Source organism: Bradyrhizobium sp. BR13661 (assembly GCF_029892425.1).
Lineage (GTDB): Bacteria > Pseudomonadota > Alphaproteobacteria > Rhizobiales > Xanthobacteraceae > Bradyrhizobium.
On the sequence record NZ_JARXWB010000002.1, the window covers coordinates 341,444 to 527,500 of the forward strand.

Here is a 186,057-nt window from a genome sequence, read left to right on the forward strand (position 1 = left end):
CCGCCGACCCCGCTTGCTGCATTTGAAAAGGCGATGTCGGTCGCGATCGCAAATGGTGCCGACGCAACCGGCAGCGGGACCGGCACGATTAGCTGGTCGCTGGCCGATCTGCCCGTCTACCTCGCCGACTTCATCCCCAAGGGCGAAGTGCTGACGCTGGTCTACACCGTTACGGTTGCGGACGAGCACAATGCGACCTCGACGCAGACCATCACCGTCACGATCACGGGCACCGATGCCCCGGCGGTGGTTTGGATCGCGACGAACCAGCCCTCGGGCGGTTTCTGGAAGGACGCCGCGAACTGGGAAACCGGCACGGTCCCGACCAGCAGCGACGACGTCATCGTCATCACCGATCAGCTGCACGGTCTCACACCGTCCTATCCGGTCACGATCGATGCGGCAGCCTATGCCAATTCGCTGACGATGGACGATTATGACACCACGGTGCACCATACGGCGCCGGAGGTGATCAACAAGAGCACGTTGACGATTTCTGGCACGCTTACGCTCAATGCCGATGCGAAGCTGACAAACCTCGCCGGTGGGCAAATCTCCGTCGGTGGCGCGATCGATGTCGAGACGATCACCAGGAAATCCGGCCAGGTCGTCACCAACACCAGTGCAATCAACAATGCGGGCACGCTCACGCTGGCCGCAGGCGGCAAGATCGACACCCTGACCACCATCGCCAATTCCGGTTTGATCGAGCTGTCAGGCGGCACGCTGACGCTGGACACCGGCATTGCCAATGCCGGCGGTACCGTGCAGGTCGATTCCGTCGCGACGCTGGTTGCCGACGCCGTGACGATCGACGGCGGCACCCTCGCCATTCTCGGCACTCTGGAGCTCGACGGCACCAGCCTGATCGAGAACGGCACGCTGAACAATTCCGGCGCGGTCAACGTCGAGGGTGCGGTCGAGTTTGCGAACGAGACCGTCAGCAATTCGTCTCTCGGCAAGATCGAAGTCTTTGCGGATGCAACGCTGACGGTCGACAAAGGCTCGATCATCAACAATTCGGGCAACCTCATTGTTGACGCCCATGCGGAGATGATCCTGAACGACGCCACGATCAATGGCGGCGCCGTCAAGGGCACCGGCACGATCGACGTCACCGGCGACAGCACCATCGATAGCGGCGCCACATTGAGCGTCGCGACGGTGACCGCCGACGCCAAGCTGACGCTGGACGGTGTCACGGTGTCGGGTTCGACGATTACCGACAATGCCAGCATCGAGCTCGACAACACCGTCAAGCTCCAGGACGGCGCCGAGATCAAGGGTGGCCCGGTTACCAACAACGGCACTCTTGAAGTCGCCGGTCCTGCGACGCTGCTCAATGACGTCGTGACCAACAACGGCACGGTCAAGGTCGACGGCGGCCAGACGCTGACATTGTCAGGCACGGAGATATCCAGCGGCGCCATCAACGGCACCGGCACGATCGACGTCACCGGTAACAGCAAGATCGATGGCGGCGCGACGCTGAGCACGAGCGCGGTGACGGTCGAGGCGGGCACCACCCTGACGCTCGATACCGCCACGGTCGATGGCACGACGATCTCGGATAAGGGCAGCATTACAGTCGACGGCACCGTGAAGCTCACCGGCGGTGCGGTGATCAAGGGTGGTTCGAGCGTCTTCGCCCCGAAGGGTGGAAGCCCTGCCACGGTGGAATTCAACTGGGGGCAGCTCGGCACGTCATTCACGGTCCTCGGCAGTCCGCAACAGGTCGTCGCGACCGACGGCCGAGGCGGCACGGTCTCCTCCGCCGGCGGCGTCTTCCAGCTGCGTGATCAAGGTTCGGGCTGGGCCGGGAATTTCGCGACTGGCACCCATCTGCTGTGGGATAGTGGGGCCGGGCCCGACATTACGATCAAATTCGCGGCGCCGGTCTCATCGGCGGGCGCGCAGATCCAGGCCGACTATTTCGGCGGCTTTACCGCCGAGATCATCGCCTATGATCTCGGCGGCAACGTGATCGGCACGGTCAGTGCAGACGGCGTTAGCACGTCCAGCGGCGACGGTTCGGCGATCTTCATCGACTTCGTCAGCAGCAGCGCTGACGTCGCTATGGTCAAATTCTTGCTGACCAGCGCGACATATTCGCCGAACGATTTTGCCATCGGCCCGGTCCAGTTCTCCGAAAATGCCTCCTTTGGCGGAAGTGGCCCGATCATCAACAACGGCACGCTCAAGATCGAGGGTCCCGCAACGCTGCTCGACGACATCGTGACCAATCATGGCACGGTGACGGTCGACGTCGGCCAGACGCTGACGCTGTCGGGCACGGAGATCAGCGGCGGCTCGATCGCAGGCGCCGGGACGATCGATATCACGGGCGGCAGCGCGATTGACGGCGGGGCGACGCTGAGCACCAGCTTCGTCACGGTCGAGAGCCTCCAGGCTTTGATGCTCGATGCAATGACGGTCGACGGCGCGACCATCACCGACAAGGGCAGTGTCGAGCTCGACGCTACCGTGACACTAAAGGGCGGTGCCAAGATCCAGGGCACTTCGGCAGTCGTCAAGGGTGTGGTCACCAACAACGGTACACTGGAGATCGCCGGTCCTGCGACGCTGCTCAACGACGTCGTCGCCAACGTCGGCGCGGTGCAGGTCGATGACGGCAAGATCCTGACGCTGTCGGGCACCGAGATATCAGGCGGCACCATCAATATCTACAGCGGCCTGTCGGGCGGCACGATCAGCGTCACGGGTGACAGCACGATCGACAGCAGCGCGACGCTGAACAACGGCGCTGTGACTGTTGTGAGCGACGTTACGCTGACATTCGGCGATGCGACGGTGTCGGCGAGCAAGATCACCAATAGCGGCACCGTCAAGGTCGAAGCCGACAAGAAGCTGACGCTCGCCGGTGCCAGCCTGACAGGCGGCGCGCTCGCCATCGCCGGGACGCTCACCTCATCAGGCATCACCACGATTACCGACGCCAACATCTCCAACCTCTATCTGCTGGAGTCGACGCTCGGCGGGCTGCTGACATTGGTGGCGACGACGTCCACCCCGGTGATCACCAATGACGGCGGCACGATCCGCGCCAACAATGCCGAGCTCGACATCAACACCGAGGCCGTCACCAACAACGGCACGATGGCTGCGATCAACGACGGCACGCTGAAGCTGATCTCGACGAAGGTGACCAACAGCGGCGGCGCGGTGTCGATCGAGTCGGGCTCGACGCTCGATCTTTCCGGCGCAACCGTCGACGGCGGCACGCTGACGATTTCGGGCACGCTGGAATCCACCGGCACGAGCGCCATCACCAGCGCAGACATCACCAACACCGGCACGATCACGGTCACCAACGGCGCGCTGACGATCGATCCCGTCGTCATCCATACCCTCACCAACCACCAGCTGCTCCAGGCCAAAGGCGGTGAACTCGACATCTCCGGCGAGCAGATCGTCAACACCGCCGATATCAAGGCGATTGATGGCGGCATTCTGAAGCTGTCGAAACTCGGCGTGACCAATGACGGCGGTACAGTCACGGTCGATGGCACCTCGAAGCTCTATCTGACGGCGGCTTCGATCAATGGCGGCAGCCTCAGCAACTCCGGCAATCTCTACGGCGTTTCCGGTCTGAACACGATCTCGGCCGCTATCACCAGCACCGGCACGATCGAGGTGCAGGCGGGGACACTGAACCTCTCCGGCGGTCTTGCGGGCGCCGGCGCGCTGGTCATCGATGACGGCGCAACGCTGGAGCTCGCGGGAGCAACCGCGCAGACGGTTACCTTCGCGGGCGGCGCCGATACGCTGCAGCTCGACAAGGTCGTGGGCCAGAGCTTTACCGGCACCATCACGGGGCAGTCGTCGAAGGGCGGTACGTTTACCGTGACCGGCGCGGCCGACATCACGGCATCGAGCGGCGACGGACTCGACTTCACCGCGTCGGGTGGCACATCGATCAAGCCCGCCAACATCGTGCTGACGATGACCGGGAACATCACCGGCCTTGCCGGCAACGGCATCACGCTGCGCGACAGCGCAACCGGCGTTGGCGCCATCACGATCGACAATGTCACGGGCATTGCGACCGGAACAGGCGCAAATTCGGAAGGCATTCTCGTCGAGAACCTGAATGCCGCCAACGCCGGCGACATTTCGATCACCCAGCTCGGTGGCGCGGTCGGCGGCGCCTTCGGCATCGATGCGACGACCCACGGCAATGGTGATGTGACTATCGACGCCGGCAGCAACATCACCGGCAGCTCGACCTACGCCATCCGGGCGCGCAGCTATGGCAGCGGCGACATAACGGTCACGACCGAGGCGGGGAGCGTCGTGACCTCGGGCAGCTCCGGCATTGTCGCCGTTAATCGCGCGACCTCGATCGACAAATCTGACGGCAGCACCATCACCGTCAATGCTTACGGCACCATCAACTCCGGTAGCAGCCTGAACCAGAGCGGCAATACGCCAGCCGGTATCCAGGCCGGCTACAATGGAGCGATCACTGGTTCGGCAGCCAACACGGATGTGAACGGCAGCGTCGTCATCAACAATCACGCCAACATCACCTCTGGCGGCCATGGCATCCATGCCTACAACTACGGCAATGGCGATGTGACGGTGAATGACGGCGCGGGCACCGCTGTGACCGGCGCGGTGGCGGGCATCAAGGCGTCGGCAGTCGGCGGCGGTACGGGCGATGTGAGCGTCAACGTCGGTGCCAATGCTCAGGTCACGGGAACGTCAGGCTACGGCATTGATGCGTACAGCCTCAATGCCGGCAACATCAGCGTCGTGATGTCGGATGGCGACGTGCTCAAGTCGGGCAGCGTGGGTATTGACGCCGTCAACGAGGCGACCGCGATTGGCGGCGACGTACACAGCACGATCTTCGTCAGTGCTCGCGGAACCATCCACTCCGGCCCGACCAACACGAACAGCAACCATGCGCCGGCCGGCATCATGGCCGGTTATACCGGCGGTGGCAGCGGCTTCAACGGCGCGGTTCATGGCGACGTCACGGTCGAGAGCCATGCCACTATCACCACCGATGCGGGCTCAGGCATTGCGGCTTTCACTGCCGGCGTTGGCACGGTTACGGTGACGACCGGCGCGGATTCCTCGATCGCGGCCGCAGGCACTGCGATCAACGTGTTCGATCTCGGCGGCGGTGACATCAACGTCACCAATGACGGCTCCGCCACCGGTGCAAGCGGCCTCACGGCTTCCGGCTATGGCGCCGGCAACATCACCATCGCCAATGACGGTCACATCACCGGCACGAGTGGCGTCGGCATCGGCGTGACCCAAGCGCTTAACGCGACGGGCCAGGTTCACATCACCAACGATGCGGACGGACATGTTACCGGCGCGAGCGGCTTGCCGGCGATCGCCGTGAATGCCGGCAGTTTGGCCACGGTTCTGATCGACAATTCCGGCACGATCGGGCCCGATGATGCATCGACCGTCGTCGCGACGACTTACGCCATCTTCGAGGCCGGCGGCGCCATCACCATCAACAACACCGGTCACATCAACGGCAACATCTCGGTTGCCACCGCGACCTTCAACAACGAGTTGGGCGGCACCTGGACCATTTCCGGCACCAGCGTGTTCGGCAATTTGTCCAACATCGACAATGCCGGCGAAATCGATCTCCACGACGGCGCTTCGGTCTTGGGTGCGAGCGGGGCGATCATTGGCATCACCAATTCCGGCGAGATCGAGAGCTGGGGGACCAGCTCGATCACGGGCAATATCACCAATACCAACACGATCGAGATCCATACCGACGGGATCCTGTCTCTGTTCGGTTCGCTATCCGGATCCGGCTCGGTCACCATCGATGCCAATGCGACGCTCGATGTCGACGCCGCGGTGTCGCAGACGATCACCTTCAACGGCGGCGGCGCCGAGCTCCGGATCGACACGTCGAGCTTTGGCGGGTCGATCGCAGGCTTTGCTTCCACCGACAAGCTCGACCTGTCGACCATCAAGTTCGACGGCGGTACCTCCGCGACCTACGATTCCGAGACCGGCGATCTCGTCGTCAGCGATGCCTACGGCCACAGCGTCACGGTGAAGCTCACCGGTGAGGACTACAGCCACGCGCATTTCGCCGGCAGCAGCGACGGCCATGGCGGCACGCTGATCACGCTCAATGCCGCCGACGACGCTCCGGCCTTTAATGCCGCCGAGACGTCGCCGAGCGTGAGCTTCGCCGAACTTGATAACAAAACCGGCGACGGCACAACAGACCCGGCGTCGGGCGGCACCGGCACCATCGATTTCACCGACATCGATCTGACCGAGCGGCCGACCGCGAAGATCACCCACCAGGACGTGACTTGGCTCGCCGCCGACCACACCACGGCTCTGACGTTGACGCCGGACGAGATCTCCGCGCTCGAACACGCGCTGACGCTGCAGCAGACCGGCAACAAGAACAACGGCACCATCGGCTGGAGCTATTCGATCGCCGACAGCTCCCTTGATTTCCTCGGGCAGGGCCAGACCGCGACGGTGGTCTCCACCATCACGCTCGACGACCACCGCGGCGGTACCGACACGGCGCAGGTCACCGTCACGATTTCGGGCGCGAACGATGCGCCGACACTGGCTGCAGTGACCACGGGGCCGCTGTTGGATACGGCCGCGGCCGACACCTTCTCGGACCTCACCGGCCAGCTGGTCGGGACCGATGCCGACACCGGCGAGACGGCAACACTGACCTATGCCGTGCTCGATGCCGAGAGCAACGCAACGACGACGGTCGCGGGCCACTACGGCTCGCTGACGGTCAACGCCAATGGCACCTACGACTACACACCCGATGCCAACGCGATCAACGCGCTGTCGGCGGGCTCCTACACCGACACGTTCACGGTGCAGACCACCGATGCGCACGGTGCCACCGGCACCGCGACGTTCACCGTGGACGTTACCGGCGCGAACGACGCGCCGACAGTGGCTGCGGTGACCACGGGGCCGCTGGTGGATACGGCCGCGGCCGACACCTTCTCGGACCTCACCGGCAAGCTGGTCGGGCATGACGCCGACACCGGCGAGACGGCGACGCTGACCTATGCCGTGCTGGATGCCGAGAGCAACGCGACGACGACGGTCGCGGGCCACTACGGTTCGCTCACGGTCAACGCCAACGGCACCTACGACTACACGCCCGATGCCAACGCGATCAATGCGCTGTCGGCGGGCTCCTATGCCGATACGTTCACGGTGCAGACCACGGATGCGCACGGTGCCACCGGCACCGCGACGTTCACCGTGGACGTTACCGGGGCGAACGATGCGCCGACAGTGGCTGCGGTGACCACGGGGCCGCTGGTGGATACGGCCGCGGCCGACACCTTCTCGGACCTCACCGGCCAGCTGGTCGGGCATGACGCCGACACCGGCGAGACGGCGACGCTGACCTATGCCGTGCTGGATGCCGAGAGCAACGCGACGACGACGGTCGCGGGCCACTACGGTTCGCTCACGGTCAACGCCAACGGCACCTACGACTACACGCCCGATGCCAACGCGATCAATGCGCTGCCGGCGGGCTCCTACACCGACACGTTCACGGTGCAGACCACGGATGCGCACGGTGCCACCGGCACCGCGACGTTCACCGTGGACGTTACCGGGGCGAACGATGCGCCGACAGTGGCTGCGGTGACCACAGGGCCGCTGGTGGATACGGCCGCGGCCGACACCTTCTCGGACCTCACCGGCCAGCTGGTCGGGACCGACGCCGACACCGGCGAGACGGCAACGCTGACCTATGCCGTGCTGGATGCCGAGAGCAATGCGACGACGACGGTCGCGGGCCACTATGGCTCGCTGACAGTCCATTCCGACGGCAGCTACGACTACCTGCCCGACGCTGCGGCGATCAATGCGCTGTCGGCGGGGTCCTATGCCGATACGTTCACGGTGCAGACCACCGATGCGAACGGTGCCACCGGCACCGCGACGTTCACCGTGGACGTTACCGGCGCGAACGATGCGCCGGTTGTCACGCAAGCCAGCCTCGCCGTGTCGCAAGGCGGCACCACCACCTTGTCGACCGCCGACCTGAACTATGCCGACCCCGACGGTCCGAACGGCTTCGTCACCTACACCGTGTCGAACGTGACCCACGGCTACTTCGTGCTGGACCACGACGGAAAGTCCGATGTCGCGGATTCCTTCACGTCGGATGACGTCGGCGCCGGTCGCGTGCATTTCGTGGATGATGGCGATGCTTCGGCTCCCACCTTCTCGGTGACCGCCAATGACGGAATCCTCGATGGGTCGACGGTCGAGGCCAACATCAATTTCACGCCGGCGCTGGCCGACCACACGCTGACCTCAACGGCGGGCGTCAGCATCCTGGTTTCCCCATACGGGGCAACCAGCGGCTTCGTCTTCCCGGGGGCCAACAACGTCACAACGCCTGGCACGCCGGAAGACCGCATCGTGCTCGGCTATGTCCAGGGGCGCAGCACCACCGTGCTGAACGCCGACCCCATGGAAGGCTGGCACGACTTCACTCCAATCAGCTCCGTCTTCTCCTCGACCGCCACCGGCTCGATGGTCACGACCAAGCTCGACGCGGCCAACGGCGTCACACTGACTCAGGCTGTCTCGCTGGGTGCCGACGCCAATTTCTTCACCACCACGGTCGACATCAAGAACGGCAGCGCCTCCGACCTGACCGATGTCAGGTTCATGCGCACGTTCGATCCGGATCAGGATATCAATCGCGGAACGTTCAGCACTTACAATGACGTGGTGCAGAATCCGGATACGCTGCACCATCTGGCGATCGTTTCCGCGACCGGTCCTTACTCCGGCGTCGACGTCGCTCTCGTTGGTCTCGATGACACCTGGCGCGGATCCGTGTTCGGCTTCACCAATACCGATCCGTATGATTTCTACGCCTACGACAATCCCATCGATCCGAACGGATCGTTGGCCGATGTTGCGATCTCCCTGACCGATGCGATCGGCACCATCGCGGCTGGAGACCACGTCCAGGTCACGTATCTCACGACGACGAACGTTGCTACGGATGGCAGCAATGCGTTGTACGGGACTGCCGGCAACGACACCATCGACGGCTTGGGTGGCGACGATCTCCTGATCGGGCTCGACGGAGCGGACACGTTCGTCTTCGCGCCCGGCTCGGGGCACGACACCATCCTCGATTTCACGCCGGGAACCGACAAGATCGCGCTCAACGGCTTTGCGGGTATTCCGCTCGGCGGAAACGGCTCCTTTAGCGAGGCCAACCTCGACACCTGGAAAGCAACTCCCGGCGTGTTTGAAACCGTCGGTTCTGACGTCCTCATTCATCTCTCGGCAGACGATTCGATTCTGCTGAAGCACGTGAAGGTGGGCGATCTGCACGCCACTGATTTCATCGCGGGCCCCGAGATCACCGGCGACCTCGCCACCGCAGTGGTCAAGGGCAATTCCGTGAAGTTGACCGGGCTCGGTGCCGGGGCGGCAGCGGATCTGCTGGCTATCGATCCCGGCACGACCGCAGACCATCTCGTCTACACGGTGACCCACGCGAACCACGGTCATCTGGCGAACGCGCTGGACGGTCCGGCCATTACCAGCTTCACCCAGGCCGATATCGACAACGGACACGTGGTCTTCGTGGCCGACGACCCCACCTATGTCGGCGGAGCGAACTTCACGGTCACCTTGTCCGACGGCATCGCGCGGCCAGTCACGCCGACCGCGACGGTCGGCGTCAACATCGTGGACGCGCAGATTGCAATCAAGACGGGAGCCGGGTTCGACTTCGATCAGGACGATCCGATTGGGACCTTCGGAGCCGGGCGGATTCAGGAATCCCATCCGCCCACCACGTTCACGGTCGCGAACCTCGCAGCCAATCGCGACTTCATCGTCAAGGGGGTGGGTCTCGCCTTTGCCGGCACGGGGGATGATCTCCACCTCACCGGCGGTACGATTACCTCAATCGAGGAGCTGACCCATGACACGTCAGCACCGCTTCTCACGCTGACGCTCTATGTCTCCGCGACCGACTGGATGAATGGCACCGCAGCCCAGGCGCATGGTGACAAGAGCTTGATGGACGCTTTGACCAAGTCCTGGGCGTTCAACGTCATCGGCAATGCCGGGGCGGACAACGTCGGGGCCAATGCGTTGAACGACGTCTTCACCGGCAACGGTGGCGACGACAGCCTCGACGGCAGCTACGGTTATGATCGCGCCAACTATGGCAATGCAACCGGACCGATCGACGTCCATCTCGCGGCCGGCATCGTCACCGGCGATGCGTCGGTCGGAAGGGATACTCTGAAGTCGATCGAGCTGGTGACGGGTACCAACTTCAACGACGTCTTCGATGCGAGAGGGTTTAGCTCTACCAGCGACAACGCCGGCAGCATCATCACGGCGAACACGGCCGGTATGTTCAACGAGTTCGAGGGACGTGGTGGTGACGATACGATCACCGGAAACGGCGTGACGCGCATATCCTATGCGCACGCGACGTCCGGTGTCACTGTCACCTTCCATGCCGACAGCTGGACCAGCAGCTCGAGCGGCGGTTCGGGCACTGCGACCGGAGACATGTCGACCGGAACCGATACCTTTACCGGCGTCTTCTCCGTTCGCGGTTCCAGCTATGCCGATACTTTCCACGGCAGCAACAATCCGTCCGGCTCGGCCGAGGAGTTCGAGGGAAGGGGCGGTAACGACCTGATCGACGGCGGCGGCGGCTTCGATCGCGCGCGATACGACGGCGCCGTGGACGGTGTCGGCATTCTCGTCAATTTGGCTGATGGCACCGTGTCCGGCGGCTCCGACACCGGCACCGACACGCTGAGGTCGGTCGAGGCGATCTGGGGCACGAATTACGACGACACCTACAACGCGGCCGGGTTTACCGCCTCGTCCACGAACGCGGGCAGCGCCGGTGCGAACGGCAGCGGCGCGGCGTTCAACGAGTTCGAGGGCGGCGGCGGCAGCGACACCGTGATCGGCAACGGCAATACCCGCGTCACCTACGTTCACGCCAACAGCGGTGTCACCGTCACGCTCGGCAGCTCGGGCTCGGGGGACGCCTATGGCGACTCTTCGGTCGGGCACGATCACTTCACGGGCGGTGTGAACGCGGTCCGCGGTTCGGAATTCAACGACATCATCGTCGGCAACGGCGGCAATAACGTGCTCGAAGGTCGCGGCGGCAACGACGTTCTGCGCGGCATGGCGGGCAATGACACGCTGACCGGCGGCACGGGCGCGGACATCTTCGTCTACGACCGGTTCGGCAATGGCAGCACCGGCCACGGTACCGGCACCGGCGGCATCGATACGATCACCGACTTCAACTCCGGCGAAGGCGACCGCATCGACCTGCGGTCGCTGACGAATCTGACGAGCTTCAGTCAGATACTCGCCAATGCCCTCGAGACCGGATCCGGGCCGACGCTCAAAACCACCATCACATTCGGTGGTGACGACACGACTGAGCTCGTGCTGCTCGGCGTCTCGAAGGCCAGCCTCAAGGCCAGTGACTTCATCCTGCATTCGGCGACTCATGACTCGGTTGCAGTCACCGTGCAGACGCCCGACGGCTACGATTTCAGCACGCTCTACACCGATATGTCCGTGAGCACGCTGGCCACTGCCGCGAACACGATAGACCACATCTTTGCCGTCGACAGTGCCAGAGGCATAACCTTCGAGCTGATCGGGTCCTCGTTCAACTACGATTCGACCACCCATAAGGTGACCGGCGGGACGATCACCGAGATCGACATCTTGAACGGGACAGATCCCGCCCAGACCACACAGGACCATGTCCTGGTGAATTCGAACGGCTGGAGCATCAACGCCACCAACTTCTTCGCCGCGCTCGGGCAATATGGCAGTCTCGATCCGTCCACGCATGCGACCGGAAAGCTCGCGCTCGACAACATTTTCGGCTCGGCCATCTACAGCTATGTGGGCAGTGTCGGAGCTTACGACGAGTTCGGCCGCCAGCACCTCGGCGCCGATACGTTCGTCGGCGGCAACAATGCCGATGTGTTCAATGGTCTCTCCGGTCCGTCCGGCCCGCTTGATCATGGTCAGGACACCGTCGACTACTCCAACGCGCCGGGCGCGGTGTCCGTCAACCTGCTGACGGGTGCGACTGCCGGCAGTGCTGCAGGCGACGTGTTCATTTCGATCGAGAATCTCCGCGGTTCATCCTTCGGCGATACGCTGACCGGCGACGGCAACGACAACGTGCTCGAAGGCGGCGGCGGCAACGATGTCATCGACGGCGGCGCCGGCTTCAACACCGCGAGCTACGCGCACGCCAGCACCGGCGTCACCGTCAGCCTGGCCGCGGTCGGGCCGCAAGATACGATCGGGGCGGGCATCGACACGCTGGTCAACATCCAGGCCCTGCGCGGTTCGGACCACGACGACACCCTGACCGGCAACGGCGCCAGCGTGCTGGAGGGCGGACTCGGCCACAACAATCTGATCGGACAGGCGGGCCAGAGCGACACTGCGAGCTATGAGCACGCAGCTGCCGGCGTCACCGTCGATCTGTCGATCACGGTTGCACAGGACACCAAGGGTGCCGGCGTCGATACGCTCACGAACATCGCCAATCTCTCCGGGTCGCATTTCAACGACATCCTCACCGGCGACAGCCACGACAATCTCTTCATGGGCAATGGCGGCCAGGATACTTTCGTGTTCAAGACCGTCGGCGGGATCGGTCACGACACCATTGGCGATTTCGTCTCGGGCCAGGATCATCTCCGGCTGGACGTTGCCGCGTTCGACGTGAACGATCCCGGCAGCTTCAACGCCTGGTATGGCGCCCACGTCGCTGCAGTCAATAGCGGCTCCGATCTGCTGATCGACCTCAATCATGACGGCAAGGACACTATTCTGCTCAAGAACGCGTCGGTCGGCGGCTTGCACGCCCACGACTTCATCCTGCCGGCGGGAGGCGCCTGATCGCCGTTCCGGAGCGTCGGTGACTTGATCTGTCGTCCAAACAAATCTGTGCTGATCCGCACGTGGCGTGATATCGAGCGGGAATGAAACGTCTCAAGATCCTGCGCCGGTGGTTTGCGCGAAAGTTCGGCTTTGCGCGGCTGCTGTGCCTTGGGTTGCTGGTCGTGTTTGCGGCCTTGCGCGTCTGGGATCCGCCGCCGGTGCAGGAGCTGCGGCTGCGCACCTTCGACATCTTCCAGCTGATTGATCCCCGTCAAAAAACGGTGCGGCCGGTCACCATCATCGACATCGACGACAAGAGCCTCGCCAAGTTCGGCCAATGGCCGTGGCCGCGCACGCGGATCGCGGACATGATCGGCAACCTCACCAATAACGGTGCGGTTGCGATCGGCTTCGACGTCGTGTTCTCGGAGCCCGATCGGCTCAATCCGGATCTGGTCGCCGGCCAGATGCGCTATCTCGACGACGCCACCCGCGCCAGGCTGCGCGAGCTGCCGAGCAACGACCAGATTCTTTCCGACGCGATCAGGCGCTCGCACGTCGTCCTCGGCGAGACCGGCCTGCCGGCGGTCGAGTCCGAGCTCGACAAGACGCTGCCCTTCACCGGCGTCGCGACCGTCGGCGAGGAGAATGCCGAGAAATTCCTGTTCGAATTCCCCGGCCTGCTCCGCAACGTGCCCGTCATCGAGAAGGTCGCCGCCGGCCGTGGCCTGTTCTCGATCAAGACCGAGCGTGACGGCCTGATCCGCCGCGTGCCGATGATCATGCGCACCCAGGGCAACATGATCATGCCCTCGCTCAGCCTGGAGATCCTGCGGGTGATCACGGGAACACCGACGCTGCTGGTCCGCACCGACAAGACCGGCATCCGCGCCATCCGCCTCAAGGGCTTCGAGATTCCGACCGACAAGAACGGCCAGCTCTGGGTGCACTACGCCAGGCAAGATCCCTCGATTTACGTCTCGGCGGCCGACGTGCTCGACAACACCGTCTCGCCGACCAAGATCAACGGCAAGCTGGTGTTGATCGGCACATCCGCGGCCGGACTGAACGACATCAAGACCACGCCGGTGTCCTCGACCATGCCCGGCGTCGAGATCCATGCCCAGGTGCTCGAAAGTGTGCTGAGCCGCGCCGTCATCTCGCAGCCGAACTACGCGCTCGGCGTCGAATTGATCGCCGCGCTCATCATCGGCATCCTCGTCATCATCTTCACGCCGAATCTCGGCCCGGTCCGGCTGGTGCTGGCCGGCGCGATGTTTGCCGCGGTCCTGGTCGGCACGTCCTGGTTCTATTACGCGCAGTACCGCTACCTCATCGACTTCACCTATCCGTTGCTGTCGACCACCGCGATCTACCTCACCTTCATCTTCTCGAGCTTCGTGCGCGAGCAGCGTCAGCGCGTGCAGATCCGCGGCATCTTCGCGCAATACATGTCGCCCGTGCTGGTCGAACAGCTCGCGCAATCGCCGGAGAAGGTCGTGCTCGGCGGCGAGGAGCGCGAGATGACGATCATGTTCTCCGACGTGCGCGGCTTCACCACGATCTCGGAGAGCTACAAGCACGATCCGCAAGGCCTGATCACGCTGATGAACCGCTTCCTGACGCCGCTCACGGACGTGATCATCGAGCAGAAGGGCTACGTCGACAAATACATGGGCGACGCCATCATGGCGTTCTGGAACGCACCGCTCGACGATGCCAGGCACCAGCTCAATGCCTGCGAGGCCGCCATCCAGATGCTCGAGAAGATCGACGTGGTCAACAAGGAGCGCGAGCAGGAGGCCGCCGATGGCGGCCACGTCTACATTCCGCTCAATGTCGGCATCGGCCTCAACACCGGCATCGGCGTGGTCGGCAACATGGGCTCCGACCTCAAGAAGAACTATTCGGTGCTCGGCGACAGCGTCAACCTGGCCTCACGCCTGGAAGGGCAGACCAAGGAATACGGCTTCCCGATCATCGTCGGCTCCCGCACGGCGCTCGCCGTCAAGGACAAGTTCGCGATCCTCGAGCTCGACTTCATCATGGTCAAGGGCAAGACCGAGCCGGAGGTGATCTATGCCATCGCCGGCCGCGAGGACGTGATGCATTCGGCGGCGTTCCAGCGCCTGCGCAACGTCACCATCGAGATGCTCTCCTGCTACCGCGGTCGCGACTGGCAGGGCGCACTCGACGCCATCGAGCGCGGCCGCCGCAGCGAGGATGCCGACACGCTGGAAAAGCTGTTCAAGCTCTACGAAGCGCGCATCAAGGAGTTTAGAGTGAACCCGCCGCCGGAAGGCTGGACGGGCGCATATGCTCTGCTGACGAAGTAGGGCGCATGTGAGGCGAGCTAGCGCCTCACAAATAGTGTCGTCCCGGCGCAGGCCGGGACCCATAACCACAAGATGTAATTTGGTGAAGACTGCTAACTCAGATCTCGCGTAACAACGTCTGCTGCGGAGTATGGGTCCCGGCCTACGCCGGGACGACAGCGTGTTTGACGCACCACCGTGGCCGCATCAACGCCTTCACTCCACCCCGATCGTCGTCAAGTCCTGGAACCAATGCTGCGCCTGCACGAACTGCTTCACTTTCGGCGACAGCGCATGCGGGTTGGTATCGTGGACGACCCAGACCAGCACCGCATCGTCGACGATCAATGCATGCGCCTGCGCGATCAGCTCGTCCTGCTTGGCCGTGTCGAACGTCTGCTTGGCCTTGTTGATCAGCGCGTCGACCTCGGGGTTCTTGTAGCCGCCCCAGTTGACGCCGACAGGCGCGATCTGGTCGGAAGCGAAGAAGCGGACGATGGCGTAGAGCGGATCGGACGTGACATAGGCGATGTTGTTGGCGGTGATGCCGGCGTTGATCTCGTCGGCGGCGCCCTTGCGCCAATGGGTATAGAGCGTCTCGAGCTCGACCACCTTGAAGTCGATGTCGATGCCGATCTCCTTGAAACTCTGCTGCAGGAATTCGTTCATCGGCAGCGACAGCATCTGGCCGGTGCCGCCCTGCGCGATGATGAAGGTTGTCTTCAGCGGCTTTGCTTTTGAATAGCCGGCTTCCTCGACCAGCTTCTTGGCAGCGGCGAGATCATACTTGATCTCGAAACTCGGCTTGCCGAACCAGGGGCTCGACGGATCGACCTGGCCCTTCGCCGGCTTTGCCAGCCCGTTCATCAGGCCGACGACCTCGTCACGGTTGATGGCGAGGTTCAGCGCCTTGCGCAGGCGGATGTCGGTCCAGGGCGAGCCCGGCAGGACGCTCAGATGATAATTCCAGACATGCGGCGTGACGTTGTCGACGATCTTCATGCCGGCGGCCTTGAGCTGCGGCACGGCATCGGGCGCCGGCGTCTCGATCAGGTCGACTTGCCCTGCGAGCAGCGCATTGGTGCGCGTCAACGCCTCCGGCATCGGTACCAGCACGATCTTGTCGACCTTCGGAATACGCTTGGCGTTCCAATAGTCCGGGTTCTTGCTGAGCTCGGCGAGCTCGCGCGGCACCAGTTTCGTCAGCTTGAACGGCCCAGTGCCGGAAGGCTGGCTCGCGAACTTGTCCCAATCCTTGCCGAGCTTCTCATATTGCGCCGGGCTCGACACCAGGAACCACAGCATTTGATACGGGAAGAAGGAGTCCACCGTCTTGGTCGTGATCTCCACGGTGAAATCATCGATCTTGGCGTAGCCGGCGACGGAGGGCAGGCGGGTCTTCACCTGCGCGCTCTGGCGCTTGTCGAATTGCGGCGCCTTGTCGTTCAACACCTTGTCGAGATTCCAGATCACCGCATCGGCGTTGAACTCGCTGCCGTCGTGAAACTTCACGCCCTTGCGAAGCGTGAAGCGCCACTTGGTCTTGTCTGTGTCGTCGACCTTCCATTCGGTGGCAAGTCCTGGCACCAGCTTGCCCGGGCGATCGGCGACGTCCATTTCCCACGCCACCAGCGGATCGTAGATCGTGTAGGCCGTGAACTGGTAGGCGCCGGCGCCGCGATCGGGCTGGCCCGTCGTCAGCGGGATATCCGCCATCGAGATGCCGTAGCGCACCACCGTTTCAGCGCGCGCCGAGATTGCGGATAGTCCCAGCGCAAGTACGGCGAGACAGGTCGATAGACGAATACGCATGGCCCAAAGCTCCCAGGAAGACGTTGGGGCCAAACCTGCAATCTTGATGCCAGAATAGGCAGCGCGGCGCCTCTGCATCCACGCGATCACAAGAACTTGTCGTCGCAGGGGCAATTTGCAGAATAAGTTTCCCCATTGGCATAGCCATTGCATACGTTTGCATCAAAATTAATCATCGATATCAGGAAAAGGATTGAGGCGATGCTTATCAAGATAACCGCGCGTGCAGTACTGGTCGCTGCACTCGCCTTGACGACTGCGGCGGCATGGCCGCGCGCGGCCGGCGCGGAAACGGTGCTGCGCATCGGCATGACGGCTGCCGATATTCCGCGCACGCTCGGCCAGCCCGACCAGGGTTTTGAAGGCAACCGCTTCACCGGCGTCACCATGTATGACGCGCTGACCGGCTGGGACCTGTCGTCCGCCGACAAGGCCAGCGTGGTGATTCCGGGGCTGGCGGCCGAGTGGAAGGTCGATGATGGCGACAAGACCAAATGGACCTTCAAGCTGCGTCCCGGCGTGACCTTCCACGACGGCACCCCGTTCAACGCCGATGCTGTGGTGTGGAACGTCGAGAAGGTCTTGAAGCAGGACGCGCCGCAGTTCGATCCGAGCCAGGTCGGCGTCACCGCGACGCGCATGCCGACGCTGACTTCTGCGAAGAAGATCGACGACATGACGGTCGAGCTCACCACCAAGGAGCCCGACAGCTTCCTGCCGATCAACCTCACCAACCTCTTCATGGCGAGCCCGGCGAAGTGGCAGCACTTCTATGACAAGGCTGAAGGCGCTGATGCCAAGGCGAAGTCGCAGGCCGCCTGGACCGCCTTTGCCAAGGACGCCGCGGGCACCGGCCCGTGGAAGATGGCGAGCTTCACGCCGCGCGAGCGGCTCGAGCTCGTCAAGAATGCGGACTACTGGGACAAGGCCCGCGTGCCCAAGATCGACAAGATGGTGCTGGTGCCGATGCCGGAAGCCAATGCGCGCACCGCGGCGCTGCTGTCGGGACAGGTCGATTGGGTCGAGGCGCCGGCGCCGGATGCGCTGCCTGAGCTCAAGCAGCGCGGCTTCAAGCTCTACGCCAACGAGCAGCCGCATGTCTGGCCCTGGCAGTTCTCGCGCGTCGAAGGCTCGCCCTGGAACGATATCCGCGTGCGCAAGGCCGCCAATCTCTGCGTCGATCGCGAAGGCCTCAAGGACGGCCTGCTCGCCGGCCTGATGGTGCCCGCGTCAGGCACGTTCGAGCCCGGCCATCCCTGGCGGGGCAAGCCGACCTTCGAGATCAAATACGACAAGGCTGCTGCGCAAAAACTGATGCAGGAAGCGGGCTTCGGTCCGAACAGGAAGCTGACCGTGAAGATCCAGACGTCTGCTTCAGGGTCAGGCCAGATGCAGCCGCTGCCGATGAACGAATATCTCCAGCAGGCGCTCGCCGAATGTTATTTCGACGTGCAGCTTGATGTCATCGAGTGGAATACGCTGTTCACCAATTGGCGCCGCGGCGCCAAGGACCCCTCCGCCAACGGCGCCAATGCGACCAACGTCACCTATGCGGCGATGGACCCGTTCTTCGCGCTGGTGCGCTTCCTGCAATCGACCATGGCGCCGCCGGTCTCGAACAATTGGGGCTACATCAACAACCCCAAGTTCGACGAGCTCGTGAAGAAGGCGCGGCAGACCTTCGATCCCGCCGCGCGTGACGCTGCGCTCGCCGAGCTTCACGCGGCCTCCGTCGACGACGCAGCCTTCCTCTACGTCGCCCACGACGTTGGCCCGCGCGCCATGAGCCCGAAGGTGACAGGCGTGATCCAGCCGAAGAGCTGGTTCATCGATTTCTCGCCGATCGCGATGACGCCGTAACTGTAGCAACGAACTCGCTGCACCCTCTCCCCTTGCGGGAGAGGGTGGCTTCGCGAAGCGAAGCCGGGTGAGGGGTCTCTATCCGCGAGTGACCTCTCTCCTTTGGAATGATCGCATCCGCGGATAGAACCCCTCATCCGGCGCTTGCGCGCCACCTTCTCCCGCAAGGGGAGAAGGGAAGAAAGAACCCGACGTGCTCGCCTACATCGCCAGACGCATCGTCTATGTCATCCCGATCGTCATCAGCGTGGCGCTGGTGTGCTTTCTGCTCGTGCATATCACGCCCGGCGATCCGCTGGTCGCGGTGCTCCCCGCAGATGCCTCGCAGGAGCTCGCGGCGCAGCTTCGCGCCGCCTATGGGTTTGACCGGCCGTTGCCGGTGCAGTTCGGGCTTTGGCTGCTCCGTGCCCTTCACGGCGATCTCGGCAATTCCATTGCCACCGGTCGCCCTGTGCTCGCCGAAGTCCTGCGCGCCGTCGGCAACACCGTGACGCTGGCGATTGCCGCTGCCATCATCGGCTTCACCATGGGCATCCTGCTCGGCCTGATCGCCGGCTATTTCCGCGAGACCTGGATCGACAAGCTCGCGACGTCGTTCGCCATCGCCGGCGTCTCGGTGCCGCATTACTGGCTCGGCATGGTGCTCGTCATCATCTTCTCGGTGGAGCTGAACTGGCTGCCCGCGGTCGGCGCCGGTCCCGGCGGCTCCGCCGCATGGGCCTGGGACTGGGACCACCTTAAATATCTCGTGCTGCCGGCGATCACGACGTCGGTGATCCCGATGGGCATCGTCACCCGCACCGTGCGCGCGCTCACCGGCGACATCCTCAGCCAGGATTTCGTCGAGGCGTTGCGCGCCAAGGGCCTGCACGAGCGAGGGGTGTTCCGCCACGTCATCAAGAATGCCGCGCCGACCGCGCTTGCGGTGATGGGGCTGCAACTCGGTTACATGCTTGGCGGCTCGATCCTGATCGAGACCGTGTTCTCCTGGCCGGGTTCGGGCTTCCTGCTCAACTCCGCGATCTTCCAGCGCGACCTGCCGCTGCTGCAGGGCACGATCCTGGTGCTGGCACTGTTCTTCGTTGTCCTCAACCTGCTGGTCGACATCGCCCAAGCCGCGATCGATCCACGCATCAAGCGGGGCTAGCCGATGAGCGAGCTCCCGTTGTCCGCCACCGCCGATGCCGCGCTTCAGGCCGCGCCCGCCTCCAAGGCGCGCGGCTATTGGGCGACGGTCGGCCGCCGCATCCTGCGCGACAAGGTCAGCATGGCCTGCGCCATCGTGCTGCTGTTGATCTTCGTCTCTGCGATCCTGGCGCCATGGCTCGGGCTTGAAGATCCCTACAAGGGCTCGATGATCCGCCGTCTCCGCCACATCGGCACGGTTGGCTACCCGCTCGGCACCGACGAGCTCGGCCGCGATATGCTGGCGCGGCTGATCTATGGCGGGCGGCTGTCGCTGGTCATCGGCATCTTGCCTGTGATCCTCGCCTTCTGCATCGGCACCTCGCTCGGCATCATTGCCGGCTATGTCGGCGGCAAGCTCAACACCGCGATCATGCGCACGGTCGATGTGTTCTACGCCTTTCCCTCCGTGCTGCTGGCGATCGCGATCTCGGGCGCGCTCGGCGCCGGCATCCTCAACTCCATCGTGGCGCTCACCATCGTGTTCGTGCCGCAGATCACCCGCGTGGCCGAAAGCGTCACCACCGGCGTGCGCAACATGGATTTCGTCGAAGCCGCGCGCGCCTCGGGTGCCGGGCCGTTCACGATCATGCGCGTGCACATTCTCGGCAACGTGCTGGGCGCGATCTTCGTCTATGCCACCAGCCTCATTTCGGTCTCGATGATCCTGGCCGCCGGTCTCTCCTTCCTCGGCCTGGGGACAAAACCGCCGGAGCCGGAATGGGGCCTGATGCTCAACACCCTGCGCACCGCGATCTACGTCAATCCCTGGGTCGCAGCCTTGCCGGGCGCGATGATCTTCGCCGTCTCGATTTGCTTCAATCTGCTCTCGGACGGCCTGCGCAGCGCCATGGACATCAGGAATTGAGTAATGATGAGTGAAGCGCAGATTGTTGCGGCGTCGGCGGTGAATCACCTCTCCCATAGGGAGAGGTCGGATTGCATCGCAAGATGCAATCCGGGTGAGGGGTTTCGCTGCATCGAGTTTGCCGCGCCCCCTCACCCGCGCCTTCGGCGCGACCTCTCCCCGGCGGGGAGAGGTGGGAGGCCGTGCCCATGAGCGAGACCAACACCTCTGTCGCCATGCTGGAGCCGGTCGAGGACGTCGGCGGCGTCGCGCAGCCGCTGCTTCAGGTCAACGGCCTGACAAAACACTTTCCGGTTCGCGGCGGGCTGTTTGCGGCAAAGCGCACCGTGCGGGCCGTCGACAATGTCTCCTTCTCCGTCGCCAAGGGCGAGACCGTCGGCATCGTCGGCGAATCCGGTTGCGGCAAGTCCACCACTGCGCGCCTCCTGATGCATCTGATGCCGCGCGATACCGGCGACATCATCTATGACGGCATGAGCGTCGGGCAATCGCTGAGCTTGCGCGAGTTGCGCCGCGGCATGCAGATGGTGTTCCAGGATTCCTATGCCTCGCTCAATCCGCGCCTGACGATCGAGGAGTCCATCGCCTTCGGCCCCAAGGTCCACGGCATGGCTGACGGCACGGCACGCATGCTGGCGCGGGAGCTGCTCGGCAAGGTCGGCTTGCGACCTGAAAATTTCGCCAATCGCTATCCGCACGAGATCTCCGGTGGCCAGCGCCAGCGCGTCAACATCGCGCGTGCGCTGGCGCTGTCGCCGCGGCTGGTGATCCTGGATGAAGCCGTCTCCGCGCTCGACAAATCAGTCGAGGCGCAGGTGCTGAATTTGCTTGCCGACCTCAAGCGCGAGTTCGGCCTGACCTATCTCTTCATCAGCCACGACCTCAACGTCGTGCGCTACATCAGCGACCGCGTGCTGGTGATGTATCTCGGCGAAGTCGTCGAGCTCGGCCCGGTCGACCAGGTCTGGGACAGCCCCGCGCATCCCTATACGCGGGCACTTCTGGCGGCGATGCCGTCCTCCGATCCGGACAGGCGCACCGAGAAGCCGCCGATCTCGGGCGATCCGCCCAATCCGATCGACCCGCCGTCGGGCTGTCGCTTCCACACCCGTTGCCCGTTTGCGGAGCCGCTCTGCGCAAATGCGACACCAAAGCTCACCGCGCTGGATAGAATGGGCCACGAGGCTGCCTGCTACATGGCCGTTCCGGGATCTGGCCATAGCCGTGCGCCGAGAGAGGAAACCGCATGACGAGACCAACGACAAAAGAAATCCAGGCGACGGCGCAGATCGCCGGCATTCCCGTGAACGACGAGATCGCGACGCGCATTTCCAACTCCATCGGACCTGCGTTCGAAGGCTTTGCGGTCATCGCCGGCACGCTACCGTTCGACCTCGAGCCCGCGCACTATCCGCTTGCGCAAGCCGCGAAGGTCTCGACATGAGCACTGAGCCCGCGTTGATGACGCTCACCGAGGTCGCGCGCGCGATCGCGGTGAAACAGGTGTCCTCGCATGAGGTGACGCGCGCGCTGCTGCATCGCATTGCGCAGTGGCAGCCGCATCTCAACGCCTTCATGTCCGTCGAGTCCGAAGCCGCGCTGAAGGCAGCCGATGCCGCCGACGCCGAGCTTGCCAAGGGCAAGATCCGTGGACCCCTGCATGGCGTGCCGCTCGCCCACAAGGACATGTATTACGATGCCGGCCATGTCGCCACCTGCGGCTCGCTGATCCGCCGCGACTTCATACCGACGGTGACGTCAACTGCGCTGCAGCGGTTGAAGGATGCCGGCCAGGTCCGCCTCGGCACGCTGCATCTGGCCGAATTCGCCTATGGCCCGACCGGTCACAACGCCCATTACGGCCCGGTGCGCAATCCCTGGAATGTCGCGCATATCACCGGCGGTTCGTCTTCGGGCTCCGGCTCGTCGGTCGCAGCGCGCCTGACCTATGCGGCGCTTGGCTCGGACACCGGAGGTTCGATCCGCATGCCCGCGCATTTCTGCGGCGTCACGGGATTGAAGACCACGGTCGGCCGCGTCAGCCGCGCCGGCGCGATGCCGCTGTCGCAGTCGCTCGACACGGTTGGCCCGCTGGCGCGCACCGCGGAAGATTGCGCGCTGCTGCTGGCGCTGATGGCCGGCCCCGATCCGGAGGATCCGACGTGTAGCCACGAGCCGCTGTCGGATTACGTTGCAGCAACCAGGGGCTCGCTGAAGGGCTTGAAGATCGGCGTGCCCGCGTCCTTCTATGTCGACGATCTCGACAGCGAGGTCGCGCGCGTGCTGGACGAGACCATCGCGGTGCTCAAGCGCGAGGGCGCCGACATCGTCAAGGTCGAGCTGCCGGACCAGCGGCAATTGCAGGCAGCGAGCCAGCTCGTGCTCGCCGCGGAAGCGGCCGCCTTCCACAAGCGCTGGATGATCGAGCGTCCCCAGGACTACGGCGCGCAGACCTTGATGCGGCTTCAGAACGGCCTCGCCGTTCCCGCCATCACCTACCTCGAGGCGGTGCGCTGGCGTGGCCCGGCACTCGCCGCGCACAACGCGGCGACGTCAGGTGTCGACGCGATCATCGCGCCGGCCTCGCCGATCCCGGCGCCGACGATCGAGGAGAGCGATGTCGGCGGCGGACCCAACGCACCGGCGCTGTTGCAGCGGCTGACGCTGTTCACCCGTCCCGTGAATTTCCTCGGCCTGCCGTCGCTCACCATACCATCCGGCTTCACCAAGAGCGGTCTGCCGGTCGGCATGCAGCTGATCGGCCGGTCCTTCGATGAAGCGACGCTCCTCACCATCGGCGCCGCGTTCCAGCGCGTCACCGATTATCACGATCGATTGCCAAAACTGCCGTCATGACAAAGCTCGTCGATATCTCAGGCCTCAACATCCGCTTCACCGGCGAGCGCACGGTCTATGCCGTGAACGATCTCAATCTCTCGCTCGGCAACAGCGAGGTGCTGGGCCTGCTCGGCGAATCCGGTTCGGGCAAGAGCGTGACCCTGCGGGCGCTGATGCGGCTGCTGCCGAAGAAGCGCACGGAGATATCAGGCAAGGTCAACGTGATGGAACGCGACGTGCTCGCCATGAACGACGAGGAGCTGTCGTCGTTCCGCGGCCAGACCGTGTCGATGATCTTCCAGGAGCCGGCGCTCGCGCTCGATCCCGTCTACACCATCGGGGCGCAGATCGCCGAAAGCGTCGTGCGCCACGAAGGCAAGAGTTTTGCCGAGGGGAGGGCGCGGGCACTCGAGATGCTCGATGTCGTGCGCATCCCCTCGGCCAAGCGGCGGCTGGATGCCTATCCGCACGAAATGTCCGGCGGCATGCGCCAGCGCGCGATGATCGCGTTGGCGCTGGCCTGCCGTCCGAAGATCTTGCTCGCGGACGAGCCGACCACGGCGCTTGATGCCACCGTGCAGATCCAGATCCTGCTGCTGCTGCGCGAGTTGCAGCGCGAATTCGGCATGTCCGTCATCTTCGTCACCCACGACATCGGCGTCGCCATCGAGATCTGCGACCGCGTCGCGGTGATGTATGCCGGCCAGATCGTGGAGCAGGGGACCCTCCGCGACATCGTCCGGACCCCGGTGCATCCCTATGCCAAGGGCCTGCTCGCCTCGACCATCCATGGCGCCAAACGGGGCGCCCGCCTCGAAACCATCCCCGGCACGCCACCGTCGCTGGCCGAAAAACCCCATAACTGCTCCTTCGCCCCCCGCTGCAAGCTCGCCGAGCCCCGCTGCCTGGAGCAGCTGCCGCCGAATGTCGAGGTCGGCCCGGGCAGAGCGGCGCGATGCGTGCTGGCCGAGCCGGCGGCGGCGACGTAACGGGTGCCCCTTCGCCCCGTGGCGAGAATCCCCTGCGGCAGCATGCTCTTGTCGCAATCCACCCCGCCTGACCCGGCCGGGCCATTTCTACTGTGCATGGGGTTGTTTTCGCGATTTGTGTCCGGGCGGTCCCTCCGGAACCACCATTCAGACCCCATTCATCCCGGTTCCGCTTCCATGCCCCCGTTCACGGAGAGGGACTTCATCTTATGTATATTTCTGGCCAAAGCCTCATCGTCATCCTGTTCGTCGGCCTCGTGGCCGGCTGGCTCGCCGGCAAGGTCGTGCGGGGGGCCGGGTTCGGCATCATCGGCGATATCGTGATCGGCATCGCCGGTGCGTTCGTCGCGAGCTTCCTGTTCCCGAAGCTCGGCATCCATATCGGCGTCGGGATGGTCTCAGAGATCATCTATTCCGCCATCGGCGCCGTCATCCTGCTGCTGGTGGTCCGGCTGGTGCGCGGCGGCGGACGGCTCTAGCGGGTTCGATCGATCGGAACCTCAAGCCTCCCCCCAGCGCTGGGGGGAGGCGCTTGTATCTGCTATAAAAAGCCGCAAAGACTGTGAAGTACCGGACTTGCGGATCAGGCCTCCGCGGGTAGATGTGGCTGGGCCTGGATTAATTCGACTGTGTTGCACGCGGGGAGAACCCGATATTAATCCGGGGCGAGTACGCCTCGATTTGCCTTTGAATTCAGGGGCCTTGCCCCTCACCCGAAAGAGATCAGACTGATGGCAGCCGTTCCCGGCCTCCGCCGTTCAGAGCTCGGTGACGCGCTGCGTGCCTGCCGCACGGCGTTCGTCGGTGTCGGCTTGATGAGCTGCATGATCAACCTGCTCTATCTGACCGGGTCGATCTTCATGCTGGAGGTCTACGACCGGGTGCTGCCGAGCCGCAGCATTCCGACCCTGGTCGGCCTGATCGTCCTCGCCAGCGGCCTCTATATGGCGCAGGGCGTGCTCGACATGATCCGCAGCCGCATCCTCGGGCGGGTCGGCACCGCGCTCGACGAAGCCCTGAACAAGCGCGTTTTCGACACCATCGTGCGGCTGCCGCTGCTGGTCGGCAACCGCAACGAGGGGCTGCAGCCGCTGCGCGATCTCGACAATGTCCGCTCCTTCCTCGGCGGCATGGGTCCGAGCGCGTTCTTCGACCTGCCCTGGCTGCCGCTCTATCTGGGCATCTGTTTCGCCTTCCACGTCTGGATCGGCGTGACCGCGCTGGTCGGCGCCGTCATCCTGGTTGGCCTGACGCTGGTCACCGAGTTCATGTCCCGCCAGCCGGCGAAGGATGCGATGGGCCTTGCCGCCCAGCGCAACGACCTCGCCCAGTCGAGCCGCCGCAACGCCGAAGTGCTGGTGTCGATGGGCATGGCCGGCCGGCTCAACCAGCGTTGGAGCGAGACCAACGAAAAATACCTCGCCGGCAATCAGCGTGCGAGCGACGTCGCCGGCGGTCTCGGCGCGATCGCGAAGGTGCTGCGCATGATGCTGCAATCCGCCGTGCTCGCGGTCGGCGCCACCCTCGTCATCCATCAGGAGGCGACCGCCGGCATCATCATTGCCGGCTCGATCCTCTCGGCCCGCGCGCTGGCGCCGGTCGATCTTGCGATCGCGCACTGGAAATCCTTCGTCGCGGCCCGCCAGAGCTGGCACCGCCTCAGCCGCCTCCTTGAACAGATGCCGGCGCAGGCAATCCCGACGCAGCTGCAGGCGCCCACCAGCCGACTCTCGGTCGAGGGCGTTGCCATGGTGGCGCCGGGCGACCAGCGCCTCATTGTCCAGGACGTCAATTTTGCGCTCGAAGCCGGCAACGGCCTTGGCGTGATCGGGCCGAGCGGCTCCGGAAAATCCTCGCTGATCCGCGCGCTGGTCGGTGTCTGGCAGCCGGTCCGCGGCAAGGTCCGGCTCGACGGCGCGGCGCTCGACCAATGGTCGTCCGACGTGCTCGGCCGCTACATCGGCTATCTGCCGCAGGACGTCGAATTATTCGGCGGCACCATCGCGCAGAACATCAGCCGTTTTGATCCTCGAGCAACTTCCGACGGCATCATCTCGGCGGCCAAGGAAGCCGGCGTGCACGAGATGATCATCAAGATGCGCGAGGGCTACAACACGCAAGTCGGCGAGCAGGGCGCCTCGCTCTCCGCCGGCCAGGCCCAGCGTGTGGCGCTCGCGCGCGCGCTCTATGGCAATCCGTTCCTGATCGTGCTGGACGAACCCAATTCCAATCTCGATACCGAAGGCGACGAGGCATTGACCCGCGCGATCCGCAGCGCGCGCGAGCGCGGCGCCATCGTGATCGTGGTGGCGCACCGGCCGATCGGCGTCGAGGCGGTCGACCAGATCCTGGTGCTGCGCGATGGACGCATGCAGGCCTTCGGTCCGAAGGAGCAGGTGCTCGCCCAGGTGCTCCAGCCCCGCGTCGCGCCGCCGGCGCCGATCAAGATCGTCAGCGAAGGCGGAGTGGCCAAACCATGAGCACGATGACGGTTGGTGCAACAAAACCCGCCGCGAACGGGACCGTGCGGCAGTCGATCCGCTTTCACCTGTTTCTCGGCCTTGGAATCGTGGCGTTGTTGGCCGCCGGCCTCGGCGGCTGGGCCTCGACGGTACTGATCTCGGGCGCGCTGATCGCGCCGGGCCAGATCGTGGTCGAATCCAACGTCAAGAAGGTGCAGCACCCGACCGGCGGCGTGGTCGGCGAGGTGCGTGCCCATGACGGCGACGTGGTCAAGGCCGGCGACATCGTGGTGCGGCTCGACGACACCGTCACCAAGGCCAACCTCGCCATCGTCGTCAAGAATCTCGACGCCGCGCAGGCGCGCGCGGCGCGGCTTCAGGCCGAGCAGCGCGGTCTCGACAAGATCGTGTTTCCGCAAGCACTGCTCGAGCGCGCCGGCGACCCTGATGTCAAGGTCTTGCTCGACAGCGAGACCAAGCTGTTCGACGTCCGCGTCAACGGCCGCGCCGGCCAGAAGGCCCAGCTGCGTGAACGCATCCTGCAGCTCAATGAGGAGATCGAAGGCCTCCAGGCGCAGGAAAGAGCCAAGGACAAGGAGATCGCGCTGGTGCAGCAGGAGCTGACCGGCGTGCGTGATCTCTATGACAAGCATCTGGTGCAGATCTCGCGCCTGACCACACTCGAGCGCGACAGTGCCCGTCTCAATGGCGAACGTGCGCAGTACGTCGCCTCGCGGGCGCAGGCCAAGGGAAAGATCACCGAGACCGAGCTGCAGATCATCCAGGTCGACAAGGACATGGTCAGCGAGGTCTCCAAGGATCTGCGCGAGACCAATGACAAGATCGGCGAGCTGATCGAACGCAAGGTCGCGGCCGAGGACCAGCTTCGCCGCGTCGACATCCGTGCACCGCAGGACGGTATGGTGTTGCAATCGACGGTGCATACCGTCGGTGGCGTCGTCACCGCCGGCGATGCGCTCATGCTGATCGTGCCGCAGGCCGACGATCTCCAGGTCGAGGCCAAGGTCAATCCGGTCGATATCGACAAGCTCCAGATCGGTCAGAAGACGCTGCTGCGTCTCTCCGCCTTCAACCAGCGCACCACGCCCGAGCTCAACGGTGTCGTCACCCGCGTCTCGCCCGACGTCACCACGGACCAGCGCACGGGCCAGAGCTATTACACCATCCGCGTCTCGATGCCGGCGGACGAGGTCGCCAAGCTCGGTGATTCCAAGCTGATCCCCGGCATGCCGGTGGAAGCCTTCGTCCAGACTGGTGACCGCACCATGCTGTCCTACCTGCTGAAGCCTCTGCACGACCAGTTCATGCGAGCGTTCCGCGAGAAGTGACGCATGCAGCAAACTCGGTTTCGTAGGGTGGGTTAGGCGAAGCCGTAACCCACCCTTATCTCTCCGCGGAAGCGGAAGTGGTGGGTTACGCTGCGCTAACCCAACCTACGAGACCTCCTTCTTGCTATAGTTCGACTCAGGTCCTCGAAACCCGGCGCCGAACAATGCAGTCCCCACCCTCCATCGCCACCAAATCCTTCTCTGATGCGTCCGCGGCCGTTGCCCGGCTCGAAAAAATCTACGAGCGCAACACCAAGTTCCTGCGCGACCGGTTCGAGGCCTATGTTTCGGGTGAGGCGATCACGACGCGGGTGCGGGCCTATTATCCTTTCGTCCGCCTCACCACCGCAACGCATGCGCGGCTCGACTCGCGCCTCTCTTACGGCTTTGTCGCGGGACCCGGCGTGCACGAGACCAGCGTGACGCGGCCGGATCTGTTCCGTGCCTACCTGACCGAGCAGATCGGTCTGCTGATCCAGAACCACGGCGTTCCCGTCGAGATCGGCGAATCCAACGAGCCGATCCCGATCCACTTCGCCTATCGCCGCGACATCAACATCGAAGCCGCCATCACCACCAGCGAGAATTCACTTGTTACGCGATCGCTGCGTGATGCGTTCGACGTGCCGGATCTCGCCACCATGGACGACGCAATTGCCGACGGCACCTTCCAGCTGCAGCCGGGCGCGCCGGAGCCGCTGTCGCTGTTTCGCGCCGCCCGCGTCGATTACTCGCTGCGCCGGCTCTACCACTACACCGGAACCGATCCCGAGCATTTCCAGAATTTTGTGATCTTCACCAACTACCAGTTCTATGTCGATGCGTTCGCGGAGCTCTGCCAGCAACGGCTCCAGTCCGGCGAAGCCGGGCTTGACGCATTCGTTGCGCCCGGCAACGTCATCACGCGCAACGACGGAAGCACGACAGGAACAGCGCCTGCACGCACACCGAACATGCCGGCCTTCCACCTGGTCGCACCCGGCTATCGCGGCATCACGCTGATCAACATCGGCACCGGTCCCTCCAACGCGCGCAACGTCACCGATCACGTTGCGGTGCTGCGGCCGCATGCCTGGCTGATGCTCGGCCATTGCGCCGGCTTGCGCAACACGCAGCGGCTCGGCGACTATGTGCTCGCGCATGGCTATGTGCGCGAGGACCATGTGCTTGACCGCGAGTTGCCGTTGTGGGTGCCGATCCCGGCGCTGGCCGAGATGCAAGTCGCCGTCGAGCAGGCGGTCGAGGACGTCACCGGGCTTGAGGGGTTCGAGCTCAAGCGTCTGATGCGCACCGGCACGGTCGCCAGCGTCGACAACCGCAATTGGGAGATCTCGGGACCCGAGGTGATCCGCCGCCTGTCACAATCCCGTGCGGTCGCGCTCGACATGGAGTCGGCCGCGATCGCCGCCAACGGCTACCGCTTCCGCGTCCCCTACGGCACGCTGCTCTGCGTCTCCGACAAACCGTTGCACGGGGAGATCAAGCTCGCCGGCATGGCGAGCGAATTCTACCGCCGCCGCGTCGGCCAGCACCTCGAGATCGGACTGAAGGCGCTGGAACAGCTCAAGCAGCAGGAATCGGAGCGGCTGCATTCGCGCAAGCTCCGCAGCTTTGCCGAGGTCGCATTCCAGTAGTCAGGCCATAGCTGCCCGAACAATGGCAGTACGCCTGTCGTGCCGAACTCCTGATGTGCTTGCGGAGCTGTTCCGGGAATAACCCAGCCGAGGCAGGGTTATCATCTCGTCCGGGGCGCGGACCAGCAGACATCAGGAGACCACAATGGTCAATCCGATCATTAAGCTTGCCGTTCGCGGCGCGTATCTTGCGGCGTTCGTTGCGGCTGCCGGATTTGCACCCGTCCTGGCGGCAGGCGGCGGAGGAGGAGGTGGCGGCGGTGGTGGTGGTGGCGGTATGGACCCCTTCGCACACCCCACGACAAGCCAAAGCACGCCGGCTCCGACCTATCCGGCGCGCACCGGCACCAAAGCCACCCAGAAGGGCAAGAAAACCAACAACCAGTCGAGCATCGACGATCCGGCTTTTGCCGCAGGCTACCGCGTCGCTTACGACACCATCTACGAGCATAACGACTACACTACTGCGATCGCGCAGTTGAAGGCCCTCGGCCACGACGACTATGCGAATGTCGCGAACCTGATCGGTTACTCCTACCGCAAGCTCGGAGACTACAAGCAATCGCAGGTCTGGTACGAGCACGCGCTGAAGATCGACCCGAACCACGTGCTGACCTGGCAATATTATGGTCTATGGCAGCTCGAGCAGGGCAATCGCGAGCAAGCGATGTTTCATCTCAGCCGGATCGCGGCCATTTGCGGGATGGATTGCGATGAGTACAAGTCACTCGCAGCGGCGTTGGACAAGCCCACTGGAGCAGCGCTCGCGTACTGAAGCCGCCCGGGAAGGCCGGCTGTGAAACGCCGGACACCCGCGGGGTGACAAGTCACACGATTTTCAGCATTGTTCCGTTCGGGGGGCGCGAACGGGACAATTGCATGCCGCTTTTGCGCGACAGGATCATCGGCCATGACCTCGAACGGCTGGCCTTCCGCTTCACCATGCTGAACGATGGTGAGGCCGTGCAATGCCAAATCAGCGATGCCGCGATGGACGAACTCGCCGGCATGCAGGGCACCGAAAGCAGCGCGCGCCAGGCGCAATTCGCCTCGCTGCGCGAGACCATCGAGCGGATCGCGTCGGACCTCTACGACGAGGCGCCGCGGTTCAAGGGCTATGTTGTCAGGATTTTCGTTCGGCATCTGGGGAGGTGAGATCGGTCGTCCAGCGAACACAGACCTCTCACCGTCACCCCTCCAACTTCTTCAGCAACAGCTTCAGCGCCGTCGCCGCAAACACCTGCATGTTGGCGAAGCGGTCGTTGCTCCCGGTCTCCAGCGTCATCACCTCCGCGGCGGGCCCTGAGACCGCCATGCAGCTATGGCCGGCGGCATCGCCATAGCGGTTGCCGGTCGGGCCGGCTGCGCCGGTTTCGGACAGTCCCCAGTCTGATCTGAAACGTCCGCGCATCTGTTCGGCGAGCAGTTTCGCGTAGGGCTCCGATGAGGAGCGAAAGCCCTTCATTCCTTCGTCCGAAATATCCATCAGCACGCGTCGGGCATCGCGGGTGTAGACCACCGCACCGCCGAGGAAATAGGCGGAGGCGCCGGGGACCGCGAGCAGGCTCGCCGCGATCAGGCCGCCGGTCGAGGATTCCGCGACCGCAATGGTCTGTTTGCGCGCGATCAATCCTGCTGCGACCTGTTCCGCGATGCCGACCAGTTCTTTCATCTGTGTCACCCCTTATTCCTTCGCAACCGAGCTCATCCTTCCTAGCATATGACAGAAGCCTTGGCCGAGTTGCGGGCGGAGAGCAGGCCTGCTTGAATGGTGGAAGAAAAGACTTTGCGAGGAAACGTGAAAAGGGAGACGTTATGGCGTCCCTGATCGCCGGCGGTGTCGATTGCGACGTGCATCCCGCCGTGCCGCATCTGACCAGCCTGCTGCCGTACCTGAGCGACTATTGGCGCGACCAGGTGACGACGCGCGGCATGGTCGATCTCGTCTCGCAATCCTATCCGAAGAACTCGCCGATCGTGGCGCGGCCCGACTGGCGTCCAGAAACCGGCAAGCCGGGCGAGAGCCTCGAGGACATGCAACGCCATGTGCTCGATCCCTTCCGGCTCGAGTTCGCCATCTGTAATCCGCTCTATGGCGTGCAGATGGTATTTTCCGAGGATATGCAGGCCGCCTTCTGCCGCGCGCTGAACGAGTGGCTTGCGAAGGAATGGCTCGATCGCGACACGCGGCTGCGCGGCTCGATCGTGATCCCGACGCAAAGCGTCGAGAAATCTGTCGCGGAGATCGAGCGTTGCGCAGCGGACAAGCGCTTCGTGCAGGTCCTGATGCTGGTCATGGGCGACACGCCGCTCGGCAAGCGCGCGCTGTGGCCGATCTACGAGGCCGCGGAACGGCTCGGCCTGCCGGTCGGCATCCATGCCGGTTCCGCCTATCACAATCCGCCGACCGCAGTGGGATGGGGTTCCTACCACATCGAGGACTATGTCGGTCAGGCCCAGGCGTTCCAGACCCAGCTCACCAGCCTCATTGTTGAGGGCGTATTCGCTAAATATCCGCGGCTGAAGATGGTGATGCTCGAATCCGGCGTTTCCTGGATCTCACCCTATCTCTGGCGCCTCCACAAATTCTGGCGCGGGGTGCGGATGGAGACGCCCTGGGTCGATCGCGCGCCGCTCGAAATTGTGCGCAGCAACATCCGCTTCTCGTTACAGCCATTTGATGCGCCGCCGGACGAGGCGACATTAATTCGCCTGTTTGATCATATGCAGTCCGACGAATTGGTCCTATTCTCCACGGACTATCCGCACTGGCAGTTCGACGGCCAGGACGTGCTGCCCGAGGGTCTCACCCCCGATCTCGTGCGCAAGATCATGATCGATAATCCGCATGCCACCTATCCCCGCCTGATCTAGCCCGCTGCCAAAGGAGGCAAGGCGATGAATATCCAGTTCCGCGAAGGCCTAGAGGCCGCTTCTACCCTCACTGCGAAGACCGCAATTGCGGACTGCGATATCCATCCGGCACGCGCCACGCGCACCGAGCTTTATCCCTATCTGGCCAAACGCTGGCAGCATCATCTTGAGGTCTATGGCGTCCATGCCTATCAGGGCATGATGGAAGGCCCGCCCTATCCGAAGGCCCAGCCCAACGCCTCGCGCCGCGATGCCTATCCGCCGGAGGGCGGCCCGCAGGGCTCTTCGCTCTCCTTCATGCAGAAGCAGCTGCTCGATCCCAACAACGTGCAGCTTGGCGTGCTCAATCCGCTCAACACCGGGCAGGGTATCCGCAACCACGAGCTCTCGGCCGCGTTGTGCTCGGCGATCAATGACTGGCAGATCGACAAATGGACCAGCAAGGACCACCGGCTGAAGGCCTCGATCGTCGTCGGCAATGAGGATGGTCTGTCAGCCGCGGCTGAAATCCGTGAGCGCGCCGGCGACAGGAACTTCGTGCAGGTGCTGCTGCTCAGCCGCAATGTCGAGCCGCTCGGCCAGCGCCGCTATTGGCCGATCTATCAGGCCGCGGAAGAGGCGGGGCTGCCGGTTGGCGTCCACGCCTTCGGCTTCGGCGGCAATCCGATCACGCCGTCGGGCTGGCCGTCCTATTACATCGAGGAGATGGTGGGTCATTCGCAGTGCCAGCAATCGGCGCTCGCAAGCCTCGTGCTCGAAGGCGTGTTCGAGCGCTTCCCGAAGTTGAAGATGGTGATGATCGAGGCCGGTTTCGGCTGGGCGCCGTCGCTGGCGTGGCGGCTCGACAAGGTCTGGCAGCGGCTGCGCAGCGAGGTGCCTCACGTGAAGCGCCCACCGTCGGAATATATCCGCGAGCAGGTGTGGTGGACCACGCAGCCGATGGAGGATCCGGAGCGGCGGGAGGATCTGTTCGACGTCATCAAATGGATCGGCTGGGACCGGCTGTTGTTCGCGACCGACTATCCGCATTGGGACTATGACGAGCCGTCGCGCGTGCTGCCCGCGGGCGTCAGCGAAGCCGATCGCGAGGCGTTCTATCTCGGCAATGCCAAGAAGCTTTATGGAATAGCTTGATGGCGCGTCATGTGATTGCCCCGGTCGATGAGCTTCCGCCCGGCACTCGAAAATTTCTGGAGATCGATGGACGGCCGATCGCGGTCTTCAACATCAAGGGCGAGTATTTCGGCCTGATGAACCGCTGCCCGCATCAGGGTGCGGCCTTGTGCGAGGGGCCGCTGATCGGGCTCGCGCAGTCGAGCGATCCCGGCGAGATCGAATACACCAAGCTAGGCGAGATCATCCGCTGCCCCTGGCACGGCTGGGAATTCGACATCCGCACCGGCCAATCCTATTGCGACCCCCGCCGCTTTCGCGTCAAGGCGTATCCGGCCCATGTCGAGCCGGGTGCGAGCGTGGTGAAGGGGCCGTATGTGGCGGAAACGATTCCCGTGAAGGTCGAGAGTGATTACGTGGTGGTGGAGCTGTAAGTCTTGCCGCGCCGGGACTCTACTCCCTCGCCCCGTTCTTACGGGGAGAGGTGAAGAAAGGCACGCCCGGGCAGCTAACGCCCCGTCGCCGGCTCCACCGCCGTATCATAGATCGGCACCGCCTTGCCGCCGCCGCGATAGACGATCGAGGCTGCGATGATGCCGAGCGCGGCCGCGAACATCAGCCACGCACCGGGCATGGCCTTGTTGCCGGTTTGCTCGATCAACCAGGTCGAGGCGAACGGCGTGAAGGTACCGAACAGCGCGGCCGCCAGTGCGAAGGCCAGCGAGAAGCAGGTCGTGCGCACATGTGCTGGTACGATCTCGACCAGCGCGCCGAGCATGGTGCCGCTGTACACGCCGAAATAGAACGAGAACATCATCTCGACCGCGAGCAGCTTGCCGAAGGTCGGCGCGGCCACCAGCCAGCTCAGCGCCGGATAGGCGGTGAGCAGCGCCAATGTCGCGATGCCGATCAGCACCGGCTTGCGGCCGATCCGGTCGGACAGCGCGCCACCGACCGGATTCCAGAAGAAGTTGGTGACGGCGACGAGCAGCGTCACCAGCAGCGCATCCTGCGTCGACAGTTTCAACACGGCCTTGCCGAAGGTCGGCGTGTACACGGTGACGAAGTAGAACGTCGTTGTGGTCAGGATTGCGATCATCATGCCGAGAATGACGATGCGCCAGTTGGCGAGCGCGGAGGCAAACACTTCGTTCGCGGTTGGATGCTTCTTCATGGCGAGGAAGGCGGGTGTCTCTTCCAGCGTGCGCCGCAGGAAGAAGATCAGCGGAATGATCATGCAGCCGACGAAGAAGGGAATGCGCCAGCCCCAGGCGGCGACGGTATCGGCCGGCATCACTTCGGAGAGGATGAAGCCGAGGATCGAGGCAACGAAGATCGCGACCTGCTGGCTCGACGATTGGAACGAGGTGTAGAAGCCGCGGTTGCCGGGCGTCGAGATTTCCGAGAGATAGACCGACACACCGCCGAGCTCGACGCCGGCGGAGAAGCCCTGCAGCAGGCGGCCGATCAGAACGATGATGGGCGCCGCGATGCCGATCGTGGCGTAGCTCGGACAGAACGCGATCACGACGGTGCCGACCGCCATGATGCCAAGCGTGACGATCAGGCCCTGACGGCGGCCGATGCGGTCGATGTAGGCGCCGAGCACGATGGCGCCGACCGGGCGCATCAGGGCGCCAAGCCAGAACACACCGAAGGTGTTGAGCAGCGATGCGGTCTCGTTGGTCGAGGGGAAGAACGCCTTGCCGATCGCGGCGGCATAGAAGCCGAACAGGAAGAAGTCGAACTGCTCGAGGAAATTGCCTGATGTTGCGCGCAGGATCGCGCCGATGCGCGACTTGATCTCGGGCGGATTGGTTGATGCTGCTGGTCCAGCCATAGACGTTACTCCCCTAGACGCGGCCGGACCGGAACTCATTTTCACGGCAAGGCGACAGATTGTTGCTGTGACAATCTGACTAACCCCTCTCGCGCGAGGCCCTGCGAGTCAACCCATTTCACTGCAGAAGCTGATGATTTTTCAGGCTTTATTCTGCGCTGCAGCGATCATCCATTGGCGGAACGCTGTGAGTTTCGGCGCCTCGCGACGGCTCTCCGGCGAAACCAGGTAGAAGCCGGCATCGGCCGGCAACGCGATCTTGAAGGGAACCACGAGCCGGCCCTTGGCGATGTCGTCCTGCACATAGGAGGTTCGCCCCATCGCCACGCCGATGCCGTCGATCGCGGCCTGGATGGTCATGAAGATCATGTCGAAGGTGATGCCGGGTTGCTTGGCAATATCGGCGGGCAGGCCCGCCGCCGTCAGCCACAGCCGCCAATCGTCGCTGTTGGTGTTGGAGGTGTGCAGCAACGGATAGTGGCGGAGATCCTCCGGATTGCGCAGCGGCTGGTCGACGCACAGCAGCGAGGGGCTGCACACCGGGAATAGTTCGTCCGCCATCAGCCAGTCGGCGCGCAGGCCCGGCCATTGGCCGCGGCCATAGCGGATTGCTGTATCGACATCGTCGCGCTGGAAATCGACGAGGCTGGTCGAGGTGGTGATGCGAACATCGATGTCGGGATGGGCCTCCTGGAAATCGGCCAGCCGCGGCAGCAGCCATTTGGCGGCGAGCGAGGCCAGGGTCGAGACCGTCAGCACCTTGTCGTCGTCCTTGCGGAGCAGCCGGTCGGTCGCAAGGCGGAGGTCGTTGAAGGCGGCGCGGACGCCGGGCAGGTAATCGCGCGCCTCAGGCGTCAGCGCCAGCGCGCGGTTCTGCCGGATGAACAGGCGGATGCCGAGCTCCTCCTCCAGCCGGCGGATCTGATGGCTGATCGCGGTCTGGGTCACGTTCAGCTCGGAGGCCGCCAGCGTGAAGCTGAGATGGCGCGCGGCGGCCTCAAAAGCCCGCAATCCGTTCAGGGAAGGCAATCTGGCAGTCATTTGGCAGCATGATGCATGAGCTTATTTCATGCGAAGAGGTACATATTGTCGTTTGTCGGATCGCGCGCGCAGGCAGATATTAGCCGCCAAGTTAGCTCAAGGAGCTGAAAATGTCTACTTGCACCGATCATTCGATGACAAATCATCATGCACCCGGCCTGATCGCCCAGATCGGCGAGACCCTCCACATCTGGCACGAGCGCTACCGGACCCGGCATGAGCTCTCCAACTGGACCGCTCGCGATCTCCACGACGTCGGCCTGTCCTGGAGCGATATCGCCTCTGAAGCCGAGAAACCCTTCTGGCGGGCCTGATAGGCCGCCAGGCCGGCGCCGCCTGATGACAGGGGCGCCGGCGGTCCCTCTTTCGAGGACACGTGTCATGAGCAGCTATCGCCTGGAAGATCTGAAGCAATATTCGGACACGCTGCGTACCCGTCAGGGTGAGGCGTTCAACGTGCGTTTCATCGAGCCTGGCGACACCGACGAGATCAAGCACTATTTCCGTTCGCTCTCGACGCGCTCCCGCTACAACCGTTTCTTCGGCGCGCTCAGCGAGCTGCCGAAGGGGCTGCTGAACGAATTCCTTCAGGTCGGCGAACGTGAGCGTTTTACGGTCGTCGCCACCATGATGGTCGACGGTTTCGAGACCATCGTTGCGGAGGCTCGCTACGCTTTTCATGGCGAGACCTCGACGCTGGAGTTCGGGCTCTCGGTCGACGACCGCTGGCAGGGCCACGGCATTGCGACCGCGCTCTTGAAGAATCTCGAATGCCGTGCCGCCGCGCTCGGCGCCGAGCATATCTTTGGCGACACGCTACGCTCCAACCAGACCATGATCTCGCTCGCGCGCAAATCCGGCTTCGCCTTCGTCAACCATCCTGATGACTGGAAGCTGGTCCGCTTCGACAAGGAGATCGACGTCGCGCCAAAGGACATTCCCTGTGCCAGCTGGCGACTCGCCGCGCTTTCCCGTCAAGCCGATAGCCCCTCAGCCTCGGCCTGACACCACTCCGAGCCCGGCCTGGCGAAGCCAGAGCCGGGTTTTTTTGTGTCCCATCTCTCTGTCGTCATTCCGGGGCGCGCATAGCGCGAGCCCGGAATCCATTTCACCACGGATGTTGTCGCCCGATGGATTCCGGGCTCGATGCTTCGCATCGCCCCGGAATGACGGTACCCGGAGTCGACCGCGGCGCCTACTTCCCCGTGAACACCGCCTTGCGCTTCTCGATGAAGGCCTGCACGGCCTCCTTGTGATCGGCGGTCGTGGTCAGGCGGATCAGCCGTTCGGCTTCGTGATCCCTGGCGGTTTCGAAATCGAACAACAGGGCCTCGTCCAGATTGTCCTTCATGTAGCGCAGCGCGAGGCGCGGACCTTCGGCGAGCGATTTTGCCAAAGCGAAAGCCTCGGCCTGAAGCTTGTCATCGGGCACGACGCGGTTGACGAGGCCGATTGTCTCGGCACGTGCCGCATCGACGCGGTCGCCGGTGAACAGCAGCTCACGCGCCCGCGCGGTGCCGACCAGGCGCGTCAGCAGCCAGGCGATGCCGTAATCGCCCGACAGCGCGATGCGGGCATAGCCGGTCGCGACGAAAGCCGATTGCGCGGCGATGCGGATGTCGCAGGCCATGGCGAGGGCAAGTCCGGCGCCGACCGCAGGGCCGGGGAGCGCCGCAATGGTCGGCTTGCGCACCGACACCAGCGCGCCGGTCAGCAGCCGCTGCCGCTCCTGCAGATCGGCGATGCGCTCTTCCAGCGACATCTCCAGCTTCTTGGGATCGCGATGCGCGCCCATGCCCTTGACGTTGCCGCCGGCACAGAACGCCTCGCCCGCACCGGTGATCAGCAGTGCGCCGACATCGGGACTCTCGCCGCATGTCCGGATCATCGTCCGCAGTGCCGGCGTCAGATTGTCCGACAGCGCGTTCCGCACCTCGGGGCGGTTCAGCGTGATGACAGCGACGCGATCGCGGATGACGCAGAGGAGTTCGTTGGTGCCGGTGTCGATGGTGGTTTCCGTGGTCATGATTCCTCCTTCAAAACTTCTCCACCCAGGGCCGCAGCTCCAGCTCCCAGCTCCAGGCGCTGCGCGGCTGCTGCAGCACGTTCCAATAGCTCTCCGCGATCGCATCGGGATCGAGCATCGAATCCGACTTGTCGGCCGGCTCGGTCCGCGCCGCGCTGCGGATGCCGCCGTCGATGACGAAATGCGCGACATGGATGCCTTGCGGCGACAATTCGCGCGCCATGCTCTGTGCGAGCCCGCGCAGTGCGAACTTGCCCATCGCGAACGGCGCCGACTGCGCATAGCCCTTGACGCTGGCGGAGGCACCGGTGAACAGGATCGCACCATGCTGGTTCGGCAGCATGCGCTTTGCGGCCTGTTGCGCCACCAGGAAGCCGCCATAGGCGCTGACGGCGATCGCGTTCGCAACGTCGGCCGGCACCAGATCGACGAACGGCCCACGCGCGCGGCCGCTCGCATTGTAGACGACGAGGTCGGGCGTGCCGATCTCGCGCTCGACCAGGCCAAACAGCCGCTCGACCTCCTCAGGCTCGGTGGCGTTGCAGGCATAGGCCTTCGCACCCGTCTGGCTGCAGAGCGCGCCAAGCTTCTCGATCTTGCGCGCGGCCAGCCCGACGCGGATGCCTTGCGCGGACAGCAGCCGTGCCAGCGAGGCGCTCAGGCCTTCGCCGGCGCCGACGATGAGGGCGATCTTGTATTTCGGATGTTCCATGATGTGGTCTCTGGCGTGATCTTTCGGGGACAGGACGCCGCTGATCTATGTATCCGCAATGCGGACGGCCAGCCGCGCCGATCACAATTCCGCAGAGCGAATTGATCCTTCACGGCGATCATGCCTCCCTGACAATTTGCAGCTTTATCGCCTGTCGCGATGGGAGCATGATCGACATCATCTCAAGCGGCAAGCGCCAAATGAGCGCTCAGAATTGCCGCCGGGCGGAAACGAAGAGGACGATCATGCACAAGCCGGTCACGGGGCAGCCGAAAAATGTCGCGGCCGGGCAGGCCGGCCTGCTGGCGCCCGATACCACGGGGATGAATTTCTATCGCGCCGATCAGGCGCTGACGGATCTCTTGCGCATCCATCTGCCTGATACGCTGTTCCGCCACATCGAGCCGCATCTCGATCGGCTCGGCGAGCTCGCTGGCGGTCATCTCGACGAATGCGCACGGCTTGCCGACCGGCACACGCCGATCCTGCACCAGCGCGACAAGTTTGGCCGCGACGTGCAGTGGATCGAATATCACCCGGCCTATCGCGAGCTGGAGAACGCCGCGTTCGGCGAATTCGGTATCCACGCGCTCTCGCTCGCTAAGGGCATCATGGGATGGCCGGACAAATATCCTGTCGTCGCCAAGCACGCCTTTACGTTTCTGTTCAACCAGACCGAATTCGGCATGGGCTGCCCGATCAACGTCACTGACGGTTGCGCAAAACTGCTGGCGAATTTCGGCAGCGAGGCGCTGAAGGCGAAATATCTGGACGGCCTGACCTCGACCGACATGAGCAAGCTGACGCAGGGCGGCCAGTTCATGACCGAGAAGGAAGGCGGCTCCGACGTCGGCACGCTCACGACGACGGCGGTGCAGGAGGGCGATCATTGGCGCCTCCATGGCGAGAAATGGTTCTGCTCGAATGCCGATGCCAAGGTCGTGATGTTGCTGGCGCGTCCCGAAGGCGCCGGCCCCGGAACGCGCGGCGTCGGCCTGTTCCTGATGCCGCGCTTCCTCGACGACGGCTCGCAGAACCACTACCGGATCGTGCGCCTCAAGGACAAGCTCGGCACCCGCTCGATGGCCTCGGGGGAGATCAAGCTTGAAGGCGCGATCGCCTATGCCGTCGGCAAGCTCGATCGCGGTTTTGTGCAGATGGCCGAGATGGTGAACTCCTCGCGGCTGTCGAACGGCGTGAAATCCGCCGCGCTGATGCGCCGCGCCTATCATGACGCGCTTGCCGTGGCGGCGAATCGCGTGGTGTTCGGCAACCGCATCATCGATCTGCCGCTCGGCCGTCGCCAGATGCTGAAGATCATGCTGCCGGTCGAGCAGGCGCTGTCGATGAGCTTCCTCACCGCCGATGCGCTCGACCGCGCAGAAGCCGGCAGTCAGGATGCGGCGGCGCTGCTGCGCATTCTGACACCGACCCTGAAATTCCGAGCAACCCGCGATGCGCGCAAGGTTTGCGGCGATGCCCTCGAGATGCGCGGCGGCATCGGCTATATCGAGGAATTCGCGACGCCGCGCCTGCTGCGCGATGCGCATCTCGGCTCGGTCTGGGAAGGCACCGGCAACATCGTCGCCATCGATGCGCTCAGGCGCGCGGTCGGCCGCCATGGTGCCGAGTCTGCGCTCTCAGCCGATCTGCACGCGCGGCTCGACGACAGCGCCTCGGTGCCGCAGGCCTGGCGCGACAATTTGCGCGGCTTCGTCGACCGTGCGGTCGGCTTTGCGCGTGAGGTCGCGAGCAAGTCCGAGAACGAGGCCGATGCGCGCCGCGCCACCAGCCTGCTCTATCACGTCGCAAGCGCCGTCGTGCTCGCCTGGGAAGCCCACCGCATCCACGACATGCGCGGCGATGCGCGTCGACTGCTGCTGTCGCGCCTCGTGATCGACCACCGGGTCGCGCCGGCCGATCCGTTCCGGCTGACGGAAAATGCCGCGCAAGCGAAGATCGCCGCGCTGCTGCTCGGCGATCGCGATGCTGCGATGAGCGAGGTTGGCGAACTGGTTCTGGCAGCGTAGGCTGCACGCCACGATCAAACAAAAAACGCGACAGGGAGTGCTCGATGAAGGCCGCCGTCCTCTATGAAGTGAACAAGCCGCTGGTCATCGAGGATGTCAGCCTGCCGAAGCCGGGGCCGCGCGAGGTCCTGATCCGCACTGCGGTCGCCGGCCTCTGCCACTCCGACTTGCACTTCATGGAGGGCCTTTACCCGCACCCGCTGCCAGCGGTGCTCGGGCATGAGTCCGCCGGCATCGTCGAGCAGGTCGGCTCTGATGTCACTTACGTGAAGCCCGGCGATCACGTCGTCACGTGTCTTTCCGTGTTTTGCGGCACCTGCGACAATTGCACCACCGGCCGCACCGTGCTCTGCACCGACACCACGGTGAAGTTGCTGCCTGGCGTCTCGAACCGCATGCAATGGTCGAAGCCGGAGAAACTGCACCAGTTCCTCAACCTCTCGTCCTTCGCCGAGCAGATGCTGGTGCACGAGAACGCTATCGTCAAAATCAGGAAAGAAATGCCGCTCGATCTCGCTGCGCTGATCGGCTGCGGCGTCATCACCGGCTATGGCGCGGTGGTGAACACCGCGAAGGTGACCGCGGGCGAGACCGTGGCCGTGATCGGCTGCGGCGGCGTCGGCATGGCCGCGATCAACGGCGCGCAGATTGCCGGCGCCGGCCGTATCATCGCCATCGACACCAATCCCGCAAAACTCCAGCTTGCGACCAAGCTGGGCGCGACCGACATCATCAACCCCGCCGACGGCGACGTGGTGAAGCAGGTGCGCGATCTCACCAATGGCGGCGTGCATCATTCCTTCGAGGTGCTGGGCCGCAAGGAAACCGCCGAGCAGGCGTTCGCCATGCTCGCCTCCGGCGGCACCGCCACCATCGTCGGCATGATCCCGTTCGGCCAGAAGATCGAGCTGCACGGCTTCGACTTTTTGCGCGAGCGCCGGATCCAGGGCTCGTCGATGGGCTCCAATCATTTCCGCGTCGACATGCCGCGCCTGGTCGATTTCTACCTGCGCGGCCGGCTGCATCTGGAGGACTGGATCTCGGCCAAGCTCAAGCTCAGCGAGATCAACGAGGGCTTTGCCAACATGAAGGCCGGCAAGACGCTGCGCAGCGTGATTGTGTTCGATAGCTGAGCAACGGTGGCGTGTAGCCCGGATTTCGCTGCGCTCCCTCCGGGCCACGAGACCTGCGCAATGACGAGGCGCCGCTAATCGTCAAACATCTTCGGCGGCACGAACCCGCCGAACTCACGCTCGATCAGCTCGGCGAGCTTTAGCGGCGTGCGGTCCTCCAGCCACGGGCCGACGATTTGCACGCCGACCGGCAATCCGTCAGGCGCAAAGCCGGTCGGGATCGCGGTCGAGGGCAGGCCGGGGAGGGTGGCGATGCCAGGCCAGGCGAGCTGGTCAGTGTAGACGTGTGCCTTGCCATCGATCGTGATGCGGCGCTGCTCCTGGTCCGGCGAATGGTCATGCGGATAGGCCGCAATCGGCATCACCGGGCAGATCACGGCGTCGAACGTCTTGAACAGCTCGCGCCATTGCGCGCGAAGCCGCGTGCGTCCGCCGTTCGCCATTTGCCAGTCGCGATGACTGAGTGCGATGCCGCGCAGCCGCTCGGCTGCGAGGCTGGTGTCGCTGTCCGGCAGAGCCTCAGCCGCTTTCTTCGCGCCCGCATACACGTCAGGCGGGAAACCCGCGCCGAGGAACGACAGCAGCATGCGCATGTAGAGCCGCGACGATGCCGCGAAATCCGGCAGCAGCGGACTGCTGCGCTCGATCTTCACGCCCGCCTTGGTGAGGTTGTCGGCCAGCGCGTTGATGGTGCCGCGCACGGCGGTGTCGGTCGGCAGCACCGGATCTGTGTCGACCACTAGCACCCGGAAATCCCTGAACGCGCTGTGCCGTGCCGCCGGCAATTCGAGCCGATAGGCGAGGCCCGCATCGATCGGATCAGGTCCAGCCATGACGTCGAGCAACAGCGACAAATCGGCAGCGCTGCGCGCCATCGGGCCGATCACCGAAAGATCGCGCTCGAACGGCAAGGCCGGCAGCGGTGGCGGCGTGTGCCCGCGCATCGCTACGAGGTTGAAGGTCGGTTTGTGCGCATAGACGCCGCAATGGAACGCCGGCACGCGCAAGCTGCCGCCGATATCGGAGCCGATCGACAGCGGGCCATAGCCCGCCGCAAGCGCCGCCGAGGAGCCGCCCGACGAGCCGCCAGGGGTTCGGCCGAGATCGTAGGGATTGTTGGTGGTTCCGTAGATGTCGTTGTAGCTCTGCCAGTCTGCGAGGGCGAGCGGCACGTTGGTCTTGCCGATCACGACGGTGCCGGCGTCCTTCACCCGTGTCACCGGCAGCGAATCTTCCTTGGCGATGAAGTCTCTTTGCGCGGGATTACCCCAGGTCGTGGGCAGGCCGGCGATATTGTAGGATTCCTTCACCGTCATCGGCAGGCCGAGCAGCGGCTTTCGCTCACCGCGGGCCAATGCGGCGTCCGCCTCGCGCGCGGCGCTCAGTGCGCGGTCGAAATCCCGGACGCAGATCGCGTTGACCTTGCCATCGTGACGTTCGATGCGATCGATCGCATCCTGTGTGAGCTCGACGGCGGAGACCTTCTTCGCCGTCAATGCGGCCGACAGCTCGACCGCGCTCTTGAAACTCCATTCCGATTTGGCCACGACATGCTCCTGCGCTTCCACTCGAGGGATGATGCGCAGTTTTAGCCGATGCCGCAACCGTCGTTTGATCGCAGTTGATCTGCTTGGGATGTTACCCCGGCAACATTCGTTGCATTACGCGATCGCGATAGACGAAGGCGTGTGTGAGCGCGGCACCGATGTGAACGAGGAGGGTGATGAGCAGCGCCAATTCCATCGCCTGGTGGAGGCCCTCGATGGCCCGGCCGGCGGCTGCGTTGGCGGACGCCAGCATCGGCAGCGGCACGAGGTAGAACAACGAAACGGACCAGCCGCGGAAGGACGCAAACAGCCAGCCGGAGAGCGTCGCCGCCAGCACCAGCGCGTAGAGCAGCCAGTGGACGACCTCCGATGAGACGCGCTGCCAGGCGGGGAGCGCGCTTTCGGGCGCCACCGGATGGGTGACGCGCCAGAACAGACGGAGAGCTGTCAGCACCAGGATCGTGATTCCGACCGAGATATGAAAGTTCATGCTGGCGCCTGGGCTCATGTCCGGATGGATATCCGGCATCAGCCAGCCGATCGGATATTGCACGGCCAGCAGCGCGACGATGAGCCAGTGGAAGATCTTGGCAGGCGTGCCGTATTGAAGACGGGTGGTCATGAAGATGCTGCCGTTGAATGCCGCGCTGGTCAGGGCTGGAAGGCTCGCGCTGCGGCGTGGGTGAACGGATTGACCGGCCCGCTGCTCATGCGTGTATCCGGCTTCTGACCGGGCACAGGAAAGGCGTAACCGATGATGGTCTTGACCACGAACCGATCAGACGCTGGCGTCAGTCCGTAGCCGACGCCGAAATTCACGTCGAACACGCCGGCCTTGAAATCGGTGACGGCAAACAGCGTGTGCTGCTGGTCGGAGAACCTGTCGAAGTGCCCGATCTGGCCGAGATCGCTGTAGTACTCGAATCCTGCGAACAGGTCGTCGCCGAACTTCCGCGCAATGCGAGCGGCCGGAGTGAAATGCTGTTCAGCAAATCTGCCGAAATGGATATCGACGATCGGATTGACGATGAACTCGTAGTCGCTGTTTCGCACCCCGATGATGGGACGAATCTCCATCGAGAAGCGGGATTGGGAGAATGGCGGTGTCTCGTTGCTGAATTCGAAGTTCACGCCGTAGAAAAAATTGCGCTGTTCGGCATGCGGCGAAACAAACAGCGTTCGCAGCTTGAAGGCGTCAGAATAGAAGCGCTCGTCCTGAATTGAGAACGGCAGGTAGAGTCCGACCTCCCACCAGTCGGTCACGCCGTAGGCGAATTCCGGGGTGCCGTTCAGGCTGTGATTTGACGCGAGTCCCCCGGGAAAGGGCGGATTCTTCTGGCCGAGCGCGACGTAGTTCAGATGCTGCTGAATCGTGAATTGGCCGATCTCGGCAATGCCGGCATTGTAGACTTGGATCTCGTCGGTGGCATGTGCGTTCGACGCAAGCAGAACCATTACACCGGCGAGGCTCGCGACCGCGATGGTTGAACGTATCAGCTTCATCGCCGTCACCTATGCCGCCCCGATCAGGATGCCGACGGCCAGCACGATCGCGCCGCCGAGCACGATCTGGAATACGGCCTGCAGGAACGGCGTATCCATATAACGCGCGCGGATGAAGGCGATTGCCCAGAGTTCGAAGAACACGACGATGCCGGCGATGGCAGTCGCGATCCAGAATGCGTTGGCCCAGCTGTCGGGCACGAGATAGGGCATGGTGTGTCCAAGCCCGCCGAGCGTTGTCATTGCGCCGCAGGTGATGCCGCGCAGCCATGGCGAGCCGCGCCCCGTCAGCGAACCATCGTCCGACAGCGCCTCCGCAAAGCCCATGCTGATGCCGGCGCCGATCGAGGCGGCAAGGCCGACGAGAAAAGTTTGCCAGTTCTGATGCGTGGCGAAGGCCGCCGCAAACAGCGGCGCCAGTGTCGAGACCGAGCCGTCCATCAACCCGGCAAGGCCCGGCTGCACATATTGCAGCACGAACATCCGACGGCTGGTCCGGTCTTCCTCGGCGCGCACGTCGGAGCTCAGGATCTGGTCCGTCAGCTTCGCGGCCATCGTTTCGTGGCCTTTCTCGGCTTCGGCGAGATCGCCGAGCAGGCGGCGCACCCCGACATCCTGCGCCTGTTCGGCGGCTTTCACGTAAAAGCGCTCGGCCTGCATTTCCATCGTCTCGACCTCCCTCCGGATGGTGTCGAGCGGCAGGTTCTTGGTGAGCCAGACCGGGCGGCGACGCAGGAAGCCCTTGACGTCCTCGCGGCGAATGGGCGGCAGGTGCGGACCGAAACGCTGCTCGTAGGTTTCCAGCAGCATGTGGCGATGTCCGCGCTCTTCCTCGGCCATCTCCTCAAAAATCTTGGCGGAATCCGGATAGCGCTCCTTCAGATCCTCGGCGAAGCTCATATAGATGCGGCTGTCCTCCTCCTCGGAGGAGATCGCGACCGCAAGCACCTCGCGCTCGGTCAGATCGGCAAAGTTCTTCACGGGTGGCCCTGCTATCAGTTTAGAATAGTTCTAAAGCGATATAGGCTGCAAATCGTTCAGGGTCAATTCACCGGAAAAATTCGATCCCTTGTGTGCGCGAGTACGGATCGGAATCGCATGTGCCGTATTGCGTCAGGTTCGCATCAGCAAGTGACGGGGTAAGCAATGAACAAGGTCAAATACCGGCTGAACGATCCGCGGCTGGCGCCTCGGCGTACCAAGCTCGAAATTCCCGGCTGGGCCGGCAACCGCGAGCCGCGTGCCGACGGTTCGCATGAGCAGGTGTGGCATTGCGTGCCGTTTTCGGAAGGCGCCCAGTACGGCATCGAGCTGTTTTACCCCTATGATTTCGAGCTTCACGTCACGACCAGGGATGGCCGCCTGGTCCTCGATGCCGATTGGGGTGAGCCGCCGCCAGGCGGTGCGGAATGGCCGCCCTTTCGAAGGTTCGGCGACAGCTTTTACACCTACCAGATCCTGCTCGATCTCAAGGTTGCGAAGGGCATGGCTGTCCGCACCGAGCCGCATCCGCGCTTCTACACGGATCGAACCGACACGGTGCCGATTGCCGTGCCCGCGCTGATCCGCAATTGGTGGCCGATGATGTTCTTCTGCGTCTTCAAGGCGCCGGCCGAGGGGCGTACTCACATCTTCCGGCCGAACGAGCCGTTCGCGCAAATTATCGTGATTCCCGAGGAAGCCATCTTCGAACTCGAGCCGATGGGCGAAGAGGAAGCGGCTGAGCGCGAGCTGCAGGCACGGCGGATTTACAACAGCCGGCCGAAGCTGGCCGCCGGCACCGAGTGGACGTCCTCGACCGACACGGTGTTCGACGGCACCTATCGGCATCTGCACCGCGCGGCGAAGGACAAGGCGCGAAACGAGTAGCCGGATCGCTGTCCCCGGCTTGTTGCCGACAAAAAGCAAACAGGACCCGAAGGTCCTGTTCAATCTCGCCTGTGACGTCGGCGCGTTAATAGTCGCGACGATAGAAGCTGTGATGATGGTGGTGGTGATGGTGATGATGGTGGTGATAATACCGCCGATATCGCGGCACCACCACGACCGGGGCATCGTCGTAATAACGATAGCGGGGATAGAAGGCGTGGTGATGATGATGGTGGTGATGGTGATGATAGTAGAACTGGGCGAGCTGAACGTTGGAGTCAGCCTTCGGCGGCGCGGCTTCATCGATCGCCTGCAGCAGAGCCCCTGCGTTCGGGATCGGCTCGAGCAGCTCGGCATATGAGTTCGCTTGCAGCACGTCGGCGGGCGCCGGAGCCGCCTGGGCGGAGCCGAGTGTACCGAGCGCGGCGACCGCTCCCAATAGTCCAGCGATCTTCTTTTCCATTATCGTTCTCCATGGTCGCCGGACGCGACTCCGGTATTCCGCAACATCAGATATTGCCGAAAGTTCCCTGAACCGCGGATTAATGCCCTGTGACCGGAATGTGAAACAACTTCATCGCCCCGACGTGGTGCTGCGACGCAGAAAGTCGAGCAGCAGCCGGCTGACCTCGGCAGGCTGCTCCTGCTGCACCCAATGGCCGGCGCCATCGACGAGATGGCAGCCGAGCATCTTCGTGCAGCCATCCCCCTGCATCGCCTCGAACACGCCTGGGCGCTGATAGGTGCCCCAATCCTGCTTGCCCGAGATGAAGCACGAGGGCACGTCGATGCTGCGCCCTGCAAACAGCTGCATCTCGCTGTTAAGCATGCCCGTCGTGCCGTAGCGATACCATTGCAGCCCGCCCTGGAATCCAGTGCGGCGATATTCGGCGCTGTAAAAAGCAAGGTCGCTGTCCGGCAGCCATTGATTGGCGGCGATCGCGGCAGCCGAAGGCATCTCCTTCGCCACGGTCTCGGGCATCGTTTCGCCGAGGTCCATCACGTAATAGGTCGGCAGCTTTGCCAGCTCTCCCGCCGACCACGAGTTCAGCGGATAAGGCTTGTTGTCGATCCAGTCCGCACTCTTGTGATGATAGTAGGCGCGCAGGAAATCATGCACGCCTTGCGGCGCGTTGAGCATGTCGCCATTGGCCGCGCGTGTCGCATAGTACCATTGATAGTGGATGCGCGGGCGCGGCAGTGCGGCGAGCTCGCGATGCACGGAGTCTTCGACCGCGGGCTTGGCCGGCGCATCGGCCGTGTTGAAGGGCATCGGCGGGGCTCCGCCGAAGGGTGCGCTCATCAACGTCACCGAGCGGAACACATCGGGGCGGATCAGCGCGCACCAGGCCGCGACGGGGCTGCCGAAATCATGGCCGGCGAGGTCGACCTGCCCGTAGCCGAACGCCGACACCAGCGAGAGCGCGTCTCGCACGAGGTTGAGCAGCGAAAACGGCGTCAGATCGCCGTCGTAATCGGCGGTCCATCCGGTGGTCCGGCCATAGCCGCGCTGGTCCGGCGCCAGCACGTGATAGCCGGCCGCGGCGAGCGCTGGCATCACCTTGCGCCAGGAGAAGGCGAGTTCGGGAAAGCCGTGCAGCAGCAGGATGCATGGACGTCCCTTGGTTTCGAAACCGGCCTCGAGCACATGCATGCGCAGGCCATTGATCCCCTCGACATAGCGCGAGCGAATGCCGGCGGGGAGGGGAATGTCGGGGAGATCGGGCATTTCTGTTTCCTCGTCATGGCCGGGCTTGTCCCGGCCATCCACGCTCTTCGTTAGGGATGGATAGTAAAAACGTGGATGCCCGGGACAAGCCCGGGCATGACGTTAAGATGGGGGGCCGCGTTACACCGCCGCACACACGAACCCATTGCCCTTGCGCTTGATCTTCCCGACTGATGGCGAGGGGAAATGCGCGGTGCAGCACAGCGTGTCGGTGTCGCAATAACGCTCGAGGAAACTCCGACGCGTGGTTGCCGCCTTGGCTGGATCGACGTCGAACTTGATCGACAGCTCCGGATAGAGCGTCTGCAACGGCGAGTGCATGAGGTCGCCGGAGAACACCGCGTCGTCCTTGCCGCGGCCCACCGCGATGGCGATATGGCCCGGGGTATGGCCCGGCGTCGGCACGATGCGGACGTGGTCCCCGATCTGGTGGTCGTTGCCGATCAGCTCGTGCCTGTTGGCCTCGACGACAGGCAGCACGCTGTCGACGAAGGGCGGGATCGCCGTCTTCGCATTCTCTGCGAACCAATGGTCGTATTCCTGCTTGCCGAAGACATAGCGTGCCTTCGGGAAGGTCGGCACCCAGCGACCGTTCTCCAGCCGCGTGTTCCAGCCGACGTGATCGACATGCAGATGCGTGCACATCACGAAGTCGATGTCATCGACCGAAACGCCCGCGGCATTGAGCGCGCGCAGATAGGTGTCGTCGGTCTTCATGTTCCATTTGGGCCGGTTGGGGCGCGGCTTGTCATTGCCGATGCAGCTGTCGATCAAAATAGTGTGGTGCGGCGTCTTCACCACGTAGGACTGGAACGCCAGCATCAACACGTCCTGATCGTCCAGCGCCTTGGCCTGCCGCATCCACATGCGGTTCTCGGCCAGGACCTCGGCCGTCAGCCCCGGCAGCATGTCGAGCGCCGGCACGAACGAGGTTTCCTGCTCGATGACGCGATCGATGGTGAGGTCGCCAACCGAAAATTTCAGGCTCATGCTCGTTTTCCCTTGTGATCAGCGTGAGTCACGCACGGACGGAATGACGATATTGGAGAGAATGTCGATCGCGGCCGCGCCTTCCTTGGGTTGGCCGTATTGCGCGGCCGTCGTCATCATGACGAGGTCAAGCTCGGGAACGATGAAGATGCGCTGGCCGCCCCAGCCGAAGGCGGCAACCCATTTGATCTCTCTGTCGCCGGCCAGCGAGCGGCCCATCCACCATTGATAGCCGTAGAACAGCGTGCCGCCGAAATAGCCGACCGCCTGGAAGCGCGGTGTGATCGATTGTGCGATCCAGTCGGCCGGGACAATTTGCCGACCGTTCCACTGGCCGCGATTGAGCACGAGCTGGCCGATCTTTGCCGCATCGCGCGGCCGCAAGCGCAGGCCCGCGGCCGCTGCGATCTTGCCGTTCTTGTAGTTCTTCCATTCGACATCGGTGATGCCGAGCGGCTGGAACAGCGCCTCGCGCGCGAATGCCTCCAGCGGTTGTTTCGAGACCTGCTCGACGATGTTGCCGAGCAGCTCCGTGCCGCCGCCGCTATACGTCCATAGTGCATCGGGCGGTGCTGCGATTGGTCGTGACAGCACATAGCCCAGCGGATCCGGTTCGGTGAGGAGATGCGGCTCGTCGTTCTTCGGATCGGTCCAGGCCCGCGCCTCGTCCCATTTGAATCCCGAGGACATCGTCAGCAGATGGCGCAGCGTGATGGCGTCCCATCCCGGCTGCTTCACCGCCGCATAGTCGGGGAAAAATTTCAGGACGGGCTCATCGACGCCGGCAATGAGCTTGCGGTCGATCGCGATTCCAACCAGCAGCGAAGTCACGCTCTTGGTTACCGAGCGCATGTCGTGCTTGGTCGTTGCACTGAATTCGTACTGGCCGTCTGGCTGTCCCCAGGGCTCGTCATAGCCGGCAAAATATTGCTCGAAGACGAGCTTGCCATGCCTGACGACGACGACCGAATGGACCGCGGTTGTCCTCAGCGCGAGCCGCGTGGCGATGGTGCACAGCTTTGCGCCGTCGATGCCGACACTGTCTGGCGAGGCGATCTCCCAGCCATCGTCGATCGCTACAGGCGATCCGCAGGCCTGGCCTTGTTGTCCAGGCGGCGTGGTCTCGGCCCGCAGGCTGGTGGCGGAAACTGACAGCACGAGCACGAGGCTCGCACTGAGATCTGTGAGCCGGGAGAATCGATCGCGCATCGTCATTCTCCCGGTATGTCCCGCTAAGCCGCCGGCGGCACCGAGATCTTCACCGAGGGCCGCTCGAGCATCTTCTGATGGAAGGCGTCGAGTTTTGGATACGCCTTGCGCCAGCCGCAATCGGCAAAGCGGAAGTCGGCATAGCCGAGCACGCAAACAAGGCCGATCTGCGAGATGTCGAACGGCCCGTTCAGCACGTCAGGCATGTTCTCGAAGCGCGCCATGCCGCTCCAGGCCCGGTTCCAGTGGTCGTCCGACCACGCCTGCCATTGCAGGCCCTGCGGCCGCACCATCTTCTCGTAGCGGCACAGCAGCATGGAATCGAGCATGCCGTTGATCAGCGAGTGATTGGTCTTGGCCTTCCAGCGCCGCGGACCGTAATCCGGGATCAGGCTGCCGCCGGCCATCTCGTTGAGATATTCGACGATGACGTAGGAATCCAGGATGACGTCGCCGTCATCAGTGATCAGCACCGGCAGCTTCTTCAGCGGCGTGATCTTCGAATAGTCCTCGTTGACCGTGCCCGGCGCGACCGTTGCCGGCGTGAACTCGATCTTGTCGATCAGCCCGAGCTCGATCGCGGCGATGCGCACCTTGCGGGCAAAGGGCGAGGCGGCGGAGAAGGAGAGTTTCATGGAACGATCCTACGATGACTTAACGACAGTTCTCTCATCCGTCATGGCCGGGCTTGACCCGGCCATCCACGTCTTTCCGCAATCCGCCACCGTAAGACGTGGATGCCCGGGTCATCTAGCGCGAAGACGCGCTTCGCGCTTCTGCCCTGGCATGACGTCGGAGTGCGACTTGCGCGCAGCTTACGCCGCCACGATCTCCTGGCGCTGCTCGCCGAGGCCTTCGATGCCGAGCGTCACGACGTCGCCGACATTGAGGAAGGTCGGCGGCTTCATGCCGAGGCCGACGCCGGGCGGGGTCCCTGTGGTGATGATGTCGCCCGGCAGCAGGGTCATGAACTGCGAGACGTAGGAGATGCACTTGGCCATCGAGAAGATCATGGTCTTGGTCGAGCCGGTCTGCCGGCGCTGACCGTTGACGTCGAGCCACATCGACAGGTTCTGCACGTCCTTGATCTCGTCCTTGGTGGCGAGCCACGGGCCGACCGGGCCGAAGGTGTCGTGCGACTTGCCCTTGGTCCACTGACCCAGGCGCTCGGTCTGGAAGTTGCGCTCGGAGACGTCGTTGCAGACGCAATAGCCGGCAACGTAGTTCAGCGCGTCGGCTTCCGAGATGTACTTAGCGCGGGTGCCGATGATCGCGGCGATCTCGACCTCCCAGTCGAGCTTGGTCGAGCCGCGCGGCTTCTCGACATTGTCGTTCGGGCCGCACAGCGAGGTGTTGGCCTTCATGAAGATGATCGGCTCGGTCGGGATGGCGGCGCCGGTCTCCTTGGCGTGGTCGCTGTAGTTGAGGCCGATGGCGACGAATTTCGAGATGCCGGTGACGGGCGCGCCGAAGCGCGGCTTGCCGGAAACGGCGGGCAACGAGGAGGGGTCGATGGCAGCCAGCTTCTTGAGGCTTTCAGGCGAATAGGCCTCGCCGGTGAGGTCCTTCACATGCGCCGACAGGTCGCGCAACTGGCCGGATTTGTCGATCAGGCCGGGCTTTTCTGCACCCTTGTCGCCATAACGAACTAGCTTCATTTTCGTTTCTCCCTTGGGATGGACTGATCGGTTAAATAGCTTCATGGAACAGGGCGGCGGGAAATTCAACCGCCGAAAAGGGATGCATTGCAGCCCTTCATTCGCGGGGTGCCGCGCCCCGCCCGCTACGATTGCTGCGCCTCGAACCTGAACGCGTCGCCGTCCCGTTTGATGTGCCCGGCCGAGAAATGCCCGCCGATCACCAGAGTCGCCGTGTCGGCAAAGCGCGAGAACACCTTGTGCCGGCTTGCTGCCGATTGGGCGATGTCGGTATCGACGACCGAGCACCAGTCAAGATGCGCCATCTGGCAGGGGTGATGGGCGACGTCGCCGCTGAGCAGTGCCTGCTCGCCGCCGGATTCGATCAGGACGCTCATGTGCCCCGGGCTATGGCCGGGAGTCGGGATGACGCTGACCTCCTCGCAAAGCCGGTGATCGCCCGGGATCGTCTCGGCGAGGCCCGCATCGACGATGGGCTTCACGGAATCGTCGAACACCGCGACCTTGTCCGGCTCGGCCGTGTACTTGCGCCAATAGTCATATTCTGTCTTGCCGAACAGATAGCGCGCATTGGGGAAGGTCGGTACCCATTTGCCGTCGAACAGCTTCGTATTCCAGCCGACATGATCGACGTGAAGATGCGTGCACAGCACGGTGTCGATGCTTTCAGGCGGAAAGCCCGCGGCCGTCATCATCTCCAGGAACGGCGTGTTGCGGTTATTCCAGACCGGGACGCCGCGGCCCTGCTTGTCATTGCCGAGGCCGGTGTCGACGACGATGCGGCGCGCCGGCGTCTCCACCACCAGCGAATGGATCGACATTTTCAGCCGGCCCTCCTCGGTGGCGAAATGCGGGATCAGCCACGGCAGCTTCCGGATTTCGTCATGGGTCGCGGCCGGGAGGATGAAGCGGGTCGAGCCGACCGTCTCCATTTCGACGACCTTGGTGATTTTGACCTGGCCGACCTTCCACTGCATCGGGCGTGCCCCCATTTTCTTTGTTTGGCGCCGAAAGATGCACACTTTCCGCCGCCAAGCGCAATGGATCATCTGTCGTGATGTTGCGTTATGTGAGGAACCCATCGAGATCGAAAGGGGGAGCCCATGCCAGAGCTTGCGATTTCCGCCGACAAGGTCGCCTTCATCATCGAAAAGGCGCGCGAATTCGACGTCAAGGAAGGGGCATCCGATCCGGATTCCGGCTCCAATCCGTCCGATGACGACGAGATCGACGTGCTGGAAGATACCAATTCCGATCCGGTCGCAGCCGAGCTTGCCGGCTTCATCGGGGCGCTGAACGAGGACGAGCAGCTCGATCTGGTCACGCTGATGTGGCTCGGCCGCGGCGATGGCGACGTGGATGAGTGGGACGATCTGCGCGCCCGCGCCGTCGAGGCGCGCGCCGAATACAAGGCACCCCGGCGCGAGACCGTGAAATATCTGTTGGGTGAGCCGATGCTGGGCGATCTGCTTGCCGACGGCATGGACGAGCTCGGCATCGACTGGAGCGACGAGCGGACGACGCCCGTGGCGTAAAGCGTGTTGGGTCAAATCGATCAGGCGGCAGTCACGGTGCAACCTCTCCCGCTTGCGGGGGAGGGAGTGCACCTTCTGCTTGGCGACAATCGAGCTTGAATTCGTCGTCTTACCGCGCGCAGTCGACGATCACGGTGCCTAGCTTGTCGCCCCTCTCGACGGCGAGGTGCGCTTGCGCCGTGTCCGACAGCGCGAATTGCGCCGCGACATTGTGGATCCGCGGCCCCGCCGCCAGCCACTTTGTGATATCGGCTTGTGCCGCCGCGAGCAATGCCGGTGGCAACGCGAACAGCACCAGCGCGCGCAGCGAAATGCACTTTTCCATCAGTTCACGCATAGGCAAAACAGGCGTGCGGTTGCCGTTGGTGGCGTAGACCGCGATGGTCGAGTTCACAGCCATCAGCTTCAGCGTCGTGGCGATATTGCCGCCGAAATCGACATCGACGACGCGATCGACACCGCGGCCACCGGTGAACGCCATCGCCTTGCCGACGACGTCCTCGTCCCTGTAATTGACCACGAGATCGGCGCCCGCTTGCCGCGCCTGTTCGCCCTTCCTCGCCGAGCTGACGGTGGCGATCACCTGCGCGCCACCCCACTTTGCCAGTTGCACCGCATAGTGCCCGACCGCGCCGGCGCCGCCGGTGACGAGCACGGTCTTGCCGACAACAGGCCCATCCGCAAACAGCGAGCACCACGCCGTCATCGCGGGGATGCCGAGCGTTGCGCCTTCCGCAAAGGAGAGATTGTCCGGCAGCGGCGTCACCAGCTGTTCGGCGAGCGCGATATGTTCAGCAGCCGTACCGAAGGCGCGGCCGTTGCGCTGGCCGTTGAACAGCCAGACGCGGTCGCCAATCTTGAACCGCGTCACGCCGTCGCCGATCTGGTCGACAAAGCCAGCGCCGTCGCTGTTCGGAATGACGCGCGGATAGTCCATCGCGCGATAGGAGCCGCCGCGCCGGCCGACATCGGCCGGGTTGACGCCGGAGGCTTCCAGGCGAATGCGAACTTCGCCGGAGCTAGCGACCGGCGTCGCCATCTCACCATAGGTGAGAACGTCGACAGCCGGTCCTGTTTGCTCGTACCAGACGGCTTTCACAGCGTTCCCGGGAACGCACCGCCGTCGAGCAGGATGTTCTGGCCGGTGATGAAGCCGGCCTTGGCGCCGCACAGGAAGGCACAGGCATAGCCGAACTCGTCGGGATCGCCGAAGCGGCCGGCGGGGTTGAGCTTGGCGCGTTCGGCCAGGATCTGGTCGGGCGTGACGCCACGCTTGTCGGCTTCACCCTTCGCGGTGCTGCGCAGGCGGTCGGTCTCGAACGGGCCCGGCAACAGGCCGTTGATGGTGACGTTGTTGATCACGGTCTTGCGTGACAGGCCGGCGATGAAGCCGGTGAGGCCGGCGCGCGCGCCGTTGGAGAGGCCGAGAATGTCGATCGGGGCCTTCACCGCGGCCGAGGTGATGTTGACGATGCGGCCGAACTTGCGCGCCATCATGCCGTCCACGGTCGACTTGATCAGCTCGATCGGGGTCAGCATGTTGGCGTCGATCGCCTTGATCCAGTCGTCACGGGTCCAGTTGCGGAAATCGCCGGGGGGCGGCCCACCGGCATTGTTGATGAGAATGTCAGGTTCGGGGCAGGCCTTCAGCACGGCTTCGCGGCCGGCCGGCGTCGTGATGTCGCCGACGATCTCGGTGACCTTCACACCAGGATAGGCTTTGCGGATTTCGTCGGCCGTCTTCTTCAGCGCCTCAGCGCCGCGCGCGGTCAGCGTGACGTCGACGCCGGCTTCCGCCAGCGAGAAGGCGCAAGCGCGGCCGAGGCCCTTGCTGGATGCGCAGACGATGGCGCGGCGACCTTTGATCCCAAGATCCACAGTTTCACTCCCGAAAATAGCAGGCTGGTTTTGGACGGGCCGCACTCTAGCCAACCTCGGCCGCCCTGATAAGGGAGGTGCCCGCGTCAAAATGCATGGCGCGCGGCAGTGCGATGCAAATGCGCGCTAGATGCGCCGCTCCTGCTTGAGGCGGTCGATCGCGGCGGCGGCCTCCGGCGGCAGCGATTGGAAGCCCATCTGGCCGACCATCGAGAACAGCGGCCGCAGATGTGAGCCGGCGAGGAAGGGCGGCTGGCGGTTGGCCGGCACGATCTGGTCGAACACCAGCACCAGCGTGGTCGCGACGAGGCAGACCCTGATGGCGCCGAGCGCGGCGCCGCCGAGGCGGTCGCCGATCCCGGCCTCGCGGATGGTGTCGTCCAGCACGAAGCGGCCGATATATCCGAGCAACATGCCGATCACCAGGAAGATGCCGAAGAACCAGATCCAGTTCTGGACCAGCGGCGCATTCGGATTGCCCGTGATCTGCGGCGCGATCATCGGCATCAGCGAAACTGCGATGGGGGCCGCGAGCAGATAGGCAAGAATGGTCATGGCGCTGCGCAGCAGGCCGGTCCTGAAACCGAAGCCGATTGCAATCGCGAGCGCGGCATAGACGGCGAGATCGAAACTGTTCATGAGCGGAACCCTGCCTTGGAACGAATGAACGGCGAACCGGTCATTCGGTTTCGGATCGCTAAAATCGTCTGTATTTTTTGTGGCTCCAGGCTCGGATACTGCGCTCGTTCTATGACTATCCAACGTTAGTAAAGAAAACACCTTGGTTGTCGTCCCGGCGAAGGCCGGGACCCATACGCCGCAGCAGCGGTTTTGCGCAAGATGGTCATTGCCAATCTTCGCCAAACCAGGCTCGGTGGTTATGGGTCCCGGCCTTCGCCGGGACGACGATGTGGAGATAGCGCCGCTAGCTTGCCCGCATCTCTCCCTTGATCATGTCCGCCGCCTTCTCCCCGATCATGATAACAGGTGCATTGGTGTTGCCTCCGATCAGCGTCGGCATGATCGAGGCGTCGACGATGCGCAAGGCTTCCACACCATGAACCTTCAGCTTGGGATCGACCACGGCCATCGCATCGGTGCCCATCTTGCAGGTGCCGATGGGGTGATAGACGGTGTCGACGCGATTGCGCAGGATGTTGCGGATGTCGTCGTCGGTTTTCACGCCTGACGTGAACATGTCCTTCTTCTGCAGCGCGCGCAGCGCGGGCGTCTCCATCAGCCGTCGCGTGGTCTTGAAGCCCGCGACCATCGACTCGAGATCCTCATCCTCACCTAAGAAGTTCGGATCGATCATGGGAGCAGCGAGCGGGTCCGCGCTCTTCAGCCAGACGCTGCCGCGGCTCTTCGGCCTGAGCAGGCAGACATGGCACGAGAAGCCCGCCTCCTTGTGCTTCTTGCGGCCGTGGTCGTCGAGCATCGCGATGACGAAGTGCAGTTGAATGTCCGGCACGTCGAGATCGGGCCGCGTCTTCAGGAAGCCGCCGCACTCGGCGAAATTGGTGGTCATCAGGCCGCGCCTCTCCTTGCGGTATCGCTGGATGGCGCGGAGCAGGGACGGCAACCGACCGAGCGAGGCGTGAACGAAGTGCGGATAGTCGGAGGCGTAGACGAACACGAAGTCCGGGTGGTCCTGCAGATTGCGACCGACGCCCGGCAGATGATGCGTGACGCCGATGCCGTGCTTGCCCAGCGCATCGCCATCGCCGACGCCCGACAGCATCAGCAATTGCGGTGACTGGAAGGCGCCGCCCGCGAGGATCACCTCGCGGCGCGCGCGCATCTGCTTTTTCTGCCTGCCCTGCTCATATTCGATGCCGACCGCGCGTCCGCCTTCGAACAGGATTTTTGTCGCGTGCGCTCCCGTCTCGACGCGCAGATTGGTGCGCTTGTCCAGGTGGGGATTCACATAGGCGCGGGCTGCGCTCCAGCGCTCGCCCTTGTGCTGCGTCACCTGATAGCTGCCGAGGCCTTCGTGGTCTTCTTCATTGAAGTCCTCGCGGATGCGGAACTGCGCCTCGCGCGCGGCCTGGTGGAAGACGTCATGGATCGGATTATCCGAGCGCAGTTTGTTGACATGCAGCGGGCCGCCCTTGCCGTGATACTCGCCGTCGAAATCGGAATTGTTCTCGGACCGTTTGAAATAGGGCAGCACGTCGGCGTACGACCAGCCTTCATTGCCGAGCGAAGCCCAATGGTCGTAATCCCATTTGTGGCCGCGGATGTAGACCATGGCGTTGATCGCCGACGAGCCGCCGAGGCCCTTGCCGCGCGGCTGATAGCCGATACGGCCGTTCAATCCCTTCTGCGGCACCGTATCGAAGGCCCAGTTGGCCGCCTGGTATGGCAGAGCGAGCCCGAACGGCGTGGTGATCCGCCAGCTGTCGTTCCTGCCCCCGGCATCGAGCAGCGCCACCGATGTCGCCGCATCCTCCGACAGCCGCCCTGCCACCGCGCAGCCGCCGGAGCCCGCGCCGACGACGATGAAATCGAATGTATCAGTCACTTGTGTTTCCCCCTTATTGTCATTCCGGGGCGATGCGTAGCATCGAACCCGGGATATCGAGGTTCCGGGTTCGCTTCGCGCCCCGGAACGACCGTCCCTACGACATGAACCGCATCATCTTCTCCAGCCGCGCGATCTTGCCGCCATAGGGCGGATAGAGATCGGCGAGGCGGTTGAATTTCGAGCGATAGAACACCGGCTTCAGCTTGCTGAACGTCTTGAATCCCCATTCGCCGTGATAGGCGCCGGTACCGGAGGCGCCGACGCCGCCCATCGGCTGGTTGGTTTGCGCAAAATGAAACAGGCAGTCATTGATGGTGACGCCGCCCGAGACGGTGCGCGCCAGGACCTCGTCGCACGCCTCACGATCCTTGCCGAACCAATAGAGTGCGAGCGGACGGTCGCGGCGGTTAATGAACGCAATTGCTTCCGCCGGATCGCGAAAGCCCAGCACCGGCAGCACCGGGCCAAAGATCTCCTCCTGCATCGCAGCCATATCTTCGGTTGCGCCAACGATCAGCGTCGGCGGGAATTTGCGGTGGGCCTTCCAGTTGGGATCATCAGCCTCGGCCGGCTGCAGGATCTTGGCCCCGCGCTGCGCGGCATCCGCAACCAGGCTCTCGAGCCGCGCATAGTGGCGATCGGAAATGACCGAGGTGTAATCCTTGTTGGCGGGATCGGTGCCGAACATGCGTCGCATCTGCGCGCGGACCTTTTCGGCGAACGCCTGCAACGAGCCCTCCGGCACCAGCACGTAATCGGGCGCGATGCAGGTCTGCCCGGCATTGAGCAGTTTGCCGTAGGCGATGCGCTCGGCCGCCTCGTCGAGATCGGCTGAGGCATCGATGATAACAGGCGACTTGCCGCCGAGTTCGAGGGTCACCGGCGTGAGATTGCGTCCGGCGGCTTCCGCCACCAATCGCCCGACCCGCGTCGAGCCCGTGAAGACGAGATGATCGAACGGCAAGCTAGCAAAACCCTTTGCGACCTCGTCCTCGACGCCGGTGACGAGCAACTCCGTCGCATCGAACCTCTCGGCGATCGTCTCCTTCAGCAGCGCCGCAAAGTGCGGCACCAGCTCACTTGGTTTGATGATGACACGATTGCCGGCCGCAATGGCGCCGATCGCCGGCGCGAGCGTCAGCTGCAGCGGATAGTTCCAGGGCGCGATGATGCCGACGACGCCGAGCGGCTGCGGAATCAACCGGTTGCGCGCGGGCAGGAATTGCAGCGCCGTCGCCACGCGCTGCGGCGCCATCCAGTTTTTCAGGTGTTTTGTCGCGTGGCGGATCTCGGAGTAAACCAGCATCATCTCGGCGATGGTGGTCTCCACCGCGGAGCGGTGGCCGAAATCGGCCGAGATCGCCTGCCGGAAACGCTCCTCGTTGTCGGCGACCACGGCGCGCAGCCGCGCAAGCCGGTCGAGCCGTCCGGCGCAATCAGGCGCAGGCTCAGCCCGTGAGCGCGCAACCATGGCCTGGAAGCTGCCCGTGAGCGCGGCCAGCGGTGAGGCAGCCGCACGGGGGCGCTGCAAAGTGTTGTCCAAGGAATTGTCCAAGCTGGGTCCTCCCCATCAGGCGTTTCGCCGTCTGTTTTGTTGCCGCAAGCTGGCGGTTTGTGGAACTTCTGGCAAGTATGTGGCAAATCGGCCGGAATCCGCCCTCCGCAGCCTGTCACAAAGTCGAAAAAAACGCGCCCCAGCCCTTTCCAAAGGCAGTCCGGGTTGGTACATACCCCCCCGCACCCGACGGGCTTTTGCCCGGGGTTGCCTTCCAAGGAAGCCTTCGGGACGGGAGAAGCAAGCCACGCGAACAGCGTCGGCCCTCAATCCACCGTCCCCGGCCTTTAAACGAAGGCGCGCAAATGTTTAACGCGGGGTGGAGCAGCCCGGTAGCTCGTCAGGCTCATAACCTGAAGGTCATAGGTTCAAATCCTATCCCCGCAACCAAATTCGGACTTCGCCGGTTCCGATACGAAAATGGCCCGCTTGATGCGGGCCATTTTTGTTTTCGGGTCTTGCGAGTCCTGACGTCACTACGAGCCGTGCAGTAAGCTGCCCGGACCAGCGTCTTGATATACGTCAAGTTGGTGGCTTCCCCTTCGAATTATCAAAACTCATGGTGATGTGGAGCAAGGGAAGCGTTGCCGAGCGGGAGCAGCCATGGCGCTCCGAGCTATTGCGCCTTTTCCTGAATCGCCCGCCGTTGGGCGTCGCCGTGTTTGACAGCGGCATGCACTATCTCGCACTCAATCAGCCGTTCCGCGAGGCTCTCGACCTCGACGACCAGGATCTCATCGGTCGCAGCCACTATGATGTCTTCCCGGAAATTCCGGAGCGTTGGCGAGACATTCATCGCCGCTGTCTCGCCGGAGCGACGGAACGCAGCGAGGCTGACGCGTGGGTCCGTGCGAATGGGAGGGAGGAGTGGTATCGATGGGAAATCCAGCCTTGGTATGAAGCACCGAACGTGGTGGGCGGTATCGTGCTGTTCGCCGAGAATATCTCCGAGCAGAAGCGCGCCGAGATTGCCCTCGCCGAAAGCGAGGCCGCAGCCCGGCGCGGTGCCGAGTTGCTCAACAAGACCATGGACGGCATGGATGACATCGTCGTGGTCGTCGACGGGAAAGAGCGGCTGCTGTTCGTCAACGCCGCGGCGAGAGCCAAGCTCGGCGAGCGCAATTGCAGGGTCGGGTCCGACGATTGGAAGACGGTCGCGAAGTGCTACGCTCCCGACGGCGTTTCACCCGTCGACCTTGGCCGGCGTCCGCTCATCCGCGCCCTGCACGGGGAGGACGTCGACAACGAAGAAATGGTCATGCGCTTCCCCGGTGACGACGGGAGGTGGGTTTCGTTCATCGCCAACGCGCGGCCGCTTCTGGACAGCGCAGGCCGTGTAGGGGGTGCTGTCGTGATCGCCCGAGACCTGACCAACATCAGGGCAACGGAACACAAGCTGCAAGAGCTGCAGAAGATGGAGGCGATCGGACAGCTCACCGGAGGGATCGCGCACGATTTCAACAACATTCTCACGGTGATTACCGGGGCCAGCGAAATGCTGGTCGCGGGCCTGAAAGATCGTTCGTTGCTCGCAATCGCCAAGATGATCGATGATGCGGCAACTCGCGGCGCCGCGCTGACGCAGCAGCTTCTCGCTTTCGCGCGGCGTCAGCCCCTGCGGCCTCGCGAAAGCGACGTCAATGCCTTGATCGCCGACACCATCGGGCTGTTGCGACCGGTGCTTGGCGGGCACGTTCAGATCGAATCGACGCTCGGCGACGACATCTGGTTGGCGCTGGTCGATCCAACGCAATTTTGCACAGCGATGCTCAACCTGGCTCTCAACGCTCGTGACGCCATGCCCGATGGTGGGAGAATTACGTTCACGACCGAGAACATTGTCGTTGACGGATCCGATGCGGAGGCCGCGGACCTGCTGCCCGGGGACTATGTGAAGATTACCATGACTGATACGGGTACCGGCATTCCCGCAGCGTTCCGCAGCAAGGTGTTCGAACCGTTCTTCACCACCAAGCAGCCCGGCAAGGGCACCGGCCTGGGCTTGAGCATGGTCTACGGGTTCATCAAGCAATCGCAAGGACACATCGAGATCGCGAGCTGCGAAGGTCAAGGTACGGCGGTTCGAATCTACCTTCCGCGGAGCACCGAACGCGCCGTCGCGCTCACAGATCACCCGCCGGTGACGGTGGTGGGCGGCATTGAGACGATCCTGGTCGTCGAGGACGACGAACTCGTCCGCAAATCGACCAGCGCTGGGCTGCAAAGTCTCGGCTACAAGGTGCTGCAGGCATGCGACGGCCGAGAGGCTCTCGCTGTTGTTGACGCCGGCAACGAGTTTGCGCTGCTGTTCACCGACGTGCTGATGCCAGGGGGCTTGAACGGTCGTCAGCTCGCCGAGGAGGTGATCAGGCGCCGCCCGTCCGTCAAGGTTCTCTACACATCAGGATATGCAGAGGACGTGCTGGTTCACAATGGACGGCTTGATCCCAAGACCGAATTGTTGGTCAAGCCATATCACAAGGCCGAGCTGGCGCGGGCGGTCCGTGATGCCCTCGACAGCTAACACCGCCCTACCTCGCTGCAGTCTGCCAGGCCAGCAGTCGCTGCTCGACGAGCGACATCGCAATCGACGTCAGATAGCCGGTCGCGCCGAGCAGGATGACGCCGGCGAAGAGGTCGGCGGATCGGAACGCGCGGGCCGAGAGCAGGACCCACTGACCGAGGCCGTCGAGGCCGGCCAGGATTTCGCAGACCACCGAGAGGATCAGCGCGACCGTCAGGCTGAGCCGCATGCCGGCGAGGATGTCGGGCAAGGCCGAAGGTAAAGCGATCTTGGCGATGATTGCGGCGCGCGACATCTGCAGCGAGCGGGCGACCTCGTAGAGCCGCGGCTCTACCGCGGCAAAGCCGTGAATGGTGGCCAGCATGATCGGCCAGATCGCGCCGAAGGCGATGACGAACAGCGCCATGCCTTGCGTCAGCCCGAGCATCGCGATCGCGACCGGGATGATCGCCGAGACCGGCAGCGGCCGCAGGAATTCCAGCGACGGCGCGACATAGGCACGCATCATCCTCGACGATCCGATCAGCGCGCCGAGCGCAATGCCGGCGATCGAGGCGGCGAGCCAGCCATAGGCCATGTGCTCGATCGTGCCGATCAGCTTGCCCGCGAGATCGCCGCTCGAGAAGCCGCGCACCAGGGCGGCCCAGGCCCGGTCGGGGCCCGGCAGGAACACCGGCGAGACCAGTCGCAGATTGGCGACGAGCTGCCACGCCGCGATGAAGCCGGCCGCGACCAGGATGCTTGCGGCACGCCAGAGCATCGCTGCGCGGTTCATGAATTGTCTCCGGCGAGCGCCGCGCGGCCGAACAGGCGGCGCTGGGCTGCGATCAACAGGATGTTCAGCGCGTAGCCGATCACGCCAATCCACACGAGATAGGCCAGCATCAAATCGGCGCGCAGCGCCTGCTGCGCCAGCATGATGCCGGCACCCAGGCCGATCGGATTGATCGCGATCTCGACGGTGACGGCGACGATCAGGGCGATGCCGGCCGACAGGCGGAAGGCGACGAAGATCCGCGGCAGTGCGGCCGGGATCACGATCTCAGTGATCCGCTGCGTCGCGCTCAGCCGCAGCGCGCGCGACACCTCCATCAAGCGCGGCTCGATGCTGCGCACCGCGCTGCGCGTCATGATCAGCATCGGCCAGACGCAGGCGAACGCCACGATCACGATCTCCATCCGGTAGCCGAAGCCGAGCGCGATCAGCGCGATCGGCAGCAGCGCGATCGAGGGAATTGGACGAATTGCTTCGACCGTCACCTCCATCAATCGATCGAGCGGACGCGAGATGCCGAAGGCGATGCCGAGCGACAGGCCTATTGCACTGCCGATCGCCAATCCTGCAAAGGCGGCGAACAGCGTGTCGCGGGTCGCGATGGGAATCGAGAGATCGGCAAGCGCCGCGCCCAGCGCCGCGAGGATCGCGCTCGGCGGTGCCAGGCTGTCGCTCTGCAGATGGGTGAGGCGCGCCCAGGCTTCGAACGCCAGCATCAGCGCCAGTGGCAACAGCAAGGGCCTGGTGCGGTCGAGGCTCAATGTTCGCATCCCTTGATGAAGTCGAACAATTGCCGGCGCAGCCGCAGGAATTCCGGATGCTCGCGGGTGGCGAGCTGGTCGCGCGGGCGCGGCAGGTCGACATTGAGCTCGATCCCGATGCGGCCCGGATGCGGCAACAGGCCGATGACGCGGTCGCCGAGATAGATCGCCTCGTCGAGATCGTGGGTCACGAAGATCACGGTCGTCTGGCTTGCCCGCGTCAGCGACAGCACTTCGTCCTGCAGGCCCTGGCGTGTCATCGCGTCCAGCGCGCCGAACGGCTCGTCCATCAGCAGCGTCGTCGGCTCCTGCGCAAGGGAGCGCGCGATCTGCAGGCGCTGCTGCATGCCGCCGGACATTTCGGTTGGATATTTGTCGGCATGGCCGGGCAGGCCGACCTTGCGCAGCAGCGCCTCGATGCGCGCGCTGCGCTCGCGCGCCGGTACATGCGAGGCTTCCAGCGCCAGCGAGATGTTTCCGGCGGCGGTTCGCCACGGCAACAGCGCCTTACCGTAATCCTGGAACACGATCGCGACCTCGCGGCGCGGCTCGGTGATGGGCTCGCCGTTGAAGGTCACGGCGCCGCTGGTGGGGCGATAGAGGCCCGCGGCGAGCCGCAGCGCCGTGGTCTTGCCGCAGCCGGAGGCGCCGACGATGCAGAGGAATTCGCCGGGCCGCACCTCGAGATCGAGATTCTCGATGATGGTCTTGCCGCCGAGCCGCAGCGTCGCGGCGTTGAACGCGATCAGCGTTTTCTGCTGCCGCGCGGCGCGCGCCTCGTCGAGCCTCGCAACGACGCTCATGATTGCTCCCGGCTTTCTGGCGGATAGACGATATCGATGGTGGAGTGCAGATGCGCCGCCAGCATTTTCTGCGCAGCGGCGAGGTCGCGGGCGAGCACGTGGTCGGCGAGCATCTGGTGACTGCGGATGAATCCCTCGCCGCTGTCGATGGCGCCCATCATCACCCGGCGGTAGCGATAGGCCTGGTCATAGAGGTCGGAATGCGCGGCCAGCATGCGCTGCGAGCCGCAGGCGGCGAGCAGCGCGGTGTGAAAACCCTTGTGCAGCCGGTCGAAATCGGCCGCGCCTTCGCGGAATTCATTGCCGGTGCGCTCGATATGCCGGCGCATCTGATGCAGCGCGCTGACGATGCCGGCCTCCCAGGCGACGTCGCCGTGGAGGATGGCAAGCCTGACCGCCTCGATCTCGACCGCCGTCCGCATGCAGGTGATGTCGGCGAGATCCTCGCGGCTGACCTCGGCAACGCGAAAACCGCGCTGGCCGATGCCGACGATCAGGCCGCGCGACATCAGCCGCGACAGGCCTTCGCGCAAGGGCGTGGCGCCGATGTCGTAGCGCTGCACGAGATCGACGATGCCCAGTCGCGATCCCGGCGCGAGATGTCCGGCGAGAATGTCCTGCTCGATCAGGCTTGCGGCGCGCTCGCTCAAGGTGCCGGCTTCAGTCGGCGGGCGTTCGAGAGTGCGCTCGGGAGCAGGCATCGCTGATGTCCTTTAATTCAGCACGAGTTTCGATGTGTCGAGCTTCGATTGCAGCATCTTCTGCGACGACATCACCTCGATCCACCAGCTGAGATTCTCAGGCTTGAGGTTCGGCTCGGACTGGTTCGGCGGCGTCGCCTTGACGAGCTCGAGCGGCTGCTTGGTGAATTTGGCGATCGCCGCGGAGGCCTTCTCGCGATCGCCGTTGACGACAACAGCGGCCTCCGCGATGGCCTCGCGGAATTTTGTCACGGTCGCCGCGTTTTTCTCCGCCCAGTCGCGGGACGCGGCGTAGAAGATGATCGGATCGGTGCGGCCGAGCTCGGCGCCGTAGCGCGCGCCGACCGAGCCGAGCCCCGCATTGGTCATGCGCGTGACGAACGGCTCGGCAGTAAGCACGGCATCGACACCGCCCGACTTGATGATGTCGGCCATGGTCGGGAAGGTGACCTCGACGAAGTTGACGCTCTTGGGATCGACGCCTTTTTCCACCAACCATTTCACGAACAAGACATGGAGAAAGGCGTTGAGGCCGGGCGCGCCGACCTTCTTGCCGACGAAATCCTTGGGCTCCTTGATGGTGAGGCCGTTGCGGACGAAGGCGGCGATCGCGGTGTTTGAGGTCGGGTTCATGACCGAAGCGCCGGCGATCGCGACGAGGTCAAGACCGCCGTCGACGGCCTGGAGGAAGACGGTTGAGGTGGGGCCGCCGATTTGAATCGAGTTCGACAGGATCGCCGCCGGAATGTTGGAGTTGATCGCGATCGGCGTCATCTCGACGTCCAGCCCGTGCTTTTTGAAGATGCCTTCGTCGACCGCGACCATCGCCGAGGCGCAATCGGAGGTCGCGGTGCAGCCGATCTGGATTTTCGCCTGCGCCAGCGCTGATGCCGTCGAGACAATGGACATCCCGAGCACGAGACCCGCCAATATCGCAATTACCTGCGTCTGCCTCACCGCGCTCTCCCGATTTGTATTTTTCTGTCTTGTTTATCGATATTTTATCTGATCATATATTCCAAACGATAGCAAGGGGTGCCCAAGGTGAAGCTCGCAACATTCAGATCGGCCGGTCAGGAGAAGATCGGCGCCGTCCACGCCAACGACATCAAGGTGTTCGATCTCGCCGCCGCCGCCGTGCGGGACGGCGCCGCCGAACCGGCCTTCGCCTCGATGCTGGCACTGATCGATGCCGGGCCGCGCGCGCTCGATCGGGCGCGAGCCATCTTCGACAAGCACGGCAAGGACGCGACGCTGTCGGCTGACGTCAGTGCCGTCGACATCCTCGCGCCAGTGCCGGAGCCGAGGCAAATGCGCGACGGCATGTCGTTTCCGCTGCACATCCTGCAAGCGCCGCGCGGGCAGCAAAAGCTCGCCGCGCGCGCCAGGGGCGACATGGCGGAATTGGCGCGCATCGATGCCGAGCCGCTCGGCGAGCTGCCCGAGGTCTATCGCAAGCAGCCGATCTTCTACATCACCAACCGCTTCAGCGTCCGCGGCACCAACACCACGGTGAAATGGCCGCGCTACAGCAAGGTGATGGATTACGAGCTCGAGTTCGGGATCATCACCAAAAACAGAGGCGCCAATATCTCCGCCGCGAAGGCCAAAGATCACATCTTCGGCTACACCATCTTCAACGATTTCTCCGCGCGCGATGCCCAGCGCATCGAGATGGAGGGACGGCTCGGCCCGGCCAAGGGCAAGAGTTTCGACGGCGGCAACGTGATGGGTCCCTGGATCGTGACGCCGGATGAGATCGGCGATCCCTATCGTCTGAAGATGGAAGCGCGCGTCAACGGCGAGACCCGTTCGAAAGGCATGAGCGAGGGCATGCTGTTCTCCTTCGAGGAGATCATCGCCCACGTCACCCAGGACGAGACGCTGATGCCCGGCGAATTCATCGGCTCCGGCACGGTCGGCAATGGCTGCGGCCTCGAGCTCGGATGGTATCTCGAGCACGGCGATACGATCGAGCTCGAGGTCGAGAACATCGGTATCTTGAAGAACCGCGTCGAGCGGCAAGAAGCCTGAAGCGGCATCTGAAGCGACGCTGACGGCCGCCAACGATAACAATCAACGAGGAAGCGCCATGACGACCAGGCTGATCGATATCTCCGTCCCGCTGCAGAACGACGTGCCGGCCGACCCGCCCGGCAATCATCCGACCATCCAGTACATCAATCACCAGCAGGGCCTGCCGCGCATGCTGCAGTTCTTCGACGGGCTGAAGGCCGAGGATCTGCCTGACGGGCAGGGCTGGGCGGTGGAACAGGTCACCCTCTCCACCCACAACGGCACGCATCTCGACGCGCCCTGGCATTTTCACCCGACCATGAATCGCGGCGAGCGGTCCTGGACCATCGACGAGGTGCCGCTGGAATGGTGCTTTCAGTCAGGCGTAAAGCTCGACTTCCGCCATTTGCCCGACGGCTATGTCGCAACGGCCAAGGACGTCGAGGCCGAGCTCAAGCGCATCGGCCATGAGCTGAAGCCGCTCGAGATCGTCGTGGTCAACACCAGCGCCGGCGCGAAGTATGGCCGGCAGGACTACGTCACCTCCGGCTGCGGCATGGGCTATGAAGCAACCATGTACCTGCTCGAGCGCGGTGTGCGCCTGACCGGCATCGACGGCTGGAGCTGGGACGCGCCGTTCGTTCACACCGCGAAGAAATACGCCGAGACCAAGGACGCCAGCCTGATCTGGGAAGGCCACAAGGCGGGCCGCCATATCGGCTATTGCCATCTCGAGAAGCTGCACAATCTCGAGCAGCTGCCGTCAACCGGCTTCAAGGTGTCATGCTTCCCCGTGAAGATCGAGCGCGCCTCGGCGGGATGGACACGGGCGGTTGCGATTTTGGAGAGTTAGCAGCAACCAAGCTTGGTGCTGCGATCCAGCAAATCAAGGGCCGCTCCCTGGGCGGCCTTTGATTTTTTTGACATGGCGACCGGCGCGCGGTCGGCCAAATCAGCTACCTGTAGTCGTAGCGATGCTGTATGAGCTTGAAATGCCAGCGGTCGGGGTAGGAATAAAGTATGCTCGATTTTCAGCGGGACGGACCTTTCTGGACGACCGAAGCGCAACTCCCCAGTTGGGCGGGCTATCAAACGCGCAATGGCCCCTATGGCTCGATCAGTTCGCACAGTCCGTCCGACGGCCTGGTAAAAATTTACGCGCCGGACCGCAACGAATCCCCACCGACCGAGCAAGACCGTGCCAGCGTACAGTGGTTGCTCGATCATGAAGCCGCGGTGGCATCGGCCGTTCTGGAAGGTCTTCTGGCTGAGTATCCCAGGCTTCAACGACTTTATGATTATGAGCAGGCGGACCGGGAAGCGTTGATGCCCGACGTATCGTCGAGCGAGGATTTTCGCCAATTGATCGGGCTTCAGAATGTGCATGTCCTCCAGGTGCTGAAGGACGGCATTCCATATGTCGGGTATGAATTTGGCTGCACGTGGGATGAAGAGCACGGTCTCGGCGTCCTCTTGCACGGAACGCGCGTTGTCGAAGTTGGCGACGCGCAGACGTCCTTTACGCTGTGGATCGCCAGGCGGGACGGTGGTGTGGAGACGTAAAGGCTTGTCGCGGGCTGGAGCAGCCCGGTAGAGCTCGCAGGATCCATGAAGTGAGCTATCCGATGACCGAAGTCGAGCTTGTCAACGTATTCACTCACATGGGACGGGGCGGCAATCCCTGTCCAATTGTCATAGATGCATCCAGCCTTCAGGCTGAGGGGATGCAGTCGGTGGCCGAGCGATTTGGGCATGAGTCGGGCTTCGTTCTGCCGTCGCCAGGGCTAGATTCCGACTACGTTTTCCGGTTCTGGGTTCCGCGACATGAGATGGAGATGTGCGGTCACGCGACGATCGGCGCGCTCTGGGTTCTCGCTACCAAAGGACGCTTGGCCGGCGAACAGGTCCGCATCGAGACGCGCAGTGGATCTGTGACCGGCTACGTCGATCGTGCGGGCTCGGGTGATCCGTCCGTCGAGATCAGTCAGCCTGTCGGTAAGGTCGTTGATCTCTCGCGCGCCGACGAGGAAGACGTTCTCTCGACACTTAAGCTATCGCGCCGCGACCTGCTCGACCTGCCCATTCAGAACGCCGTCACGTCACGCGTAAAAACGCTGATCCCGATGAAGGGAGTCCGTGAACTCAATGCGCTGGTGCCGGATCCGTCGCCAATCGAGGCGTGCTGTGGCAGGATCGGATCGACCGGCCTTTACCCTTACGCCATCGACCATCAAGCCGAACGACGTTTCGAGGCGCGGCAGTTTCCGAAATCGTCGGGCTATCCGGAAGATGCGGCCACCGGTATTGCCGCTGCGGCCCTTGCGTTCGGACTGCTCAAGAACGAACTTGTCGAGCGCAATAGCAAGCAGATCACGATCATGCAGGGCCGCGCGATGGGCGCGTTGTCCGAGATACAGGTGCGCCTCGGCTTCGCTGACAGCCGTCCCGTGGGCTGCCTGTTGGGCGGCTCTGTCACGCGCGCGGAGCAGCATGTCTTGTAGCTTTGGCCGCGCGCGCAGAGAAGGTGCTTGACTTGTGCCTTCAACGCGCGAGGCGATTGCCGTCCGCCTCTAGCTAGCTGAGATCGTGCAAATCCTTGCCGAGCGGTGGCTTCAGGGAAAATTCCGTGAACCTCACCGGCAGTCCCTCGCGTTCGGGCGTGCAAGCCATCGGCCCGACGCGGTACGATTGCGCTTTGGTGAAAGGCGCCAATCGAACGAGTGGCCAGATCTTGCCATCAGCCGACGTCTGCAATCGAACAACGCCGTCTGCGACGGTGACGCGCATCCGGAAATCGCTTGCATCGTGCTCATAGGGAGCTGTTGCCCAATCCGACTGCCCATTGGTCAGAACGCTCGACAGCATGGCACGTCCGTCCGAAAACTCGATTCCGGCCTTGATCCAGTGCTCCGCGTCGATGCGCACCATGATGCCGGCTTGATCGTAGAGATCTTGAAAATTGCACTGGACGCGCAGCTCGGCCGTGAATGCTTCCGCAGTCCGAAAACCCAGAAAGTGGCCGCTGTCGCGGCAGAACCCATAGTGCGTCTTTTGCCAGAAATCGGTGGCCTTGTCGGTGACGAGCTCGAGGCTGTCGCCCTGGGTAGTCCATCGTTTCGGCTCATTCAGCCAGACACCATCCTGCCTGGCGAAGACGGCAACGTTCATGTCAAACCTCGCGGCAAATGGCCGATCGTACCCAGCGTCGATCTGGCACAGCAAATGAGCAGCAAACGGAGAGCCAGGTGCGCGATTTGACGCACTTGGCTCTCGGGGATGAATGCCCTCAGTCGGGAAAGCTCAGGATCAGTTTCAAAAGCTTCGGAAATCGCGCATTGATGTCCTCTTCGCGCAGGACATTGCGGTGCTGGACGCCTTGCTTCGACGTCCGGATCAGGCCGGCCTCCCGCAGAATCCGAAAATGGTTCGACAGGGTCGATTTCGCCATGTCGGGGCAGGGCGCCGCCTCGGTGCACGACATGCAGGCGTTCTGCGCGACCAGGCTCTTGACGATACGCAGCCGCATGGGATCCGCGAGGGCTCCGAGCACTCCAGCCAGCGTAATCTCATCCCGCGACGGGTGAACGAACTGCACCATGCCCAAAATATAGCATGCCCCTTGAACTCATTCAATAGTTCACTAGTATTGAACTATTGAATATCGGCATTCCGCCGAACAGTGGAAGACATGCGATGACCAAGAGACTCGAAGGTAAAGTTGCGCTGGTGACCGGCGCATCCAAAGGCATTGGTGCCGAAATCGCCGCCCGGCTTGCATCCGAGGGCGCAGCGGTTGCCGTCAATTACAGCTCCAGCAAGCAGGCCGCCGACCGCGTGGTCGCCGCCATCGTCGCCAAGGGCGGCAAAGCCGTTGCGGTCCATGGCAATCTGGCCGATGCTAGGGACGTGAAAAACGTCGTCGCGGAGACCGTGAAGGCGCTCGGCGCGATCGACATCCTCGTCAACAACGCGGGCGTCTACGAGTTCGCCCCGCTCGAGGCCATCACGCCCGAGCACTTCCACAAGCATTTCGACCTCAATGTGCTTGGCCTGCTGTTGGTCTCGGGTGAGGCGGCGAAGCACTTCAACGGCAAAGGCGGAAGCATCATCAACATCTCCTCCGGCGTCTCGACCATCGCACCGGCGAACACTGCCGTTTACACCGCGACCAAAGCCTCGGTGGATGCCATCTCCGCCGTGCTGGCGAAGGAGCTCGCGCCGCGCAAGATTCGCGTCAACGCCGTCAATCCAGGCATGATCGCCACCGAAGGCGTGGTGTCGGCCGGCCTGCACGAGGGCGACATGCGCAAGTGGATCGAATCCACCACCCCGCTCGGCCGCATCGGCAACGTCGAGGAGATCGCCGCCGCGGTGGCCTTCTTCGCATCGGACGATGCGTCCTACGTCACCGGCGAGACGCTTCACGTCACCGGCGGCCTTCGCTAGCGAGCGCGACGTCGCCGACGGCGAGGTCCGGACTTCACGGCTTCGGACGAGACAATGGCCCGCATCACGCGGGCCATTTTTGTTCTACCCCTCGACCTTGGCATGATCGAAGACATGATCGAACACATGGGTCGGCCGCCGCGCTGAACGGGATGCTCGCCGGGAGCGATCGGCCGACCTGACGGGCGAAGTCGCGTCCGCCGCTCCTTTGCCCGACGGGTCGAACAAGTCTTGGAGGCCCTGCAAAGACTTAGCTACTGTGCATGGGGTTGTTTTCGCCTCAGTCGGTAAATTGAAGCAGCGCCTGATCGAGGCGCTGCAAGAAGGGGCACAAGCTGTAGACGCGGTCAGTGGATCGCCGCGTACATGATCTTTTCCTCCGTCGCCTCCAGCGCGGAGAATTCCTCGACGACCTTGCCCTGGCGTGAGACCAGGATGCGGTCCGACAGCGCCATGATCTCCGGCAGATAGGACGAGATCACCACGACGGCCTTGCCCTCGTCGGCGAGCCGGTTGATGAGCTCGTGGATCTCGACGATGGCGCCGACGTCGACGCCGCGGGTCGGTTCGTCGAAAATGATCAAGTCGGGTTCCTGCACCAGCGACTTGGCGATCACGACCTTCTGCTGATTGCCGCCTGACAGCTCGACCACCTTGCCATCGTTGCTGATGGCGCGAACCTTCAGCCGCTCGATCCAGGTCTTGCCGACCGCATCGGTCTCCCGCCGCGACAGCATCATGCGGCCCCGCGGAAACTTCGACAGCAGACCGAGATAGATATTGCGCGCGATCGAGGCCGTCTCGAAGAAGCCCTCGACCTTGCGGTCCTCGGTGACATAGGCGATGCCGGCCTTCACCGCGGGCGCCGGCACGCGGTAGCGCACCGGCTGGTCGTGCAGCAGGATCTCGCCGCCATGAAAGAAGTCACGCTTGAGCACACCGGCGACGATCTTGAAGGTCTCGGTGCGGCCCGCACCGACGAGGCCGAACACGCCGGTGATCTGGCCTGCGAATACCGACAGCGAATTGTTCTTCACCATCGGCGCCATCTTTAAATTTTGCACCGTGAGTACCCGCGTGCCGGCTGGTCGCACAGTGCTCTTGCGCGCGCCATAGAGCGTGTTGGAGAGGTCGCGCCCGACCATGGCCTGCACGATCGCGGCGCGATCGAACCTGGCGACATCATCGGTCACGACATGCTTGCCGTCGCGCAGCACCGTGATGCGGTCGGCCAGTAGCAGAGCCTCTTCCAGGGCATGCGAGATGAACACGATGGAGACGCCGCGCTTCTTCAGGTCGCGGACAAGGTCGAAGAAGTATTTCTTCTCCTCCGGCGTCAGCGACGCCGTCGGCTCGTCGAAGATGATGACCTTGGCGCGGTGCAGGACCGCGCGTGCGATCTCCACCATCTGCTTCTTGGCCGCGCCAAGGCCGCTGACGGTCGCGGTCGGCGTGACGTCGAAATTGAGCGATTGCAGGAATTGCTGTGCGGCGATGTAGATGCCGCGCAATCGGTTGTAGAACTTCTCCTGCCCGAGAAACAGGTTTTGCGCGACCGTCATCGTCGGTACCAGGCTGTTTTCCTGGAAGACCATGGCGATGCCGAGGTTGCGCGCCTCCAGAGGCGTCTTCGGCGTAACGTCCGCGCCGTCGACCGTCATGGTCCCCGAGGTCAGCGTCACCACGCCCGCCATCACCTTGGTGAGGGTGGACTTGCCGGCCCCGTTCTCGCCGACCAGTGCGTGGATCTCGCCGCGGCGGAGGTCGAAGTCCACTCCGTCGATCGCGGGCACACCCGCATAGAGCTTTGTCGCCTTGCGCAGCGAGAGTGCGATGTCGCTCATGTCCGAAACTCCTCGGCAAGGCCGGCAAGCGGCAGTCGCAGGACACGGCCCGGCCCCTTGGCAATCAGGATGAGATCGCCGCCCAGCTCGCCAGCTGCGACGACGCCATGGTTGATGCCGTCGACCCGGCTGTGCAGCGAATAGAGCGGCTGGCCGTCGGCATCGAGACGGATGACGAGGCCATAGGAACGCGGCGGCGCCCACGGCTTGATGACGCCCATGGTCTTGATGTGCGCGCCCTGCATCGGCTCCTTGAACGAGCGCCCGGAGCGCAGGCGCGGTGCCACCCAATAGGCCGGATCGATCTCGGCCATCATGCGACGCCGATAGCCGGGCTCGCGTAACACGAACTCGACCAACTGGGTTCGTGCAGTGAAAGCGGTGAGCCAGTAGCCACCGCCGGAAGCCTTCGACAGCCGCGATGGATAGACGGGGAGATGCGCAAGCACGACCTTTGGCGACGCGCCGGGCGCGACGAGAACGAGACGATGGCGCCAGCTCTCGCTGACCAGCACGGCGCTGCCATGGGCGCAGGCGCCGAAGGCATAGCCGAGCCCCTGGGCCAAGCGCGTCACGGTCTTGGCGCTGGGATCGAGTTTGAACACGCGGCCGGTGCGATTCAGCTCGAGCAAGTCGCGCGCCCAATCGTCGACGCCTGACGTCGCTGAGCCATCCGTTGCGATGAGCGTATCGTCGCCCGCCAGTGCGAGTGCGTTGACGGCGTTGAACGCTACGTCAGTGAATGTCATGCTCGGCTGCTCCGCCGAGGGGCTCGCGTAAACACGCACCTCGCGTCCCCCCAGCGCGACGGCAAGGCCGCCGCCGGGAAGGGCACAGAGCGCTGATATCGGCCGCTCGAAGCTGCGCACCTGCGATGCCGTGGCGCCGTTCAGGCACATCAGCCGTGGGCCGTCCGCGATAAAGAGGTTGCTTCCATCGGTCGCGAGGTCTTCCGGCGCCTCGCATGTCAATAAGGTCTCGGCCGATTCCAGCTTCTGGTTGGGCTTCAATGCGCCGTCGAAGGACGGCACGGTGATGGTGGCCTCGCCGCGTCCGAGAAAGCGGTTGGCGAAGTCCCTGACGGCAGCGATCACGACTGCTTCCCCCACCGCTTGTCATATTGGACGAAGTTCGGATCGGCCTTGTCGAGCTTGTAGCGGCCGATCCGGTTGTTGAGGATGCCGCCGAGATAGAGATAGCCGCGATGCTCGCGCATCGAGGTGATCATCGGATGGTTCTCGCCGTGCAGGTCCCAGAACGATTCGACGATCTTGCCCTGCTCGTTGAACTTGACCACACAGCCCGTGTTGATGTTGGGGAATAGCCATTCATCGACCGGCACGCGCTTGGCCATGCGGCGGCGGAAGCCCGGCATCTTCCAGGCGAGGTCGAGCGAGGGGCTGCGCATGCCGACCAGCGCCAGCCAGTAATTGCCGTCGGAAGCGAGATTGATGTTGTCGGGGTAGCCTGGGAGATTATCCATCACCACTTCGACCGCGCCCTTCTTCGGTCCCGCGAACCAGTAGCGCTTGATCGAGCAGCCAAATGTTTCGGCGAACAGGATCGATTGGCCGTCACTGGCCACGCAGATGCCGTTGGGGAATTTGAGGCCGCGCAGTTCGGTGCGCGTCGTGCCGGTCTTGGTGTCGTAGGAGATGATGCGGCCGTTGCCGCGCGCTTCCAGTCCGTCGATTGGCCATTCGTCCATCTCGTAGCGGACCGTCGCTTCCGAGAAGAAGATCAGGCCGTCGTCGGTGATGTCGAGGTCGTCTGCGAGGCGCAGGCGGCTGTCGTCGTTGACCGAACGCATGCTGCGGTTGGTTTCGTCGGTCGCCTTTTCCACCGTGCCGTCAGGCTTGACGCGATAGAGCCCCATGCCGCCGATGCAGACATAGAGATTGTCCTCGCGATCGAAGGCCATGCCGAGCGGCTGGCCGCCGATATGGGCGAACACTTCCATCTTCTGGTAGTCGGGCGCGAGGAAGCGCATGATGTCGCCATGGCGCGAGCCGGCATAGAGATTGTCATGACGATCGAGGATGACGTCTTCCGGCGCCTCGATGCGGCCAAGGCCGATCGCCTCGACGTCGCGCAGCTTGTCGTTCTGCTCGAATGGGCCGCCCTGTCCGATTTCGGTGGGCGGCGGTGGCGGCAGCTCGTGATAGGTCGGCGCGACATAAACCTTGCTGATGATGCGGGTCCGGTTCTTCTGCCAGCGGATATCGACCATGGCGGCGACGAGCAGGATGCCGGCGAGCGCCATGCGGTTGACGCCGCCGCGCGCGTTCATGGTGGTGAGACCGTTGGTGATCAGGAGCACGATCAGTACACCCACCGCCGATTTGGCGACCGAGCCTTTGCCGCCGCCGAGCGTGATGCCGCCGAGCACGGTCGCGGTCAGTACGATCACTTCCAATCCGACGCCGATGTCGCCGCCGACAGTGCCGAGCCGCGAGGCGAAGAACAGCGCGGCAATGCTGGTCAGCACGCCGCTCGCGACGTAGCACAGCGCAATCGTGCGCCGGACGGGAATGCCCGAATTGTACGCTGATCGACGCGAGCCGCCGATGGCGGTGATGTGCCAGCCCGGGCGCAGTCGCGTCATGAAGACATGCCCGAAGATGGCGATGACGATATAGGCGAGCGCCACGGTCGGAATGCCCAGGACAGAGCCCGCGCCGATGAAATCCCATGACGGGATATCGGGGAAGGCCGAGGCGATCGCGTTGGAGTAACGCTGGATCAGGAGATCGTAGGCCGAGCGGTAGATGATCAGCGTGATCAGCGTGGTGATGAAGGCGCGCAGCCGCAGATATCCGACCAGGATGCCGTTGACGGCGCCGAGCATCGCGCCACAAAGCAGCGTGGCGACCACGACCGCCGGAACCGGCCAGCCCGCAACGTCAAGCAGATAGAGGGCGCAAAAATCCGTCAGCGCGAAGATCGATCCGACTGACAGATCGATGCCGCCGACGATGACCACCAGCGCGAGCCCGAGCGCGATGAAGCCGATCTCTCCGGCCTGGCGCGCTGTGTCGGCGAGGCTCGCCGGCGACAGGAAATTGTCGATGGAGCGGCTGAACGCGATGCCGACGATCAGGAGAAGGATGACGGGGATGGCTGTCTCGGTCCATCGCTTGGACAGGATCTCACCGAGCAGATGATCGGGCCAGTAGCGGTAACGCAGGCTTGTGATTGTGTCGCGCATCGGCATTCCAGCTGGGCATGGATACTATTGAGAGCGAGGCCCCCGGGACTTTGTCCCCCGGGGACCACGAGCGTCGGCGCGATTATTTTTTGAGGTCGCTGAGATTCCAGCACGTCGTCTGGCTGTCAGCGTTCTCCTTGGTGATCGGAACCAGCGTGGTGTATTCCGAACCCTTGATGGAGCCAGGCTTGGCACCCGAGGACAGCAGCCACTTGATCGTACCGGCCATTTGCGTAGCCTGGGTCGGCACGTCGTAGCTCATGTTGAGATCGAACGCGCCTGACTTCACCAGCTCGCAGGCACCCTTGCGTTCGCCGCCGCCCGATGTCGCGAGGAACACCTTGCCGGTAAGGCCAGCTTCCTTCACGGCAGCAGCCGTGCCGATGTCCATGCCGTCCCAGAAGCCGACGATGCCGCAGAGATCGGGATTCTGCTTCAGCACCGTCTGCGTGATCGCCTTGGCCTTGGCAGCATCCCAATCGGCGGCCTGGCTCGACACCACCTTGATCTCAGGATGCTTGGCAAGCACGTTCTCGACGCCCTTGAGCGTGTAGGCGCTCGCGGCGGCAGACAGCGCGCCCTGGATGATGGCGATCTTGTTCGACTTGCCCTCGCAGGCCTTGACCACGCCTTCGGTCTGGCGCTCGCCGATCTCGACCCAGTTGGCGCCGACGAAGGCGGAGCTGCGATAGGCCGAGCCCATGTTGATCTGGATGACGTAGATGCCTTCGTTCTCGGCGCGCTGCAGCAGTTTTGCGTAGGTCTGCACGTCGGGATTATGGACCACCATCACCGCCGGCTTTTCCGAGATCAGCGAGGTCACAGCCTGCGCGCCGGCATTGGTGTTCCAGTTGGCGTCGCGGATCACGAACTTGACGCCGTATGGCTCGAGCTCCTTCTTGAGGCCCGCATACCAGCCCTCGGTGAGGTCGAAATTCATCGCCACCGGCACGTAGGCGACAGTCTTGCCGGCGAGGGCTTCCTTGAACGGTTTCTGGAACGGCTCGTCCAGGCCCTGCTGGGCCAGAGCCGGTCCGGTCAGTGCGGCGAGCGTCAGTGCGGCGAGGGTTGCTTTTGTCGGGTTGGTCTTCATTGCTTCCTCCTTGGTTGTCGTTGTCGTTCTTCGGTCGTTCAGATATCGCCCTGCTGTGCCGTTTCTTCGTTGCGCGGATTCAGGAAAGAGTCCGTGATGACGGCGAGCAGCAGGACCACGCCCTTGATGAGATTTTGGCCGGCGTAGGAGATGTCCATGATGGTCATGCCGTTGAGCATGGTGCCGATCAGGAGCGTGCCGATGATGACGTTGAGGACGCCGCCGCGCCCGCCGGACAGACCGATGCCGCCGAGCACGACGACGAGCACGACGTCGTAGATCAGCGTCGAGTTGAAGATGCGCGTCGGCATCGAATTGACGGAGGCGGCCAGCACGAGGCCGGCGAAGCAGCCGATCAGCGCGGCGATGACATATTGCAGGACGATGATGGGGCGCGTCGGGATGCCGGTGACGCGCGCGGCGTAGGGGTTGTCGCCGATGGCGTAGATATAGGCGCCCCAGCGCGTCCGCCGCAGCAGGAACGCCACCACGAGGCAGGCGATCGCGAACATCACGATCGCGGTGGGAATGCCGAGGATGGTACCCTGGCCCAATCGCTCAAAGCCGTCCATGCCAGAACTCCACTGCACGACGTCGAGCTGGAATAGTGCCGCTTGGCCAAGGCCTGCGAGCAGGAGACCGGTCGCAAGCGTCGCGAACAGTGAGGGCACTTCTGCGTAGGCGATCAGCCAGCCATTGAAGAGGCCAAAGGCGATCGCGATCAGGAAGGCAACGGTGAGCGAGGCCGGCAGCGAATGTCCGTTCTGCACCATCTGCAGCACGAGCCCCGGCGGCACCGCGAGGGCCGCAATCAGGGAGATGTCGATGCCGCGGCCGATCACGACGATCGCCATGGCGAGGCCAAGGATACCGAGCACCGCCACGTTCTGGAGCAGCGTCAGCATATTCTCGGCCGTCAGGAAGCCATTCAGGAAGATCGAGAAGACCAGGAACAGGAGCGCGAAAACCGCAAACACGATCTCCTGCTGGTTGAACCGGAAGCGCTTCATTCGTCTTGTCTTTCTTGGACTTCGGTTGGCGTCCGACCGTCAAGTCGATCGGGTCTCGATGCGGTAGGTCTGTGGCAGCGTCACCAGACTTTCGGCGAGCACCTTGATTCGTGTCTCATCACTGGACTTGAGCAGGATACTGACGACCGTGTTCAGCCTGTCGTCCTTCTCGACGAGAATCTCGGCTGCGGTCTCCGCGCCGAAGATCCGGTCGATCTCGAACCGGACCTTCTCCTGAACAGCGAGATCGCGCAACGTCGGCTTGAAGATCTTGCCGACGGCAGTGACCGGGAGCGCGTCAAGCAGCACGACCCGCTTCGGCCTGGCGGGCGGCTCATTGACGTTGCGTTCGAGGTGCTCGCGCAAGCCGGCCATATCGATGGTCTGCCCGGGCGACGGCACCACGAAGAGAATGGGTACCTCGCCGGCATAGGCATCCGGCATGCCGACGGCCGAGCTCATCTGCACGCCGGGGAAGGCATTTGCGACGTCCTCGATCGCGGCGGGGTCGATGTTGTGACCGCTGCGTACGATGAGGTCCTTCTCGCGGCCGGTCAGCACCAGCCGCTGATCCGCCGTCAAGTAGCCGACGTCGCCGGTGACGATCCAGTGATCGTCGGTCAGCACGCCCTTGCTGTGCTGGGGGTCGAGATATCCGGGAAACACCTGCGGTCCGCTAACGAGCACGAGACCGCTGGTGAGCGGCGGGCATTCCGTTGCCAGGCTGGCATCGCCGAGCGAGGCAATTTTCGTCCGCGCAAACGGCGCCCTGAAGCCGACGCTGCCTTGTACCGGGGTGCCGCGGCCGGGATTGAACGCGATCGCCGCCGCGGTCTCCGTCATCCCATAGGTCTCGTATAGCGTGATCCCGGTACGCGCCCGGAATCTCTCGCTGACGGCCTTGGGACATACGGCGCCGCCGGTGATGGCCATCCGGGCCGTGCTGATATCGGAGGAGCCGATCGGGACCTCTGCAAGCGCGGCAATCGACGTCGGCACGCCGCTGACGATGGTCGCGCGAAACCGTTCGACAGTATGCCAATAGTCCCTGATGGCATCGGGGCTTCTGAGGCTGTAGGGCGACGGGATAATCACGTGGCCGCCGGCGGCGAGGATCGACAGACCCAGCGTCATTGTGCCGCCGACGTGAAACAGCGGAAAACCGTTTACGGCCGCGTCGGTTTCGTCCAGCCCGTGAACCTGTGCAAAGGCCCACGCCGCGTGGATCTGGTTGCCATGCGTCAGGCGAACGAGCTTTGGCCGACCCGTTGTCCCGCCGGTGTGGAAGAGCGCGCAGATCGCGTCGCGATCCGTCGAGGGCTCGAATTCCAATGCGTCGTGTGCAGCAGCAATCGTTTCGTCGTAGTTCTCGAAGCGTCCGGACAGGTGACCCTTCGCGCCGATCACGAAGATTGTCTCGAGCGCTGGAACGCGCTTCGCGACATTGTTGGCCTTGGCCCAGATCGCGGGATCGGCACTTTCCGACGCGACGACCAGAGCCGTTGCGTTCTGCGCCTGGAGCAGGTCGGCAATAGCGTCTTCGCTCAGGAGGTAGTTGATCGAGCTGGCAACGCCAGCGACCTGTGCGCCGAGCAAGGCCGGGAAGAGAGGCTGCAGGATCGGACAGAGAAACGCGACGGTGCCACCGCTCTCCTTGATCCCGTGCGACCTGAACAAATTTGCAGCACGGGAAATCTCGGCAAGCAACTGCCGGTGGGTCAGCGTGGCATCGCCTGCTTCGCGTGAGCCCTTGGTCAGAACGGTGAGGGCAGGTCTGTCTGGATGCAGCCGCGCCGTCGCTTCAAAAAGGTGATGGAGATTGCGGGCTGGAATGAGGGCGTCGTAGGGCTGCCGCTCCAGCGCCTCGATATCGGCAATGGTCACCACAGGCCGGGTAAACCGCGTGGTGATCGGCGGAGGCAGGCGACTGCTCACAGGCGCCGCCTTTCGAGCGGCGGATCACCATGGACGACAGTTGGCTTGGCCTGATGCAAGCGAACGTTTCCTGCCTATCTTGTTGATCGTTTCTTGTTGTTCATAGGCCACCCGACGGGACGCGGCTTGCTTCGCAGCGCAAAGCTTTTGCTTGTGCGCGCAAACAAGTCTTGCGTGCAGGCGGCGGCAATCTAGAATCCCGGCGCTTGGCCAGCTTGTGCGGCGCACAAACATTGTTCATCCTGGCCTTGCGACGGGTGGGCGGACGATGAACCTGGTATTTTCGACAGACGATCTGGAGCCGTCGAAACGTTACGCGGCTTGGCAAGGCGCCATTTGCGACGTCTATGTCCATGTCGACGTCAACGCCGAACAGCGCTCCGACTACCACGGCTTTATCCGCGAGGCGCAATTTGGCGCGATCACCATGACCGACGTGCTGTTGTCAGAGCAGCGCATATCACGGCGCGAGCGCCACATCGCAAAACTCGACAAGGATTGCTACTACCTCGAATTCATCCAGCAGGGCCGGATCAACGTTCTTCAGGCCGGCCAGACCCTGCATTCGAACGCCGGGATGAGCACGATCTTTTCGGCTTCCGAGGCCTATGACCTCGAATGTATCGGTAGGGTACGATCGCTCTACCTTGAAATACCCCGCGCGGAGTTCGCCGAGCGCTTCAGCGACGGGCGACTGCCTGTCATCACCACGTTGACGACGAGTCGTGGCCTGGGCCGGATCGCCGCCGAGTTCTGCGCGACGCTGGCGCAGGAGGGCGCGCCGCTGGACGAGACCGCAAGGAGCCGGCTGGGCGGCGAGCTGATGGACGTGCTGGCGCTCGCGCTCGATATGGGCGACCGGGACGAATTCGCAGAAGATGCGTCCGCCCAACGGGCCCGCTTGCGCTCCGTCAAGGCCTGGATCGAGGCGCACCTTACGGATGCGGACCTGTCGCTTGAGAAGATTGCCAAGAGCAATGGCGTGTCGCTCAGACATCTGCACTATCTCTTCAGACTCACGGATGTGTCGGTGTCGGAATGGATCCTGGATCGCCGTCTTCAGCGCTGTTACGACGTGCTGACGCGGCCAGAGTTGCTGTCCCTGTCGATCACGGAAGTGGCCTATCAGCTGGGATTCAGCAGTTCGTCCTATTTCAGCACGGCGTTTCGCAAGAAGTTCGGACACAGCCCGTCCGACCTGCGCCGGCGTTAGGCCACCTGCTCGATGCCATCCGACACCGCGCGGGCCGCCCGGCGCCGATAGCGGCCTCACGCAAGCAATGCTCCGTTCAAGCAATCAAGACATGAGCAGTATCAGGGAGAGCACACCATGACCGGCGATATCGGAGCCACCATCTCGAAGGCGCGCGAGCACTCCATCGGCGATCTGCTGCGCCGATCGGCGGCGCGCGAGCCGAGCAAGCTTGCGGTGAGCTGCGGTCGCGTGAGCTGGACCTTTGCCGAGATGGACGCGATCTGCAACCGTCTTGGCCGCGGCCTGCTGGGCCTTGGCGTGAAGAAGGGGGATCGCCTCGCCGTGCTGTCGCGCAACTCGCACGCCTTCGCCGCGCTGCGTTTCGCTGTGGCGCGGATCGGCGCGGTGCTGGTGCCTATCAACTTCATGCTCAATCCGGACGAGATCAATTTCATCCTGAAGAGCTCCGGCGCCAAGCTGCTCGCGACCGGGCCCGACTTCGTCGAGCCCGCGAAGGCCGCCAGCGCCAAGGATTGCGCCGTCGGGAAGATGATCTGGCTGCCGGGCGAAGATCCCGCCACGGCGCCCGCAGGACTCACCACCTTCGACGATCTCCTCGACGCCGACGGCTCGTACCTCGACGCCTCCGTCGACAGCCGCGATCTCGCGCAGATCGTCTACACCAGCGGAACGGAATCCCTGCCAAAGGGTGCCATGCTGACCCATGAAGCGGTGATGTGGCAGTATGTCAGCTGCATCATCGACGGCGGCATGAGCGTCGACGACAAGTTTCTGCACGCACTGCCGCTCTATCACTGCGCCCAGCTCGACGTTTTCCTGGGGCCGCAAATCTATCTCGGCGCCTCCGGCGTGATCACGGGCAAGCCGACCGCCGACAACATTCTGGCGCTGATCCAGGCCCACAAGATCACCTCGTTCTTTGCGCCGCCCACGATCTGGATCGCGATGCTGCGCTCGCCGTCTTTCGACGAGACCGATCTGTCGACTTTGCAGAAAGGCTATTACGGCGCCTCGATCATGCCGGTGGAGGTGCTGCTCGAATTGCAGCGCCGTCTGCCAAACGTCAAGTTTTGGAATTTTTACGGCCAGACCGAAATCGCGCCGCTCGCGACCGTGCTGCGGCCGGAAGATCAACTGCGCAAGGCCGGCTCGGCCGGCAAGCCCGTGCTCAATGTCGAGACGCGCGTGGTCAATACGTCGATGGAGGATGTGAAGGTCGGTGACGTCGGCGAGATCGTGCACCGCTCGCCGCATTTGCTCTCCGGTTACTACAACGACCCCGTGAAGACCGCGGCCGCGTTCACCGGTGGGTGGTTTCATTCCGGCGACCTCGCGACCGTCGATGAGGAGGGGCACATCACCGTGGTCGATCGGGTCAAGGACATGATCAAGACGGGCGGCGAGAATGTTGCCAGCCGCGAGGTCGAGGAGATGGTCTATCGCATTCCCGCGGTCTCGGAGGTCGCCGTCGTCGGCCTACCTGATCCGCGCTGGATCGAGGCGGTGACGGCCATTGTCGTAGTCAAGACCGGCGAGACGCTCGACGAGGGGTCCGTCATCAAGCATTGCGCTGGTCAGATGGCACATTTCAAGGTGCCGAAGCGCGTGATCTTCGTCGATAGCCTGCCGAAGAATCCGAGCGGCAAGCTGCTTAAGCGCGAGCTGCGCCAGCGCTTCGTCGGGGCTGATACAATCGACAAAGCCGTCCAGAAGAGTTTTGGCGCCTGAGGCCGTATTTCTTCGCACCTGTCGTTTCCGGAAACGGTTACGTTGCCCTGCGCCGGTCTCACTCAGCAGATCGCGATGCCGACCTTGTTCTCCAAGAATTTGCATGTCATTGGCCTCTCCGTTGGCAGCCGGCACATGTTCGAGGGCATGACCGCAGCGATCGGGCGTAATGCCATGAAGCAGGTGATCGATCGCGTGTTCGGTTTCGATGCGGTGCCTGGCGCGCTGCGGCTGATGCAGCGGGGCGGACACTTTGGCAAGATCGTGGTGGAGTTTCCGTAGGGCGTTGGCTGCATCGCTGGGTTGCGTCGAGGTGCTCGCAACGACGGGCTTGAGACAATAGGGTGCTGCATCCCGCGATGGAGTCTCGACCATGCCCCTCTGGACCTGCGAAACCTGCGGCGCGCAATTCCCGCACAGCGAGAAGCCGCCGGCGTCTTGCTCGATCTGCGAAGACGAACGGCAGTATGTGGGCTGGAAGGGGCAAGCTTTTCTCACGCGAGAGGCGTTGGCGGACGAGCACCGCTTGAGCTGGCGTGACGATCTTGGCTTGACGGGTATTGCGCTCGACCCAAGCTTTGCCATCGGCCAGCGTGCGCTGCTGCTGCCGTTGGGCGACGGCCACCTGATGTGGGACTGCATTCCGCTCGCCACATCGGAGGCGGTGGCACATCTCCGCTCGCTCGGCGGATTGAAGGCGATCGCGATCTCGCATCCTCACTACTACGGCGCGCTCGCGGATTGGAGCGAAGCGTTTGGCGGCATTCCGGTGTATCTGCATGCGGATGATCGCGAATGGGTGACGCGGCCGCATCCTTCGATCGTGCACTGGACTGGAGACAGCCATCGCATCTCGGATGATGTGCACCTTCTGCGCACCGGCGGCCATTTCGCCGGGGCCACCATGCTTCACGATGCGCGTGGCGCGGGCGGCAAGGGCGCGCTGCTGACCGGCGATATCGCGCAAGTGACGATGGATCGCCGCTTCGTCAGCTTCATGTATTCCTACCCGAACTACATGCCGCTCAATGCCGCCGCGGTGCGGCGGATCGCGGCCACGGTCGAGCCGCTGGCCTTCGATCGCATCTATGGTGCCTGGTGGGATCGCAATATCGCCTCAGGCGCCAAGGCGGCCTTCGCGGCGTCTGTGCGGCGGTACATCGCGGCGATCGCCTGACGGCCGGAATCCTGTTGCCTTAAATTAATAACTGTACTATAAGTACAGTTATTAGGCGCGGCGCAATGATGCGTTTGCCGGTCCGGCACGATCGATGCATCGTCGTGGCGGGCGCGTTGTGTGGCGACGTGAGCGGGAGTTGGACGCATGACCAGGCAGCGCGACTACGAGATATTCGAGGCTGGCGACGTCACGCTTCAATCCGGCGCAGTGTTCCCTGCGATGAAGCTGGTCTACCAGACTTACGGCAAGCTGAGTCCGGCGAAGGACAACGTCATCCTCTATCCGACCTCGTTCAGCGCGCAACACTTCGACACCGAATGGCTGATCGGGCCCGATGGCGTGCTCAATCCCACGCGTTATTTCATCATCATCCCGAACCTGTTTGGCAATGGCCTGTCGTCGTCGCCCTCGAACTCCGGCGATGCCGCATTCCCGGGGCTGACTTATCACGACGCGATTGCCATCCAGCGCCGGTTGCTCGTCGAGCGCCTTGGCATCACAAGGCTTGCGCTGGTTTATGGCTGGTCCATGGGCGGCGCGCAGGCCTATCACTGGGCAGCGCTCCATCCAGAGATGGTCGAGCGCGCCGCAGTGGTCTGCGGCAGCGCGCGGTGCGCGCCCTATAATCATGTGTTCCTCGAAGCCGTAAAATCCGCACTCACCGGCGATCCCGCCTTCCGCGACGGCCGCTTCGTTGAGAAGCCAACCGCCGGCTATCGTGCCATGGGCCGCGTCTATGCCGGCTGGGCGATGTCGCACGGTTTCTATCGCGACGAGCTCTGGCGCGAGGCCGGCTTTACCTCGCTGGAGGACTATCTCGTCCGCGCTTGGGACGGGGCCTTCGCCCGGCGCGATGCCAATGATCTGCTGGCGCAGGTGGGCATCTGGCAGCGCGGCGATATCAGTCGCTGCGAAACCTTCGGCGGCGATCTCGATCGCGCGCTGGCGACGATCAAGGCGCATATCCTGCTCATGCCGGGCGCGACCGATCGCTATTTCGACGTCCGCGACAACGAGGACGAACTCGGCAAGCTGACCAACGCGAAATCGGCAGCGCTGCATCCGATCCCGTCGCTGCACGGCCATCGCGCCGGCAACCCCGTCAACAATCCGCCCGACCAGGCCTTTCTCAAGGCCGAGGTCGCGGCGCTTCTCAGCAAATAGGGCAGGAATTCTAATATGACTGACGCGACCGTCTCAGAGCCCGGCCATCGCCTGAAGCCACTCAGCTCGGCCATGCTGCGCGAATTGTCGGTACGCTCCGACGTCAGGGGTGCGGCGCAGAGCCTTGGCCATTACGGCCTGATTATACTGATCGGGGCGCTGATCTGGACGGTATCGCGGAGCTATGGAATCCTCTGGGCGCTGCCGTTGATGGCGGTGCAGGGATATCTTGTAGCCTTCCTCTTCATGGCGGTGCATGAGACCGCGCACAAGACGGCGTTCAAGAGCCGTGGCCTCAATCTCGCCGTCGGCTATCTCTCGGCCTTCATCATCGGATTGCCTTACGAATATTACTGCCTGTTTCACTGGGACCATCACCGTTACACGCAGGATCCCTACAAGGATCCGGAGCTGATCGTGGGCGTGAAACCGAAATCCGACACGCAGCTCGCCATTGCCTATAGCGGGCTGCTCCAGGTTGCCGGCCGCCTCCGGCTGATGCTTGGCCATGCCGTCACCGGTAAGGTCGTGGTGCCCTGGATCCCCGAGAGCAAACGCGCCATCATCGTGACCGAGGCACGGGTTTATGTCGCGCTGTATGCTTTACTGCTCGCACTCTCGCTGTGGTCTTCCTCGGCTCTGTTGTTGTGGGTCTGGATCGTGCCGCTGATAACAGGGCAATTCTTTCTGCGGCCCTATCTCTATGCCGAGCATACCGGTTGCGAGAGCACCCGCAGCGCGTTCCAGAACACCCGCACCACCTATACCGGCGCGCTCGTCAAATGGATCGCCTGGAACATGCCCTACCACGTCGAGCACCACGCCTATCCCTCGATCCCGTTTCACGCATTGCCGAAGCTGAACGAGATCGTCGACGGCGAGATCGTCTATCGCGGTCGTGGCTATGTCAGGACGACAATTGAGACATGGGCCTGGTTTCGCCGGCAGCGGTAGGACGACTCGCGAAACGTGCTCGAGTAGCCGTTTTTTTTGAGTCCATCGTGCGTTTGCCGGCTTTCGATAGGGCGCTTTACCGTGTGTTCATCGCACGTGCCGATTCCGGAAATCACGCCAGTACCGTGCAGCCGATCCGCGTCGAGCGTCGTGAAAAACTCGATTGAAATCAGTCGCTTGGCGCTCGGCGAAACGTGGTTAACAAGTCCCTCCCAATCCAGAAAGTTTTAGTGGTCTTGTATTCACGGCGAGGTGAGCCGGCTGTTCTAGCTTCGAAGGATCAGCGCCGTCGACGACAGGAGAGATTGGCAATGAGCACGACGAGAAGCCGTCTTTTGGTGGTCGATGACGATCTGGTCCAGCGGGTTCTGATCAGCAAGATCGGAGCGAAGCTCGGCTATGATACTGTCGTCGCTCCGTCCTTCGAGGCTGCTACCGAGCTTCTGGCGCGCGATACTTTCGAGGTCATGGCGCTCGACCTGTCGCTCGGCGAGCGGGATGGCGTTGAGCTGCTGCGCTTCGTCGCCGAGCGAAACCTCCAGGCAATGTCGATCGTTATCATCAGCGGCTGCGACGATCGCATCATGAAGGCGACCCGCCGGGTCGCGAACGGCCTGAAGCTACCGATTGGAGGCTGCCTGACCAAGCCGCTCGACCTCAACCGCCTACGGACTGCGCTCGAATTGCCGCAGCGCTCGCCGCCGGCCGCAACGTCTGCCTCGCCCTTGCTTCAGATCACGCCCGACCGAATCGCGCGCGGCCTCGCCGATGGTGAGTTCTTCGTGGAATTCCAGCCGAAGATCGCGCTTCAGACTGGAAAGGTCATCGGCGCGGAAGCGCTCGCGCGCTGGCGAACCGCAGAATTCGGCATGGTCTCGCCATTGGTGTTCATTCCGATTGCCGAGCAAGCCGGCCTGATGCGCGAGGTGACCGACTGTGTGCTGTCGTCGGCGATGTCGCAGGGACGCAAGCTGATCGAGCGCAATCCAGGCTTCACCATCGCCGTCAACATATCGGGCTCCTTGATGTCGGACCTGACATTGCCTGAGCGGATCGAGGAGATCTTGCGCCGCGAAAATATCCCTCCGTCGGCGCTGACGGTGGAGATCACCGAGACTACGGCGATGGCCGACGTCGATCGCGCCAACGATATTCTGGTGCGGCTGCGGATCAAGAAGATCGGCACGGCCATCGATGATTTCGGCACGGGCTATTCATCGCTTGCGGCGCTGGCGCGGTTGCCCTTCAGCGAGCTCAAGATCGATCAGTCGTTCATCAAAGGCTGTGAATTCGACGAGGACATGATGAAGATCGTCGACGCGTCAGTCGCGCTGGCAAAGGCGTTCAACATGAAGGTCGTGGCCGAAGGAGTCGAAAGTCCAGAAGCGCTCGAAATCATACGCCGCATCGGCTGTGACGTCGCCCAGGGTTTCTTCTTTGCACCGTCGTTGCGGCGTTCGCGCGCCGAGCGATGGATATCGCAGCGAAATTCAAGTGCAGACGACCGGGCCTTATCCGTAGCGCCGGCCGCGCTTGCGAGCTAGGACGACGAACCCCGGCCGCGGAGCAGCCGGGGTTACGCCAATCGAGGCCGTCGTGTTCAGTAGACGGTGTACCCGCAGACATTCACGACGCGGACGCGCAGGCCGTGACGGGTCTGGACGACGCGCTCCTGGTAGCAATTGTTGATGCCGGTGTTGACGTAGATGCCGCCAAAGCCCCAGCCCGGACCCCAATAGTGGTGGAAGCCGTGGGCCGACGCGGCGGTGGGTGCCAGAGCGGCAACGCCGAGCGAACCGGCAGCGATCAGACCAAGTGCAAGCTTACGAAACATTCTCATTCTCCAGTGTGGCGCGAAGCCGTTGTTGTGTCCCTGCTTCTCGGTCGGGTCGAAGCGTGATTGCGTTCACACAGACGCTGAAGAATCGTGTTTCAGGATTGTTTCGCGGGTCGCGGCAGGATGCGCCGCTATCCTGCTTTACGCGCCGCGCGATAGCGCGCCGCCATCGCTTGCGTCATCTCCGCCATCTTCTCGCGGAGATCGGCAGGCTCCAGCACTTCGGCTTCGGCGCCTAACCTGAGCAACTCGGACGCGGCGTGCCACGAGGTCTTGCCAGTCGGCACTCTGGCAATGCGCCAGCCGTCCGCATCGGCGATTTCTTCGATCCGCGTGCGCGCCCTGACGTAGGGCTGGCTCAGCGCATCGAGCAGTTTTACGCCGAGCGGCGACAGCCGCACGATCGCGACGTTAGGATGCATCTCGGCCTCTAAGCGCAGCGTCGCGTCTTGCCAATAGGCGGCGAGATCGAAGTTAGCGGGACGATCGAAGCGATCGTCGAGCGCCGTGCAGTCGAGCACGCGCGCGATGCGATAGGTGCGCACGCTGCCGTCGACCTGCCCGGCGAGATACCAGCCGCCGCCTTTCAGCACGAGGCCGAGCGGAGCGACACGGCGCTGCTTCTCGGCGCGCCAGCTCTGATAGCGGATCTTGATCAGTGTCCCGCGCAGGGCGGCGCTGGCGATGGCGCGCAGATGTTTTGGTTCCTCGACCTCGCCGAACCAGCCCGGCGCGTCCAGGTGAAAGCGTTCTTGCATCCGGCCGGCATCTTCGCGCAGGTTCGGTGGAAGCGCCGCCATCAGCTTGTTCTGTGCGGCGATCATCGCCGCATCCAGCCCCAGTGCTGCCGCCGGGCCCGGCAATCCGGCCAGGAACAGCGCTCCCGCTTCGCTCTGCGACAGTCCGTTCAACCGCACGCGATAGCCGTCGAGCAGACGGTAACCGCCCTCTGCGCCACGGTCGGCATAGACGGGGACGCCGGATGCTGCGAGCGCGTCGATGTCGCGATAGATGGTGCGGACCGAGACCTCGCAGGCCTCCGCAAGCTCGGGCGCAGTGACCTGTCCCTTGGCCTGGAGGGTGGTGAGGATCGACAGCATCCGGCTCGCGCGCATGCTCCCTTAAACCATACCTGACACAAGATGTCAGGTATGGTCCGCTACAAGATGTGCCACCGCCAGCTGGCCAGATGGAGACCCACGATGACCGATCCCAACCGCATCACGCTGTATTATTCGCCGCAGAGCCGGGCCATGGGCACGCGGCTGTTGCTGGAGGAACTCGGGGCGCCCTACGATCTTCACGTCCTCAACATGAAGGCCGGGGAACAGCGGCAGCCGGCCTATCTCGCCATCAATCCGCTCGGCAAGGTGCCGGCCGTTAGGCACGGCAAGGCGCTTGTGACCGAGCAGGTCGCAATTTTCATCTATCTCGCCGATCTGTTCCCCCAGGCGGGGCTCACGCCGGCGCTCAACAATCCGCTGCGAGGTCCTTATCTGCGCTGGATCGCCTACTACGGCTCGTCCTTTGAGCCCGCGCTGATCGACAAGTTCATGAAGCGCGAGCCTGCACCGATCACGCAGTCGCCGTATGCGGACTATGACACCATGCTGGGCGCACTCGAAGCGCAGTTGTCGAAAGGGCCGTATCTGCTCGGCGAACGGATGACGGCCGCGGATATTCTTTGGGGTGTCGCGTTCAGCTGGACGATGATGTTCGGTATCGTGCCCAAGAAGGACGTGTTCGTCCGCTATTCCGAGCGCATCACCTCGCGGCCGACATACCAGCGCATCAGCGCGGCTGATGATGAAATGGCTGCGCAGCATGCCAAGGCCGTTGGGGGCTGAGGTGGGCGAGTCGTATATGAGCAAGCCGGTCCATACGACCAACTGTTTCGACACCTTCATCCGGGTTGCGGAGGACTGCCCGGCGCGCTCCGGTGAGGAGCCGCCACCAAGGGCAGGGCAATCGACAGTGGCAGGCCTGCAATACGAGATGATCGCGCATGCGCCTTACAAGTTCACGTCAGACGACGTGATATTTGCGACCTCGGTGCCTGGGCGCGACCTCGGAGCCAAGGCGACCAAGTCCGAGAGGAGCGCTGCCCGCGCGGCTTTCTTCTCGCGCGGACAGGCCTGCATGCGTGCCTCGAGCCTCGGCAAGCGCTACGGCTGGGGTGTGCACGCCGACAGCGAGGGCCGCATCGCGATCTACGCCGTCGACAGCAAACGCTATCAGGCGCTGTCACGCGATTCAAAGCTCACGCAGACGCGCGCGATGCGGTCGAAGCGACGGTGATCCTCAAAAGCGCGGTGGCCGCTTCTCCGCGAAGGCCTTGATGCCTTCCTTGATCTCGTCGCCGCGCATGCTGTCGCGGTGGCGCTGATCGGCAGCTCGCTCGTCGAGTTCGCCGCGGGCGAATTCGTTGATCGCGCGCTTCATGCCGCGCATCGCGTTCGGCGCGTTGCCGGCGAGGATGTCCGCGAGCTTGTCGACTTCCTCGTCGAGTGTCTCGACCGGCACCATGGCGGTGAGATAGCCGATCCGCAGCATCTCCGGCGCGGTGATCTTCTGCGCGGTCAGGAACAGCTTCTTGGCGTTGTCAGCGCCGAGCCGCGTCACGTAGCGTTTGATGCCGCTCCTGTAATAGTGCAGCCCGAGCCGAGCCGCGGGCATGAACATCTCGGCGGTATCGACGCCGATCCGGAAATCGCAGGCGAGCGCGAGGTCGGTCGACCCGCCGTAAACGCCGCCATTGAGCCGGCAGATCGTCGGCACGCCGAGATCCTCGAGGCGGTTGACGACGATTTCGAATGCCGAGCCCGCGCTCTGCTGCTCGTTGGCGCTCACCGCGCGCTCAGCGACCGAATTGAGATCGTAGCCGGCGGAGAACGCGCGTCCCGTGCCTGTCAGCACCAGCACGCGGATGGCCGGATCGGCCTCGACCCGGTCAAACAGTTTTAGCATCTCGCCGAGATCCTCCGCCTGGAGCCGGTTGAGATGCTGCGGCCGGTTGAGGCGGATGGTGGCGCGCGCGCTGATGATTTCGAGCACGGGGCTGCTTGCAGCGTCGGCTGTGTCCGACATTCTTGTCTCCAGTTACTTGTTTTCAAGCGTGCGGCGCTTTGCTTCCGCATCGATGGTTTCGGCGAGGTCAGGGTGCCGTGCCATCAACACGCGGAAGTCGACGAGGTCGAGCACCAGCAGCCGCGATACCTTCGTGGTCGAGACGTTGGCGCCGCGCATGTTGTTGCCGAGCAGCGCCATCTCGCCGAAGAAAGCGCCTTCGCCGAGCTGCACCTTCTTGCCGGGCAGGTCGACCTCGACCTCGCCGGCGGCGATGAAATACATGCAGTCCCCCTGCGTACCCTTGCGGATGATCATGGTGCGTGCCGGCAGCTCCATGGTGCGCAGCATGTGGGTGACGTCGGCGATGGCGGCAGGGCCCAGCGCTGCAAAGAATGGCACCTTGCTGACGGATTCCCAGGTCTTGAGGAAATTGTCGCGCCGCGTCTCCGCAGCGAAGCCGGTCGCGAGAATACCGGTCCAGAGGCCGAACACGCCAAGGCCGGAGATCATCACCAGCGCAGCCACCATGCGGCCGAGTGGCGTGACCGGCACGACGTCGCCATAGCCTGTCGTGGTCAGCGTGACGACCGCCCACCATAGCGCGGCAGGCACGCTGCCGAACGTTTGCGGCTGAACATCCCGCTCCAGGAAATATTCGGCGACGGAGGCGAGGAAGACGACCATCAGGAAAATCACGAGCACGCTGAGCAGCGGCCCCGATTCCAGCACGAGAACGCGGCGGAGCTGGCGCAGGCCGGGAATGCCCGGCACGACCTTCAACACCCAGAGGACGCTCAACAACCACGCCGTCTTGGGCTCGGCGCCGAGCACCAGCGCGGCCGGTACGGCCAGCGCTCCGACTGTGTCGACCAGCCCGGCGGAGGAGGACACATAGAGCGCCAGTCGTCCTTGTCGCGCCATATGGCGCAGCCGGACCACCCATTCGAACACGAAATAGACGAGGCTCGCCCAAAGCAGGAAATCGACCCAGCGGTGACCCGTCTCATAGGCCGGATTGAGCGTCAGCAGCACCATGCTGAGCACGCCGACAGTCACGGCCACATAGGCCGCCTTGGTCATGTTGCGGCCGGCGGTCGCGGCCACGAACCGGGCCAGAGCGGGAAACATCGGCTTGGACATGCGGGATGATGGCTCGGTCTGGGCTCTTGCGGTCCCAGGTTGGGACTTGCGCGCCAAAGTGCATGCCCGTACCGAGGCCGTCAACGACAGGTGTTGGCCTTCGTTTCAGGTGGGTAATTTCGGGGCCGGCGAGGCCGTCACTTGAAATGTGGGGGCTCGTCATAGCCCCGGCGGCTGCTCAAAAACAGTAGCATCATCAAGCCGATGCCGACGACCACGGAGAACCCCGCGCCGAGCGCCAGTGCCACGTAACCTTCCGGCGGGATGGGCTCGCCACTGACAGCCATGGCCGAATAGGCGAAGTAACCGACCGCAACCAGCATTCCCAGCAGGATGATGAGAAGGAGTATACGCATGGTGCGCTCTCCGGTTGTGCCGGTAACCAACGGTTGCTCCGGGACACGGTTCCACAGGCGACCGGCGGCGATCTGCTAGAATCACAAGCCTATTGGGGCCCAAGGCACGAATCGATAGGTCAGGCACTCTGAGCTGTCTTCACCACCACGACGTTGGTGTCGTCCTGCGGGGGCGGAAGGGCCTGGTAGGTCGTCTTCTCGATTTCGCTGGCATGCCGCTTCAGGTAGTCACGGCGCATTCCGATGTCGTCACGGACAAATTCGTAGCCAAGCTTGAACGTATCAAGTCCGTCGGTACTGATGGTGCCGTCGCGCAAGCCGATCACCGCGCCCCGCAAGATGCTCTCGAGCTCGTCCTGGAGACATTCGAGCTGGTCCAGCGAACTGGCATGTTCGATCCTTTCGCCGATGCAGAGGATGGCGGTGGAGAGTTCGCTAGCCTTTTCCGGCGCGACGCGGGTGATCTTGGCGTAGATCGCGGCGAAGATGGAGCCGATGACGCTGAGCGCGGCGGCGCCCAGATACATCATGTCGCTGTATTTATCCATGAACGACTTGGTGTCGTCGTTGATGTAGTCGGCAGCGCCCTGGTGCGCCATCACGTAGGCGTCCTTCTCGACGGAGGCCGGCTCGATATGGGTCGCAAAACCGCTGTCGAGTCCGAGCGCGGATTTGTTCTCGTAGACGATGCGCGCGATATCGCCGGCGGTGGTCGCCGACATCTTGGATTGCGCGACCAGCAGCCATTCGAGACCGATCGTATCGAGGTCATCGTCGGGAATTTCGGGGGAAGCGGACAGCGTGCCGGCTGTCAGCGTCTCGTCGGATATGCCGGGGAATTTGCGCGTCAGCGCCTTGGCTTCGTCGATCGCATTTAGGGTGAAGCCGCCGCGCTTGGCGACCTGCTCATAGGCCTTGTCGCGCACGGCCTTGGAGGCGTGGACGATGGCGATCACCGCATTGAAGCCGCTGGCCGGCGCGAACAGCTTGTCCAGGGTCGTGCCCTGCGGCGCCATCAGGATCTTCGCTGCGTCGGGGCTGTCAGGTGCGATATCGAGGAGATTGCGGACGAAGGCGAGCGAGGCATCGCTGTCGGCGAGAACCGCAACTTTTTTCTTCTTCAGCTCGGCCAGCGACTTGATCTTCTTGTTGCCGGGGCCGAGCAGGAGCACGAGATCGTGCTCCAGCAGCGCCAGCGAGCGCGCTCGCAATGGCACCTTGGCGTCGGTGCGCAGGATGACAAGATCGGCCTGCTTGCGGTCGAATTGCGCGATCGCCTTGGCGCTGTCCGGGTTGTTGACGATCTTGATCCGGAAACGCGAGCCGTTGTTCTTCAGCAGCGTGGCGAGCTTGCTTGCGAACAGCGCCTCGTCGCTGTTGGGAGTGCCAACGGCAAAGGTCAGCGTCTCCGAATTGTGCAACCAGGTGCGGCCGGCCCAGACGGTCGCCAGCGACAGCAGCAGGGTCAGGACGACATACAGCAGGACCTGCTGCTGATTGGTCTTGATCACCTTTGGGCGCCGTGGCGGCGGGAATTCGGTCGACGAGGTCGGGCCTTCAGCACTCATGGCAGAACCTGGCCTTATTCGTTGGATGGCGGGCGGCACGACCATCGCCGGCGGCCCGCGAAAATTTTGTAAGCGTCTGAAAAAAGAACGATAATCCTCTACCTCAGGATGATAGCCCTCCAGTGCTGGAAAGCAAATTCCGCGCCGGAGGTAACCTTACTCAAGCCGACCACCCGTGGTGGCCATCCTATCACCGTTTGGCCACACTTGGCGATTTTCCGGTTCCCCCGGCTGCATTCCGGCGCGGGAGATGTCATAAATCATCGGTCCCGATGATCTGACGGGTCCAAGAAGAAGTTGCGCTGAACGCTCCATTTTTTCTTTTCGAGTCAACGAGGGCGTCGGCTTTGTCGTTTCCACCCATGTCATCGGCAGTTCCGGTCGAAGCGCTCATTGGCTGGATGTTGTTGCTCACTTTCAAGCACATCATCGCCGATTTCGTTTTGCAGACTGCCTGGATGGCACATGGCAAGGACCAGAAGCACGGCTGGGCTTTGCCACTCCTGGTCCATTGCCTCATTCACTTTGCGGTTGCGTTGCCGCTGATCCTGATCGTGGCGCCGAAATTCTGGTTCGTGGCGCTGATTGACTTCGTCATCCACATCACGATCGATCGCGCCAAGGGTTTGGTCTCGGCCAATTTGGGCGTCAACCAGGAGCACCCGTGGTTCTGGACCTTGATCGGCGTCGATCAGGCATTGCACCACCTGACCGGCTTCGGTCTCTCCATCTTCATGGCGGCGAACTAAGGCCACCTGGACCCCATCCCGAGGAGCCTGCCAAAGGCAGTCGTCTCGAAGGACGGCCGCGAGGCACCGCCAACGCTGTATTCAACCCGGTAGGGCCGGGCTCCGATTCGCGGCATAAGGGCAAGGACACCGGGTGACTACCGCCCGCCGTGGTTAACCTTTCATTAGAGAATTACGCGGCATCTTCCCGACACGAGGGAGAACTGCAATGTTTTCAAGCCGCGACGCTTACGAAAGCGATTTCTGCCCGGTTCGCGACGAGCTCCTTGGCGAGATGTATCGCGCCAGCGAGAGCGGCCTGCCGAGGCTGGTTGAGAGTGTTTCCCCTGATGCCCGCGCCAGGCTGGCGCTGTTCTGCTATCGCCGCAGCCATCTTCATTCGCTGGCCGTTGCGATCGCAGCCAGTTGCAGCGAACGCGACCTGATCGAGAACGGGGGCCGTGTCGGGTCGACGCTCTATGCGCTGTCGCGCGAGAACTCGACCAAATCTTCGCCTTCGCTGCCGGGTGGCCGCAAGCCGATCACGCTGTCGACCAAGCCGCTCTCGGTGCTCGCACCGCTGGACGACGAAATCGACGACGAGATCAGCGAAGCCATCCCGGCCTAAGCGGTCTCTATCGTCGGCAGCCCGAACTTCCGGCGTGCCATCGCGCATTCGGCGTCTCCAGGCATGCAGGTGCGGCACACCTCCGGCCGCACGGCATAGATGCCGCACGCGGTTGCCTTGCCAATCTCCCCTTGCAACGCAGAACAGCGATCGCCCTCGCAGCGCATGCCGGATTGGCGCTCGTTGACGAGCGTCTCCGGGATCAACGCAAGCTCCTCGTCGCTCTCGATCGAGAAGCGCGGCCAGTTCTGCGAATAGCCGCAGCAGGCGCCGCAGCTCTGACAGCAGCTCGAGAGATCGATCCCTTCCATCAACGTCATGTGTCCTTCGGCGGGCCCCAGACCAGGCTTTGCCGCCATTTCGCGCGCAGCACGTCGCGCCTTTCAGGATATCTTTCGTCGAGATAAGTCGCATCGACGACGCGGTCGGTGCGGAAGCTGCGGAAGTCGCTGCGCAGTTCGCACCAGGCCGCGAGCAGGCGCACGGCTTCGAGATAACCGACCGAGATCGGCCAGATCATGCGCTCGCTGAGGCGGCCCTGCTCGTCGCGATAGTGCAGCATGATCTTCTTGCCCTCGTGAATCTGCGTGCGCGTGCGCGCCATGTCGAGACGGTCAGGCTCCCTGTTCCAGCTCGGACGCGCGCGGCTCGCCGGCTCCAGCACGAAGGGGCGCAGCCGCTCAGGCACGGTGTCGGCGATCTTGGCCATCAGATCTTCCGCCGCGCGCGCCAGCGCGGAATCGGCGTGGCCCGCGACCCATTGTGCGCCCAGCACGGCGGCCTCGATCTCGTCGGGTGTCAGCATCAAGGGCGGCAGGTCAAAGCCCTTTTCCAGAATGTAGCCCATGCCGGCTTCGCCACGGATCGGCACGCGCTGGCCCATCAGCGTTGCGATATCGCGATAGATGGTGCGCTTCGATGTCTCGAGCTCGGCCGCAATCGCATCCGCCGTCAGCGGCTTACGGGTGCGCCTCAGCACCTGGATGATCTGAAACAGCCGGTCGGCGCGTCTCATGACAATTCTCTCATCGGGGGCAGGTCAGAAAACGGCGCTTGGCTGCTGACAGGATGTTGGCAGCAGGGGAGTTCTATACCGGGACAACACATCGACTGAAGAGGATTTGTCCATGATCATTCCAACCCATCTCGGTCCGGCCGGCCCGTTGTGGCGGGCACAGGCCTCGTTGCATGCCTTGCTGTATGTCCGGGCCTTCAGCCGCCTGACGTTTCTCGATCTCACCGTCGTCGACCTCCGCGTTGCGCTCGCGACCATGCTGACAAACTCGCTGATCCAGGCTGCGGACGCGCTGGTCCGCCATGTGGTTCGTAGTGTCATGGGCCGCGCCTGGCGGGGGGCCCGTTTCGCAGAAGATATCACGGCTGCTGCCACCATGGTGGCAGCAGCCCGTCACTAGGTTCCGTCAACTCTTTGGGTCGTTCAGGAGAGCTTTCATGATCACGCTTTACGGCTTTGGCGCCGGCTTCGGCCTGCCGGAAATCAGCCCCTTCGTCACCAAGACGGAGGTGCAGCTCAAGATGGCGGGACTGCCCTACCGGAAGGAACGCGCGATGCCGCCGGCATCGCCCAAGGGGCAACTGCCGTTCATCGATGATGGCGGAGAGGCAGTGGCCGATTCCACCTTCATCCGCGCCCATATCGAGCGCCGTTACGGCTTCGACTTCGACGCCGGCCTGTCCCTGCAGGAGCGTGCGCAGGCCTGGGCATTTGAGCGCATGATCGAGCATCACGTCTATTGGGCGTTGATCGGCGCGCGCTGGGTCGATGCTGCCAATTTCGCCAAAGGACCGGCGCATTTCTTCGACGGCGCACCCGAGCATAATCGCGAGAAGCTGCGCGAGGATGCGCAATTCCGCGTCGCCGAGAACTATCTGCTCTCCGGTCTTGGTCGCCATGGACCGGATGACGACGTCGATCTCGCGGTACGTTCGCTGTTTGCCCTTTCAGTGCAGCTCGGCGACAAGTCCTATCTGATGGGCAACAAGCCCAGTGGTGTCGATGCGACCGCGTTCGGCGCGCTCGCCGGCATTTTGACGCCGTTCTTCGAATCCAGCCTGCGCGAGCGCGCGGAAGGGTTTTCAAACCTCACAGCCTATGTCGACCGGATGATGGACACATACTACCCGGAGTTCGCCTGGACACCGCTGCGGCAGGCCGCCTGACGCAAGCGCACGGGACCCATAAAAAGAAAAGAGCCGGCCATCAGGCCGGCTCTCGTCGTCTCAGCACTCTCGCCGCGCTCTACTTCACCAGCGCGTACTTGCCGTTCTTCACGGTGAGCAGGATGCGCGAGCGCTCGTCGAGGCCGTAGCGGTCCTTTTCGGTGAAGTTGTAGACACCCTGGCTTGCGGCGAGCTCCTTCTCGGACAGCAGGGCCTGGCGGATCGCTTCGCGGAATTCCGGCGTGCCGGGTTTCGCGGTCTTCAGCGCCGTCGGGATGATGCGCTTGAGGATCTCGAAGGCATCGTAGGAGTGGCCGGCGAACTGGCTGCGGCTGTTCGGACCGTATTTGGCTTCATAGGCTGAGTTCAGCGCAAGACCCGGCTTCTTGGTGGCGGCTTCGTCCGGCTGGTCCTCGGGGTCCATGACCGGGCCCGACGCCATCAGCACACCTTCGGCCGCTTTGCCGGCGATGCGGATGAAGTCCATGCTGGCGGCACCATGGGTCTGGTAGATCAGGCCCTGGTAGCCGCGCTCGCGCAGCTCGGTTTGCGGCAGCGCGGCGGCGGTGCCGGACGCGCCGACCAGGATCGCGTCGGGATTGGCTGCGACGAGCTTCAGCACCTGCCCGGTCACGGAGGTGTCGGGACGCGCAAACCGCTCCTCATCCGCGAGAGCGAGGCCCATCGGTACGCCCTGGGCCTTGAAGTCGTTGAACCAGAGGTCGCCATAGGAATCGGAGTAGCCGATATAGCCGACCGTTTTCACGTTATGCGCCTTCATGTGCTCATAGAGCACCTTGCCCATGATCGGAATCGGCTGAGGCATCGCCACCGACCACTTCATGCGTTCCGGCGTGATCGGGAACGGCGCGAGGCCGAAATGCGGAATGCCGGCTTCGTTGGCGACGTTGGAGACCGCGATGGTCGGCGGCGTGAGCGCCGAGCCCATGATGATGTCGGCCTTGGATTCGGTCACAAAGCGGCGGGCGTTGGTGGTCGCAGTGGTCGGATCGCCGCCGTCGTCGAGCACGATCACCTTCAGCGGCACGCCGCCGATCTCCTTTGGCACGAATTCCAGCGCATTGCGCTCGGGGATGCCGAGCGCGGCGCCCGGGCCGGTCGTGGTGGTGGTGATGCCGATGGTGATTTCAGCGGTCTGGGCCAGCGCCGGCAAGGCCGGCAGCGCCAGCGTCGCCGCCGCGATGGCAACGGTCAGGTGAAAGCGTTTCATTAAATTCCTCCCTTGGCGTTTTTCGTTGAAAGCAGAAATCGGGGATGAATTCAGCCCCGTCTTTTGGCGATGCGGCGATTTAGCTCCGGACTCTAATTTCCAGTGAATTTCGCTACCATTTCCGGAGGGAATGGTGCCGATTTCAGTCTGTCGGGGTTGTCAGGATCGCGGCCGACGAGGACGCGGGTCTCAAAACCTTCGATTGCCAGCGCCTCGCCCTTGTAGACGTTGTGCTTCACCTCGAAGCTCGAGCGCTTGATGCTCTCGATCTTCGTCTCGATGGTGATCCAGTCGCCATAGGTCGAGGGAATGTAGAACTTGGACCGCGTGTCGACCATGGGAATGCCTACGAGGCCATATTTGCGGACCAGATCCTGCTTGGAGAACCCGGCGACCTCGAACAGGGTCGACGTCGAATCGTCGAACATCGCGAAATAGCGTGGGTAGTAGACGATGTTGGCGGGGTCGCAGTCACCCCACTGGATCTGGACGTCGCGCCGGTTCACGAACATATGTTGAGCGCCTTGCTCTACAAGGTTACTTGGGCGCCATGCGCAGCGAGCCGTCGAGGCGAACCACTTCGCCGTTCAGATAGGAATTCTCGACCATGTGCAGCGCGAGTGCGGCGAATTCGTCGGCGTGACCGAGGCGGCGCGGGAAGGGGATCGCGGCGGCCAGCGAGTCCTGGGCTTCCTGCGGCAGATTGGCGAGCAGGGGTGTGAGGAACAGGCCGGGCGCAATCGTGAGGACGCGAACGCCGAACTGGGCGAGCTCGCGCGCGATCGGCAGCGTCATGCCGACGATGCCGCCCTTCGAGGCCGAATAGGCGGACTGGCCGATCTGGCCGTCATAGGCGGCAACGGAAGCCGTGTTGATGATGACGCCGCGCTCGCCTGATGCCTGTGGCTCGAGCTTGGACATCTCGGTCGCGGCAAGGCGCAGCATGTTGAAGGTGCCGATCAGGTTCACCTTGATCACCTTGTCGAAATCGGCGAGCGCCATCGGGCCGTCGCGGCCGACGACGCGTTTTGCGACGCCGATGCCGGCGCAGTTGACCAGCACGCGCGCCGGGCCATGGGCCTTCGTCGACTGCGCGATCGCGGCTTCAGCGGAGGCTGCATCCGATACGTCGCAGGTCACCGCCACACCCTTGATCTCTGCGGCTACGGTTTCCGCAAGCTTGGCATTGAGATCGAAAACCGCGACCTTGGCGCCCTGCGCCGCCAGTTTGCGCGCGGTTGCGGCGCCCAGTCCCGATGCGCCGCCGGTGACGATGGCTGCCTGATCCTTCAACAACATGGCGTTCTCCTTAGTTTCTTTAGCCGACCGATATCACACGGTCCGATGGATTGGCAGCGTAGAGCTCGTCGATCAACGCGGTGCGATGCTCCAGCACGGCGCGCTGGTTGATCGAGCCCTTATCGGTGACCTCGCCCTTGTCGATCGACAGCGGCGTATCCATCAGGATCGCGCGCGTGACCCGCGTCGAGGAGCCGGTGGCCTGGCCGAGGAAGCGCGTCAGGCGCTCGCGAAAAGCCTCCCGCACCAGGCGGTCTCGCGCGGTGACGGTGAGATTGTCGGCCGGGAGCGTGGGGTTGACCAGGCGGCAGCCGTCGAGATCGAGGACGACGAGCGCGGAGACCTCGTCACGGTTGATGCCGGCAATGACGACATCGCGCACCAGCGGCGCGCAAGCCGCAGTGAGGCGCGCGCGCAGCGGGCCGACGCTGACCCAGGTACCGCTCGCGAGCTTGAAGTCCTCGCTGACGCGGCCGTCGAAATCGAAGCCGGCGTTGAAATCGTCGGGGTCGGCGGGCTTGAGCGCATCGCCCATCTTGTAAAATCCTTCCTCGTCGAAGGATTTCGCGGTGATGTCGGGCTGGCGCCAGTAGCCGGGCATCACGTTCGGGCCCTTGGCACGAACTTCGAGCTTGCCGTTATTGGGTACGAGCTTCGCGTCGTTGCCCGAGACCGGCAGGCCGACATGACCGGAACGGCTGGTGTGCGGATTGACCGACATGAAGAACGGCGCCGTTTCGGTCGCGCCAAGGCCGGTCAGCATCGGCACGCGATAGCCTTTTTCCTTGATCGCGAGCTCGTCGAGGCTGTTCCAGACGAAGGGCGACAGCGCCGCGCCCGAGAAGAACATCGCATGCAGCCGGTCGAAAAATTTGGCACGCAGGCCCTGGTCGTCGCGCAAGTAAGGCAGCAGCGACTCGTAGCCCTTCGGCACGTTGAAATAGACCGTCGGCGAAATCTCCTGGAGATTGCGCACGGTCTCCTCGATGCCCCCTGGCATCGGCTTGCCGGCATCGAGATACATCGAGCCGCCATTATAGAGCGTCAGCCCGATATTGTGATTGCCGCCGAAAGTGTGGTTCCAGGGCAGCCAGTCGATGATGACGGGCGGCTCGTCCTTCAGGAAGGCGAGCGTCTCGCGCAGCATCACCTGATTGGCGCAGATCATGCGCTGGGTGTTGATGACGGCCTTGGGATTGCCGGTCGAGCCCGAGGTCAGCAGGAATTTTGCGATCGTGTCGGGGCCGATTTTCCCATGCACCGCGTCGAGGTCGTCATGAACAGGCGTTGCCATGAGGTCGGCGAGCAGGGTCACGTCGCGGCCGGGCACGCGGCCATAGGACGCGGCAATCTCGGTGCCGAGTGAGACATTGGCAGCGAGCGCGTCGGCGAATTTGTCGGCGTCCTCGGCGAAGACGAGGCCCGGCGTCAGCAGCTTCATCAGATAGGACAGCTTGCCGTAATCCCTCGACACCAGCGAATAGGCCGGCGACACCGGACAGAACGGAATGCCGGCATAGAACGCGCCAAAGGCCAGTAACGCGTGATCGATCGAATTGCCGGAGAGGATGACGACTGGCCGCTCCGCCGACAGCCCGCGCCGGATCAGCCCGGAGGCGATATGCCGGCTCGCGGTGAGCAGCTCCGCATAGGTGATCTTGCGCCAGCCGCGGCCGCCTTCGCGCTCCGCCATGAACACGCGATCCGGCGTCGCCGCGGCCCAGTGATGCAAGCGGTCCGTGATGCGGACGGGATAGTCGCCGAGCGGCTGCTTCGGCCGCAGATAGATCGTGCCGTCGGCACGGCGTTCGATGTCGACGGCGGGATCGCCGAACGAGATCGGCCGCAGCGGAGAATTGCTCGCGCCGCGCTCTGTGCTGGAAGAGGACGGCTGTGCACTCATGACTTCGGCTTTACCTTGGCTGTCTTGTGCTCGAGGAATTCGCGGATCCTGCGTTTTGCCTCCTTGTCGCTCTGCGCGACTGTGGCCATCAACGATTCCATGAGGAGACCGGTTTGCGGATTGGCCTCTGCGATCATCGGCAGCGCCTGGAGCACGGCGAAATTCGTCAGCGGTGCATTGGACGCGATCTTGGTCGCGAGCTCGAGCGCCTTAGGCAAGCCGTTACCTGCCTCCGTCACATATTGTGCAAATCCGTAGGATGCGCCCTCGGTCGCGCTATAGACGCGCCCGGTCAGCATCATGTCCATCATGCGCGCCACGCCGATCAGGCGCGGCAGTCGCACCGAACCGCCGCCGCCGACGAAAATGCCGCGCTGGCCCTCGGGCAGAGCAAAATAGGTCGAGGGTTCGGCAACGCGGATATGCGCAGCACAGGCCAGCTCCAGCCCGCCGCCGATCACGGCGCCCTTCAGTGCGGCAATGACCGGCACGCGGCTGTACTGGATGCGGTCGAACACCCGGTGCCACATCTGGGAGTGGAGGAGCCCGCCGGTGGCGTCGTGATCCTGCAGCTCCGAAAGGTCGAGACCGCTGGAGAAATGATCGCCAATGCCGTGAATGACGACCGCGCCGATGTCGTCAGGCAGGGACGCAAAGCATTCGCCGATTTCCAGGATGATGCCGTCGTTGAGCGCATTGCGCTTGGCCGGCCGGTTCAGGCCCACGGTCAGAACCCGGTCCACCCTCTCGATCTGAAGCAGCCCGGAGGCGCCCGCGGCAGCGGTTTCGGCGTTTCCCTGTGTCATTTGCGTCCTTGTCAGAATAGTTATGTTGTATAACGAATTCTGGAGGAGTCAATATGGGCATGTCTCGCGACGGAAGAAAGGCTCCGTCGTGACGCGGAAGGCATCGGGGCAATTGGACGGCTACCGCATCATATGCGGATGGGCCTCAAACGGCGTCGGTCATCAATTTCTTTGCAGCCTGCGCAAGCAGGCCTGAGCGCGTATATCCGTGCGCTTCTGCATATTTGTCGATCTGCTCCAGGACGTCGCTAGGCAGAGTGACATTGACGCGTACGATCTTTGGCTGGCCCTCTTTCACCGACACCAGAATGGCCACGCCCGCGCGGTTCTCGGGATTCGACATGATCGCTTCAAGTGATGAAGGCTCCGGGATCGCTTCCCCGTCCTCAGCCATGCCTTCCAGATGAAGTGCCAGCGCTTCCTCGGCCATGTCGCGTGCTTCGTCGAGTGTGGTTCCTGCGGTTACGACTCCTGGCAGATCGGGAAACGACACCCCGAAATCGCTGTTGGCGTCCTTGTGGATCAGACCGATATAATGACGCACCGCACTCACCTCAGCTTCAGGCCGGATTGCCTTTCGATGCTCTTCAACGTCCCGAGCGGGATGTCCCGCTTCGGATGAGGGACGGTCACGCGGCCCATTTTCGTCGGATGCTTGAATTGGATATGGCTGCCTTTTTGAGCCACTTGGACCCAGCCATCCCTTTGGAGAGCCGAGATAATCTCCCGGCTATTCATCGTGTGTATTTATACACATCGATAGTCCCTGTCAATGTGGGCGTTACACCACCTGATGCACGTCGATCACGACCCGGTCTGCGTGCCGCGCGGCCGACCCAACAAAGATGTGCTCCATCAGCCAGCGATACCTCTCGTGTCCGGTCTCGAATTTCGGCACGGTCCGGAAATAGATCAGCTTGGGATCGACAGGCTCGCCGCGCTTGAGCTTCTGCAACAGCTCGACGGGGCCGAAGCGCATACCCTTGTTCTCGACATAGACGATCGCGCCGTCATCGGTCTCGAAGGCGTATTTGGCCTCGAGGTCAATCAGCTCGTTGGGGCGGATGGTCTGGAAGTCGGCGCCGAACGGCAGCACCTTGCCTGATATCCCGCCCTTCACCTCGCCGCCGATGATCGGGATGATGCGGCGGACGCCGATGCCGGTTTCGCCGGCAGTGATGACGTCGCCGATTTTCGCGGTGATGGTGAAGGTGTATTTTGTCTCGAGCACCGGTGTGGTCATCGCTTTACCTCTTTAGTGCGCCATCATCCGCGTCGGCAGCCATGTCGCCAGCAACGGGAAGGCGATCAGGATCACGAGGCGCACCAGGTCGGTTGCCACGAACGGGATCACGCCCTTGAAGATCGTGGAGAAGGAGACGTCCTTCACCACGCTCTTGATGACAAAGACGTTCATGCCGACAGGCGGATGGATCAGGCCGAGTTCGACCGTCATCACGATGATGACGCCGAACCAGATCGGGTCGAAACCCAAATGCGTGATGACAGGAAAGATGATCGGCACGGTCAGGATGATCATCGCCATCGCGTCCATCAGGCAGCCGAGCACCAGATACATCACCATGATCAAGGCCAGCACGCCGTAGGGGCCAAGGCCGAGGCCGGTGAGGAATTCCGTCACCTTCTGCGGCGTCTGCGTCACCGTCAGGAAATAGCCGAAGATCAGCGCGCCGATCAGCACGGTAAAGACAGCGGCCGCGGTGCGCGTCGCCTGGAGCAGCGACGCCAGGATTTTCTCGCGATCGAGCCGGCCGGTGACGACGCCGATGATGAACGCACCGGCGGCGCCGACGCCGCCGGCCTCGGTCGGCGTGAAGCGCGGCAGGAACGGCAGGCCGTAAAGGCCGCCGATCACGAACACGAACAGCAGCACTGGCGCCCAGATGTCTTTCAGGCCGGCAAAGCGCTCGCGCCACGGCAGCACCTTGCCCTTGGGCAGGAAGTCGGGGCGGAAATAGCCGATCAGGAAGATCGTGATCATGTACATGGTCATCGCCAGCAGGCCCGGAATGATGCCGGCGATGAAGAGTTTCCCGATGTCCTGCTCGGTGATGATGCCGTAGACCGCAAGCACGGTCGACGGCGGCAGCATCGCCCCCAGCGTGCCGCCGGCCGCGATCACGCCGGTCGCAAACGACTGCGGATAGCCGAAGCGGCGCATCTCGGGATAGGCGACGGCGGAGAAGGTCGCGGCGGTCGCAACCGACGAGCCGCAGATCGCGGCAAAGCCGCCGCAGGCGCCGACGGTCGCGATGCCAAGCCCGCCGCGCAAATGTCCGACAAAGCCGTTGGCGGCACGGAACAACTCGCGGCTCATGCCGGAATTGCTGACGAAGGAGCCCATCAGCAGGAACATCGGGATGACGCCGAACGTGTAGTCGGTGACCGTGCGCATCGAGGTCTGACCGACCAGCTTCAGCGCCGGCGTTGCGCCGACTAGATAGGAGAAACCGGACACGCCGACGAGGCCCATCGCCATGCCGACGGGCACGCGCAGCAACATCAGCGCGAACAGGGAGATGAAGCCGATGACGGCGACGGCATCTGTGCTCATGATTACTCCGTCGCCTTCAGCTTGGGGTCGTGCATGTCTTCGGGATGGAAGATCAATCTGTAAGTGCGGATCGCGATCAGCAGCACGGCTGAGACGTCGCCGATCCAGGCGATCGCGAAGAACGGCCATGTCGGCATGTGCATGTCGAACGTCTGCACATTGTCCTTGTAGGTGCCGCGCACCTTGTCGAACAGCGTCCAGGTCTGCACGGTGACGACGAACAGCAGCACCAGGGTTGCGAACACGTCGATCCAGCGTTGATAGCGCGGACCGACATTACCCCAGACGAGGTCGACGGTGATGTGGGTGCCGCGATAGGAAGTCGCGGCGATGCCCCAGAAGATGAGGATGCCGAGCAGCATGCGGCCGATGTCGAAGCTATCGGGGATCGAATAGTTCAGCGTGTTGCGCAGCAGCACCGACAGGAAGATGTCGAGCGCCACGATGCCGACGAAGGCGGCCGCGATCCATTCGATCGAATCGATGACGCGGTCCATCCAGGAGCGCTTCATGGGTGGAGGGTCCTCAAGTTTGCAGGAAAACGGCGGCGGAAGGATTTCCGCCGCCGCTTCTGTTTCGGTGAAAACTATTCCGCCAGCGCGTTGTACTTCTTCAGCGACGTCTTCAGATCCGCAAGCGCGGCGTCCGGATCGGCGCCGGACTTCTTGGCGCCGTCACCCCAGGTCTTGACCAGCGGCTCGGCCGCCTTCTTCCAGGCCGCGGTCTGGTCCGGTGTCAGCTTGTAGACCTCGTGACCTTCTTCCGCCTTCACCTTGTCGATGCCGGCATCCTCGAACTTGCCCCAGTGCTCGCCGACCACACCCGCCATTTCGGTCGAGCAGTTCTTGTCGATCGCGGCCTTCTGCTTGTCGGACATCGCATCGTATTTGTCCTTGTTCATCACGAACACGAAGGTCGTGACGTAAAGCGGCGCCTCCATATGGAACTTGGTCACCTTGTCGATGCCGAACAGCACCAGCGAGCCCCAGGGGAAGGTGACGCCGTCGGCGACGCCGCGCTCGATGATGTCGCGCACTTCGGGCGCGGACGACTGCACATTGGTGCCGCCGAGCGAGGTGACGAAGTTCGCCATCGTGGCGTGTGCCGGGCGTATCTTCATGCCCTTCACGTCTTCCGGCATCACGATCTTCTTGCTCTTGGAATGGAAGGAGGAGGGCGAGTGGACGAAGGCGAGGCAGTATTTGACGTCCTTCATCTCCTTCTCGGCATATTTGCGATACCAGGCATCCAGCCCCATCGAGCCGCCTTTGGCATCCGAGATCAGGAACGGCAATTCGCCTGCGCCGATGATCGGGAAGCGGCCGGGCTGGTAGCCGGGATTGACGTAAGTAACGTCGGCGATGCCGTCGCGCGCCATGTCGTAATGGTCGAAGGCCTTGCCGAGCTGCTGGGCCGGAAACACCTTGCCCGTGATGGTGCCGCCGGAATCCTTGTTCACCGCGGCCACCCAGTCTTCCAGGGATTTTTGCAGCGGGTGCGATGCCGGTACCCAGTGCGAGACCTTCAAATCGAAGGTCTTGTCCTGCGCAAACGCAGGCGTCACGCTTGCTGCCAGCAGCAAAGCCAGACAGGCTCTTCTCATCACGCGTCTCTCCCTCGTTGTGACTGCGGGCTTCGACGGCCCGGTCTCATTATTTAACATGTTATATAATTGGCCGGCGTGTTCAAGCCGGAACTGGTACGTCATCTACGTCAGTGATGTTGCATGGATTTGTCGCTGCCCGGCGACCGACCTCCCTTTTTGCCCAACCGTTATATGTTATAATTATCGTGTGCGGATCAGCGCGACAAGCGCGCCGCGACGAAAGCCTACAGGATCGGGAGGAGCAAGTATTGCGGACAAAAGTCGCAATCATCGGGGCCGGGCCGGCCGGATTGTTGCTTGGGCAACTTCTGCACAAATACGGCATCGATAATTTCATTCTCGAGCGGCAGAGCCCGGATTACGTGCTCGGCCGCATTCGCGCCGGCCTGCTGGAGGAAGGAACGGTCGGACTGCTCGATCAGATCGGCGCCGGCGCACGGGCCCATGCCGAAGGGCTGGTCCATGAAGGCATCGAACTCGCCTTTGACGGCCGCCGTCATCGCATCGACATGAAGTCTGCCACCGGCAAGACGGTCATGATCTACGGCCAGACCGAGGTCACGCTCGACCTGATGAATGCGCGCAAGGCTGCCGGTCTCACCACCGTCTATGAAGCCAAGGATGTGCAGCCGCATGATTTCGGCGGCAGTCACCCGCGCGTAACCTGGGTCAAGGACGGTGTCACCCACACGCTCGATTGCGACTTCATCGCCGGCTGCGACGGTTTCCACGGCGTCAGCCGCGCCAGCGTGCCGGCTTCGGCTATCGAGGAGTTCGAGCGGGTCTATCCGTTCGGCTGGCTCGGCATCCTGTCCGAGACTCCGCCGGTGAGCCACGAGCTGATCTATTCCAACCACGCCCGCGGCTTTGCGCTGTGCACGATGCGCTCGATGAAGCGCAGCCGGCATTACGTACAATGTTCGCTCGACGACCATGTCGACCAGTGGCCTGACGACCGTTTCTGGGACGAACTGAAGCGGCGGCTCGATCAGGAGGCCGCCGACACCCTCATCACCGGGCCCTCGATCGAGAAGAGCATTGCGCCGTTGCGCAGCTTCGTCGCCGAGCCGATGCGCTTCGGCAAGCTGTTCCTGTGCGGCGATGCCGCCCACATCGTGCCGCCAACCGGTGCCAAGGGGCTGAATCTTGCTGCGAGCGATGCGCATTATCTGTCGAGCGCGCTTCGTGAATTCTACGACGAGAAATCCAGCGCCGGCATCGATGCCTATTCCGCCAAGGCGCTGGCGCGGGTCTGGAAGGCCGTGCGCTTCTCCTGGTGGATGACCTCGATGCTGCACAAATTCCCTGACAATGGCAGCATCGGCGCGCGTATCCAGGTCGCCGAACTTGATTACGTCACGCAATCGCAGGCGGCGATGACGTCGCTGTCGGAGAACTACGTGGGGCTGCCGTTCTAGGAAGGTGCCGCAGGGCGTAACCCACCCTACGGCTCTGTCGTTGGAGCGCCGCCCGTTTCAAACACCCGCGCAAATTCCGTTTAAAACTTTGTAATTGATGCGTCCGTCATGACCATCGCGTTCAATGGCGACAATCATTGCAGCGGACGTGAGACACTCATGACCAGTGCCGGCATCCCCGAAGGCTTCGAGCCGTTGTCCCGCAAGAGCCCCATGACCGAACCGTGGGAGCCGCTCTACGCGAAGAAAACCGACCGCGCCGTCACTATTGGCCTGTGGCTGGCACGGCCGCACACTAACGGCCGTGGCTTGATCCATGGTGGCCTGATCACCGCGCTCGCCGACAACGCCATGGGCTATAGCTGCGCCCAGGCGACGGGCTGGACCACTTCGTTCGTCACCGTCTCTTTGTCGATCGATTTCGTCGGCTCGGCCGGGATCGGGCAGTGGTGTTCGATCGAGAGCGACGTGATCAAAACCGGCAAGACGATCTGCTTCGCGCAGAGCCTGATCAAGGCCGACGGTGTCGTGATCGCGCGGGCCAGCGGCACGTTCCGCGTGGTGCCCAAGAAGGCTGAGCCTACGCGAACCTCCACTGCGTCGTCTCCACCACGAGATCAATGAACGCGCGCACCTTGGCCGAGAGCAGGCGCGAGGTCGGATAGAGGATGTGGATCGGCAGGGCCGGCTGCTCGTATTTCGCCAGCAGGATCTTCAGCCGCCCGCGCTTCAGGCCTTCGGCGGCCTGATAGGCCAGCACGCGCGTGATGCCGCCGCCGGCCTCGGCATATTGCAGGGCGGCGTCGGCGCTGTTGCTGGTGAAGCGCGGAGACGGCGTCACGTCGACATCGCGTCCGTCCTGCGCGAAGCGCCACGCTGTCGCGGGACCGAACAGGATCGTCTGATGCTCGGCCAGCGCCTCCGGCGTCTTCGGCTCGGCATGGCGCTTCAAATAGCCTGGCGCTGCCACCGTGATCCGTCGCATCTCGCCGACCTGGCGCGCGACCAAGGAAGAGTCGGCGAGATGGCCGATCCGCACCGCGGCATCGACGGCGTCCTCCACGAGGTTGACGAGGTTGTCTGACAACCTGAGTTCGCAGGTGACTTCGGGGTAGCGCTTGAGATAGTCGGTCATGACAGGGCCGACATGCAGCCGGCCGAAGCCGACCGGCGCCGACACCACGAGACGTCCGCTCGGCCGGTTGCGCTCTTCCCGCGCCGAGCCATCGGCCTCGTCAACGTCGGCGAGGATCCGCCGGGCGCGCTCGAGATACCGCGTGCCGACGTCGGTCAGCCTCACCTGCCTTGTGGTCCGTTGTAGCAGCCGCGCGCCGAGATGCTCCTCCAGCGCAGCGATCAGTCGCGTTACCGCCGAAGGTGACAGCCGCAGCTTTCGCGCTGCTGGCGCAAAGCCGCGCAAATCGGCGACGGTGACGAAGACATGCATGGCTTCGAGGCGGTCCATTTCATTATTGCATATATTGCAATGATGAAGTGTCAAGTAGGCTGATTGTTTTAACCTCTGGAAGGTCCATTTTAACCGTCGAAAAGACGCAGCAATGCGCCGGAATTTTCAGGAGATGGTCCGATGACCGCAGTTCACACCTATGCCAGCGACGTCGCCTTCACCCCCGCGGTGAAGGCGATCCAGGCGCGCAAGGGCTCGCGCGAGGCCTATGGCCGCGTCGAGCAGCGCGGCTGGCGCACCGAGGTCGATGAGAACCTCGAAGCCTTCCTCGCAGATGCCAACAGCTTCTATTTTGCCACCGCCTCGGCAGACGGACAGCCTTATATTCAGCACCGCGGTGGCCCGAAGGGCTTTCTGAAGGTGCTGGACAAGCAGACGCTTGCCTTCGCCGACTATGCCGGCAACCAGCAATATTTGACGCAGGGAAACCTGTCGGAGAATGCCAAAGCCTACATCTTCGTGATGGACTACGCCCATCGCCGCCGCGTGAAGATCTGGGGCGAGGCGCGTGTGGTCGAGGACGACGATGCGCTGATGGACGCACTCATGCCGAAGGGCTACCGGGCGCGGCCCGAGCAGGTGATCCTGTTCAAGATCGCCGCCTGGGACACCAACTGCCCGCAGCACATACCGCAGAAGTTCGACGCTCCGGATGTGGCGGCGGCGCTGGCTGCAAGAGATCAGCGGATCGCAGAGCTCGAGGCTCAAGTGGCCACACTGAACGGGCAAGCGGCTCCGGAACAGGGCTAGTCGTCGACGTCGTCCTGCGTGCGACCGAACAGGTGCACGATCCCGGGCGTCGCGATGGTCACGAACACGAAGCGCGAGAGGTGATGGGCGCCGACGAAGATCGGGTCGATGTGGAGCGTGAGCGCCAGCGCCAGCATCGCGTCCATCGCGCCGGGCGCAAAGGCGACGACGACGTCGGAGATTCTCACCTGCGTGCTGAGCGCGACGATGCCGACGAAGATCGCGGAGACGGCGATGGCCACGGCAAAGGAGCCCAGCGCGGCATTGATGTGGCCCGCCAGCGTCTTGATCCGCATCCGGGCAAAGCGGCTGCCGATCAGTGCACCGATGCCAACCAGCGCCACGCCGCGCACCCAGTTCGGCAGGCCGCCTTCGACCCAGCCTGCGCCGTGCATCACGCTGGAGGCGATCATTGCGCCGAACATCCAGCTCGCCGGAAACTTGATCAGCCGCAGCACCAGCGATGCCGCCAGCGAGGCGGCGACGAGTTCCAGAAGGTCGAGCGGCGAGGCAATCGCCGTCGTCAGCGAAGGTGCAACGGAAGGCGCGACGCCTGCGATTGCCAGAACCATCGGCAGCGCCGCGGTGAGGATGATGACGCGCATCGTTTGCACCACGGCGATGCCCGGCAGGTCGGCGCCGCGCTCGACCGCCAAAATCGAGATCTGCGACAATGCGCCGGGACTACCGGCAAGGAAGGCCGAGGTGCGGTCCCAACCATGGACGCGCTGGAGATAATAGCTCGAGCCGAAGGTCGAGCAGAAGGTGGCGAGTGCCAGCAGCCCGATCGTGAGCGGATAGGCGCTGACCTGCTCGATCAAATGGCGCGAAACGACGGAGCCCAGCGAAATACCAAGCAGCACCAGCACGGTCTGGGTCAGGAGTGGCGGGACCGAAAGCTTGCGTCCGGCGATCGCGGCGATCCCGACCGCGATCATCGATCCCGAGATCAACCCGCCCGGCAGGCCCACAGCCAGGAACGCCAGGCCGCCGGCTGCGCCGATGACGAGCGTCTCCGCGGTGCTCAAGACCTTGGCACGGCTCGGCCATTCAAAGGGAAGGGAGGCGGAGATTTGCTTCACGCCACCTTATTGCAAATCGGCGAGAGGCGCACAATTGCAGGCTCGTCATGCCGCAATGCGTGCACCTCCCGCCAAAGGCGAGGGGAGAATTGTGACGGATTTACTTCTTGTCAGCAGCGGCAGGGGCCGGCGCAGCCCCGCCCTTCGCGGTCTTGATGCACTCGGAGCGGAATTTCTTGCGCTCCTTGCCGTGCAGGCCCTTGGCGTCCGCCTGCTTCGAGCATTCGAGCGATTCGGCCGAGTGCTCCTTCGGCGCCTTCTTGTCGGCGGTCGTGGTTGCATCAGTCTTGGTATCAGCCTTGGCGGCCGGCGCGGCGGTTTGCGCGAAGGCGGTGCCGGTGGCGAACAGGGAGGCAATAGCGACGACAGCGAGGCGGGAGGCGAGGGTCATGATGTTGCACTCTTCTTGCGAGAATTGCGAAGGGGCGCAAACCTCGGCCTGCGTTGCTGAACGCGACATGAATAATCTGAACGGCGGGATCACTATATTTTTGCTCCAACCGGCATCGCTTTCTTGTCGTAAGTCGCCGGCACGCTAGGATAGCAATCCTCGTTTTGCTTCCCTGAGGGAGACCAAGGATGACCATTCAAGCCAAATTGTTGTGTGCAATTGCGGTATCGGGCGTTGCCGCGCTGGTGGCGAGCGCACCGGCCCAGGCGCTGACCTCGCAGGAGTGCAGCTCGAAATATCAGGCCGCCAAGAAGGACGGCTCGCTCGGCACCATGAAGTGGAATGACTTCCGCAAGGCCCAGTGCGGCGCCGATGCGACGCCTGCCGCTGCGCCGACCGCAGCAGCGCCAGCTGCGCCTCCGCCTGCCCCTGCGCCGACCGCGACAGCGAAAAAGGAGGCAGCCCCCGCTGCTGCTCCGGCACCGACCCTGCCGGCCGGCCCGGCGATCTTCCCGAACGCGGTCGATGCGAAATATGCCAAGGAGAGCGCCGGCAAGGCGCGCCTGCACACCTGTGTCGACCAGTACAATGCCAACAAGACCACCAACGGCAATGGCGGCATGAAGTGGATCGAGAAGGGCGGCGGCTATTACAGCGAATGCAACAAGAAGCTGAAGGGCGCCGCCTGAGCTTCGATCTGATGCGATGGCCGGAGTAAAGCTCCGGCCATTTTGCTTTAATCCAATAGTTTCTCGGCCGATTTCGCTACGAGCTGTGACCGCTTGCGCGGACCTCGCTCGACGAACAACAGGCTCTGGCCGAAGATGAAGCAGTAGAACAGGAAGGCCTGCGCCTCGGCCTCCTCGGCGGCGAGGCCGGTCGCGCGATAAAGCTCGGCGACGTGCTTGAGCCGCGCCGCATCCACGTTCGCGACCGCCGCGGCCGCTCTTTCGTCGGAGCGGGCCCATTGCCGGATCGCGAGCTCGATCGCCATGCCCTCCGGATTGAGCCGTTCCGAATAGAGCTGGATCACCGCCTTGAGCCGCTCGCGGGGGTCTTGGCCGTCGAGGCTGGTTTGCTCTGCGATTGACGCCGAACGTCCCTCCCGCCAGTGCAGCAGCATGGCCTCGAGCAGCGCGGCGCGATCGGCGAAGCGGCGGTAGAAGCCGCCTTTGGTGACGCCCAGATTCTTGGCGAGCACCTCGACCCGCACGCCCTCGACGCCGGTGCGGGCCAGCTCATTGAACCCTGCCTCGACCCAGACATCGCCCTTGCCGTCGTTCATGAAGAAGGTCTCACCAGTTCTTGATACGGTGCCGTATTGCTAACGCGGGAAGGAGTTGATACGCTACCGTATCAAAACTAAAAGACGGATACGGGCAAGGGAATGACGATGGAGCAGGAGGCGACCTATCGCGGCACGGTCTATCCCTGGCAATGCGATCATGTCGGCCACATGAACATCATGTGGTATGTCGGCAAATTCGATGAGGCCAACTGGAATCTGTTTGCCCGGCTCGGGCTGACGCCAAGCTATCTGCGCGCGTCCGGCCGCGGCATGGCGGCGGTCCAGCAGAACATCACCTACAAGCGCGAGCTGCTCGCCGGCGACATCGTCAAGATTAACAGCCATTTGCTGGAGATTCGCGACAAATCGATCCGGTTCCGGCACGACATGACCAATGCCGAAACCGGTGAGATCGCTGCAACTTGCGAGATCACCGGCGTGCACATGGATCGCAGCTTGCGCAAATCCGCAGCCTTCACTGATGCCATCCGCGAGATCGCGCTGAAATATCTCGCCGAACCGGTCGAGGCCTGAGCCATGGCCGCGTACGAGCCGAAAAACCCGGGCTATCGAGCCGCAGCGATCGCGATGTTCGAGGCACAGCCGGCGATGCGCACGCTCGGCATCGTCATCGTTCGCCTGGCGCCGGGCGAGGTCGAACTGGCCATGCTGCATTCGCCTGGATTCACCCAGCAGAACGGCTTTGTCCATGCCGGCATCATCACCGCAGGGCTCGACAACGCCTGCGGTGTGGCAGCGTTCACGCTGATGCCCTCCGAGGCCGATATCCTCACCGTCGAGTTCAAGACCACGCTGCTCGCACCTGCCCGCGGCGAGCGTTTTGTGTTCAAGGCCGAGGTGGTCAAGCCTGGCCGTACGCTCACCTTCTGCGAAGCCCGGGCGTTTGCCGAGCGAGGCGGCAAGACCACGCCGATCGCCACCATGACCGGCACGCTGATGGCGATGCTGCCGCGCGTTGCGGCGTCGCACGAACCGCGTGTGTCCGGCGCTTAGCGGCAATTGACAAAGCCCTGCGGCGCATCCCTTGATGCGTCATGCTTGCAAGTCTCAGCCTCATCCTGCTCTGCCAATTGATCGGCGAGGCCGTGGTCCGCGGGCTCGGCCTGCCGCTGCCGGGACCTGTGCTCGGGTTGCTGTTGCTTCTGATCCTGCTGCTGGCCCGCGACCGCTTTGCCTTGCTCGTGCGGGGACCGCTGCGCAATGAGCGCGTGGAGACCACGAGCAGGGGGCTGCTGGCTCACCTCTCGCTGCTGTTCGTGCCCGCCGGCGTCGGCGTCGTGCAGAAACTCGATCTGCTCGCCTCCCACGGCATTGCCATCATCCTGATCCTTGCGCTCTCGGTGGTCATCACCTTGCTTGCGACCGTCCTGACCTTCCGCCTGGTCAGCCGCCTGTTGAAGCAGCAGGACGCGCAATGAAGGACAATCCGTTCTCGCTCTGGGTCTATCTTTCGCAATCTCCGCTGCTCTGGCTGACGGTGACGCTGCTCGTCTATGCGACCACGGACGCGGTGTCGCTGGCGACTCGTCGCCATCCGCTTGCCAATCCCGTGCTGCATGCGATGTGGATCATCGGCGCATTCCTGCTCGTCACAGGCACGTCCTACGCCACCTATTTCGCCGGCGCGCAATTCGTGCACTTCCTGCTGGGGCCGGCGACCGTCGCGCTTGCCGCGCCCCTCTATGAGAACCGCAAGCGTGTGGTCACCTCCATTGTGCCTATGCTGGTGGCGCTGGTTGCCGGGTCGGTCACGGCGGTGGTGTCGATCGTGCTGCTCGCCGAACTCGCTGGGCTCCCGCGCGACGTGATCTTGTCGCTGGCGCCGAAATCGGTCACGGCGGGTGTTGCCATGGGCATCGCGGAATCCCTGCACGCGGATCCTTCGCTGGCGGCGGTCGCGGTCATCCTCACCGGCATCATGGGCGCGATCATCGTCACGCCGCTGATGAACCGCACTGGAGTGACCGATTTCCGCGCCCGCGGCTTTGCGGCCGGGCTCGCCGCACACGGCATCGGCACCGCTCGTGCGTTCCAGGTTGACGAGATCGCCGGTGTGTTCTCCGGCATCGCCATGAGCCTGAACGCTTTGGTGACCTCGTTCCTGGTCCCTTTGGTGGTCACCTTGCTGGTGCGATGACATCGCCGCCGCGACACTCTATATGACCTGTAACAATTCGCGGTTCCCGAGCGTATTTGCCGAGATGGGACCGAAATGGGGCGAGATATGGCTGGATTCAGGACTAAGGGCTTAGTGCCGACGCGCCGTGCAGCTCTGACTTTGATTGGGGCCGGCGCCCTCGCGGCCGGTGGCGTGACTTTGGCGCGCGCAGCCACCGGTGAAGAAGAAGTGCTGACCGAAGCCAAGGTGCTGCGCGATCCCGCTGTCCCCGTTGCCGGCAATCCGGATGGCAACATCAGTATCATTGAGTGGTCCGACTACAATTGTCCCTATTGCCGTAAGCTCGAGCCGGAGCTGCGCCAGGTCATCCAGGACGACGGCAAGGTCAGGCTGGTGTTGAAGGACTGGCCGATCCTCGGGCCGGTTTCGGTGACGGCCGCGCGGATCGCCCTCGCGGCGAAGTACCAGGACAAGTACCACAAGGCCCATGACGCCATGATGGGCGTCAGCTCGCGCCTGACCGAGTCGCGCATCAATGAGCTGCTTGCGTCCGCCGGCGTCGACATGGATCGTCTCAAGGGCGACCTCGATACGCGCGGCAAGGACATCGACGCGATCCTTAAGCGCAACAACGAGCAGGCCGAGGCTTTTGGCTTCAACGGCACGCCGTCCTTCATCGTCGGCAAATACCGCGTGCCGGGCGTGCTCAGCATGGCCGAGTTCGAGCAGGTCATCGCCGACGCCCGCAAGGCCAAGATGAACTGACGCGCGTTCGACACTGGTCAGGCTCAAGACGAAGGCGCCGCCGCGGTCCCGCGACGGCGCCTTGTTCACGTCTGGTCAATCGAGATTACTTCGACGAGATGCGGACCCAGTCCTTGTGCGCGCGATCGCGCAACAGGTCCCAATCGGCCTTCGCGACGTCCCAGTTCACGATGGTGCGATTGCTGGTTGCAACCTCGCCATTGGCGACGGACGACGTCTGCATGGAGTCATAGACATAGACGCCGCAACCGAGCAGCAGCGCGCCCAGGATCATTCCGAAAAAAGTCTGCATGGGGAACCCTCCGGTGTGTCGGGCGGATAACGTCGGCCCGGAGCGAATGGTTCCGCGACAGTGCGGCGCAGGTAAGGTCGGCTCGTTCACGCCCCGTTCAGCCATTGCAGCAGCTCCGCGTTGATCTCGCGCGGATAGGTGTGACTGAGATCGTCGATCTCGCGGTAGGTGACATCGGCGCCGGCGGCGGTCAGTGTTGCTTGCGTCTGCCGCGCGGTCTGCACCGGAAACATCCAGTCGAGCTTGCCGTGCGTAATGAAGACAGGAAGGCCCTGCAGCCGCGTGGCGTCGGCCATCTCCGCCATCAGCGGATGGAAGGTTGCCGACACCGGCGCGAGACGGGTGAAGGGCGAGGCGCCGTCGAGCCCACTGACGTAGCAGAAGGTGCCGCCGTCGCTCATGCCTGATAGCAACATGCGCGAGGCATCGATGCTCCAGCGGCCACGCACGGTTTCGAGGATGCGCGCAAGGTTCGGCGTGTCGGTGTCGTCGCCCATGAGTGCCCAGGTCTGTCCGGTCGCGGTCGGCGCCACCAGGATCGCACCGACGCTGCGGGCATCGCGTAGCCAGCTCCACAGAAAACCGCGGCCATTGCCGCTGCCGCCATGCAGCGCCATCACTAGCGGCCAGCTGCGATCGGGCGTGTAATATTCGGGCACATAGACCGAGAAGCCGCCGCGGCTGCCGGGTTCGTTGTGATCGTGGAAGATGCCGGTGGCTTCGCTTGCGCCGACTTCGAGCCGTGACAGCAGTTCCTCATTCTCGCGATTTGCGGCATTGAGGAAGAAGTTGCTGACCGGTGGAAACTGCACCGACAGCGGATAAAGCGCCTCTTGCGCACGCGGCACATGTCGGAGCGCGCGGAACACCGCGACGAGATCGCCATTGCCCCGCTCGACATCGCGGATGCCAGCAAAGGCTGACAGCGTCTCGTTGCAGGCGAGATCGAGCCGCTCTCGCAGTCCGGCGAATTGCTCTGGCCATTCTCCAATCGCAGCGTGCGCCGTTTGCAGCGCTTCGTCCGGCGCGCCGATCGCGTTCATGACTGAGCCGAAAGCCGGCGGATGCAAGTGCCGGGCAAAGTAGCCGAGCGCTTCCAGCGCATTGAGCAGCGGCGGCAGCACGGCCACGATGTCGTCAACGACGGCCTCGGTCATTGCCGCTTCCTTTGACTGAGTCAGTGCAACTTCGGCGCCTTCAGAAGCTTGAAGCGGTCGGTCGAGGTCACCGTGACGTCGAAGGTGACGCCCTCATGATGCGCGCTGCCTTGATGATGCACGGTGAGCGGCACGTCGACGCCGGCGGCCCCGAGCCCCCACATCTTCTTGTAGAACGCCGTCTGGCTCGTGACCTTCTCGCCGTCCACTGCAAGGATTACGTCGCCGGTCTTGAGTTCCGCGCGGGCCGCCGGGCCGTTGGCGGAGATCCCGATCACCACCACGCGATTGTCGATCTCGGTCGAATAGAGCCCAAGCCAAGGCCGTGCCGGTTTGTTGACGCGGCCGAACTTGCGGAGGTCGTCGAGGATCGGCTTCAGCAGGTCGATCGGCACGATCATGTTGACGTGCTCGGCTTTGCCGTCGCGTTCGCGCTCGAGTTGGAGTGAGCCGATGCCGATCAGCTCACCGCGCTCGTTGATCAGTCCCGTGCCACCCCAATTCGGATGGGCGGGATAAGTGAACAGGGCTTCGTCGAGCAGATATTCCCAGTAGCCGGCGAATTCCTGCTTGGCGACGATCTGGCTCGCGACCGATCGCGTCCGCCCCCCGGCGCCGCCGACCACGACGCGGTCGCCGAGCCTGGTATCGGCCGACGAGCCGAGCGGCAGCGGCTCGATGTCGAGCCGGCCGAGCGACTGCACCAGGCCGAAGCCGGTAACGGCGTCGAAGCCGAGCACATGCCCTTCCACCACGCGTCCGTCGCCGAGATGAAGCCAAACCGATTCCGCCTCGGTGATGAGATAGCCGATCGTGAGCACCAGCCCGTCATCGATCACGACGCCGTTGCCGGCGCGCTCGGTGCCGAGCGTTTCGGCACTGAAGGCATCAGGCGGGATGATGGCGTGCAGGCCGACGACGGAGGCGAGTGCACGGTCAAGGTCGAAGCCGTAGTCGCTCGCACGCGGCTGATTGGCCGGCGGCACCCTCCATTCGGTCAGAGCGGGCATGGAGTTCTCCTGGCTGACAGCATCGCCCCGCCGTGGCTGCGGAACGACGCGCGAGGCAAGCATAATTTAGGCCGGAGGAGGCCGTCTTGAAAGAGTTGACCGCAACTATTCCAGATCTCGTGACGCCAAATTCCGAAGATGACAGAAATTGTTCGCCTGAAGCCGGCAACGGTTGCCCGATTCGGCAGCGGTCGCATGGCTGGTGTCCCGCGAGGCGCTAGGCGGGCTTCGATGAAGCTGCTAACCATTGGCGCTTCGTTTGACCAAGAGATCACGGACCGTACCATGGACAACCGCAGCGACATCTGGCGTGGCATCGACACGATCAAGGGGCGTTTCATCGACCTTAGCGACAAGGTCTGGGGCATGCCGGAAGTCTGCTACACCGAGGCGCGCTCCGCCGCCGAACATCTCGCCGAACTGCGCCACCAGGGTTTCCGTATCACTGAGAAGGTGGCGGGCATTCCGACGGCCGTCATGGGCGAATGGGGCGAGGGCGGTCCGGTCATCGCCTTCATGGGTGAATACGACGCGCTGCCAGGCCTCAGCCAGGAGGCTGGAGTTGCCGAGCACCGTCCGGTCGAGACCGGCGGTCATGGTCATGGCTGTGGTCACAATCTGCTCGGGTCCGCGGCGCTGCTGGCCGCAACGGCGGTCAAGGACTGGCTTGCCGAGAACAAGGTGCCCGGTCGCGTGCGCTATTACGGTTGCCCAGCGGAAGAGGGCGGCGCGGCCAAGGCCTTCATGGTGCGCTCGGGCGCGTTCGAGGATGCCGATATCGCCATCACCTGGCACCCGCATAGTTTCTGGGAAGTCGCGGTGACGCCGTCGCTCGCCAACACCCGCGCCGACTTCATCTTCACCGGCCGCACCTCACATGCGGCGGCGTCGCCCCATCTCGGCCGTTCCGCGCTCGATGCCGTGGAACTGATGAATGTCGGCGTGAACTACATGCGCGAGCACATGCCGAGCGACGCGCGTGTTCACTACGCGCTGCTCGACACCGGCGGCATTGCGCCGAACGTGGTGCAGGCTCATGCCCGCGTGCGCTATTCCATTCGCGCCCGCGACCTTCCCGGCATGAACGAATTGGTCGGCCGTGTCAGCAAGATCGCGGAAGGCGCGGCCTTGATGACTGAGACCAAGGTCGAGATGAAGATCATCTCGGCCGTCTCCAACATCCTGCCGAACACGCCGCTGGAGCAGGCGCTGCATCGGGTCATGGAAGAGCTCGGACCGCCGCATTTCGACGACACCGACAAGGGCTTTGCCAGCCAGATCCGTTCGACGCTGACCGACAAGGACATCGCGTCGGTCTATTACGCAATCGGCATGGAGCCGACCGATCGGCCGCTAGCCGACTTCCTGGTGCCGCTCGATGCCAAGCGTAACCCGCTGGTCGGATCGACCGATGTGGGCGATGTCAGCTGGGTGGTGCCGACCGTACAGGTTCACGCACCAACGGTTGCAATCGGCACGCCGTTCCACACCTGGCAGGTTGTGGCGCAGGGCAAGAGTCCGCACGCCCACAAGGCCATGGTGCAGGCGGCCAAGGCCATGGCTGGTCTCGGCATCAAGGCGTTGACGGAGCCGGAGCTGATCAAAGCCGCGAAGGCGGATCTCACGAAGCGGACGACCAAGACACCTTACGTCTGCCCGCTGCCGGATCATGTGGAGCCGCCGCTCAATATGTCCGTGGCGTAGAATTCCATCTCGATACTTCGTCTGATCCAGAGAACAAATTTTTCGCAGTGCAACTTGGTTTCGGGCGGATTTTGACGCCGGAATGCCGAACCCTTGGGCTGCGGAACGCGATTTTGCTCAACAGACAGCCAGAAGACCGTTTGCATACGCACGGTCGCAGTTGACGCGCGGCCTATTCAGTGTGCCATCTACCGCCAGCCAAAATTAGGCGGCCGTTCTGCGGCCGCCCGCGTACATATGGGAACCAGACGGGGGACAACCATGCTGGACAAAGAACTGCGTTCGATGATCGGTGATGTGAAGGACGGGCGGATGGATCGCCGCGCCTTCATCCAGCGCCTGGCCGCTGTCGGCCTCACCGCCCCCATGGCTAACCAGATCCTCGCCATCGGCGGCGTCGCCATGGCCCAGAGCCCGTCCCCCTATCCGCCGACCAAGCGCGGTGGCGGCGGTCCGCTCAAATTGTTGTGGTGGCAGGCGCCGACCCTGCTCAATCCGCACTTCGCCACGGGCACCAAAGATCAGGACGCCTCGCGCATTTTCTACGAGCCGCTCGCGAGCTGGGATCTCGAGGGCCACCTCAATCCGATCCTCGCTGCCGAAATCCCCTCGCTCCAGAACGGAGGACTTCCAGCTGATGCCAAATCGGTGACGTGGAAGCTCAAGCCAGGCCTCAAATGGCATGACGGCAAGCCAGTTACAGCCGAGGACCTCATCTTCAACTGGGAGTACGCGACGGATCCCGCGACCGCGGCCGTGAGCGGCAGCATCTATGGCGACGTCGACAAGATGGAGAAGGTCGACGACCTCACGGTTCGTATCCTGTTCAAGAAGGTGACCCCATTCTGGGCCAACGCCTTCGTCGGGGCCTATGGCTGCATCATCCCGAAACATCTGTTCGCGGAATACAAGGGCAGCAAGTCGCGCGAGGCGCCGAACAATCTGAAACCGGTGGGCACCGGCGCTTACAAGTTCGTCGAGTTCAAGCCGGGTGACCTCGTTCGCGGCGAGATCAATCCCGACTACCATATGGCCAACCGGCCCTGCTTCGACACGATCGAGCTAAAGGGCGGCGGCGACGCGGTCTCCGCGGCGCGCGCCATCATCCAGACCGGCGAATATGACTATGCCTGGAACATGCAGGTTGAGGACGAGGTCCTGCTGCGTCTCGAGAAGGGCGGCAAGGGCAAGACCATTTATGCGGTCGGCGGCGACATCGAGTTTATCGCCATCAACTTCACCGATCCCAACACCGAGGTCGACGGCGAGCGCTCGTCGATGAAGACCAAGCATCCGATCCTGTCCGATCCGCGCGTGCGCCAGGCGCTGGCGCTGCTGGTCGACCGCGACTCGGTCAAGAAGGCGATCTACGGCCGCGCCGGTCGCACCACCGCCAATTACCTGAACGGCCCCGAGCAGTTCGTCTCCAAGAACACAAAGTGGGAGTTCTCGATCGAAAAGGCCAGCGCTCTGCTTGATGAGGCCGGCTGGAAAGTCGGTGCGGATGGCATTCGTGAGAAGGACGGCAAGAAGCTGAAACTGCTGTACCAGACTTCGATCAACGGACCGCGGCAGAAGACACAGGCGATCGTCAAGCAGGCCTGCCAGAAGGCCGGGATCGACATGGAGCTGAAATCGGTCGTCGCTTCCGTGTTCTTCTCCTCCGACGTCGCCAACCCCGACACCTATGCCCATTTCTATGCCGACCTCGAGATGTTCCAGATCCCGATGACCCAGCCGGATCCGGCTCTCTCGATGCGCCGCTACCATTCGCGCTATGTCGCGACCAAGGAGAACAAGTGGCAGGGCAACAACTTTCCGCGTTGGGTCAATAAGGACTATGACGATGCGGTCGATGCCGCCGAGGTCGAGATCGATCCGCTCAAGCGCGCGGCCCTCTACATCAAGTGCAATGATCTGATGTGGCAGGATACCGTCATGATCGCCGTCATGCATCGCCTCAAGGTCGGAGCGGTTGCCACCAATTTGCACCCTGTGATCAGCGGCTGGGCCAACGATCTCGACAACATACAGGACTGGTATCGGGAGGCCTGACGACACCGCCGAACGGATCGCTCACTCATGGGTCAATATATCCTGCGTCGGCTCTTGATTGCGGTGCCGAGCTTGCTCGGCATCTCTCTCGTGCTGTTCGTCGTCCTGGCGCTCGCACCCGGCGACCCGTTTTCGGAGTTGGCAACCAATCCGAACGTGCCGCCCGAGGTGCAGGCTGCGCTCCGTACCCAGTTTGGGCTCGACGACCCGATCTATCTCCGCTACCTGCGCTGGCTGGCGGCGATGGTGCACGGCGATTGGGGCTTCTCCTTCGTCAGCCGGGTAGACGTCGACAAGCTGATCCTGCAGCGCCTTCCCGCCACGCTCTATGTGGTCGGCTCATCGCAATTGCTGGCGTTGTTGGTCGCAATCCCGGTCGGCGTGTTCGCCGCGACACGGCCCTATTCGATCTTCGACCAGGTCGCCAACACCTTCGCTTTCGTCGGCTTCTCGCTGCCGACCTTCTTCACCGGTATCCTCTTCATCCTGGTCTTCTCGGTGAAGCTCGACTGGCTGCCGTTCGTCTACACCACCGACATCAAGGGCACCGGCATTTATTGGGTGCTTGCGCAGATCAGGCAGGCCATCATGCCGGTGATGGTGCTCGGCCTGTTCCAGGCGGCCTCGATGACCCGTTTCGTGCGCTCGGCGATGCTCGACGTCATCCGGCTCGATTACGTCACCACCGCGCGGGCCAAGGGCCTCGGCCAGAGAAAGGTGATCATCAAGCACGTCATGCGCAATGCGATGATCCCGGTGGTCACGCTGATCGCGCTGCAGATGCCGGCGGTGTTCGGCGGTGCCATCGTCACTGAGCAGATCTTCCGCATTCCGGGCATCGGCTCGCTGCTGATTTCCTCCATCCTCGCCAACGACACGCCCGTCATCATGTCCGTGACCTTCGTGTTCGCGTGTCTCGTGGTGCTCTTCAACCTGATCGCAGATGTCCTCTATGGCTGGCTTGACCCTCGCATCTCCTTCCGCTGAGCGGCGGGCCTATTCGCCCTGGCGCGAGACGTGGCGGCGTTACAGCCGCCACAAGCTCGCCGTCGTCAGCGCCTTCCTGCTTCTCGTGCTGATCTTGGCGGTTGTGGTCGGACCCTTCCTCTGGCGTGTCAAGATCAACGACATCGACATCGTGGCGGGCCTTCAGGGGCCATCGCTCACCCATCCCTTCGGCACGGACGATCTAGGCCAGGATATCCTGGCGCGCATGATCTATGGCGGTCGCATCTCACTGGCCGTCGGTCTTGCCGCGATGCTGGTGTCGGTCGTGATCGGGACGCTGATCGGGGCGCTCGCCGGCATGTCGCGCGGTGCGCTCGGGCACGCCCTGATGTGGCTGACCGATCTGTTTTTGTCGTTGCCGCAATTGCCGCTGTTGTTGCTGCTGATCTATTTGTTCCGCGATGGGCTGAAGCAAGTGTTCGGCCCGGAGGGCGGCATCTTCATCCTGATCGTGCTCGTGATCGGTGGCTTGCGCTGGATGCCGGTTGCGCGCCTGGTGCGTGCGCAATTCCTGTCGTTGCGTGAAAAGGAGTTCGTCGAAGCGGCGCGTGCGCTCGGCGCGAGCCCGGTGCGACAGGTGGTACGGCATATCCTGCCCAACGCGCTCGGGCCCGTCATCATCGCCGGCACCATCGACGTCGCGGCTGCGATCATCGCGGAATCGACGCTGTCGTTCCTTGGGCTTGGCTTCCCACCAGATACGCCGACCTGGGGTCGCATCCTCTACGACGCCAAGGATTTTCTCGACATCGGCCCGCATTGGGCGCTGTTTCCCGGCGCTGCCATCTTCATCGCGGTGGTCGCCATCAACTTCATCGGCGACGGTCTGCGTGACGCGCTCGATGCGCGGCGGGTGATCTGATGGCGCCGCTGCTCGAGATCAAGGGTCTCAAGACCCACTTCTCCACCGACGACGGCATCCTGCAGGCCGTCGACGGCGTCGACATCACCATCAACAAGGGCGAGACGCTCTGCGTTGTCGGCGAGTCCGGCTGCGGCAAGACCGTCACCGCCATGTCGATCCTGAAGCTGATCGCGATGCCGCCGGGCCGCATCGCGGCCGGCGAGATCATCTTCGAGGGGCGCGACCTGGTGCCTTTGACGAGCAACCAGCTCGACGAAATCCGCGCCAAGGAGATCGGCTTCATTTTTCAGGAGCCGATGACCTCGCTCAATCCCGTGCTTACGGTCGGCGAGCAGATCGCCGAGAGCCTGCGCCGGCACGAGGCTGTGACCAAGAGGCAGGCGCTCGAGCGTACCATCGAGATGCTGAAGCTGGTGCAGATCCCCAACGCCGAAGGCCGCGTGCACAACTATCCGCACCAGTTCTCCGGCGGCATGCGCCAGCGCGTGATGATCGCCATGGCGCTCGCCTGCAAGCCCAAGCTGATCATCGCCGACGAGCCGACCACAGCGCTCGACGTGACCATTCAGGCGCAGATCCTCGATCTGCTCCAGGACATGAAGGAGCGCTTCGGCATGGCGGTGATGCTGATCACCCATGCCATGGGCGTCGTCGCCGAAACCGCGCAGCGTGTCGTCGTCATGTATGCCGGCAAAGTGGTGGAGGAAGCTGACGTCGATGCGCTCTTCGCCGATCCACGCCATCCCTATACGCAGGGCCTGATCCGCTCGATCCCGCGCATCGATCTGGACAGCGAACACAAGACGCGGCTTGAGGCGATCGGTGGCTCGGTGCCGATCCTGATCAATCCGCCGGTCGGCTGCCGCTTCGCGCCGCGCTGCAAGTTCGCCATGGACGTCTGCGCTGCGAAGGAGCCGCTGCTGCGCGAGATCGCGCCGGGCCACCGCATGGCCTGTCATCTCGGCGATACCCAACTGGGAGGCGCGGCATGAGCGAGCCCTTGCTCCGCGTCAGTGGCCTGAAGAAATATTTCCCCGTGCTCGGCGGCCTGTTGTCGCGCCAGGTCGGCAGCGTCTACGCGGTCGACGGCGTGTCATTCTCGGTCAATCGGGGCGAGACGCTCGGCCTCGTCGGCGAATCCGGTTGCGGCAAGTCGACCACCGGGCGCTGCGTGCTGCGCCTGATCGAGCCGACCGACGGCGAGGTCGTGTTCGACGGGCAGGACGTGCGCAAGCTCGGCGGCAACGATTTGCGCGCGATGCGGCGGAACATGCAGCTCGTGTTCCAGGATCCGTTCGCCTCGCTCAATCCGCGCATGACGATCGGCTCCATCCTCGGCGAAGCCTTCACCATCCATAACCTCGCATCCAACGCCAAGGAGCGCGAGGAGCGCGTGGCCGGGCTGCTCGTGAAAGTCGGCCTCAAGGCCGAACACATGCGCCGCTATCCGCATGAATTCTCCGGCGGGCAGCGGCAGCGCATCGTGATCGCCCGCGCGCTCGCGGTGGAGCCCAAGCTGATAGTCTGCGACGAGCCGGTCTCCGCGCTCGACGTCTCGATCCAGGCACAGGTGATCAACCTGCTGGAAGACCTGCAGGCCGAGCTGAATCTCACCTATCTTTTCGTCGCGCACGACCTCTCGGTGGTCGAGCACATCTCCGACCGCGTCGCCGTGATGTATCTCGGCCGCATCGTCGAGCTTGCCAAGGCGAGCGACCTCTATCGCAATCCGCAGCACCCCTATACCAAGGCGCTGCTCTCCGCGGTGCCGGTGCCGGATCCCAAGCTGAAGCGCAACCGCATACGCCTCAAGGGGGATGTGCCGAGCCCGATGAAACCACCGTCAGGCTGTCACTTCCACACCCGCTGCCCAATCGCCCAGCCGCGCTGCGCGGAGAGCGCGCCGGAGCTGCTGGAAGGTGCGGGCGGGCATTTCGTGGCGTGTCATCTGGCGTAGTGGCTCTATGCGATCCCTACACTAGCCTTCCAGCGTGAACCCGACACGCAGCGTCACCTGGTAGTGACGCACGGCGCCGTTCTCGATGTGGCCGCGCGTCTGCACCACCTCGAACCATTTCATCTCGCGGATGGTCTTGGACGCGCGGCTGACCGCATTCTTGATCGCGTCCTCGATCGAGGTATCGGACGATCCGACCAGTTCCAGGATCTTGTAGACATGGTCCTTCTCGGCTGCGGGCATGGTGGGCCTCCCTCGGTTGCGTCGTGGCGTTTGCCGCCGCGTGGACTGTGAACAGAACGGGCGCCGGCTCCATCCGGTTCCGTCGTCCGCCATGGCCAGTATGCGCCCGTCGCGATGCGGCGGATAGCGTCCTCCTGCTGGGTGCTTTCGGTGGATTACGTGCGGGCCCGTACAACTATGCGGGTTCACCGCGCAGGCGGACCCCGGCAGGCCTGACCTCGCGCAGCAAGATCCAGAGCAGCATCGCGAGCACGGCCATGAGCGCGAAGCCGCCGACCGCCGGCGTCACATAGCGGTCCAGACCGCTCGCGCCGACGCTCTCCGCGGACAGCCGCGCTGATTGCAGCAGCCCATAGGCGTTGGCCAGCAGCAGGAGGGCGTAGATCGCGCTGCGCTCACGCGGGCTTGCGAGGGTGACAAGGTCGGGAAGCAGCAGCGCGAGGCCGATCCCGACGACCGGCAAGTCATAGTCGTAGGCGTAGGGGCTGATCATCACGGAGGCGACCGCGACGACGCCGAGCGCGAAGCGGGGGGACGGTCCGCGGACAATCGCGAGTGCGACGGCGACAAGCGCCGACGTTGCCATCGCCATCTGTCCCCAGAACGCTCCGGCCGGGGGGAGGCCCGCATTGAACAAGGCGGCATAGGCCGAGATCATCCGAAACAGCTGATAGCGGCCGTCCTCCAGATAGCTCGCGGCTTCGCGGATGCTACCGAGCCAAGCCATCCAGATCGGTGGGCCGAAAGCGAGCGTGCAGACGAGCGAGCTCGCGACCACAACGATCGCAGCGCTCAACACCGCCGGCCATCGGCGGGTCAACAACATGTAGATGCCGGCGGCAACCGCCAGATGCGGCTTGATGACCATGATGCCGAGCGCTGCGCCCGATAGCACCGGGCGTCGTTCCGCATTGATGCAGATCAGGCCGATCAGCGCACCGGTCAGGAGGCCGTTCTGGCCGATGCTGATCGTGATCGCGATCGCCGGAAAGAAGACGACGAGCACCAGCGCAAAGTTGTTTCCGGCGATGGCGCGCAGCGTCATCAGATAGGCAACCAGCGTGACCGCCGTGAAGAGAAAATAGGCGGTCCAGCCCGGCAGGAATGCGAATGGCGAAAGCAGCAGATCGAATTGCGGCGGGTAGGTCCAGGGCATGACGCCGGTCGTCCCGCCGGCCGCTGCCATCTGCATCTTCGTGAACGCGGCGAACTGGTAAGTCAGGTCGAGATCGCCGAGCCAGATCCGCTGCGCGACAATATGGAAGGCAGAGAAATCCGCGGTCTGGCCGCCGTACCAGAGACCGCCTTCGAAGAAGCGGAAGGTCTTGAAGCCGAGAATGGCCAGCAGTAGCAGGAGAATGACGCAGACATAGATCGTGCGCTTTTTCGGCGAGGCCTGGATCTGCTCCAGGGTTGCGGTGAGCATTGGTGACGACCTTGGGACCGAGATAGTGGCCTGCGCCTCTGCCGCCCAGATTGCCGAGCGAGCCTTAAAGGACGGTAACGAACGCACAACGATTTGGGCGGCGGCGGTTCCCCTGGGTTTTTCGGATTCGCACGGCTGAAATCCGGAAATGGCCAGGGGGCGGGCCATCGGGCTTGCCCGCCCGAAAGCGGAGCGGTTAACTTCTCTGCGTTTCCCGGAATCGAATGTGCGGTGATGATCGACCGTTGGACGAGGAGCGCTTTGGTCGGGATCGGATTGCTCGCGGCATCAGCCCCAGGTGTCGCGCGGGACGACCTCGGTGACGCGCCCGGCACGATGTCGCTGCAAGTGACAACCGATCCGTCCACAATCGAATGCCGCAGGCTCGAGACCGTCAATCCCACCTCGCTGATCTCCCTGCCGCTGCGGCGGACATTCAACGAGGATTTCGACGAGCATCCGCTATCGAACGGGCGCTGGGTGCCGCATTACGCGGGCGGCGCGGCCTGGCCCGAAGCACGCTATTGGGGAGGCGCCGGCTCCGACTTCAAGCGCAAGACCAGTGCAAACGGCGAGCAGCAGATTTATGTCGATCCGCGCTATGCCGGGAATGCGGGGACGCCACTCGGACTCGATCCGTTCAAGGTGAAGAACGGCGTTCTGTCGATCGTCGCAAGCCGCACCCCGCCGGATTTGAAACCGGTGCTGTTCAACAACGAGTACATCTCTGGCGTCCTCACCACGCAGGGCACTTTCTCGCAAAAGCACGGCTATTTCGAGATTCGCGCCAAGCTTCCGGTCGGTCATGCGGTGTGGCCGGCGTTCTGGATGCTGGCGGACGATGGCGGCTGGCCGCCCGAGGTGGATGTGCTGGAAGGCCGCGGCGAGCGGCCCGGCGACATGGTGATGACGACGCATTGGCGGATTCCGTCGACCCAGAAGATCGAGTCCTGCGGCTTTGATTTTGCGGTCGGCGACGCCTCGTCGACGTTTCACGATTACGGTGTGCTGTGGGAGCCGGATCGTCTGGTCTATTTCATCGACCGCAGGCCCGTGTCCGACATCAAGGTACCGATCGGCTTCGACGATCCCATGTATATGATCGTCAATCTCGCGATCGGCTCGAAATTCTTCATCGGCGTCGGCCCCGTCGATGCGGAATCGCCGCCGAGCGTTGCGTTCGAGATCGACCGGATTTCCGCCTATCAGATCGATCTGGAACAGGCGCGGAGGTGATGGTGCCGGCTTCTCTCTCGCGCCGTTCCTTTGGCAAGCTCGCCGGCGTTGCGGCGCTCGGCCTGACGACGCACGCCGACGCGGCCGAAAGCACGGCGGTTGGATCCGCGCCGTTTCCGAAGGATTTTCTGTGGGGTACGGCGACCTCGTCCTATCAGATCGAAGGTGCCGTCGCCGAGGACGGCCGAGGCAGGTCGATCTGGGATACTTTCAGCCACACCCCCGGCAAGATCGAGGACGGCTCTACGGGCGATCGCGCCGTTGAGCACTTTCACCGCTACAAGGACGACGTCGCGCTGATCAAGGCGCTCGGTGTCAAGGCCTACCGCTTCTCGATCGCGTGGCCGCGGGTGTTTCCGGACGGGGTGGGCCAGCCCAATCCAAAGGGCCTCGATTTTTACAACCGCCTCATTGACGAGTTGCTCGCGAACGGCATTGAGCCCTATGCCACGCTCTATCATTGGGACCTGCCGCAGGCGCTCCAGGACCGCGTCGGTGGCTGGCAGTCGAGCGACACGTCAAAAGCTCTTGGCGACTACGCCGCCTATGTCGCGGAGCGCTTGACCGATCGGGTGAAGAATATCTTCACCGTGAACGAGGTCGGGCGTTTTGTGAATTTCGGCTATGGCTGGGGTATCGACGCACCTGGTCTCAAGCTCCCGGCCGCACAGCTGAATCAGGCTCGCCATCACGTTGCGCTCGCGCACGGTCTTGCCGTGCAGGCGGTGCGCGCCTCAGGGCGCGCCGGTACCCGCGTCGGCGCGGCCGAGAACATTGCGGCCTGTGTGCCGGCGATTGCCACGCCCGAGAACATCCGCGCCGCCGAAATCGCGACCCGTGAGCTCAATGCCGGTTTTCTCGGGGTGGTGCTCGAAGGCAAATACACCGACGGCTTTCTCGCCTATGCCGGCGCAGACGCACCGAAGTTCACGCCTGAGGAATTGAAGATCATCGCCACGCCGAACGATTTCGTCGGGCTGAACATCTACGCGCCGCAGTTCTACGTCACCGCCTCCGACAAGGCGCCGGGCTTTCACGTGCTGCCGTTCCCGACCTCGTTCCCGCACATGAATTCGGAATGGCTGCGGATCGGCCCGGAGGTGATCTACTGGGCGCCGCGCATCGCCGCAAAAATCTGGAACATCGAGACCATCTATATCAGCGAGAACGGCACTTCGTCCGAAGACAAGATCGCCGCCGACGGCCAAGTCTACGACCTCGATCGCATCATGTTCCTGCGCAACTACCTGACCCAGATGCAGCGCGCGATCGCTGAAGGCGTGCCGATCCGCGGCTACTTCCTGTGGAGCCTGATGGACAATTTCGAGTGGATTTTCGGCTACGGCAAGCGCTTCGGCCTGTACCGGGTCGATTTCGAAACGCAGGCACGGGTGCCGAAGCTGAGCGCGGCGTTCTATCGCGACGTGGTGGCAAGGAACGCGATCGGCGTGTGATTCGCGCCAGCCCCTACGGGTCCAGCTCCGTATCCCAGTAGAGGTAGTCCAGCCAGCTGTCGTGCAGATAGTTCGGTGGAAACAGGCGGCCGTTGCGGTGGAGCTGGTGCACGGTCGGCGCGAAGGCGCTCTGGCGTGGAAACATCTTGGCCTGCGCGGGCGTGAGATTGCCCTTGCGCAAGTTGCAGGGCGAACAGGCCGCGACCACGTTCTCCCAGGTGGTCTGGCCGCCCTTGCTGCGCGGGATGATGTGATCGAAGGTGAGGTCTTCAGGCGAGCCGCAATATTGGCAGGCGAATCGATCGCGCAGGAAGACGTTGAATCGGGTGAAGGCGGGGTGGGTGGTCGGCTTCACGAAGGATTTGAGCGAGACCACGCTCGGCAGCTGCATTTGCAGCGTCGGACTGTGAACCGCCTGATCGTAATGCGCGACGATATTGACGCGATCGAGGAACACCGCCTTGATCGCGTCCTGCCACGACCACAGAGACAGTGGGTAGTAACTCAGCGGCCGGAAGTCCGCGTTCAGGACCAGCACCGGCCAACTGCCTTGCGAGACATGTGCGTTCAAGTAACGCTCCCGGCCTCCAATATACGCTGCGAAGCAGCAAGCATTGACATACTACATGCAGCGTGACGGGATTGTGAAGCCCGTTGAGCGACTTATTCAGACGCAAGCAATACGGCGGCGGGGTGGCAAACGCTCAAAAACGCCGCGATTTGGGAGCTCGAAATGGGGCGGGGCACCTGCGGGCCCAGGCGCCGCTCCAATAGCGGATGTGGACCTTGCCGGCTCAACTATTCCCGCACCCGCTCCAGCTTCTGCAAGCACCGCGTCGCGCGCACCACGGCCGGCATCTCCTCATTGGGGAAGCTGGTCGTCCAATTGGTGACGCCGACTTCGCCGACATAGATGTCGCCCCGCGAATCCAGCGCGAGGCCGTGCGGCGCCAGGAACTTGCCGGCTGCAACGCCCGGACCCGCTTCGCCGCCGAGCCGGGCGATGCGCTTGCCTTGCGCATCGACGATCGAGAGCCTCGGGCCGAGGTTAGGCACATTGCGGTTGATGTCGAGGCCGGGGCCGAGCTCGCCGATCACGAAGGTCGGACTTTTGGCTCCGCCACAACAGCACAGCGCGCAGGGCCGGTGCAGATTGTTCCACTGGGTCTCGTATTTGCCCTCGCCGTTGAACACCTGCACGCGATGGTTCTCACGGTCTGCGACGTAGACCCAGCCGTCGGCATCGGTAGCGATGTTGTGCACGATGTTGAACTGGCCCGGATCGGTGCCGGGCTCGCCCCAGCTTTTGATCAGCTTGCCGTCCGGCGTGTATTTATGCACGCGCGCATTGCCATAGCCGTCGGAGACGTAGATCTCGCCTTTCGGCGACAGCGCGGTGTGGGTGCAGCGGTGAAAGGGTTCGCCGCTCATGAACGGCGCAGGCTTCCTGGGGATACCGATCGTCAGCAGCACCTTGCCGTCGGTGGTGCATTTGCGCACGGTATGGTCGCCGTCGTCGGTGCAGTAGAGATTATCGTCGGCATCGATGTGCAGGCCGTGCGCACGCGAAAACAGACCTTCGCCGAAACTGCGCAGGAAATTGCCCTCGCGGTCGAGCACCACCATCGGGTGTTCGCCGCGGTTGAAGACATAGACGCGGTCCTTGCTGTCGACCGCGACAGAGGCGACGTCGGTGAGCTGCCAGCCGTCGGGAAGCTTTGCGAAGTTTTCGACGACACGGTAGCGGTGCTCGCCGGTGCCGAGAATGGCTGGCATGGATGGTCTCTCCTCTTGTCATCCCGGGGCGCGACGCAGTCGCGAGCCCGAAATCCATTGTACGGCATAACCAGTGGATCGATGGATTCCGGGTTCGCGCTGTGCGCGCCCCGGAATGACGACTGTGGTCACGCTGTTCCCACATCACGCCCCAAAATCCCTTCCTCGATCGCCTTGATCTGAAGCGCGAGGAATTTCGAGTTGATCCGGCACTGTGCGAGGCTGCCGGCGATGAACCACAGGCCGGGTTGCTTGGTCCGAACGTACATGTTGCGTAGCTCATAGCCGTTGCCAAAGCCCCAGACCGGGCCGACGCGGTCGGCGATGGCCTCGCCGAACAGCTTTCGCACGAGGTATTCCTGCGGCTTGTAGCCTGTGGCGAGCACGATCAGATCGGCGGCGATGCTCGTGCCGTCCTTCATTCGCGCCCCGTCGGCCGCGAAGCTTTCGATGTCCTCGAACTGCTTCAGCTTGATTGCGCCCTCGACGATCAGGTTGGAGCAGCCGACGTTGAAATAATAACCGCCGCCGCGGGTGAGATATTTGAACTGCCAGCCGGTGCCCGCCTCGCCGAAGTCGAGCTTGAAGCCGACGCGGCGGAGGCCGTCGAGCAGCTCCTTGTCGAGCTCTTTCGACTGCTCCGTCAGCATCACATGGGTCTTCTTCGCGAGCGGCGTCGGCATCGAGGCTGCGATCAGATCGTTGTCTTCCAGCGTGCCCTCATTGTAGGTCGCGTAGGCCAGCTGTGCCGACGGTTCGATATTGGTGACCAGCGTCGGCGAGCGTTGCACCAGCGTCACTTCGGCGCCGCTGGAATAGAGATCCTGCGCGATGTCGTGGCCGCTATTGCCGGTGCCGATGACGATCGCGCGCTTGCCGGTCCAGTTCTCGCCGTCCTCGTAGCGGCTCGAGTGCACGAGCGTGCCCCTGAAACGATCGAGCGTCGGAATGTCGGGGATGTTGGCGATGCCGCTGACGCCGGTCGCCATGATCACATGGCGCGGATGCAGCGTGCGCTTGTTCCCGTCGGCACGGCGCAGTGTCACCGTCCATTGGCGCTTGGCCTCGTCATAGGCGCCGCCTTGGAACTCGGTGCCGGTCCAGAAGTTCAGCTCCATGGCGTCGACATAGGCTTCGAACCAGTTCGCGAGCTTGTCCTTGGGGATGTAGGTCGGCCAGCTCGGCGGGAACGGCATGTAGGGCATGTGATTGACCTGCACCTGGTTGTGCAGGGTCAGCGCGTGATAGCGCTTGCGCCAGACGTCGCCGATCCGCGCTCCGCGATCGACAATCAGCGTGTCGATCTGCAGCTGCTTCAGCCGTGCAGCGATCGCAAGCCCGGCCTGGCCGCCGCCGACCACAAGCACTGTAGGATCGCGATCGGCATAGTCGCGCGAGGCGTTACGCAAATCGAGCCAGTTTGGTCCGCGGAAGTCGCGCGAATAAGCCTGCCCCCGCGGCCGTGAGGTGCCGAGCTGCTCTTCGAACCCTTTGAGCTCTTCGAGCGCTGTCAGCAGTGTCCAGGCCTTCAGCCTGTCACCGTCGGCGGTGTCAGGCGCGAGCCGTACAATGCCGCTGCCACGGCCGAGCGCGGTTTCGAAACTGAAGATCGCTTCGATGGTGTTGGTGCCAGCCCGCGTGACCCAGCGCGGCGCCGCGCGGTTGGGCGCGATCTTGAAATTCGTCGGCACCGCCTTTGGCGCGAGCGCGATCAGCGCTTGCACGACTGTATCGCGGCCCGCAAATGTCTGCAGGTTCCAGCTCAGCGCCAGCACATCGCGCCAAAAGCTGTCGGTGAGGAAGAGGCGGTCCAGCGCAGCGCCAACAGGCTTGCTCAGCGAGCCCTCGAATTCATCGAGCCAGGCCTGCGCGGAGACAGCGATATCCTTCGTGCGATCCAGCATGCGCAACCTCCCTTGAGAAGAACGCTATACTGGATCCGGCCATGTCAAAAGCGCTTTACCCGAGCAGCGTGAGCATGTGGCCCTGCTCAGGCGGAATGCGCCCCTTCAGCGTGTCGAGATAGACCTGCCGCACGGCGTCGGGGCCGCAGCTCTCGACCACGCTCAGGCATCGCTCCAGCATCGGGGCGAAGCTCGACCATGCCGCGCCGAAGCGCTGCTCGATGCCACCCGGGCCCCATTCCTTGGCGCGCTTGCGGATCTGGTCGGGGGCAAAGAACCAGCGCGGCTTTGCGCCGGGCAGCACGCCTTCATCCGCGTCAGTCGCGCGATGCGTCAATCCGACGCGCACGGAGCATTTCATCTGGTCGCCAAAATGCTGGTGCAGTCCGGCGCGGAGCGCGCTGTTGCCGGCCATATCGACGAAAGCGACCGGTGCATCCGCCGGCAGCGATTGGATGCGATCATAGGTGACGACCTCGTCATAGCAGCCGAGCGAGGTGACGAAAGCGGTGTTGCCGGCAGAGGTCAGTCCAATCACCTTCCTGCCGCGCGTATGCAGGAGATGGCTGAGCCCGAATGCCGTCTTGCTCGAGGCGCTCGACAGCAGCACTGCGCGTGCGCCGAAATCGTCATTCTCGGCGAGGAAATCATCGACCAGGAACGACAGCATGAACAGCGGCCGCAGCAGCGCCTGGTAGTCGCCCTGCCTGCCGGCATAGGCAGGATCGCCGCTGACGCGCGCATAGGCATTGTAGACCGGCGCTACGCCTTGTCGGTGCGCGGCGCCGTCGCGCAGGCCGCGCTTGCTGACGTCGGTGGCCTCGATCACGAGATGCGTCGCCATCGGGAAATAGCCGAACAGGCGCTCGCCCACGGCGACACCGGGGTGTTTCGAGGCGATCACCTCGCCGAAGCCCCACACCGGAACGTTGCCGAAGCCGCTTGGCGCGGGAAACAGCTGCCAGTATTTCAGCTCGTCGCCGAGCACGGCATAGGTGATGTTGTTGGCAGTGAAGGCGAAGCGATCGACTCGCACGAGCAGCACATCCTGTGGCAGCGCGTCGGCTGCGGGAAGCGTGGTCGCGATCGTCTTGCAATTTTCCAGATCGTCTCGTGCAACGATGAAGTCAGTGGCTGTCATGTTGTCGATCCTCCGGTCCGCGCCGGCACCTCATGGGACATGTGCGGGCCGTTTGCAACCGCAACATAGTTTTAAACGCCGTTCGCTCGCGTTTCGCCAGGCTCGCCTTTTGAACCGTTCGCCCAATAGGGATCGCGCAGCTTGCGCTTGAAGATCTTCCCGGTCGCCTCGCGTGGCAGCGTGTCCATGAACTGGATCTGTTTCGGTACCTTGAAATTGGCTAGCCGCTCGCGCAGCCAGGCCTGCACGTCCGTAGCGGAGAGTTGCGCGCCGAGTTCGGGCTCGATGCAGGCGCACAGCCGCTCGCCATATTCGGCGTCAGGGATGCCGAACACCGCGCAGTCGCGGACCCCTTCCATTCCGATCAGCACGTTCTCGATCTCTGCCGGATAGATGTTGACGCCGCCCGAGATCACCATGTCGCGCTTGCGGTCGCACAGGAACAAATAGCCGTCTTCGTCGAGATAGCCGACATCGCCGACGCTGACGAGGCCGTCGCGGCCGGCCTCGGCCCGCGCCTGCGCCTTGCCGTGATAGTCGAAATCCGGCACCGCGGTTTGGCGCATGTAGATCTCGCCGACCTCGTTCACGCCGCAGGGGGTGCCGTTGTCGCGAAAGATCTTGACGATGCCGCCTTCGATGGCGCGGCCGACCGTGCCGGGCTTCTTCAATGCCTCCTCGGCCGAGTGCCACACCGGGATTCCGGTCTCGGTCGAGCCGAAATATTCGTTGATGACCGGCCCCCACCACTCGATCATGGCGCGCTTCACCTCGGGCGGGCAGGGCGCAGCGCCATGCACGACGAAGCGCAGCGAGGAGAGATCGTAGCGCTGTCTCACCGGCTCGGGCAGCCGCAGCAGGCGGACGAACATCGTCGGCACCATGTGGATGTGCGTGACGCGGTGACGCTCGATCAGCACCAGCAGCTCTTCGGGGTCGAATCGCGGCTGCAGGATGATGGTGCAGAAGCTGCGGAACGCCAGCATGCCGTAGGAGTGCGGCGCCGAGTGATACATCGGGCCGTTGATCAGCACGACCTGCTGCTCGCGCGACTTGATGCCGTAGGCGATCGCGCCGACCCGTTCGGAGGCCGCCGCCTGCTCGGGCTGCATCGGCATGCGCCGCACGCCCTTCGGCATGCCTGTTGTGCCCGACGTGTAGATCATCGCCGCGGCGCGCCGGGGCGGCTCCCGGCTTTCCGCATGCTCGTCACGCCAGCGGTCCCAATCGGTCAATCCCGCCGGGACCTCGGTGAGCTCAGCAGGAATCTCGAAGGTCGCCGCGAGCTCGGGCGGTGTCGCCACGACGAGGAGGCGAACGTCCGCCGGAATGCCCGAGCGGATCTGCGGCAGCAAGTCGGCATGGCAGACCAAAATCTTCGCGCCGCTGTCGGACAGGATGTAGCGGACCTCGTCGGCCTTGAGATGCCAGTTGATGGGCACCACCGGGCTGCCCAGCGCAGCGGAGGCGGCGACCACCTCGAACAGCGCAAAATCGTTGCGCAGCATCATGGCGACCGGCGTGCCCTCGGTAAGACCAAGGGCCCGGAATCCACTCATCGCCCGTTTGATGCGCGGCTGGATCTCGTCGTAGCCGATCCGGCGATCGCCGCTAATGATCATGGCGTGTCCTGTTTCCAGTGTCGGCTTAGCGGTCGTCGAGCACGTCGCCGAAGCCGACCCAGCTCTTGCCGTTGAAGCGGCGCAGCTGAAGCTGCTGGAACGGCAGATAGTCGTCCGGACCGGTTGTTACGCTCATGCCCGGCAGCTTCAGATCTTTGAGTGAAGCCGCCTGGCGCATGATGTTGTCGCGGCCGACGTCGTCCTTGCAGGCTCTCAGCACCGCCATCAGCAACGTCGCGTAATGGTAGCCGGCAGCGTAGTTGGAGTTGGAGAGATCCGCATTCGGCATGTACTGCTTCATGAAGGCGAAATATTCCTTCACGCCGGGATCGTCGGCCCATTGCGGGTCCATCGTGTCCTTCTGGTTGCTCGACGAGATCAGGCCGATCGCATTGTCGAGCCCGGCCGGCTCCAGGAACGAGATTGACGAGGCCGAGGTCGGCACGAAGAACAGCTCGGGCTTCCAGCCGATCTCGGCGACGCCCTTGACCAGTTGCGATGTGAACTTACCGAGCACGACCCCGAACAGCACGTTGGCGCCGGAGGCTTTCAGCGTCGAGAGCTGCGAACTGATCGTCGGCGCGCTGGTCTCGTAGGTCTGCTCGGCGACAATCATGCTCGCGGCCTTGTCGCCGAGCGCCCGCTTGAAGCCGGCGACATAGTCGCGGCCGAAATCGTCGTTCTGGGACAGGATCGCGATTTTCGCGTCCGGCTTGGTCCGCAGCACGTGCTTGGCATAGACCACGCCCTCGGACTCGTAGGCGGCCATGCCCGGCATGGTCCATGGGTATTTCTGCGGATCGGCCCATTTCGTGGCGCCGGAGAGCACGAACAGCTGCGGCACCTTCTTGCCGTTGAGATAGCGCTGCACGGCGCTGTTGGTGGCGGTGCCGAGTGAGCCGAACATCATCAGCACCTCGTCCTGCTCCACCAGCTTGCGGGTCTGTTCGACGGTCTTCGGCGGCGAATAGGAGTCATCCAGCGTGATGAACTTGACCTTGCGGCCGTTGATGCCGCCTTCGGCATTGACCTTCTCGAAGAACGCCTCCTGGGTCCTTCCGATCGCGCCGAAGCCGGACGCCGGCCCGCTATAGGGCAAGGTCTGCCCGATCCGGATCTCGTCGCTGCCTTCGGCACGAACCCTCGGCGCGGCGAGCGTCAACAGAGACAGGGCGATCAGTGCGGCTGCCAACTTCATGATGTCCTCCCGTTCTTTTCTTTCTGGTCCCTTCGGAACGTCAGGCGCTGGCGCGCATCAGGAAGTCCTGCCGCGCCTGATGGAACTCCGCCTTCATCCGCCCGACGAGCTCCGCGACATCAGGCACGTCGGTGATCTGGCCGATGCCCTGGCCGGACCCCCAGATGTCGCGCCAGGCCTTGGACTTCATGTTGCCGCCGGAGCCGAAATTCATCCTGGTCTTGTCGGCAACGGGCAGATTGTCCGGATCCAGGCCCGCAGCGGCGATGGAGGGGCCGAGATAATTGCCGTGCACGCCCGTGAACAGGTTGGTGTAGACAATGTCGTGCGCGGCATGCTGCGTCAGCGCGGATTTATAGGTCTCGGCGGCATTGGCCTCTTTGGTCGCGATGAAGCGCGTGCCCATATAGGCGAGATCGGCGCCCAACGTCAGCGCCGAGGCAATGGCAAAGCCGTCGCTGATCGCACCCGAGAGCAGGATCGTGCCGCCGAACCATTGCTTGACTTCGCGCACCAGCGCGAAAGGCGAGAGCGTGCCGGCATGCCCGCCGGCGCCGGCGCAGACCAGGATCAGACCATCGACGCCCTGTTCAGCCGCCTTGCGAGCGTGCTTGACGTTGATGACGTCGTGGAACACCAGCCCGCCATAGGAATGCGCGGCGTCGACGATCTCGGCCGGCGGCCGCAGCGAGGTGATGATGATGGGCACGCGGTGCTTCACGCAGGTCTCCATGTCCTGCATCAGGCGGTCGTTGGAGGCATGGCAGATCTGGTTGACTGCGTAAGGCGCGACCTTCTTACCCGGGTTGAGCGCGCGATACTCTCCGAGTTCGTCCTCGATCCGGCTCAGCCATTCGTCGAGCTTCTCGACCGGTCGGGCGTTGAGCGCCGGAAACGAGCCGACCACGCCGGCCTTGCACTGGGCGATCACCAGCTCCGGGCCGGAGACGATGAACAGTGGCGAGCCGACCACGGGCAGCTCGAGCGAATCCTTCAAGAGAGTAGGCAATGCCATCATGTCCTCCCGGACCACGCGATCGCGCCCGGGAGGCGGATGGCGAAGCGTTTCCTGTTGATTTGCCGCACGGGCGGGGCTCGCCGCGTCCTTTGCGGATTTGCCGCCATCATAATGGCTGGACAGCGCGCCCGGGGCGTTCAATATTGAACGGTTAACTATTCAGATTTGAACAACAAAGCCGCCGCTATGGACTGGGACCTTTGCAAGACCTTTGTCGCGGTCGCCGACACCCGCAGCTTCACCGCGGCGGCGCGCCGGCTGCGCACCAGCCATCCGACGGTCAGCCGCAAGATCGCGGCGCTCGAGACCCAGCTCGGCACCCGATTGGTGGCGCGCGCGGCCGACGGCCTGGCACTGACGGCGGAAGGGCGGACCTTGCGCGAGCACGCCGAGGCGATGGCGGCCGCGGCGTTGCGGGCGGAGAGCGCGGTCGCGGCGGGCGGGCACAAGGCGCGCGGCACCGTCAAGCTGTCGATCGGCGCGACGTTGGCCTCGCATTGGCTGATGCCGCGCCTGCCGGCCTTCCTGCGCGCGCACGATCACATCCAGCTCGAGGTCATCACCCATCCGTTTCCGGCGAGCGTGCGCCGGCGGGAGGCGGACGTGGTGCTGCGTCCGTTCGACAGCGGCGAGGAGAATCTGGTTGGCCGCAAGATCGGCCGTCTCGGTACCGGGTTCTATGCCTCGCGCAGCTATGCCGCCAGCAGGCCCCTGCCGGAACGGCGCAGCGACTGGAAGGAGCACAGCGTCATCGGTTTTGCCGACCGGGACTCCAATGCGCAGCTGGCACGGTGGAGCGACGTCATCACGGGGCAGGCCAAGGTGGTGATGCGCTGCTCGTCCCAGGGCGACATGCTGGCAGCAGTCCGCGCCGGCATCGGAATCTCGGCGCTGTCGTGCTTCGTTGCCGAAACCTATTCCGACCTCGTGCGGGTCGCCCCGCACAAGCTCGCTAGCGTGGCCGATCTCTGGCTGCTGGCGCATCCCGATCTCGTCGAGTTGCCGGCGGTGCGCGCCGTGATCGACTTCGTCGCCGAATGTGCCCGGGTCGATCGCGCTTTGCTGCGCGGTTAATTTGATCCCGCAAGCACACCTTCGCGCTTCTTCACCGCGCGGTAGTAGCTCCACCACAGATGTGCGGCTGCGCCACGCAGCGGGCGCCAGGGTTCGGCCAGCGGCGCCATCTGCTTTTCCGTCGGCCGCGCCTTCAGGCCGAGGCCGATCTTGATGCCCTCCTGCACTGCGAGATCGCCGGCGGGCCAGGCATCGCCATGGCCGAGGCAGAACAGCAGATAGACATCGGCCGTCCATGGTCCGATGCCGGGCAGCGAGATCAGCGTGTGATGCGCGGCATCGGCGTCTTCTTCGCCGAGGACGTCGAGGTTCAGCCGCTCCGCGATGATCTCGCGCGCCAGATGCTTCAGCGTCTTGATCTTGGCCGCGGAGAGACCAAGTCGTCCCAGCCGGTCGGTGCGGGCGCGGCGGACCGCCTCATGGTCGAACGGATCGAACGCCGCCGACAGCCGTCCCCAGATCGCCGCCGCGCTCGCGGTCGAAAGCTGCTGACCGCAAACGATGTGGGCCAGGCCTGCAAAGCCCGGCTCGCGCCGCCGCAACGCCGGCATGCCCGCGATTTCGAGCACACGCTTGAGGCGCGGATCGCGCTTGACCAGCGTGTGAACAGCCTCTTCGAGGTCGGACTGGGTTTCGAGGTGGATGGTCATGGTGACACCGGCGAACTCTTTCCACGTCATGGCCGGGCTTGACCCGGCCATCCACGTCTTTCTAACCGCGCGTCATTATTAGCATGAGCGCGGAAATCGTGTTCATTCGCGACCTTGACACGGTTGGCAAGTCGCACCGAAGAACGTGGATGGCCGGGACAAGCCCGGCCATGACGAGTTTCAACTGATGCCGCCACCCGTTTTCCGATTTGCCCCGAGCCCCAACGGCCACCTGCATCTCGGCCACGCCTATTCCGCGCTGCTGAACTTCGATCGCGCGCAGGAAACCGGCGGGCGGCTGTTGCTGCGCATCGAGGACATCGACGCGACGCGCTGCCGGCCGGAGTTTGAGGCAGCGATCTACGAAGACCTCGCCTGGCTCGGGATTAAATGGGAGACGCCGGTACGGCGACAATCCGAGCATCTCGCCTGTTATCGCGCCGCGCTGGACAAGCTCTCCGCGCTCGGTCTCGTCTATCCCGCCTTCGAAAGCCGCGCCGAGATCGCAAGGCTCGTGGCCACGCGCGAGGCTGATGGGCCATGGCCGCGTGATCCCGATGGGGCGCCGCTCTATCCCGGCAATGCGAAATCGCTGCCTTACGACGAGAGGTCGCGTTTGATCGAGTCCGGCTTGCCCTACGCGCTGCGGCTCGACATGGCGGCGGCCTGCCGGCGGGTCTCCGGCCTCAGCTGGAACGAGTTAGGCGAGGGGCCCGCTGGCGAGCGCGGCCTGGTCACTGCACGGCCCGAGGCCTGGGGGGACGTGATCCTGGCCCGCAAGGAGACCCCGACCAGCTACCATCTGTCCGTAGTGGTCGACGACGCGCTCCAGCGTGTGACCGAGATCGTGCGTGGCCAGGACCTGTTTTACGCCAGCTCTGTCCACCGCCTGCTCCAGACTCTGCTCGACCTGCCGGAGCCCGCTTACCGTCACCACGCTCTGATTCTCGGCGTGGATGGCCGAAAGCTATCGAAGTCAGATCGCGCGACTGGCCTTCGGGAGTTGCGCGTCGCGGGTCGCACGCCCGCCGGTATCCGCACGTCCGTGGGATTAGGCTAAGTTTCTCTGGGGGTTAGCAAAACGCCGCCGTGACTCCGGGGGTTTCGCCGTGCCATGCTCGCCTTTGAGCCCGGGGTTCGAAGCGGTACTTCGAAGGGGATTTATGGCGGCGAAAACGCGCGGAGCGCGCACCACGCGAAAGTCGAGGCAGCCGCCTCGGAAGCGGTCCGGGGCGGTCGGGAGGTTGCGCAAGCGCAGCACCAAGGTCGTCGCACCCGACGTGATCCAGGCGGCGCTCGCTGCCTTTGCCCACGAGGTCCGCACGCCTCTGACCGGCATTCTGGCGATCAGCGACCTGCTCTCGACCTCTGATCTCGGCGAGCGGGAGCGTCGCTGGGCCGACACCATCAAGGCCGGCGCCGAGCATCTGGCCAATCTCGCCACGCTGTTCGTCGATGCCGCCAAGACCGGCAAGGGAAAGGGCGGCGGCACGCTACGGCAGGATTTGTTCGATCTGCGGGCGCTCGCCCGCAGCACCGGTGATTCGCTCGCCGGCCGCGCCGCTGCCAAAGGTCTAAAGGCTGAAGTCAACATCTCCGACAAGCTCCCGGGCCTCGTGGTCGGAGACCCCGTGCGCCTCCGTGCCGCGCTCGAGAACCTGATCGACAATGCGGTGAAGTTCACCGAGCAGGGCGGCGTGGCGATCTCGGCCGCGCCCTGGCGTTCCGCCAAGGGCAAGGCAGGCGGAAGGGGCAAAGAGAGGGACAAGCGCCGGGTTGGTGTCGCCTTCTCGATCTCCGACAGCGGCATCGGCCTGACCATGGCCGAGATCAAGCGGCTATTCCGCCCGTTCACCCAGGCCAATGTCACCATCGCCTCGCGCTTCGGCGGCGCTGGGCTCGGTCTGTCTTCGGTGAAGCAACTGGCGCGCGCGATGGGTGGCGACATTGCCGTCGCGCCGCGGCGCGGAGGCGGCGCCACCTTCACCCTGACGGTCACGCTCGATGCAGCGGGGCCGGCCAGGTCGCGCAAGCCCGAAGGTGGCGAAGCGGAAGCCGATGCCGTCGCTCCCCTGCGCGTGCTCAGCGTCGAGGACAATCCATTCGGCCGCGTCGTGCTCAACACGATCCTGACCGAACTCGGCCATCATGCCGAGTTCATCGGGCGCGGCGAGGACGCGGTGAACAGGCTCGCGCAGGGCGGCTTCGATGCGGTGCTGATGGACATGGTGCTGCCCGGCATCGACGGGGTCGAGGCCATCAGGCGTATCAGGACGATGCAGGCGCCGCTGGCTCGGATCCCGATCATCGGCGTGTCCGGCCGCGGCGAGGACGAGGCGGCCTCGCGCGAGGCCGGCGCCGATGCCTTCCTGGTCAAGCCTGTGTCCCCGCGGGCTTTAGCGACTGCGCTGCTTGAAGCGAAACGCCGTGAGGAAGCCGCGACTTGATGATCGCAGCGTTGAGCTCGCCGCCGAAAACAAAGATCGCGGCAATGAAATACAGGAATACCAGGGCGATGATCACCGAGGCGAGTCCCGCATACATCGTGACGTAGTTATTGGCGAAGCGCGCCAGATACTGGCCGAACACGATGCCCGAGATCAGGGACGCCACCATCGTGAAGACGATGCCGGGCAGGATCTGGAGGAAACCACGCCGCCCCGCCGGCAGCCACGCATGCAGGATGAGCAGCGCCACCACCAGCGCGCCGATGGTGATGCCATAGCGCACCCAGGTGAGAATGCTCTCGTTGGACTCGACGAATAGCGGAATATGGCGTCGCGCGGCCTCAATGAAAAGCGGGCCGAGCACGATCAGGAATGCCATGGCGAGCGCGGTGAAGGCCGCAACCAGCGTATAGCCGATCGATTCTAGCCGCAGCCAGTACCAGCGCCGCATCTCCACCACTGCATAGGCGCGGTTCAGCGCGACCCGCAGCGCTTCGACGCCGTTCGAAGCAAAGTAGACCGACAGTACCGCGCCGATCGTCAGCACGCCGGAGCGGGTGGTCGTCAGCACGTCGTGGATCTCGCCCGACAGCGAGTCCGCCACTTGCTTCGGCCAGACCTGCAGCATCAGCCCCGCAGCCTGGTCCGCCAGTTCCTTGGAGCCGAAGAAGCCGGCTAGCGACGTCAGCACGATCAGGAACGGGAACAGCGCCATCAGCGTCGACAGCGCGATGTGGCTCGCGATCGCCCAGCCGTCGTCGGCCAGGAACGTGTAGAAGGCGTCCTCCACGACGATATAGACGTATCGGATCGCTTTCACAGCACCTGCACCGCTGCCGCTACTCCCTCTCCCCGCGTGCGGGGAGAGGGTTGGGGTGAGGGGGACTCTCCGCGGGGACGGTGACAGGGGGACTCGCGGAGAGTCCCCCTCACCCGGAATCCGCGCCGCGCGCGCATTCCGGCCTCTCCCCGCGCGCGGGGAGAGGCGAAGAAAGTCGGCAATGCAAACAAGTCCGAAATCATATCGCTAGCTTCTGATATTCTTGTCCCAAAAGCCAGATCGCCAAGCGCCCCGGAATGACGGGCGGGGAGATGGCGGAGCGCCGCGCTCGGTGTTATCACCCCCAAATGGCATCTCTCCTGAGTACTTTCATCCTGCCGGTGGCAGCCGGCGCCGTGGCGATTGTCTTGCTGCTCGGTCTCGTCAACATGATGCGTGGCGGTTCACCCAACACCTCGCAGAAATTGATGCGCTGGCGCGTGCTGCTGCAGTTCATCGCGATCGTCATCGCCATGATCGCGGTCTGGGCGATGGGGCGCTAACATGGTCGTGCTCAACCGCATTTATACGAAGACTGGTGACGACGGCACGACAGCGCTCGGAACCGGCGAGCGTCGTCCGAAATACGATCTGCGTATCACGGCCTATGGCACCGTCGACGAGACCAATGCCGCGATCGGCGTGGTACGCCTTCACACCAAGGACGCCGGGGAGCTCGATGCGATGCTCGGCCGCATCCAGAACGATCTGTTCGATCTCGGCGCCGATCTTGCGGTGCCGGAACGAGAAGGCAAAGCCGAACGGCTGCGGGTGGTGGCAAGTCAGGTCGAGCGGCTCGAGCACGACATCGACGCGCTCAACGACAAGCTCGCGCCGCTCACCTCCTTCGTGCTCCCGGGCGGCACGCCGGCCGCTGCCTGCCTCCACGTCGCCCGCACGATTTGCCGCAGGGCGGAACGCGTGATGGTGGAACTGGCAGCCCAGCCCGGCGAGCCCGTTGGCGCTGCTGGCATCCAGTATATGAATCGGCTGTCGGACTTCCTTTTCGTGGCCAGCCGTGCGGCTAACCATAACGGTGCCGGTGATGTGCTCTGGGTTCCGGGCCAGAATCGCTGACCCATTGAGGTCAGCATTTCCCGGGGCTAAAATTAGGCTCCTTCGCGCGTTGACCGGGCCGGATCAGGCCTTTAGGTTCCGCGCCAGTTGAATAACCCCCCTCCTAGATTGAGTGAAAGAGGATCGATGAAGGTCTTAGTGCCGGTAAAGCGGGTGGTCGATTACAACGTCAAGGTCCGCGTCAAGGGCGATGGATCGGGCGTTGAACTCGCCAACGTCAAGATGTCGATGAACCCGTTCGACGAAATCGCGGTCGAGGAAGCGCTGCGTCTGAAGGAAGCGGGCAAGGCGACCGAGGTCGTTGTGGTCTCCATTGGACCTGCGCAGGCATCGGAGACGATCCGCACTGGTCTTGCCATGGGTGCCGATCGCGGCATCCTGGTGAAGACCGAGGGCACCGTCGAGCCGCTCGCGGTCGCCAAGATCCTGAAGAAGGTGGCTGAAGAAGAGCAGCCCGGCCTGATCATCCTCGGCAAGCAGGCGATCGACGACGACAGCAACCAGACCGGCCAGATGCTGGCCGCGCTGCTCGGCTGGTCGCAGGCGACGTTCGCTTCGAAGCTCGAGGTCGAAGGTTCGGACTTCAAGGTCACCCGCGAGGTCGACGGCGGCCTGCAGACCGTCAAGCTCAAGGGACCGGCGATCGTCACCACCGACCTCCGTCTCAACGAGCCGCGCTATGCCTCGCTGCCCAACATCATGAAGGCGAAGAAGAAGCCGATCGCGGACAAGACCGTCGCCGATTACGGCGTCGACGTCACCGCGCGTCTCGAGGTTCTCAAGACGACTGAACCGGCAGGCCGCAAGGCTGGCGTCAAGGTCAAGGACGTCGCCGAGCTGGTCTCGAAACTCAAGAACGAAGCCGGGGTGCTCTGATGACGACGCTGCTGATTGCCGAACACGACAATGCGTCGCTCAAGGATGCGACCAACAAGGCCCTGACCGCGGCTGCTGCGCTCGGTGCGGATGTCGACGTGCTGGTGGCTGGCGAGAACGCCAGGGCTGCGGCCGATGCCGCTGCCAAGCTCGCCGGGGTGAAGAAGGTGCTGCTCGCCGACGGCGCACTCTATGCGCACGATCTCGCCGAGCCGCTGGCCGCACTGATCGTCTCGCTTGCGCCGTCCTACGACGCGATCGTCGCGCCTGCGACCTCGCGCTTCAAGAACGTGATGCCGCGCGTCGCAGCTCTCCTCGACGTCATGCAGGTCTCGGAGATCATCAAGGTCGTCGCTCCCGACACCTATGAGCGTCCGATCTATGCCGGCAACGCCATCCAGACGGTGAAGTCGAAGGACGCCAAGAAGGTCATCACGGTCCGTACCTCCACCTTCGCCGCCGCGGGCGAAGGCGGCAGCGCGAGCGTCGAGAGCGTTGCGGCTGCGGCAGATCCCGGCCTGTCGTCCTTCGTCGGCGAGGAAGTCGCCAAGAGCGACCGTCCCGAGCTGACCTCGGCCAAGATCATCGTCTCCGGTGGCCGCGCCATGCAGAGCCGCGAGAACTTCGCCAAATATATCGAGCCGCTGGCCGACAAGCTCGGTGCCGGCGTCGGTGCCTCGCGCGCGGCGGTGGACGCCGGCTATGCGCCGAACGATTGGCAGGTCGGCCAGACCGGCAAGGTCGTGGCCCCCGAGCTCTATGTCGCGGTGGGCATTTCCGGCGCCATCCAGCATCTGGCCGGCATGAAGGACTCCAAGGTGATCGTCGCGATCAACAAGGACGAGGACGCGCCGATCTTCCAGGTGGCCGATTACGGCCTGGTCGCCGACCTCTACCAGGCGGTTCCGGAGCTGACGGCCGAGCTCGGCAAGCTCGGCAAGTAAAACGCGTTCAAAACACCGGCCGGAGGTATAAACTCCGGCCGGTGTTGCATTTCTGAGGCGTTTTCTTTGGCGTGGGGCGCGCCTTGGAAGCGATCCAATCTAGGTTTCGAGCCAGGATTCTGATCTAATCGGGTTTCTGATTAAATCAGACCTCCCGGCTCAGGGATTAGGCAGGGCGCGATATGCGCGCCGTTCCGGTGGATGACATTATGGCGGCAGTGATCAAGAAGGTCGGCGTGATCGGCGCGGGTCAAATGGGCAATGGCATCGCGCATGTCGCGGCCCTGGCCGGCTTCGATGTGGTGCTCAACGACATCTCGGCGGACCGCCTCAAGTCGGGCATGGCCACCATCAACGGCAATCTGGCGCGCCAGGTCTCCAAGAAGGCCGTCTCCGAGGACGACAAGAACAAGGCGATGGCGCGCATCTCGCTGGCCGAGAAGCTCGACGACCTCGCCGATTGCGACCTCGTGATCGAGACCGCGGTCGAGAAGGAAGAGGTCAAGCGCAAGATCTTCCACGAGCTCTGCGCGGTGCTGAAGCCCGAGGCGATCGTTGCCTCCGACACGTCCTCGATCTCGATCACCCGCCTTGCCGCCGCCACCGACCGGCCCGAGCGCTTCATCGGCATTCACTTCATGAATCCGGTGCCGCTGATGGAGCTGGTCGAGTTGATCCGCGGCATCGCCACCGACGATTCGACATTCGAGGCGTCCAAGGAATTCGTCGCCAAGCTCGGCAAGCAGGTCGCTGTCTCCGAGGATTTCCCGGCCTTCATCGTCAACCGCATTTTGCTGCCGATGATCAACGAGGCGATCTACACGCTGTATGAAGGCGTCGGCAACGTCGAGGCCATCGACGCGGCGATGAAGCTCGGCGCTCACCATCCGATGGGCCCGCTGGAGCTTGCCGATTTCATCGGCCTCGATACTTGCTTGTCGATCATGCAGGTGCTGCATGAGGGGCTCGCCGACTCCAAGTACCGTCCGTGCCCGCTACTTGTGAAATATGTCGAGGCCGGCTGGCTCGGCCGCAAGACACAGCGCGGCTTCTACGACTACCGCGGCGCCAAGCCGGTTCCGACGCGGTAAGAAGGTCTCGTGCCCCGGACGCTGCGCAGCGCGTTAGCGGTGCGCTGCAGAGCCGGGGCCCAGAAGCCGCGTGCGCGCTGAAGGCTGGGTCCCGGCTCTGCGGTGCGTCACTTGCGTGCCGCCCCTTGTCCGGGACACGCTTGCCGTACTGCTCCGTGACGATTCATGTCCCGTTAACCGACCAGGCCTAGGTTTCGGCTGGCAAGAGGGTTGCGTAATGGACACGATGGCGATGGTCAGCACCATGCTGGCCTCACAGCAGGGCGCGCTGCAGTCGAACATCTCGGCGACGCTGATGAAGCAGAACGCGGATGCGGAGAAATCCGCCGTCCTGACGCTGCTCGGCGCCGGTCAGCCCTCGCTCGCCAATGTCGGCCCAGGGGTCGGCGGCAACCTCAATATCTCCGCCTAATACGACGCCGTCGCCGGCTTCACCGCGGCCCTTATCAGCTTCAGCGCGTCCTCGCTCGCCCATTCGGCCGGGCCCGCGATGGTCGCGATCTCGCAGCCCTGCGGGTCGACCAGCACCGAGGTCGGCATGCCCAAGGCCCGGCCTATGGCCTTAAGATCCTGGAAAACCTTGGCTTTCTGGTCGGTGAAATAGCCAAGCCGGGTCAGATTGGCGTCTTTCAGGAAGGTCTTCGGCTTCTCGGGGTCTCGGGTGTCGATATTGATCGCCACCACCTCGAAATCAGGGCCCGACAGCTTGGCCTGGAGCTGGTCCAGCGCCGGCATCTCTTTTCGACAGGGCACGCACCAGGTGGCCCAGAGGTTGACCAGCAGGGTCTTGCCGCGGAAATCGGACAGCTTCTTCGGCTTGCCCTCGGCGTCCTCAAAGGTCAGATCCGGCAGCTTCAGGGGTGCACTGGCCATCGTCAGCGCCGCCACCTCGCCATGCGCGAGCGGGGCGATCTTCTGCGCGGTCGCGACCGCCGCCCGGCAGGCCGGATCGCCCGACGGGGCCCGGCTCAGGCCGAGTCCGTAGAGCGCGGCGAAGCCGGCCAGCCCGCCGACCACCACGGTGGCGATGACGACGGGGATCCGGCGCGTGGCGGAGGGCTTCGGGTCGAGCATATCGTTTGTCATCCGGTCGCAGATATGGCTATCAGGGGCCTCTTAATACGGCTGGCCTCCGCCAGCAAACATGCGGCAAAGCAAGGCGTGAGCAGGGGATCATGAGCAACAAGATGTGGGGCGGCCGGTTCTCGGAACGTCCCGACGAGATCATGGAAGAGATCAACGTCTCCATCGACGTCGATCGTCACCTCTACGCCCAGGACATTGCCGCGTCCAAGGCCCACGCCGCGATGCTTGCCGCGAACGGCATCATCACGGCCTCTGATGCGAAAAATATCGGCAAGGGTCTAGACACGATTTTGTCAGAGATCGGCAAGGGCGGCTTCGAGTTCAAGCGCGCGCTCGAGGACATTCATATGAATGTCGAAAGCCGTCTGTCGGAGCTGATCGGCCCCGCCGCCGGCCGGCTGCACACCGCACGCTCGCGCAACGACCAGGTTGCGACCGATTTCCGTCTCTATGTCCGCGACATCGTCGACGAGACCGACGCGGCGCTCGCCGCGTTCCAGCAGGCGCTGGTGGAACGCGCGCTGGAGCATGCCGGCACTGTCATGCCCGGCTTCACGCATCTGCAGACCGCGCAGCCCGTCACCTTCGGCCACCATCTGCTCGCCTATGTCGAGATGGCCGCGCGCGATCGCGGCCGTTTCCAGGATGCGCGCAAGCGGCTCAATGAATCTCCGCTCGGTGCTGCCGCGCTCGCCGGCACCTCGTTCCCGATCGACCGTCACGCCACCGCGAAGGCGCTGGCCTTCGATCGTCCGATGGCGAACTCGCTCGACGCCGTCTCCGATCGCGACTTCGTGCTGGAGACGCTATCGGCCGCCTCGATCTGCGCCGTGCACATGTCGCGCTTTGCGGAAGAAATCGTGATCTGGACCTCGCCGCTTGTCGGCATGATCCGCCTCAGCGACAAGTTCACCACCGGCTCCTCGATCATGCCGCAGAAGCGCAATCCTGATGCCGCCGAGCTGGTGCGCGCCAAGACTGGCCGCGTCATCGGCGCGCTCAACGGTCTGTTGATCGTGATGAAGGGCCTGCCGCTTGCCTATCAAAAGGACATGCAGGAGGACAAGCAGGGCGCCATGGAGGGCTTTGCTGCGCTGTCGCTGGCGATCCGCGCCATGACCGGCATGGTCCGCGACCTCGTGCCTGACGAGGCCAGGATGAAGGCGGCTGCCGGTGAAGGCTACGCGACCGCAACCGATCTCGCCGACTGGCTGGTGCGGACGCTGAAGATGCCGTTCCGCGAGGCCCACCACGTCACCGGCCGCATCGTCGCCAAGGCGGCCGAGGGCGGCGTGGCGCTGCACGAACTGCCGCTCAAGGAGATGCAGGCGATCGAGCCGAAGATCACGAAGGACGTGCTCGGCGTGCTCTCGGTCGAATCGTCGGTCAAGAGCCGCACCAGCTTCGGCGGCACCGCGCCGAAGAACGTGGCGTCGCAGGCAAAGAGCTGGGTGAAGCGGTTGGAAAAAGAGCGAAAATTGGGCTGAGGGCAAAATTTCGCTTATGTTTCATGGTCATCCGGCTCTCGCCAGAGCGCGCCAATCTCTGTATGGTGCGCCCCGCGTAGTGGGGATTTCGTCGTGACGTCAAAGTTTCGCCCGGCCGGCTCGGGGTGGGCCATCATTGTCTTGAGCCTGAGCGCACTTGCGCTCGCCGGCTGCGGCCGCAAGGGCCCGCTGGATCTGCCGCCGACCGCCTCCAACGCGTCCACGGCCAATATCGCCGCGCCCGCCGACACCGAGACCGAAGCCCAGAAGACGCCGAGCGTGTTCAATCCGACCTATGGCGCGGACGCGCCGCCGGCGGCGACCAAAGGCCGGAAAAAACCGTTTATCCTCGATCCGCTCCTGGACGAAAAGCCCAGCCGATAGGCTGGGGCAACTGAGCCAAACGCCATGAACCATTTCGACTATCGCAACGGCGTGCTGCACGCCGAGGCGGTGAACCTGTCCGAGCTGGCCGCGTCCGTCGGCACGCCGTTCTATTGCTATTCGACCGCGACGCTGGAGCGGCATTACCGCGTCTTCGTTGATGCCTTTGCCGGCGAGAAGGTGCTGGTCTGCTACGCCATGAAGGCGAACTCTAACCAGTCGGTGCTGCGCACGCTTGCCAAGCTTGGTGCGGGCGCCGACGTCGTCTCGGGCGGTGAATTGAAGCGCGCGCTCGCCGCCGGTATTCCCGCCGACAAGATCGTGTTCTCCGGCGTCGGCAAGACCGAGACCGAGCTGCGCGCGGCGCTCGCCGCCGACATCCTCTGCCTCAACGTCGAATCCGAGCCCGAGCTCGAATTGCTGTCGCGCCTTGCGACCGAGATGGGCAAGACCGCGCGGATCTCCGTGCGCGTCAATCCCGATGTCGATGCCGGCACGCACGCCAAGATCTCCACCGGCAAGTCAGAGAACAAGTTCGGCATCCCGATCGTGCATGCGCGCGAGGTTTATGCGCGCGCCGCGAAGCTGCCGGGCATCGAGGTGACAGGCACCGACGTTCACATCGGCAGCCAGATCACCGATCTGTCCAAGATGGAGACGGCGTTCCGCATCCTCTCCGAATTCGTGCAGGCGCTGCGCGCCGACGGCCACAACATCAGCCACGTCGATTTCGGCGGCGGGCTCGGCATTCCCTACTACATGGACCGCGAGGCGCCGCCGGCGCCGGATGCCTATGCCGCGATGGTCAAGCGCGTCAGCCACAATCTCGGCTGCACGCTGATGTTCGAGCCGGGCCGCATGATCGTCGGCAATGCCGGCATCCTCGTTGCCAAGGTGATCTACGTGAAGCATGGCGACGGCAAGAACTTCGTCATCATCGACGCTGCGATGAACGACCTCATTCGTCCGACGCTGTACGAGGCGCATCATGACATCCTGCCGGTGACGCAGCCGGCCAAGGGCGCGGCCACCATCGTGGCCGACGTTGTTGGTCCCGTCTGCGAGACCGGCGACTACCTCGCGCTCGACCGCACGCTGCCGACGCCGAAGCCCGGCGATCTCATCGCCATCATGACCGCGGGCGCCTATGGCGCCGTGCAGGCCGGTACCTACAACACCCGGCCGCTGGTGCCTGAGGTGCTGGTGAAGGGTGATCAATACGCGGTCGTGCGCCCGCGCATCGAGGTCGAACAGCTCATTGCGATGGATACGCCGGCGCCGTGGCTGTGAGCCGGCACCGCGCCAGTTCGCGCGGACAACTCGAACCCCGAAAACAACCCCATGCACAGTAGCCTTGGGGTTGTCCGCCTGACACGGGGTGGTCCGGCAAAACTGCTTGATAAGCCTCGCAAATCCGCAGTGGTAGCGCTCTCGTCGAGAGCGCTACCTGGTTCCGCCCACGACGACCCCCGCCTTCCGCTCGATCGGCTTGATCGCTGCAGTGAAATCGGACCCGGCGCCTTCCGCAGCGATCACGGTCTCCCACAGACGACCAACGGCATCCGCAACCTCCATCGACAGGCCGAGCTGTTTCATCTCCTCCAGCGCCAGCCGGACGTCCTTCACCATCAATCCGGTGGCGAAGCCGAAGTCGAAGGTCCGCGGCAGCACCGAGCGGGGAAACTTGTCGCGGCTCGCAGTGTTCATGCCGGAGCCGGAATTGATGACGTCGATCATGACGGCCGGATCGAGCCCGGCCTTCACGCCCATCACCACCGCTTCCGACGTCGCCACGATTGCAGTGGCCGAGAGGAAGTTGTTGGCGAGCTTCATGGTCTGCGCCGCACCCGGCTTCTCGCCGATGAAGAACACCTTTCCGATCACGTCGAGCGCGGGCTTGAGCAGCTCGAACTCCGTCTTCGGTCCTGAGACCATCACTGCCAGCGTGCCCTTCTCGGCGCCGCCGACGCCCCCCGAGACCGGGCAGTCGATCTGCACGATGTTGCGCTTGGCCAGCAGGTCGTGAATTTTTGTCGCCATCGCCGAGCCGACGGTGGAGAGATCGATGAAGCGTTTGGCGCTTCTGCCCTCGATCACGCCGTTCGCGCCCGTGGCCACCTCGAGCGAGGCCTGCAGCGACGGCAGGCTCGCCATCACGGTCTCGACCTTGTCTGCAACGTCCTTCGGCGACGTCGCAGCGGTCGCGCCGCGCGCGACCAGCTTGTCGACGGCCTCCTTGCGGGTGTCGAACACGACGAGCTTGTGCCCCGCCTCGACCAGCCGTCGCGCCATCGGGAAACCCATGTTTCCGAGGCCGATGAATCCGATGTCCATGGTGTTTCCTTGTCTTGGTTATTCGTTGTTTTGGCGGAGCTGCGCGCAACATACTCGGTGTCGTCCTGGCGAAAGCCAGGACCCATTACCCCAAGAAGCAGTCGCCACGAGCGATGTCACCACCAGTCTTCGCATCACATCCGACGGTGGTTATGGGTCCTGGCTTTCGCCAGGACGACGGCGGGGAGGAGTGCTGCCTCCCTCACGCAAACCGCCTCACGCCTTCCCGTCGATCTCCGCGAATACCTCGCGCGCGATGCGGAAGCTGTCGACGGCGGCCGGCATGCCGCCATAGATCGCGACCTGCATCAGGATCTCGCGGATCTCGTCGCGGCTGACGCCGTTGGTCAGCGCGCCCTTCAGATGCGCGCGGAACTCGTGCTGGCGGTTGAGGATCGCGATCATCGCGATGTTGAGCATGCTGCGGGTCTTGCGCGGCAGCTCCTCGCGGCCCCACACCGTGCCCCAGCAATATTCGTTGAGCATCTCCTGGAACGGACGGTTGAAGTCGTCGACGTTCTTCAGCGCATTGTTGACATAGGCTTCCCCCAGCACCGCTTTGCGGACTTCCAGGCCCTTGTCGTGCATCTTCTTGTCCATGGCGTTTCCTTATTCCCCTCGGGTATTCTCTTAGGATGGCGCCGCGGAAATTACGGGGTTGCCCCTCGCCAGTCACGTCCTCGTGTTATGCGGGAAAAGGGGGCACTCCCGTACAGGAACGGATGCCTCAGTGCTGCCGTTGTGGTACGCTTCTCTCTGCCGGGTAACCTGGAGAGTTGATTGAACGGCGTCACACCCGACCCGTCAGACCCGATTCGCGATGGCGATGCTTCGTCGCGGCTGAAGCTGGCGCAGGCCCTCGAGCGGTCCACCTATGCCATCGCGTGGGAGCGTGCCTGGCCCGGTCTGGCGCGTGTTCTCACGCTTATCGGCCTGTTTTTGGTGGTGTCCTGGGCCGGCCTCTGGCTGGCGCTTCCCTCTGTCGCGCGTGCCATCGGCCTCGTCATCTTCGCAGGTCTTGCGGCCGCCGCCCTGTTCCCGCTGATTCGGTTTCGCTGGCCGAGCCGCCCAGAGGCGCTCGCCCGGCTTGATCGCGGTTCGGGCATTCGTCACCGCCCGGCCACGACACTCACGGACACGCTGACCTCGCAGGACCCGATCGCGCAAGCGCTCTGGCAGGCCCAGCGCGAGCGCACGCTGGCCTCGCTCAAGCGCATCCGCGCCGGCTTGCCGCACCCGCGCCTCGCCCTCCACGACCCCTGGGCGTTGCGTGCGCTGGTCATGATCATGCTGGTCGCAACCTTCTTTGCCGCCGGCGACGAGCGCGCGATGCGGCTGGGCGCAGCCTTCGACTGGAACGGGGTGCTGGCGCCGACCAACATCCGCGTCGATGCCTGGGTCACGCCGCCGCTCTACACCGGGAAGCCGCCGGTGATCCTGTCGGCAGCCAACAAGGAAGCCGCAGCACTTCCGTCCTCCGGCCCGCTCTCCGTTCCCGCCGGCTCGACCCTGATCGTGCGCTCCTCCGGCGGCATCCTGGATGTCGTGGTGTCCGGTGGCCTCAAGGAGGCCGAGCCCAAGGAAGCTGCGCCGAAGGGCACCAACGAGAAGCATTTCACCATCACAGGCGACGGCACTGCGCATGTCCGTGCGCCCTCGGGTCAGCCGCAATGGGCGTTTGCAGCGACGCCGGATCGTCCGCCGACGATCGCGCTCGCCAAGGATCCGGAGCGCCAGGCCCGCGGTGCGCTCCAGCTCGTCTACAAGATCGAGGACGATTACGGCGTCACCGGCGCCGAGGCGCAGGTTGCCGCGCGCAGCAATGATGCCGGCAAGGCCGGCGATGCCAGAACCGCGGCGCGGCCGCTGTTCCAGCCGCCGCAATTCCCGCTGGTGCTGCCGAACGCGCGCACCCGCAACGGCGTCGGTCAGACAGTGAAGGATCTCAGCGAGGATCCCTATGCCGGCGCCGACGTCACGCTGACGCTCGCCGCCAGGGACGAGGCCGGCAACGAGGCTCGAAGCGAGCCTTTCAACATGCGCCTGCCCGAGCGGCTCTTCACCAAGCCGCTCGCACGCGCACTGATCGAGCAGCGCCGCATCCTCGCGCTCGACGCCAACAAGAATTCCGACGTCTACACTGCGCTCGACGCGCTGATGATCGCGCCCGAACTGTTCACGCAGGAGACCGGGCAATATCTCGGCCTCTACAGCGTCGCGCGCCAGCTCGAGGCGGCGCGCACCGACGATGCGCTGCGCGAGGTTGTGGCGAGCCTGTGGGCCCTCGCGGTGACGATCGAGGATGGCAACATCTCCGACGTCGAGAAGGCGCTGCGCGCGGCGCAGGATGCGCTGAAGCAGGCGCTGGAGCGCGGTGCCAGTGACGACGAGATCAAGAAGCTCACGCAGGATCTGCGTGCGGCGCTCGACAATTTCATGCGCCAGCTCGCCGAGCAGTTCCGCAACAACAAGGACGCGCAAAATCTCGCGCGGCCGCTCGATCCGAACACGAAAATCCTGCGCCAGCAGGACCTGCAGAACATGATCGACCGCATGGAGCGCCTGTCGCGCTCCGGCGACAAGGATGCGGCCAAGCAGCTGCTCGACCAGCTCCAGCAGATGCTGGAGGGCCTGCAGATGGCGCAGCCCGGACAGTCCGGCGAGAGCGACATGGAGCAGGCGCTCAACGAGCTCGGCGACATGATCCGCAAGCAGCAGCAATTGCGCGACAAGACCTACAAGCAGGGCCAGGACTCCCGGCGCGACCGCATGCGCGGCAAGCAGCAGCCGGGCGATCAGTCGATGTCGGACCTGCAGCAGGACCAGCAGGCGCTGCGCGACCGGCTGAAGAAGCTCCAGGACGAAATGGCCAAGCGCGGCCTCGCGCAGAAGAGTCAGAAGGGGCAACAAGGACAGAAGGGGCAGAAGGGCCAGCCAGGCGACCCGGGCCAGGACGGCGATCAGGACGCCGACCAGGGTGATGATGAAGGCGGGCTTGATTCCGCCGACAACGCCATGGGCGATGCGGGCTCCAAGCTCGGCGACGGCAATGCCGACGGTGCGGTGGACTCCCAGGGCAAGGCGCTGGAGGCGATGCGCAAGGGTGCCCAGAAGATGGCCGAGGCCATGCAGCAGGGTGACGGCGACGGTCAGGGCGATGGCCCCGGCAATCGCGCCGGCCGCCAGCAGAGCGGCGGCAACCAGACCGACCCGCTCGGCCGTCCGCTGCACGGCCGCGAGTTCGGCGACGATTACACGGTGAAGATTCCGGGCGAGATCGACGTGCAGCGTGTTCGCCGCATCCTCGAAGAACTCCGCCGCCGCCTCGGCGACCCCTCGCGCCCGCAGATCGAGCTCGACTACATCGAGCGGCTGCTGAAGGATTTTTGAGGGACGACTATCTCTCCGATGTCGTCCTGGCGAAAGCCAGGATCCATTACCCCAGGGAGATGCTTGGCGAAGACTCGTCGTCCGGTACTGCCAGCGAACTCTATGGATAGACCTCGCGGTATGGGTCCTGGCTTTCGCCAGGACGACACCGTTTGCGAGGAGCGACGATTGCGTCACAGCGGCACTGGCCGCCGCTATCCCTTCTTCGCCGCCAGCGCATCGGCGACCGCCGTGCGGATATCCGCCACCGAGAACGGCTTGGTCACGACATCATGCACCAGCGCATTCAAATTCGAGGCGCGTTCGCGCTGATCGGCAAAACCCGTCATCAGCAAGATGGTCAGCTGGGGAAAGTCGCGCGCGGCGGAAAGCGCGAGCGCAATGCCGTCCATGACTGGCATCTGGATGTCGGTGAGCAACAGGTCGAACGCGCCGTCCTCGCGGGTCAGGATCTCAAGCGCCTCGGCACCGTCCTGTGCGGTCACGGTCTCGTGGCCGTCCATGGCGATGGCGCGCGCCACCAGCTGGCGCATCGAATCCTCGTCATCGGCGATCAAGACTTTTGGCATGGGACAAACCCCCGTGCGAACTCTACGACGTGTGATTATACGCTACCGCCGGCAATGTCGCGCCGGTTGAAGAAGCGAACGTCGATATTGCGGCCTTCCGGGGGCGGCGAGGCGAGGCGTGAGCGGAAGAAGGCGCGTTCGCCGGGTTGCAGCACGGTCTGCTCCAGCACCGAATTCCAAGCATAGATCTCGGCGCCTTGCGCGTCGCGCACCGCAAAACGGAGCCTGGGAATATCGAGCGGCTTCTTGCCCTGGCCGACGATCACGCCCTCGATCACCAGCACCTGCTTACCGTCCACGGTCTCGGTCGAGAGCTTGACGTCCTTGAAGGAGAGCCCGCGCAGGTTCACCTCCAGCCCGACCATCTTGTAGAACGCCGCGGTCTGAGGCAGCAGGCGAACCATGTCGCCGCGCCAGATCACCAGCGCCAGAACCAGCGCGCCCATGGCGGCGCAGGCGGTCGGCAGGCCGTAATAGGATTTGCGCGAGGCGACGGCAGGCTTGGGCCTGCTCACCTTGGCCCCGCGACGGCTGAACAGGTCACGGAACCAGGATTGGTGCTGGGCGCCGACGACTTCCTCTTCTGCAGCCCGGGCCGCCGCTGACCATTCGTCTTCTGGCTCGGCAGCATCCTCTGTCGGCCAGTCGCTGGCGATCGAGGGGCTTTCGACCACCGGGGCCTCGGCGGCATCGTCCTTGGCGTAGGAGTTCCACTGCGTGGCGAGGTCGGACTGGTCATCGGCCTGGCTGGTCGCGGCCAAGGCCGGAACGGCCGCCTCCTCGATGGCATCCTCGGGATGCGCCATCCACGTCTCCTTGCAGCGGGAGCAGCGGACCGTCCGGCCGTTAGCCCCAAGGCTCGCAAGCTTGATGGCGTAGGATGTCGTACAATGGGGGCAGACGATATGCATGGACGGCCTCGACGATGACCTTGCCGCGCGGAACCGGGCGCCAAGGGTTTCTTCCGAGAAGGGTTACTCCTCCGAAGAAGAGTACTTCTAAGGATGCTGCCGGGGATGCTACAGGGCGACCGTTAACGAACCGGAAACCATAACGGTCGCACAACCCCCTGATCGCATGCGGCGAAACCTCGCTGGCGGTGCGGTTGACGTCCCCTCGAACGGAGCTGAACTTGGTTCGGTTCGAAAATGTCGGATTGCGGTACGGTCTGGGACCGGAGATCCTGCGCGACCTCAGTTTCCAGATCCCGGCGCATTCCTTCCAGTTCCTTACCGGCCCGTCGGGCGCCGGCAAGACGTCGCTGTTGCGCCTGTTGTTCCTGTCGCATCGGCCGACGCGCGGCCTCGTCAATCTGTTCGGCCACGACATCTCCCGGCTCGGCAAGGACGAGATCGCCGACCTGCGCAAGCGCATCGGCATCGTGCTGCAGGATTTCCGCCTGCTCGACCACATGACGACCTACGAGAACGTGGCGCTGCCGTTCCGCGTCATGGGTCGCAGCGAATCGAGCTATCGCAAGGAGGTCATCGACCTCCTGCGCTGGGTCGGCCTCGGCGACCGCATGGATGCGCTGCCACCGATCCTGTCGGGCGGCGAGAAGCAGCGCGCGGCGATCGCGCGCGCGGTGATCTCGCGACCGCAACTGCTGCTCGCGGACGAGCCGACCGGCAGCGTCGATCCGACGCTCGGGCGACGCCTGCTGCGGCTGTTCATCGAGCTCAACAAGTCAGGCACCGCCGTCATCATCGCAACCCACGACATCGCGCTGATGGACCAGTACGAAGCGCGCCGCTTCGTGCTGCATCAGGGCCGGTTGCACGTCTATGAGTAGAACCGACGAGCGCGGCGTATTGGTCGATCTCGGACAGGAGCGCCCGCAGCTCCCCGCGCGGGCGCGCAACATGTCGCCGATCGTGCCGCGCGCCTCGATCCACGGTCGTGCGCTGGTCGCCGTCGTCGCCATCATGACCTTCCTCGCCTCGATGACGACGGGCACGGTGCTGCTCGTGAGCGCCTCGGCTGCGGAATGGCAATCGGATGTCGCGAGCGAGATCACCATCCAGGTCCGCCCGCAATCCGGCCGCGACATCGAGCGCGATACGGCCGCCGTCACCGAGGCGATGCGCGCGCAGGCCGGCATCGTCGAGGTCAAGCCCTTCACCAAGGAGGAGAGCGGCAAGCTGCTCGAGCCGTGGCTCGGCACCGGCCTGTCGATGGACGATCTGCCGGTGCCACGCATGATCATCGCGCGCGTCCAGCCGGGAACGGCGCTCGACCTCGGCAGCTTGCGCGCGCGCGTGACGCAAGTGGCGCCGAGCGCCAGCGTCGACGATCACCGCGCCTGGATCGAACGGATGCGCTCGATGACCAATGCCACCGTGCTTTCCGGCATCGGCATTCTCGCGCTCGTCATCGTCGCGACGATCATTTCGGTTTCGTTCGCAACGCGCGGCGCCATGGCTGCGAACCGCCCGATCGTCGAAGTGCTGCATTTCGTCGGCGCCGGCGACCGCTACATCGCCAATCACTTCCTGCGGCACTTCCTCAGGCTCGGCCTCGAAGGCGGCGTCATCGGCGGCGGCGCCGCCATGCTGCTGTTCGGCTTCTCCGAGTCGATCGCCGGCTGGTTCTCCGGCACCCCGGTCGGCGATCAGTTCGCGGCCCTGCTCGGCACCTTCTCGCTGCGTGCCTCAGGCTATGTCGTGCTCGCGGTGCAGGCGGTGCTGATCGGTGGGATCACCGCAGTCGCCTCGCGCCAGACGCTGTTTGCGACGTTGAATGATGTGGATTGAGCCGGATAAACCGGACTCCACTTCGCCTCAAAACGTCCTAAAATAATCCGGGGAAGGGATCACCGACATCATATGACCTCGCCGACCGACGATCGATCGCCGAAACTGCCGCGCGGCTGGCTCCGCGCGACCGTCGTGTCGACGATTGCGTTCGCCTTTGTCGGCGCGGCGGCGGGTTTCGTTGCGTTCCTGACGCAATTGCGTGGCGCCGAGACCGCGCCGGATCGCAAGGCCGACGGAATCGTGGTGCTGACCGGCGGCTCCTCGCGGGTGTCGGATGCGATGGAGCTGCTGGCCGCGGGATACGGCAAAAGGCTGCTGATCTCGGGCGTGCACCCGACCTCGACCGCGAACGATATTTCCCGCACGCTACCGGAGAACCAGTCCTTCATGACCTGCTGCGTCGATCTCGACCGCACTGCGCTCACCACCCGCGGCAACGCCGCAGAGGCGCGACGCTGGGCCGAGGGGCGCGGCTTCAAATCGCTGATCGTGGTCACCTCGAACTATCACATGCCGCGCGCTCTGGTGGAATTCTCGCACGCGATGCCGGAGACCGCGCTGATCCCGTTCGCCGTGGTCGGCGACAAATGGCGCGAGGAGCCATGGTGGACCTCGGCCTCGACGCTGCGGCTGCTCTTGTCGGAATATGTCAAGTACATCGCCGCCGAGCTCAGGGTGCGGCTGGAAGATTTCGGGATTGACCTTTCTCCCGAGATGTCGGAGCAGCCAGCAGGTCTGCAATCCAGGCGGCCTGCGACGGCGCAGGCCAATTGATCGGATTTTCGATGTTCCTGATTTTCCTGCGTTCGCTGGTCTTCAACGTGCTGTTCTACGCCGTGCTGGTGTGCCTGATCATCGTGGCCCTGCCGACCTTCGCATTGCCACCGCGCACCACGCTGACGGTCGCGAAATGGTGGGCGAACGTCACGCTGGTCCTGATGCGCGTGATCTGCAACATCAAGGTGGAATTCCGCGGCGTCGAGAAGATTCCGCAGGGGCCGCTGGTGATCGTTGCGAAACACCAGTCGTTCTGGGAGACGTTCGTGTTGCCGGGCTTCTTCAACCACCCGATCTTCATCCTCAAGCGTCAGCTGATGCAGATTCCGGTGTTCGGTCAGCTCCTGGTCAAGACGGGCATGATTGCGATCGACCGCAAAGCCGGCGTGAAGGCGCTGCTCGACATGACGCGCCGCGCACGGGAGGCCGTGCGTGGCGGCAGTCAGCTCGTCATTTTCCCGGAAGGCACGCGCCGCGCGCCCGGGGCGCCGCCAGACTACAAGACCGGCTTTGCGCAGATCTATTCATCCTGCGGTGTGCAGTGCCTGCCGATCGCGCTCAATTCCGGCCTGTTCTGGCCACGTCGCACCTTCATGCGCTATCCCGGCACGCTGGTGGTGGAGTTCCTCGATCCGCTGCCGCCGGGCCTGCCCAAGGACGAGTTTCTGACGCGCGTGCAGACGGCGATCGAGGGTGCGACCGGCCGCATTGTCGAAGCAGGACGGAAAGAGCAGGAGCAGTTGATCGGCTCCGCGCCGAGCTACGCTCCGTCTGGCAGCTAGCGGCTATCCCTGTTCTCGTCGGGAGCCTGGCCGTGCAGCGAATGCGCATCGCCATGCAGCATCGTCGCAAGCTGATGCAATTGCGTGTCGCGAAAGCCTTCGGCCTCGATCGCCTTCACAGTCGCCGTCACATAGTCCCTGTTGGCTCCGGACTGGCCGTGGCCCTGCAGCACATGGCGGTGCTGCTCGGCGAGCGACAGCCGGCCGGCATATTGAACATGACCGCGGTCGACGACGTAGGCGAGCGCCGAGACGCGCTCGCGCGCCTCGTTCTCCAGCCACACCGAGCGCATCACCTCGCGATAGACCGACGTGACCTGTTCGCGCGCCCGCAGATAGGCGACCACGTCGGCGCGGTTCTTCTCGGCGACGCGGAAGGCGATGCCGCGGCAGGCGCCGCCGCGGTCGAGCCCCAGCACCAGGCCCGGTTGCTCCGGCGTGCCGCGGTGCACGAAGGAATACACACAGAGCGCGCGATGCTCGCCAACGAGGCGGGCAGGGACGCGCTCCTCGAATGCGAAGCCCGGTCGCCACATCAGCGATCCGTAGCCGAACACCCAGAGGTCGCCCTTGGCGGTGGTAACGTTGGGGAGGGTGATTTCCGACATTTCGGGCACGGCTACCAGAACCGCGCCTCCAAGCGAAGTGAATTCTCCGCCTTTTGTTGGGGGCAAACCCCGCTTACATTTGACAAAATCTGGGGCCAAAGGGTCGCCGCATGTCCGATATGACCATCGCCGCAGGCCGGCGCTCCCGTTGGGGGCTCTTCATTGCCCCCGTCCTCCTCCTGATCCTCGCGGCCGCCTGGAGCGGCTTCTGGTTCTATGCGGCCTCGCAGGCCGAAATCGCGGTCGATGCCTGGCGCGCGCAGGAGGCCAAGTCTGGCCGCATCTATGATTGCGCCAAGCGCTCGATCGCGGGCTTCCCGTTCCGTTTCGAGGTCCAGTGCTCCGGCGCCAGCGTCGCGCTGGTCTCGCAGAATGCGAGCAAGACGCCGTTCACGGCGCGGCTCGACAATATTCTCGTTGTGGTGCAGGTCTACGATCCCAAGCACGTCATCGCCGAGTTTTCCGCGCCGGCAACCCTCGTCGACGGCGTCACGCAAGACACCTTCGTGGTGAACTGGAGCAAGGGCCGCAGCAGCGTGATCGGCCTGCCGGCCATCCCGGAGCGCGCCTCGATCGTGTTCGACGATCCCAGCCTCAACAGGGTCGATGGCTCCGTGCAGGTGCCGCTTGCACGTGCCAGGCAGATCGAGCTGCACGGACGTCTCGCCGATGGATCACCGGCCGATCATCCCGTGATCGAAACCGTGCTCCAGGTCTCGCAAGCCAGCATCCTGGGCGTCCATCCGCTGCTCGCCGAGCCGTTCGAGGCGGATACGCGCGCGAGGATCACAGGGCTCTCCGATCTCACGCCAAAGCCGTGGCCGCAGCGTTTCCGTGAGATCCAGGCTGCCGGCGGTCATATCGAGATCGTGCAGTCGCGAATCCAGCAGGGCGAGATGATCGCGGTCGCGGCCGGTACGCTCGGCCTCTCGGCCAATGGCCGACTGGACGGCGAATTGCAGATGACCGTGACCGGCCTCGAGCGCGTGATCCCGGCGCTCGGCATCGAGAAGATGCTTGAAGAAGGCGTGCCTCAGGCAACGCTCGATCGTGTTGCCCCCGGCGTGAAATCAAAGGACCTCAACAATCTCTTTGGCGCGCTCGATCGCGCCGTTCCCGGCCTCGGCAAGGTCATCAAGCAGAATGCCAATGCCGGCGTTGCCGCCGGCATCAACTCGATCGGCACCGAGAGCACGCTCGAGGGCAAGAAGGCGAGAGCCTTCCCGCTGAAATTTGTCGACGGCGCGGTGCTGCTTGGTCCGATCAAGGTCGGCCAGATTCCGCCGCTGTACTAGCTGTCTTTCGTAGCCCGGATCGAGCGAAGCGAAATCCGGGTCACGGAATTGACTCACGATCCCTTCGCTGGATCGTGATTGCCTGCCGGGAATGCGGAGCTGCAAACTCCGCTCTCTCTCCATGTCAGCCGCCCGATGACACGGGCCGCCCGGGAGAGCCTATCATGACGATGCCCAAGCTGCTCTTTGCCGCCATCGCCGTTGCGTCTTCCGCGACATCACCGGGCCCCACGGTGAACCGCACGACCAAGGGCAATTAGCCGCCATCCCCCTTGAGATGTTGCGCGTCGCGGAGTTGGGCCCGGCCATGTCCCGGTCGGGCCCAATGCGCGTTGCATCGGGCGCGCCGCAATCGCGCGCGTGCGGATACGAAAAGCCAGCAAAATATTCCGAACATGATCGTCAGGAAAACGTGATGCAGAAGATGCAAGAGCCGGCGAATAACCACAGCCCCATTCGCATCACTCCACACCAGGGAAGCATGCACGCGCCGGGGGCGCAACCAACAGCACCTGCTTCCCGAGTGGAGGGAGGCTTACGTGCGGATCATCAATTACGGACTCATGCTGGGACTACTCGCTGCCTGTTCGGGACAGGCGCGTGCGGACGACAGTGTCGCGTCGGAAATCCAGGCGCTGAAGGCGAAGCTGAAGGAGTTGCAGCAGAAGGTGGATTCGGAGGCGCGTAAGACGCGCCAGGTCGAGGCGGCGCAGTCGAGGGTCGTCGCCCTGCCGGCAAGCTACAAGGCGCTGCCCGTCGATCCCTGTGCGTCAGCGTCAGGCAAGATCTGCTACAAGGGCATCACGCTGACATTCGGCGGCTGGGTCGATCTCACCGGCATCTACCGGTCGCGCAACATCGCCTCCGACACCGGCTCGGTCTACAATTTCATCCCCTACCAGCAGGCCCACAATTTCTATATCCCGGAGACACGATTCTCCGCGCGCCAGAGCCGGTTCTCCGTGCTCGCAGAAGGCAACGCCAATCCCGATACGCATCTCGCCGGCTACGGCGAAATCGATTTCGAGGGCGCGGCGCAGACGGCAAGCTCCGTTGCCACCAACTCGTTCAATCCGCGGATGCGGCAGTTGAGCCTCGAGCTCGATCGAACCGATCTCGGCCTGCACTTCCTGGCCGGCCAATCCTGGTCGCTGAATGCGCCGACCAAGGCCGGCATCGATCCCCGCGGTGTCGACGCGCCTGGTGTGATCGACTTCGAATCCGTTCCGGGATTTTTGGCGGCGCGGCAGCCCGGCTTGCGTGTCTGGCAGGATATCGGGCCCGAGTTCAAGATCGCGGCGTCGGTCGAAAATCCGCAGACCGCCTTCTTCGGCGGCAACACGCCGACGGTCGGCACGCCTGCGGTCGGCCCGCAAGGCGTGCTCAACCCGAACCTCCAGGTCAATCTGACCGGGCCGGGCGGCAGCTTCTTCAACAACCTCAACAATGTCAGCTTGAACCAGGTGCCTGACTTTACCGCGAAAGCGGCGTGGGATCCGCGGCTCGGGCCCTACAAGCTGCATGTCGAAGCCTGGGCGCTCTATCGTCAGCTGCTTGATCGCTTCAACGGTGCCAATCACACCTACGACACCGGAAGCTTCGGCGGTCACATCTTCGCGGAGCTGATTCCGAAGACCCTCGACCTGCAGCTCTATGGCGCGCATGGCGTGCTCGGTCGCTTCACGGCGACGCCGTTCCCCGATGCGGCTGTGGCGCAGGACGGCACGGTGCTGCCGCTGACGATCACGGCGGCCGCGGTCGGTCTGATCTGGCACGCAACGCCTGAACTCGATGTCTATAGCTACGCAGGGTTGGAAAAGGCCAAGGCCAATTTCGCCAATGTCGGCACAGTGCCGTTCGGTTACGGCAATCCGCTCTACAACAACACCGGCTGCTTCACCGAGAACACGCCGGCTGCGACCTGCAACGGCAACACCAGGGAAGTGCGGCAGATCACCGCCGGCATCTACGACACCATCTACCAGGGCAATTACGGCACGCTCAAAGCCGGCGTGCAGTATTCCTACACGCAGCGCTTCGCCTTCGCCGGTGTCGGCGGGGCCCCCAAAACCGACGACAACATCGTCATGACGCAGATCCGCTACTACCCGTTCTAGTTCATCGTGGGTGGCAATTGTCCGACGGTGTCCTGATCCTTCGGCTCGCGCACATCGTCGCCAGGCTTGGCCTGGCGATGACGGGTGCGGTCGGCGCCACCTTTGTTGCCGCCTTGCTGATGCGGGCCGAGCTGCCCTGGTTCGACACGGTCGAATTCACCGTTGTTCTGATCGTGCTCGGAATGATCGGCGCCTATCTCGGGATCGACGTCTCGCGCTGGCCGCAGCTTCAGGCAGGGCCTGTGCATCGATCGCAAGTGATCGGTCTTGCCAGCGCGACCGGCACGTTCCTCGCGGCCGGCGCGGGCTTGCTCGCGCTCTATGCCTTCGTGCTGGATGAAACGTCCGATGCCGCCGGCAATCTGTTGTTCGGCGCAACCTGGATGCTGGGCGTGTGTATGCAGATCGGCGCCGGTCTTGTAGGCCGGCGCCGCATCACGCAGGTCAAAGACGGCTAGCTCGACTTCTTGTCGAGTTGCCCGTGCTGGCGGCCGAAGTCCGCAGCAGCCGAGTCCTGGCCGATCTCGACGATGCCGCGGCGGATGGCGCGGGTGCGGGTGAAGTGGTCGAACAGCGCTTCGCCATCACCGCGGCGGATCGCGCGGGTGAGCTTGGCGAGATCCTCGGTGAAGGTGCCGAGCATCTCCAGCACGGCATCCTTGTTGGCGAGGAAGACATCGCGCCACATCGTCGGATCGGAGGCTGCGATGCGGGTGAAGTCGCGGAAGCCGCCGGCGGAGAATTTGATGACTTCGGACTCCGTCACCTGCTGCAGCTCGTCGGCGGTGCCGACGATGGTGTAGGCGATCAGATGCGGCAAATGGCTGGTGATCGCGAGCACGAGATCATGATGATCCGGCGTCATCACCTCGACCTTGGCGCCCATCGCCGCCCAGAAGGCGCGCAAATGCGCGACAGCGTCGGCATCAACGCCTTCCGGCGGCGTCAAAATGCACCAGCGATTGATGAAGAGCTCCGCGAAGCCCGAATCCGGGCCCGAATGCTCGGTGCCCGCCACGGGGTGCGCCGGCACGAAGTGAACGTTCTTCGGCAGATGCGGCGCCATGTCCTTGACCACCGCGCCCTTGACCGAGCCGACGTCGGAGATGACGGCGCCGGGCTTCAGATGCGCCGCAATCTCCTGTGCCACCGGGCCGCAGGCGCCGACGGGAATGCAGAGGATGACGAGATCGGCATCCTTCACCGCTTCCACATTGGTCGCCACGACCTTGTCGACGATGCCGAGCTCGAGCACGCGCGCGCGCGTCTTTTCGGAGCGCGCGGTGGTGACGATCTCGCCAGCCAAGCCTTGAAGCTTCGCTGCGCGTGCGATCGAGCCGCCGATCAGACCGAAGCCGATCAACGCGACGCGCTGGAAGTGCGGGTCCACGCTCATTTGCCGGCCATGAAGTCGCGCAGGGCCTCGACGACGAGGCGGTTGGCCTCCTCGGTGCCGATGGTCATGCGCAGCTGGTGGTGCAGGCCATAGTTCTTGAGCGCGCGCAGCACGAGGCCACGCTTGGTAAGATAGGCGTCTGCCGCGTCCGAGGTCTTGCCGGTTTCTGCGAAGTGGATCAGCACGAAATTGGCGACGCCAGGCGTCACCTTCAGACCGAGCTTGGTGATCTCTTCCGTGAGCCAGTTGCGCCAGGTCTCGGTGAACTGCTTCGACATCGCCTGGTGCGCGGTGTCCTCGATCGCGGCGACCGCGGCGTACATCGCCGGCGTCGACACGTTGAAGGGACCGCGGATGCGGTTGACGGCGTCGATGATGTGCTCGGGCCCGAACATCCAGCCGACGCGCAGCGCCGCAAGTCCGTGGATCTTGGAGAAGGTGTGCGTCACCACCGTATTCTCGGTGGTGGCGACCAGCTCGATCCCCATCTCATAGTCGTTGCGTGAGACGTAGTCGCAATAGGCGGCGTCCAGCACCAGCAGCACGTGCGAGGGCAGTCCGGCGCGCAGGCGCTTGACCTCGTCGAACGGGATATAGGTGCCGGTCGGGTTGTTGGGGTTGGCGAGCCAGACCAGCTTCGTCTTCGGCGTCACCGCTTTCAGGATCGCGTCGACGTCGCAGGTCAGGTTCTTTTCCGCGGCGACCACATTCTTGGCGCCAACCGCCATGGTCGCGATCGGGTAGACCAGGAACCCGTGTGTGGTCGAGATCGCCTCATCGCCGTGGCTGAGATAAGTGTGGGCGAGAAGGTTGAGGATCTCGTCCGAGCCGGCGCCGCAGATGATGCGGTTGGGATCGAGGCCGTAGTGGCGGCCGATCGCCTCACGCAGCACGCGCGAGGTTCCCTCCGGATAATCTTCCAGATGATCCGCCACGTGCTTGAAGGCCTCGATCGCCTTGGGCGAGGGTCCGAACGGCGTCTCGTTGGCCGAGAGCTTGAACACCTTGCGGCCCGGCTCGGCGACCGGAGTCTTGCCGGGCGTGTAGGGCGCAATATCGAGAATGCCGGGATTCGGCACGGGGCGGGACATCTTCAACTCCGGATAGGGGCTCAGGCGGTACGCGATTTACGATTTTTGCCCGGTCGGGGGCACCGTATAGCGCGTTGCGTGGCTGCCGACGAGGGCCGTGGAGCGCACCGAGGCCCCCGCTTCGATCAGGGCAGCCCTGATTTTGTCGATGCTGGTGGCTGATGTGACCGAGACCAGCAATGCAGCGCCATCGAAGGCGGTATCGGGCACCGCCACGATGTCGGCGAGCGGCGACAGTGTTCGTGCGACATCGGCGTTCCAGCCCGACACACGCACGCTGAAGGTTTCGACCTCCGTCACCACGGCGCTGTCGGCGACGCGCGAGATCGCGAACACCGGCAGCGCCGCCGGATGGTCGGCGCGCTCGACGAAAGGCAGGCGCGCGATGATCTTCGGCGCGCCGTGGGCTTCGAGCTCCAGCCACCACGGCGTGCGGCTCGATGTCGCCGAGACCAGCGCCAGATCGCCCTTGGATTTCGCCACCGCCTCGACCGCGGCCTGCGCGCTGAAATGCGCGACGTAAGGCACGGTGAAACCGAAATGGAAGCGCACGGAATCGCGCATGGCAGGTTCGCTCACCGAGATGTCGGCATGCACGGAGAACGGCGCCTGGACATAGGTGAAGGTCGAGATGATGACGCGCCAGATGCTCTCGACCGTGTCGAGCGGCAGGATGCCGCGATGGCGCTGCACGATCTCGCGCATCATCGAGGCCTCGCGCGCCGGCCGGAACGCCGAGCCGACCTCCTGGGTCTGCTTTACCTGGATCAGGCGGTCGATGATGTCGCCGCGCTGCATCAGGAGGCGATGCATGTCCGCGTCGATTGCGTCGATCTCGTTGCGCAATTCCTGGAGCGATGGTGGCGCGGGCGGACGTTTGGACATATCTGGCAGGAGCTGTTGTGAGGCTGCGGGGAATGTCCTGATTAGGCAGTCAGGCCGGCGAAAGCAAAGAGAAACGATGGCCTGCAATGCTGCCGGGCGGGGGACCATTTTGGTTAATCCGGACCGCGACTTGACGAAATCAGCCCAAGCCGGTAGATTTTTGCCTGTTCCGTGGTCATTTGAGCCGGCCGGCTTGCAGCCACGTTAAAAAACTCGCTAAACAGGCCGGGGACGCTTTCGATCCCGGCCGAACCTATCGTTCAGGCCGGGTTTTTCATGGCCTGATGTCAGTCGCGATCTGAAGTCCGATCGCAAACGAGGTCGATGGTCAGAGATGGTTGGCGTCAAGTCCGTACCCAGTCCCGCGATCAGTGCCGATGACCGGTCGCATGAGGTCGATCATCCGAGTTCGGAGGTCGCGCGTTTCGGCGCCGACCAGCCGCTGCGGCTCGACTGCGGCGTCGATCTCACCCCGTTCCAGATCGCCTACAAGACCTATGGCGAGCTCAACGCCGATCGCTCCAACGCGGTGCTGATTTGTCATGCGCTGACCGGCGACCAGCATGTCGCGAATGTGCATCCCGTCACCGGCAAGTCCGGCTGGTGGGAGACGTTGGTCGGCCCCGGCCGTCCGCTCGATCCTGACAGGTACTTCATCATCTGCTCCAACGTGATCGGCGGCTGCATGGGCTCGACCGGTCCTGCCTCGATCAATCCCGCCACCGGCAAGGTGTGGGGCCTGGATTTCCCCGTCATCACCATCCCCGACATGGTGCGCGCGCAGGCGATGCTGATCGACCGGCTCGGCATCGACACGCTGTTTGCCGTCGTCGGCGGCTCGATGGGCGGCATGCAGGTGCTGCAATGGACAGCGGCGTACCCTGCGCGCGTCTATTCCGCACTGGCGATTGCCTGTTCGACGCGGCACTCGGCGCAGAACATCGCCTTCCATGAGCTCGGCCGTCAGGCCGTGATGGCCGATCCCGACTGGCACAATGGCGCCTATGCTGATCAGGGCATCCATCCGCATCGCGGTCTCGCGGTCGCGCGCATGGCGGCGCACATCACCTATCTGTCGGACGCCGCGCTGCATCGCAAGTTCGGGCGCCGCATGCAGGACCGCGAACTGCCGACCTTCTCGTTCGATGCTGATTTCCAGGTCGAGTCCTATCTCCGCTACCAGGGCTCGTCCTTCGTCGAGCGCTTCGACGCCAATTCCTATCTCTACCTCACCCGCGCGATGGACTATTTCGACATCGCCGCGGACCATGGTGGCGTGCTCGCGAAAGCGTTCGCGGATATTCAGACTCGCTTCTGCGTGGTCTCCTTCACCAGCGACTGGCTGTTCCCGACCTCGGAATCGCGCGCGCTGGTGCACGCACTGAACGCGTCAAGCGCGCGGGTGTCGTTCGCCGAGATCGAGACCGATCGCGGCCACGACGCCTTCCTGCTCGACGTGCCCGAATTCTTCGACATCTCCCGCGCCTTCCTGCAATCGGCGGGCAAGGCGCGCGGGCTCACCTCCAAGGACGGCTGACATGTCCGCGCAAGAAGTGCTGCCGTTCAACGGTATCGTGACCACGCAATCGGGAAACTATCGCGCCGACCATTTGCTGGTCGCCGAAATGGTCAAGCCCGGCTCGAAAGTGCTCGACGTCGGCTGTGGCGAGGGGGATCTGCTTCAACTGCTGGAGACCCGCGGCATCGACGGCCGCGGCATCGAGCTGTCGCGGGAGGGCGTCAACCGCTGCGTGGCCAAGGGCCTTGCGGTGGTGCAGGGTGACGCCGACACCGACCTCGTCAATTATCCCGATGATGCCTTCGACTATGTGATCCTGTCGCAGACGCTTCAGGCGACACGCCAGCCCAAGGTCGTGCTGGAGAATCTCCTGCGCATCGGCCGGCGCGCCATCGTCTCGTTCCCCAATTTCGGCTTCTGGCGAATGCGGCTGCAGCTCCTGGTCGGCGGTCACATGCCGCGCACGGAGAATCTGCCGGCGAGCTGGTACGACACCGCCAACATCCATTTCTGCACCATCAAGGATTTCGTCGAGCTCTGCGAGGCCATCGGGGTCAAGATGGAACGCGCCGAAGCACTCGATCTCTACGGCCGCCCGCTGCGGCTACGCTTGCCATGGTGGGTGTGGAATCTGTTCGGCGAGCAGGGTGTATTTTTGCTGAGCCGGGGCGGGGGGAAGTAGTTTCTCCGTCATTCCGGGGCGCGCAAAGCGCGAACCCGGAATCCATTTTGCCTCAGTCTCTGCCGCTTGATGGATTCCGGGCCTGCGCCTTCGGCGCATCCCGGAATGACAAGTCAATGCGCCGCCAGCGACCGCGCATCCCGCACTGGCCACCGTCCCGCTTCCACCAGCGTCACGAACCGCTCCACGCTCTCGTTGAACAGCGCCGGTTCTTCGAGATTAAGCACGTGGCCCGACTTCGGAAACATCACGAGGCCCGCGGCCGGCAGATGCTTCTTCAGGAACAGGCTCGCTCCGATGCACGGATCATCCTCATCGCCGCAGATGATCAATGCCGGCGTCGCCACGCCCTTGATCGCGTCCGTCAGCGTGTAGATCGAAGGACGACCGCCCTGGAAGCCGCGCATCGTGTTCGCCGATCCCCTGGAATCGTGCCGCGCCAACGCGGCATAGAAATCAGCGTGGCCGCGCGGGTCCTTCACAAGGAAGGGAATCCGGCTCGGCGCCTCGCGCGTGACCTTTGCGACTTCGGCGGCGCCCAGCGTCTCGAACTGCTCGGCATTGGCGCGGCATTGCTTGCGCCAGGCTTCCAGGTTCTCGAGCTCGGATCCCGAGCCGACGCCGGCGAGTGTCATCGACAGCGCGCGCTGCGGCGCGTTCAGTCCGATCTGCAGCGATGAGTAGGCGCCCATCGAGAGGCCAACGAGATGCGCGCGTTCGATCTTGAGATGATCGAGCACGGCAAGCGCGTCGGTGTAGAAGTGTGCGTAGCTGTAAACGTCGCCATCAGGCACATCAGACGGCGTGTAGCCGCGCGCGGAATAGGTGATGCAACGGTGGCCGCGCGAGAAGTAGCGCATCTGCGGCTCCCAATTGGTGTAGTCGGCCGCGAACTCGTGCAGAAAAATGATCGGTGTTCCCTGACCCGCTTCTTCGAAATAGATGCGGACGTCGTCATTCGTTGTGGCGTGGGGCATTAACTGTTTCCCTCTCTTCGAGCCGCGTGCAGAGGATCGCAGTTAATGCTGATGTCCGCAATGAGGCAGCATCGAACCAGCCTTGCCGCAAAATCATTGCAGCTATTCGCCTCCACCGCGTCTTTTTCTCGCCACATCGGACGGCTTAACGGCCCGACGGATGTCGGCCACCGCACGGGCCGATTGGAAGTGGGGGTGTCAACGAAGGATGAAGAATGGTTGAGTTGTTTGCGTCTCGCCTGTCGCGTTGTGTTATCGCGCTGGCGTTCTTCTTCGCGGCTTTTGCCGCGTTCGTTTCTCCGGCCTCAGCGCGGCCGCATCATCGTCAAAGCGCAGAGCGGCACGCTTACGTGCATCACGCCAGCAGATATCATCACTACCGACACACGGACCGCAGCTCGCGCTTCGAGCGCAGCGCAGTGGCGTTGCGGGCGGGTGGATTCGCCAACACGCAGGCCAGCTATGATCCGAGCGCCAATGCCGGTGCGAGCATGAGCGGCGGCTTCGGTGGTGGATCGGGCCTCGTGTCGGAGGCGCGCCGTTATCTCGGTGGCAACCCGACCGGGCGCGGCAGCCTGTGGTGCGCGCGCTTCATGAACATGGTGCTGGAGAAGACCGGTCACCAAGGCACCGGCTCCGACATGGCGAACTCGTTTGCGCGTTACGGCACGCGCGTTTCCGGCCCGCAGGTCGGCGCCATCGCAGTAATGTCGCGCGGCGGCCGCGGCGGTCATGTCGGCATCATCACCGGCATCGACGCGCAGGGGAATCCGATCATGATCTCCGGCAACAACGGCAACCGCGTTCGCGAGGCGCCGATCTCGCGCGGCCGGATCTATGCGTATGTGATGCCGAACTAACGACGGAGCCGCAGGCGGGCAGAGGGCGAAGCGCCGTGCCCGCCTGCCGAATGATGCAACTGCTATTGTTGAAGGCGTGCAGTGATGTGGCCTTTGACAGGCATCGGCATGTCGCTTGCCGGTGCTGGCAGCGTCAGTCTGGGCAGGACCTCGTTACGCAAGGCGGCGTCGAGGTCGGCGTCGCCGGATGGTTTGGTCAGCTGAACCCGGGTGACGTGTCCCTTCGGATCGACCCATATCTCGCACCGGACCTCAAAGGGTTTGTCGCGAGTCCTGGCGTTCGCTCTCATCGCGGCCTCGAGAGCGCTCTGAACTGCATTTGCATAGGCTGCCCAGCGGGTGCCGTTCAATTTGTGCGTATCGGATTGAGCCGGATTTTCCGAACCGCCGAAGTTGAGCGGTGGTGGCTCGTCGGCAGGCCGATGGCCAGGTTCGTCGGCGAGAGGTTTGCCGATCGCCGGCGGTGGCGGCAGGTCATCGTCAGGCGCGGCCTTGCCGGCATCCTGCGCCCAAGACGGCAAGCACGACAGCCGGCTCAATGCCAGCAGCCCGACGGCAAGCGCGAATTGCCAGCGCCGCGACCGAATCCTGGTCGGCGTGGCAGTGGTCTTGCAGACTCGCAGGTACGAAGAAGGCATGCGCACCGTTGGCCGACATCGATTGGGTTCTCAACGTTAGACGACCGGGACGGGAACAATCCGCAAAATGAGACGAGCCTCGCGGCTCACACCAATCTCGGCTCCTCCACCGCAACCGCATCGCCCACGCGGATCTCGCCGTCCGCCACCACTTCGGCGTAGATGCCGCAGTCCATATGGCCGAGATGGCGCGAGAGCGTCGGCGGTATTTCGAGATCGCGCTTCGCCGTCACCGGATCCACATTCGTGGCTGGGCAGCGGACGATGCGCTTGACCACTTTCAGCCGCGCTTGCCCGATCGCGAGGGTCTGGCCGACCAGTTCGAGCTCGGACCAGGCCGGCCAGCCCTTGACGTAGAGATTGGCGCGGAAGCGCAGCGGATTGACGGCAACGCCGCCAAGCATGGTCTCGATGGCGCGAACGCTCTCGATATTGATGATCGACACGACCTTGCGGGCGACGTCTGAAAAGCTGTGGTCGCGGCCGGACAGCACTTTGGGCGGGCCCTTCAGCTCCGGCTGAAAATTCTCGGTGAAGAAGCCCTCGATCGCGGCGCGCCCGGCCGCGGTTTCCAAGTCGCCGCTGGCGACGATCTGGCCGTCCTTGCGGATGGTCAGGCAGTTGGTCGCGTCCTCGAAACGACTGTCAAGCGAGGCCAACCGCTCGTTCCGGGCCAGCATCAGGAACTGGATCTTCGGCTTCCACTCGGGGGCTTCCGGATCGAACCCGCTCGGGCCGTTCTCGATCGCATAGCGGCGGTCGGCCGGCAGGGTCTGGCCTGACCGCAGCGGAACCCGAGGAAGTGGTTCCGGCGTCAGGCCCTTGATCGGGTAGCGGTAAAGGCCGGTGATTTCGGCGGTCTGGCTGGATGTCTTTGAGTTCATGGGCCTACTTAGGGGATTCCGGCCGCTCCCGCCAAGCCGGCGATCAGCGCACGAAATTGTGAACCCGCCTCTTTCGATCCGAGGGCATGCTTCCCACATCTGGATCAGGCCGGCGCCAGCGTCGGTTGATAACGACCGCTTTTGGTTGAGGAACGTCAACGCATCACGCGGAAACCCAATGAAGATGCCGTTTGGGGTGCCTTAAAGGGCCCCGGTGGCAGGCCGAGGGACAGACAAGACATGAATATCGACAAATATACCGAACGCTCCAGGGGCTTCATCCAGTCCGCTCAGTCGCTCGCGGTGCGCGAGGGGCATCAGCAGTTCTCGACCCTTCACATGTTGAAGGTGCTGCTCGACGACAATGAGGGGCTGGCTTCCGGTCTCATTGACCGCGCCGGCGGCAATTCCCGTGCAATTCTGAAGGCGACCGAAGAGGCCCTGAACAAGGTGCCGAAGGTTAGTGGCGGCGGCGCCGGGCAGATTTATCTTGCGCCCGAGCTCGCACGTACCTTCGACGCCGCTGAAAAGGCCGGCGAGAAGGCCGGCGACAGCTTCGTCACGGTCGAGCGGCTGCTGCTCGGCCTCACGCTGGAGAAGACCAGCGAGGCAGGCAGCATCCTCGCCAAGGGCGGCGTCACGGCGCAAAATCTCAACGCCGCGATCGAGGCGCTGCGCAAGGGCCGCACCGCGGACTCTGCGACCGCCGAGAACGCCTATGACGCGCTGAAGAAATATGCCCGTGACCTGACCCAGGCTGCGCGCGACGGCAAGCTCGACCCGGTCATCGGCCGCGACGAGGAGATCCGCCGCACGATCCAGGTGCTGTCGCGCCGGACCAAGAACAATCCTGTCCTGATCGGTGAGCCCGGCGTCGGCAAGACCGCCATCGCCGAAGGGTTGGCGTTGCGCATCGTCAATGGCGACGTGCCGGAGAGCCTCAAGGACAAGAAGCTGCTCTCGCTCGATTTGGGCGCACTGATCGCGGGCGCGAAATACCGCGGCGAGTTCGAGGAGCGGCTGAAGGCCGTGCTTCAGGAGGTCACCGCGAGCGAAGGCAATTTCATCCTGTTCATCGACGAGATGCACACGTTGATCGGCGCGGGCAAGGGCGACGGCGCGATGGACGCGTCCAACCTGCTCAAGCCGGCGCTGGCCCGCGGCGAGCTCCACTGCATCGGCGCGACCACGCTCGACGAATATCAGAAGCACGTCGAGAAGGATGCGGCGCTGGCCCGGCGTTTCCAGCCGATCTTCGTCAGCGAGCCCTCGGTCGAGGACACGATCTCGATCCTGCGCGGCCTCAAGGACAAGTACGAGCAGCACCATGGCGTACGGATCACCGATTCTGCGCTCGTGGCCGCCACGACCCTGTCCAACCGCTACATCACCGACCGCTTCCTGCCCGACAAGGCGATCGACCTGATGGACGAGGCCGCGGCGCGGCTGAAAATGCAGGTAGATTCCAAGCCGGAAGAGCTGGATTCGCTCGACCGTGAGATCATCCGGCTCAAGATCGAGCAGGAAGCGCTCAAGAAGGAAAGCGACCTCGGGTCCAAGTCCCGTCTCGAGACGCTCCAGAAGGAGCTCGCCGAGCTCGAGGAGAAGTCTGCGGCACTGACGGCGCGCTGGAGCGCGGAGAAGAACAAGCTCTCCAACGCCCAGAAGCTGAAGTCGGAGCTCGACGCTCTCCGCGTCGACCTGGCCGACGCGCAGCGGCGCGGCGAATTCCAGAAGGCGGGCGAGCTGGCCTATGGCCGGATCCCGCAGCTGGAGAAGCAGCTCGCCGATATCGAGGCGCGCGAAGGCACCAGTGAGATGATGGAGGAGGCGGTGACCGCCAACCACATCGCGCAGGTGGTCTCGCGCTGGACCGGCGTGCCGGTCGACAAGATGCTGGAGGGCGAGAAAGAGAAGCTCCTGAAGATGGAGGAGCAGCTCGGACAGCGCGTCGTCGGCCAGGCTGAGGCCGTGCGTGCGGTCGCAACCGCCGTGCGTCGTTCGCGCGCGGGCCTGCAGGATCCGCACCGGCCGACCGGCTCGTTCATGTTCCTGGGCCCCACCGGCGTCGGCAAGACCGAGCTGACGAAAGCTCTTGCGGAGTACCTCTTCAATGACGAGACCGCGATGGTCCGCCTCGACATGTCCGAGTACATGGAGAAGCATTCGGTCTCGCGGCTGATCGGCGCGCCTCCGGGCTATGTCGGTTATGACGAGGGCGGTGCGCTCACCGAAGCGGTGCGGCGCCGGCCTTACCAGGTCGTACTATTCGACGAGATCGAGAAAGCGCATCCTGACGTCTTCAACGTCCTGTTGCAGGTGCTCGACGACGGCCGACTGACCGATGGCCAGGGCCGTACCGTCGATTTCCGCAACACGCTGATCATCATGACCTCGAACCTCGGTTCCGAGTATCTGGTGAATCAACCCGAGGGCGAGGACACCTCAGCCGTGCGTGACCAGGTGATGGGGATGGTGCGGGGACATTTCCGCCCCGAATTCCTCAACCGCGTCGACGAGATCATCCTGTTCCATCGCCTGCAGCGGAGCGAGATGGGCCGGATCGTTGAGATCCAGTTCGCGCGGCTTCAGAAGCTCTTGACCGATCGCAAGATCGTGCTGACGCTCGATGCCGCAGGGCGCGACTGGCTGGCTGCCAAGGGCTGGGATCCCGCCTACGGCGCCCGGCCGCTGAAGCGGGTGATCCAGCGCTACCTCCAGGACCCGCTCGCCGAGATGATCCTGGCCGGCGATGTCAGGGATGGCGACACGGTCGCGATCTCGTCGGAAGGCAACGTGCTGACCTTCAACGGCAAGGCGCCGCAGACCGCGGAAATCACGCAGTTCGAGGCGCCGGTGACGAAGCGAAAGCTGAACTGATCATCGCTCACGTCGAAACGAAAAAGCCCCGGAGAGATGTCCTCTCCGGGGCTAATTTTTTGCCTTCGGGGCTCGAAGACTAGCGATTGCTTACCTGCAACGGCCCGCCCGTCGCGTCCGACATCCTTGCAATCGCACCGTTGCGGCCGCTCATCATGCCGTCGAGACGGTCGCGCTCCTTCTCGAAGCCGGCGAGCATCGGGCCTTCCAGCGAACGGCCGCGCGGCAGTTTCACGCGCATCGGGTCGACGAAGCGGCCGTTGACCAGGATTTCGTAGTGGACGTGCGGGCCGGTCGACTGGCCGGTCGAGCCGACAAAGCCGATGACCTGGCCCTGCCGCACCTTCTTGCCGGGCTCCATGCCCTTGGCGAAGGCCGACATATGGCCGTAGGCGGTCTCGTAGCCGTTGTTGTGCTTGATGCGGACGTATTTGCCGTAGCCGCCTTCGAGCTGGGCCTTCTCGATCACGCCGTTGCCGGCGGCGAAGATCGGCGTGCCGTAGGTTGTGGCCCAGTCGACGCCGGTGTGCATCTTCACATAGCCGAGGATCGGATGGCGGCGGCCGCCGAAGCCGGAGCGCATGATGGCGCTGTTGACGGGCTTGCGGACCAGGAACTTCTTCGCGCTCTTGCCGGTCTCGTCATAGTAGTCGACGACGCCGTCGTCGGGGCTCTGATAGCGATAATATTTCTTGGTTTCGCCGCCGACCGTGAGCGAGGCGAACAGCACTTCGCTCTTGTCGGTCGCCGTCGTGCCTTCCTCTTCACCGGCGTAGAACACGTCGAACGAGTCGCCCGGCGCGACCTTGCGCTGGAAATCGACGTCGTACGAGTAGATCTTGATCATGTCGTCGATGACCGGCATCGGCACTTTGTTGCGCATCGCGGTCTCGTAGATGCTCTGGTAGAGCCGCACGCCGCTGCCGTCATCATCGTCATCGTCTTCGCTGCTGGTGTTGGCCGTGGCGTCGGCGACGGTGTTCATGCTGGAGACGTCGACCGCGACGTATTTGCCGAGATCGGACAGCGCCGCGATCGCCTCGACCACGGTGTCGTTAGCGACGACCACGCGGTAGGGCTGCAGCCTTGCGCCGGGGCTTGCGGGCGCCATCAGGATGCGAAGCTTTTCGCCTTCCTTCAGGCCGCCGTCGCGGCCGCGCGGACCGAGTGTTGCGGCGATCGATTTGATTTCATCAGGCGTGGCGCCGAGATCGCGCAGCACGGAGGAGACCGAGTCGCCCTTCTTGACGACGTGGACGCGCTCGCCGTTGGGATTGCCGCCGGTGATCTGCTCCTTGGTCTTCGGCAGCAGCGTGACGTTTTCCGGCACCACGCGCGTCTCGAAGCCTGCGTACGGATCAGACGGCGACGCCTCGGTGGCGTAGGCCATCTTCATCTCGGACCTGTTAGGATCGGACCTGCCGGTCGCGCCGGAGACGTCAGCGGTCGCATTGGCGAGCGAGGCGTAGCGCACCCCGCCATTGCCGCGCCAATTGGCGGCATCGCGCACCCGCATCAGGATGTCGTCGAGCGCCACCACCGCAGAAATCTTGGCTTTCGGCAGCACCGGCGAGAGATCCTTGGTGACGAAGGACACCTCGGCATCGGGCTCGACGGCCTCGGGATTGTTGGGATCGTCGGTCGCGGTCTTCGGATCGGAGCCGACGTCGGTCAGCATACGCTGCGCGTTGAACGGCGGAATCTTCGCCGACAGATCGCTCGTCGTCATCGACAGATTGCCGGCGATCCGGACGAAGGGGCGCACGCGCATCACATCGCGGTTGCCGACGCGGGCGACCGTCGAGACGCGCACGATGTTGCGCGATGCGGTCGAGTCGTTCGGCGGCGGCAGACGATCGCTCTTGTGCAGCGTCGCCGTGCGATCGGCCGCGCCGAAGGCACCACGCAGCGCGCCCTCGACCCGCTCGGGAACCTTGGCGAAGGTCATTTCGCCGTCGAGAGACGCGAAAACGGCGCCGCCGATCAGGGCTGCGCCGCAGAGTCCGGTCAGAATTGTTCCGCTGAACCATTGCACCGAGACGCGACGGCGATCGATGACGGCAGCTTCCGAACCATCGACGGACAGCGGCGGCTCGTGGCCGAGATCGATGATCCCGGTCTCACGCCCGTAAGCGCCGCGTGACGTCCTCTGGTTCAACCCAAGTCCCCCAATCAACGACCCGAGCCCTTCGCCTCAAACCTTTCCCGGTCGCCCTCTTGCAGGGGCATCGCAGGAGAAGTCATACCGCACAGGTGCTCGCGCTCAGAAGGCCCCGAGACAGGGCCCGGCCGAAATTACGAACAGCAAGGCAGGTGAAGGTCGCTCGGTGTCTTTCGAATGTCCGAAGAAGGCCGCGTCATCGTCAGATCGCCTTCCTCTGAACCCCACGAAAATCGCTGGCAGCCCCCACTGGCGTCCCCGCGATTCAAGTTTGTGTCATACCAGAACGCCGCGGGATTGTGGCTCTAGTACGGCGCCTCAGATGGAAAAAGATTCCTGAACGGCTAGGCGCAGGGGGCTTAGGGCCGGGCGGCAGGAGAGGCGCCCCAGCCCGCGTCCGGGGTCCCTCCGTGCCCCATCCAGGTCCCCTCCCGAGCCCCCTGCCGAGCCTCCTGAGGCCCAAACTTTTTTTCAGATTTTTTACCGTGAGAACTCGTTCCGTGCATTCACGGGCCTCCTAATCGATTGGAATCGCTCGATTTTTTTCGACAATCCACTGTGCGACGATTTGTTGACGATTGGCGTTGACAGCCCGGAAGGTGGGGCCTATAACCCCAACCACTGAGCGCGGCGCCGCCGGGTCACTGACCAAGGCGAGCGAACGCGCCACTGATGCTCCTCACCTTGTTGAGTGACACAACAGCCGACACCATCGGTTGGAGTCATTCGACGTCGGTAAGGGTGTCGGAACCCTTCCACTCTGGAAGGTTGGGGCCTCCACGGTCCCGGGCTGTTTGACAAGTGAAGATGAAGAAAGAGAAACGTGGACGGCGGAGTCCTTGCGCCTCTCGGAATACTTGAGAGCTTCGGCTTTTGAGTTCTGAGAGAGGACGAAAGACTTCGGCGGTACACGTTTCAAAGGAAACACCATCGTTGCCAGCGATGTGAATCGCAGGCAGCAAGTCGATTTCGGTCGACAATGGTGGGACCTCGTCAAACGTTGTGATCAGCCGGTTCAAAGTTCAAGTCCAACTTGAGAGTTTGATCCTGGCTCAGAGCGAACGCTGGCGGCAGGCTTAACACATGCAAGTCGAGCGGGCGTAGCAATACGTCAGCGGCAGACGGGTGAGTAACGCGTGGGAACGTACCTTTTGGTTCGGAACAACACAGGGAAACTTGTGCTAATACCGGATAAGCCCTTACGGGGAAAGATTTATCGCCGAAAGATCGGCCCGCGTCTGATTAGCTAGTTGGTAGGGTAATGGCCTACCAAGGCGACGATCAGTAGCTGGTCTGAGAGGATGATCAGCCACATTGGGACTGAGACACGGCCCAAACTCCTACGGGAGGCAGCAGTGGGGAATATTGGACAATGGGGGCAACCCTGATCCAGCCATGCCGCGTGAGTGATGAAGGCCCTAGGGTTGTAAAGCTCTTTTGTGCGGGAAGATAATGACGGTACCGCAAGAATAAGCCCCGGCTAACTTCGTGCCAGCAGCCGCGGTAATACGAAGGGGGCTAGCGTTGCTCGGAATCACTGGGCGTAAAGGGTGCGTAGGCGGGTTTTTAAGTCAGGGGTGAAATCCTGGAGCTCAACTCCAGAACTGCCTTTGATACTGAAGATCTTGAGTCCGGGAGAGGTGAGTGGAACTGCGAGTGTAGAGGTGAAATTCGTAGATATTCGCAAGAACACCAGTGGCGAAGGCGGCTCACTGGCCCGGTACTGACGCTGAGGCACGAAAGCGTGGGGAGCAAACAGGATTAGATACCCTGGTAGTCCACGCCGTAAACGATGAATGCCAGCCGTTAGTGGGTTTACTCACTAGTGGCGCAGCTAACGCTTTAAGCATTCCGCCTGGGGAGTACGGTCGCAAGATTAAAACTCAAAGGAATTGACGGGGGCCCGCACAAGCGGTGGAGCATGTGGTTTAATTCGACGCAACGCGCAGAACCTTACCAGCCCTTGACATGTCCAGGACCGGTCGCAGAGATGTGACCTTCTCTTCGGAGCCTGGAACACAGGTGCTGCATGGCTGTCGTCAGCTCGTGTCGTGAGATGTTGGGTTAAGTCCCGCAACGAGCGCAACCCCCGTCCTTAGTTGCTACCATTTAGTTGAGCACTCTAAGGAGACTGCCGGTGATAAGCCGCGAGGAAGGTGGGGATGACGTCAAGTCCTCATGGCCCTTACGGGCTGGGCTACACACGTGCTACAATGGCGGTGACAATGGGATGCTAAGGGGCGACCCTTCGCAAATCTCAAAAAGCCGTCTCAGTTCGGATTGGGCTCTGCAACTCGAGCCCATGAAGTTGGAATCGCTAGTAATCGTGGATCAGCACGCCACGGTGAATACGTTCCCGGGCCTTGTACACACCGCCCGTCACACCATGGGAGTTGGTTTTACCTGAAGACGGTGCGCTAACCGCAAGGAGGCAGCCGGCCACGGTAGGGTCAGCGACTGGGGTGAAGTCGTAACAAGGTAGCCGTAGGGGAACCTGCGGCTGGATCACCTCCTTTCTAAGGATGATCCTTCAGCGAGCTTCGGCTCACTATCGGATCGTTTTAGAAACATCAGTGGCCAACGGTCGTCAGGATCGTTGAGCTGCATTGGCGGGATTTCGCCGTCTACGTTTCTCTTTCTTCGCGGACGAACACGCGCTGGGGCTGCAACCTTGCAGATCCCTGGTCCTTGACTGGATATGCGTTAGGGGCTTGTAGCTCAGTTGGTTAGAGCGCGCGCTTGATAAGCGTGAGGTCGGAAGTTCAAGTCTTCCCAGGCCCACCACACTCATCGAGTGAGCATTCGTCTTCTGGTTACGGGGCCATAGCTCAGCTGGGAGAGCGCGTGCTTTGCAAGCATGAGGTCGTCGGTTCGATCCCGTCTGGCTCCACCAGATGGTTTGATCACCGAGATCGTGCACCGTCGTCCGCGAAACATCACTTCGCATCCTGCTAGTCTGGATAGACAGCAAGATGCGTGTTTTCTGACATCGTAAAGAGGAGATCGATCCGAGTTGGGTCGTGCAGCAGATTGTTGCGCGAATCCTTCATTATCTCCGGATCATTTTCGGCGCTCACGCGCTTTTCTGGTGTGGCTCACAAGGCTGCATCTGAAGAACGAGTGAGTTGTAAAATGATCCTTTTAGCGAAGCTTGACCGCCTCGCTATCGGAACGATCTTACGAAGCAAGCTGGTCTTTCTAATCATTGTCCGGCTGTACGTAGCGTTCATCGAGGGCGCGTGCCGAAAGGCAATCGTACAGACAACATTCTGCCGAGTGTGTGGACATTGATAATGAGAGCAATCAAGTGCCTTAAGGGTGTTCGGTGGATGCCTTGGCGCTGAGAGGCGATGAAGGACGTGCTACGCTGCGATAAGCCGTGGGGAGCTGCGAAGAAGCTTTGATCCGCGGATTTCCGAATGGGGAAACCCACCTTCGATAGCCGGAACTCCAAGACCTTGTGTCTTGGTGTTCGACCAGAAATGATCGGGACCATGACCTCAGAGGTTTTGGATTTCCGGTTATCAAGAGAAGGTATGAGACTTCTGAATACATAGGAGGTTTCAAGCAAACCCAGGGAACTGAAACATCTAAGTACCTGGAGGAAAGGACATCAACAGAGACTCCGTTAGTAGTGGCGAGCGAACGCGGACCAGGCCAGTGATACATCAAAGACAATCGGAACCAGTCAGGAAAGCTGGGCCTCAGAGGGTGATAGCCCCGTACGAGTAATGCGATGATGTATCCACGAGTAAGGCGGGACACGTGCAATCCTGTCTGAACATGGGGGGACCACCCTCCAAGCCTAAGTACTCCTCAGCGACCGATAGTGAAC

169 protein-coding genes, 3 tRNA genes, 2 rRNA genes and 1 riboswitch (2 of these 175 only partly in view) are annotated in these 186,057 nt (G+C 63.6%); of the genes, 89 read left to right on the top strand and 85 right to left on the bottom strand.

The features are described 5' to 3' along the window. Positions 1 to 12,969, top strand: the 3' portion of a protein-coding gene (locus M2427_RS04765; RefSeq protein ID WP_280705032.1) for a VCBS domain-containing protein. It extends 1,794 nt beyond the left edge of the window; only the last 12,969 of its 14,763 coding nucleotides appear in the window; its start codon lies off the left edge, out of view; its stop codon occupies positions 12,967 to 12,969. A gap of 83 nt (positions 12,970 to 13,052) precedes the next feature. Continuing rightward, positions 13,053 to 15,287 carry an adenylate/guanylate cyclase domain-containing protein gene (locus tag M2427_RS04770; protein ID WP_280705033.1) on the top strand — a complete coding sequence of 745 codons (2,235 nt, stop codon included), beginning with the start codon at positions 13,053 to 13,055 and terminating at the stop codon, positions 15,285 to 15,287. Positions 15,288 to 15,482: 195 nt separating this feature from the next. Here M2427_RS04770 and M2427_RS04775 read toward each other — a convergent pair whose 3' ends face one another. Beyond that, the gene (locus M2427_RS04775) at positions 15,483 to 17,078 is read right to left on the bottom strand and encodes an ABC transporter substrate-binding protein (RefSeq protein WP_280705034.1); all 1,596 of its coding nucleotides are present in this window, start codon (positions 17,076 to 17,078) and stop codon (positions 15,483 to 15,485) included. A gap of 201 nt (positions 17,079 to 17,279) precedes the next feature. Here M2427_RS04775 and M2427_RS04780 point away from each other — a divergent pair, with 201 nt between their 5' ends. The 13 genes from M2427_RS04780 to M2427_RS04840 all read left to right on the top strand — a co-directional run bounded on the left by M2427_RS04780 (position 17,280) and on the right by M2427_RS04840 (position 31,418). Beyond that, positions 17,280 to 18,938 (top strand): ABC transporter substrate-binding protein, encoded by a 1,659-nt coding sequence (locus tag M2427_RS04780; RefSeq protein WP_280705035.1) that lies wholly within the window; start codon positions 17,280 to 17,282, stop codon positions 18,936 to 18,938. A gap of 193 nt (positions 18,939 to 19,131) precedes the next feature. Next, positions 19,132 to 20,085: an ABC transporter permease gene (locus tag M2427_RS04785; protein WP_280705036.1), complete on the top strand. Its 954-nt coding sequence runs from the start codon at positions 19,132 to 19,134 to the stop codon at positions 20,083 to 20,085. Positions 20,086 to 20,088: 3 nt separating this feature from the next. Beyond that, entirely contained in the window at positions 20,089 to 20,991 is a 903-nt protein-coding gene (locus M2427_RS04790; protein WP_280705037.1) for an ABC transporter permease, read from the top strand. Positions 20,992 to 21,179: 188 nt separating this feature from the next. Continuing rightward, positions 21,180 to 22,241, top strand: coding sequence for an oligopeptide/dipeptide ABC transporter ATP-binding protein (locus M2427_RS04795; protein ID WP_280705038.1), 1,062 nt, complete (start codon positions 21,180 to 21,182; stop codon positions 22,239 to 22,241). Beyond that, the gene (locus M2427_RS04800) at positions 22,238 to 22,435 is read left to right on the top strand and encodes a hypothetical protein (RefSeq protein ID WP_280705039.1); all 198 of its coding nucleotides are present in this window, start codon (positions 22,238 to 22,240) and stop codon (positions 22,433 to 22,435) included. The genes M2427_RS04795 and M2427_RS04800 overlap by 4 nt, the downstream gene beginning before the upstream one ends. Then, complete coding sequence (locus M2427_RS04805; RefSeq protein WP_280705040.1) at positions 22,432 to 23,847, top strand: amidase; 1,416 nt, start codon at positions 22,432 to 22,434, stop codon at positions 23,845 to 23,847. Before M2427_RS04800 ends, M2427_RS04805 begins: the two co-directional genes overlap by 4 nt. Further along, positions 23,844 to 24,818 carry an ABC transporter ATP-binding protein gene (locus M2427_RS04810; RefSeq protein WP_280705041.1) on the top strand — a complete coding sequence of 325 codons (975 nt, stop codon included), beginning with the start codon at positions 23,844 to 23,846 and terminating at the stop codon, positions 24,816 to 24,818. Before M2427_RS04805 ends, M2427_RS04810 begins: the two co-directional genes overlap by 4 nt. A 209-nt stretch (positions 24,819 to 25,027) precedes the next feature. Beyond that, a complete protein-coding gene (locus M2427_RS04815) occupies positions 25,028 to 25,297 on the top strand; it encodes a GlsB/YeaQ/YmgE family stress response membrane protein (RefSeq protein ID WP_280705042.1) in 270 nt (89 codons plus the stop codon). Positions 25,298 to 25,549: 252 nt separating this feature from the next. Then, the gene (locus M2427_RS04820; protein ID WP_280705043.1) at positions 25,550 to 27,298 is read left to right on the top strand and encodes a type I secretion system permease/ATPase; all 1,749 of its coding nucleotides are present in this window, start codon (positions 25,550 to 25,552) and stop codon (positions 27,296 to 27,298) included. After that, positions 27,295 to 28,629, top strand: coding sequence for an HlyD family type I secretion periplasmic adaptor subunit (locus M2427_RS04825; RefSeq protein ID WP_280705044.1), 1,335 nt, complete (start codon positions 27,295 to 27,297; stop codon positions 28,627 to 28,629). Before M2427_RS04820 ends, M2427_RS04825 begins: the two co-directional genes overlap by 4 nt. A 164-nt stretch (positions 28,630 to 28,793) precedes the next feature. Further along, on the top strand, positions 28,794 to 30,263 hold the full coding sequence (locus M2427_RS04830) for an AMP nucleosidase (RefSeq protein WP_280705045.1): 1,470 nt from the start codon (positions 28,794 to 28,796) through the stop codon (positions 30,261 to 30,263). 277 nt (positions 30,264 to 30,540) lie between these two features. Beyond that, the gene (locus M2427_RS04835) at positions 30,541 to 31,038 is read left to right on the top strand and encodes a tetratricopeptide repeat protein (RefSeq protein ID WP_280705216.1); all 498 of its coding nucleotides are present in this window, start codon (positions 30,541 to 30,543) and stop codon (positions 31,036 to 31,038) included. A gap of 104 nt (positions 31,039 to 31,142) precedes the next feature. After that, on the top strand, positions 31,143 to 31,418 hold the full coding sequence (locus M2427_RS04840; protein WP_280705046.1) for a DUF1488 family protein: 276 nt from the start codon (positions 31,143 to 31,145) through the stop codon (positions 31,416 to 31,418). Between the two features lie 34 nt (positions 31,419 to 31,452). On the opposite strand, the gene M2427_RS04845 is transcribed toward M2427_RS04840, so the two are convergent. Then, complete coding sequence (locus M2427_RS04845; protein WP_280705217.1) at positions 31,453 to 31,935, bottom strand: CinA family protein; 483 nt, start codon at positions 31,933 to 31,935, stop codon at positions 31,453 to 31,455. A 143-nt stretch (positions 31,936 to 32,078) separates the two neighbouring features. Here M2427_RS04845 and M2427_RS04850 point away from each other — a divergent pair, with 143 nt between their 5' ends. The 3 genes from M2427_RS04850 to M2427_RS04860 are packed head-to-tail and all read left to right on the top strand — an operon-like array spanning position 32,079 to position 34,684. Then, positions 32,079 to 33,137, top strand: coding sequence for an amidohydrolase family protein (locus M2427_RS04850; protein WP_280705047.1), 1,059 nt, complete (start codon positions 32,079 to 32,081; stop codon positions 33,135 to 33,137). Positions 33,138 to 33,161: 24 nt separating this feature from the next. Further along, the gene (locus tag M2427_RS04855) at positions 33,162 to 34,271 is read left to right on the top strand and encodes an amidohydrolase family protein (protein WP_280705048.1); all 1,110 of its coding nucleotides are present in this window, start codon (positions 33,162 to 33,164) and stop codon (positions 34,269 to 34,271) included. Further along, on the top strand, positions 34,271 to 34,684 hold the full coding sequence (locus M2427_RS04860; protein WP_280705049.1) for a Rieske (2Fe-2S) protein: 414 nt from the start codon (positions 34,271 to 34,273) through the stop codon (positions 34,682 to 34,684). The genes M2427_RS04855 and M2427_RS04860 overlap by 1 nt, the downstream gene beginning before the upstream one ends. A gap of 74 nt (positions 34,685 to 34,758) precedes the next feature. On the opposite strand, the gene M2427_RS04865 is transcribed toward M2427_RS04860, so the two are convergent. Further along, a complete protein-coding gene (locus M2427_RS04865; protein ID WP_280705050.1) occupies positions 34,759 to 36,090 on the bottom strand; it encodes an MFS transporter in 1,332 nt (443 codons plus the stop codon). A 141-nt stretch (positions 36,091 to 36,231) separates the two neighbouring features. Then, the gene (locus tag M2427_RS04870) at positions 36,232 to 37,131 is read right to left on the bottom strand and encodes a transcriptional regulator GcvA (protein ID WP_280705051.1); all 900 of its coding nucleotides are present in this window, start codon (positions 37,129 to 37,131) and stop codon (positions 36,232 to 36,234) included. Between the two features lie 110 nt (positions 37,132 to 37,241). On the opposite strand from M2427_RS04870, the gene M2427_RS04875 reads away from it, so the two are divergent. Continuing rightward, a complete protein-coding gene (locus M2427_RS04875) occupies positions 37,242 to 37,445 on the top strand; it encodes a DUF1127 domain-containing protein (RefSeq protein WP_280705052.1) in 204 nt (67 codons plus the stop codon). Positions 37,446 to 37,512: 67 nt separating this feature from the next. After that, entirely contained in the window at positions 37,513 to 38,136 is a 624-nt protein-coding gene (locus tag M2427_RS04880) for a GNAT family N-acetyltransferase (protein WP_280705053.1), read from the top strand. Positions 38,137 to 38,326: 190 nt separating this feature from the next. Here M2427_RS04880 and M2427_RS04885 read toward each other — a convergent pair whose 3' ends face one another. Together M2427_RS04885 and M2427_RS04890 are read right to left on the bottom strand one after the other, a co-directional pair. Continuing rightward, positions 38,327 to 39,157, bottom strand: a complete 831-nt coding sequence (locus tag M2427_RS04885; protein ID WP_280705054.1) for an enoyl-CoA hydratase — start codon at positions 39,155 to 39,157, stop codon at positions 38,327 to 38,329. A gap of 10 nt (positions 39,158 to 39,167) precedes the next feature. Beyond that, positions 39,168 to 39,869: an SDR family NAD(P)-dependent oxidoreductase gene (locus M2427_RS04890; protein ID WP_280705055.1), complete on the bottom strand. Its 702-nt coding sequence runs from the start codon at positions 39,867 to 39,869 to the stop codon at positions 39,168 to 39,170. Positions 39,870 to 40,114: 245 nt separating this feature from the next. Between M2427_RS04890 and M2427_RS04895 the strand changes: the two genes are divergently transcribed. Beyond that, positions 40,115 to 41,899 (top strand): acyl-CoA dehydrogenase family protein, encoded by a 1,785-nt coding sequence (locus tag M2427_RS04895; RefSeq protein WP_280705056.1) that lies wholly within the window; start codon positions 40,115 to 40,117, stop codon positions 41,897 to 41,899. Positions 41,900 to 41,943: 44 nt separating this feature from the next. Continuing rightward, positions 41,944 to 43,032 carry a Zn-dependent alcohol dehydrogenase gene (locus tag M2427_RS04900; RefSeq protein WP_280705057.1) on the top strand — a complete coding sequence of 363 codons (1,089 nt, stop codon included), beginning with the start codon at positions 41,944 to 41,946 and terminating at the stop codon, positions 43,030 to 43,032. 74 nt (positions 43,033 to 43,106) lie between these two features. Here M2427_RS04900 and M2427_RS04905 read toward each other — a convergent pair whose 3' ends face one another. The 4 genes from M2427_RS04905 to mbfA all read right to left on the bottom strand — a co-directional run bounded on the left by M2427_RS04905 (position 43,107) and on the right by mbfA (position 47,063). Then, a complete protein-coding gene (locus M2427_RS04905; RefSeq protein WP_280705058.1) occupies positions 43,107 to 44,579 on the bottom strand; it encodes an amidase in 1,473 nt (490 codons plus the stop codon). A 91-nt stretch (positions 44,580 to 44,670) separates the two neighbouring features. Then, on the bottom strand, positions 44,671 to 45,201 hold the full coding sequence (locus tag M2427_RS04910) for a cytochrome b/b6 domain-containing protein (protein ID WP_280705059.1): 531 nt from the start codon (positions 45,199 to 45,201) through the stop codon (positions 44,671 to 44,673). 29 nt (positions 45,202 to 45,230) lie between these two features. Further along, on the bottom strand, positions 45,231 to 46,082 hold the full coding sequence (locus tag M2427_RS04915; protein ID WP_280705060.1) for a hypothetical protein: 852 nt from the start codon (positions 46,080 to 46,082) through the stop codon (positions 45,231 to 45,233). A 9-nt stretch (positions 46,083 to 46,091) separates the two neighbouring features. After that, complete coding sequence (gene mbfA / locus M2427_RS04920) at positions 46,092 to 47,063, bottom strand: iron exporter MbfA (protein WP_280705062.1); 972 nt, start codon at positions 47,061 to 47,063, stop codon at positions 46,092 to 46,094. Between the two features lie 165 nt (positions 47,064 to 47,228). Between mbfA and M2427_RS04925 the strand changes: the two genes are divergently transcribed. Continuing rightward, positions 47,229 to 47,951 (top strand): hypothetical protein, encoded by a 723-nt coding sequence (locus tag M2427_RS04925; RefSeq protein WP_280705063.1) that lies wholly within the window; start codon positions 47,229 to 47,231, stop codon positions 47,949 to 47,951. Positions 47,952 to 48,036: 85 nt separating this feature from the next. Here M2427_RS04925 and M2427_RS04930 read toward each other — a convergent pair whose 3' ends face one another. The 7 genes from M2427_RS04930 to M2427_RS04960 form a co-directional block, all read right to left on the bottom strand. Next, a complete protein-coding gene (locus tag M2427_RS04930; protein ID WP_280705064.1) occupies positions 48,037 to 48,414 on the bottom strand; it encodes a hypothetical protein in 378 nt (125 codons plus the stop codon). Between the two features lie 111 nt (positions 48,415 to 48,525). Beyond that, the gene (locus tag M2427_RS04935) at positions 48,526 to 49,680 is read right to left on the bottom strand and encodes an alpha/beta hydrolase (RefSeq protein ID WP_280705065.1); all 1,155 of its coding nucleotides are present in this window, start codon (positions 49,678 to 49,680) and stop codon (positions 48,526 to 48,528) included. Between the two features lie 120 nt (positions 49,681 to 49,800). Next, positions 49,801 to 50,670, bottom strand: a complete 870-nt coding sequence (locus M2427_RS04940; RefSeq protein ID WP_280705066.1) for an MBL fold metallo-hydrolase — start codon at positions 50,668 to 50,670, stop codon at positions 49,801 to 49,803. Positions 50,671 to 50,688: 18 nt separating this feature from the next. Continuing rightward, positions 50,689 to 51,879: a serine hydrolase gene (locus M2427_RS04945; RefSeq protein ID WP_280705067.1), complete on the bottom strand. Its 1,191-nt coding sequence runs from the start codon at positions 51,877 to 51,879 to the stop codon at positions 50,689 to 50,691. A gap of 23 nt (positions 51,880 to 51,902) precedes the next feature. Further along, a complete protein-coding gene (locus M2427_RS04950) occupies positions 51,903 to 52,514 on the bottom strand; it encodes a glutathione S-transferase family protein (RefSeq protein WP_280705068.1) in 612 nt (203 codons plus the stop codon). A gap of 180 nt (positions 52,515 to 52,694) precedes the next feature. Beyond that, on the bottom strand, positions 52,695 to 53,537 hold the full coding sequence (locus tag M2427_RS04955; protein ID WP_280705069.1) for a fumarylacetoacetate hydrolase family protein: 843 nt from the start codon (positions 53,535 to 53,537) through the stop codon (positions 52,695 to 52,697). 125 nt (positions 53,538 to 53,662) lie between these two features. Beyond that, a complete protein-coding gene (locus M2427_RS04960) occupies positions 53,663 to 54,514 on the bottom strand; it encodes an MBL fold metallo-hydrolase (protein WP_280705070.1) in 852 nt (283 codons plus the stop codon). Between the two features lie 126 nt (positions 54,515 to 54,640). Between M2427_RS04960 and M2427_RS04965 the strand changes: the two genes are divergently transcribed. After that, on the top strand, positions 54,641 to 55,072 hold the full coding sequence (locus tag M2427_RS04965) for a DUF3775 domain-containing protein (RefSeq protein WP_280705071.1): 432 nt from the start codon (positions 54,641 to 54,643) through the stop codon (positions 55,070 to 55,072). A 109-nt stretch (positions 55,073 to 55,181) separates the two neighbouring features. On the opposite strand, the gene M2427_RS04970 is transcribed toward M2427_RS04965, so the two are convergent. The 5 genes from M2427_RS04970 to M2427_RS04990 all read right to left on the bottom strand — a co-directional run bounded on the left by M2427_RS04970 (position 55,182) and on the right by M2427_RS04990 (position 61,020). Continuing rightward, positions 55,182 to 56,171, bottom strand: a complete 990-nt coding sequence (locus M2427_RS04970; RefSeq protein ID WP_280705072.1) for an NADPH:quinone reductase — start codon at positions 56,169 to 56,171, stop codon at positions 55,182 to 55,184. Beyond that, positions 56,168 to 56,950, bottom strand: a complete 783-nt coding sequence (locus M2427_RS04975; protein ID WP_280705073.1) for an SDR family oxidoreductase — start codon at positions 56,948 to 56,950, stop codon at positions 56,168 to 56,170. The genes M2427_RS04970 and M2427_RS04975 overlap by 4 nt, the downstream gene beginning before the upstream one ends. Before the next feature lie 126 nt (positions 56,951 to 57,076). After that, the gene (locus tag M2427_RS04980) at positions 57,077 to 57,589 is read right to left on the bottom strand and encodes a CvpA family protein (RefSeq protein ID WP_280705074.1); all 513 of its coding nucleotides are present in this window, start codon (positions 57,587 to 57,589) and stop codon (positions 57,077 to 57,079) included. A 286-nt stretch (positions 57,590 to 57,875) separates the two neighbouring features. Continuing rightward, complete coding sequence (locus tag M2427_RS04985) at positions 57,876 to 59,474, bottom strand: choline dehydrogenase (RefSeq protein WP_280705075.1); 1,599 nt, start codon at positions 59,472 to 59,474, stop codon at positions 57,876 to 57,878. A 97-nt stretch (positions 59,475 to 59,571) separates the two neighbouring features. Next, positions 59,572 to 61,020, bottom strand: coding sequence for a coniferyl aldehyde dehydrogenase (locus tag M2427_RS04990; protein ID WP_280705076.1), 1,449 nt, complete (start codon positions 61,018 to 61,020; stop codon positions 59,572 to 59,574). Between the two features lie 325 nt (positions 61,021 to 61,345). On the opposite strand from M2427_RS04990, the gene M2427_RS04995 reads away from it, so the two are divergent. Next, positions 61,346 to 61,422 (top strand) — tRNA-Met (locus M2427_RS04995). Between the two features lie 169 nt (positions 61,423 to 61,591). Then, a complete protein-coding gene (locus tag M2427_RS05000) occupies positions 61,592 to 63,556 on the top strand; it encodes a PAS domain-containing sensor histidine kinase (RefSeq protein WP_280705077.1) in 1,965 nt (654 codons plus the stop codon). Positions 63,557 to 63,563: 7 nt separating this feature from the next. On the opposite strand, the gene M2427_RS05005 is transcribed toward M2427_RS05000, so the two are convergent. Genes M2427_RS05005 through M2427_RS05025 form a run of 5 tightly spaced genes read right to left on the bottom strand, consistent with a single transcriptional unit; the run spans position 63,564 to position 67,553 of the window. Then, positions 63,564 to 64,331, bottom strand: coding sequence for an ABC transporter permease (locus tag M2427_RS05005; protein ID WP_280705078.1), 768 nt, complete (start codon positions 64,329 to 64,331; stop codon positions 63,564 to 63,566). Continuing rightward, positions 64,328 to 65,092, bottom strand: coding sequence for an ABC transporter permease subunit (locus M2427_RS05010; protein ID WP_280705079.1), 765 nt, complete (start codon positions 65,090 to 65,092; stop codon positions 64,328 to 64,330). The genes M2427_RS05005 and M2427_RS05010 overlap by 4 nt, the downstream gene beginning before the upstream one ends. Beyond that, entirely contained in the window at positions 65,089 to 65,895 is an 807-nt protein-coding gene (locus M2427_RS05015; protein WP_280705080.1) for an ABC transporter ATP-binding protein, read from the bottom strand. Before M2427_RS05015 ends, M2427_RS05010 begins: the two co-directional genes overlap by 4 nt. Then, positions 65,892 to 66,596, bottom strand: coding sequence for an FCD domain-containing protein (locus tag M2427_RS05020; RefSeq protein WP_280705081.1), 705 nt, complete (start codon positions 66,594 to 66,596; stop codon positions 65,892 to 65,894). Before M2427_RS05020 ends, M2427_RS05015 begins: the two co-directional genes overlap by 4 nt. Positions 66,597 to 66,608: 12 nt before the next feature. Next, positions 66,609 to 67,553 (bottom strand): ABC transporter substrate-binding protein, encoded by a 945-nt coding sequence (locus M2427_RS05025; protein WP_280705082.1) that lies wholly within the window; start codon positions 67,551 to 67,553, stop codon positions 66,609 to 66,611. An 87-nt stretch (positions 67,554 to 67,640) separates the two neighbouring features. On the opposite strand from M2427_RS05025, the gene M2427_RS05030 reads away from it, so the two are divergent. From M2427_RS05030 to M2427_RS05045, 4 genes are all read left to right on the top strand, one after another. Then, positions 67,641 to 68,630: a fumarylacetoacetate hydrolase family protein gene (locus M2427_RS05030; protein WP_280705083.1), complete on the top strand. Its 990-nt coding sequence runs from the start codon at positions 67,641 to 67,643 to the stop codon at positions 68,628 to 68,630. A 58-nt stretch (positions 68,631 to 68,688) separates the two neighbouring features. Next, the gene (locus M2427_RS05035; RefSeq protein ID WP_280705084.1) at positions 68,689 to 69,465 is read left to right on the top strand and encodes a cyclase family protein; all 777 of its coding nucleotides are present in this window, start codon (positions 68,689 to 68,691) and stop codon (positions 69,463 to 69,465) included. Positions 69,466 to 69,632: 167 nt separating this feature from the next. Further along, complete coding sequence (locus M2427_RS05040; RefSeq protein WP_280705085.1) at positions 69,633 to 70,175, top strand: hypothetical protein; 543 nt, start codon at positions 69,633 to 69,635, stop codon at positions 70,173 to 70,175. Between the two features lie 62 nt (positions 70,176 to 70,237). Further along, positions 70,238 to 71,113, top strand: coding sequence for a PhzF family phenazine biosynthesis isomerase (locus tag M2427_RS05045; protein WP_280705086.1), 876 nt, complete (start codon positions 70,238 to 70,240; stop codon positions 71,111 to 71,113). A 73-nt stretch (positions 71,114 to 71,186) separates the two neighbouring features. Here the strand turns inward: M2427_RS05045 and M2427_RS05050 are convergent, their stop codons facing one another. Both M2427_RS05050 and M2427_RS05055 read right to left on the bottom strand, forming a co-directional pair. Then, on the bottom strand, positions 71,187 to 71,780 hold the full coding sequence (locus M2427_RS05050; protein ID WP_280705087.1) for a DUF1349 domain-containing protein: 594 nt from the start codon (positions 71,778 to 71,780) through the stop codon (positions 71,187 to 71,189). A 118-nt stretch (positions 71,781 to 71,898) separates the two neighbouring features. After that, positions 71,899 to 72,210 carry a helix-turn-helix domain-containing protein gene (locus tag M2427_RS05055; protein WP_280705088.1) on the bottom strand — a complete coding sequence of 104 codons (312 nt, stop codon included), beginning with the start codon at positions 72,208 to 72,210 and terminating at the stop codon, positions 71,899 to 71,901. A gap of 95 nt (positions 72,211 to 72,305) precedes the next feature. Between M2427_RS05055 and M2427_RS05060 the strand changes: the two genes are divergently transcribed. Then, positions 72,306 to 73,058 (top strand): glucose 1-dehydrogenase, encoded by a 753-nt coding sequence (locus M2427_RS05060; RefSeq protein WP_280705089.1) that lies wholly within the window; start codon positions 72,306 to 72,308, stop codon positions 73,056 to 73,058. 347 nt (positions 73,059 to 73,405) lie between these two features. On the opposite strand, the gene M2427_RS05065 is transcribed toward M2427_RS05060, so the two are convergent. From M2427_RS05065 to M2427_RS05090, 6 genes are all read right to left on the bottom strand, one after another. After that, positions 73,406 to 74,902 (bottom strand): sugar ABC transporter ATP-binding protein, encoded by a 1,497-nt coding sequence (locus M2427_RS05065; RefSeq protein WP_280705090.1) that lies wholly within the window; start codon positions 74,900 to 74,902, stop codon positions 73,406 to 73,408. Next, positions 74,899 to 75,996 (bottom strand): hypothetical protein, encoded by a 1,098-nt coding sequence (locus M2427_RS05070; protein ID WP_280705091.1) that lies wholly within the window; start codon positions 75,994 to 75,996, stop codon positions 74,899 to 74,901. Before M2427_RS05070 ends, M2427_RS05065 begins: the two co-directional genes overlap by 4 nt. Next, positions 75,993 to 78,116, bottom strand: coding sequence for an SMP-30/gluconolactonase/LRE family protein (locus M2427_RS05075; protein ID WP_280705092.1), 2,124 nt, complete (start codon positions 78,114 to 78,116; stop codon positions 75,993 to 75,995). The genes M2427_RS05070 and M2427_RS05075 overlap by 4 nt, the downstream gene beginning before the upstream one ends. A 76-nt stretch (positions 78,117 to 78,192) precedes the next feature. Then, on the bottom strand, positions 78,193 to 79,203 hold the full coding sequence (locus tag M2427_RS05080) for a sugar ABC transporter substrate-binding protein (protein WP_280705093.1): 1,011 nt from the start codon (positions 79,201 to 79,203) through the stop codon (positions 78,193 to 78,195). A 38-nt stretch (positions 79,204 to 79,241) separates the two neighbouring features. Beyond that, entirely contained in the window at positions 79,242 to 80,213 is a 972-nt protein-coding gene (locus tag M2427_RS05085) for an ABC transporter permease (RefSeq protein ID WP_280705094.1), read from the bottom strand. Positions 80,214 to 80,252: 39 nt separating this feature from the next. Further along, positions 80,253 to 82,148, bottom strand: a complete 1,896-nt coding sequence (locus M2427_RS05090) for an AMP-binding protein (protein ID WP_280705095.1) — start codon at positions 82,146 to 82,148, stop codon at positions 80,253 to 80,255. Positions 82,149 to 82,299: 151 nt separating this feature from the next. On the opposite strand from M2427_RS05090, the gene M2427_RS05095 reads away from it, so the two are divergent. The 7 genes from M2427_RS05095 (at position 82,300) to M2427_RS05125 (ending at position 89,934) form a co-directional block, all read left to right on the top strand. After that, complete coding sequence (locus M2427_RS05095) at positions 82,300 to 83,361, top strand: helix-turn-helix domain-containing protein (RefSeq protein ID WP_280705096.1); 1,062 nt, start codon at positions 82,300 to 82,302, stop codon at positions 83,359 to 83,361. A 117-nt stretch (positions 83,362 to 83,478) separates the two neighbouring features. Beyond that, positions 83,479 to 85,092 (top strand): acyl-CoA synthetase, encoded by a 1,614-nt coding sequence (locus M2427_RS05100; RefSeq protein ID WP_280705098.1) that lies wholly within the window; start codon positions 83,479 to 83,481, stop codon positions 85,090 to 85,092. A 42-nt stretch (positions 85,093 to 85,134) separates the two neighbouring features. After that, positions 85,135 to 85,374, top strand: coding sequence for a zinc-binding dehydrogenase (locus tag M2427_RS05105; RefSeq protein WP_280705099.1), 240 nt, complete (start codon positions 85,135 to 85,137; stop codon positions 85,372 to 85,374). 91 nt (positions 85,375 to 85,465) lie between these two features. Then, on the top strand, positions 85,466 to 86,269 hold the full coding sequence (locus tag M2427_RS05110; protein WP_280705100.1) for an MBL fold metallo-hydrolase: 804 nt from the start codon (positions 85,466 to 85,468) through the stop codon (positions 86,267 to 86,269). Positions 86,270 to 86,416: 147 nt separating this feature from the next. Further along, a complete protein-coding gene (locus tag M2427_RS05115; RefSeq protein ID WP_280705101.1) occupies positions 86,417 to 87,436 on the top strand; it encodes an alpha/beta fold hydrolase in 1,020 nt (339 codons plus the stop codon). Between the two features lie 15 nt (positions 87,437 to 87,451). Beyond that, positions 87,452 to 88,390, top strand: coding sequence for a fatty acid desaturase (locus M2427_RS05120; protein WP_280705102.1), 939 nt, complete (start codon positions 87,452 to 87,454; stop codon positions 88,388 to 88,390). A gap of 311 nt (positions 88,391 to 88,701) precedes the next feature. Continuing rightward, entirely contained in the window at positions 88,702 to 89,934 is a 1,233-nt protein-coding gene (locus M2427_RS05125) for an EAL domain-containing response regulator (protein WP_280705103.1), read from the top strand. A 56-nt stretch (positions 89,935 to 89,990) separates the two neighbouring features. Here the strand turns inward: M2427_RS05125 and M2427_RS05130 are convergent, their stop codons facing one another. Together M2427_RS05130 and M2427_RS05135 are read right to left on the bottom strand one after the other, a co-directional pair. Further along, on the bottom strand, positions 89,991 to 90,224 hold the full coding sequence (locus tag M2427_RS05130; RefSeq protein WP_280705104.1) for a hypothetical protein: 234 nt from the start codon (positions 90,222 to 90,224) through the stop codon (positions 89,991 to 89,993). A 134-nt stretch (positions 90,225 to 90,358) separates the two neighbouring features. Next, positions 90,359 to 91,342: a YafY family protein gene (locus tag M2427_RS05135; RefSeq protein WP_280705105.1), complete on the bottom strand. Its 984-nt coding sequence runs from the start codon at positions 91,340 to 91,342 to the stop codon at positions 90,359 to 90,361. A gap of 87 nt (positions 91,343 to 91,429) precedes the next feature. On the opposite strand from M2427_RS05135, the gene M2427_RS05140 reads away from it, so the two are divergent. After that, entirely contained in the window at positions 91,430 to 92,074 is a 645-nt protein-coding gene (locus tag M2427_RS05140; RefSeq protein ID WP_280705106.1) for a glutathione S-transferase family protein, read from the top strand. 16 nt (positions 92,075 to 92,090) lie between these two features. After that, a complete protein-coding gene (locus M2427_RS05145; protein ID WP_280705107.1) occupies positions 92,091 to 92,525 on the top strand; it encodes a DUF6157 family protein in 435 nt (144 codons plus the stop codon). Positions 92,526 to 92,528: 3 nt separating this feature from the next. Here the strand turns inward: M2427_RS05145 and M2427_RS05150 are convergent, their stop codons facing one another. From M2427_RS05150 to M2427_RS05165, 4 genes are all read right to left on the bottom strand, one after another. Then, the gene (locus tag M2427_RS05150; protein ID WP_280705108.1) at positions 92,529 to 93,314 is read right to left on the bottom strand and encodes an enoyl-CoA hydratase/isomerase family protein; all 786 of its coding nucleotides are present in this window, start codon (positions 93,312 to 93,314) and stop codon (positions 92,529 to 92,531) included. A 12-nt stretch (positions 93,315 to 93,326) separates the two neighbouring features. Further along, positions 93,327 to 94,436, bottom strand: a complete 1,110-nt coding sequence (locus M2427_RS05155; protein ID WP_280705109.1) for a cyclic nucleotide-gated ion channel — start codon at positions 94,434 to 94,436, stop codon at positions 93,327 to 93,329. 137 nt (positions 94,437 to 94,573) lie between these two features. Continuing rightward, positions 94,574 to 94,792 carry a hypothetical protein gene (locus M2427_RS05160; RefSeq protein ID WP_280705110.1) on the bottom strand — a complete coding sequence of 73 codons (219 nt, stop codon included), beginning with the start codon at positions 94,790 to 94,792 and terminating at the stop codon, positions 94,574 to 94,576. 119 nt (positions 94,793 to 94,911) lie between these two features. Continuing rightward, positions 94,912 to 96,360: a TAXI family TRAP transporter solute-binding subunit gene (locus M2427_RS05165; RefSeq protein ID WP_280705111.1), complete on the bottom strand. Its 1,449-nt coding sequence runs from the start codon at positions 96,358 to 96,360 to the stop codon at positions 94,912 to 94,914. A 401-nt stretch (positions 96,361 to 96,761) separates the two neighbouring features. Here M2427_RS05165 and M2427_RS05170 point away from each other — a divergent pair, with 401 nt between their 5' ends. Both M2427_RS05170 and M2427_RS05175 read left to right on the top strand, forming a co-directional pair. Beyond that, positions 96,762 to 97,109: a DUF3307 domain-containing protein gene (locus M2427_RS05170; RefSeq protein WP_280705218.1), complete on the top strand. Its 348-nt coding sequence runs from the start codon at positions 96,762 to 96,764 to the stop codon at positions 97,107 to 97,109. A gap of 208 nt (positions 97,110 to 97,317) precedes the next feature. After that, positions 97,318 to 97,716: a hypothetical protein gene (locus tag M2427_RS05175; protein ID WP_280705112.1), complete on the top strand. Its 399-nt coding sequence runs from the start codon at positions 97,318 to 97,320 to the stop codon at positions 97,714 to 97,716. Here the strand turns inward: M2427_RS05175 and M2427_RS05180 are convergent. Together M2427_RS05180 and M2427_RS05185 are read right to left on the bottom strand one after the other, a co-directional pair. Next, on the bottom strand, positions 97,713 to 98,036 hold the full coding sequence (locus M2427_RS05180; RefSeq protein WP_280705113.1) for a YkgJ family cysteine cluster protein: 324 nt from the start codon (positions 98,034 to 98,036) through the stop codon (positions 97,713 to 97,715). The genes M2427_RS05175 and M2427_RS05180 overlap by 4 nt on opposite strands. Then, a complete protein-coding gene (locus M2427_RS05185; RefSeq protein ID WP_280705114.1) occupies positions 98,033 to 98,731 on the bottom strand; it encodes a YafY family protein in 699 nt (232 codons plus the stop codon). The genes M2427_RS05180 and M2427_RS05185 overlap by 4 nt, the downstream gene beginning before the upstream one ends. A 112-nt stretch (positions 98,732 to 98,843) precedes the next feature. On the opposite strand from M2427_RS05185, the gene M2427_RS05190 reads away from it, so the two are divergent. After that, entirely contained in the window at positions 98,844 to 99,131 is a 288-nt protein-coding gene (locus tag M2427_RS05190) for a hypothetical protein (protein ID WP_280705115.1), read from the top strand. A 37-nt stretch (positions 99,132 to 99,168) separates the two neighbouring features. Then, entirely contained in the window at positions 99,169 to 99,897 is a 729-nt protein-coding gene (locus M2427_RS05195) for a glutathione S-transferase family protein (RefSeq protein ID WP_280705116.1), read from the top strand. Between the two features lie 79 nt (positions 99,898 to 99,976). Here M2427_RS05195 and M2427_RS05200 read toward each other — a convergent pair whose 3' ends face one another. From M2427_RS05200 to M2427_RS05250, 11 genes are all read right to left on the bottom strand, one after another. Beyond that, entirely contained in the window at positions 99,977 to 101,128 is a 1,152-nt protein-coding gene (locus tag M2427_RS05200; protein ID WP_280705117.1) for an ABC transporter substrate-binding protein, read from the bottom strand. Positions 101,129 to 101,220: 92 nt separating this feature from the next. Next, positions 101,221 to 101,640: a thioesterase family protein gene (locus M2427_RS05205; protein WP_280705118.1), complete on the bottom strand. Its 420-nt coding sequence runs from the start codon at positions 101,638 to 101,640 to the stop codon at positions 101,221 to 101,223. Between the two features lie 25 nt (positions 101,641 to 101,665). Continuing rightward, the gene (locus M2427_RS05210) at positions 101,666 to 102,427 is read right to left on the bottom strand and encodes an SDR family NAD(P)-dependent oxidoreductase (RefSeq protein WP_280705119.1); all 762 of its coding nucleotides are present in this window, start codon (positions 102,425 to 102,427) and stop codon (positions 101,666 to 101,668) included. A 19-nt stretch (positions 102,428 to 102,446) separates the two neighbouring features. Next, complete coding sequence (locus M2427_RS05215) at positions 102,447 to 104,330, bottom strand: feruloyl-CoA synthase (protein WP_280705120.1); 1,884 nt, start codon at positions 104,328 to 104,330, stop codon at positions 102,447 to 102,449. Then, positions 104,327 to 105,136 carry a crotonase/enoyl-CoA hydratase family protein gene (locus tag M2427_RS05220; RefSeq protein WP_280705121.1) on the bottom strand — a complete coding sequence of 270 codons (810 nt, stop codon included), beginning with the start codon at positions 105,134 to 105,136 and terminating at the stop codon, positions 104,327 to 104,329. The genes M2427_RS05215 and M2427_RS05220 overlap by 4 nt, the downstream gene beginning before the upstream one ends. 145 nt (positions 105,137 to 105,281) lie before the next feature. Further along, positions 105,282 to 105,680: a type II toxin-antitoxin system HicB family antitoxin gene (locus M2427_RS05225; protein WP_280705122.1), complete on the bottom strand. Its 399-nt coding sequence runs from the start codon at positions 105,678 to 105,680 to the stop codon at positions 105,282 to 105,284. A 5-nt stretch (positions 105,681 to 105,685) separates the two neighbouring features. Continuing rightward, complete coding sequence (locus M2427_RS05230; protein WP_280705123.1) at positions 105,686 to 105,874, bottom strand: type II toxin-antitoxin system HicA family toxin; 189 nt, start codon at positions 105,872 to 105,874, stop codon at positions 105,686 to 105,688. Between the two features lie 43 nt (positions 105,875 to 105,917). Next, entirely contained in the window at positions 105,918 to 106,379 is a 462-nt protein-coding gene (locus M2427_RS05235) for a DUF3237 domain-containing protein (protein ID WP_280705124.1), read from the bottom strand. A gap of 12 nt (positions 106,380 to 106,391) precedes the next feature. After that, the gene (locus M2427_RS05240) at positions 106,392 to 107,711 is read right to left on the bottom strand and encodes a TRAP transporter permease (protein WP_280705125.1); all 1,320 of its coding nucleotides are present in this window, start codon (positions 107,709 to 107,711) and stop codon (positions 106,392 to 106,394) included. A 2-nt stretch (positions 107,712 to 107,713) separates the two neighbouring features. Beyond that, entirely contained in the window at positions 107,714 to 108,223 is a 510-nt protein-coding gene (locus tag M2427_RS05245) for a TRAP transporter small permease (RefSeq protein ID WP_148771261.1), read from the bottom strand. A 74-nt stretch (positions 108,224 to 108,297) separates the two neighbouring features. Then, positions 108,298 to 109,314 carry a TRAP transporter substrate-binding protein gene (locus M2427_RS05250; RefSeq protein ID WP_280705126.1) on the bottom strand — a complete coding sequence of 339 codons (1,017 nt, stop codon included), beginning with the start codon at positions 109,312 to 109,314 and terminating at the stop codon, positions 108,298 to 108,300. Positions 109,315 to 109,565: 251 nt separating this feature from the next. On the opposite strand from M2427_RS05250, the gene pobA reads away from it, so the two are divergent. Together pobA and M2427_RS05260 are read left to right on the top strand one after the other, a co-directional pair. Then, entirely contained in the window at positions 109,566 to 110,735 is a 1,170-nt protein-coding gene (pobA, locus tag M2427_RS05255; protein ID WP_280705127.1) for a 4-hydroxybenzoate 3-monooxygenase, read from the top strand. A 159-nt stretch (positions 110,736 to 110,894) separates the two neighbouring features. Further along, a complete protein-coding gene (locus M2427_RS05260; protein WP_280705219.1) occupies positions 110,895 to 111,359 on the top strand; it encodes a PaaI family thioesterase in 465 nt (154 codons plus the stop codon). On the opposite strand, the gene M2427_RS05265 is transcribed toward M2427_RS05260, so the two are convergent. Further along, positions 111,316 to 112,200, bottom strand: a complete 885-nt coding sequence (locus M2427_RS05265) for a LysR family transcriptional regulator (protein WP_280705128.1) — start codon at positions 112,198 to 112,200, stop codon at positions 111,316 to 111,318. The genes M2427_RS05260 and M2427_RS05265 overlap by 44 nt on opposite strands. Positions 112,201 to 112,323: 123 nt before the next feature. On the opposite strand from M2427_RS05265, the gene M2427_RS05270 reads away from it, so the two are divergent. Further along, positions 112,324 to 112,953 carry a pyridoxamine 5'-phosphate oxidase family protein gene (locus M2427_RS05270; protein ID WP_280705130.1) on the top strand — a complete coding sequence of 210 codons (630 nt, stop codon included), beginning with the start codon at positions 112,324 to 112,326 and terminating at the stop codon, positions 112,951 to 112,953. Here M2427_RS05270 and M2427_RS05275 read toward each other — a convergent pair. After that, positions 112,950 to 114,035 carry an AbrB family transcriptional regulator gene (locus M2427_RS05275; RefSeq protein WP_280705131.1) on the bottom strand — a complete coding sequence of 362 codons (1,086 nt, stop codon included), beginning with the start codon at positions 114,033 to 114,035 and terminating at the stop codon, positions 112,950 to 112,952. The two genes, M2427_RS05270 and M2427_RS05275, sit on opposite strands and share 4 nt — an antisense overlap. A 100-nt stretch (positions 114,036 to 114,135) precedes the next feature. Next, the gene (locus M2427_RS05280; RefSeq protein ID WP_280705132.1) at positions 114,136 to 114,426 is read right to left on the bottom strand and encodes a PsiF family protein; all 291 of its coding nucleotides are present in this window, start codon (positions 114,424 to 114,426) and stop codon (positions 114,136 to 114,138) included. A 188-nt stretch (positions 114,427 to 114,614) separates the two neighbouring features. Here M2427_RS05280 and M2427_RS05285 point away from each other — a divergent pair, with 188 nt between their 5' ends. Continuing rightward, complete coding sequence (locus M2427_RS05285) at positions 114,615 to 115,115, top strand: hypothetical protein (protein WP_280705134.1); 501 nt, start codon at positions 114,615 to 114,617, stop codon at positions 115,113 to 115,115. Between the two features lie 47 nt (positions 115,116 to 115,162). Here the strand turns inward: M2427_RS05285 and M2427_RS05290 are convergent, their stop codons facing one another. After that, positions 115,163 to 115,711, bottom strand: coding sequence for a TetR/AcrR family transcriptional regulator (locus tag M2427_RS05290; protein WP_280705135.1), 549 nt, complete (start codon positions 115,709 to 115,711; stop codon positions 115,163 to 115,165). 108 nt (positions 115,712 to 115,819) lie between these two features. Here M2427_RS05290 and M2427_RS05295 point away from each other — a divergent pair, with 108 nt between their 5' ends. From M2427_RS05295 to M2427_RS05315, 5 genes are all read left to right on the top strand, one after another. Next, positions 115,820 to 116,248, top strand: a complete 429-nt coding sequence (locus M2427_RS05295) for an acyl-CoA thioesterase (protein ID WP_280705220.1) — start codon at positions 115,820 to 115,822, stop codon at positions 116,246 to 116,248. A gap of 3 nt (positions 116,249 to 116,251) precedes the next feature. Then, positions 116,252 to 116,728 carry a PaaI family thioesterase gene (locus M2427_RS05300; protein ID WP_280705136.1) on the top strand — a complete coding sequence of 159 codons (477 nt, stop codon included), beginning with the start codon at positions 116,252 to 116,254 and terminating at the stop codon, positions 116,726 to 116,728. Between the two features lie 41 nt (positions 116,729 to 116,769). Then, positions 116,770 to 117,153 carry a CidA/LrgA family protein gene (locus M2427_RS05305; protein WP_280705138.1) on the top strand — a complete coding sequence of 128 codons (384 nt, stop codon included), beginning with the start codon at positions 116,770 to 116,772 and terminating at the stop codon, positions 117,151 to 117,153. Continuing rightward, on the top strand, positions 117,150 to 117,872 hold the full coding sequence (locus M2427_RS05310; RefSeq protein WP_280705139.1) for an LrgB family protein: 723 nt from the start codon (positions 117,150 to 117,152) through the stop codon (positions 117,870 to 117,872). The genes M2427_RS05305 and M2427_RS05310 overlap by 4 nt, the downstream gene beginning before the upstream one ends. 87 nt (positions 117,873 to 117,959) lie before the next feature. Next, positions 117,960 to 118,619 (top strand): DsbA family protein, encoded by a 660-nt coding sequence (locus M2427_RS05315; RefSeq protein WP_280705140.1) that lies wholly within the window; start codon positions 117,960 to 117,962, stop codon positions 118,617 to 118,619. Positions 118,620 to 118,704: 85 nt separating this feature from the next. Here M2427_RS05315 and M2427_RS05320 read toward each other — a convergent pair whose 3' ends face one another. The 3 genes from M2427_RS05320 to M2427_RS05330 form a co-directional block, all read right to left on the bottom strand. Next, positions 118,705 to 118,911 (bottom strand): hypothetical protein, encoded by a 207-nt coding sequence (locus tag M2427_RS05320; protein ID WP_280705141.1) that lies wholly within the window; start codon positions 118,909 to 118,911, stop codon positions 118,705 to 118,707. Between the two features lie 86 nt (positions 118,912 to 118,997). Further along, complete coding sequence (locus M2427_RS05325) at positions 118,998 to 120,068, bottom strand: phospholipase (RefSeq protein WP_280705142.1); 1,071 nt, start codon at positions 120,066 to 120,068, stop codon at positions 118,998 to 119,000. Between the two features lie 20 nt (positions 120,069 to 120,088). After that, positions 120,089 to 121,078 (bottom strand): S1C family serine protease, encoded by a 990-nt coding sequence (locus tag M2427_RS05330; RefSeq protein ID WP_280705143.1) that lies wholly within the window; start codon positions 121,076 to 121,078, stop codon positions 120,089 to 120,091. Positions 121,079 to 121,363: 285 nt separating this feature from the next. On the opposite strand from M2427_RS05330, the gene M2427_RS05335 reads away from it, so the two are divergent. From M2427_RS05335 to M2427_RS05360, 6 genes are all read left to right on the top strand, one after another. Further along, a complete protein-coding gene (locus M2427_RS05335) occupies positions 121,364 to 122,782 on the top strand; it encodes a M20 family metallopeptidase (RefSeq protein ID WP_280705144.1) in 1,419 nt (472 codons plus the stop codon). A gap of 261 nt (positions 122,783 to 123,043) precedes the next feature. Beyond that, on the top strand, positions 123,044 to 124,837 hold the full coding sequence (locus M2427_RS05340; protein WP_280705145.1) for a peptide ABC transporter substrate-binding protein: 1,794 nt from the start codon (positions 123,044 to 123,046) through the stop codon (positions 124,835 to 124,837). Positions 124,838 to 124,864: 27 nt separating this feature from the next. After that, positions 124,865 to 125,824 (top strand): ABC transporter permease, encoded by a 960-nt coding sequence (locus M2427_RS05345; RefSeq protein WP_280705146.1) that lies wholly within the window; start codon positions 124,865 to 124,867, stop codon positions 125,822 to 125,824. After that, positions 125,790 to 126,707, top strand: a complete 918-nt coding sequence (locus M2427_RS05350; protein WP_280705147.1) for an ABC transporter permease — start codon at positions 125,790 to 125,792, stop codon at positions 126,705 to 126,707. The genes M2427_RS05345 and M2427_RS05350 overlap by 35 nt, the downstream gene beginning before the upstream one ends. After that, on the top strand, positions 126,707 to 127,702 hold the full coding sequence (locus M2427_RS05355) for an ABC transporter ATP-binding protein (RefSeq protein ID WP_280705148.1): 996 nt from the start codon (positions 126,707 to 126,709) through the stop codon (positions 127,700 to 127,702). Before M2427_RS05350 ends, M2427_RS05355 begins: the two co-directional genes overlap by 1 nt. Beyond that, positions 127,699 to 128,667, top strand: coding sequence for a dipeptide ABC transporter ATP-binding protein (locus M2427_RS05360; RefSeq protein WP_280705149.1), 969 nt, complete (start codon positions 127,699 to 127,701; stop codon positions 128,665 to 128,667). The genes M2427_RS05355 and M2427_RS05360 overlap by 4 nt, the downstream gene beginning before the upstream one ends. A gap of 21 nt (positions 128,668 to 128,688) precedes the next feature. Here M2427_RS05360 and M2427_RS05365 read toward each other — a convergent pair whose 3' ends face one another. After that, on the bottom strand, positions 128,689 to 128,910 hold the full coding sequence (locus tag M2427_RS05365) for a dodecin (protein ID WP_280705150.1): 222 nt from the start codon (positions 128,908 to 128,910) through the stop codon (positions 128,689 to 128,691). A 175-nt stretch (positions 128,911 to 129,085) separates the two neighbouring features. Then, on the bottom strand, positions 129,086 to 130,336 hold the full coding sequence (locus tag M2427_RS05370; RefSeq protein WP_280705151.1) for a glycosyltransferase family 87 protein: 1,251 nt from the start codon (positions 130,334 to 130,336) through the stop codon (positions 129,086 to 129,088). 234 nt (positions 130,337 to 130,570) lie between these two features. Here M2427_RS05370 and M2427_RS05375 point away from each other — a divergent pair, with 234 nt between their 5' ends. After that, positions 130,571 to 131,572, top strand: coding sequence for a glycoside hydrolase family 16 protein (locus M2427_RS05375; RefSeq protein ID WP_280705152.1), 1,002 nt, complete (start codon positions 130,571 to 130,573; stop codon positions 131,570 to 131,572). A gap of 2 nt (positions 131,573 to 131,574) precedes the next feature. Beyond that, a complete protein-coding gene (locus tag M2427_RS05380) occupies positions 131,575 to 133,026 on the top strand; it encodes a GH1 family beta-glucosidase (protein WP_280705153.1) in 1,452 nt (483 codons plus the stop codon). Positions 133,027 to 133,039: 13 nt separating this feature from the next. Here M2427_RS05380 and M2427_RS05385 read toward each other — a convergent pair whose 3' ends face one another. From M2427_RS05385 to M2427_RS05415, 7 genes are all read right to left on the bottom strand, one after another. After that, positions 133,040 to 133,597, bottom strand: coding sequence for an HNH endonuclease (locus tag M2427_RS05385; RefSeq protein WP_008142962.1), 558 nt, complete (start codon positions 133,595 to 133,597; stop codon positions 133,040 to 133,042). 227 nt (positions 133,598 to 133,824) lie between these two features. Continuing rightward, positions 133,825 to 134,802 (bottom strand): peptidyl-alpha-hydroxyglycine alpha-amidating lyase family protein, encoded by a 978-nt coding sequence (locus tag M2427_RS05390; protein ID WP_280705154.1) that lies wholly within the window; start codon positions 134,800 to 134,802, stop codon positions 133,825 to 133,827. Positions 134,803 to 134,930: 128 nt separating this feature from the next. Further along, the gene (locus M2427_RS05395) at positions 134,931 to 136,706 is read right to left on the bottom strand and encodes an NAD(P)/FAD-dependent oxidoreductase (protein ID WP_280705155.1); all 1,776 of its coding nucleotides are present in this window, start codon (positions 136,704 to 136,706) and stop codon (positions 134,931 to 134,933) included. Positions 136,707 to 136,761: 55 nt separating this feature from the next. After that, positions 136,762 to 137,847: a DUF2855 family protein gene (locus tag M2427_RS05400; RefSeq protein WP_280705156.1), complete on the bottom strand. Its 1,086-nt coding sequence runs from the start codon at positions 137,845 to 137,847 to the stop codon at positions 136,762 to 136,764. Positions 137,848 to 137,918: 71 nt separating this feature from the next. Continuing rightward, positions 137,919 to 139,469 carry an acyl-CoA synthetase gene (locus M2427_RS05405; RefSeq protein WP_280705157.1) on the bottom strand — a complete coding sequence of 517 codons (1,551 nt, stop codon included), beginning with the start codon at positions 139,467 to 139,469 and terminating at the stop codon, positions 137,919 to 137,921. Between the two features lie 25 nt (positions 139,470 to 139,494). Then, a complete protein-coding gene (locus M2427_RS05410) occupies positions 139,495 to 140,667 on the bottom strand; it encodes an ABC transporter substrate-binding protein (protein ID WP_280705158.1) in 1,173 nt (390 codons plus the stop codon). Between the two features lie 40 nt (positions 140,668 to 140,707). After that, a complete protein-coding gene (locus M2427_RS05415; protein ID WP_280705159.1) occupies positions 140,708 to 141,682 on the bottom strand; it encodes a nitronate monooxygenase family protein in 975 nt (324 codons plus the stop codon). A gap of 189 nt (positions 141,683 to 141,871) precedes the next feature. Between M2427_RS05415 and M2427_RS05420 the strand changes: the two genes are divergently transcribed. Then, on the top strand, positions 141,872 to 142,759 hold the full coding sequence (locus tag M2427_RS05420; RefSeq protein WP_280705161.1) for a LysR family transcriptional regulator: 888 nt from the start codon (positions 141,872 to 141,874) through the stop codon (positions 142,757 to 142,759). Here M2427_RS05420 and M2427_RS05425 read toward each other — a convergent pair. After that, complete coding sequence (locus tag M2427_RS05425) at positions 142,756 to 143,409, bottom strand: DNA-3-methyladenine glycosylase 2 family protein (protein WP_280705221.1); 654 nt, start codon at positions 143,407 to 143,409, stop codon at positions 142,756 to 142,758. The two genes, M2427_RS05420 and M2427_RS05425, sit on opposite strands and share 4 nt — an antisense overlap. A 187-nt stretch (positions 143,410 to 143,596) precedes the next feature. Here M2427_RS05425 and gluQRS point away from each other — a divergent pair, with 187 nt between their 5' ends. Then, complete coding sequence (gene gluQRS, locus M2427_RS05430; protein ID WP_280705162.1) at positions 143,597 to 144,469, top strand: tRNA glutamyl-Q(34) synthetase GluQRS; 873 nt, start codon at positions 143,597 to 143,599, stop codon at positions 144,467 to 144,469. 103 nt (positions 144,470 to 144,572) lie between these two features. Continuing rightward, entirely contained in the window at positions 144,573 to 145,856 is a 1,284-nt protein-coding gene (locus M2427_RS05435; RefSeq protein WP_280705163.1) for an ATP-binding protein, read from the top strand. On the opposite strand, the gene M2427_RS05440 is transcribed toward M2427_RS05435, so the two are convergent. Continuing rightward, positions 145,783 to 146,676, bottom strand: a complete 894-nt coding sequence (locus tag M2427_RS05440) for a YihY/virulence factor BrkB family protein (protein ID WP_280705165.1) — start codon at positions 146,674 to 146,676, stop codon at positions 145,783 to 145,785. The genes M2427_RS05435 and M2427_RS05440 overlap by 74 nt on opposite strands. 308 nt (positions 146,677 to 146,984) lie before the next feature. Between M2427_RS05440 and M2427_RS05445 the strand changes: the two genes are divergently transcribed. The 6 genes from M2427_RS05445 to M2427_RS05470 all read left to right on the top strand — a co-directional run bounded on the left by M2427_RS05445 (position 146,985) and on the right by M2427_RS05470 (position 151,076). Beyond that, positions 146,985 to 147,179 carry a twin transmembrane helix small protein gene (locus tag M2427_RS05445; protein ID WP_027530620.1) on the top strand — a complete coding sequence of 65 codons (195 nt, stop codon included), beginning with the start codon at positions 146,985 to 146,987 and terminating at the stop codon, positions 147,177 to 147,179. 1 nt (position 147,180) lies between these two features. Next, positions 147,181 to 147,753 carry a cob(I)yrinic acid a,c-diamide adenosyltransferase gene (locus M2427_RS05450; protein ID WP_280705166.1) on the top strand — a complete coding sequence of 191 codons (573 nt, stop codon included), beginning with the start codon at positions 147,181 to 147,183 and terminating at the stop codon, positions 147,751 to 147,753. 126 nt (positions 147,754 to 147,879) lie between these two features. Continuing rightward, positions 147,880 to 148,629 (top strand): electron transfer flavoprotein subunit beta/FixA family protein, encoded by a 750-nt coding sequence (locus M2427_RS05455; protein WP_280705167.1) that lies wholly within the window; start codon positions 147,880 to 147,882, stop codon positions 148,627 to 148,629. Continuing rightward, positions 148,629 to 149,573, top strand: coding sequence for an FAD-binding protein (locus tag M2427_RS05460; protein WP_280705168.1), 945 nt, complete (start codon positions 148,629 to 148,631; stop codon positions 149,571 to 149,573). Before M2427_RS05455 ends, M2427_RS05460 begins: the two co-directional genes overlap by 1 nt. A gap of 209 nt (positions 149,574 to 149,782) precedes the next feature. After that, positions 149,783 to 150,664: a 3-hydroxybutyryl-CoA dehydrogenase gene (locus M2427_RS05465; RefSeq protein WP_280705169.1), complete on the top strand. Its 882-nt coding sequence runs from the start codon at positions 149,783 to 149,785 to the stop codon at positions 150,662 to 150,664. Between the two features lie 217 nt (positions 150,665 to 150,881). Beyond that, complete coding sequence (locus M2427_RS05470; protein WP_212234002.1) at positions 150,882 to 151,076, top strand: putative motility protein; 195 nt, start codon at positions 150,882 to 150,884, stop codon at positions 151,074 to 151,076. Here the strand turns inward: M2427_RS05470 and M2427_RS05475 are convergent. After that, positions 151,073 to 151,738: a TlpA disulfide reductase family protein gene (locus M2427_RS05475; RefSeq protein ID WP_280705170.1), complete on the bottom strand. Its 666-nt coding sequence runs from the start codon at positions 151,736 to 151,738 to the stop codon at positions 151,073 to 151,075. The genes M2427_RS05470 and M2427_RS05475 overlap by 4 nt on opposite strands. A 101-nt stretch (positions 151,739 to 151,839) precedes the next feature. Between M2427_RS05475 and argH the strand changes: the two genes are divergently transcribed. From argH to lysA, 3 genes are all read left to right on the top strand, one after another. Then, positions 151,840 to 153,237 (top strand): argininosuccinate lyase, encoded by a 1,398-nt coding sequence (gene argH, locus M2427_RS05480; protein ID WP_280705171.1) that lies wholly within the window; start codon positions 151,840 to 151,842, stop codon positions 153,235 to 153,237. A 93-nt stretch (positions 153,238 to 153,330) separates the two neighbouring features. Beyond that, positions 153,331 to 153,621 (top strand): lipoprotein, encoded by a 291-nt coding sequence (locus M2427_RS05485; RefSeq protein WP_280705173.1) that lies wholly within the window; start codon positions 153,331 to 153,333, stop codon positions 153,619 to 153,621. Positions 153,622 to 153,645: 24 nt separating this feature from the next. Continuing rightward, entirely contained in the window at positions 153,646 to 154,911 is a 1,266-nt protein-coding gene (gene lysA / locus M2427_RS05490) for a diaminopimelate decarboxylase (RefSeq protein ID WP_280705174.1), read from the top strand. Positions 154,912 to 155,064: 153 nt separating this feature from the next. On the opposite strand, the gene M2427_RS05495 is transcribed toward lysA, so the two are convergent. Then, positions 155,065 to 155,955, bottom strand: a complete 891-nt coding sequence (locus M2427_RS05495; protein WP_280705175.1) for an NAD(P)-dependent oxidoreductase — start codon at positions 155,953 to 155,955, stop codon at positions 155,065 to 155,067. Positions 155,956 to 156,171: 216 nt separating this feature from the next. Further along, the gene (locus tag M2427_RS05500; RefSeq protein ID WP_014491654.1) at positions 156,172 to 156,555 is read right to left on the bottom strand and encodes a carboxymuconolactone decarboxylase family protein; all 384 of its coding nucleotides are present in this window, start codon (positions 156,553 to 156,555) and stop codon (positions 156,172 to 156,174) included. Between the two features lie 180 nt (positions 156,556 to 156,735). On the opposite strand from M2427_RS05500, the gene M2427_RS05505 reads away from it, so the two are divergent. Further along, positions 156,736 to 159,345 (top strand): TIGR02302 family protein, encoded by a 2,610-nt coding sequence (locus M2427_RS05505; protein ID WP_280705176.1) that lies wholly within the window; start codon positions 156,736 to 156,738, stop codon positions 159,343 to 159,345. A 194-nt stretch (positions 159,346 to 159,539) separates the two neighbouring features. Here the strand turns inward: M2427_RS05505 and M2427_RS05510 are convergent, their stop codons facing one another. After that, a complete protein-coding gene (locus tag M2427_RS05510; RefSeq protein ID WP_027530607.1) occupies positions 159,540 to 159,914 on the bottom strand; it encodes a response regulator in 375 nt (124 codons plus the stop codon). 35 nt (positions 159,915 to 159,949) lie between these two features. Next, entirely contained in the window at positions 159,950 to 160,825 is an 876-nt protein-coding gene (locus M2427_RS05515; protein WP_280705177.1) for an MJ0042-type zinc finger domain-containing protein, read from the bottom strand. 221 nt (positions 160,826 to 161,046) lie between these two features. Here M2427_RS05515 and ftsE point away from each other — a divergent pair, with 221 nt between their 5' ends. From ftsE to M2427_RS05535, 4 genes are all read left to right on the top strand, one after another. Then, entirely contained in the window at positions 161,047 to 161,706 is a 660-nt protein-coding gene (ftsE, locus tag M2427_RS05520) for a cell division ATP-binding protein FtsE (RefSeq protein ID WP_280705178.1), read from the top strand. Next, positions 161,699 to 162,667 (top strand): ABC transporter permease, encoded by a 969-nt coding sequence (locus tag M2427_RS05525; protein ID WP_280705179.1) that lies wholly within the window; start codon positions 161,699 to 161,701, stop codon positions 162,665 to 162,667. The genes ftsE and M2427_RS05525 overlap by 8 nt, the downstream gene beginning before the upstream one ends. A 72-nt stretch (positions 162,668 to 162,739) precedes the next feature. Then, complete coding sequence (locus M2427_RS05530; RefSeq protein ID WP_280705180.1) at positions 162,740 to 163,444, top strand: YdcF family protein; 705 nt, start codon at positions 162,740 to 162,742, stop codon at positions 163,442 to 163,444. Positions 163,445 to 163,455: 11 nt separating this feature from the next. Continuing rightward, on the top strand, positions 163,456 to 164,229 hold the full coding sequence (locus tag M2427_RS05535) for a lysophospholipid acyltransferase family protein (RefSeq protein ID WP_280705182.1): 774 nt from the start codon (positions 163,456 to 163,458) through the stop codon (positions 164,227 to 164,229). Here M2427_RS05535 and M2427_RS05540 read toward each other — a convergent pair. After that, entirely contained in the window at positions 164,226 to 164,837 is a 612-nt protein-coding gene (locus M2427_RS05540; protein ID WP_280705183.1) for a gamma-glutamylcyclotransferase, read from the bottom strand. The genes M2427_RS05535 and M2427_RS05540 overlap by 4 nt on opposite strands. A 110-nt stretch (positions 164,838 to 164,947) precedes the next feature. Here M2427_RS05540 and M2427_RS05545 point away from each other — a divergent pair, with 110 nt between their 5' ends. The 3 genes from M2427_RS05545 (at position 164,948) to M2427_RS05555 (ending at position 168,707) form a co-directional block, all read left to right on the top strand. Next, positions 164,948 to 166,132 carry a DUF2125 domain-containing protein gene (locus tag M2427_RS05545; RefSeq protein ID WP_280705184.1) on the top strand — a complete coding sequence of 395 codons (1,185 nt, stop codon included), beginning with the start codon at positions 164,948 to 164,950 and terminating at the stop codon, positions 166,130 to 166,132. A 539-nt stretch (positions 166,133 to 166,671) separates the two neighbouring features. Next, entirely contained in the window at positions 166,672 to 168,249 is a 1,578-nt protein-coding gene (locus M2427_RS05550) for a hypothetical protein (RefSeq protein ID WP_280705185.1), read from the top strand. A 17-nt stretch (positions 168,250 to 168,266) separates the two neighbouring features. Then, a complete protein-coding gene (locus tag M2427_RS05555) occupies positions 168,267 to 168,707 on the top strand; it encodes a hypothetical protein (protein WP_280705186.1) in 441 nt (146 codons plus the stop codon). On the opposite strand, the gene M2427_RS05560 is transcribed toward M2427_RS05555, so the two are convergent. From M2427_RS05560 to M2427_RS05570, 3 genes are read right to left on the bottom strand one after another with little or no spacing between them, the layout of a single operon-like run. Then, the gene (locus M2427_RS05560; RefSeq protein WP_280705187.1) at positions 168,704 to 169,645 is read right to left on the bottom strand and encodes a prephenate/arogenate dehydrogenase family protein; all 942 of its coding nucleotides are present in this window, start codon (positions 169,643 to 169,645) and stop codon (positions 168,704 to 168,706) included. The two genes, M2427_RS05555 and M2427_RS05560, sit on opposite strands and share 4 nt — an antisense overlap. Next, on the bottom strand, positions 169,642 to 170,736 hold the full coding sequence (gene hisC / locus M2427_RS05565; protein WP_280705188.1) for a histidinol-phosphate transaminase: 1,095 nt from the start codon (positions 170,734 to 170,736) through the stop codon (positions 169,642 to 169,644). Before hisC ends, M2427_RS05560 begins: the two co-directional genes overlap by 4 nt. Before the next feature lie 36 nt (positions 170,737 to 170,772). Beyond that, positions 170,773 to 171,621, bottom strand: coding sequence for a chorismate mutase (locus M2427_RS05570; RefSeq protein WP_280705189.1), 849 nt, complete (start codon positions 171,619 to 171,621; stop codon positions 170,773 to 170,775). A gap of 161 nt (positions 171,622 to 171,782) precedes the next feature. Further along, positions 171,783 to 171,862, top strand: a riboswitch (SAM riboswitch). 93 nt (positions 171,863 to 171,955) lie between these two features. Here M2427_RS05570 and M2427_RS05575 point away from each other — a divergent pair. Beyond that, positions 171,956 to 173,158, top strand: a complete 1,203-nt coding sequence (locus M2427_RS05575) for a homoserine O-acetyltransferase (RefSeq protein ID WP_280705190.1) — start codon at positions 171,956 to 171,958, stop codon at positions 173,156 to 173,158. A 1-nt stretch (position 173,159) separates the two neighbouring features. Next, positions 173,160 to 173,822 carry a methionine biosynthesis protein MetW gene (gene metW / locus M2427_RS05580; protein ID WP_280705191.1) on the top strand — a complete coding sequence of 221 codons (663 nt, stop codon included), beginning with the start codon at positions 173,160 to 173,162 and terminating at the stop codon, positions 173,820 to 173,822. 113 nt (positions 173,823 to 173,935) lie between these two features. On the opposite strand, the gene M2427_RS05585 is transcribed toward metW, so the two are convergent. Continuing rightward, positions 173,936 to 174,799, bottom strand: coding sequence for an alpha/beta hydrolase (locus M2427_RS05585; protein WP_280705192.1), 864 nt, complete (start codon positions 174,797 to 174,799; stop codon positions 173,936 to 173,938). Between the two features lie 215 nt (positions 174,800 to 175,014). Here M2427_RS05585 and M2427_RS05590 point away from each other — a divergent pair, with 215 nt between their 5' ends. Beyond that, positions 175,015 to 175,659, top strand: coding sequence for a TIGR02594 family protein (locus tag M2427_RS05590; protein WP_280705193.1), 645 nt, complete (start codon positions 175,015 to 175,017; stop codon positions 175,657 to 175,659). A 62-nt stretch (positions 175,660 to 175,721) separates the two neighbouring features. On the opposite strand, the gene M2427_RS05595 is transcribed toward M2427_RS05590, so the two are convergent. Next, positions 175,722 to 176,297 carry a TonB family protein gene (locus M2427_RS05595; RefSeq protein WP_280705194.1) on the bottom strand — a complete coding sequence of 192 codons (576 nt, stop codon included), beginning with the start codon at positions 176,295 to 176,297 and terminating at the stop codon, positions 175,722 to 175,724. Between the two features lie 86 nt (positions 176,298 to 176,383). Beyond that, positions 176,384 to 177,181 carry an MOSC domain-containing protein gene (locus M2427_RS05600; RefSeq protein ID WP_280705195.1) on the bottom strand — a complete coding sequence of 266 codons (798 nt, stop codon included), beginning with the start codon at positions 177,179 to 177,181 and terminating at the stop codon, positions 176,384 to 176,386. A 240-nt stretch (positions 177,182 to 177,421) separates the two neighbouring features. On the opposite strand from M2427_RS05600, the gene clpB reads away from it, so the two are divergent. Then, a complete protein-coding gene (gene clpB / locus M2427_RS05605; protein WP_280705196.1) occupies positions 177,422 to 180,061 on the top strand; it encodes an ATP-dependent chaperone ClpB in 2,640 nt (879 codons plus the stop codon). A gap of 79 nt (positions 180,062 to 180,140) precedes the next feature. Here clpB and M2427_RS05610 read toward each other — a convergent pair whose 3' ends face one another. Next, a complete protein-coding gene (locus M2427_RS05610) occupies positions 180,141 to 182,219 on the bottom strand; it encodes a M23 family metallopeptidase (RefSeq protein WP_280705197.1) in 2,079 nt (692 codons plus the stop codon). 1,032 nt (positions 182,220 to 183,251) lie between these two features. On the opposite strand from M2427_RS05610, the gene M2427_RS05615 reads away from it, so the two are divergent. The 4 genes from M2427_RS05615 to M2427_RS05630 all read left to right on the top strand — a co-directional run. Next, a 16S ribosomal RNA gene (locus M2427_RS05615) occupies positions 183,252 to 184,738 on the top strand. 191 nt (positions 184,739 to 184,929) lie between these two features. Then, positions 184,930 to 185,006: transfer RNA gene (locus M2427_RS05620), tRNA-Ile, on the top strand. Between the two features lie 33 nt (positions 185,007 to 185,039). Next, positions 185,040 to 185,115: transfer RNA gene (locus M2427_RS05625), tRNA-Ala, on the top strand. A gap of 408 nt (positions 185,116 to 185,523) precedes the next feature. Next, positions 185,524 to 186,057, top strand: a 23S ribosomal RNA gene (locus M2427_RS05630); it runs 2,313 nt beyond the window's last position. Together the 16S and 23S rRNA genes with 2 tRNA genes alongside form the textbook arrangement of a ribosomal RNA operon.

Bases quoted from the DNA above. Each gene is read 5' to 3' on its own strand.
- M2427_RS04965 (WP_280705071.1), top strand. From the start codon at position 54,641: ATGCCAGAGCTTGCGATTTCCGCCGACAAGGTCGCCTTCATCATCGAA.
- M2427_RS04910 (WP_280705059.1), bottom strand. From the start codon at position 45,201: ATGACCACCCGTCTTCAATACGGCACGCCTGCCAAGATCTTCCACTGG.
- M2427_RS05135 (WP_280705105.1), bottom strand. From the start codon at position 91,342: ATGCGCGCGAGCCGGATGCTGTCGATCCTCACCACCCTCCAGGCCAAG.
- M2427_RS05455 (WP_280705167.1), top strand. From the start codon at position 147,880: ATGAAGGTCTTAGTGCCGGTAAAGCGGGTGGTCGATTACAACGTCAAG.
- M2427_RS05560 (WP_280705187.1), bottom strand. From the start codon at position 169,645: ATGAGCGTGGACCCGCACTTCCAGCGCGTCGCGTTGATCGGCTTCGGT.
- M2427_RS05005 (WP_280705078.1), bottom strand. From the start codon at position 64,331: ATGAACCGCGCAGCGATGCTCTGGCGTGCCGCAAGCATCCTGGTCGCG.
- M2427_RS05120 (WP_280705102.1), top strand. From the start codon at position 87,452: ATGACTGACGCGACCGTCTCAGAGCCCGGCCATCGCCTGAAGCCACTC.
- M2427_RS05270 (WP_280705130.1), top strand. From the start codon at position 112,324: ATGACCGCAGTTCACACCTATGCCAGCGACGTCGCCTTCACCCCCGCG.
- M2427_RS05215 (WP_280705120.1), bottom strand. From the start codon at position 104,330: ATGAGTGCACAGCCGTCCTCTTCCAGCACAGAGCGCGGCGCGAGCAAT.
- M2427_RS05110 (WP_280705100.1), top strand. From the start codon at position 85,466: ATGCCCCTCTGGACCTGCGAAACCTGCGGCGCGCAATTCCCGCACAGC.
- M2427_RS04935 (WP_280705065.1), bottom strand. From the start codon at position 49,680: ATGCCCGATCTCCCCGACATTCCCCTCCCCGCCGGCATTCGCTCGCGC.
- M2427_RS04855 (WP_280705048.1), top strand. From the start codon at position 33,162: ATGAATATCCAGTTCCGCGAAGGCCTAGAGGCCGCTTCTACCCTCACT.
- M2427_RS05055 (WP_280705088.1), bottom strand. From the start codon at position 72,210: ATGGTGCAGTTCGTTCACCCGTCGCGGGATGAGATTACGCTGGCTGGA.
- M2427_RS04830 (WP_280705045.1), top strand. From the start codon at position 28,794: ATGCAGTCCCCACCCTCCATCGCCACCAAATCCTTCTCTGATGCGTCC.
- M2427_RS04960 (WP_280705070.1), bottom strand. From the start codon at position 54,514: ATGCAGTGGAAGGTCGGCCAGGTCAAAATCACCAAGGTCGTCGAAATG.
- M2427_RS05570 (WP_280705189.1), bottom strand. From the start codon at position 171,621: ATGTCCAAACGTCCGCCCGCGCCACCATCGCTCCAGGAATTGCGCAAC.
- M2427_RS04980 (WP_280705074.1), bottom strand. From the start codon at position 57,589: ATGAACAGTTTCGATCTCGCCGTCTATGCCGCGCTCGCGATTGCAATC.
- M2427_RS05325 (WP_280705142.1), bottom strand. From the start codon at position 120,068: ATGACCGAGGCCGTCGTTGACGACATCGTGGCCGTGCTGCCGCCGCTG.
- M2427_RS05510 (WP_027530607.1), bottom strand. From the start codon at position 159,914: ATGCCAAAAGTCTTGATCGCCGATGACGAGGATTCGATGCGCCAGCTG.
- M2427_RS05595 (WP_280705194.1), bottom strand. From the start codon at position 176,297: ATGCCTTCTTCGTACCTGCGAGTCTGCAAGACCACTGCCACGCCGACC.
- M2427_RS05115 (WP_280705101.1), top strand. From the start codon at position 86,417: ATGACCAGGCAGCGCGACTACGAGATATTCGAGGCTGGCGACGTCACG.
- M2427_RS05170 (WP_280705218.1), top strand. From the start codon at position 96,762: ATGTTGTTGCTCACTTTCAAGCACATCATCGCCGATTTCGTTTTGCAG.
- M2427_RS05290 (WP_280705135.1), bottom strand. From the start codon at position 115,711: ATGAACGACGGCAAGGGCGATGTCTGGGTCGAGGCAGGGTTCAATGAG.
- M2427_RS05155 (WP_280705109.1), bottom strand. From the start codon at position 94,436: ATGTCCAAGCCGATGTTTCCCGCTCTGGCCCGGTTCGTGGCCGCGACC.
- M2427_RS04945 (WP_280705067.1), bottom strand. From the start codon at position 51,879: ATGCGCGATCGATTCTCCCGGCTCACAGATCTCAGTGCGAGCCTCGTG.
- M2427_RS05000 (WP_280705077.1), top strand. From the start codon at position 61,592: ATGGTGATGTGGAGCAAGGGAAGCGTTGCCGAGCGGGAGCAGCCATGG.
- M2427_RS05280 (WP_280705132.1), bottom strand. From the start codon at position 114,426: ATGACCCTCGCCTCCCGCCTCGCTGTCGTCGCTATTGCCTCCCTGTTC.
- M2427_RS05315 (WP_280705140.1), top strand. From the start codon at position 117,960: ATGGCTGGATTCAGGACTAAGGGCTTAGTGCCGACGCGCCGTGCAGCT.
- M2427_RS05220 (WP_280705121.1), bottom strand. From the start codon at position 105,136: ATGACACAGGGAAACGCCGAAACCGCTGCCGCGGGCGCCTCCGGGCTG.
- M2427_RS05590 (WP_280705193.1), top strand. From the start codon at position 175,015: ATGGTTGAGTTGTTTGCGTCTCGCCTGTCGCGTTGTGTTATCGCGCTG.
- M2427_RS05420 (WP_280705161.1), top strand. From the start codon at position 141,872: ATGGACTGGGACCTTTGCAAGACCTTTGTCGCGGTCGCCGACACCCGC.
- M2427_RS05525 (WP_280705179.1), top strand. From the start codon at position 161,699: ATGAGTAGAACCGACGAGCGCGGCGTATTGGTCGATCTCGGACAGGAG.
- M2427_RS04795 (WP_280705038.1), top strand. From the start codon at position 21,180: ATGAGCGAGACCAACACCTCTGTCGCCATGCTGGAGCCGGTCGAGGAC.
- M2427_RS05150 (WP_280705108.1), bottom strand. From the start codon at position 93,314: ATGTCGGACACAGCCGACGCTGCAAGCAGCCCCGTGCTCGAAATCATC.
- M2427_RS05390 (WP_280705154.1), bottom strand. From the start codon at position 134,802: ATGCCAGCCATTCTCGGCACCGGCGAGCACCGCTACCGTGTCGTCGAA.
- M2427_RS04955 (WP_280705069.1), bottom strand. From the start codon at position 53,537: ATGAAGCTAGTTCGTTATGGCGACAAGGGTGCAGAAAAGCCCGGCCTG.
- M2427_RS05370 (WP_280705151.1), bottom strand. From the start codon at position 130,336: ATGCTCACCGCAACCCTGGAGCAGATCCAGGCCTCGCCGAAAAAGCGC.
- M2427_RS05310 (WP_280705139.1), top strand. From the start codon at position 117,150: ATGAAGGACAATCCGTTCTCGCTCTGGGTCTATCTTTCGCAATCTCCG.
- metW (WP_280705191.1), top strand. From the start codon at position 173,160: ATGTCCGCGCAAGAAGTGCTGCCGTTCAACGGTATCGTGACCACGCAA.
- M2427_RS04775 (WP_280705034.1), bottom strand. From the start codon at position 17,078: ATGCGTATTCGTCTATCGACCTGTCTCGCCGTACTTGCGCTGGGACTA.
- M2427_RS05425 (WP_280705221.1), bottom strand. From the start codon at position 143,409: ATGACCATCCACCTCGAAACCCAGTCCGACCTCGAAGAGGCTGTTCAC.
- M2427_RS05260 (WP_280705219.1), top strand. From the start codon at position 110,895: ATGACCAGTGCCGGCATCCCCGAAGGCTTCGAGCCGTTGTCCCGCAAG.
- M2427_RS05050 (WP_280705087.1), bottom strand. From the start codon at position 71,780: ATGAACGTTGCCGTCTTCGCCAGGCAGGATGGTGTCTGGCTGAATGAG.
- M2427_RS05540 (WP_280705183.1), bottom strand. From the start codon at position 164,837: ATGTCGGAAATCACCCTCCCCAACGTTACCACCGCCAAGGGCGACCTC.
- M2427_RS05575 (WP_280705190.1), top strand. From the start codon at position 171,956: ATGGTTGGCGTCAAGTCCGTACCCAGTCCCGCGATCAGTGCCGATGAC.
- M2427_RS05360 (WP_280705149.1), top strand. From the start codon at position 127,699: ATGAGCGAGCCCTTGCTCCGCGTCAGTGGCCTGAAGAAATATTTCCCC.
- M2427_RS05495 (WP_280705175.1), bottom strand. From the start codon at position 155,955: ATGGACATCGGATTCATCGGCCTCGGAAACATGGGTTTCCCGATGGCG.
- M2427_RS05045 (WP_280705086.1), top strand. From the start codon at position 70,238: ATGACCGAAGTCGAGCTTGTCAACGTATTCACTCACATGGGACGGGGC.
- M2427_RS04860 (WP_280705049.1), top strand. From the start codon at position 34,271: ATGGCGCGTCATGTGATTGCCCCGGTCGATGAGCTTCCGCCCGGCACT.
- M2427_RS04790 (WP_280705037.1), top strand. From the start codon at position 20,089: ATGAGCGAGCTCCCGTTGTCCGCCACCGCCGATGCCGCGCTTCAGGCC.
- M2427_RS05345 (WP_280705146.1), top strand. From the start codon at position 124,865: ATGGGTCAATATATCCTGCGTCGGCTCTTGATTGCGGTGCCGAGCTTG.
- M2427_RS05185 (WP_280705114.1), bottom strand. From the start codon at position 98,731: ATGAGACGCGCCGACCGGCTGTTTCAGATCATCCAGGTGCTGAGGCGC.
- M2427_RS05535 (WP_280705182.1), top strand. From the start codon at position 163,456: ATGTTCCTGATTTTCCTGCGTTCGCTGGTCTTCAACGTGCTGTTCTAC.
- M2427_RS05285 (WP_280705134.1), top strand. From the start codon at position 114,615: ATGACCATTCAAGCCAAATTGTTGTGTGCAATTGCGGTATCGGGCGTT.
- M2427_RS04805 (WP_280705040.1), top strand. From the start codon at position 22,432: ATGAGCACTGAGCCCGCGTTGATGACGCTCACCGAGGTCGCGCGCGCG.
- M2427_RS04850 (WP_280705047.1), top strand. From the start codon at position 32,079: ATGGCGTCCCTGATCGCCGGCGGTGTCGATTGCGACGTGCATCCCGCC.
- M2427_RS05305 (WP_280705138.1), top strand. From the start codon at position 116,770: ATGCTTGCAAGTCTCAGCCTCATCCTGCTCTGCCAATTGATCGGCGAG.
- M2427_RS04825 (WP_280705044.1), top strand. From the start codon at position 27,295: ATGAGCACGATGACGGTTGGTGCAACAAAACCCGCCGCGAACGGGACC.
- M2427_RS05405 (WP_280705157.1), bottom strand. From the start codon at position 139,469: ATGATCATTAGCGGCGATCGCCGGATCGGCTACGACGAGATCCAGCCG.
- M2427_RS04845 (WP_280705217.1), bottom strand. From the start codon at position 31,935: ATGAAAGAACTGGTCGGCATCGCGGAACAGGTCGCAGCAGGATTGATC.
- M2427_RS04820 (WP_280705043.1), top strand. From the start codon at position 25,550: ATGGCAGCCGTTCCCGGCCTCCGCCGTTCAGAGCTCGGTGACGCGCTG.
- M2427_RS05140 (WP_280705106.1), top strand. From the start codon at position 91,430: ATGACCGATCCCAACCGCATCACGCTGTATTATTCGCCGCAGAGCCGG.
- M2427_RS04880 (WP_280705053.1), top strand. From the start codon at position 37,513: ATGAGCAGCTATCGCCTGGAAGATCTGAAGCAATATTCGGACACGCTG.
- M2427_RS05245 (WP_148771261.1), bottom strand. From the start codon at position 108,223: ATGAAGCGCTCCTGGATGGACCGCGTCATCGATTCGATCGAATGGATC.
- M2427_RS04890 (WP_280705055.1), bottom strand. From the start codon at position 39,869: ATGGAACATCCGAAATACAAGATCGCCCTCATCGTCGGCGCCGGCGAA.
- M2427_RS04870 (WP_280705051.1), bottom strand. From the start codon at position 37,131: ATGACTGCCAGATTGCCTTCCCTGAACGGATTGCGGGCTTTTGAGGCC.
- M2427_RS05065 (WP_280705090.1), bottom strand. From the start codon at position 74,902: ATGAGCGACATCGCACTCTCGCTGCGCAAGGCGACAAAGCTCTATGCG.
- M2427_RS05160 (WP_280705110.1), bottom strand. From the start codon at position 94,792: ATGCGTATACTCCTTCTCATCATCCTGCTGGGAATGCTGGTTGCGGTC.
- M2427_RS05125 (WP_280705103.1), top strand. From the start codon at position 88,702: ATGAGCACGACGAGAAGCCGTCTTTTGGTGGTCGATGACGATCTGGTC.
- M2427_RS05210 (WP_280705119.1), bottom strand. From the start codon at position 102,427: ATGTTGTTGAAGGATCAGGCAGCCATCGTCACCGGCGGCGCATCGGGA.
- M2427_RS05460 (WP_280705168.1), top strand. From the start codon at position 148,629: ATGACGACGCTGCTGATTGCCGAACACGACAATGCGTCGCTCAAGGAT.
- M2427_RS05145 (WP_280705107.1), top strand. From the start codon at position 92,091: ATGAGCAAGCCGGTCCATACGACCAACTGTTTCGACACCTTCATCCGG.
- M2427_RS04875 (WP_280705052.1), top strand. From the start codon at position 37,242: ATGTCTACTTGCACCGATCATTCGATGACAAATCATCATGCACCCGGC.
- M2427_RS04815 (WP_280705042.1), top strand. From the start codon at position 25,028: ATGTATATTTCTGGCCAAAGCCTCATCGTCATCCTGTTCGTCGGCCTC.
- M2427_RS05410 (WP_280705158.1), bottom strand. From the start codon at position 140,667: ATGAAGTTGGCAGCCGCACTGATCGCCCTGTCTCTGTTGACGCTCGCC.
- M2427_RS05085 (WP_280705094.1), bottom strand. From the start codon at position 80,213: ATGAAGCGCTTCCGGTTCAACCAGCAGGAGATCGTGTTTGCGGTTTTC.
- M2427_RS05500 (WP_014491654.1), bottom strand. From the start codon at position 156,555: ATGGACAAGAAGATGCACGACAAGGGCCTGGAAGTCCGCAAAGCGGTG.
- M2427_RS05400 (WP_280705156.1), bottom strand. From the start codon at position 137,847: ATGACAGCCACTGACTTCATCGTTGCACGAGACGATCTGGAAAATTGC.
- M2427_RS05175 (WP_280705112.1), top strand. From the start codon at position 97,318: ATGTTTTCAAGCCGCGACGCTTACGAAAGCGATTTCTGCCCGGTTCGC.
- M2427_RS04900 (WP_280705057.1), top strand. From the start codon at position 41,944: ATGAAGGCCGCCGTCCTCTATGAAGTGAACAAGCCGCTGGTCATCGAG.
- M2427_RS05545 (WP_280705184.1), top strand. From the start codon at position 164,948: ATGTCCGATATGACCATCGCCGCAGGCCGGCGCTCCCGTTGGGGGCTC.
- M2427_RS05355 (WP_280705148.1), top strand. From the start codon at position 126,707: ATGGCGCCGCTGCTCGAGATCAAGGGTCTCAAGACCCACTTCTCCACC.
- M2427_RS05015 (WP_280705080.1), bottom strand. From the start codon at position 65,895: ATGAGCGTCGTTGCGAGGCTCGACGAGGCGCGCGCCGCGCGGCAGCAG.
- M2427_RS04915 (WP_280705060.1), bottom strand. From the start codon at position 46,082: ATGAAGCTGATACGTTCAACCATCGCGGTCGCGAGCCTCGCCGGTGTA.
- M2427_RS05130 (WP_280705104.1), bottom strand. From the start codon at position 90,224: ATGTTTCGTAAGCTTGCACTTGGTCTGATCGCTGCCGGTTCGCTCGGC.
- M2427_RS04930 (WP_280705064.1), bottom strand. From the start codon at position 48,414: ATGGAAAAGAAGATCGCTGGACTATTGGGAGCGGTCGCCGCGCTCGGT.
- M2427_RS05350 (WP_280705147.1), top strand. From the start codon at position 125,790: ATGGCTGGCTTGACCCTCGCATCTCCTTCCGCTGAGCGGCGGGCCTAT.
- M2427_RS05265 (WP_280705128.1), bottom strand. From the start codon at position 112,200: ATGGACCGCCTCGAAGCCATGCATGTCTTCGTCACCGTCGCCGATTTG.
- M2427_RS05235 (WP_280705124.1), bottom strand. From the start codon at position 106,379: ATGACCACACCGGTGCTCGAGACAAAATACACCTTCACCATCACCGCG.
- argH (WP_280705171.1), top strand. From the start codon at position 151,840: ATGAGCAACAAGATGTGGGGCGGCCGGTTCTCGGAACGTCCCGACGAG.
- M2427_RS05470 (WP_212234002.1), top strand. From the start codon at position 150,882: ATGGACACGATGGCGATGGTCAGCACCATGCTGGCCTCACAGCAGGGC.
- M2427_RS05515 (WP_280705177.1), bottom strand. From the start codon at position 160,825: ATGCATATCGTCTGCCCCCATTGTACGACATCCTACGCCATCAAGCTT.
- M2427_RS04840 (WP_280705046.1), top strand. From the start codon at position 31,143: ATGCCGCTTTTGCGCGACAGGATCATCGGCCATGACCTCGAACGGCTG.
- M2427_RS05080 (WP_280705093.1), bottom strand. From the start codon at position 79,203: ATGAAGACCAACCCGACAAAAGCAACCCTCGCCGCACTGACGCTCGCC.
- M2427_RS04770 (WP_280705033.1), top strand. From the start codon at position 13,053: ATGAAACGTCTCAAGATCCTGCGCCGGTGGTTTGCGCGAAAGTTCGGC.
- M2427_RS05035 (WP_280705084.1), top strand. From the start codon at position 68,689: ATGACGACCAGGCTGATCGATATCTCCGTCCCGCTGCAGAACGACGTG.
- M2427_RS05375 (WP_280705152.1), top strand. From the start codon at position 130,571: ATGATCGACCGTTGGACGAGGAGCGCTTTGGTCGGGATCGGATTGCTC.
- M2427_RS04835 (WP_280705216.1), top strand. From the start codon at position 30,541: ATGGACCCCTTCGCACACCCCACGACAAGCCAAAGCACGCCGGCTCCG.
- M2427_RS05475 (WP_280705170.1), bottom strand. From the start codon at position 151,738: ATGCTCGACCCGAAGCCCTCCGCCACGCGCCGGATCCCCGTCGTCATC.
- M2427_RS05530 (WP_280705180.1), top strand. From the start codon at position 162,740: ATGACCTCGCCGACCGACGATCGATCGCCGAAACTGCCGCGCGGCTGG.
- M2427_RS05300 (WP_280705136.1), top strand. From the start codon at position 116,252: ATGGCCGCGTACGAGCCGAAAAACCCGGGCTATCGAGCCGCAGCGATC.
- M2427_RS04885 (WP_280705054.1), bottom strand. From the start codon at position 39,157: ATGACCACGGAAACCACCATCGACACCGGCACCAACGAACTCCTCTGC.
- M2427_RS05415 (WP_280705159.1), bottom strand. From the start codon at position 141,682: ATGGCATTGCCTACTCTCTTGAAGGATTCGCTCGAGCTGCCCGTGGTC.
- lysA (WP_280705174.1), top strand. From the start codon at position 153,646: ATGAACCATTTCGACTATCGCAACGGCGTGCTGCACGCCGAGGCGGTG.
- M2427_RS05330 (WP_280705143.1), bottom strand. From the start codon at position 121,078: ATGCCCGCTCTGACCGAATGGAGGGTGCCGCCGGCCAATCAGCCGCGT.
- M2427_RS05195 (WP_280705116.1), top strand. From the start codon at position 99,169: ATGATCACGCTTTACGGCTTTGGCGCCGGCTTCGGCCTGCCGGAAATC.
- M2427_RS05600 (WP_280705195.1), bottom strand. From the start codon at position 177,181: ATGAACTCAAAGACATCCAGCCAGACCGCCGAAATCACCGGCCTTTAC.
- M2427_RS05340 (WP_280705145.1), top strand. From the start codon at position 123,044: ATGCTGGACAAAGAACTGCGTTCGATGATCGGTGATGTGAAGGACGGG.
- M2427_RS05165 (WP_280705111.1), bottom strand. From the start codon at position 96,360: ATGAGTGCTGAAGGCCCGACCTCGTCGACCGAATTCCCGCCGCCACGG.
- M2427_RS04950 (WP_280705068.1), bottom strand. From the start codon at position 52,514: ATGAAACTCTCCTTCTCCGCCGCCTCGCCCTTTGCCCGCAAGGTGCGC.
- M2427_RS05450 (WP_280705166.1), top strand. From the start codon at position 147,181: ATGGTCGTGCTCAACCGCATTTATACGAAGACTGGTGACGACGGCACG.
- M2427_RS05205 (WP_280705118.1), bottom strand. From the start codon at position 101,640: ATGTTCGTGAACCGGCGCGACGTCCAGATCCAGTGGGGTGACTGCGAC.
- M2427_RS05335 (WP_280705144.1), top strand. From the start codon at position 121,364: ATGGACAACCGCAGCGACATCTGGCGTGGCATCGACACGATCAAGGGG.
- M2427_RS05100 (WP_280705098.1), top strand. From the start codon at position 83,479: ATGACCGGCGATATCGGAGCCACCATCTCGAAGGCGCGCGAGCACTCC.
- M2427_RS05585 (WP_280705192.1), bottom strand. From the start codon at position 174,799: ATGCCCCACGCCACAACGAATGACGACGTCCGCATCTATTTCGAAGAA.
- M2427_RS05075 (WP_280705092.1), bottom strand. From the start codon at position 78,116: ATGCCGATGCGCGACACAATCACAAGCCTGCGTTACCGCTACTGGCCC.
- M2427_RS04865 (WP_280705050.1), bottom strand. From the start codon at position 36,090: ATGGCTGGACCAGCAGCATCAACCAATCCGCCCGAGATCAAGTCGCGC.
- M2427_RS05365 (WP_280705150.1), bottom strand. From the start codon at position 128,910: ATGCCCGCAGCCGAGAAGGACCATGTCTACAAGATCCTGGAACTGGTC.
- M2427_RS05295 (WP_280705220.1), top strand. From the start codon at position 115,820: ATGGAGCAGGAGGCGACCTATCGCGGCACGGTCTATCCCTGGCAATGC.
- M2427_RS05320 (WP_280705141.1), bottom strand. From the start codon at position 118,911: ATGCAGACTTTTTTCGGAATGATCCTGGGCGCGCTGCTGCTCGGTTGC.
- M2427_RS04800 (WP_280705039.1), top strand. From the start codon at position 22,238: ATGACGAGACCAACGACAAAAGAAATCCAGGCGACGGCGCAGATCGCC.
- M2427_RS05020 (WP_280705081.1), bottom strand. From the start codon at position 66,596: ATGCCTGCTCCCGAGCGCACTCTCGAACGCCCGCCGACTGAAGCCGGC.
- M2427_RS05465 (WP_280705169.1), top strand. From the start codon at position 149,783: ATGGCGGCAGTGATCAAGAAGGTCGGCGTGATCGGCGCGGGTCAAATG.
- M2427_RS05435 (WP_280705163.1), top strand. From the start codon at position 144,573: ATGGCGGCGAAAACGCGCGGAGCGCGCACCACGCGAAAGTCGAGGCAG.
- M2427_RS05250 (WP_280705126.1), bottom strand. From the start codon at position 109,314: ATGAGAAGAGCCTGTCTGGCTTTGCTGCTGGCAGCAAGCGTGACGCCT.
- M2427_RS05040 (WP_280705085.1), top strand. From the start codon at position 69,633: ATGCTCGATTTTCAGCGGGACGGACCTTTCTGGACGACCGAAGCGCAA.
- M2427_RS04810 (WP_280705041.1), top strand. From the start codon at position 23,844: ATGACAAAGCTCGTCGATATCTCAGGCCTCAACATCCGCTTCACCGGC.
- M2427_RS05200 (WP_280705117.1), bottom strand. From the start codon at position 101,128: ATGAAACGCTTTCACCTGACCGTTGCCATCGCGGCGGCGACGCTGGCG.
- M2427_RS05060 (WP_280705089.1), top strand. From the start codon at position 72,306: ATGACCAAGAGACTCGAAGGTAAAGTTGCGCTGGTGACCGGCGCATCC.
- M2427_RS05190 (WP_280705115.1), top strand. From the start codon at position 98,844: ATGATCATTCCAACCCATCTCGGTCCGGCCGGCCCGTTGTGGCGGGCA.
- M2427_RS05180 (WP_280705113.1), bottom strand. From the start codon at position 98,036: ATGACGTTGATGGAAGGGATCGATCTCTCGAGCTGCTGTCAGAGCTGC.
- clpB (WP_280705196.1), top strand. From the start codon at position 177,422: ATGAATATCGACAAATATACCGAACGCTCCAGGGGCTTCATCCAGTCC.
- M2427_RS04925 (WP_280705063.1), top strand. From the start codon at position 47,229: ATGAACAAGGTCAAATACCGGCTGAACGATCCGCGGCTGGCGCCTCGG.
- gluQRS (WP_280705162.1), top strand. From the start codon at position 143,597: ATGCCGCCACCCGTTTTCCGATTTGCCCCGAGCCCCAACGGCCACCTG.
- M2427_RS05240 (WP_280705125.1), bottom strand. From the start codon at position 107,711: ATGAGCACAGATGCCGTCGCCGTCATCGGCTTCATCTCCCTGTTCGCG.
- hisC (WP_280705188.1), bottom strand. From the start codon at position 170,736: ATGTCCCGCCCCGTGCCGAATCCCGGCATTCTCGATATTGCGCCCTAC.
- M2427_RS05230 (WP_280705123.1), bottom strand. From the start codon at position 105,874: ATGAATAGCCGGGAGATTATCTCGGCTCTCCAAAGGGATGGCTGGGTC.
- M2427_RS04895 (WP_280705056.1), top strand. From the start codon at position 40,115: ATGCACAAGCCGGTCACGGGGCAGCCGAAAAATGTCGCGGCCGGGCAG.
- M2427_RS04940 (WP_280705066.1), bottom strand. From the start codon at position 50,670: ATGAGCCTGAAATTTTCGGTTGGCGACCTCACCATCGATCGCGTCATC.
- M2427_RS04780 (WP_280705035.1), top strand. From the start codon at position 17,280: ATGCTTATCAAGATAACCGCGCGTGCAGTACTGGTCGCTGCACTCGCC.
- M2427_RS05445 (WP_027530620.1), top strand. From the start codon at position 146,985: ATGGCATCTCTCCTGAGTACTTTCATCCTGCCGGTGGCAGCCGGCGCC.
- M2427_RS05395 (WP_280705155.1), bottom strand. From the start codon at position 136,706: ATGCTGGATCGCACGAAGGATATCGCTGTCTCCGCGCAGGCCTGGCTC.